At 49.2% G+C, this 230,686-nt stretch carries 134 protein-coding genes, 3 rRNA genes, 1 pseudogene and 2 riboswitches (2 of these 140 only partly in view); of the genes and pseudogenes, 35 read left to right on the top strand and 103 right to left on the bottom strand.

What is annotated here, in order from left to right:
* From QNO02_RS03395 to QNO02_RS03385, 3 genes are all read right to left on the bottom strand, one after another.
* Positions 1–747, bottom strand: the 5' portion of a protein-coding gene (locus tag QNO02_RS03395; RefSeq protein ID WP_289391092.1) for a M15 family metallopeptidase. Its footprint begins 117 nt before the window's first position; 747 of the gene's 864 nt are visible here — the first part of the coding sequence; its start codon is at positions 745–747; its stop codon lies beyond the left edge, outside the window.
* A gap of 98 nt (positions 748–845) precedes the next feature.
* Positions 846–1,934: a HAMP domain-containing sensor histidine kinase gene (locus QNO02_RS03390; protein WP_289391091.1), complete on the bottom strand. Its 1,089-nt coding sequence runs from the start codon at positions 1,932–1,934 to the stop codon at positions 846–848.
* A complete protein-coding gene (locus QNO02_RS03385; protein ID WP_036614121.1) occupies positions 1,927–2,622 on the bottom strand; it encodes a response regulator transcription factor in 696 nt (231 codons plus the stop codon). The genes QNO02_RS03390 and QNO02_RS03385 overlap by 8 nt, the downstream gene beginning before the upstream one ends.
* 84 nt (positions 2,623–2,706) lie before the next feature.
* Here QNO02_RS03385 and QNO02_RS03380 point away from each other — a divergent pair, with 84 nt between their 5' ends.
* The 4 genes from QNO02_RS03380 (at position 2,707) to QNO02_RS03365 (ending at position 6,053) form a co-directional block, all read left to right on the top strand.
* Entirely contained in the window at positions 2,707–3,657 is a 951-nt protein-coding gene (locus QNO02_RS03380) for a helix-turn-helix transcriptional regulator (protein ID WP_289391090.1), read from the top strand.
* 73 nt (positions 3,658–3,730) lie between these two features.
* Positions 3,731–4,549, top strand: coding sequence for a zinc ribbon domain-containing protein (locus QNO02_RS03375; RefSeq protein WP_289391088.1), 819 nt, complete (start codon positions 3,731–3,733; stop codon positions 4,547–4,549).
* Positions 4,550–5,015: 466 nt separating this feature from the next.
* Positions 5,016–5,183 (top strand): hypothetical protein, encoded by a 168-nt coding sequence (locus QNO02_RS03370; RefSeq protein ID WP_165980452.1) that lies wholly within the window; start codon positions 5,016–5,018, stop codon positions 5,181–5,183.
* Between the two features lie 177 nt (positions 5,184–5,360).
* Positions 5,361–6,053: a hypothetical protein gene (locus QNO02_RS03365; RefSeq protein WP_289391087.1), complete on the top strand. Its 693-nt coding sequence runs from the start codon at positions 5,361–5,363 to the stop codon at positions 6,051–6,053.
* Between the two features lie 785 nt (positions 6,054–6,838).
* On the opposite strand, the gene QNO02_RS03360 is transcribed toward QNO02_RS03365, so the two are convergent.
* The 5 genes from QNO02_RS03360 to QNO02_RS03340 all read right to left on the bottom strand — a co-directional run bounded on the left by QNO02_RS03360 (position 6,839) and on the right by QNO02_RS03340 (position 35,647).
* Positions 6,839–7,114 carry a hypothetical protein gene (locus QNO02_RS03360; protein WP_289391086.1) on the bottom strand — a complete coding sequence of 92 codons (276 nt, stop codon included), beginning with the start codon at positions 7,112–7,114 and terminating at the stop codon, positions 6,839–6,841.
* 70 nt (positions 7,115–7,184) lie between these two features.
* Positions 7,185–8,177 (bottom strand): BtrH N-terminal domain-containing protein, encoded by a 993-nt coding sequence (locus QNO02_RS03355; RefSeq protein WP_289391085.1) that lies wholly within the window; start codon positions 8,175–8,177, stop codon positions 7,185–7,187.
* A 32-nt stretch (positions 8,178–8,209) separates the two neighbouring features.
* Entirely contained in the window at positions 8,210–11,917 is a 3,708-nt protein-coding gene (locus QNO02_RS03350; RefSeq protein ID WP_289391084.1) for a type I polyketide synthase, read from the bottom strand.
* A gap of 96 nt (positions 11,918–12,013) precedes the next feature.
* The gene (locus QNO02_RS03345) at positions 12,014–33,919 is read right to left on the bottom strand and encodes a non-ribosomal peptide synthase/polyketide synthase (protein WP_289391083.1); all 21,906 of its coding nucleotides are present in this window, start codon (positions 33,917–33,919) and stop codon (positions 12,014–12,016) included.
* A 1,521-nt stretch (positions 33,920–35,440) separates the two neighbouring features.
* Positions 35,441–35,647: a hypothetical protein gene (locus tag QNO02_RS03340; RefSeq protein ID WP_289391082.1), complete on the bottom strand. Its 207-nt coding sequence runs from the start codon at positions 35,645–35,647 to the stop codon at positions 35,441–35,443.
* A gap of 639 nt (positions 35,648–36,286) precedes the next feature.
* Between QNO02_RS03340 and QNO02_RS03335 the strand changes: the two genes are divergently transcribed.
* Positions 36,287–37,324 carry a cysteine peptidase family C39 domain-containing protein gene (locus QNO02_RS03335; protein ID WP_289391081.1) on the top strand — a complete coding sequence of 346 codons (1,038 nt, stop codon included), beginning with the start codon at positions 36,287–36,289 and terminating at the stop codon, positions 37,322–37,324.
* 12 nt (positions 37,325–37,336) lie between these two features.
* Positions 37,337–38,083, top strand: a complete 747-nt coding sequence (locus QNO02_RS03330; RefSeq protein WP_289391080.1) for a radical SAM protein — start codon at positions 37,337–37,339, stop codon at positions 38,081–38,083.
* A gap of 916 nt (positions 38,084–38,999) precedes the next feature.
* Here QNO02_RS03330 and QNO02_RS03320 read toward each other — a convergent pair.
* The 5 genes and pseudogenes from QNO02_RS03320 to QNO02_RS03300 form a co-directional block, all read right to left on the bottom strand.
* Positions 39,000–89,573 (bottom strand): annotated as a pseudogene (locus tag QNO02_RS03320) (non-ribosomal peptide synthase/polyketide synthase).
* Positions 89,531–94,639 (bottom strand): non-ribosomal peptide synthetase, encoded by a 5,109-nt coding sequence (locus QNO02_RS03315; protein WP_353959102.1) that lies wholly within the window; start codon positions 94,637–94,639, stop codon positions 89,531–89,533. The pseudogene QNO02_RS03320 and the gene QNO02_RS03315 overlap by 43 nt, the downstream one beginning before the upstream one ends.
* 657 nt (positions 94,640–95,296) lie before the next feature.
* Positions 95,297–95,995: a thioesterase II family protein gene (locus tag QNO02_RS03310; protein ID WP_289391079.1), complete on the bottom strand. Its 699-nt coding sequence runs from the start codon at positions 95,993–95,995 to the stop codon at positions 95,297–95,299.
* Between the two features lie 1,025 nt (positions 95,996–97,020).
* On the bottom strand, positions 97,021–98,748 hold the full coding sequence (thiC, locus tag QNO02_RS03305) for a phosphomethylpyrimidine synthase ThiC (protein WP_289392665.1): 1,728 nt from the start codon (positions 98,746–98,748) through the stop codon (positions 97,021–97,023).
* A gap of 420 nt (positions 98,749–99,168) precedes the next feature.
* A riboswitch (TPP riboswitch) is annotated at positions 99,169–99,282 on the bottom strand.
* 150 nt (positions 99,283–99,432) lie between these two features.
* A complete protein-coding gene (locus QNO02_RS03300) occupies positions 99,433–100,176 on the bottom strand; it encodes an IclR family transcriptional regulator (RefSeq protein WP_017690772.1) in 744 nt (247 codons plus the stop codon).
* Between the two features lie 359 nt (positions 100,177–100,535).
* On the opposite strand from QNO02_RS03300, the gene QNO02_RS03295 reads away from it, so the two are divergent.
* Together QNO02_RS03295 and QNO02_RS03290 are read left to right on the top strand one after the other, a co-directional pair.
* Positions 100,536–101,561 carry an alpha/beta hydrolase gene (locus QNO02_RS03295; protein WP_289391078.1) on the top strand — a complete coding sequence of 342 codons (1,026 nt, stop codon included), beginning with the start codon at positions 100,536–100,538 and terminating at the stop codon, positions 101,559–101,561.
* Positions 101,562–101,710: 149 nt separating this feature from the next.
* On the top strand, positions 101,711–102,991 hold the full coding sequence (locus QNO02_RS03290; RefSeq protein WP_289391076.1) for a Fe-Mn family superoxide dismutase: 1,281 nt from the start codon (positions 101,711–101,713) through the stop codon (positions 102,989–102,991).
* Between the two features lie 148 nt (positions 102,992–103,139).
* On the opposite strand, the gene QNO02_RS03285 is transcribed toward QNO02_RS03290, so the two are convergent.
* From QNO02_RS03285 to QNO02_RS03250, 8 genes are all read right to left on the bottom strand, one after another.
* Positions 103,140–103,364, bottom strand: a complete 225-nt coding sequence (locus QNO02_RS03285; protein WP_091039003.1) for a hypothetical protein — start codon at positions 103,362–103,364, stop codon at positions 103,140–103,142.
* Between the two features lie 71 nt (positions 103,365–103,435).
* Positions 103,436–104,290: a lipoate--protein ligase family protein gene (locus QNO02_RS03280; protein ID WP_289391075.1), complete on the bottom strand. Its 855-nt coding sequence runs from the start codon at positions 104,288–104,290 to the stop codon at positions 103,436–103,438.
* Positions 104,291–104,479: 189 nt separating this feature from the next.
* Entirely contained in the window at positions 104,480–105,073 is a 594-nt protein-coding gene (folE, locus tag QNO02_RS03275) for a GTP cyclohydrolase I FolE (RefSeq protein ID WP_036668229.1), read from the bottom strand.
* 233 nt (positions 105,074–105,306) lie between these two features.
* Positions 105,307–105,570, bottom strand: a complete 264-nt coding sequence (locus QNO02_RS03270; protein WP_017690778.1) for a YneF family protein — start codon at positions 105,568–105,570, stop codon at positions 105,307–105,309.
* Positions 105,571–105,735: 165 nt separating this feature from the next.
* Positions 105,736–106,767, bottom strand: coding sequence for an HD-GYP domain-containing protein (locus QNO02_RS03265; RefSeq protein WP_091039000.1), 1,032 nt, complete (start codon positions 106,765–106,767; stop codon positions 105,736–105,738).
* 20 nt (positions 106,768–106,787) lie between these two features.
* Positions 106,788–108,668 carry a tRNA epoxyqueuosine(34) reductase QueG gene (gene queG, locus QNO02_RS03260; protein ID WP_289391073.1) on the bottom strand — a complete coding sequence of 627 codons (1,881 nt, stop codon included), beginning with the start codon at positions 108,666–108,668 and terminating at the stop codon, positions 106,788–106,790.
* A 171-nt stretch (positions 108,669–108,839) separates the two neighbouring features.
* On the bottom strand, positions 108,840–109,424 hold the full coding sequence (gene lepB / locus QNO02_RS03255; protein ID WP_074096722.1) for a signal peptidase I: 585 nt from the start codon (positions 109,422–109,424) through the stop codon (positions 108,840–108,842).
* Between the two features lie 346 nt (positions 109,425–109,770).
* Entirely contained in the window at positions 109,771–110,196 is a 426-nt protein-coding gene (locus QNO02_RS03250) for a GNAT family N-acetyltransferase (RefSeq protein ID WP_017690782.1), read from the bottom strand.
* A 419-nt stretch (positions 110,197–110,615) separates the two neighbouring features.
* Between QNO02_RS03250 and QNO02_RS03245 the strand changes: the two genes are divergently transcribed.
* Positions 110,616–111,227, top strand: a complete 612-nt coding sequence (locus QNO02_RS03245) for a superoxide dismutase (protein ID WP_036614138.1) — start codon at positions 110,616–110,618, stop codon at positions 111,225–111,227.
* Positions 111,228–111,488: 261 nt separating this feature from the next.
* Here QNO02_RS03245 and mutY read toward each other — a convergent pair whose 3' ends face one another.
* Positions 111,489–112,856, bottom strand: a complete 1,368-nt coding sequence (gene mutY / locus QNO02_RS03240; protein ID WP_133387497.1) for an A/G-specific adenine glycosylase — start codon at positions 112,854–112,856, stop codon at positions 111,489–111,491.
* 29 nt (positions 112,857–112,885) lie between these two features.
* Positions 112,886–113,284: a holo-ACP synthase gene (acpS, locus tag QNO02_RS03235; RefSeq protein ID WP_076216711.1), complete on the bottom strand. Its 399-nt coding sequence runs from the start codon at positions 113,282–113,284 to the stop codon at positions 112,886–112,888.
* A 249-nt stretch (positions 113,285–113,533) separates the two neighbouring features.
* On the opposite strand from acpS, the gene QNO02_RS03230 reads away from it, so the two are divergent.
* Entirely contained in the window at positions 113,534–114,349 is an 816-nt protein-coding gene (locus tag QNO02_RS03230) for an alpha/beta hydrolase family protein (protein ID WP_289391072.1), read from the top strand.
* Between the two features lie 126 nt (positions 114,350–114,475).
* Here QNO02_RS03230 and nadE read toward each other — a convergent pair whose 3' ends face one another.
* The 3 genes from nadE to QNO02_RS03215 all read right to left on the bottom strand — a co-directional run bounded on the left by nadE (position 114,476) and on the right by QNO02_RS03215 (position 117,774).
* Positions 114,476–115,285 (bottom strand): NAD(+) synthase, encoded by an 810-nt coding sequence (gene nadE, locus QNO02_RS03225; RefSeq protein ID WP_047841401.1) that lies wholly within the window; start codon positions 115,283–115,285, stop codon positions 114,476–114,478.
* Between the two features lie 138 nt (positions 115,286–115,423).
* Positions 115,424–115,858, bottom strand: coding sequence for a BrxA/BrxB family bacilliredoxin (locus QNO02_RS03220; RefSeq protein WP_091038991.1), 435 nt, complete (start codon positions 115,856–115,858; stop codon positions 115,424–115,426).
* A 221-nt stretch (positions 115,859–116,079) separates the two neighbouring features.
* Positions 116,080–117,774 carry a two-component system sensor histidine kinase NtrB gene (locus tag QNO02_RS03215; protein WP_289391071.1) on the bottom strand — a complete coding sequence of 565 codons (1,695 nt, stop codon included), beginning with the start codon at positions 117,772–117,774 and terminating at the stop codon, positions 116,080–116,082.
* A 197-nt stretch (positions 117,775–117,971) separates the two neighbouring features.
* Here QNO02_RS03215 and QNO02_RS03210 point away from each other — a divergent pair, with 197 nt between their 5' ends.
* Positions 117,972–119,240 (top strand): BaiN/RdsA family NAD(P)/FAD-dependent oxidoreductase, encoded by a 1,269-nt coding sequence (locus tag QNO02_RS03210; protein ID WP_133387464.1) that lies wholly within the window; start codon positions 117,972–117,974, stop codon positions 119,238–119,240.
* A 371-nt stretch (positions 119,241–119,611) separates the two neighbouring features.
* Here QNO02_RS03210 and QNO02_RS03205 read toward each other — a convergent pair whose 3' ends face one another.
* The 3 genes from QNO02_RS03205 to QNO02_RS03195 form a co-directional block, all read right to left on the bottom strand.
* The gene (locus QNO02_RS03205) at positions 119,612–119,995 is read right to left on the bottom strand and encodes a hypothetical protein (protein ID WP_091018768.1); all 384 of its coding nucleotides are present in this window, start codon (positions 119,993–119,995) and stop codon (positions 119,612–119,614) included.
* Between the two features lie 111 nt (positions 119,996–120,106).
* The gene (locus QNO02_RS03200) at positions 120,107–121,354 is read right to left on the bottom strand and encodes an ABC transporter permease (protein WP_289391070.1); all 1,248 of its coding nucleotides are present in this window, start codon (positions 121,352–121,354) and stop codon (positions 120,107–120,109) included.
* Positions 121,355–121,375: 21 nt separating this feature from the next.
* Positions 121,376–122,107, bottom strand: a complete 732-nt coding sequence (locus tag QNO02_RS03195) for an ABC transporter ATP-binding protein (RefSeq protein ID WP_289391069.1) — start codon at positions 122,105–122,107, stop codon at positions 121,376–121,378.
* A gap of 195 nt (positions 122,108–122,302) precedes the next feature.
* Between QNO02_RS03195 and QNO02_RS03190 the strand changes: the two genes are divergently transcribed.
* Positions 122,303–122,596 (top strand): AbrB/MazE/SpoVT family DNA-binding domain-containing protein, encoded by a 294-nt coding sequence (locus tag QNO02_RS03190; protein ID WP_176873173.1) that lies wholly within the window; start codon positions 122,303–122,305, stop codon positions 122,594–122,596.
* Between the two features lies 1 nt (position 122,597).
* The gene (locus tag QNO02_RS03185) at positions 122,598–122,990 is read left to right on the top strand and encodes a type II toxin-antitoxin system death-on-curing family toxin (protein ID WP_289391068.1); all 393 of its coding nucleotides are present in this window, start codon (positions 122,598–122,600) and stop codon (positions 122,988–122,990) included.
* 79 nt (positions 122,991–123,069) lie between these two features.
* Here the strand turns inward: QNO02_RS03185 and QNO02_RS03180 are convergent, their stop codons facing one another.
* From QNO02_RS03180 to QNO02_RS03170, 3 genes are all read right to left on the bottom strand, one after another.
* Positions 123,070–124,635 (bottom strand): hypothetical protein, encoded by a 1,566-nt coding sequence (locus QNO02_RS03180; protein WP_289391067.1) that lies wholly within the window; start codon positions 124,633–124,635, stop codon positions 123,070–123,072.
* 45 nt (positions 124,636–124,680) lie between these two features.
* The gene (locus tag QNO02_RS03175) at positions 124,681–126,033 is read right to left on the bottom strand and encodes a hypothetical protein (protein ID WP_133387557.1); all 1,353 of its coding nucleotides are present in this window, start codon (positions 126,031–126,033) and stop codon (positions 124,681–124,683) included.
* Between the two features lie 207 nt (positions 126,034–126,240).
* Positions 126,241–127,572, bottom strand: coding sequence for an MFS transporter (locus QNO02_RS03170; RefSeq protein WP_289391066.1), 1,332 nt, complete (start codon positions 127,570–127,572; stop codon positions 126,241–126,243).
* 509 nt (positions 127,573–128,081) lie between these two features.
* Here QNO02_RS03170 and QNO02_RS03165 point away from each other — a divergent pair.
* Positions 128,082–128,543: a MarR family winged helix-turn-helix transcriptional regulator gene (locus QNO02_RS03165; RefSeq protein WP_017690799.1), complete on the top strand. Its 462-nt coding sequence runs from the start codon at positions 128,082–128,084 to the stop codon at positions 128,541–128,543.
* 469 nt (positions 128,544–129,012) lie between these two features.
* On the opposite strand, the gene QNO02_RS03160 is transcribed toward QNO02_RS03165, so the two are convergent.
* From QNO02_RS03160 to QNO02_RS03150, 3 genes are all read right to left on the bottom strand, one after another.
* Entirely contained in the window at positions 129,013–130,518 is a 1,506-nt protein-coding gene (locus QNO02_RS03160; RefSeq protein ID WP_289392664.1) for an MDR family MFS transporter, read from the bottom strand.
* Positions 130,519–130,790: 272 nt separating this feature from the next.
* Positions 130,791–131,363, bottom strand: coding sequence for a GNAT family N-acetyltransferase (locus tag QNO02_RS03155; protein ID WP_289391065.1), 573 nt, complete (start codon positions 131,361–131,363; stop codon positions 130,791–130,793).
* Between the two features lie 199 nt (positions 131,364–131,562).
* Positions 131,563–131,859: a hypothetical protein gene (locus tag QNO02_RS03150; RefSeq protein ID WP_036614170.1), complete on the bottom strand. Its 297-nt coding sequence runs from the start codon at positions 131,857–131,859 to the stop codon at positions 131,563–131,565.
* Positions 131,860–132,044: 185 nt separating this feature from the next.
* Here QNO02_RS03150 and msrC point away from each other — a divergent pair, with 185 nt between their 5' ends.
* Positions 132,045–132,542, top strand: coding sequence for a free L-methionine (R)-S-oxide reductase MsrC (msrC, locus tag QNO02_RS03145; protein ID WP_036614172.1), 498 nt, complete (start codon positions 132,045–132,047; stop codon positions 132,540–132,542).
* A gap of 151 nt (positions 132,543–132,693) precedes the next feature.
* Here msrC and QNO02_RS03140 read toward each other — a convergent pair whose 3' ends face one another.
* The 7 genes from QNO02_RS03140 to QNO02_RS03110 form a co-directional block, all read right to left on the bottom strand.
* A complete protein-coding gene (locus tag QNO02_RS03140) occupies positions 132,694–133,506 on the bottom strand; it encodes a MerR family transcriptional regulator (protein ID WP_133387554.1) in 813 nt (270 codons plus the stop codon).
* Positions 133,507–133,873: 367 nt separating this feature from the next.
* Positions 133,874–135,298: an aldehyde dehydrogenase family protein gene (locus QNO02_RS03135; protein ID WP_133387553.1), complete on the bottom strand. Its 1,425-nt coding sequence runs from the start codon at positions 135,296–135,298 to the stop codon at positions 133,874–133,876.
* Positions 135,299–135,542: 244 nt separating this feature from the next.
* Complete coding sequence (locus tag QNO02_RS03130; protein WP_091038968.1) at positions 135,543–135,965, bottom strand: universal stress protein; 423 nt, start codon at positions 135,963–135,965, stop codon at positions 135,543–135,545.
* An 18-nt stretch (positions 135,966–135,983) separates the two neighbouring features.
* Entirely contained in the window at positions 135,984–137,204 is a 1,221-nt protein-coding gene (locus tag QNO02_RS03125; protein ID WP_062837652.1) for an MFS transporter, read from the bottom strand.
* A gap of 229 nt (positions 137,205–137,433) precedes the next feature.
* Positions 137,434–137,886: a MerR family transcriptional regulator gene (locus QNO02_RS03120; RefSeq protein ID WP_289391064.1), complete on the bottom strand. Its 453-nt coding sequence runs from the start codon at positions 137,884–137,886 to the stop codon at positions 137,434–137,436.
* Between the two features lie 191 nt (positions 137,887–138,077).
* Complete coding sequence (locus QNO02_RS03115; RefSeq protein ID WP_289391063.1) at positions 138,078–138,440, bottom strand: SdpI family protein; 363 nt, start codon at positions 138,438–138,440, stop codon at positions 138,078–138,080.
* Positions 138,441–138,647: 207 nt separating this feature from the next.
* Positions 138,648–140,993: a heavy metal translocating P-type ATPase gene (locus tag QNO02_RS03110; RefSeq protein WP_289391062.1), complete on the bottom strand. Its 2,346-nt coding sequence runs from the start codon at positions 140,991–140,993 to the stop codon at positions 138,648–138,650.
* A gap of 227 nt (positions 140,994–141,220) precedes the next feature.
* Between QNO02_RS03110 and QNO02_RS03105 the strand changes: the two genes are divergently transcribed.
* Positions 141,221–141,592 carry an ArsR/SmtB family transcription factor gene (locus QNO02_RS03105; protein ID WP_100526808.1) on the top strand — a complete coding sequence of 124 codons (372 nt, stop codon included), beginning with the start codon at positions 141,221–141,223 and terminating at the stop codon, positions 141,590–141,592.
* Between the two features lie 151 nt (positions 141,593–141,743).
* Here the strand turns inward: QNO02_RS03105 and QNO02_RS03100 are convergent, their stop codons facing one another.
* From QNO02_RS03100 to QNO02_RS03055, 10 genes are all read right to left on the bottom strand, one after another.
* A complete protein-coding gene (locus tag QNO02_RS03100; protein WP_036614215.1) occupies positions 141,744–142,904 on the bottom strand; it encodes an AI-2E family transporter in 1,161 nt (386 codons plus the stop codon).
* A 320-nt stretch (positions 142,905–143,224) separates the two neighbouring features.
* The gene (locus QNO02_RS03095; RefSeq protein WP_051449565.1) at positions 143,225–144,259 is read right to left on the bottom strand and encodes an LLM class flavin-dependent oxidoreductase; all 1,035 of its coding nucleotides are present in this window, start codon (positions 144,257–144,259) and stop codon (positions 143,225–143,227) included.
* A 159-nt stretch (positions 144,260–144,418) separates the two neighbouring features.
* Positions 144,419–144,730, bottom strand: coding sequence for an ArsR/SmtB family transcription factor (locus QNO02_RS03090; RefSeq protein ID WP_036668255.1), 312 nt, complete (start codon positions 144,728–144,730; stop codon positions 144,419–144,421).
* 113 nt (positions 144,731–144,843) lie between these two features.
* Positions 144,844–145,425, bottom strand: a complete 582-nt coding sequence (locus QNO02_RS03085; protein ID WP_249913871.1) for an NAD(P)H-dependent oxidoreductase — start codon at positions 145,423–145,425, stop codon at positions 144,844–144,846.
* A gap of 166 nt (positions 145,426–145,591) precedes the next feature.
* Positions 145,592–146,014 (bottom strand): MarR family winged helix-turn-helix transcriptional regulator, encoded by a 423-nt coding sequence (locus QNO02_RS03080; protein ID WP_091018819.1) that lies wholly within the window; start codon positions 146,012–146,014, stop codon positions 145,592–145,594.
* Between the two features lie 181 nt (positions 146,015–146,195).
* A complete protein-coding gene (locus QNO02_RS03075; protein WP_249913872.1) occupies positions 146,196–146,873 on the bottom strand; it encodes an NAD(P)H-dependent oxidoreductase in 678 nt (225 codons plus the stop codon).
* A 216-nt stretch (positions 146,874–147,089) separates the two neighbouring features.
* A complete protein-coding gene (locus QNO02_RS03070; RefSeq protein WP_249913873.1) occupies positions 147,090–147,548 on the bottom strand; it encodes a 2-thiouracil desulfurase family protein in 459 nt (152 codons plus the stop codon).
* A 58-nt stretch (positions 147,549–147,606) separates the two neighbouring features.
* The gene (locus QNO02_RS03065; protein ID WP_289391061.1) at positions 147,607–148,884 is read right to left on the bottom strand and encodes a hypothetical protein; all 1,278 of its coding nucleotides are present in this window, start codon (positions 148,882–148,884) and stop codon (positions 147,607–147,609) included.
* Positions 148,881–149,459 carry an RNA polymerase sigma factor gene (locus QNO02_RS03060; RefSeq protein ID WP_289391060.1) on the bottom strand — a complete coding sequence of 193 codons (579 nt, stop codon included), beginning with the start codon at positions 149,457–149,459 and terminating at the stop codon, positions 148,881–148,883. The genes QNO02_RS03065 and QNO02_RS03060 overlap by 4 nt, the downstream gene beginning before the upstream one ends.
* A gap of 230 nt (positions 149,460–149,689) precedes the next feature.
* Positions 149,690–150,424: a class I SAM-dependent methyltransferase gene (locus QNO02_RS03055; protein WP_289391059.1), complete on the bottom strand. Its 735-nt coding sequence runs from the start codon at positions 150,422–150,424 to the stop codon at positions 149,690–149,692.
* Between the two features lie 162 nt (positions 150,425–150,586).
* Here QNO02_RS03055 and QNO02_RS03050 point away from each other — a divergent pair, with 162 nt between their 5' ends.
* On the top strand, positions 150,587–151,942 hold the full coding sequence (locus QNO02_RS03050; RefSeq protein WP_289391058.1) for an MATE family efflux transporter: 1,356 nt from the start codon (positions 150,587–150,589) through the stop codon (positions 151,940–151,942).
* A gap of 162 nt (positions 151,943–152,104) precedes the next feature.
* Here QNO02_RS03050 and QNO02_RS03045 read toward each other — a convergent pair whose 3' ends face one another.
* The 10 genes from QNO02_RS03045 to QNO02_RS03000 form a co-directional block, all read right to left on the bottom strand.
* Positions 152,105–152,458: a FlxA-like family protein gene (locus QNO02_RS03045; protein ID WP_091038950.1), complete on the bottom strand. Its 354-nt coding sequence runs from the start codon at positions 152,456–152,458 to the stop codon at positions 152,105–152,107.
* A 284-nt stretch (positions 152,459–152,742) separates the two neighbouring features.
* Positions 152,743–152,859 (bottom strand): 5S ribosomal RNA (rrf, locus tag QNO02_RS03040).
* A 74-nt stretch (positions 152,860–152,933) separates the two neighbouring features.
* A 23S ribosomal RNA gene (locus QNO02_RS03035) occupies positions 152,934–155,861 on the bottom strand.
* Between the two features lie 318 nt (positions 155,862–156,179).
* A 16S ribosomal RNA gene (locus tag QNO02_RS03030) occupies positions 156,180–157,732 on the bottom strand.
* Together the 16S, 23S and 5S rRNA genes form the textbook arrangement of a ribosomal RNA operon.
* Positions 157,733–158,270: 538 nt before the next feature.
* On the bottom strand, positions 158,271–159,491 hold the full coding sequence (locus QNO02_RS03025; RefSeq protein WP_289391056.1) for a TraB/GumN family protein: 1,221 nt from the start codon (positions 159,489–159,491) through the stop codon (positions 158,271–158,273).
* Between the two features lie 147 nt (positions 159,492–159,638).
* Positions 159,639–160,934, bottom strand: a complete 1,296-nt coding sequence (locus QNO02_RS03020) for an ABC transporter permease (protein WP_289391055.1) — start codon at positions 160,932–160,934, stop codon at positions 159,639–159,641.
* Entirely contained in the window at positions 160,927–161,829 is a 903-nt protein-coding gene (locus tag QNO02_RS03015; RefSeq protein WP_036613228.1) for an ABC transporter ATP-binding protein, read from the bottom strand. The genes QNO02_RS03020 and QNO02_RS03015 overlap by 8 nt, the downstream gene beginning before the upstream one ends.
* A 20-nt stretch (positions 161,830–161,849) precedes the next feature.
* A complete protein-coding gene (locus tag QNO02_RS03010) occupies positions 161,850–162,746 on the bottom strand; it encodes an ATP-binding cassette domain-containing protein (protein WP_289391053.1) in 897 nt (298 codons plus the stop codon).
* A gap of 15 nt (positions 162,747–162,761) precedes the next feature.
* The gene (locus QNO02_RS03005; protein ID WP_091038380.1) at positions 162,762–163,151 is read right to left on the bottom strand and encodes a GntR family transcriptional regulator; all 390 of its coding nucleotides are present in this window, start codon (positions 163,149–163,151) and stop codon (positions 162,762–162,764) included.
* Positions 163,152–163,240: 89 nt separating this feature from the next.
* A complete protein-coding gene (locus QNO02_RS03000) occupies positions 163,241–163,954 on the bottom strand; it encodes a hypothetical protein (RefSeq protein ID WP_091038344.1) in 714 nt (237 codons plus the stop codon).
* A 222-nt stretch (positions 163,955–164,176) separates the two neighbouring features.
* Here QNO02_RS03000 and QNO02_RS02995 point away from each other — a divergent pair, with 222 nt between their 5' ends.
* Positions 164,177–164,506 carry a hypothetical protein gene (locus tag QNO02_RS02995; RefSeq protein ID WP_289391052.1) on the top strand — a complete coding sequence of 110 codons (330 nt, stop codon included), beginning with the start codon at positions 164,177–164,179 and terminating at the stop codon, positions 164,504–164,506.
* A gap of 121 nt (positions 164,507–164,627) precedes the next feature.
* Here QNO02_RS02995 and QNO02_RS02990 read toward each other — a convergent pair whose 3' ends face one another.
* The 9 genes from QNO02_RS02990 to QNO02_RS02950 form a co-directional block, all read right to left on the bottom strand.
* On the bottom strand, positions 164,628–164,999 hold the full coding sequence (locus QNO02_RS02990) for a hypothetical protein (protein WP_036613171.1): 372 nt from the start codon (positions 164,997–164,999) through the stop codon (positions 164,628–164,630).
* A 142-nt stretch (positions 165,000–165,141) separates the two neighbouring features.
* Complete coding sequence (locus tag QNO02_RS02985) at positions 165,142–165,606, bottom strand: DUF420 domain-containing protein (RefSeq protein WP_036613174.1); 465 nt, start codon at positions 165,604–165,606, stop codon at positions 165,142–165,144.
* 35 nt (positions 165,607–165,641) lie between these two features.
* On the bottom strand, positions 165,642–166,565 hold the full coding sequence (ctaG, locus tag QNO02_RS02980; protein WP_133387008.1) for a cytochrome c oxidase assembly factor CtaG: 924 nt from the start codon (positions 166,563–166,565) through the stop codon (positions 165,642–165,644).
* A 108-nt stretch (positions 166,566–166,673) separates the two neighbouring features.
* Entirely contained in the window at positions 166,674–166,994 is a 321-nt protein-coding gene (locus tag QNO02_RS02975; RefSeq protein WP_036613178.1) for a cytochrome C oxidase subunit IV family protein, read from the bottom strand.
* Between the two features lie 3 nt (positions 166,995–166,997).
* Entirely contained in the window at positions 166,998–167,624 is a 627-nt protein-coding gene (locus tag QNO02_RS02970) for a cytochrome c oxidase subunit 3 (protein ID WP_047840264.1), read from the bottom strand.
* Positions 167,621–169,471, bottom strand: coding sequence for a cytochrome c oxidase subunit I (gene ctaD, locus QNO02_RS02965; protein ID WP_502921872.1), 1,851 nt, complete (start codon positions 169,469–169,471; stop codon positions 167,621–167,623). The genes QNO02_RS02970 and ctaD overlap by 4 nt, the downstream gene beginning before the upstream one ends.
* 71 nt (positions 169,472–169,542) lie before the next feature.
* The gene (coxB, locus tag QNO02_RS02960; protein WP_047840266.1) at positions 169,543–170,595 is read right to left on the bottom strand and encodes a cytochrome c oxidase subunit II; all 1,053 of its coding nucleotides are present in this window, start codon (positions 170,593–170,595) and stop codon (positions 169,543–169,545) included.
* Positions 170,596–171,160: 565 nt separating this feature from the next.
* Positions 171,161–171,922, bottom strand: a complete 762-nt coding sequence (gene map, locus QNO02_RS02955; protein WP_289391050.1) for a type I methionyl aminopeptidase — start codon at positions 171,920–171,922, stop codon at positions 171,161–171,163.
* Positions 171,923–172,055: 133 nt separating this feature from the next.
* Entirely contained in the window at positions 172,056–172,244 is a 189-nt protein-coding gene (locus QNO02_RS02950; RefSeq protein ID WP_017690840.1) for a hypothetical protein, read from the bottom strand.
* 399 nt (positions 172,245–172,643) lie between these two features.
* On the opposite strand from QNO02_RS02950, the gene QNO02_RS02945 reads away from it, so the two are divergent.
* Positions 172,644–172,919, top strand: a complete 276-nt coding sequence (locus tag QNO02_RS02945) for a transposase (RefSeq protein ID WP_289391049.1) — start codon at positions 172,644–172,646, stop codon at positions 172,917–172,919.
* 195 nt (positions 172,920–173,114) lie between these two features.
* Positions 173,115–173,453: a DUF4870 domain-containing protein gene (locus QNO02_RS02940; RefSeq protein WP_289391048.1), complete on the top strand. Its 339-nt coding sequence runs from the start codon at positions 173,115–173,117 to the stop codon at positions 173,451–173,453.
* A 288-nt stretch (positions 173,454–173,741) separates the two neighbouring features.
* On the opposite strand, the gene QNO02_RS02935 is transcribed toward QNO02_RS02940, so the two are convergent.
* Both QNO02_RS02935 and QNO02_RS02930 read right to left on the bottom strand, forming a co-directional pair.
* Positions 173,742–175,103, bottom strand: coding sequence for a nucleobase:cation symporter-2 family protein (locus QNO02_RS02935; RefSeq protein WP_289391047.1), 1,362 nt, complete (start codon positions 175,101–175,103; stop codon positions 173,742–173,744).
* Between the two features lies 1 nt (position 175,104).
* Positions 175,105–175,692, bottom strand: coding sequence for a xanthine phosphoribosyltransferase (locus QNO02_RS02930; RefSeq protein ID WP_036613196.1), 588 nt, complete (start codon positions 175,690–175,692; stop codon positions 175,105–175,107).
* Positions 175,693–175,992: 300 nt separating this feature from the next.
* Positions 175,993–176,092: riboswitch (purine riboswitch) on the bottom strand.
* 271 nt (positions 176,093–176,363) lie between these two features.
* On the opposite strand from QNO02_RS02930, the gene mscL reads away from it, so the two are divergent.
* A complete protein-coding gene (gene mscL / locus QNO02_RS02925; protein WP_289391045.1) occupies positions 176,364–176,858 on the top strand; it encodes a large conductance mechanosensitive channel protein MscL in 495 nt (164 codons plus the stop codon).
* Positions 176,859–177,098: 240 nt separating this feature from the next.
* Here mscL and QNO02_RS02920 read toward each other — a convergent pair whose 3' ends face one another.
* Entirely contained in the window at positions 177,099–177,401 is a 303-nt protein-coding gene (locus QNO02_RS02920) for a hypothetical protein (protein ID WP_017690846.1), read from the bottom strand.
* Between the two features lie 79 nt (positions 177,402–177,480).
* Here QNO02_RS02920 and QNO02_RS02915 point away from each other — a divergent pair, with 79 nt between their 5' ends.
* Positions 177,481–178,134 carry an NUDIX hydrolase gene (locus QNO02_RS02915; protein WP_289391044.1) on the top strand — a complete coding sequence of 218 codons (654 nt, stop codon included), beginning with the start codon at positions 177,481–177,483 and terminating at the stop codon, positions 178,132–178,134.
* Between the two features lie 267 nt (positions 178,135–178,401).
* Here the strand turns inward: QNO02_RS02915 and QNO02_RS02910 are convergent, their stop codons facing one another.
* Both QNO02_RS02910 and QNO02_RS02905 read right to left on the bottom strand, forming a co-directional pair.
* Positions 178,402–179,208, bottom strand: a complete 807-nt coding sequence (locus QNO02_RS02910; protein ID WP_289391043.1) for a TrmB family transcriptional regulator — start codon at positions 179,206–179,208, stop codon at positions 178,402–178,404.
* A 68-nt stretch (positions 179,209–179,276) separates the two neighbouring features.
* The gene (locus QNO02_RS02905) at positions 179,277–180,092 is read right to left on the bottom strand and encodes a zinc ribbon domain-containing protein (RefSeq protein ID WP_133386869.1); all 816 of its coding nucleotides are present in this window, start codon (positions 180,090–180,092) and stop codon (positions 179,277–179,279) included.
* Positions 180,093–180,441: 349 nt separating this feature from the next.
* Here QNO02_RS02905 and QNO02_RS02900 point away from each other — a divergent pair, with 349 nt between their 5' ends.
* Both QNO02_RS02900 and QNO02_RS02895 read left to right on the top strand, forming a co-directional pair.
* Complete coding sequence (locus tag QNO02_RS02900) at positions 180,442–183,021, top strand: UvrD-helicase domain-containing protein (RefSeq protein WP_289391042.1); 2,580 nt, start codon at positions 180,442–180,444, stop codon at positions 183,019–183,021.
* A gap of 97 nt (positions 183,022–183,118) precedes the next feature.
* Positions 183,119–183,487, top strand: coding sequence for a hypothetical protein (locus QNO02_RS02895; RefSeq protein ID WP_091038319.1), 369 nt, complete (start codon positions 183,119–183,121; stop codon positions 183,485–183,487).
* A gap of 90 nt (positions 183,488–183,577) precedes the next feature.
* On the opposite strand, the gene QNO02_RS02890 is transcribed toward QNO02_RS02895, so the two are convergent.
* The gene (locus tag QNO02_RS02890) at positions 183,578–184,648 is read right to left on the bottom strand and encodes a Gfo/Idh/MocA family protein (RefSeq protein WP_047840275.1); all 1,071 of its coding nucleotides are present in this window, start codon (positions 184,646–184,648) and stop codon (positions 183,578–183,580) included.
* A 47-nt stretch (positions 184,649–184,695) separates the two neighbouring features.
* Positions 184,696–185,172 (bottom strand): GNAT family N-acetyltransferase, encoded by a 477-nt coding sequence (locus QNO02_RS02885; protein WP_017690853.1) that lies wholly within the window; start codon positions 185,170–185,172, stop codon positions 184,696–184,698.
* Positions 185,173–185,421: 249 nt separating this feature from the next.
* Here QNO02_RS02885 and QNO02_RS02880 point away from each other — a divergent pair, with 249 nt between their 5' ends.
* Positions 185,422–186,486: a copper amine oxidase N-terminal domain-containing protein gene (locus tag QNO02_RS02880; protein ID WP_249913040.1), complete on the top strand. Its 1,065-nt coding sequence runs from the start codon at positions 185,422–185,424 to the stop codon at positions 186,484–186,486.
* 617 nt (positions 186,487–187,103) lie between these two features.
* On the opposite strand, the gene QNO02_RS02875 is transcribed toward QNO02_RS02880, so the two are convergent.
* The 11 genes from QNO02_RS02875 to QNO02_RS02825 form a co-directional block, all read right to left on the bottom strand.
* Positions 187,104–187,505, bottom strand: coding sequence for a RidA family protein (locus tag QNO02_RS02875; protein ID WP_289391041.1), 402 nt, complete (start codon positions 187,503–187,505; stop codon positions 187,104–187,106).
* A gap of 228 nt (positions 187,506–187,733) precedes the next feature.
* A complete protein-coding gene (locus QNO02_RS02870) occupies positions 187,734–188,708 on the bottom strand; it encodes a M15 family metallopeptidase (RefSeq protein ID WP_289391040.1) in 975 nt (324 codons plus the stop codon).
* 409 nt (positions 188,709–189,117) lie between these two features.
* A complete protein-coding gene (locus QNO02_RS02865) occupies positions 189,118–189,930 on the bottom strand; it encodes a hypothetical protein (protein ID WP_289391039.1) in 813 nt (270 codons plus the stop codon).
* Positions 189,931–189,976: 46 nt separating this feature from the next.
* Positions 189,977–193,180, bottom strand: coding sequence for a DEAD/DEAH box helicase (locus tag QNO02_RS02860; RefSeq protein WP_249913037.1), 3,204 nt, complete (start codon positions 193,178–193,180; stop codon positions 189,977–189,979).
* 227 nt (positions 193,181–193,407) lie between these two features.
* Positions 193,408–193,839 carry a chemotaxis protein CheW gene (locus tag QNO02_RS02855; protein WP_017690859.1) on the bottom strand — a complete coding sequence of 144 codons (432 nt, stop codon included), beginning with the start codon at positions 193,837–193,839 and terminating at the stop codon, positions 193,408–193,410.
* Between the two features lie 703 nt (positions 193,840–194,542).
* Positions 194,543–195,490: an aminopeptidase gene (locus QNO02_RS02850; RefSeq protein WP_289391038.1), complete on the bottom strand. Its 948-nt coding sequence runs from the start codon at positions 195,488–195,490 to the stop codon at positions 194,543–194,545.
* Between the two features lie 97 nt (positions 195,491–195,587).
* Positions 195,588–197,579, bottom strand: a complete 1,992-nt coding sequence (locus QNO02_RS02845; RefSeq protein WP_289391037.1) for an alpha/beta fold hydrolase — start codon at positions 197,577–197,579, stop codon at positions 195,588–195,590.
* Positions 197,580–197,639: 60 nt separating this feature from the next.
* Positions 197,640–198,206 carry a TetR/AcrR family transcriptional regulator gene (locus tag QNO02_RS02840; protein ID WP_036607516.1) on the bottom strand — a complete coding sequence of 189 codons (567 nt, stop codon included), beginning with the start codon at positions 198,204–198,206 and terminating at the stop codon, positions 197,640–197,642.
* Positions 198,207–198,640: 434 nt separating this feature from the next.
* Positions 198,641–199,939 (bottom strand): ABC transporter substrate-binding protein, encoded by a 1,299-nt coding sequence (locus QNO02_RS02835; RefSeq protein ID WP_036672088.1) that lies wholly within the window; start codon positions 199,937–199,939, stop codon positions 198,641–198,643.
* Between the two features lie 602 nt (positions 199,940–200,541).
* On the bottom strand, positions 200,542–201,378 hold the full coding sequence (locus tag QNO02_RS02830) for a carbohydrate ABC transporter permease (protein ID WP_047840283.1): 837 nt from the start codon (positions 201,376–201,378) through the stop codon (positions 200,542–200,544).
* Positions 201,378–202,259, bottom strand: a complete 882-nt coding sequence (locus tag QNO02_RS02825; RefSeq protein WP_036607341.1) for a carbohydrate ABC transporter permease — start codon at positions 202,257–202,259, stop codon at positions 201,378–201,380. The genes QNO02_RS02830 and QNO02_RS02825 overlap by 1 nt, the downstream gene beginning before the upstream one ends.
* Before the next feature lie 143 nt (positions 202,260–202,402).
* On the opposite strand from QNO02_RS02825, the gene QNO02_RS02820 reads away from it, so the two are divergent.
* Complete coding sequence (locus tag QNO02_RS02820; RefSeq protein ID WP_289391036.1) at positions 202,403–204,232, top strand: cache domain-containing sensor histidine kinase; 1,830 nt, start codon at positions 202,403–202,405, stop codon at positions 204,230–204,232.
* Positions 204,233–204,237: 5 nt separating this feature from the next.
* Complete coding sequence (locus QNO02_RS02815; protein ID WP_289391035.1) at positions 204,238–205,866, top strand: response regulator; 1,629 nt, start codon at positions 204,238–204,240, stop codon at positions 205,864–205,866.
* Between the two features lie 357 nt (positions 205,867–206,223).
* On the opposite strand, the gene QNO02_RS02810 is transcribed toward QNO02_RS02815, so the two are convergent.
* A complete protein-coding gene (locus QNO02_RS02810) occupies positions 206,224–207,189 on the bottom strand; it encodes an arsenic resistance protein (protein ID WP_289391034.1) in 966 nt (321 codons plus the stop codon).
* Between the two features lie 225 nt (positions 207,190–207,414).
* On the opposite strand from QNO02_RS02810, the gene QNO02_RS02805 reads away from it, so the two are divergent.
* Complete coding sequence (locus QNO02_RS02805; RefSeq protein ID WP_289391033.1) at positions 207,415–208,173, top strand: TspO-related membrane protein; 759 nt, start codon at positions 207,415–207,417, stop codon at positions 208,171–208,173.
* A 112-nt stretch (positions 208,174–208,285) separates the two neighbouring features.
* On the opposite strand, the gene QNO02_RS02800 is transcribed toward QNO02_RS02805, so the two are convergent.
* From QNO02_RS02800 to QNO02_RS02785, 4 genes are all read right to left on the bottom strand, one after another.
* Complete coding sequence (locus tag QNO02_RS02800; protein ID WP_289391032.1) at positions 208,286–208,660, bottom strand: RidA family protein; 375 nt, start codon at positions 208,658–208,660, stop codon at positions 208,286–208,288.
* Positions 208,661–208,809: 149 nt separating this feature from the next.
* Complete coding sequence (locus QNO02_RS02795; protein ID WP_502921871.1) at positions 208,810–209,466, bottom strand: oxidoreductase; 657 nt, start codon at positions 209,464–209,466, stop codon at positions 208,810–208,812.
* Positions 209,467–209,619: 153 nt separating this feature from the next.
* A complete protein-coding gene (locus QNO02_RS02790) occupies positions 209,620–210,777 on the bottom strand; it encodes an MFS transporter (RefSeq protein ID WP_197997917.1) in 1,158 nt (385 codons plus the stop codon).
* A gap of 208 nt (positions 210,778–210,985) precedes the next feature.
* Positions 210,986–212,401, bottom strand: coding sequence for a sensor histidine kinase (locus QNO02_RS02785; RefSeq protein WP_289391030.1), 1,416 nt, complete (start codon positions 212,399–212,401; stop codon positions 210,986–210,988).
* A 476-nt stretch (positions 212,402–212,877) separates the two neighbouring features.
* Here QNO02_RS02785 and QNO02_RS02780 point away from each other — a divergent pair, with 476 nt between their 5' ends.
* Entirely contained in the window at positions 212,878–213,531 is a 654-nt protein-coding gene (locus QNO02_RS02780; RefSeq protein ID WP_083657323.1) for a phosphatase PAP2 family protein, read from the top strand.
* Between the two features lie 4 nt (positions 213,532–213,535).
* On the opposite strand, the gene QNO02_RS02775 is transcribed toward QNO02_RS02780, so the two are convergent.
* The 6 genes from QNO02_RS02775 to QNO02_RS02750 all read right to left on the bottom strand — a co-directional run bounded on the left by QNO02_RS02775 (position 213,536) and on the right by QNO02_RS02750 (position 218,872).
* Positions 213,536–215,047 (bottom strand): HD domain-containing phosphohydrolase, encoded by a 1,512-nt coding sequence (locus QNO02_RS02775; protein ID WP_289391029.1) that lies wholly within the window; start codon positions 215,045–215,047, stop codon positions 213,536–213,538.
* 191 nt (positions 215,048–215,238) lie between these two features.
* Positions 215,239–216,222: an anti-sigma factor gene (locus QNO02_RS02770; RefSeq protein WP_289391028.1), complete on the bottom strand. Its 984-nt coding sequence runs from the start codon at positions 216,220–216,222 to the stop codon at positions 215,239–215,241.
* Entirely contained in the window at positions 216,219–216,815 is a 597-nt protein-coding gene (locus QNO02_RS02765; RefSeq protein ID WP_289391027.1) for an RNA polymerase sigma factor, read from the bottom strand. The genes QNO02_RS02770 and QNO02_RS02765 overlap by 4 nt, the downstream gene beginning before the upstream one ends.
* A 1,226-nt stretch (positions 216,816–218,041) precedes the next feature.
* Complete coding sequence (locus QNO02_RS02760; RefSeq protein ID WP_017690878.1) at positions 218,042–218,353, bottom strand: hypothetical protein; 312 nt, start codon at positions 218,351–218,353, stop codon at positions 218,042–218,044.
* Between the two features lie 263 nt (positions 218,354–218,616).
* Positions 218,617–218,724: a hypothetical protein gene (locus QNO02_RS02755; RefSeq protein WP_017690879.1), complete on the bottom strand. Its 108-nt coding sequence runs from the start codon at positions 218,722–218,724 to the stop codon at positions 218,617–218,619.
* Positions 218,725–218,767: 43 nt separating this feature from the next.
* Positions 218,768–218,872 (bottom strand): hypothetical protein, encoded by a 105-nt coding sequence (locus tag QNO02_RS02750; RefSeq protein ID WP_017690880.1) that lies wholly within the window; start codon positions 218,870–218,872, stop codon positions 218,768–218,770.
* A 443-nt stretch (positions 218,873–219,315) separates the two neighbouring features.
* Between QNO02_RS02750 and QNO02_RS02745 the strand changes: the two genes are divergently transcribed.
* Entirely contained in the window at positions 219,316–220,440 is a 1,125-nt protein-coding gene (locus QNO02_RS02745; protein WP_249913027.1) for a PsbP-related protein, read from the top strand.
* A 95-nt stretch (positions 220,441–220,535) separates the two neighbouring features.
* On the opposite strand, the gene QNO02_RS02740 is transcribed toward QNO02_RS02745, so the two are convergent.
* Positions 220,536–220,862: an MTH1187 family thiamine-binding protein gene (locus QNO02_RS02740; protein ID WP_133386885.1), complete on the bottom strand. Its 327-nt coding sequence runs from the start codon at positions 220,860–220,862 to the stop codon at positions 220,536–220,538.
* Between the two features lie 774 nt (positions 220,863–221,636).
* Between QNO02_RS02740 and QNO02_RS02735 the strand changes: the two genes are divergently transcribed.
* From QNO02_RS02735 to QNO02_RS02720, 4 genes are all read left to right on the top strand, one after another.
* Entirely contained in the window at positions 221,637–223,970 is a 2,334-nt protein-coding gene (locus QNO02_RS02735) for a ribonucleoside-diphosphate reductase subunit alpha (RefSeq protein ID WP_289391024.1), read from the top strand.
* 388 nt (positions 223,971–224,358) lie between these two features.
* Positions 224,359–225,390 carry a ribonucleotide-diphosphate reductase subunit beta gene (locus QNO02_RS02730; RefSeq protein WP_036607380.1) on the top strand — a complete coding sequence of 344 codons (1,032 nt, stop codon included), beginning with the start codon at positions 224,359–224,361 and terminating at the stop codon, positions 225,388–225,390.
* A 182-nt stretch (positions 225,391–225,572) separates the two neighbouring features.
* Entirely contained in the window at positions 225,573–226,547 is a 975-nt protein-coding gene (locus QNO02_RS02725) for an SMI1/KNR4 family protein (RefSeq protein WP_289391023.1), read from the top strand.
* Between the two features lie 21 nt (positions 226,548–226,568).
* Positions 226,569–227,603: a phosphotransferase family protein gene (locus QNO02_RS02720; protein WP_289391022.1), complete on the top strand. Its 1,035-nt coding sequence runs from the start codon at positions 226,569–226,571 to the stop codon at positions 227,601–227,603.
* Positions 227,604–227,730: 127 nt separating this feature from the next.
* Here QNO02_RS02720 and QNO02_RS02715 read toward each other — a convergent pair whose 3' ends face one another.
* A complete protein-coding gene (locus QNO02_RS02715; protein WP_289391021.1) occupies positions 227,731–229,542 on the bottom strand; it encodes a S9 family peptidase in 1,812 nt (603 codons plus the stop codon).
* A 141-nt stretch (positions 229,543–229,683) separates the two neighbouring features.
* Positions 229,684–230,103: a metallothiol transferase FosB gene (gene fosB, locus QNO02_RS02710; RefSeq protein WP_091038258.1), complete on the bottom strand. Its 420-nt coding sequence runs from the start codon at positions 230,101–230,103 to the stop codon at positions 229,684–229,686.
* Positions 230,104–230,258: 155 nt separating this feature from the next.
* Here fosB and QNO02_RS02705 point away from each other — a divergent pair, with 155 nt between their 5' ends.
* Positions 230,259–230,686 carry the start of a glucose 1-dehydrogenase gene (locus QNO02_RS02705; protein WP_036607429.1) on the top strand. Its footprint extends 472 nt past the window's final position, so only the first 428 of its 900 coding nucleotides appear in the window; the start codon lies at positions 230,259–230,261; the stop codon falls past the right edge of the window.

The following is a 230,686-nucleotide window of genomic DNA, read 5'->3' as shown; positions in this document are numbered from 1 at the left end:
CTCCTCACCCTCTACTTCCACAGTAATGTTCTCTTTCTCTTTAAGCATATCGAGATACTCTTCAAGTACCAGATTATTCTTATACATGACAGCACTGTGCGGCAGCCCTACATATCGAAAGTGCCATGGTTCATACTGAATACCGGTGATGCGCACTTTATCCTTTGGGTAACGTAAAATAAATCCGTATTTCCATGCATTCTTCTCCAGCCATGCACCCTCTGGTGCTTCATTCATGGCACCCAGGCTGGAGCCAATATCCAGGGATAACCCGAGATTGTGCTCACTGTGACCCGCAGGAAGTGCATAGTCTGAACCCTTTTCCCGATATAACTCGTCCTGCTTCGTAAAATCCCTGTACCCGCTGCTGACGAGAAAATATCTGACTCCCTCTTCGCCTGCTGCTTCAACCATCCTCTGAAATTCCTGCGCTACCTGTCGTGATAACATGATTTTCTGATCCAGTATTCCATATCCACGAAGCAGATCATCCTCATGTGCCACATATACAATATCGGATTTAACTCCTTCCGGGTGAACGGGGTATTGCTTATCAACTAGTAACAAGTTGCCCTTATGTACCTGATCCTGAATGTTCCCGGTGACGGATACGGTATAACCTGCGGGATTTTCACGCGTATTCTGGATCTCGATGGGCAATTCATCCTTCTGCTGAATCCATCCCGGTGATTGCGTAACGATATATCCGATCAAAATGATACATATCAAAAAGCCCCACTTTTTCATGCTTGTTCCTCCTTTTACCTCATACATCAAGGATAGACAACACAAGTTAAAGAAAAAGCAGGGCAATTTTAAAGTTTTTCTTAAATTTGACGTCAACCTTATTGGAATACGGGTAAACGAACTTCGAATAACGTCCGTACCACGTCGCTCTGGGCCGAGATCGTACCATCATGCTGCTCCACAATATTGCGAGCGATAAACAGTCCGAGGCCTGTCCCACCCTCCTGAGGTGTCCTGGCACGATCTCCGGTGTAATACATATCGAAGATATGTGGCAACTCCTCCGGACGGATATGTCCACCATAGTTAATCACCTGAATGATGACCTGTTCTGCATCCCGATATCCATTAATATCTACGTACATGCCATCCTTGCCATGCCGTGCAGCGTTAATCAGCAGATTCTCGAACACACGAGCCAGCAGCTCGCCATCACCGGAGACCGTAAGATCAGTGTCTATTTTTAGTCGGACGACTAGTTGGTTCTTTTCAAATACAGGATAGAGCTCTTCGTTCATCTGTTTTAGCAGTTCGCTAAGATCCAGCTGTGTCTTGTTTATAGGCAACATGCCATAGTTCATACGAGTAATTTCGAACAAATCATCAATCAGCTTCTCCAGACGCTGTGATTTGGTGAATGCAATCGACGTAAAGTGCCGCACCTGCTCCTCCGTCAACTGATCATCCTTCATGAGCAGATCTAAATATCCAAGCACAGACGTCAGCGGTGTTCGCAGATCATGCGCCAGATTGACGACAAGCTGGTCCTTACTATTTTCAGCAAAATCCCCTCGTTCTACCGCTTCCCTCAGCTTCTCACTTGCCAGATTCACATCCTCCGCAATCGTACCTAACTCGTCCTTCGAGGAGATCTGCACACGATGCTGAAAGTCTCCATTGGCCAATTGTCTGATCCCTGTAGAAATGTCCTTGAAATACGTCGCGTAGGGCTTGGTAAACCAGAAGAAAAATAGAATGGCCAGTGGGATAAATAAGATCATGAAGAAATAGATATCCCCGATACTTCTCATAAAATGACGATATTCAGCAAGCTGATCTTCTGCACGGACACCCGAATAATAGGCTTGTAAAAGCTTGTAAATCCCATAAGTGATTGCGCCAGAGGCAAGCATACTTAACCCTAACAACATAATCATGGTTGTGCGAAAACTTCTTCGTTTAGTCATTAAACGTGTACCCCACACCCCAGATCGTTTTGATAAACTTGTTCTTGTTCACATCTTCTCCCAGCTTTTTGCGCAGGGTTCGAATGTGGACCATCACGGTATTCCCACTCTCATAATAGGCTTCTCCCCATACCTGTTCAAAAATGTTTTCTGCACTGAACACCTGCTTGGGGTGGCTCGCGAGCAGATACAAGATGTCGAATTCCTTCGGTGTTAGTTCCACTGGTTTGCCGTAGAGTGTAACGCGATGTTGATCTGGCGTGATGATGAGCCCACCCTTCTCCAGAATGGACCTCTGAACAGGCGCAGACTGGCTGAATTGCAGCGAACGACGCAACTGGGAGTTAACCCTGGCAACAAGCTCCATCGGATTGAACGGTTTGGTCATATAATCGTCTGCGCCCATCACAAGTCCCGTAATTTTGTCCATATCAGACGTTTTGGCACTCAGGAAAATGATCGGTAAATGATGCTGCTCCCGAATTTTACGGGTCACCTCATACCCATCCATACCAGGCATCATAATGTCCAGAATCGCCAAATCTATCGCTTGGGTCTGAACAGCTTGAACCGCCGCCTTCCCGTCAAAGGCCTTGATGGTGTGATATCCTTCTTTTTGTAAATGTAAAGCAACCAGATCAGCGATCTCAACTTCATCGTCTGCGATCAGAATCGTAATTCGCTTCATTGCTTATTCCACTCCTATGTGTGATGCTGGGCATTATAACATATTTGAATCCAACAGATAAACCAATGAAAGGAATACATACATATGAAACTGGAGCGTTTATTAGCCATCGTGGTGCTGCTAATCAATCGTGGACGGGTACAAGCCAAAGACTTGGCAGATATGTTCGAAGTATCGATTCGGACCATCTATCGGGATATCGATACATTGGGTCAAGCAGGCATCCCGGTGGTGACGTATCAGGGGGCAAGCGGCGGGATTGGTCTGGCAGAAGGCTACCGGCTGGATCGAAACGTGTTAACAGATAAGGACCTTGCTTCCATCGTCACTGCACTGCGCAGTGTATCCACTTCCCATGCCAATGCGGCGCGTGAGCTACTGGTGGAAAAACTCAGCAGTATTATACCTGAATCCAAAAATGACGATTTCCAGGCCAATACCAATCGATTCATCGTGGATTATTCAACCTGGACACATCCCGAAGCGCTGAAAATCAAGCTTGAACTTATCGAACAGGGTATGGATCAATTACGACCCGTAACCTTTACCTACTGCAGTGCGGAAGGTATCCATACTCACCGAACTGCCGACCCTCATACCATCGTACTCAAAAAGCATTCCTGGTATCTGTATGCTTTTTGTCACGAGCGGAATCAATTTCGCATGTTCAAGCTTGTGCGCATGCAAAATGTCACACTTGCTAATGAGCACTTCGAGCGTAAAGTCATCAACCCACAGGTCAGACCCTGGCAACAGGAATGGAGCCGTCCGGACAATCAGGTTGGGTTAACCTTGAAATTCCATCCTCGCGTCCGTCATATTGCGGAAGAATGGTTTGGGATCGAGAACGTCATTCCTGATGGGAATGGGTATTACATAAGTCAGGTTGCTTTTCCCGAGGATGGCTGGTTATACGGATTCATTCTTGGCTTCGGCGCGGACGTTGAGGTACTTGAGCCTCAGCATGTTCGAGATGAGATCTGTCGTATCGCTGGGCAAATTGTACAAAATTATACACCCCCAACTCAAACCTGACAGACTGCTGTCCAGTTCCTCCCCGTATACTTCAGATATATTCAATCTGTACATATACAAGGAGGAACCAATCATGAACGTCACTGTATGTCAAAGCTGCGGCATGCCGCTCACAGCACCTGCCCAATTCGGAACGGAAGCAGATGGAAGCACAACCCGTGAGTACTGTATCTATTGTTACAAAGAGGGCCAGTTCGAACAGCCCGGTATTTCACTCGAAGGCATGACGGAGATGTGCACTGCCATTCTGAAGGACGAGGGCATGGATGAGGAATCCGCTCGTTCGATGCTGCGTAATCAGCTTCCTTTTTTGAAACGTTGGCGCACGAATACAATGGATCAACATGCAGAATCTCTCGCTGAAAACTCTACTGCTTCTGCTAATCCTGGCCAGGCAACAACAGATCATTCGTTCTCTGCCCAGCCTGTTCGTTATGTCACGCTCCCAGGCAAACGTCTTGCCGGCGTATCCGCCCGCACAACCAACGCCATTGAGATCAGTGGCAAAGGCTGTATTCAGGGACTCTGGAACATTTATTTTGCCTCAGAGCACCTCCCTGCACCTGAAGTTGTTCGCTATGGCTGTTACACGGATTACACCGATGGCATAACCGGAGAATACACCATACTGGTAGGGCATGAGGTCAGTCCGAACGAATCGTTGCCTGAAGGATTGGATGACATTTTACTCCCTCCTGCAACTTACGCCGTATTTACTTCCAGAACAGGGCCGATGGCAGAGGTTGTTGGCGAAGCTTGGGGAGCCGTATGGGCATGGGAGAAACAATGTGATCGTACGTTCACCGGGGATTTCGAGTTGTATGATGAACGCAGCCTGAATCCCGAAAGTGTACAAGTGGATATATACATCGCCGTTCGCCAAAGTAGATAAAGCCCAAAACGATACCACCTCACACAGGATCAAAGTTTCCTCGCATTCTTCTGTATATCATGCAAGCTGCCGAGTTCACTCGGCAGTTTTTTTGTTATATCCGGAACTACATTACCACCTAAACAACCCGACCATGGTACCAAGTTAGTTAGCATGCTTTGCATCATTTAACCAGACAATATGCCTCATAAGCGGGTACCATTGACTTCCTTAAAATTGGGACTATTCACATAACAACCGATTCGATCCTCCCATATCAAACCTTTCATATCAGGTCCTTTACTCCTGAATTTCCCTAAAAACGTTTACATCTCCCCAAAACCGGGTAAAATCACTACAATCCAATTGGAATTACGTCTTAAAATCTTCTATTTCGTCTAACAAGTCACATTTACCTATATGCGCACCTGGCATGGTAACCAGTCGAAATACATAATTCAAAAAATGCATCAAAGGAGGAACCAAGATGATCCGCATGCCTATTCAGCAAATGATCCCGTACCATCACCAATATCCGCGCAACACGGCGACCACTGCTCCTAAAAAGGAGAATGAGAACACTCAAGGTCTATCCTTTCATGAAATTTTACAGCAAAAAATGGCGAAGAAAACTGCTTCTCCTTCCCTTAGATAAAATGAAAGCCGGACGATTGCCTGTCCGGTTATGAACCGTCTTTCCGCAGCTTGGTGGAAGGGCGGTTATTGGCGTTGAGCCTTAAATGACTGTACAGTTCTCAGGCATGTTTCCTATAATGATTTAAATATCTAAGAGATCCATGACATATACGAACTGTAAAAGGGGACTTAGCACATGATCACCATTGGTTGTTTTCACGCTCATTATTCCAACATCGCCTTAATTGAAGAGACGCTTGCTCCTTATGAAGTTGAATTGGTCCATTACGTCGATCCAGGTCTGGATCGTCTTAAACATGACGCTGACTTTTCCGATGTCGTCATTCGCGAGAAGGTAGCCCAGACGCTCCAATGGATCGCTGAGTGTCATGCCGATGCCATTCTGGTCACGTGTACCCTGTTTGCGACAGTACTGGAGCAGGAAGCCACACAGGTCCCTGTGCCGGTGATCGGCATAGATGATCCGTTATTGCAGGAGATGCGGCGAATACCGGGAGATTACATAATAGCATTCACCAACCCGGCAACCATTGAAGGAACGATGGCACGGGTGAATCAGGCATTACAGCAAGAGGATGAGAATGGGCAACTACACGTTGCCAAGACATCTCAGACGGAAGCGGTTTGCATCCCTGGGACATTTGAGTTGATTATGCGTGGAGATCAACAAGGGTATCTCGAAGCGGTACGTGAAGGATTACAGCAGATTGCTGAGCAGTATCCGGGTAAAACGGTAGTGGCAGCCCAACTATCTATGGCTCCCGCTGCTGCACAGGTTACAACGAATCGTGGTATTCAGATCCATAGTCCGCTGGCATTGCTTGCGGCGTATTTGGAGATAAATTTGGGCCTTGCTCGAAAGCGGTAGCGGATTGGGAGTGACATATTACAGTAGCTAAAACATGTAAAAAACAATACATAGGCTCCTTTTGCAAAATAAAAATGCTCTCCAAGAAGAGCATTTCAGATGGCATAATCACTTTGTACAGCCAATTTGTGGTGGGAAATAGGCTTGTCTCCAGTGAAGGCAAGCCTATGAACTTCTCTTTTTAACGACGTAATCGTGTTAGCGATGTTAATTATTGCGTTCCTGACATACATGGATCGTAAAAAGAAGTGACCCGCCACAGGTTGACGGCCTAACGGGTCACTTCATCTGAACTTGCTGCACTCGGAGGAATATCCAGCGCAAATCCTGTTCAGGTCAGAGCTAATTACAAACATGAAGAAACTGACATTACACAACGTTCTCATTATCTACTCAGACTGTCTAAAATGCGCTGTAACGACGCCTAGGGCGTTTCGGATACTCCGTGGAACCATCGTGTCGTTTGCATTCCGATTGTTACTGTATAAATCTCTTAAGACATTGACTAGGTAAAATTCAGCGAACAAGATTTATTACTACCAATGAGGTAAAGTTACAGCTGAAGATGCTATAGCTGGGATTTTGGAATCATACGAAAAAGAAAAGGGCATGTCCATAGAGTATGACATGTTACTCCACTTTTCAGTATTCTTCTATCCTAACCGCATTGGCCAGCAGCGTGAAAGACACACCTTGCCTGATCAAGAGATATTTTGCGTGTCGAGAAATAATACTTACCCAACCATTCTATTTGTTGACCTTAGCTCTTTTGTCACACTCTAGCATTAATCCTTTCTGTTATTTTTTTCAATAAATTCAGCAATTCGGATAAAACTTTGGTTCGTTAATATATAAAGCTCTTCTTGCAACACTACATCAAACTTTTTTTCGATATTAACAATAACTTTGATAAAATCAAGGGAATCCATATAATTTGACAATTCTAGATCTCCCTCCAGACTGGTCAGCAATCCAACTTTATTCAAAGTTCCCGACTCTTCAGCTCTTTGCAGCAGATGAGCATTAATGATTTCAAGTAACTCTTGAGTAATCGTATCCATAGAATACATAAGACGCTCCTTTGTTCTAAATCTATGTTGACACCCACAATAAAAAACATCTTCGAACCTCTTATTTCTTCAATAAGAAGTTCTCATAAAAATTAAGCTCGGCATTATAAATGTTGTTGATTCGATCCGGCAATTGAGAGAATTGTTCAACTTTGAATTGATTGGAATACACATACTTAGCCACGATCGCTCTAATAATGCTCCATTCATTAATAATACCATCTAGTATGGCACATGCGGGCTCCTGTTCTATTTGCAAAAGTTCCAGCTTATAACGCTCGGCTTGTTTCGCCAAAATGAGTGAATTCAGCTTATCCAGTTGTTGCTCAGCATAATCTATGGATAACGGTGTTTTCTGCATTAACTTCCCATATAACAATTCTGAAATTTCTAGCAGTTGTTCTAGACCTGCCGTAATTACGTTCATATTTGCCCTAGTCATTTCTTGGTATTTTTCAGCTTCGTCAAGTGCCATTGAGTTAACTTGATTTAACTTGTAAAATTCATAATAGGAATCCTGTTTCATTGGTCCCTGATTGAATTTATAATCAAATGCAAAGTACGCCCGTTCCAAAGCATCCACCCCAATCGTTTTTTTGTCATAGGACAGATTCTCCATCTGTAAATGTTCAATTATATGGAAATTATCAGTCGAATCATCATATCCATGAACTAAAATGGTGTGTGGCAAATGTTTTTTTTGGAAAGTGTCTTTGCGCATCGGTATTTCGTAACAATCGACCCATAGCACAACGGGTCTCTCCATATCTATCGCATTCTTAATTTTATCAACGACTGTTCTGACAAACTGTTCCTTCTCGGCTGCGACTCCAAGCTCTACAAGAGCTTCTGAAAGGTCCTTGTTGGTCCTGTGAGAGATTCCGCAGAGTACTCCTCCTCCTATCCGGTTCGTTTCATACACAGCCCAATCGTTAATCAGTAATGGTAATATACTAAGCTGAAAATGCCTTATAACCGGAAATAAAGAATTATACAAGCAGCTTTGATAATAAATTTCATTAAAAGGTTCTATGGGTTCAATGATCTTTTGCATTCCTTTTTCCCCGCTTTCGTTAAAGCACCCACTTAGTCCTCCACCGTAACATTCGATTTTTTTAGAGCTCTCGCTATTTTTTCAAGCGTTTGGTCTCGTTCAATATCCAAATGGTCTACCGCAACTCCATGCTTTTCTAGTTCAACCTCAACCCGAACGACCAGTAAGGAGTGTCCGCCTAAGTCGTAAAAATTGTCATCCATCCTGATTACATCACGTTCGAACAGTTCACCCCATATGCATGCCAACCGTTGCTCAAGTTCCGTATACTCACCAGAATCTCTTCCAACCAATAGTACATCCATGAAGGACTGTTGTTCGTGTATCGATCCTTGCGTCATTTGTTGATTTACATTCGCAGGGATAACCTCACTGGGAATTATTCGTGGTCGATCCGAATGTAGAATCTGATCAAGTGCAGTCAACGCAGAATAAGGTTTAATATGATGGCTGATAGTACTATTACTTACATTGACGCTATCATCGACTGTCACTCCAACTTCCTTCCAGCTTGGCCAGTTAATAGAACAAGCCGTCATTCCTAATCTAGTTCGGTAGGATGCAAATGAATCCAGAAATCGGTTAGCAGCAGTATAGTCTCCCTGCCCCACTCCTCCGGTTAGCGAAGCAATCGACGAACACAGCACAAAAAAGTCAATGTCATTCTCTTTCGTTAGCATGTGTAAGTTCCAAGTCCCCATTACTTTTGGGGATAAGACTTCTTCAATTTGCTCTTGGCTTCTTCTGAACAACATACCGTCTCCAGTGATTCCTGCTGCGTGAAAAATACCATTTATTCCTCCCAAGCTATCCCTAATTTGCGCGAAGAGTAATTTCATTTGATCGTAATCAGAAATATTTGAATTGTAAGAATATATGGAGCAACCTCGGCTCTCCATTTCCTCGATGCTCTCAATAATGCGTTTTTGCTTAGGATCATCCCCCGCTTTAATTAAACTCCAATTTTCACGGCTCGGGATTGGAGTCCGGCTTAAAAGTACAATAGAGATTTGGCATTGCCTCGCCCAATGTTTGGCCACTTCTAAGCCAATATCTCCATGTCCTCCAGTAATGATATAAACACCATTGTTGCGAAGGACACTCGTTTCAGTTTTTTTGAATTCTGCTCTTTCTAGGCTTTCTATATACCTAACACCGTTTCGGTACGCGCATTCCATCGTTTCTCTGATTGGTGATAAAATTTGTCCAAGTGCATCAGACTCAATTGTTGTATCCAAATCAAAGCCGCGAGTATATAAGTACGGATGTTCTTGATGAATAACCTTCGCCATTCCAAGGATAGCGGCACCGATGGGATGAATGTTCTTTTCTTCTCCTGTCACGGAGTTTGCCAACCTCGTAAGCACGGTGATCACCACTTCTTGCCTCTGCTGATTCTTGAGCAAGGCTTTTGTTAAAGAAGCTAAACTATGCAAGCCACGAACGAGACTTTCCTGCAACTCCAAAGTATGATATGCCAACCTTTCTTCGAGATCAAAGGTATGAATGACATGCCCAATCTTCCCTACTTGTTCAATCAATAACAGATAGTCTGAATCTTTACTCGAAACTACATAATTACAATCAGTTACTTTTTTAAACTCGGATCCATAATAAACTTCAATATAATCCACGTTTTCTTTTTCTAGAAATGTACTAATATGGTCGCAAATTGGAGCGGTTGTTCGAAAAAAAACGGTTTTCCCGTCTATTGGTTCTGTGATCTTGTCAATGAAACTTTGGGGGACCCATTTTGGCTGATAATAGTAACTCTTCTCTTCATATAGGGATGTCAGATTCTCTTGCCTCTCAACGGGCTGCACATGGTCCTTCGGAATGCTGATCCAGCATCTACTTTTAGAATAGCTGTAAGTTGGTAAACTTACTATATTATAAGAACGTTTTGGATATAACTGTTTCCAGTCTATCTCTGCTCCTTGCGTATAGGCCTGAGCAAAATCATGAAATACCCTTCCCGCATTAGATATATCTTTGTTTAAACTGAACAGTAGCTCCTTGACATGTTTAGAGTCGGTCGCAGTCTCAGGATTCTTCCAGCTAGATTTATTAGCACTGACGTTATGACTACCGTAATAAATATGATGATCTTCCATCGTAACAAATGGGGTTCTAACAAACTGTTTCAGTTGCTTAAGCAGTTCTTCTATACTGCACACTTTTAATAGTAAGCGATGAGTGTAGTGGCCTCTCCCTGTAGCAACGGTGTAACACACATCCCCTATATTATAATGGTTGGCTGAACTCGATAGGAAACTTATATATTTTTTAACAATATCCAACATGTTATCTTGCTCCATAGCAGATAAAGTAAAAATATGAGAAGACTCGTCTACAAAAGTCTCTTCTCGTTCAGGAGCTTCCTCTAATACGACATGGCAATTCGTTCCGCTTAAACCAAATGCACTTACTCCGCATCTTCTTCTCGAACTTGTTGAACGCTCCCAATGAATTAATTGGTTTGCAATATAAACTGGCGAATCAATTAATGATATATTAGGATTAAGTTTTTTGAAATGTAGCATCGGTGGAATTTTTTCGTGCTTTAGGGCGAGTACTGCTTTAATAAAACCTGCAATTCCCGCTGCGTGATCCAAGTGACCAATATTCGTTTTGACGGAACCGATAGCACAAAATTTTATCTTTGAGGTATGTCTGCGGAATGCATTATGTATTCCTTGGATTTCAATAGGATCGCCCAGTTTTGTTCCCGTACTATTGGCTTCCAGGTATGAAATAGACTCGGGATTGATTCCGGCATCTTGCCATGCTTTGAGGATCACGCGCTCCTGTGCATTCGGATTTGGTGCTGTTAGTCCTACTGAACTCCCATCATGGTTCCATGCGCTGCCCTTCACTACAGCATAAATATGATCATGGTCTAAAATCGCCTGATGAAGTGGCTTAAGCAAAACAGCTGCGACTCCCTCTCCAGAATTTGGTCCGTCAGAATCTGCATCAAATGGCCGAGTATACCCTTCTGACGATTCATGGCTTATTTTGTAGTCGTTCGATTGACTGTTCGGCAACATATCAATCTTGACGCTTCCAGCTATCGCAGTACTACATTCACCCGTACGAATGGAACGACATGCCAGATGAAGTGCAGACAAAGATGAAGAACATGCAGTATCCACTACGCTGCTGGGTCCCTTAAAATTAAACGTATGGGAAATCCTACCTGCGATAATCGATTTTAAATTACCTGAATTTGTAAGATCCGTAAGCTCCGGAGCGGACATGTGCGCAAATGTTTTGTATTCAATTGGCCCGTCACTTGATAATCCGACGAATACTCCAGTTTCGCTGCCAAAAAGTTCCTGGCCCCCATATCCTGCATCTTCCATGGTAGCATAGACAGTCTCCAGAAAGAGTCGTTGATGCGGATCCATTAATCGCGCTTCGGTAGCGGTTAAAGAAAAAAACTTATAATCGAATGTATCAATATTGTGAAGATAAGTAGCTTTCTTGAATTTCTGATAAGTGAGCCCGCTTTGTTTTAGCACGTCTGTAATATCGTTCTTGCGTATTTGCGGCAGTTCTTCAATTAAAGCTTTCCCTTCAACCATACAATCCCAAAATTCATTTTTATTTTTTGCGCTTCCAATCTTACAAGACAAACCAATTACTGCAATATCTTTATTTGAGATTTGTTCAATTTGAATATTCTCATTCATTAATAGCACTTCTGAAACATCAAAATCGACTAGTTTTTTTTTCACAATTTGCCCTCCAATCCTGATGTATGATTTGTAGAACAAAGGAGGAGAAGGAGATTTTCTCCCCTTCCCCTATCATCAATGTTCACTTCATACCCTTCATACCTTTAGCAGACCAGCCTTTTTTTCACACTGTTCAAGGATTTTTTCCAATAAGCTTACGAACTGGCGAATCAGCCTCTCAACCGATGCTTGTAAAATTCTGCTGCGGTTGTACTCACATGTCATAGAAAGGATACGACCATCGCCTCCACAGTTGAGTACGAGATCAAACTGTTTAGCAAATCCTGCCGGTAATGGGACAGCGTCTACAAATGCACAAAGTATTTGAGCTTCTTGTTGCTCATAAGCAGTATACTTCACCTGGTCCCAATCAAATCGATCCTCCGTTTTCAGGTATCCGTCTACTATTTCAAAAACTTCCTCCAACTCTTCAACTTCTTGGAACGAAACCTCAACTTGGCATAATACCTTACTTTCTAATAAGCAAGGCAAAGTAACCGTTTCTGTTTGTGCGTATTCTGACATCAAATATGCAAAAGCAGTCATCAGCACAGATACCTTTTGGACGCTATAGTGACTCGAAACGCGTGCCAAGCTCTGCCCCATTTGTTCTGATAGCTCAAAGCGCAATACATCGCCTGGATTGTAATCTCCCTGCTCTACCAAACCTGAGGTAGGGAATGCAAGGGGCTTCCAATTGAATGTTTGTTTTTGCGCATAAATCGTTTCGACGTACCGAGCCAATTGACGTACGTTCGGCTTTCCGAACAAATCGGCTAAAACAAATACGCCCGGATACTTTTGCTCTAATTTTGTATATACATCTATGATACGTAATGAGTTTCCACCCACATAGAAGAAGTTATCCATAACCCCGATGTCACCCTTGTGAAGAATAGCTTCCCATATTTTCAAGATTTCAGATTCAATCTCAGTAATAGGTGGTAGTTTTTCTTCTTGATCATGCATTGTCAGCTCTGGAACAGGCAGCAATTTACGGTCCACCTTGCCATTATTGTTGAGTGGTATGTTCTCCATTTCCACGAAATAGGACGGGATCATGTATTCCGGCAAATAAAGAGACAGATGAGCATGTATTTGAGCTACGGTTAGCGGCATGCTACATACCAGATAAGCACATAAATATGCCTGCCCTTGCTCCTCTTCATGGCCCATAACGACTGCTTCACGGATATGCGCATGCGCCAGAAGTTGCGCCTCGATCTCACCGCATTCAATCCGGTAGCCGCGAATCTTCACTTGATGGTCCATCCGGCCTAAGTACTCCAGATTGCCGTCTGGCAACCATCTCGCCAAATCGCCCGTCCGGTACATCCGCGTTCCCGGCTCAAACGGGTTGTCGACGAATTTCTCCGCCGTCAGCTCTGGCCGATTGAGGTACCCTCGCGCCAGGCCGTCCCCCGAGATGCACAGTTCACCTGCGACACCCATCGGCTGCAACTGCCCCTGATCATCCACAATGTACAGCTGTGTATTAGCAATCGGCCCTCCGATAGTCACGCTCTGGTCAGCGGTCACTTCCCGCACTGCGGACCAAATCGTCGTCTCCGTCGGACCATACATATTGAACAGTGCCGCCTTGGATTTACTTTGCAAATCTGCTAGCAAATCGTCGGGCCATGCCTCTCCGCCGACCAGTACTTCCGTTACGCCTTCCAGCCATGCTTCGCAGCCCGCCGACAACAGCATCTTCAGGCGCGATGGCGTCATCTGTACCATGTCGATACCCTGGCGCTCAATTAGCCTCGCCAGCTGTTGCGGATCCTTCTGCTCTTCTTCGCTCGCTATCACGACCCGCATGCCTTGCGTAAACGCCAGCAGCGTCTCTACCACCGAGATGTCGAACGATAGCGTAGTTGCCAATAACATGGATTTGGTCGGAGCGAATGGGATCACTCCTGTCATCCCTGTCATGAAGTTAACCACAGAGCGGTGTTCTATCATAACCCCTTTTGGGTTCCCGGTTGTGCCGGATGTATAGATCAGATACGCCATATCGCTAGGCGTTGCGTGAAGCACAATATTCTCTTGGGTTGGTGTTTTCTCGGCTTCTGCCAAGTCCAGTACTGCACCCTCAAATCCACATGAATCCATGCCAGGGTCTGACAGCAGCACTACCGCACCGCTGTCTCTGAGCATATACCCGATGCGTTCAGCAGGCAGCGATGGGTCAATCGGCAGGTACGCCCCGCCGGCTTTCAAGATGCCATAGAGCCCGACCATCAGCTCCAGTGAGCGTTCTGCCATAATCGCCACGATACAATCGGCTCCCACACCTTGCTCGCGCAGCGTCCAGGCCAGCTGATTCGCCCGCGCATTCAACTCCGCATAGGTCAGCTGCTGATCTCCATACACCACCGCTACCGCATCTGGCGTCCGCTCTACCTGCGCTTCGAACAACCCATGAATGGTTGCTTCCCGCGGATAATCCGCCGCCGTGTCGTTAAATGCATGTAGCTGCTGCTTCTCTTCTGATGTGACCAACTCATACGAGCCAATACTCGCTTCCGGCTGCGCGATCATTTGGGACACGAGCTGCACGAAGTGCCTCAGGTATCGTTCCACCGTCTCCTCGTTGAACAGCGCGCGGCTGTATTCCAGCGTCAGCTGAAGTCCTGGCTCACGCTCCACCACATTCAGTGTGAAATCAAACTTCGTGGTCGGGTGGTTCAGTTCCACTGGACGAACCTCAACATTCACCAACTCAAAGCGCGTCTCTTCCATATTCTGCAGCACCAACATCGTGTCAAACAGCGGGTTACGACTTAGATCACGGCGTACGTTCAGCTTCTCTACGAGTTCCTCGAATGGATAGTCCTGATGCTCAAATGCCGCCAGTGTAAGCTCTTTCACTTCGCGCACGAAGTCGATGAACGGCTTGTCCCCCGATGGAGCATTACGCAGTGCCAACGTGTTGACAAACATGCCGATCATTGGTTCCGTATCGCCATGGGTCCGTCCCGACACCGGCGTGCCCACCACGATATCGGTCTGCCCGGTATACTTGTGCAGCCACACGTTATATGCCGCCAGCAGCACCATGTACAGCGTTGCTCCGGTCTCTGTCGCAATTCGCTTCAGCCCTTCGGCTACCTCCGCACTGATCTGTGTATGGACCTGCCCGCCTTCGCTACTTGGTACCGCCGGACGGATCCGGTCGGTCGGCAGCTCCAGCACCGGCACTTCCTCCGCATACGCCGACAGCCAGTACGCCTCCTGCACTTTCATCCGCTCCACCTCGAGCGTGCCCTGCTGCCAGACTGCGTAATCTTTGTACTGGATCTGCAGCGGCGCCAGTTCCTTCCCGGCATACGCCGCCAGGAAATCCGATATTAAAATTCCCATTGACACGCCGTCCGACACGATATGATGCATGTCCCACAGCAGCCAGTAGCGATCTTCCGCCAATCGCAGCAACTCCGCCCGCAGCAGCGGTGCCTGATCCAGCACGAACGGTCGCACGAAGCGTCGGCTGAACTCGCGCGCTTCTGCTTCTTCTACTTCCCGGTATACCCACTCCAACGGCACGTCTTCATGCACCTGTTGCCTTGGTTCACCATCGATCCAGATGAACGATGTACGTAGGGATTCGTGACGAGCGATGACTGAATGAATCGCTTGCTCCAGTCGACCGGCATCCACCTTCCCGACCAGTTCGATCACACCTGGCATGTTATACCGTGTGCTCTCCGGTTCCATCTCATGCAGCACATACAACCGCCTCTGCGCCGACGATAGCGGATACGATGCCTGCGCTACCGCGGGCTCGATCCGGCCGTAGTCGCTTTCATCTGCGCTGCGCACATAAGCTGCTAACGCCTTCACTGTTGGTCGCGAGAATAGCTCCCGTAAGGGTAGCTCCACCGCCAGTTGCTGATGAATACGCGACACCAGCGTCACTGCTTTCAGCGAGTGACCCCCGCGCTCGAAGAACGAATCACCGATACCGACCTCGTTGACCCCCAGCACCCCTGCGAACAGCTCCACCAATTGCGTCTCCAGCACATCCCGTGGTGCTTCATAGGCTTTCGTGTATGCTTCTCGATCCGGTGCCGGTAGCATTGTGCGGTCCACCTTACCGTTATTGTTGAGTGGAATGTTCTCCATTTCCACAAAGTACGACGGGATCATATAGTCCGGCAAATACCGAGACAGGTGATCATGGATTTCGGCTACGGTCAGCGGCAGGCTGTATACCAGATAAGCACACAGGTATGCCTGCCCATGTTCATCGTTCCGAGACAACACGACCGCTTGACGGATGTGTTCATGCTCTTTCAGTCGAACTTCGATCTCCCCACATTCGATGCGATGCCCACGGATTTTCACTTGATGATCCATTCGTCCCATGTACACAAGGTTACCGTCCGGCTGCCATCTTCCCAAATCTCCCGTCCGATACATCTTCGTCCCCGGCTCGAACGGGTTATCCACGTATTTCTCCAGAGTCAATTCAGGTTGATTAATATAACCACGGCCCACACCGTCCCCGGCTATACATAGCTCACCCGCGACGCCAATAGGCTGCAATTGACCGTTTGGATCAACAACATAGTAGCGCATATTAGCATTAGGACTACCGAGCGTCACGGTCTGCTCTGTGCTCACATCCCGCAGCATTGACCAAACCGTCGTCTCTGTCGGACCAAACATGTTATATATCGCCGCCGAAGATAGGGTCTGCAGTTGATTCAACAGATCTTCTGTTAGCGCCTCCCCGCCAACCATGATGTCGCTCACACTCTCCAGCCAAGAGTAATCAGAACTAATAGCCAATAGCGTATGAAGTCTGGATGGCGTTGCCTGCAGCATCGCTATCTGATGGCGTTTAATTAGTTCGGTCAACTGCTGTGGATCCCTCTGCTGATCCTGGGTAGCTACAATAATCCGCATACCCTGGGTTAATGCCAGTAAAGTCTCCACGACCGAGATGTCAAAGGATAATGTCGCCGCAAATAAAATCGGCTTGGTCGGCTCGAATGCTATCCTCGCTGTCATTCCAAACAGGAAATTGACAACAGAACGATGCTCAATCATGACGCCTTTCGGTCGACCGGTCGTTCCCGAGGTGTACATCACATACGCCAAATGGTCTGGCATGACTATCACACCGGGGTTCGTTTCAAGTAGCTCTCCTGTCTCAGCAATCTCAAATTCCAGAATACGCCCTTGGAACCCATACGTGTCTACACCCTGATGACGCAATAGTACACTTGCGCCGCTGTCTTTGAGCATTGACCGAATCCGTTCAAACGGCAACACCGGGTCGATCGGCAAATATGCACCGCCAGCCTTCAATATTCCCAGTAGGCCGATAATCATGTCCAACGAACGCTCCGCTGCAATGCCCACTACCGTATCTGCTTGAACACCATTGTCTCGCAGTATCCATGACAACTGATTCGCTCGTGCGTTCAGCTCCGCGTAGGTCAGCTGCTTGTCGCCGCATATCACAGCCACCGCATCCGGCGTTTTCTCCACCTGCGCTTCAAACAGCCCGTGGATCGTCGCTTCCCGTGGATATTCTGCCGCCGTGTCGTTAAATGCATGTAGCTGCTGCTTCTCTTCTGATGTGACCAGCTCATACGAGCCAATACTCGCTTCTGGCTGCGCGATCATTTGGGACACGAGCTGCACGAAGTGCCTCAGGTACCGTTCCACCGTCTCCTCGTTAAACAGATCGCGGCTGTATTCCAGCGTCAGCTGAAGTCCTGGCTCACGCTCCACCACATTCAGTGTGAAATCAAACTTCGTGGTCGGTTGGTTCAGTTCCACTGAACCAACCTCAACATTCGCTAACTCAAAGTGCGTCTGTTCCATGTTCTGCAGGATCAGCATCGTGTCAAACAACGGGTTGCGGCTCAGATCGCGTCGCACGTTCAGCTGCTCCACCAGTTCATCGAACGGATAGTCCGGATGCTCAAACGCGGCCAGCGTCTGCTCTTTCACTTCACGTACGAAGTCGATGAACGGCTTGTCCCCCGATGGCGCATTACGCAGTGCCAACGTGTTGACAAACATGCCGATCATTGGTTCCGTATCGCCATGGGTCCGTCCCGACACCGGCGTGCCCACCACGATATCGGTCTGCCCGGTATACTTGTGCAGCCACACGTTATATGCCGCCAGCAGCACCATGTACAGCGTTGCTCCGGTCTCTGTCGCAATTCGCTTCAGCCCTTCGGCTACCTCCGCACTGATCTGTGTATGGACCTGCCCGCCTTCGCTACTTGGTACCGCCGGACGGATCCGGTCGGTCGGCAGCTCCAGCACCGGCACTTCCTCCGCATACGCCGACAGCCAGTACGCCTCCTGCACTTTCATCCGCTCCACCTCGAGCGTGCCCTGCTGCCAGACTGCGTAATCTTTGTACTGGATCTGCAGCGGCGCCAGTTCCTTCCCGGCATACGCCGCCAGGAAATCCGATATTAAAATTCCCATTGACACGCCGTCCGACACGATATGATGCATGTCCCACAGCAGCCAGTAGCGATCTTCCGCCAATCGCAGCAACTCCGCCCGCAGCAGCGGTGCCTGATCCAGCACGAACGGTCGCACGAAGCGTCGGCTGAACTCGCGCGCTTCTGCTTCTTCTACTTCCCGGTATACCCACTCCAACGGCACGTCTTCATGCACCTGTTGCCTTGGTTCACCATCGATCCAGATGAACGATGTACGTAGGGATTCGTGACGAGCGATGACTGAATGAATCGCTTGCTCCAGTCGACCGGCATCCACCTTCCCGACCAGTTCGATCACACCTGGCATGTTATACCGTGTGCTCTCCGGTTCCATCTCATGCAGCACATACAACCGCCTCTGCGCCGACGATAGCGGATACGATGCCTGCGCTACCGCGGGCTCGATCCGGCCGTAGTCGCTTTCATCTGCGCTGCGCACATAAGCTGCTAACGCCTTCACTGTTGGTCGCGAGAATAGCTCCCGCAAGGGTAGCTCCACCGCCAGTTGCTGATGAATACGCGACACCAGCGTCACTGCTTTCAGCGAGTGACCCCCGCGCTCGAAGAACGAATCACCGATACCGACCTCGTTGACCCCCAGCACCCCTGCGAACAGCTCCACCAATTGCGTCTCCAGCACATCCCGTGGTGCTTCATAGGCTTTCGTGTATGCTTCTCGATCCGGTGCCGGTAGCATTGTGCGGTCCACCTTACCGTTATTGTTGAGTGGAATGTTCTCCATTTCCACAAAGTACGACGGGATCATATAGTCCGGCAAATACCGAGACAGGTGATCATGGATTTCGGCTACGGTCAGCGGCAGGCTGTATACCAGATAAGCACACAGGTATGCCTGCCCATGTTCATCGTTCCGAGACAACACGACCGCTTGACGGATGTGTTCATGCTCTTTCAGTCGAACTTCGATCTCCCCACATTCGATGCGATGCCCACGGATTTTCACTTGATGATCCATTCGTCCCATGTACACAAGGTTACCGTCCGGCTGCCATCTTCCCAAATCTCCCGTCCGATACATCTTCGTCCCCGGCTCGAACGGGTTATCCACGTATTTCTCCAGAGTCAATTCAGGTTGATTAATATAACCACGGCCCACACCGTCCCCGGCTATACATAGCTCACCCGCGACGCCAATAGGCTGCAATTGACCGTTTGGATCAACAACATAGTAGCGCATATTAGCATTAGGACTACCGAGCGTCACGGTCTGCTCTGTGCTCACATCCCGCAGCATTGACCAAACCGTCGTCTCTGTCGGACCAAACATGTTATATATCGCCGCCGAAGATAGGGTCTGCAGTTGATTCAACAGATCTTCTGTTAGCGCCTCCCCGCCAACCATGATGTCGCTCACACTCTCCAGCCAAGAGTAATCAGAACTAATAGCCAATAGCGTATGAAGTCTGGATGGCGTTGCCTGCAGCATCGCTATCTGATGGCGTTTAATTAGTTCGGTCAACTGCTGTGGATCCCTCTGCTGATCCTGGGTAGCTACAATAATCCGCATACCCTGGGTTAATGCCAGTAAAGTCTCCACGACCGAGATGTCAAAGGATAATGTCGCCGCAAATAAAATCGGCTTGGTCGGCTCGAATGCTATCCTCGCTGTCATTCCAAACAGGAAATTGACAACAGAACGATGCTCAATCATGACGCCTTTCGGTCGACCGGTCGTTCCCGAGGTGTACATCACATACGCCAAATGGTCTGGCATGACTATCACACCGGGGTTCGTTTCAAGTAGCTCTCCTGTCTCAGCAATCTCAAATTCCAGAATACGCCCTTGGAACCCATACGTGTCTACACCCTGATGACGCAATAGTACACTTGCGCCGCTGTCTTTGAGCATTGACCGAATCCGTTCAAACGGCAACACCGGGTCGATCGGCAAATATGCACCGCCAGCCTTCAATATTCCCAGTAGGCCGATAATCATGTCCAACGAACGCTCCGCTGCAATGCCCACTACCGTATCTGCTTGAACACCATTGTCTCGCAGTATCCATGACAACTGATTCGCTCGTGCGTTCAGCTCCGCGTAGGTCAGCTGCTTGTCGCCGCATATCACAGCCACCGCATCCGGCGTTTTCTCCACCTGCGCTTCAAACAGCCCGTGGATCGTCGCTTCCCGTGGATATTCTGCCGCCGTGTCGTTAAATGCATGTAGCTGCTGCTTCTCTTCTGATGTGACCAGCTCATACGAGCCAATACTCGCTTCCGGCTGCGCGATCATTTGGGACACGAGCTGCACGAAGTGCCTCAGGTACCGTTCCACCGTCTCCTCGTTAAACAGATCGCGGCTGTATTCCAGCGTCAGCTGAAGTCCTGGCTCACGCTCCACCACATTCAGTGTGAAATCAAACTTCGTGGTCGGTTGGTTCAGTTCCACTGAACCAACCTCAACATTCGCTAACTCAAAGCGCGTCTGTTCCATGTTCTGCAGGATCAGCATCGTGTCGAACAGCGGGTTGCGGCTCAGATCGCGTCGCACGTTCAGCTGCTCCACCAGTTCATCGAACGGATAGTCCGGATGCTCAAACGCGGCCAGCGTCTGCTCTTTCACTTCACGTACGAAGTCGATGAACCGCTTGTTCCCCGATGGCGCATTACGCAGCGCCAACGTGTTGACAAACATGCCAATCATCGGCTCTGTATCGCCATGGGTCCGTCCCGACACCGGCGTGCCCACCACGATATCGGTCTCCCCGGTATACTTGTGCAGCCACACGTTATATGCCGCCAGCAGCACCATGTACAGCGTTGCTCCGGTCTCTGTCGCAATTCGCTTCAGCCCTTCGGCTACCTCCGCACTGATCTGTGTATGAACCTGCCCGCCTTCGCTACTTGGTACCGCCGGACGGATCCGGTCGGTCGGCAGCTCCAGCACCGGCACTTCCTCCGCATACGCCGACAGCCAGTACGCCTCCTGCACTTTCATCCGCTCCACCTCGAGCGTGCCCTGCTGCCAGACTGCGTAATCTTTGTACTGGATCTGCAGCGGCGCCAGTTCCTTCCCGGCATACGCCGCCAGGAAATCCGATATTAAAATTCCCATTGACACGCCGTCCGACACGATATGATGCATGTCCCACAGCAGCCAGTAGCGATCTTCCGCCAATCGCAGCAACTCCGCCCGCAGCAGCGGTGCCTGATCCAGCACGAACGGTCGCACGAAGCGCCGGCTGAACTCGCGCGCTTCTGCTTCTTCTACTTCCCGGTATACCCACTCCAACGGCACGTCTTCATGCACCTGTTGCCTTGGTTCACCATCGATCCAGATGAACGATGTACGTAGGGATTCATGACGAGCGATGACTGAATGAATCGCTTGCTCCAGTCGATCGGCATCCACCTTCCCGACCAGTTCGATCACACCTGGCATGTTATACCGTGTGCTCTCCGGTTCCATCTCATGCAGCACATACAACCGCCTCTGCGCCGACGATAGTGGATAATCTTCATCCGGGTTCGCCGGTTCGATGGCGCTGTACGTCTTCTTCGACATTCCCTCAAGCTTCCGCGCCTGCTCCTTAATCGTCGGCAGTCGGAATACTTCCTGCAGCGTTAGCTCTAAATTCATCTTTTTCTGAACTTTGGATACCAGCGTGGTTGCCCGCAAGGAGTGCCCCCCGATTGCAAAGAAATCGTCCCACACACCAATGTTCTCTATATTAAGCACATCCTGCCAAATACTAAGCAGCTTCAGTTCCGTTTCGGTGCTTGCCGCTTCATAACGTTCTTCCGAATGAACTCTAGCAACGGGTTCCGGCAACGCTTTGCGATCTAGTTTGCCGTTAGGGGTGAGCGGCAAACACTCAATTGGTATCATGTACCCAGGGATCATGTATCCCGGCAGTGCTTGTCTCAGGTGTTCCCGAATATCTGCCGAAGACGTTTCCTCCTGTAACACCACATAGGCGCTCAAGTAGTTCCCACCAGCGGCATCCTCTCGGTTTATCACTACCGCTTCGCGGACCGCCTCATGCTTCAGTAGCTGGTTCTCAATCTCACCCAACTCCACCCGGTACCCGCGGATCTTCACCTGGTAATCTTGGCGTCCTAGAAACTCCATATTGCCGTCCGGCAGCATCCGTCCCATATCCCCCGTCCGATACATCCATCCTTGCGGTACAAATGGATTGGCCATGAACGATGCACGTGTCTTGACCGGATCATTCAAATATCCTCTGGCTACGCCCACTCCCCCGATATACAGTTCCCCGGCCACCCCATACGGCACCGGATGCCGATCTGCATCCAGAATGTAAAAGGTGTTATTTCCCAGAGGCTTTCCGTACGGAATGCTCGTTTGATCGGTCAACACCTCCTCAATCGGGTAGTAGTTGGACCACACGGTTGCTTCCGTCGCTCCCCCAAGTCCTATCACATGAACATTCGGGAAATATACCTTCGCGCGTTCCATCAAATCGACCGGAATCCAGTCCCCGCTTACCAGTGCCAGCCGCAAAGTGTGCTGGCTGATTGCTTCATTTTGTTCCGCTATACCATGCAGCACATGATTTAGCGTCGTCGGCACCGAGTCCCAGATCGTAATCGCTTCCTCTTCAAGCAGGAGCTGTATCTGTTTCAGATCCTGCACCTGCTCCTGACTTGCAATCACAATCTGGGCTCCAACCGCCAGTGGGCCGAAGATGTCATACACCGACAAGTCGAAACACATCGAAGTAATGAATAACAGCCGATCTTCCTCATGCACGTCAAACTCCTGATTGACCCAGCTGATCAAGTTTACTGCCGAATGATGCTCAATCATGACTCCTTTCGGCTCTCCGGTCGAACCGGACGTGTAAATAATGTATGCCAGCTCGTGGGAATCTTTAGCAAGCTGAAGCACTTCACTTGAATGCTCGATCAGCGATGGATCCCGGCTGTCGATGAATTGCGCAGATGTTTCTGCATACTCCCGATCGACCACAACAATCCGTACGTCTGCATGGCTGATGATATGTGCGATTCGGCTTTGCGGATAGTTCGGGTCCATTGGTACATACGCTGCCCCGGCTTTTAGAATCGCCAGCATACCCACGATCATCTCAAAGCCTCGTTCGGTCATCAATCCGACATGATCATTAACGTTCACCCCGCGAGCCTGTAGCCGCCAAGCCAGTCGGTTCGAACGCTCGTTAAGTTCCCGATAAGTCAATAGCTGACCGTTCCAGCGTAAAGCCGGTCGCTCGGGTGTCTTCGCCGCTTGTTCCTCAAATAGTTGATGCAGTGTCTTCTCTACTGCGTACGGCATGTCAGTCCGGTTCCATTCATACACAATCTCTTGCCGTTCTGCTTCCGTCATCAGATGCTCCATCGACAAGAAATCCGTCTCCTCATCGCACAATGCTCCCAAGATGCGCTCGTACCAAACGAAGGCGGTATTGATTTCATGATCCTCAAAATAAGCCGACGCATATTTAATCTGCACGTTCAAGTTCTCAAGGAATTGCGATACCTCAAGGTCAAACCATGTATTCGTCATTTCGTTTGCTTCCAAGCTCATTGCCGCCGTCTCTGCTACCATTCCATCCTCCAGCTGTATTTCCTCCAGCACATGGAAATCCGTATAGTTAAACAGCGTATCGAAGATCGGGTTGACCGACGGGCTTGATACTTCGCCGATCGCATGGGCGATATCGACCAGGAACAGTTCATTCGCCTTCATGTGTGCAAGCTGCTGTTTTGTACGGCACACTAGTTCCGACTTGGACACTCGACGTGTGACTCCCATCCTGATTGGGACCGTATTTAGGAAACAGCCTAACACTTTATCCGCATCCTCGAGAGCTGGGCGGTCGTGGCTGACCACACCCGTGACAACCTCTTCCTCCGTCGTCAGAATGCCCAGCAGATACATATGCGCGCTCAAGCACAGTTCCTTGACGGTACACCCGTACCGCTTCGCCTGATGCTTCAAGGCTTCCAGCAACGTGCTGCTCAGTTGTCTGCGATACATTTTACTGGCCGCTCCGCGGTCTCTCTTCTTACCTGCGTAGTTAAATGGCAACTTGTTGCGGGTATACCCCGCCAATTCATTGATCCAGTATTGTTGACTTTCCTCATCGCTCTCCCGATATCGGTTGATCGCCACATAATTCTTGTAGCTGCTTTGTAATGGCTTCATATCGATCGTTTTTTTCTGCAGCAGTTGCTGGTATATGTCTATGGCCTCTTGTCGAAAGGACGCCACGCTCCATCCATCCAGAATCGCATGGTGGAACGTAAACACCAGACAATAATCATGCTGTGTATTCAGTCGGAACAAGCGAACTCGCCACAGCACCTCGCCATCGAACCGGAACACGTTACACTGGTCTTGTTCAATATATGCGCTAATGACATGTTCCTGCTCTTCTTGGCCAAGTAAAGAAATATCTTCTATTAAAATCTCAGGCACAATCCGGGCATGCACAATCTGGACTTCTTCCTCGAAATGCGTGAGATCGAAGGTGGTACGCAGAATCGGATGCTTATCGGATAACCACTGCAGTGCTTCGGTAAACCGATCCGTCGATATGATCTTGAAATAGTATAAAAACTGATCGTGGTAGATTGGTTCCTCCGGTCGCAATCTCGAGTAGAACACCATACTCTGCTGTATTTTGCTCAGTGGATACACGTCCTCGTATGCTGCCGGCAGGTATTTCACCTGTTCTGGATCGTCCGTGATGCGCCGCTTCATCTGCTCCAGCATCTCCTGTCCCAACTCCAGCTGCCGGTTTGGCTTGTGCTTCTGCGCTAAAATCTCCGCTAGCTCTTTGATGGTCTGATGCAGGTACAACTCTTTTAACGGAAGGGATGCGTCCAGGTCACGATTGATTCGGCTAACCAAACGAATGGCCTTGATCGAGTCACCGCCCAGCACAAAGAAGTTATCATGGATACCGACCTGCTCCAATCCCAGCATATCCTGCCAAATCCCTGCCAATTGTTGCTGCTTCGGCGTGCTTGGCACCTCGTAATTGCTGCCGGGATGCAGCACTTTCGGCACTGGTAACGTCTCGCGGTCCACCTTGCCGCTGGTATTTAGCGGGATGTTTTCCACTTCTACAACATAGGACGGGATCATGTATTCCGGCAATTGTACTGCCAAATGTACCCGTAGTTCTTCAACGGAAACAGCAGCGTCACTCACGAGATATGCGCACAAGTATGCCTGTCCTTGCTCATCCTCGCGAGCCAGCACAACGGCTTCGCGAATATGCGCATGGGTCAAAAGCTGCGCCTCGATCTCCCCGCACTCGATCCGGTAGCCCCGGATCTTCACCTGGTGGTCGATCCGGCCCAAGTACTCCAGATTGCCGTTCGGCAACCATCTTGCCAAATCCCCCGTTCGGTACATCCGCGTTCCCTGCTCAAACGGGTTGTCGACGAATTTCTCCGCCGTCAGCTCTGGCCGATTGAGGTACCCTCGAGCTAGGCCGTCACCTGCGATGCACAGTTCACCCGCAACACCCATCGGCTGCAGTTGGCCCTGATCATCCACAATGTACAGCTGTGTATTAGCGATCGGCTTGCCGATCGGCACAGTCGCTTCCGCAAAAGTTGAAATACTTTCGTAATATGTGACATCGACTGTAGCTTCTGTCGGCCCGTACAGGTTGTGAAGCGTTGTCTCGCTTCCTTCCAGTAGCTTGTAAAAACCCGTCACTTGCTGCGGCTTCAATGCTTCACCACTGGCAAAGACCCGGTGCAAGCTACTCAGCTTTTCTTGATGGAACATCTTGCCCGCTTGCTCCAGGAAGACGCTAAGCATTGATGGCACAAAATGCATCACTGTGACCCCATGCCGCTCAATGGTTTCAGCCAGTACCGCTGGATCTTTCTCTCCCTGCGGTGCAAGCATGCTGACCCGAGCACCAGTCATCCCCCACCAGAACAGTTCCCACACCGAAACGTCAAACGTAATCGGTGTCTTCTGCAACAGAACATCTTGCTCTCCTATGGGGTAGCGATGTTGCATCCACTTCAGCCGGTTGATGACCGAACGATGCTCAATCATGACCCCTTTTGGGTTCCCGGTGGTCCCCGAAGTATAGATCACATACGCCAAATGTCCCGAATCCAGATTTAGCGGCGGATTGACCTCCAATGGTACTTCTTCTCCAAGGCTCAACTCGATAACCGTACCTTCAAATCCGCATGGATCCAAGTCAGTTTGAACGAGCAGCTCAGCCGCACCGCTGTCCTCGAGTATATACCGAATGCGTTCTGCTGGTAGTGATGGGTCAATCGGCAGGTACGCCCCCCCGGCTTTCAAGATGCCATAGAGCCCGACCATCAGCTCCAGTGAGCGCTCTGCCATAATCGCCACGATACAATCGGGTCCCACACCTTGTTCGCGCAGCCTCCACGCCAGCTGATTCGCCCGCGCATTCAACTCCGCATAGGTCAGCTGCTGATCTCCATACACCACCGCTACCGCATCTGGCGTCCGCTCTACCTGCGCTTCGAACAACCCATGAATGGTTGCTTCCCGCGGATAATCCGCCGCCGTGTCGTTAAATGCATGTAGCTGCTGCTTCTCTTCTGATGTGACCAACTCATACGAGCCAATACTCGCTTCCGGCTGCGCGATCATTTGGGACACGAGCTGCACGAAGTGCCTCAGGTATCGTTCCACCGTCTCCTCGTTGAACAGCGCGCGGCTGTATTCCAGCGTCAGCTGAAGTCCTGGCTCACGCTCCACCACATTCAGTGTGAAATCAAACTTCGTGGTCGGGTGGTTCAGTTCCACTGGATGAACCTCAACATTCACCAACTCAAAGCGCGTCTCTTCCATATTCTGCAGCACCAACATCGTGTCAAACAGCGGGTTACGACTTAGATCACGGCGTACGTTCAGCTTCTCTACGAGTTCCTCAAATGGATAGTCCGGATGCTCAAACGCGGCCAGCGTCTGCTCTTTCACTTCACGTACGAAGTCGATGAACCGCTTGTTCCCCGATGGAGCATTACGCAGTGCCAACGTGTTGACAAACATGCCGATCATTGGTTCCGTATCACCATGGGTCCGTCCCGACACCGGTGTGCCCACCACGATATCGGTCTGCCCGGTATACTTGTGCAGCCACACGTTATATGCCGCCAGCAGCACCATGTACAGCGTTGCTCCGGTCTCTGTCGCAATTCGCTTCAGCCCTTCGGCTACCTCCGCACTGATCTGTGTATGGACCTGCCCGCCTTCGCTACTTGGTACCGCCGGACGGATCCGGTCGGTCGGCAGCTCCAGCACCGGCACTTCCTCCGCATACGCCGACAGCCAGTACGCCTCCTGCACTTTCATCCGCTCCACCTCGAGCGTGCCCTGCTGCCAGACTGCGTAATCTTTGTACTGGATCTGCAGCGGCGCCAGTTCCTTCCCGGCATACGCCGCCAGGAAATCCGATATTAAAATTCCCATTGACACGCCGTCCGACACGATATGATGCATGTCCCACAGCAGCCAGTAGCGATCTTCCGCCAATCGCAGCAACTCCGCCCGCAGCAGCGGTGCCTGATCCAGCACGAACGGTCGCACGAAGCGTCGGCTGAACTCGCGCGCTTCTGCTTCTTCTACTTCCCGGTATACCCACTCCAACGGCACGTCTTCATGCACCTGTTGCCTTGGTTCACCATCGATCCAGATGAACGATGTACGTAGGGATTCGTGACGAGCGATGACTGAATGAATCGCTTGCTCCAGTCGACCGGCATCCACCTTCCCGACCAGTTCGATCACACCTGGCATGTTATACCGTGTGCTCTCCGGTTCCATCTCATGCAGCACATACAACCGCCTCTGCGCCGACGATAGCGGATACGATGCCTGCGCTACCGCGGGCTCGATCCGGCCGTAGTCGCTTTCATCTGCGCTGCGCACATAAGCTGCTAACGCCTTCACTGTTGGTCGCGAGAATAGCTCCCGTAAGGGTAGCTCCACCGCCAGTTGCTGATGAATACGCGACACCAGCGTCACTGCTTTCAGCGAGTGACCCCCGCGCTCGAAGAACGAATCACCGATACCGACCTCGTTGACCCCCAGCACCCCTGCGAACAGCTCCACCAATTGCGTCTCCAGCACATCCCGTGGTGCTTCATAGGCTTTCGTGTATGCTTCTCGATCCGGTGCCGGTAGCATTGTGCGGTCCACCTTACCGTTATTGTTGAGTGGAATGTTCTCCATTTCCACAAAGTACGACGGGATCATATAGTCCGGCAAATACCGAGACAGGTGATCATGGATTTCGGCTACGGTCAGCGGCAGGCTGTATACCAGATAAGCACACAGGTATGCCTGCCCATGTTCATCGTTCCGAGACAACACGACCGCTTGACGGATGTGTTCATGCTCTTTCAGTCGAACTTCGATCTCCCCACATTCGATGCGATGCCCACGGATTTTCACTTGATGATCCATTCGTCCCATGTACACAAGGTTACCGTCCGGCTGCCATCTTCCCAAATCTCCCGTCCGATACATCTTCGTCCCCGGCTCGAACGGGTTATCCACGTATTTCTCCAGAGTCAATTCAGGTTGATTAATATAACCACGGCCCACACCGTCCCCGGCTATACATAGCTCACCCGCGACGCCAATAGGCTGCAATTGACCGTTTGGATCAACAACATAGTAGCGCATATTAGCATTAGGACTACCGAGCGTCACGGTCTGCTCTGTGCTCACATCCCGCAGCATTGACCAAACCGTCGTCTCTGTCGGACCAAACATGTTATATATCGCCGCCGAAGATAGGGTCTGCAGTTGATTCAACAGATCTTCTGTTAGCGCCTCCCCGCCAACCATGATGTCGCTCACACTCTCCAGCCAAGAGTAATCAGAACTAATAGCCAATAGCGTATGAAGTCTGGATGGCGTTGCCTGCAGCATCGCTATCTGATGGCGTTTAATTAGTTCGGTCAACTGCTGTGGATCCCTCTGCTGATCCTGGGTAGCTACAATAATCCGCATACCCTGGGTTAATGCCAGTAAAGTCTCCACGACCGAGATGTCAAAGGATAATGTCGCCGCAAATAAAATCGGCTTGGTCGGCTCGAATGCTATCCTCGCTGTCATTCCAAACAGGAAATTGACAACAGAACGATGCTCAATCATGACGCCTTTCGGTCGACCGGTCGTTCCCGAGGTGTACATCACATACGCCAAATGGTCTGGCATGACTATCACACCGGGGTTCGTTTCAAGTAGCTCTCCTGTCTCAGCAATCTCAAATTCCAGAATACGCCCTTGGAACCCATACGTGTCTACACCCTGATGACGCAATAGTACACTTGCGCCGCTGTCTTTGAGCATTGACCGAATCCGTTCAAACGGCAACACCGGGTCGATCGGCAAATATGCACCGCCAGCCTTCAATATTCCCAGTAGGCCGATAATCATGTCCAACGAACGCTCCGCTGCAATGCCCACTACCGTATCTGTTTGAACACCATTGTCTCGCAGTATCCATGACAACTGATTCGCTCGTGCGTTCAGCTCCGCGTAGGTCAGCTGCTTGTCGCCGCATATCACAGCCACCGCATCCGGCGTTTTCTCCACCTGCGCTTCAAACAGCCCGTGGATCGTCGCTTCCCGTGGATATTCTGCCGCCGTGTCGTTAAATGCATGTAGCTGCTGCTTCTCTTCTGATGTGACCAGCTCATACGAGCCAATGCTCGCTTCTGGCTGCGCGATCATTTGGGACACGAGCTGCACGAAGTGCCTCAGGTACCGTTCCACCGTCTCCTCGTTAAACAGATCGCGGCTGTATTCCAGCGTCAGCTGAAGTCCTGGCTCACGCTCCACCACATTCAGTGTGAAATCAAACTTCGTGGTCGGTTGGTTCAGTTCCACTGAACCAACCTCAACATTCGCTAACTCAAAGCGCGTCTGTTCCATGTTCTGCAGGATCAGCATCGTGTCGAACAGCGGGTTGCGGCTCAGATCGCGTCGCACGTTCAGCTGCTCCACCAGTTCATCGAACGGATAGTCCGGATGCTCAAACGCGGCCAGCGTCTGCTCTTTCACTTCACGTACGAAGTCGATGAACCGCTTGTTCCCCGATGGCGCATTACGCAGCGCCAACGTGTTGACAAACATGCCAATCATCGGCTCTGTATCGCCATGGGTCCGTCCCGACACCGGCGTGCCCACCACGATATCGGTCTCCCCGGTATACTTGTGCAGCCACACGTTATATGCCGCCAGCAGCACCATGTACAGCGTTGCTCCGGTCTCTGTCGCAATTCGCTTCAGCCCTTCGGCTACCTCCGCACTGATCTGTGTATGAACCTGCCCGCCTTCGCTACTTGGTACCGCCGGACGGATCCGGTCGGTCGGCAGCTCCAGCACCGGCACTTCCTCCGCATACGCCGACAGCCAGTACGCCTCCTGCACTTTCATCCGCTCCACCTCGAGCGTGCCCTGCTGCCAGACTGCGTAATCTTTGTACTGGATCCGCAGCGGCGCCAGTTCCTTCCCGGCATACGCCGCCAGGAAATCCGATATTAAAATTCCCATCGACACGCCGTCCGACACGATATGATGCATGTCCCATAGCAGCCAGTAGCGATCTTCTGCTAATCGCAGCAGCTCCGCCCGCAGCAGCGGTGCCTGATCCAGCACGAACGGTCGCACGAAGCGTCGGCTGAACTCGCGCGCTTCTGCTTCTTCTACTTCCCGGTATACCCACTCCAACGGCACGTCTTCATGCACCTGTTGCCTTGGTTCACCATTGATCCAGATGAACGATGTACGTAGGGATTCGTGACGGGCGATGACCGAACGAATCGCTTGTCCCAGCCGATCCGCATCCACCTGCCCAGTCAGTTCCACGACACCCGGCATATTGTAGCGCGTGCTCTCCGGTTCCATCTCATGCAGCACATACAATCGCCTCTGCGCCGACGATAGCGGGTACGATGCCTGCGCTACCGCGGGTTCGATCCGGCCGTAGTCGCTTTCATCTGCGCTGCGCACATAGTCAGCCAATGCCTTCACTGTTGGTCGCGCGAATAGCTCCCGCAAGGGTAGCTCCACCGCCAGTTGCTGATGAATACGCGACACCAGCGTCACTGCTTTCAGCGAGTGACCCCCGCGCTCGAAGAACGAATCACCGATACCAACCTCGTTGACCCCTAGCACCTCTGCGAATAGCTCCATCAATTGCGTCTCTAACGCATCCCGTGGTGCTTCATAGGCTACAGTGTACGCCTCCCCATCCGGTATCGGCAGCCCCTTGCGGTCCACCTTACCGTTGCTGTTGAGTGGGATGTTCTCCAATTCAACAAAGTACGACGGGATCATGTAATCTGGCAGCTGTGCCGCCAAGTGTTCCCGCAATTCTGCAACCGGAACCACTTCATCACTTACAAGATACGCGCACAAGTACGCCTGGTCTTGCTCATCCTTACGGGCCAGCACCAGGGCTTCGCGGATTTGCCGATGTGCCAGAAGTTGCGCTTCGACCTCCCCGCACTCGATCCGGTAGCCGCGGATCTTCACCTGGTGGTCGATCCGGCCCAAATACTCCAGATTGCCGTCCGGCAACCATCTCGCCAAATCGCCCGTCCGGTACATCCGTGTGCCCGGATCGAACGGATTGTCGACAAATTTCTCCGCCGTCAGCTCCGGCCGATTGAGGTACCCTCGCGCCAAACCATCACCTGAAATATACAACTCACCCACTACGCCCATCGGCTGCAGCTGCTGATCCGTGCCGAGAACATAGGCCTGTAGCGTCGGGAGCGGCTTGCCGATGTTGCTGATGCCGCTTGCAATATCCTCCTCACCCAGCTTCTTATACGTCACATGCACGGTCGTTTCCGTGGTCCCATACATGTTGATTAAATCTATATTAGGATACCTCTGGTGCCACGCCCCCAATTGGCTCGGTGACATGGCTTCTCCACCAAAGATTACGATTCGTACGCATAGCTTAGCGTTCGCTTCGTACATTTCCCGGTGCGACAACGCATAAAACGCGCTCGGTGTCTGATTCAACACCGTCACCCGCTCGTGTTGTAGCAGGCGGACCATCTGTTCTGGGTCTCGTGCCGTCAGCTGCGGTACGACGACCAGCTTGCCTCCATAAAGCAACGCTCCGTACATTTCCCATACCGAGAAATCAAAGCAATACGAGTGGAACATCGTCCACACGTCTCGTTCGTTGAAATCAAACGCCATGCGGTCGTTGAACATCAGCCGTACCACGTTCCGATGTGTGATCATCGTCCCTTTTGGTTGTCCGGTTGTACCCGAGGTATAGATTACGTACGCCAAATGCTCTGGATTCATCGCCTGCGGTGGATTCACCACTGGCATTGAATCCATTTCTCCGACGTATACCCGGCATCCCTTAAACGGAAGCACTTGCGTACGAAGCTCAACGGCACGGTTTGTCACCAGCCATGCTGCCCCACTATCCGTCAGCGTATAAGTAATCCGGTCAGATGGATAATCCGGATCAATCGGTACGTAGGCTCCACCAGCCTTCAAAATGCCGAGCATTCCGACGATCATCTCTACCGAGCGATCCATCAGGATCGCCACAATCCGGTCTGGCCCTACACCTTGCTCACGCAACGTCCACGCTAGCTGATTTGCCTGTCTGTTCAACTCTGCATAGGTCAGCAGTTGATCTCCGTACGCCACCGCAACTGCCTCTGGCGTTTTTGTCACCTGCGCCTCAAACAGTCCTTGAATCGTTGCTTCCTGCGGATACCCCGCGGTTGTGTCGTTAAACGCATGCAGCAACTGCTGCTTCTCCTGATACGAAACAATGTCGATCTGAGAAAGCGGCGTATTCATTTGTTCTATTATTAATTCAAGGAAATAAGTGACCTGCTGTTTCAATCTGATCAGGCTATCATGAGCATAGCGACTGACATCATATTGCAGTATAACTGAAAGTGTATCGTCCTTTTTTCGGAAAAATATATGTATGTTGCATTCAGAGAAAACAGGATCAATAGTTTGATGTATGCCGTCAAATGAAACAATCGTACTAAATTTCAACAACTCATTTCGGTTCAAGGGCAGGCCAGTTTTTTCAGAAATGTAAGTATGAGGAAAATTTTGATGTTTGGCGGCTTCAGTTAGGCCATCGCGAACCTGGATTAACACGTCTCTGAAAGTACTGTCAGAGTTAATCCCGATGCGAATCGGTAATACAACCGAAGCATGTTCTTCACTTTCTCTCTTTTTTAGTGTGGGCATCCCCACTAATACATCCGTAAGATTCAAATACCGTGAAAGAAAAGATAGCGTTCCTGACATTAATACCATGAACATTGCTTGTTCGGAATTCTTAGATAGTGACAATACACGTTGTAAGGTTTCATTAGTAAGCTGATGTTCAACCTGTCGGAACGACGGATTGCCTGCAACACCTTCCCTGCCTTGAGAGATAGTTGTTGGTGCGGGAGAATCTGCGAGTTTTTCAAGCCAATAACTAACGGCTTCTGAATATCTACCACTAGAGGCCATAAGCCTAACGGTTAAAGAGTCCATTTTGAACCTCCAATACATTTAATAAAATTGACCTACATCTCTACCAATCAGTTAAATTATCTGGTTGTCATTAAGAAAACAAGGGTTTACCCGTTTCGTTGATTGCCTGTTCCAAACGGAATTCAAACTGACCGTCAGGAGCTTTTCACCTCAAAAAATAGTAAGCATCAGTTGAAAAAACGCTTTCATTTTGTTAGTCCCATCCCTAAACTGTTATTTTTTTATTCTCTGAATAGTCATATGCGGTTCGATAACATATTTTTGATATTTGGTTGGATCTGAATTGTAATTTTTTGCACATGCAACAGTAGATAAGCATATTATTTCACAAAACCCAGTAATGATAAAAGCATGAACAGACAGAGTTTCTATCCTATTCATGTAAACGGTCCAAAAAACTAGTTTCATTAATCGGTTAGCAATCAAGGAGAAAAAATCACTTTCTCTTTTGCAAAAAAACCGCAACCTTCGACAGAACTGGATACCGCAAAGGATGAAGCGTACTCATCTGAAAATACGCTCATTTACGGCCACATACGCTGACTTTGAAAGGAAGAGTTGGCCGGTACAAATTCCGCGCCAACATGTTGTATGGAAATCGTCGCCTCTTCCACTGACCTCTTTAAACCTGAAATATAGCTTGTTTGCTAGGGATATAATTAAATGGCACAACGGTCCTTAATTTATTGAATTTCTTCTCTCCATACCTATTCTACCTGTATGATGAGAGTCCACCCCATGCTTCTCTGTAACGCCTGCTGTACTTCTCTCTGTCATGCATTAATTTACTAACATAGAAATACACTGTGACACTATGTCCGGTGAGGAAAGGTCTCCTTCTTCAAGTATTATTTGATAGGAGATTATATTGGCCTTTTCGAATAATTCCGTGCAACCGATTGAGCAAAGTACCAAGTTTAGTCTATTCCAAAGTGTATTGTGAGTCTCCATCAAGAAGAAACTTTTATTGTAATCAAAACTATTTATTGTAACTTATATATATTTTTCAAATTGTATGTGAATACAATTTGAAAAAAAGAAAACAAACATACCATACCTTATGGGATGTGTTCTCATAACTAAGATTTAAAAATTTCCGAACGATTCATTGTCCACCACTCCTTCTCTACGAAGGGAGGCATCTTATAGCCTACTATCCTTCTCCCATTAAAGTGTATACTTCCAACTTATATTATATTTCATCCAATAATGCCCAGCAACCTGAAATATCTTGCTGGTGCCGAGGAATCTATTTTATTTATGTATATTTATTGTATTAATTTCTCTCCTTAATTTAAAGGCAGAAAAGTTTCATCCCATTAAAAATTTATCTAAGAAGCAAAACTTGTAAATATATGATCATCAAAAAAGAAAAACAAGCTGACTCCGGTAAGATAGAAGAATTAGCTTGTTTTTCTTTTTTATGCTTTTTTTAAACGAATCAACAATAGACTTTTGTTTTAAAATCGTCGAATTACTAGAAATAACATATTTCTTCTCGATTCTAATGGTTTATAACTACTAGTGGCATTGTAGGTATTCAAGTCTGAGCTTTGTAAAAATTTTTTTCATTTCTATATATACTTCTTGTTGATTACTTGCTTTTTGAAATGACTGAGCATTACCATTATCAAGCTTCATATTATCAGTTTGTTTTTCAATTTGTCCTACTGCGTAATTTTCTAGCGATTCTAATTGATCATAAAACTCCTGACTGTATTTCAACATTCTCTGTCACCTCCTTTAACAAAAAAATTCTCAGTTATCGACGGTAATTGAAATGACTGATAATGTCGTATGCCCTTTGATCTAATGATTTGCTGTCTGCCTGTACTCAATGATACATATTTTCATTTTTCAACAAAAAATAATTAGAACTTTAACCAATCCTTGTATTGGATTTGGTCGCTTTTCAAAGTCATATGCGTAGCCAAGCTTATATGTGGACTTTGTAAAATATAGGATTGATGCGTATTTAATCTTATAACGCTTTTTTAGAGCAAACTTCCTAATAATATCATCTATTGACACAGCAAAATTGTGGCAATACAATGAAAATATATCAAAGTTTGAATAGAAACACAATGTCACCCTTTTTCTCCTACTATAAAGAAACTTTATAATAATTGAAATGTTAAACGGTTCATCAATTCAAATTTAGGCATGAAATTGAATTGTACCCAGTTTGAAAACTGTAGTGGAACGATAAATCAAATTAATGTAAGCGTTTGAACAAGCATTCTGCTATTTAGCTACATTTTACATATATTTTTTTTAACAATTATTAGGTTACTACTGAAATCTCTATACTCAAAGTTTAGGGTTATCCATAATATAAATATCGAAGCATAAGAGGAGACAATACATATGCAAACCATAAAACTCCCAATTAATCCAACGCCTCCTATCATTGTTTATCAATATAGGGCCTTTCCTCTCTCAATTACATCAAATTATTCCGAAACGCTAACATGGTTTTACAGCAACTTTATTCATTTAAAATGCAATCTAAATTTCATTAAAAATAAGGATGATTTTGATATTGACTTTATAGCAGGGAATATTTATGGAGGTATTCCTTGGCTAGACTATCTCGAAACTCAACATAAAACTGAAGATGAGCATGATTCATGCATGGATATTTTATCAAAAATCAATGAAGGATATTACTACTACTCTTTTGTAGATGAATATTATATTCCAAATAGACAGGCGTATAAGAAGTTTCATAATACACATGACTTACTTATATATGGTTATGATTTATCAAACAATCTTTTTAATGTAATTGGCTTCAATGAAAGAATGCAGTATGTAGAATCTTACGTTAGCTTTGACGATTTAGCTAAAGCTTTGAAGTTTTCTGAAGCTAACTATTCTAGCTATATTAAGATAAGAGAGAATATCAACTATAGCTTTGATAAATATAATGTAATAGATAAGTTAGAAGACTATCTGTTTTCTAATAATTGTGCAGGGAATCTTTCGAAGTATGATTTTGATAATCGAACAGAACATATGAGAGATTTAAACCATAATTTATCTAGCGAAAATTGGGGTTTTGGGGTCGACGTATATACTCAACTTAATTTATTTTTCGAGGCACTCATTGCCAAGGAAGTCAATGTAGATATTCGTCCATTACAATGTTTGTGGGAACATAAAAAGTGCATGTTTAATCGAATAAATTTCTTTTTTCAAAATCATATGATTTATGATTCAGAAATAATAAATTCATATCAAAAGGTTGTATCACAAGCTGAGGTTGTCCGCTCATTGATGTTGAAGTATATGTTGACTAATGATATCTCTATTATAACTAAAATGAAATCTATCATTAATGAGCTTTGCATCAATGAAATTAGCATATTAAATACAGTTGTCAAGCAACTACATAATAATTAGGAGCGTGAGATTATGCATATAACAAATGTAAAAAAATTAGAAATTGATATTACCCATGTGTGTACACTTCAATGCTTTAACTGTGATAGAGGTTTATCTCTAATGCCAGGGGGCAAAGAGACAAATGTAAGTTTAGAACAAATAAATAAATTAATTAAACAGACGGTTGATAATAATCATCATTGGGAACAGATAAGGATAATGGGGGGAGAGGCAACGGTTCACCCTGAATTTAATAAAATTATTCAAACTTTATATGACTATAAACAAAAATATAATAGATCCCTTAGATTAATTGTTGCTACCAATGGACATACTGAATTTACAAAGAATAAGTTAAACTGGCTGGAGCTTAACTATCCAAGTATTATTGTCGAAAATACAGCTAAGGTAAACAACTATCAAAAAGGATTTGACTTAATTCATTATGCTGCCAGTGACTTTAACGATGATCCTAATTATCAGTATAAAGGTTGTTGGACAACTGAGGCATGTGGGGTCGGATTAAATGCCTCTGGTTTTTATTGTTGTGCAGTTGGAGGGGCTATAGATAAATTTTTCAAATATGACATTGGGATTAAAGATTTGACAGAGGTAACTGTTGAGAATATGACTAAGATGTTCGAACCTTTATGCTCTAAATGCGGGCGACACGAACATATTCAAGTTGATAACAATAATATCGAAGTAGTTGTTTCTAAAACTTGGAAGGAATGTTTAGATAACTTTGACGCGGATAAAAAACTGGCAAGATATTAATAGAGATATATTTGTGAATATATCATATAACGTTTAACTACTAATTAGGTTGTTTTTCTGTCGTCTGGAATAAAATAGTCCTGCTCTGGTCATCCCCGTCCATTTAAACGTTAAATTGAATAGTGAACTTTTCCTGAAATTCAAATTGGACGGGGAGATCTCAGAGCTTATGCTCTTAGATTATTCCAATTCTACTCACTTCTCTCTGTAGGCAAAATTCTTCTTTCATGTCTAGTCTGTACGTGAAAGTTCATGACTGTATTCAACCAAACTAAAGTTCATTCCTCATGTAAACTTAAAAATGAAATTAAAAACTTGTTCCTTTCCCGTAAAAGCACCGTACACAGTGTATCTCAAAATCCCACTCATTTCGACTACGTACTCATTTGATAACCTCTAGCCTTTTGCTTTCAGACCTTCCGATTCTAATATGCCAAACTTTCTACCTATCGCTAACAAGCTTCCTCGTTTTTTGATTTCATTGTACGGATTATAATTTCCATTTCACTTTACTGGCATGACAAAAATCCCCTCTGGTTATAAGTGTTGAGTTCATTGTAACATGACCTCTTTCCTTCACTCTTTACCCTGAGGGGACCTTACCATGTTCTTTATTTAGCAACAGTCTGCAGAATAAGCAATCGTTTCGTAAGCAGTTATCACTAAAGGCCTGGGAATACACTATCCCAGCTTTTTCATGTTGTCCTCTGACGTCTAAAGTCCGCTAAATCCATAACAGAGATTCTAGTTCCAGCCTTTTAATCAGATTCCTACAAAAATCATCCCGAGGCTGGAACTAGAATTCTGTGGCCTCCAAATGGAAGTTTACCATACTTGGGTTTTACATAGTAATTCATTCATATGAAATCATTCAACATTCGTGACTGAATTAATTTTAGTAGAGCAACAAACCTTATTATTCAAAATGAATAGTTTCGAATAATTCGATCTCATCCTCTTCTTCTTCATGTTGAAAGACTTCCAATTTTAGTTCTCTTATACAAACGTAAGAATCAGTTGCAGTAGCTTTGATAAGTTCACAAAATCCTTGTAGCAATCGTTTTACCGTCCCATCATCAAATAAATCACGGCTATACTCTAAAGATAAATGTAGACCTTGTTGGGTTTCGACAACAACCATTGTCAAATCCATTTTCGTTGTTGAGTTATCTTGTTCAACGGTTCGGAGCTCAATATCTCCTAAATGAACTTTCGATTGCTCCATATTCTGCAGCACCAGCATTGTGTCAAACAAGGGGTTGCGACTCTGATCCCGTCGGATGTTCAGCTTCTCTACCAATTCTTCAAACGGATAGTCCTGATGCTCAAATGCCTTCAATGTCTGCTGCTTCACTTCATGCACGAAGTCCGTAAACCGCTTATCCCCGGATGGAGCGTTGCGCAGTGCCAGCGTGTTCACAAACATTCCAATCATTGGCTCTGTATCACTATGTGTCCGTCCCGATACCGGTGTGCCGACCACAATATCGGTCTGTCTCGTGTACTTATGCAGCCACACGTTATATGCGGCCAGTAATACCATGTACAGTGTTGCTCCGGTTTCGGTGACGATCTGCTTCAGTCCCTCCATTACGTCTGCATGAATCTCTGCATGAACCCGTCCGCCTTCACTGCTTGGTTTCGTCGGACGCATCCGGTCGGTCGGCAACTCCAGCACTGGTGCTTCCTCTGCATAGACTGACAGCCAGTATGCCTCATGTGCTTTCATCTGCTCTATCCCGAGCGTTCCCTGTTGCCACACCGCGTAGTCCTTGTACTGGATCCGTAGGGGTGCCAGTTCCTCTCCAGCATATGCAGCCATAAAGTCCGATACCAGAATACTCATCGACACGCCATCCGACACAATATGATGTATGTCCCACATAAGCCAGTATCGGTCTTCTGCTAATCGCAGCAGCTGAGTCCGCAGCAGAGGTCCCTTATCCAGCGCAAATGGTCGCACAAAATTATGGAGGAGTTCTTGGGCCTGCGCTTCATCGGTATCTCGGCATCCCCATTCCAACGACACGTCTTCGTATACCTGTTGTCTCGGTTCACCATTGATCCATATGAACGAAGTGCGTAGCGATTCGTGGCGAGCGATGACCGAACGAATCGAATGTTCCAGCCGATTCGCATCGACCTGCCCGCTCATTTCCACGACACCCGGCATGTTGTACCGAGTGCTCTCCGGGTCCATCTCATGCAGCACATACAACCGCCGCTGCGCTGACGAGAGCGGGTACGATGCCTGCAATGCCGCTGACTCAATCCGGCCGTAGGAGCTTTCGTCCGCACGGCGTACATATTCCGCCAGCGCCTTCACTGTTGGTTGTGCGAACAGCTCTCGGAGCGGCAGCTCCACTGCCAGCTGCTGATGGATGCGTGACACCAGCATCATCGCTTTCAACGAATGACCACCACGTTCGAAGAACGAGTCACCAATGCTGATTTCATTTACCCCCAGCACTGCTGCGAATAGATCCACTAGTTGCGTCTCTAACGCATCCCGCGGTGTTTCATAGACATGGGCCTTTGCTTCCCGGTCAGGCACTGAAAGTGCTTTGTGATCGACTTTGCCGTTGGTGTTGAGTGGAATATGATCCAACTCAACAAAATAGGAAGGGATCATATAGTCTGGCAGTTGTTCCGCTAAGTGCGCCCTCAGTTCCGCAACCGGGACTGTTTCGTCGCTCACAAGATATGCGCACAAGTATGCTTGTCCTGGCTCATCCTCACGTGCCATCACGACCGCTTCGCGGATATACGTTTGTGCGAGGAGCTGCGTTTCGACCTCCCCGCACTCAATACGGTAGCCGCGGATCTTTACTTGCTGGTCAATCCGTCCCAAGTATTCCAGGTTTCCATCTGACAACCATCTCGCCAAATCTCCGGTCCTGTACATTTTTTTCCCCGGCTCGAACGGGTTGTCTACGAATTTCTCCGCCGTCAGCTTCGGCTGGTTGAGGTACCCACGCGCCAAACCTTCACCTGCGATGCACAACTCGCCCGCGACGCCAATCGGCTGTAACATGTCTTGGCTATCCAGAATATATACCCGTATATTAAACAGCGGTTTCCCTATCGGGACGGTTCTCAACCCTTCTGCTGCCTTTTCGGCTGGCCACATCGTGGCGCATATTGTAATCTCCGTCGGCCCATATGCATTGATTAGATTAACGTAAGGGCTCCATTTGCGGACCACCTCCTGCGGACACGTGGACCCCGCCGGGATGACCGTTCTCAGTGAACGAACTTGCTCCGGGTCCATCTGCATTAAGTACGCAGGCGGCAGAGTGATTACTGTAATACCATTTTCTCGGATGTATTCTTCGAATCGACCGATGTGATGGATTACTTCAGTTGAAACTGTATGGAGCTGTGCACCATTACACAGGCTCATCACCATTTCCCATACAGATACATCAAACGAGAGTGAAGCAAATTGGAGAACCCGATCATCCTTTGTAACCTGTAGATTAAGTTTAAAGACAGATGTCAAGCTTGCCACACCTCGGTGCTCGATCATAACTCCTTTCGGCCGCCCCGTAGAGCCCGAAGTGTAGATGACATATGCCAGATGCTCTGGCCCGCTGATCGCTTTTAAGTCACCGTCGTCTAAGTTGTTTTGCTCATTCTGTATTTCAAAGGTCGTATCTGCTCCGGTTCTTGTTATAGTCGTCAGTCCAAGCTTGACACCTGCAAATGCAGTTTCAGCGAGCAACTTCTCATGGCCTACTAGCCACTGGCTACCACTGTCCTCCAACATGTAGTGAATGCGTTCAACTGGCAGTGCTGGGTCAATGGGCAGATATGCTCCTCCAGCCTTCAAGATACCGAAGATTCCAACGATCATCTCCACCGAACGTTCCGCTATAATCGCCACGATCCGATCCGGTCCTACACCTTGTTCGCGCAGCGTCCACGCCAGCTGATTTGCCCGCGCATTCAGCTCCGCATAGGTCAGCTGCTGATCTCCATACACCACCGCTACCGCATCTGGCGTCCGCTCCACCTGCGCTTCAAACAACCCGTGAATCGTTGCTTCCCGCGGATATTCCGCCGCTGTGTCGTTGAATCCGTGCAGCAATTGCTGTTTCTCCTCTGGCGTAACCAGCGCTATCGATCCCACCGGCCGCTCTGCATTCGCCAGCATGTCCTGTGCAATCTCTCGGATATGCCCCTCCATTCGACGGATGAACGCTCCCTCGTATACCTTGGCGTTATACCGGAATTCAATCGATAACGCTTCGCCCGGCACTAACACCACCGTAAGGTCATAGTTCGTCTGCTCGTATGCTTCAACGTCACGGATCCCAAACGTAGCTTCATCCCTCTCACCTGCTTGGCCCATCACCTCGGCGATCGGATAGTTTTCGAATACCAAAATGTGGTCGATCAGCCCTTGCTTCAGTGGGCTCAGCCCTTGAATCTCATACAGCGGGTAATGGCTGTGCGCTTCTGAAACCAGCGCCGCATCCTGCACCTGCTGTAGCAGCGTCAGTACACTCTGCCCCGGCGTACTACGGATTCGAACCGGCGTCGTATTGATAAACAGGCCAATCATCCGCTCGATCCCTGGCACTTCTGCGGGTCTCCCTGATACGACGGCCCCAAATACCACATCTTCGCTCTGGTTATACTTTTGTAATAGCACTCCCCAGATGGTCTGCATCACCGTGTTCACCGTCACCTGCGCCTCGCGTGCCAACTGTTCCAGCCCCCGAGTCAGCTCCTGATCCAGACGGAAGGCATGGTTCTTGATTCCCCCATGTTCAGTTTTCCCCGACGCTCGGGGCACACTCGCCTGTTGCTCATAGGTCGCCAAGTACTGGCTCCAGTACTGCCGCGCCGCGTCCCGGTCCTGCTGGCTGAGCCATTGCACATAGCGGCTAAATGGCTCTACGGGCCCTAGCTCGATCGGCTGGTTCGTTTGTAACCCCCGATAAATCGCCATCAGCTCCTGCGTCAGAATACTCATGCACCAGCCGTCCATGAGGATGTGATGGAAGCTCCAGATGACATGCTGTCCTCCATCTTCCCCGAGCACAAGTGTGACACGCATTAGTGCATCCTGGCTCAGCTCAAAGCCACGTTGTCGATCTGCCTGCTTCATCGACTCCAGATCCGCTACCTGATTCCTCACCTGCAGATCCACTTGTCGTTCCTGTAGCACTACCTGTACCGGTCGTCTCACCTGCTCACTTGTGAACGCCGTACGCAGCATCTCATGCCTTTCCGTTAAACGCTCCAAGCTGGTCTTGAACACGGCAACATCCAGCCTACCTTCCACCCGGAACGTAAACTGCTCGAAATACGTCGTCGCGTCTGGATCGAGCTGGGCATGAAACAACATGCCTTCCTGCATCGGCGTCAGCGGGTAAATATCTTGCACCTTGTAAGCGTAGGTTTGCTGCAAATCGCTCGCTTCCTTCGGTTCCACATCTACTAAACGGAAGTCACTCGTGGTCTTTTCGCTGTGCGTCTGCTGGGTACAGTGGGCGATCAATTGGCGAAGCTGCGCTGTATATCGCGCCATCCAGTCTTCCACCAGTTCTCTCCGGTACGTATCCGCCGCATATTCGCACGTAAACACCAGCTCCCCGCCGATCACCATCCCGTTCATGCTCAGCTTGTACGCCTTCGGGTGGGTTGGATCAATGCTGCTGCCTGTCCCGTACGCTGACGATTCAAATGCATCCGTGATCACATCCCCATCGAACTGGCCCAAGTAGTTGAAACAGATCTCCGGACGAAGATTGAACTTCAGCTCCCCTTTGTTTTCCACTGCCGTCAGGTATTTCAGTACGCCATACCCGAGCCCTTTATTCGGCACACTGCGCAGCCCTTCTTTCACTGTCTTGATACAGTCAGACAACGCCTCGCACGCCCCCAGGTCCAGCAAGGTCGGCACCATCGTCGTAAACCAGCCGACCGTACGGCTGACATCCACCCCTGCTCCGATCTCTTCCCGGCCATGCCCTTCCAGGTCCACCATAAACCGCTCTTCGCCAGTCCATTCCTGCAGCGCCAGGCCCATCCCTGTGAGCAAAATGTCATTGATTTCCGTATTGTACGCTCGTCCCACCTGGTTCAAGAGCTGCGACGTTTCGTCTCGTGACAGCCGGAGGGTCACCTCTCCAGCGGCTTCGCCCGTCCCCAGCTCATCCACGGGCAGTGCCGCAAAGGACGTCTGCTCCATTTGCCTCCAATAATCGATCTCATCCAGCTGGGCCTCACTGTCCGCATAGCGCGCCAGTGCCGCCGACCACGTCTGGAACGCGTCTGTCTTCTCCGGCAAGCGAATCTCCTCGCCTCGTTCTATCTGCTCATACCCGGTCTGTATATCTTCGAACAGAATCCGCCACGATACCCCGTCCACCACCAGATGGTGGATCACGATCAGCAGATGATCCCCCTCTCGGGTTTTCATCAGCCCCAGGCGCATCAATGGCCCCTGCTCCAGATGTAATTCCCGCTGTAAGCGGTCGGCTTCCGCCGGGATGCGTGTATCCAAAGTTGTTTCGCTGCGCAAGTCAATCACGTCCAGACCAAAACTTGCCTCGGTCAGCCCGTGATTCCACTGCACGATGCCCTGAACTTCTTCCCGGTACCTCATCCGCAGTGCATCATGATGTGTGACGATCCGTTCAAACACACGCCGCAGGATGCCTTCATCGAATCCGGCCCGACGATGCAACATAACCGCCTGGTTATAATGATGTGGCAGCTGCACCGTACCCTCCAACAGTCTCTGCTGGATCGGCGTTAATCCCACTTCGCCTTCAACTGGCCCCTGATTAATCTGGTGGGCCAGCGGCTGCACATGCGAGCTTAGTTCCAGAATCGTCGGATACCGGAAGAGATCCCGGATTGCCAGGTGCAACTGGTGACCTCGCAGCCGCGCGGCGATCTGGACGGCTTTGATCGAATCCCCGCCGAGTTCAAAGAAGTTGTCTTGTATCCCGACTTGTTCGATTCGAAGCACGTCCTGCCATATCGTGACCAGTCCCGCCTCTGTCTTGCTCCGCGGCGACATGTATTGCCTTACCGCCTGCACTCGACCTTGCGGCGCCGGCAGCGCTTTGCGATCTACCTTGCCGTTGTTGCTGAGTGGAATGTTCTCCAGCTCCACAAAATACGACGGGATCATGTAATCAAGCAACTGTGCCGCCAGATGATCTCGCAGTTCCGCAACCGGAACCACTTCATCGCTCACAAGGTATGCGCACAAGTACGTCTGGCCTTGCTCATCCTCGCGGGCCACCACGACCGCTTCGCGGATATGTACATGGGTCAAAAGCTGCACCTCGATCTCCCCGCACTCGATCCGGTAGCCGCGGATCTTCACCTGATGATCGATCCGGCCCAAGTACTCCAGATTGCCGTCCGGCAACCATCTCGCTAAATCGCCTGTCCGATACATTTTCGTCCCCGGCTCAAACGGGTTGTCGACGAATTTCTCCGCCGTCAGCTCCGGCTGGTTCAGGTACCCCCGAGCGAGACCCTCCCCTGCGATACATAGTTCCCCCGCGACACCCATCGGCTGCAGCTGACGATGATCATTCACAATGTACAGCTGCGTATTCGCAATCGGCTTACCGATCGGCACAACCCCTTCCGCAAAGGTCGAAGCACTATCATAATACGTGACATCCACCGTGGCCTCGGTCGGCCCGTACAGGTTGTGAAGTGTTGCTTCGCTTCCCTCCATGAGCTTATAAAAACCGGTCACCTGCTGCGGCTTCAACGCTTCCCCACTGGCAAAGACACGGCGCAAGCTACCGAGCTGCTCTCGGTTAAACGCATCTCCAGCCTGCTCCAGGAAGACGCTCAGCATCGACGGGACAAAATGCATCACCGTAACCCCGTGACGTTCAATCGTTTCGGCCAGTATCACGGGATCTTTCTCGCCTTGTGGCGGAAGTAGGCACACCCGGGCCCCGGTCATGCCCCACCAAAACAGCTCCCACACCGAGACATCAAATGTGATCGGCGTCTTTTGCAAAATGACACCCTGTTCTCCGATAGGGTAGCGATGCTGCATCCACTGCAGCCGGTTGATGACGGAACGATGCTCAATCATAACCCCTTTCGGGTTCCCGGTGGTCCCCGAGGTATAGATCACGTACGCCAAACTGTCAGAATCCTGCTCTAACGGCGGGTTACTTTCCGATTGTGTTTGTCCCTGAGGTGCCAATTCGACGACAGCCCCTTCAAATCCGCATGGATCTTGGCCCGGATCTAGCAGCAGTACTGCCGTACCACTGTCTCTGAGCATATACCCGATGCGTTCCGCAGGCAGCGATGGATCAATCGGCAGGTACGCCCCACCGGCTTTCAGGATGCCATAGAGCCCGACCATCAGCTCCAGCGAGCGTTCCGCCATAATCGCCACGATACACTCTGCTCCCACACCGTGCTCGCGTAGCGTCCATGCCAGCTGATTCGCCCGCGTGTTCAGTTCCGCATAGGTTAGCTGCTGATCCCCGTATACCACCGCCACCGCATCCGGCGTCTTCTCCACCTGGGCTTCAAACAACCCATGAATGGTTGCTTCCCGCGGATATTTTGCCGCCGTGTCGTTAAATGCATGCAGCTGTTGCTTCTCTTCTAACGTGACCAGCTCATACGAGCCAATGCTTGCTTCCGGCTGCGCTATCATTTGGGACACCAGCTGCACGAAGTGCCTCAGGTACCGTTCCACCGTCTCCTCGTTGAACAGCGCGCGGCTGTATTCCAGCGTCAGCTGAAGTCCTGGCTCACGCTCCACCACATTCAGTGTGAAATCAAACTTCGTAGTCGGGTGGTTCAGTTCCACTGGACGAACCTCAGCATTCGCTAACTCCAAGTGCGTCTCTTCCATATTCTGCAGCACCAGCATCGTGTCAAACAGCGGATTGCGGCTCAGATCGCGTCGCACGTTCAGCTGCTCCACTAGTTCCTCGAACGGATAGTCCTGATGCTCAAACGCGGCCAGCGTCCACTCTTTCACTTCGCGTACGAAGTCCATAAACGGTTTGTCCCCCGATGGAGCGTTACGCAGTGCCAGCGTGTTGACAAACATCCCAATCATCGGCTCCGTATCGCCATGGGTCCGTCCGGACACCGGTGTGCCCACCACGATATCGGTCTGCCCGGTATACTTGTGCAACCACACGTTATATGCCGCCAGCAGCACCATGTACAGCGTTGCTCCAGTATCAGTTGCAATCTGTTTCAGCGCTTCTACGGTCTTAGCATTCACTTCTGTGTTGACTTGTCCGCCTTCACTGCTTGGAACCGATGGTCGCGTCCGGTCAGTCGGCAGTTCCAGCACCGGCACTTCCTCCGCATAGGCCGTTAGCCAGTACGCTTCATGCGCTTGCATCCGCTCCACCTCAAGCGTACTCTGCTGCCACACGGCATAGTCCTTATACTGAATCCGCAGCGGTGTCAGTTCCTCTCCGGTATATGCCGTCATGAAATCCGACACCAACAGGGTCATCGACACCCCGTCTGACACAATATGGTGCATGTCCCACACCAGCCAGTAGCGGTCTTCCGCCAGGCGCAGCAGTGCAGCTCGGAGTAACGGCGCCTGTTCCAGCGCGAATGGTCGCACGAACTGCTCACTGAACTCCCGTGCTTCTGCTTCGTCTACTTCCCGGTAGATCCACTCCAACGGCACGTCTTCATGCACCTGTTGTCTGGGTTCACCGTCTACCCAGATAAACGACGTGCGTAGGGACTCGTGACGTTGGATGATCGACCGAATCGCTTGTGCCAGCCGATCTTCGTCGATCTTTCCTGTAAGTTCTATCACGCCCGGCATGTTGTAGCGCGTGCTTTCCGGCTCCATCTCGTGTAGTACGTATAATCGCCGCTGCGCTGACGACAGCGGGTACGATGCCTGCGCTGCCGCGGGTTCGATCCGACCGTAGTCGCTTTCTTCCATGCTGCGCACATAGTCAGCCAATGCCTTCACTGTTGGTCGCGCAAACAACTCCCGCAGGGGCAGATCTACCGCCAGCTGCTGATGCACGCGCGATACCAAGGTCACTGCTTTCAGCGAGTGTCCCCCGCGCTCGAAGAATGAATCGCCGATACCGACCTCGTTGACCCCCAGCACCTCTGCAAATAGCTCCGCTAAGTGCGTCTCCAACGCATCCCGCGGTACTTCATAGGCTGCAGTGTACGCCTCCCCATCCGGTATCGGTAGCGCCTTGCGGTCCACCTTGCCGTTGCTGTTGAGTGGGATGTTCTCCAATTCCACAAAGTGCGATGGGATCATGTAATCTGGCAGCTGTGCTGCTAAATGTTCCCGCAGTGCTGCGACGGGAACCACTTCATCGGTCACGACATACGCGCACAAGTACGCATGGTCTTGCTCATCCTTACGGGCCACCACCAGGGCTTCGCGGATTTGCCGATGTGCCAGAAGTTGCGCTTCGACCTCCCCGCACTCGATCCGGTAGCCTCGGATCTTCACTTGATGGTCCATCCGGCCCAAGTACGCTATGTTCCCATCCGGCAGCCATCTTGCTAAATCGCCCGTCCGGTACATCCGCGTTCCCGACTCAAACGGGTTGTCGACGAATTTCTCCGCTGTCAGCTTCGGCTGGTTCAGGTACCCTCGCGCCAGACCGTCCCCCGAGATGCACAGTTCACCTGCGACACCCATCGGCTGCAGTTGGCCCTGATCATCCACAATGTACAGTTGTGTATTAGCAATCGGCCCTCCGATAGTCACGCTCTGTTCAGTCGTCACTTCCCGCACTGCGGACCAAATCGTCGTCTCCGTCGGACCATACATATTGAACAGTGCCGCCTTGGATTTATTTTGAAAATCTGCTAGCAAATCGTCGGGCCATGCCTCTCCGCCGACCAGTACTTCCGTCACGCCTTCCAGCCATGCTTCGCAGCCCGCCGACAACAGCATCTTCAGGCGCGATGGCGTCATCTGCACCATGTCGATACCCTGGCGCTCAATTAGCCTCGCCAGCTGCTGCGGATTCTTCTGCTGTTCTTCGCTCGTTATCACGACTCGCATGCCTTGCGTAAACGCCAGCAGCGTCTCTACCACTGAGATGTCGAACGACAGCGTCGTCGCAGATAAAATTGACTTCGCGGGAGTAAAGGGAATCAATTGTCCCATCCCTGCAATAAAATTAACAACTGAACGATGCTCAATCATGACCCCTTTTGGGTTCCCCGTGGTCCCCGAAGTATAGATCACATACGCCAAATGTCCCGAATCCAGATTTAGCGGCGGATTGACCTCCAATGGTACTTCTTCTCCAAGGCTCAACTCGATAACCGTACCTTCAAATCCGCATGGATCCAAGTCAGTTTGAACGAGCAGCTCAGCCGCACCGCTGTCCTCGAGTATATACCGAATGCGTTCTGCTGGTAGTGATGGGTCAATCGGCAGGTACGCCCCCCCGGCTTTCAAGATGCCATAGAGCCCGACCATCAGCTCCAGTGAGCGTTCTGCCATAATCGCCACGATACAATCGGCTCCCACACCTTGCTCGCGCAGCGTCCAGGCCAGCTGATTCGCCCGCGCATTCAACTCCGCATAGGTCAGCTGCTGATCTCCATACACCACCGCTACCGCATCTGGCGTCCGCTCTACCTGCGCTTCGAACAACCCATGAATGGTTGCTTCCCGCGGATATTCTGCCGCCGTGTCGTTAAATGCATGTAGCTGCTGCTTCTCTTCTGATGTGACCAACTCATACGAGCCAATACTCGCTTCCGGCTGCGCGATCATTTGGGACACGAGCTGCACGAAGTGCCTCAGGTATCGTTCCACCGTCTCCTCGTTGAACAGCGCGCGGCTGTATTCCAGCGTCAGCTGAAGTCCTGGCTCACGCTCCACCACATTCAGTGTGAAATCAAACTTCGTGGTCGGGTGGTTCAGTTCCACTGGATGAACCTCAACATTCACCAACTCAAAGCGCGTCTCTTCCATATTCTGCAGCACCAACATCGTGTCAAACAGCGGGTTACGACTTAGATCACGGCGTACGTTCAGCTTCTCTACGAGTTCCTCAAATGGATAGTCCGGATGCTCAAACGCGGCCAGCGTCTGCTCTTTCACTTCACGTACGAAGTCGATGAACCGCTTGTTCCCCGATGGAGCATTACGCAGTGCCAACGTGTTGACAAACATGCCGATCATTGGTTCCGTATCACCATGGGTCCGTCCCGACACCGGTGTGCCCACCACGATATCGGTCTGCCCGGTATACTTGTGCAGCCACACGTTATATGCCGCCAGCAGCACCATGTACAGCGTTGCTCCGGTCTCTGTCCCAATTCGCTTCAGCCCTTCGGCTACCTCCGCACTGATCTGTGTATGGACCTGCCCGCCTTCGCTACTTGATACCGCCGGACGGATCCGGTCGGTCGGCAGCTCCAGCACCGGCACTTCCTCCACATACGCCGACAGCCAGTACGCTTCATGTGCTTGCATCCGCTCCACCTCGAGCGTGCCCTGCTGCCAGACTGCGTAATCTTTGTACTGGATCCGCAGCGGCGCCAGTTCCTTCCCGGCATACGCCGCCAGGAAATCCGATACTAATATATTCATTGACACGCCGTCCGACACGATATGATGCATATCCCACAGTAGCCAATAGCGATCTTCTGCTAATCGCAGCAGCTCCGCCCGCAGCAGCGGTGCCTGATCCAGCACGAACGGTCGCACGAAGCGTCGGCTTAACTCGCGCGCTTCTGCTTCTTCTACTTCCCGGTATACCCACTCCAACGGCACGTCTTCATGCACCTGTTGCCTTGGTTCACCATCGATCCAGATGAACGATGTACGTAGGGATTCGTGACGAGCGATGACTGAATGAATCGCTTGCTCCAGTCGACCGGCATCCACCTTCCCGACCAGTTCGATCACACCTGGCATGTTATACCGTGTGCTCTCCAGTTCCATCTCATGCAGCACATACAACCGCCTCTGCGCCGACGATAGCGGGTACGATGCCTGCGTTGCCGCGGGCTCGATCCGGCCGTAGTCGCTTTCATCCAAGTTGCGCACATAGTCAGCCAATGCCTTCACTGTCGGTCGTGCGAACAACTCCCGCAGCGGCAGTTCCACTGCCAACTGCTGATGGATACGCGACACCAGCGTCACTGCTTTCAGGGAGTGACCGCCGCGCTCGAAGAACGAATCGCCGATACCGACCTCGTTGACCCCCAGCACCCCTGCGAATAGCTCCGCCAAGTGCGTTTCCAGCGCATCCCGCGGTGCTTCATAGGCTGCAGTGTACGCCTCCCCATCCGGGATCGGCAGCGCCTTGCGGTCCACCTTACCGTTAGTGTTAAGGGGAACGTTTTCCAATTCCACAAAGTGCGACGGGATCATGTAATCTGGCAGCTGTGTTGCTAAATGTTCCCGCAGTTCTGCAACGGGAACGACTTTATCGGTCACGACATACGCGCACAAATACGCCTCACCTTGCTCATCCTTCTGATCCATGACGACCGCTTCCCGGATATGTGCATGCGCCAGAAGTTGCGCCTCGATCTCACCGCATTCAATCCGGTAGCCGCGAATCTTCACTTGATGGTCCATCCGGCCTAAGTACTCCAGATTGCCGTCTGGCAACCATCTCGCCAAATCGCCCGTCCGGTACATCCGCGTTCCCGGCTCAAACGGGTTGTCGACGAATTTCTCCGCCGTCAGCTCTGGCCGATTGAGGTACCCTCGCGCCAGGCCGTCCCCCGAGATGCACAGTTCACCTGCGACACCCATCGGCTGCAACTGCCCCTGATCATCCACAATGTACAGCTGTGTATTAGCAATCGGCCCTCCGATAGTCACGCTCTGGTCAGCGGTCACTTCCCGCACTGCGGACCAAATCGTCGTCTCCGTCGGACCATACATATTGAACAGTGCCGCCTTGGATTTACTTTGCAAATCTGCTAGCAAATCGTCGGGCCATGCCTCTCCGCCGACCAGTACTTCCGTTACGCCTTCCAGCCATGCTTCGCAGCCCGCCGACAACAGCATCTTCAGGCGCGATGGCGTCATCTGTACCATGTCGATACCCTGGCGCTCAATTAGCCTCGCCAGCTGTTGCGGATCCTTCTGCTCTTCTTCGCTCGCTATCACGACCCGCATGCCTTGCGTAAACGCCAGCAGCGTCTCTACCACCGAGATGTCGAACGATAGCGTAGTTGCCAATAACATGGATTTGGTCGGAGCGAATGGGATCACTCCTGTCATCCCTGTCATGAAGTTAACCACAGAGCGGTGTTCTATCATAACCCCTTTTGGGTTCCCGGTTGTGCCGGATGTATAGATCAGATACGCCATATCGCTAGGCGTTGCGTGAAGCACAATATTCTCTTGGGTTGGTGTTTTCTCGGCTTCTGCCAAGTCCAGTACTGCACCCTCAAATCCACATGAATCCATGCCAGGGTCTGACAGCAGCACTACCGCACCGCTGTCTCTGAGCATATACCCGATGCGTTCAGCAGGCAGCGATGGGTCAATCGGCAGGTACGCCCCGCCGGCTTTCAAGATGCCATAGAGCCCGACCATCAGCTCCAGTGAGCGTTCTGCCATAATCGCCACGATACAATCGGCTCCCACACCTTGCTCGCGCAGCGTCCAGGCCAGCTGATTCGCCCGCGCATTCAACTCCGCATAGGTCAGCTGCTGATCTCCATACACCACCGCTACCGCATCTGGCGTCCGCTCTACCTGCGCTTCGAACAACCCATGAATGGTTGCTTCCCGCGGATATTCTGCCGCCGTGTCGTTAAATGCATGTAGCTGCTGCTTCTCTTCTGATGTGACCAACTCATACGAGCCAATACTCGCTTCCGGCTGCGCGATCATTTGGGACACGAGCTGCACGAAGTGCCTCAGGTATCGTTCCACCGTCTCCTCGTTGAACAGCGCGCGGCTGTATTCCAGCGTCAGCTGAAGTCCTGGCTCACGCTCCACCACATTCAGTGTGAAATCAAACTTCGTGGTCGGGTGGTTCAGTTCCACTGGATGAACCTCAACATTCACCAACTCAAAGCGCGTCTCTTCCATATTCTGCAGCACCAACATCGTGTCAAACAGCGGGTTACGACTTAGATCACGGCGTACGTTCAGCTTCTCTACGAGTTCCTCAAATGGATAGTCCGGATGCTCAAACGCGGCCAGCGTCTGCTCTTTCACTTCACGTACGAAGTCGATGAACCGCTTGTTCCCCGATGGCGCATTACGCAGTGCCAACGTGTTGACAAACATCCCAATCATCGGCTCTGTATCGCCATGGGTCCGTCCCGACACCGGCGTGCCCACCACGATATCGGTCTGCCCGGTATACTTGTGCAGCCACACGTTATATGCCGCCAGCAGCACCATGTACAGCGTTGCTCCGGTCTCTGTCGCAATTCGCTTCAGCCCTTCGGCTACCTCCGCACTGATCTGTGTATGGACCTGCCCGCCTTCGCTACTTGGTACCGCCGGACGGATCCGGTCGGTCGGCAGCTCCAGCACCGGCACTTCCTCCGCATACGCCGACAGCCAGTACGCCTCCTGCACTTTCATCCGCTCCACCTCGAGCGTGCCCTGCTGCCAGACTGCGTAATCTTTGTACTGGATCTGCAGCGGCGCCAGTTCCTTCCCGGCATACGCCGCCAGGAAATCCGATATTAAAATTCCCATTGACACGCCGTCCGACACGATATGATGCATGTCCCACAGCAGCCAGTAGCGATCTTCCGCCAATCGCAGCAACTCCGCCCGCAGCAGCGGTGCCTGATCCAGCACGAACGGTCGCACGAAGCGCCGGGTGAACTCGCGCGCTTCTGCTTCTTCTACTTCCCGGTATACCCACTCCAACGGCACGTCTTCATGCACCTGTTGCCTTGGTTCACCATTGATCCAGATGAACGATGTACGTAGGGATTCGTGACGGGCGATGACCGAACGAATCGCTTGTCCCAGCCGATCCGCATCCACCTGCCCAGTCAGTTCCACGACACCCGGCATATTGTAGCGCGTGCTCTCCGGTTCCATCTCATGCAGTACGTATAACCGCCGCTGCGCTGACGACAGCGGGTACGATGCCTGCGCTACCGCGGGTTCAATCCGGCCATAGTCGCTTTCATCCAAGTTGCGCACATAGTCAGCCAATGCCTTCACTGTCGGTCGTGCGAACAACTCCCGCAGCGGCAGTTCCACTGCCAACTGCTGATGGATACGCGACACCAGCGTCACTGCTTTCAGGGAGTGACCGCCGCGCTCGAAGAACGAATCACCGATACCAACCTCGTTGACCCCCAGCACCTCTGCGAATAGCTCTGCTAAGTGCGTCTCCAGCGCATCCCGCGGCGCTTCATAGGCTGCAGTGTACGCCTCCCCATCCGGGATCGGCAGCGCCTTGCGGTCCACCTTACCGTTAAGATTAAGGGGGATAATCTCCAATTCCACAAAGTGCGACGGGATCATGTAATCTGGCAGCTGGGCTGCCAAGTGTTCCCGCAGTTCTGCAACGGGAACCGTTTCATCACTTACAAGATACGCGCATAAGTACGCCTCGTCTTGCTCATCCTTCCGGTCCATGACGACCACTTCCCGGATATGCGCATGTGCCAGAAGCTGCGCCTCAATCTCTCCACACTCGATCCGGTAGCCGCGGATCTTCACCTGCTGATCCATCCGGCCCAAATACTCCAAATTGCCGTCCGGCAACCATCTCGCCAAATCGCCCGTCCGGTACATTTTCGTCCCCGGCCTGAACGGGTTGTCGACGAATTTCTCCGCCGTCAGCTCCGGCTGGTTCACATATCCACGGGCCAGACCGTCACCTCCGATGCACAGCTCACCTGCCACACACATCGGCTGTAGTTGCCTCTTACCATCCACAATGTACAACTGTGTATTCGCGATAGGCTTGCCTATTGGCACAGCCACTTCCGCAAAGGTTGAAGTACTATCGTAATATGTGACATCGACTGTCGCTTCTGTCGGCCCGTACAGGTTATGAAGCGTTGCTCCGCTTCCTTCCATCAACTTGTAGAAGCCTGTCACATGCTGCAGCTTTAGCGCTTCGCCGCTGGCAAAGACCTGGCGCAAGCTGCCCAGCTTTTCTTGGTGGAACACCTGGCCCGCTTGCTCCAAGAAGACGCTCAGCATTGATGGCACAAAATGCATCACCGTGACCCCATGCTGTTCAATGGTTTCGGCCAGTACCGCGGGATCTTTCTCTCCCTGCGGTGTAAGCATGCAGACCCGAGCCCCTGTCATGCCCCACCAGAACAGTTCCCACACCGACACGTCAAACGTAATCGGTGTCTTCTGCAAAATGACGTCTTGTTCTCCGATAGGGTAGCGATTCTGCATCCATTGGAGCCGGTTAATGACCGAACGATGCTCAATCATGACCCCTTTTGGCTTCCCTGTTGTCCCCGAGGTATAGATCACGTACGCCAAACTTCCAGAATTCTGCTCCAACGGCGGGTTGCTTTCGGATTGTGTTTGTCCCTCTAGTGCCAATTCAACGACGGCTCCTTCGAATCCGCATGGATCTAGGCCCGGCTCTAGCAGTAACACTACCGCGCCGCTGTCCCTAAGCATATACCCAATGCGCTCAGCAGGCAGCGATGGGTCAATCGGCAGGTACGCCCCCCCAGCTTTCAGGATGCCATAGAGCCCGACCATCAGCTCCAGTGAGCGTTCCGCCATAATTGCCACGATACACTCTGGTCCCACACCTTGCTCGCGCAGTGTCCACGCCAGCTGATTCGCCCGCGCGTTCAGCTCCGTATAGGTCAGCTGCTGTTCCCCGTACACAACCCCCACCGCATCCGGCGTCTTTGATACCTGGGCCTCAAACAATTGGTGTAACATCTTCTCTGTTTCATATGGTATAGCCGTCAGGTTTCGTTCATATAGCATCGCTTGCCGTTCCCTAGCTGTCATCAAGTGCTCCATCGACAAGTATTCCATCTCTTCATTACAAAGCGCTTCCAGAATGCGTTCGTACCAATTAAATGCCATTTCGATCTCTCGATCATCAAAATAGATTGATGCGTATTTGATCTGCATGTTCAAGTTCTGATGGGTTTGGGATACTTCTAGGTCCAGCAACGTATTTGTCATTTCGTTTGCTTCCAAGTTCAAAGCCGTCTCTGATACCAACTCGTGTCCCGGTCTCATCTCCTTCAGCACATGAAAATCCGTATAATTAAACATCGTATCAAAGATCGGGTTGACTGACAGGCCTGACACTTCGCCAATCGCATCCGCGATATCAACCAAAACCAATTCATGCGCCTTCATTTGCTTAAGCTCCTGTTTCGTACGATTCACGAGTTCCCTCTTGACTACCTGACGCGTGACTTCCATGCGGATCGGCACCGTATTAACAAAACAGCCCAACACTTTGTCCGCATCCTCGATAGCCGGCCGGTCGTGACTTACCACACCTGTTACAACCTCTTCATCCGTTGTCAAGATGCCCAGCAAATATACATGAGCGCTTAAACACAGCTCCTTAACCGTACACCCGTAAAGCTTCGCCTGTCGCTTCAAAGATCCAAGCAGCGTACTTTTTAGCTGCCTGCGGTATATTTTGCTAGCCGCTCCGCGTTCTTTCTTCTTGCTCTCATAGTTAAACGGTAGTTTGTTTCGGGTATACCCCGCCATTTTATTGATCCAATATTGCCGACTTTCTTCATCGCTTTCCCGGAACCGGTTTATGGCCACATAGTCTTTGTAAGTACTTTGCAGCGGCTTGCCCTCGCTCCACTTTCCCTGCAGCAGTTGCTGATAAATGTCTCCAGCCTCTTGTCGGAAGGATGCCACACTCCAGCCGTCCAGAATCGCATGGTGGAATGTAGACACCATGCCATAATCATGCTGGGCATTGAGCCGGAACAAGTGCACTCGCCATAGCACCTCCCCGTCAAACCTGAACAAGTTGCGCTGGTCTTGTTCAATATACCTGCGGATGATGCTCTCTTGCTCCTTCTGGTGATGGGAGCTAACATCTTCAATTGATAATACAGGCGCAATCCGGTCGTGTACAATCTGGACCTCTTCTTCGAAATGCGTAAGATCGAAGGTGGTGCGCAGGATCGGATGCTTATCCGATAACCGTTGCAGTGCCTCTGCAAACCTAGCTGGTGACTCGATCTTGAGCTGAAATATAAATTGATCATAGTAAATGGGCTCCTCCGGCCGCAATCTCGAGTAGAACACCATGCTCTGCTGAATTTTGCTAAGCGGGTACACATCCTCCCAACTACCCGGCAGGTGCTTTGCTTGTTCCGGGTCATCCATAATGCGCCACTTCATCTGCGCCAGCATTTCATGCCCCTGCTCAAGCTGCCGGTTCGGCTTACGCTCTTGCCCCAACAGCTCAGCCAACTCTGCGATGGTCTGACGCAGATACAATTCTTTTAACAACAAGTCTGCTTCCATCTCCCGATTTATCCGGCTTATTAGGCGGATCGCCTTAATTGAATCACCGCCGAGCACAAAGAAGTTATCATGGATGCCAATTTGCTTTACCTCCAACACATCCTGCCAAACTCCTGCCAATTGTTGCTGTCCCGGCGTGCTTGGCGCTTCATAAACAATACCTGTATGCGCCGCTTCTGGCACCGGCAATGCCTTGCGGTCCAACTTGCCGTTGGTGGTGATTGGAATGGTGCCCAATTTAACAAAATAAGATGGGATCATGTAGTCTGGCAACTGTACCGCCAGGTACGCCCGCAGTTCAGGGACCGGAATTACTTCATCGCTCACAAAGTACGCGCACAAGTACGCCTGGCCTTGCTCATCCTTCCTATCGACGACGACCGCTTCGCGGATATGTACATGCGTCAGAAGCTGCGCCTCAATCTCTCCGCACTCGATTCGGTAGCCCCGGATCTTCACTTGCTGGTCTATCCGGCCTAAATACTCTAAGTTCCCATCCGGTTGCCATCTCGCCAGATCACCCGTACGGTACATCCTTGTCCCCGGATTAAAAGGGTTGTCGATGAATTTCTCTGCTGTCAGCTCCGGCCGATTGAGGTACCCCCGGGCTAGTCCATCGCCCGCGATACATAGTTCACCCGCGATGCCTATCGGCTGCAGCTGCTGCCCTTCACCAAAAACATAAGCACTCAACGTCGGAAGCGGCTTGCCAATGTTGTTGATACCACTTGCGATTTCCACATCACCCAGCTTCCTGTAAGTCACATGCACGGTCGTTTCCGTGATTCCATACATATTGACTAAATCCGTATTTGGATACTTCCTGCGCCATGCCCACAATTGCCGCGGCGCCAGCGCTTCTCCGCCAAAGATTACAGTACGCACGCACAGTCCCGCGTCCGCCTCGTCCATCTCCCGTTGCGACAACGCATAAAACGCACTCGGTGTCTGGTTCAACACCGTTACCCGCTCTTGCCGTAGCAGTTGCACCATCTGCTCGGGATCTCTCGCCGTCATCAGTGGTACAATTACCAACTTCCCTCCATACAGCAGCGCTCCGTACATTTCCCATACCGAGAAGTCGAAGCAATACGAGTGATATAACGTCCACACGTCTTGGTCTCTAAAATCAAACACCATCTGGTCATTGAACAGGAGCCGTACCACGTTACGGTGTGTAGTCATTGATCCTTTCGGCTTTCCGCTCGTCCCGGAGGTATAGATCACGTAGGCCAAGTGAACTGGAGTCACTATATGTGGTGGATTCTCTGCTGGCGACGAAGTCGTTTCTTCGACAAAGACCCAGTTTCCCTTAAACGATATCTCCTCTGTCCGGAGCTTGACGGCATAAGTTGTCACTAGCCACTTCGCTCCGCTGTCCCTTAGCGTATAGGTAATTCGCTCGGCTGGATAATCTGGATCGATTGGTATATATGCACCGCCGGCTTTCAAGATACCCAGTAGCCCGACAATCATCTCTACCGAACGGTCCATCAGGATGGCCACAATCTGGTCTGGCCCCACACCTTGCTCGCGCAGCGTCCACGCCAGCTGATTCGCCCGTGCATTCAACTCCGCATAGGTCAGCTGCTGATCTCCATACGCCACCGCTACCGCATCTGGCGTCCGCTCCACCTGCGCTTCAAACAGCCCGTGAATCGTTGCTTCCCGCGGATATTCCGCCGCTGTGTCGTTGAATTCGTGCAGTAATTGCTGTTTCTCCTCTGGCGTAACCAGCTCATACGTTCCAATTCTTGCTTCCGGCCGTACTGTGATTTGGGACAACAGCTGCACATAGTGCATTAGGTACCGCTTGGCTGTCGCCTCGTTAAACAGCGCGCTGCTGTATTCCAGCCACAACTGTATTCCTTGATTTTCCTCCGTAATATTTAGGAGCAGATCAAATTTCGTCGTCGAATGATGGAGTTCGACCGAACGAACGTCTACACCCTCCAGCTGCAAAGAGGCTTGCTCCATGTTCTGCAGCACCAGCATCGTATCAAACAACGGGTTGCGGCCCAGATCACGACGCACATCCAGCTTCTCCACCAGTTCCTCAAACGGATAGTCCTGATGGTCAAATGCCGCCAGTGTCCGTTCCTTCACTTCACCCACAAAGTCCATGAAGCGCTTCTCCCCCGACGGCGCGTTACGCAGCGCCAGCGTATTCACGAACATCCCAATCATCGGTGCCATATCCTCATGCGTCCGTCCGGCCACCGGGGTCCCGACCACCATGTCCGTCTGCCCAGTATACTTGTGCAGCCACACGTTGTACGCCGCCAGCAGTACCATATACAGCGTTGCTCCCGTTTCATCCGCGATTCGTTTCAGCCCTTCTACGGTCTTGGCATTCACTTCCGTATGGACTTGTCCGCCTTCACTGCTTGGCACCGATGGTCGCGTCCGGTCGGTCGGCAGTTCCAATACCGGCACTTCCTCGGCGTAGACCGACAGCCAATACGCTTCATGTGCCTGCATCCGCTCCACCTCAAGCGTGCTCTGCTGCCACACGGCGTAGTCCTTGTACTGAATCCGCAGCGGTGTCAGTTCCTCTCCGGCATATGCCGATAGGAAGTCTGACACCACCAGGGTCATCGACACCCCGTCTGACACAATATGATGCATGTCCCACACCAGCCAGTAGCGATCTTCCGCCATTCGCAGCAGTGCAGCTCGGAGTAACGGTGCCTGTTCCAAAGAGAATGGTCGCACGAACCGCTCACTGAACTCCCATGCTTCTGCTTCGTCTACTTCCCGGTAGACCCATTCCAACGGCACGTCTTCATGCACCTGTTGTCTGGGTTCGCCATCTACCCAGATAAACGACGTACGTAGGGATTCGTGACGATGGATGATCGAACGAATCGCTTGTTCCAGTCGATCTGCATCGACCTTGCCGGCGAGTTCTACGACACCCGGCATATTATACCGCGTGCTCTCCGGCTCCATCTCGTGCAGTACGGCCAACCGCCGCTGTGCTGACGACAACGGGTACGATGTCTGTATTGCTGCGGGTTCAATTCGGCCGTAGTCCCTTTGTTCTGCCCAGCGTATATAGTCGGCCAGCGCCTTTACTGTCGGCCGCGCAAACAGCTCTCGCAGTGGCAGCTCCACCGCCAGCTGCTGATGCACGCGCGACACCAAGGTCACTGCTTTCAGCGAGTGTCCTCCGCGCGCGAAGAATGAGTCACCAATCCCTATCTCGCTTACGCTCAGCACTTCCGCAAATAGCTCCGCCAAGTGCCTTTCCAGTGCATCCCGCGGCGCTTCATAGCTTTCCGTGTACCCTTCCCGATCTGGCGCTGGCAGCGCCTTGCGGTCCACCTTACCGTTGCTGGTAAGTGGAATCGTCTCCAGCTCCACAAAGTAAGACGGGATCATATAGTCCGGCAGCTGGGCTGCCAAGTGTTCCCGTAGCTCGGGTACCGGCATCACTTTGTCACTCACAAGGTACGCGCACAGGTATGCCTCGCCTTGTTCATCCTTCCGGTCCATGACGACCGCTTCCCGGATCTGGGCATGGGTCAAAAGCTGCGCCTCGATCTCCCCACACTCGATCCGGTAGCCCCGGATCTTCACTTGATGGTCCATCCGGCCTAAGTATTCTACGTTCCCATCCGGCAGCCACCTTGCCAGATCCCCTGTCCGATACATTTTCGTCCCCGGCTCAAACGGGTTGTCGACGAACTTCTCCGCCGTCAGCTCCGGCTGGTTAAAGTACCCCCGCGCCAATGCATCTCCCGCGATGTACAACTCACCTAACACACCGATCGGTTGGAGTTGTAACTGGTCATTCACAATGTACAGCTGTGTATTGGCCAGTGGTTTACCGATTGGTATAGCTGTTTTCATGTGAGAGGACATGCAGTCAAAATAGGAAACTTCGGCCGCTTCCGTTGGCCCATACAGGTTGTGAAGCGTTGCTCCACTTCCTTCCAATAGCTTATAAAAACCGGTCACATGCTGCGGCTTTAGTGCCTCGCCGCTGGCAAAGACCCGCCGCAAGCTGCCCAGCTTTTCTTGGTGGAATACTTGGCCCGCTTGCTCCAGGAAGACGCTCAGCATTGATGGTACAAAATGCATTACTGTAACCCCATGCCGCTCAATGGTTTTGGCCAGTACTACGGGATCTTTCTCTCCCTGCGGCGCAAGCATGCAGATCCGGGATCCGGTCGTGCCCCACCAGAACAGCTCCAATACCGAAGCATCAAATGTGATTGGCGTCTTCTGCAACAGGACATCTTGCTCCCCAATAGGGTAACAATGTTGCATCCATTGCAGCCTGTTAATGACTGAACGGTGACCCATCATCACCCCTTTCGGGTTCCCTGTTGTCCCTGAGGTGTAGATCACGTAAGCCAAACTATCAGAATCCTGCTCTAACGGCGGGTTGCTTTCAGATTGCCCTTGCCCTTGAGGTGTCAATTCGACAACGGCTCCTTCGAATCCGCATGAATCCATGCCAGAATCTAACAGCAGTACTAGCGCACCGCTGTCTCTGAGCATATACCCGATGCGTTCAGCAGGCAGCGATGGGTCAATCGGCAGGTACGCCCCGCCGGCTTTCAAGATGCCATAGAGCCCGACCATCAGCTCCAGTGAGCGTTCTGCCATAATCGCCACGATACACTCTGGCCCCACACCTTGCTCGCGCAGCGTCCACGCCAGCTGATTCGCCCGCGCATTCAACTCCGCATAGGTCAGCTGCTGATCTCCATACGCCACCGCTACCGCATCTGGCGTCCGCTCCACCTGCGCTTCAAACAACCCGTGAATCGTTGCTTCCCGCGGATATTCCGCCGCTGTGTCGTTGAATCCGTGCAGCAATTGCTGTTTCTCCTCTGGCGTAACCAGCGCTATCGATCCCACCGGCCGCTCTGCATTCGCCAGCATGTCCTGTGCAATCTCTCGGATATGCCCCTCCATTCGACGGATGAACGCTCCCTCGTATACCTTGGCGTTATACCGGAATTCAATCGACAACGCTTCCCCCGGGGATATCACGACTGTGAGGTCATAATTAGTCTGTTCGTATATGTCGATGTCACGAATCCTAAATCCAGCTTCGTCTGTCTCTCCTGCTTGCCCGATCGCTTCGGCAACCGGATAGTTCTCGAATACCAAAATGTGGTCAATTAGATCTTGCTTCATTGAGCTCAGCCCTTGAATCTCATACAATGGATAATGGCTATGAGGTTCTGACCCCAGCGCCGCATCCTGTACCTGCTGCAGCAACGTCATTACGCTCTGATCGGAAGAGCTTCTAATCCGCACTGGTATCGTGTTGATAAACAGGCCTATCATCCGCTCTATTCCAGGTACTTCGGCCGATCTTCCCGATACAACTGCTCCAAAAACCACATCTTCGCTCTGGTTGTACTTTTGCAGTAGCAGTCCCCAGATCGTTTGTATCACCGTGTTTAGCGTCACTTGGGCCTGGCGTGCCACCTGCTCCAGCCCTTGGGTGAGCTCCCGATCCAGACGGAAGACATGCCCCTCCAGTTCAATTCCTCTTTGTTCTGCTTTCCCCGACGTTCGCGACACAATTGCCTGATGCTCATAGTTTACCAAGTACTGGCTCCAGTATTGCCGCGCTGCTTCCTTGTCCTGTTTTTCAATCCACTGCATGTATCGGCTAAATTGTATTGGTGTATCAAGTCGATTTGACTGATTAGTCATTAAGGAGTGATAAATATGTGTGAATTCTTGCATAAGAATACTTACACACCAACCATCCATTAGGATATGGTGGAAGCTCCAAATCATTATGTATGAATTGGATTCTTTTTTTAGAACTGCTAATCGAATCAAAGGCCCTCTCAATAAGTTAAAACCCTCATCACGATCTTTCAATTTATAATTGTTTATATAAATAGACTTTTCACTTTCACTTAGCTGAGAAATATCTTCGAAATTCAAGTCCGTATTTTTATTTTTCAATACAACTTGAACAGATTTCTTCACCTTTTCCCAGACAAAGATGGTTCGAAGTATATCGTATCGTTCAATCAGCTTCGCAAATGTCTGATTAACTAGGGTCTCATTCAAATCACCTTCAAGCTCCAAGGTATATTGTTCAAAATACTCGTTTGATTTTTGAAACATCGAATGAAATAACATACCTTCTTGCATAGGCGTTAGATAATACATGTCTTTTATTGAATCTCTTCCTATACTCATATTTCCCTCCCGAACATTTAGTTTAGATACTTGGTCCTTATCCTCATATCCTCATTAATAAAAACGTTTGGGGGGATGTCTTTGCATCCTCCCCCAAACGTGTACTCGTTTTACCTAGTCTATTTGTTCAAGCAATGAGTAAATACTCTCAACTTCATCAATTTCTAATCCACTAGAACTAAAATCACTTGCAGTCTTTTCACTGTGTATCTGCTGGGTGCAGTGGGCGATTAGGCGGCGAAGCTGTTCTGCATAACGCGTCATCCAGCATTCTACCGTTTCTCGCCGGTACACCTCCGCTGCATATTCACACGTAAATACCAGCTCCCCATCAATCACCATCCCGTTCAAGCTCAGCTTGTACTCGCTCGGGCGGTTCGGGTCAATGCTGCTGCCTGTTCCGTATGCCGACGGTTCAAATACCCCCGTCGTCACATCCCAGTCGAACTGGCCCAAGTAGTTGAAGCAGATCTCCGGGTGAAGGGTAAACTCCAGCTCCTGCTTGTACTCCGCTGCCGTCAGGTATTTTAGCACGCCATACCCGAGTCCTTTGTTCGGCACCTTGCGCAGTTCTTCTTTCACCGTCTTGATACAGTCAGATATCTCCTCGCATGCTTCTAAATCCAGCAGTGTAGGTACCATGGTCGTAAACCAACCAACCGTACGGCTGACATCCAATGCTTCTCCAATCCCTTCCCGGCCATGCCCTTCTACGTCTACGATAAACCGATTCTCGCCGGTCCATTCCTGAAGCGCTAGGCCCAGCCCCGTTAGCAGGATATCGTTGATTTCCGTATTGTACGCCCGACCTACCTGGTTCAAGAGCTGTGACGTTTCCTCCCGTGAAAGCTGGATCGACACTGCTTCGGCGGTTTGACCATCATCAAGCCTTTCATCCGCCAGCAGGTCCGCAACCGGTGTCTGCTCGATTTTTCTCCAATAAGCAATTTCACCCAGCTGGACCTCACTGTTCGCATAGTGTGCCAGTGCCGCAGACCACGTTTGGAACGCGTCCGTCTTCTCAGGAAAGCTAATCGCCTCCCCTCGCTGCGCCTGCTCATACCCGGTTTGCACATCTTCAAACAGGATCCGCCACGACACCCCGTCCACCATCAGATGGTGAATCACGATCAGCAGATGATCGCCTTCATCGGTCTTCATCAGCCCCAGGCGCATCAATGGCCCCTGCTCCAGATGCAATGCCCGTTGCAGGCGATCAGTTTCCGCGACGATTCGCGTATCCACGGCGGGTTCGCCACGCAAGTCGGTCACATCCAGACTAACACTTGCCTCTGCCAGACCATGGTTCCACTGCACGAGACCCAGTGCTTCTTCGCGGTACCTCATTCGCAACGCATCGTGATGTGCAATAATCCGTTCAAACACACGCCGCAGGATGCCTTCGTCGAATCCGTCCCGGCGGTGTAACATGACCGCCTGGTTATAATGGTGCGGCAGCTGCGGCGACCGATCCAACAATCTTTGCTGGATCGGCGTTAATTCCACTTCACCTTCTATCAGACCCTGATCAATCTGGCGGGTCAGCGGCTGCACATGCGAGCTCAATTCCAGAATCGTCGGATACCGGAAGAGATCCCGGATTACCAGGTGCAACTGATGGCCTCGCAGCCGTGCTACAATCTGAACGGCTTTGATCGAATCCCCGCCCAGTTCAAAGAAGTTGTCTTGTATCCCGACTTGTTCAATCTGAAGTACGTCCTGCCATATCGTGACCAGTTCCGCCTCTGTCTTGCTGCGCGGCGAGAGGTATTCCCTTGCCCCCTGCACCAATCCTTGCGGCGCGGGCAGCGCCTTGCGGTCCACCTTACCGTTGCTACTAAGTGGAATGTTCTCCAGCTCCACAAAGTAAGACGGGATCATATACTCTGGCAGCTGGGCTGCCAAGTGTTCCCGTAGCTCAATCACTGGGGCAGCTTCATCACTTACAAGGTACGCGCACAAGTACGCCTGGCTTTGCTCATCCTCGCGAGCCAACACAACGACTTCGCGGATATGTGCATGCGTCAAAAGCTGCGCCTCTACCTCTCCACACTCGATCCGATAGCCCCGGATCTTCACTTGATGATCCATCCGGCCCAAGTACTCCAGATTGCCATTAGGCAACCATCTTGCCAAATCCCCCGTTCGGTACATCCGCGTTCCCGGCTCAAACGGGTTGTCGACGAATTTCTCCGCTGTCAGCTCTGGCCGATTGAGGTACCCTCGCGCCAGACCGTCCCCCGAGATGCACAGTTCACCTGCGACACCCATCGGCTGCAACTGCCCCTGATCATCCACAATGTACAGCTGTGTATTAGCAATCGGCCCTCCGATAGTCACGCTCTGTTCAGTCGTCACTTCCCGCACTGCGGACCAAATCGTCGTCTCCGTCGGACCATACATATTGAACAGTGCCGCCTTGGATTTATTTTGAAAATCTGCTAGCAAATCGTCGGGCCATGCCTCTCCGCCGACCAGTACCTCCGTCACGCCTTCCAGCCATGCTTCGCAGCCCGCCGATAACAGCATCTTCAGGCGCGATGGCGTCATCTGCACCATGTCGATACCCTGGCGCTCAATTAGCCTCGCCAGCTGCTGCGGATCCTTCTGCTCTTCTTCGCTCGCTATCACGACTCGCATGCCTTGCGTGAACGCCAGCAGCGTCTCTACCACCGAGATGTCGAACGACAGCGTCGTCGCAGATAAAATTGACTTCGCGAGAGTAAAGGGAATCAATTGTCCCATCCCTGCAATAAAATTAACAACTGAACGATGCTCAATCATGACCCCTTTCGGGTTCCCGGTGGTTCCCGAGGTATAGATCACATACGCCAAATGCCCCGAATCCAGATTTAGCGGCGGATTGACCTCGGATGGTGCTTCTCCTCCAGGGTTCAACTCGATGACCGTACCTTCAAATCCGTATGGATCCAGGCCAGGTTGAACTAGCAGCACTACCGCGTTGCTGTCCCTAAGCATATACCCAATGCGTTCCGCAGGCAGCAATGGATCAATCGGTACATAGGCCCCGCCGGCCTTCAAGATACCGTAAAGCCCGACCATCAGTTCCAGCGAGCGTTCCGCCATAATGGCTACCATTCGGTCTGGCCCTACACCTTGCTCCCGCAGCGTCCACGCCAGCTGATTCGCCCGCGCGTTCAGCTCCGTATAGGTCAACTGCTGATCTCCGTATACCACCGCTACTGCATCCGGTGTCCGCTCCACCTGGGCTTCGAACAGTTCGTGAATCGTTGCTTCCCGCGGATATTCCGCCGCTGTGTCGTTGAATCCGTGCAGCAGTTGCTGTTTCTCCTCTGGTGTGACCAGCTCATACGTTCCAATCCTTGCCTCCGGCTGTACTGTGATTTGGGACACCAGCTGCACAAAGTGCCTCAGGTATCGTTCCACCGTCTCCTCGTTGAACAGCGCGCGGCTGTATTCCAGCGTCAGCTGAAGTCCTGGCTCACGCTCCACCACATTCAGTGTGAAATCAAACTTCGTGGTCGGGTGGTTCAGTTCCACTGGATGAACCTCAACATTCACCAACTCAAAGCGCGTCTCTTCCATATTCTGCAGCACCAACATCGTGTCAAACAGCGGGTTACGACTTAGATCACGGCGTACGTTCAGCTTCTCTACGAGTTCCTCGAATGGATAGTCCGGATGCTCAAACGCGGCCAGCGTCTGCTCTTTCACTTCACGTACGAAGTCGATGAACCGCTTGTTCCCCGATGGCGCGTTACGCAGTGCCAACGTGTTGACAAACATGCCGATCATTGGTTCCGTATCGCCATGGGTCCGTCCCGACACCGGTGTGCCCACCACGATATCGGTCTGCCCGGTATACTTGTGCAGCCACACGTTATATGCCGCCAGCAGCACCATGTACAGCGTTGCTCCGGTCTCTCTCCCAATTCGCTTCAGCCCTTCGGCTACCTCCGCACTGATCTGTGTATGGACCTGCCCGCCTTCGCTACTTGATACCGCCGGACGGATCCGGTCGGTCGGCAGCTCCAGCACCGGCACTTCCTCCACATACGCCGACAGCCAGTACGCTTCATGTGCTTGCATCCGCTCCACCTCGAGCGTGCCCTGCTGCCAGACTGCGTAATCTTTGTACTGGATCCGCAGCGGCGCCAGTTCCTTCCCGGCATACGCCGCCAGGAAATCCGATACTAATATATTCATTGACACGCCGTCCGACACGATATGATGCATATCCCACAGTAGCCAATAGCGATCTTCTGCTAATCGCAGCAGCTCGGCTCGCAACAACGGCGCTTGATCCAGCACGAACGGACGTACGAAGCGCCGCATGTATTCCTGCGCCTGAGCTTCTTCTACATCCCGACATTCCCAGTCCAGTGTCACGTCTTCATGCACCTGTTGCCTTGGTTCACCGTCAATCCAGATAAACGATGTGCGCAACGACTCGTGACGATGGATGACCGAACGAATCGCTTGTTCCAGTCGATCTGCATCGACCTTGCCGGCGAGTTCTACGATATCCGGCATGTTGTACCGCGTGCTCTCTAGCTCCATCTCGTGCAGTACAGCCAATCGCCGCTGCGCCGATGACAATGGATACGTGGACTGCGGCGCCGCTGGCTCAATCCGGCCATAGTCGCTTTCATCCAAGTTGCGCACATAGTCAGCCAATGCCTTCACTGTTGGTCGCGCGAACAACTCCCGCAGGGGCAGCTCCACCGCCAGTTGCTGATGGATACGCGACACCAGCGTCACTGCTTTCAGCGAGTGACCGCCGCGCTCGAAGAACGAATCACCGATACCGACCTCGTTGACCCCCAGCACCCCTGCGAACAGCTCCACCAATTGCGTCTCCAGCGCATCCCGCGGCGCTTCATAGCTTTGGGTGTATGCTTCCCGATCCGGTATCGGCAGCGCCTTGCGGTCCACCTTACCGTTAAGGTTAAGGGGAATGTTCTCCAGCTCCACAAAGTGCGACGGGATCATATAGTCCGGCAGCTGTGCCGCCAGATGTTCCCGCAGTTCTGCAACCGGAACCGTTTCAGCACTTACAAGATATGCGCACAAGTACGCATCGCCTAGCTCATCCTTCTGATCCATGACGACCACTTCACGGATATGCGCATGTGCCAGAAGCTGCGCCTCAATCTCTCCACACTCGATCCGGTAGCCCCGGATCTTCACCTGATGATCGATCCGACCCAAGTACTCCAGATTTCCGTCCGGCAACCATCTCGCCAAATCGCCCGTCCGGTACATCCGTGTTCCCGGCTCAAACGGGTTGTCGACGAATTTCTCCGCCGTCAGCTCCGGCTGGTTCACGTATCCGCGGGCCAGACCGTCCCCTGCGATACATAGTTCCCCCGCGACACCCATCGGCTGCAGCTGACGATGATCATTCACAATGTACAGCTGCGTATTCGCAATCGGCTTGCCGATCGGCACTGCATCTTCCGCAAAGGTGGAAGCACTGTCGTAATACGTGACTTCGACTGTCGCTTCCGTCGGCCCGTACAAGTTGTGAAGTGTTGCTTTGCTTCCCTCCACGAGCTTATAAAAACCGGTCACATGCTGCGGCTTCAACGCTTCCCCACTGGCAAAGACGCGGCGCAAGCTGCTGAGTTGCTCTCGGTTAGAGGCATCTCCAGCCTGCTCCAGGAAGACGCTCAGCATCGACGGTACAAAATGCATTACTGTAACCCCATGACGCTCAATGGTTTCCGCTAGTACCGCTGGATCTTTCTCTCCCTGCGGTGCAAGCATACAGACCCGAGCCCCCGTCATGCCCCACCAGAACAATTCCCACACCGACACGTCAAACGTAATCGGTGTCTTCTGCAAGAGAACGTCCTGCTCTCCCATTGGGTAGCGATGCTGCATCCACTGCAGACGGTTGATGACGGAACGATGCTCAATCATAACCCCTTTCGGGTTCCCGGTGGTCCCCGAGGTATAGATCACGTACGCCAAACTGTCAGAATCCTGCTCTAACGGCGGGTTACTTTCCGATTGTGTTTGTCCCTGAGGTGCCAATTCGACGACAGCCCCTTCAAATCCGCATGGATCTTGGCCCGGATCTAGCAGCAGTACTGCCGTACCACTGTCTCTGAGCATATACCCGATGCGTTCCGCAGGCAGCGATGGATCAATCGGCAGGTACGCCCCTCCAGCTTTCAGGATGCCATAGAGCCCGACCATTAGCTCCAGTGAGCGTTCCGCCATAATCGCCACGATACATTCTGCTCCCACACCGTGCTCGCGCAGCGTCCACGCTAGCCGATTCGCCCGCGCGTTCAGCTCCGTATAGGTCAGCTGCTGATCCCCGTATACCACTGCCACCGCATCCGGCGTCTGCTCCACCTGGGCTTCAAACAGCCCGTGGATCGTTGCTTCCCGCGGATAATCCACCGCTGTGTCGTTAAATGCATGAAGCTGCTGCTTCTCTTCTGATGTGACCAACTCATACGAGTGAATACTCGCTTCCGGCTGTACTGTGATTTGGGACACTAGCTGTACAAAGTGCCTCAGGTACCGCTTGGCCGTCGCCTCGTTAAATAGCGCGCGGCTGTATTCCAGCATCAGCTGAAGTCCTGGTTCACGCTCCACCACATTGAGTGTGAAGTCAAATTTTGTTGTCAGGTGGCTCAGCTCAACCGGACGAACCTCTATGCCCGCCAGCTCCAAGGATGCTTGCTCCATGTTCTGCAGCACCAGCATCGTGTCAAACAACGGGTTGCGGCTCAGATCACGGCGCACATCCAGCTTCTCTACGAGTTCCTCGAACGGATAGTCCTGATGCTCAAACGCGGCCAGCGTGTGCTCTTTCACTTCGCCCACAAAGTCCAAGAATCGTTTCTCCCCCGACGGAGCGTTACGCAGCGCCAGCGTGTTCACAAACATCCCTATCATCGGCTCTGTATCGCCATGGGTCCGTCCAGCCACCGGGGTCCCGACCACCATGTCTGTCTGCCCCGTATACTTGTGCAGCCACACGTTATACGCCGCCAGCAGCACCATATACAGCGTTGCTCCGGTCTCTGTCGCAATTCGCTTCAGCCCTTCGGCTACCTCCGCACTGATCTGCGTATGAACCTGCCCACCTTCGCTACTTGGTACCGCCGGACGTGTCCGGTCGGTCGGCAGCTCCAGTACCGGCACTTCCTCCGCATACGCCGACAGCCAGTACGCTTCATGTGCTTGCATCCGTTCCACCTCAAGCGTACTTTGCTGCCACACGGCGTAGTCTTTGTACTGGATCTGCAGCGGCGCCAGCTCCTCGCCACCATACGCCGTGAGGAAGTCCGATACTAAAATAGTCATCGACATGCCGTCCGACACGATATGATGCATGTCCCACACCAGCCAGTAGCGCTCTTCCCCCAGTCGCAGCAGTGCAGCTCGGAGTAACGGCGCCTGTTCCAGCGCGAACGGTCGCACGAACCGCTCACTGAACTCCCATGCTTCTGCTTCGTCTACTTCCCGGTAGACCCACTCCAACGGTACGTCTTCATGCACCTGTTGTCTGGGTTCGCCGTCTACCCAGCTAAACGACGTGCGCAGCGATTCGTGACGATGGATGACCGACCGAATCGCTTGAGCCAGCTGATCTTCGTCGATCTTTCCGGTAAGTTCCATCACGCCCGGCATATTGTACCGCGTGCTCTCCGGCTCCATCTCGTGCAGTACGGCCAACCGCCGCTGCGCCGATGACAACGGGTACGATGTCTGTATTGCCGCGGGTTCAATCCGGCCATAGTTGCTTCGTTCCGTGCTACGCACATATTCCGCCAATGCCTTCACTGTCGGTCGCGCGAACAGCTCTCGCAATGGCAGCTCCACCGCCAGCTGCTGATGCACGCGCGACACCAAGGTCACTGCTTTCAGCGAGTGTCCTCCGCGCGCGAAGAATGAGTCACCAATCCCTATCTCGCTTACGCCCAGCACTTCCGCAAATAGCTCCGCCAAGTGCATCTCCAGTGCATCCCGCGGCGCTTCATAAGCTTTCATGTATGTCTCTCGGTCTGGTTCCGGAAGTTCCTTGCGGTTCACCTTACCGTTGTTATTAAGTGGAATGGTCTCCAGCTCCACAAAATAGGACGGGATCATATAGTCTGGCAGATATCGAGACAGGTAAGCTCGTATTTCAGTTACTACTAGCGGCAAGTTGCATACCAGATAAGCGCATAGATATGCCTGCCCTTGCTCATCGTTCCGAGACAATACCACTGCTTGGCGGATGTGCTCGTACTCTTTCAGCTTAACTTCAATCTCTCCGCACTCAATACGATATCCCCTAATTTTCACTTGGTGGTCCATTCGTCCCATGTAGACAAGGTTACCGCCCGACTGCCATCTCCCAAAATCCCCTGTCCGATACATCCGCGTACCTGGCTCAAATGGATTATCCACGTATTTCTTCATTGTCAGTTCAGGCTCATTAATATAACCGCGTCCTAAACCGTCGCCTGCTATACATAGCTCCCCTACAACGCCAATCGGCTGTAGTTGATTATATGAATTTACAACATAGTACCGCATGTTAGCATTCGGACTTCCAATTGTCGCTGTCTTCTCTACGCTGACATCTCGCAACATCGACCAGACCGTCGTTTCCGTCGGGCCATACATGTTATATATCGCTGCAGAAGACAGTGATTGCAATTGATTCAGCAAATCCTCTGGTAGCGTCTCCCCGCCAACCATGATGTCGCTCACGCTCTCCAGCCAGGAATAATCAGAACCAACAGCTAATAGCGTATGAAGCCTTGAAGGTGTTCCTTGCACCATTGCTATTTTATAGCGCTTAATCAGTTCCGTTAATTGCTGCGGATCTCTCTGCTGATCCTGGGTGGCCACAATGATGCGCATGCCCCGGGTTAAAGCCAGTAATGTCTCAACGACCGAGATATCGAAGGACAATGTCGCTGCGAATAGGATCGGCTTGGTCGGCTCAAATGTAATCCTCGCTGTCATACCAAAGAAAAAATTGACGACGGAGCGATGCTCGATCATTACGCCTTTCGGCTGACCGGTCGTCCCAGACGTGTATATCACATACGCTAAATGGCTTGGCATCACTGTGAAATTGGGATTCGTTTCAAGCCGCTCACTTGTCTCTACATCCTCAAATTGCAGCATACGCCCTTGAAACTCATAAGTTTCCATTCCCTGATGACGCAAAAGTACACGTGCGCCACTGTCCTTAAGCATCGATCGGATACGTTCAAACGGTAACACCGGGTCGATCGGCAAATATGCACCGCCTGCCTTCAATATCCCCAGTAAGCCGATGATCATTTCTAACGAACGCTCAGCTGCAATTCCAATTACCGTATCCGGCCCCACACCTTGCTCACGCAGCGTCCACGCCAGCTGATTCGCCCGCGCGTTCAGCTCCGCATAGGTCAGCTGCTGATCCCCGTATACCACTGCCACCGCATCCGGTGTCTGCTCTACCTGCGCTTCGAATAACCCATGAATCGTTGCTTCCCGCGGATATGCCATCGCTGTGTCATTAAATGCATGCAGCAGCTGTTGTTTCTCCTCTGAGGTAACCAGCTCATACGTACCAATCCTTGCTTCCGGCTGCGCTGTGATTTGGGACACGAGCTGCACAAAATGCATCAGGTATCGTTCCACGGTCTCCTCATTAAACAGCGTGCTACTGTATTCCAACACTAGCTGCAACCCTTCAACACTCTCTGTAATGTTTAGCAGCAGATCAAACTTTGTCGTCGAATGATGGAGTTCAACCGGACGAACATCTACTCCTGCCAGCTCAAATCGTGCCTGCTCCATGTTTTGCAGCACCAGCATCGTATCAAACATCGGGTTACGGCTCAGATCACGGCGCACATCCAACTTCTCCACCAGTTCCTCAAACGGATAGTCCTGATGGTCAAATGCCGCCAGCGTCCGCTCTTTCACTTCGCGCACGAAGTCCATGAACGACTTGTCCCCCGATGGCGCGTTACGCAGTGCCAGCGTGTTGACAAACATGCCAATCATCGGTGCCATATCCTCATGCGTCCGTCCGGCCACCGGGGTCCCGACCACCATGTCCGTCTGCCCAGTATACTTGTGCAGCCACACGTTGTACGCCGCCAGCAGTACCATATACAGCGTTGCTCCCGTTTCATCCGCGATTCGTTTCAGCCCTTCTACGGTCTTGGCATTCACTTCCGTATGGACTTGCCCACCTTCGCCGCTTGGCACCGCCGGACGTATCCGATCGGTCGGCAGTTCCAGCACCGGCACTTCCTCGGCGTAGACCGATAGCCAGTATGCTTCATGCGCTTGCATCCGCTCCACCTCAAGCGTGCTCTGCTGCCACACGGCGTAGTCCTTGTACTGAATCCGCAGCGGTGCCAGTTCCTCTCTCGCATATGCCGTGAGAAAGTCTGACACCAACAGAGTCATCGACACCCCGTCCGACACGATGTGATGCATGTCCCACATCAACCAGTAGCGGTCTTCCGCCAGTCGCAGCAATGCAGCTCGGAGTAACGGCACCTGTTCCAGCGCAAATGGTCGCACGAACTGCTCACTGAACTCCCGTGCTTCTGCTTCGTCTACTTCCCGGTAGACCCACTCCAACGGCACGTCTTCATGCACCTGTTGTCTGGGTTCACCGTCTACCCAGATAAACGACGTGCGTAGCGATTCGTGACGATGGATGACCGACCGAATCGCTTGTGCCAGCTGATCTTCGTCGACCTTTCCGGTGAGTTCCATCACGCCTGGCATGTTGTACCGCGTGCTTTCCGGCTCCATCTCGTGCAGCACAGCCAACCGCCGCTGCGCCGATGACAATGGATACGTGGACTGCGGCACTGCAAGCTCAATTCGGCCGTAGTCTCTTTGTTCTGCCCAGCGTATATAGTCGGCCAGCGCCTTTACTGTCGGCCGCGCAAACAGCTCTCGCAGTGGCAGCTCCACCGCCAGCTGCTGATGCACGCGCGACACCAAGGTCACTGCTTTCAGCGAGTGTCCTCCGCGCGCGAAGAATGAGTCGTCAATCCCTATCTCGCTTACGCTCAGCACTTCCGCAAATAGCTCCGCCAAGTGCATCTCCAGTGCATCCCGCGGCGCTTCATAGCTTTCCGTGTACCCTTCCCGATCTGGCGCTGGCAGCGCCTTGCGGTCCACCTTACCGTTGCTGGTAAGTGGAATCGTCTCCAGCTCCACAAAGTAAGACGGGATCATATAGTCCGGCAGCTGGGCTGCCAAGTGTTCCCGTAGCTCGGGTACCGGCATCACTTTGTCACTCACAAGGTACGCGCACAGGTATGCCTCGCCTTGTTCATCCTTCCGGTCCATGACGACCGCTTCCCGGATCTGGGCATGGGTCAAAAGCTGCGCCTCGATCTCCCCACACTCGATCCGGTAGCCCCGGATCTTCACTTGATGGTCCATCCGGCCTAAGTATTCTACGTTCCCATCCGGCAGCCACCTTGCCAGATCCCCTGTCCGATACATTTTCGTCCCCGGCTCAAACGGGTTGTCGACGAACTTCTCCGCCGTCAGCTCCGGCTGGTTAAAGTACCCCCGCGCCAATGCATCTCCCGCGATGTACAACTCACCTAACACACCGATCGGTTGGAGTTGTAACTGGTCATTCACAATGTACAGCTGTGTATTGGCCAGTGGTTTACCGATTGGTATAGCTGTTTTCATGTGAGAGGACATGCAGTCAAAATAGGAAACTTCGGCCGCTTCCGTTGGCCCATACAGGTTGTGAAGCGTTGCTCCACTTCCTTCCAATAGCTTATAAAAACCGGTCACATGCTGCGGCTTTAGTGCCTCGCCGCTGGCAAAGACCCGCCGCAAGCTGCCCAGCTTTTCTTGGTGGAATACTTGGCCCGCTTGCTCCAGGAAGACGCTCAGCATTGATGGTACAAAATGCATTACTGTAACCCCATGCCGCTCAATGGTTTTGGCCAGTACTACGGGATCTTTCTCTCCCTGCGGCGCAAGCATGCAGATCCGGGATCCGGTCGTGCCCCACCAGAACAGCTCCAATACCGAAGCATCAAATGTGATTGGCGTCTTCTGCAACAGGACATCTTGCTCCCCAATAGGGTAACAATGTTGCATCCATTGCAGCCTGTTAATGACTGAACGGTGACCCATCATCACCCCTTTCGGGTTCCCTGTTGTCCCTGAGGTGTAGATCACGTAAGCCAAACTATCAGAATCCTGCTCTAACGGCGGGTTGCTTTCAGATTGCCCTTGCCCTTGAGGTGTCAATTCGACAACGGCTCCTTCGAATCCGCATGAATCCATGCCAGAATCTAACAGCAGTACTAGCGCACCGCTGTCTCTGAGCATATACCCGATGCGTTCAGCAGGCAGCGATGGGTCAATCGGCAGGTACGCCCCGCCGGCTTTCAAGATGCCATAGAGCCCGACCATCAGCTCCAGTGAGCGTTCTGCCATAATCGCCACGATACACTCTGGCCCCACACCTTGCTCGCGCAGCGTCCACGCCAGCTGATTCGCCCGCGCATTCAACTCCGCATAAGTCAGTTGCTGATCTCCATACACCACCGCTACCGCATCTGGCGTCCGCTCCACCTGCGCTTCGAACAACCCGTGAATCGTTGCTTCCCGCGGATATTCCGCCGCTGTGTCGTTGAATTCGTGCAGTAATTGCTGTTTCTCCTCTGGCGTAACCAGCTCATACGTTCCAATTCTTGCTTCCGGCTGCGCTGTGATTTGGGACAACAGCTGCACATAGTGCATCAGGTACCGCTTGGCCGTCGCCTCGTTAAACAGCGCGCTGCTGTATTCCAGCCACAACTGTATTCCTTGATTTTCCTCCGTAATATTTAGGAGCAGATCAAATTTCGTCGTCGAATGATGGAGTTCGACCGAACGAACGTCTACACCCTCCAGCTGCAAAGAGGCTTGCTCCATGTTCTGCAGCACCAGCATCGTATCAAACAACGGGTTGCGGCCCAGATCACGACGCACATCCAGCTTCTCCACCAGTTCCTCAAACGGATAGTCCTGATGGTCAAATGCCGCCAGTGTCCGTTCCTTCACTTCACCCACAAAGTCCATGAAGCACTTCTCCCCCGACGGCGCGTTACGCAGCGCCAGCGTATTCACGAACATCCCAATCATCGGTGCCATATCCTCATGCGTCCGTCCGGCCACCGGGGTCCCGACCACCATGTCCGTCTGCCCGGTATACTTGTGCAGCCACACGTTGTACGCCGCCAGCAGTACCATATACAGCGTTGCTCCCGTTTCATCCGCGATTCGTTTCAGCCCTTCTACGGTCTTGGCATTCACTTCCGTATGGACTTGTCCGCCTTCACTGCTTGGCACCGATGGTCGCGTCCGGTCGGTCGGCAGTTCCAATACCGGCACTTCCTCGGCGTAGACCGACAGCCAATACGCTTCATGTGCCTGCATCCGCTCCACCTCAAGCGTGCTCTGCTGCCACACGGCGTAGTCCTTGTACTGAATCCGCAGCGGTGTCAGTTCCTCTCCGGCATATGCCGATAGGAAGTCTGACACCACCAGGGTCATCGACACCCCGTCTGACACAATATGATGCATGTCCCACACCAGCCAGTAGCGATCTTCCGCCATTCGCAGCAGTGCAGCTCGGAGTAACGGTGCCTGCTCCAAAGAGAATGGTCGCACGAACCGCTCACTGAACTCCCATGCTTCTGCTTCGTCTACTTCCCGGTAGACCCATTCCAACGGCACGTCTTCATGCACCTGTTGTCTGGGTTCGCCATCTACCCAGATAAACGACGTACGTAGGGATTCGTGACGATGGATGATCGAACGAATCGCTTGTTCCAGTCGATCTGCATCGACCTTGCCGGCGAGTTCTACGACACCCGGCATATTATACCGCGTGCTCTCCGGCTCCATCTCGTGCAGTACGGCCAACCGCCGCTGTGCTGACGACAACGGGTACGATGTCTGTATTGCTGCGGGTTCAATTCGGCCGTAGTCCCTTTGTTCTGCCCAGCGTATATAGTCGGCCAGCGCCTTTACTGTCGGCCGCGCAAACAGCTCTCGCAGTGGCAGCTCCACCGCCAGCTGCTGATGCACGCGCGACACCAAGGTCACTGCTTTCAGCGAGTGTCCTCCGCGCGCGAAGAATGAGTCACCAATCCCTATCTCGCTTACGCTCAGCACTTCCGCAAATAGCTCCGCCAAGTGCATCTCCAGTGCATCCCGCGGCGCTTCATAGCTTTCCGTGTACCCTTCCCGATCTGGCGCTGGCAGCGCCTTGCGGTCCACCTTACCGTTGCTGGTAAGTGGAATCGTCTCCAGCTCCACAAAGTAAGACGGGATCATATAGTCCGGCAGCTGGGCTGCCAAGTGTTCCCGTAGCTCGGGTACCGGCATCACTTTGTCACTCACAAGGTACGCGCACAGGTATGCCTCGCCTTGTTCATCCTTCCGGTCCATGACGACCGCTTCCCGGATCTGGGCATGGGTCAAAAGCTGCGCCTCGATCTCCCCACACTCGATCCGGTAGCCCCGGATCTTCACTTGATGGTCCATCCGGCCTAAGTATTCTACGTTCCCATCCGGCAGCCACCTTGCCAGATCCCCTGTCCGATACATTTTCGTCCCCGGCTCAAACGGGTTGTCGACGAACTTCTCCGCCGTCAGCTCCGGCTGGTTAAAGTACCCCCGCGCCAATGCATCTCCCGCGATGTACAACTCACCTAACACACCGATCGGTTGGAGTTGTAACTGGTCATTCACAATGTACAGCTGTGTATTGGCCAGTGGTTTACCGATTGGTATAGCTGTTTTCATGTGAGAGGACATGCAGTCAAAATAGGAAACTTCGGCCGCTTCCGTTGGCCCATACAGGTTGTGAAGCGTTGCTCCACTTCCTTCCAATAGCTTATAAAAACCGGTCACATGCTGCGGCTTTAGTGCCTCGCCGCTGGCAAAGACCCGCCGCAAGCTGCCCAGCTTTTCTTGGTGGAATACTTGGCCCGCTTGCTCCAGGAAGACGCTCAGCATTGATGGTACAAAATGCATTACTGTAACCCCATGCCGCTCAATGGTTTTGGCCAGTACTACGGGATCTTTCTCTCCCTGCGGCGCAAGCATGCAGATCCGGGATCCGGTCGTGCCCCACCAGAACAGCTCCAATACCGAAGCATCAAATGTGATTGGCGTCTTCTGCAACAGGACATCTTGCTCCCCAATAGGGTAACAATGTTGCATCCATTGCAGCCTGTTAATGACTGAACGGTGACCCATCATCACCCCTTTCGGGTTCCCTGTTGTCCCTGAGGTGTAGATCACGTAAGCCAAACTATCAGAATCCTGCTCTAACGGCGGGTTGCTTTCAGATTGCCCTTGCCCTTGAGGTGTCAATTCGACAACGGCTCCTTCGAATCCGCATGAATCCATGCCAGAATCTAACAGCAGTACTAGCGCACCGCTGTCTCTGAGCATATACCCGATGCGTTCAGCAGGCAGCGATGGGTCAATCGGCAGGTACGCCCCGCCGGCTTTCAAGATGCCATAGAGCCCGACCATCAGCTCCAGTGAGCGTTCTGCCATAATCGCCACGATACACTCTGGCCCCACACCTTGCTCGCGCAGCGTCCACGCCAGCTGATTCGCCCGCGCATTCAACTCCGCATAGGTCAGCTGCTGATCTCCATACGCCACCGCTACCGCATCTGGCGTCCGCTCCACCTGCGCTTCAAACAGCCCGTGAATCGTTGCTTCCCGCGGATATTCCGCCGCTGTGTCGTTGAATTCGTGCAGTAATTGCTGTTTCTCCTCTGGCGTAACCAGCTCATACGTTCCAATTCTTGCTTCCGGCCGTACTGTGATTTGGGACAACAGCTGCACATAGTGCATTAGGTACCGCTTGGCTGTCGCCTCGTTAAACAGCGCACTGCTGTATTCCAGCACTAGCTGCAGTCCGTGATCACTCTCCGTAACGTTCAACGTTAAGTCAAATTTCGTTGTCAGGTGGCTGATCTCAACCGGACGAACCTCTACACCCGCCAGCTCAAATCGTTCCTGCTCCATGTTCTGCAGCACCAGCATCGTGTCAAACAACGGGTTGCGGCCCAGGTCACGACGCACATCCAGCTTCTCCACCAATTCCTCAAACGGATAGTCCTGATGGTCAAATGCCGCCAGTGTCCGTTCCTTCACTTCACCCACAAAGTCCATGAAGCGCTTCTCCCCCGACGGCGCGTTACGCAGCGCCAGCGTATTCACGAACATCCCAATCATCGGTGCCATATCCTCATGCGTCCGTCCGGCCACCGGGGTCCCGACCACCATGTCCGTCTGCCCAGTATACTTGTGCAGCCACACGTTGTACGCCGCCAGCAGTACCATATACAGCGTTGCTCCCGTTTCATCCGCGATTCGTTTCAGCCCTTCTACGGTCTTGGCATTCACTTCCGTATGGACTTGTCCGCCTTCACTGCTTGGCACCGATGGTCGCGTCCGGTCGGTCGGCAGTTCCAATACCGGCACTTCCTCAGCGTAGACCGACAGCCAATACGCTTCATGTGCCTGCATCCGCTCCACCTCAAGCGTGCTCTGCTGCCACACGGCGTAGTCCTTGTACTGAATCCGCAGCGGTGTCAGTTCCTCTCCGGCATATGCCGATAGGAAGTCTGACACCAACAGGGTCATCGACACCCCGTCTGACACAATATGATGCATGTCCCACACCAGCCAGTAGCGATCTTCCGCCATTCGCAGCAGTGCAGCTCGGAGTAACGGTGCCTGCTCCAAAGAGAATGGTCGCACGAACCGCTCACTGAACTCCCATGCTTCTGCTTCGTCTACTTCCCGGTAGACCCATTCCAACGGTACGTCTTGATGCACCTGTTGTCTGGGTTCGCCATCTACCCAGATAAACGACGTGCGTAGCGATTCGTGACGATGGATGATCGACCGAATCGCTTGTGCCAGCCGATCTGTGTCGATCTTTCCGGTAAGTTCCACCACGCCCGGCATGTTGTACCGCGTGCTCTCCGGCTCCATCTCGTGCAGTACGGCCAACCGCCGCTGCGCCGATGATAACGGATACGTTGTCTGTATTGCTGCGGGTTCAATCCGGCCATAGTTGCTTCGTTCCGTGCTACGCACATAGTCCGCCAATGCCTTCACTGTCGGTCGCGCGAACAGCTCTCGCAATGGCAGCTCCACCGCCAGCTGCTGATGCACGCGCGACACCAAAGTCACTGCTTTCAGCGAGTGTCCTCCGCGCGCGAAGAATGAGTCACCAATCCCTATCTCGCTTACGCCCAGCACTTCCGCAAATAGCTCCGCCAAGTGCCTTTCCAGTGCATCCCGCGGCGCTTCATAGCTTTCCGTGTACACTTCCCCTTCTGGCGCAGGTAGCGCCTTGCGGTTCACCTTACCGTTGCTGCTAAGTGGAATCGTCTCCAGCTCCACAAAGTAAGACGGGATCATATAATCCGGCAACTGGGCTGCCAAGTGTTCTCGTAACTCGGGTACCGCAACCGCTTCGTCACTCACAAGGTACGCGCACAGGTATGCCTCGCCTTGTTCATCTTCGCGGGCCAGCACGACCACTTCGCGAAGATGTGCATGGGTCAGTAACTTCGCCTCGATTTCTCCGCATTCGATCCGGTAGCCCCGGATCTTCACTTGATGATCCATTCGGCCCAAGTATTCTACGTTCCCATCCGGCTGCCATCTCGCTAAATCGCCTGTCCGATACATTTTCGTCCCCGGCTCAAACGGGTTGTCAACGAATTTCTCCGCCGTCAGTTCCGGCTGGTTCACGTATCCGCGGGCCAGACCGTCCCCTGCAATGCACAGTTCACCCGCAACACCCATCGGCTGTAGCTGCAAATGCTCATTCACAATATGCAGCTGTGTATTCGCGATCGGCTTGCCAATCGGCACTGCATCTTCCGCAAAGGTGGAAGCACTGTCGTAATACGTGACTTCGACTGTCGCTTCCGTCGGCCCGTACAGATTGTGAAGCGTTGCTCCACTTCCTTCCAATAGCTTATAAAAACCGATCACTTGCTGCCGCTTCAGTGCTTCGCCACTGGCAAAGACCCGGTGCAAGCTGCCCAGCTTTTCTTGGTGGAACACCTGGCCCGCTTGCTCCAGGAAGACGCTCAGCATTGATGGTACAAAATGCATTACTGTAACCCCATGCCGCTCAATGGTTTTGGCCAGCACTACGGGATCTTTCTCTCCCTGCGGCGCAAGCATGCAGACCCGGGCCCCAGTTATGCCCCACCAGAACAGTTCCCACACCGACACGTCAAACGTAATCGGTGTCTTTTGCAAAATGACATCCTGTTCTCCGATAGGGTAGCGATGCTGCATCCACTGCAGCCGGTTGATAACGGAACGATGCTCAATCAAGACCCCCTTCGGGTTGCCTGTTGTTCCCGACGTATAGATCACGTATGCCAAACTTCCAGAATCCTGCTCTAACGGCGGGTTGCTTTCGGATTGCCCTTGAGGTATCAATTCAACGGTGGCCCCTTCGAAACCACATGAATCGAGGCCAGGGTCTGACAGCAGCACTACCGCCCCGCTGTCTCTGAGCATATACCTGATACGTTCAGCAGGCAGCGATGGGTCAATCGGCAGGTACGCCCCCCCGGCTTTCAGGATGCCATAGAGCCCGACCATCAGCTCCAGTGAGCGTTCTGCCATAATCGCCACGATACACTCTGGTCCCACTCCTTGCTCCCGCAGCGTCCACGCCAGCTGATTCGCCCGCGCATTCAACTCCTCATAGGTCAGCTGCTGATCTCCATACACCACCGCTACCGCATCTGGCGTCCGCTCCACCTGCGCTTCAAACAACCCGTGAATCGTTGCTTCCCGCGGATATTCCGCCGCTGTGTCGTTAAATCCGTGCAGCAATTGCTGTTTCTCCTCTGGCGTGACCAGCTCATACGTACCAATTCTTGCTTCCGGCTGCGCTGTGATTTGGGACAACAGCTGCACATAGTGCATCAGGTACCGCTTGGCTGTCGTCTCGTTAAACAGCGCACTGCTGTATTCCAACACTAGCTGCAGTCCGTGATCACTTTCTGTAACGTTCAACGTTAAGTCAAATTTTGTTGTCAGGTGGCTGATCTCAACCGGACGAACATCTACGCCCTCCAGCTCAAATCGTTCCTGCTCCATGTTCTGCAGCACCAGCATTGTATCAAACAATGGGTTGCGGCCCAGATCACGCCGCACATCCAGCTTCTCCACCAATTGCTCAAACGGATAGTCCTGATGGTCAAATGCCGCCAGTGTCCGTTCCTTCACTTCACCCACAAAGTCCATGAATCGCTTCTCCCCCGACGGAGCGTTACGCAGCGCCAGCGTATTCACGAACATCCCAATCATCGGTTCCGTATCCTCATGCGTCCGTCCGGCCACCGGGGTCCCGACCACCATGTCCGTCTGCCCGGTATACTTGTGCAGCCACACGTTGTACGCCGCCAGCAGCACCATGTACAGCGTAGCTCCGGTATCGACTGCAATTTGTTTCAGCCCCTCGGCTACGTCCATACTGATTTGCGTATGAACCCGCTGGCCTTCACTGCTCGCCACCATCGGACGTTTCCAGTCGGTCGGCAGTTCCAGCACTGGCACTTCCTCGGCGTAGACCGACAGCCAATACGCTTCATGCGCTTGCAGCCGCTCCACCTCAAGCGTACTCTGCTGCCACACGGCGTAGTCCTTGTACTGAATCCGCAGCGGTGTCAGTTCCTTTTCAGCATATGCCGTTAGGAAGTCTGACACCAACAGGGTCATCGACACCCCGTCTGACACAATATGATGCATGTCCCACACCAGCCAGTAGCGGTCTTCCGCCAATCGCAGCAGTGCAGCTCGGAGTAACGGCGCCTGTTCCAGCGCGAACGGTCGCACGAACCGCTCACTGAACTCCCATGCTTCTGCTTCGTCTACTTCCCGGTATACCCATTCCAACGGTACGTCTTCATGCACCTGTTGTCTTGGTTCGCCATCTACCCAGATAAACGACGTACGTAGGGATTCGTGACGATGGATGATCGACCGAATCGCTTGTGCCAGCCGATCTGCGTCGATCTTTCCGGTAAGTTCCATCACGCCCGGCATGTTGTACCACGTGCTCTCCAGCTCCATCTCGTGCAGTACGGCCAACCGCCGCTGCGCCGATGACAACGGGTACGATGTCTGTATTGCCGCGGGTTCAATCCGGCCATAGTTGCTTCGTTCCGTGCTACGCACATAGTCCGCCAATGCCTTCACTGTCGGTCGCGCGAACAGCTCTCGCAATGGCAGCTCCACCGCCAGCTGCTGATGCACGCGCGATACCAAGGTCACTGCTTTCAGCGAGTGTCCCCCGCGCGTAAAGAACGATTCGCTAATCCCCATCTCGCTTACGCCCAGCACTTCCGCAAATAGCTCCGCCAAGTGCATCTCCAGTGCATCCCGCGGCGCTTCATAGCTTTCCGTGTACCCTTCCCGATCTGGCGCCGGCAGCTCCTTGCGGTCCACCTTACCGTTGCTGCTAAGTGGAATCGTCTCCAGCTCCACAAAGTAAGACGGGATCATATAGTCTGGTAGCTGGGCTGCCAAGTGTTCCCGTAGCTCAAGCACCGGAGCAACTTCATCGCTCACAAGGTACGCGCACAAGTACGCCTGGCCCTGGTCGTCCTTCCTATCAACGACGACCGCTTCGCGGATATGCGCATGGGTCAAAAGCTGCGCTTCGATCTCCCCGCACTCGATCCGGTAGCCCCGGATCTTCACTTGATGGTCCATCCGGCCCAAGTACGCTATGTTCCCATCCGGCAGCCATCTTGCTAAATCGCCCGTCCGGTACATTTTCGTCCCCGGCTCAAACGGGTTGTCAACGAATTTCTCCGCCGTCAGCTCCGGCTGGTTTACGTATCCACGAGCCAGACCGTCACCTGCGATGCACAGTTCACCTGCGACACCCATCGGCTGCAACTGCCCCTGATCATCCACAATGTACAGCTGTGTATTGGCAATCGGCCCCCCGATAGTCACGGTCTGTTCAGCGGTCACTTCCCGCACTGCGGACCAAATCGTCGTCTCCGTCGGACCATACATATTAAACAGTGCCGCCTTGGATTTACTTTGCAAATCTGCTAGCAAATCGTCAGGCCATGCCTCTCCGCCGACCAGTACTTCCGTTACGCCTTCCAGCCATGCTTCGCAGCCCGCCGATAACAGCATCTTCAGGCGCGATGGCGTCATCTGCACCATGTCGATACCTTGGCGCTCAATTAGCCTCGCCAGCTGCTGCGGATCCTTCTGCTGTTCTTCGCTCGCTATCACGACTCGCATGCCTTCCGTAAACGCCAGCAGCGTCTCTACCACCGAGATGTCGAACGATAGCGTAGTTGCCAATAACATGGATTTGGTCGGAGCGAATGGGATCACTCCTGTCATGCCTGTCATGAAGTTAACCACGGAACGGTGTTCTATCATAACCCCTTTTGGGTTCCCGGTCGTGCCGGATGTATAGATCAGATACGCCATATCGCTCGGCGTTGCGTGAAGCACAATATTCTCTTGGGTTGGTTTTTTCTCGGCTTCTGCCAAGTCCAGTACTGCACCCTCAAATCCACATGAATCCATGCCAGGGTCTGACAGCAGCACTACCGCCCCGCTGTCTCTGAGCATATACCTGATACGTTCAGCAGGCAGCGATGGGTCAATCGGCAGGTACGCCCCCCCGGCTTTCAGGATGCCATAGAGCCCGACCATCAGCTCCAGTGAGCGTTCTGCCATAATCGCCACGATACACTCTGGTCCCACTCCTTGCTCCCGCAGCGTCCACGCCAGCTGATTCGCCCGCGCATTCAACTCCTCATAGGTCAGCTGCTGATCTCCATACACCACCGCTACCGCATCTGGCGTCCGCTCCACCTGCGCTTCAAACAACCCGTGAATCGTTGCTTCCCGCGGATATTCCGCCGCTGTGTCGTTAAATCCGTGCAGCAATTGCTGTTTCTCCTCTGGCGTGACCAGCTCATACGTACCAATTCTTGCTTCCGGCTGCGCTGTGATTTGGGACAACAGCTGCACATAGTGCATTAGGTACCGCTTGGCTGTCGCCTCGTTAAACAGCGCGCTGCTGTATTCCAGCCACAACTGTATTCCTTGATTTTCCTCCGTAATATTTAGGAGCAGATCAAATTTCGTCGTCGAATGATGGAGTTCGACCGAACGAACGTCTACACCCTCCAGCTGCAAAGAGGCTTGCTCCATGTTCTGCAGCACCAGCATCGTATCAAACAACGGGTTGCGGCCCAGATCACGACGCACATCCAGCTTCTCCACCAGTTCCTCAAACGGATAGTCCTGATGGTCAAATGCCGCCAGTGTCCGTTCCTTCACTTCACCCACAAAGTCCATGAAGCGCTTCTCCCCCGACGGCGCGTTACGCAGCGCCAGCGTATTCACGAACATCCCAATCATCGGTGCCATATCCTCATGCGTCCGTCCGGCCACCGGGGTCCCGACCACCATGTCCGTCTGCCCAGTATACTTGTGCAGCCACACGTTGTACGCCGCCAGCAGTACCATATACAGCGTTGCTCCCGTTTCATCCGCGATTCGTTTCAGCCCTTCTACGGTCTTGGCATTCACTTCCGTATGGACTTGTCCGCCTTCACTGCTTGGCACCGATGGTCGCGTCCGGTCGGTCGGCAGTTCCAATACCGGCACTTCCTCGGCGTAGACCGACAGCCAATACGCTTCATGTGCCTGCATCCGCTCCACCTCAAGCGTGCTCTGCTGCCACACGGCGTAGTCCTTGTACTGAATCCGCAGCGGTGTCAGTTCCTCTCCGGCATATGCCGATAGGAAGTCTGACACCACCAGGGTCATCGACACCCCGTCTGACACAATATGATGCATGTCCCACACCAGCCAGTAGCGATCTTCCGCCATTCGCAGCAGTGCAGCTCGGAGTAACGGTGCCTGCTCCAAAGAGAATGGTCGCACGAACCGCTCACTGAACTCCCATGCTTCTGCTTCGTCTACTTCCCGGTAGACCCATTCCAACGGCACGTCTTCATGCACCTGTTGTCTGGGTTCGCCATCTACCCAGATAAACGACGTACGTAGGGATTCGTGACGATGGATGATCGAACGAATCGCTTGTTCCAGTCGATCTGCATCGACCTTGCCGGCGAGTTCTACGACACCCGGCATATTATACCGCGTGCTCTCCGGCTCCATCTCGTGCAGTACGGCCAACCGCCGCTGTGCTGACGACAACGGGTACGATGTCTGTATTGCTGCGGGTTCAATTCGGCCGTAGTCCCTTTGTTCTGCCCAGCGTATATAGTCGGCCAGCGCCTTTACTGTCGGCCGCGCAAACAGCTCTCGCAGTGGCAGCTCCACCGCCAGCTGCTGATGCACGCGCGACACCAAGGTCACTGCTTTCAGCGAGTGTCCTCCGCGCGCGAAGAATGAGTCACCAATCCCTATCTCGCTTACGCTCAGCACTTCCGCAAATAGCTCCGCCAAGTGCATCTCCAGTGCATCCCGCGGCGCTTCATAGCTTTCCGTGTACCCTTCCCGATCTGGCGCTGGCAGCGCCTTGCGGTCCACCTTACCGTTGCTGGTAAGTGGAATCGTCTCCAGCTCCACAAAGTAAGACGGGATCATATAGTCCGGCAGCTGGGCTGCCAAGTGTTCCCGTAGCTCGGGTACCGGCATCACTTTGTCACTCACAAGGTACGCGCACAAGTACGCCTCGCCTTGTTCATCCTTCCGGTCCATGACGACCGCTTCCCGGATCTGGGCATGGGTCAAAAGCTGCGCCTCGATCTCCCCACACTCGATCCGGTAGCCCCGGATCTTCACTTGATGGTCCATCCGGCCTAAGTATTCTACGTTCCCATCCGGCAGCCACCTTGCCAGATCCCCTGTCCGATACATTTTCGTCCCCGGCTCAAACGGGTTGTCGACGAACTTCTCCGCCGTCAGCTCCGGCTGGTTAAAGTACCCCCGCGCCAATGCATCTCCCGCGATGTACAACTCACCTAACACACCGATTGGTTGGAGTTGTAACTGGTCATTCACAATGTACAGCTGTGTATTGGCCAGTGGTTTACCGATTGGTATAGCTGTTTTCATGTGAGAGGACATGCAGTCAAAATAGGAAACTTCGGCCGCTTCCGTTGGCCCATACAGGTTGTGAAGCGTTGCTCCACTTCCTTCCAATAGCTTATAAAAACCGGTCACATGCTGCGGCTTTAGTGCCTCGCCGCTGGCAAAGACCCGCCGCAAGCTGCCCAGCTTTTCTTGGTGGAATACTTGGCCCGCTTGCTCCAGGAAGACGCTCAGCATTGATGGTACAAAATGCATTACTGTAACCCCATGCCGCTCAATGGTTTTGGCCAGTACTACGGGATCTTTCTCTCCCTGCGGCGCAAGCATGCAGATCCGGGATCCGGTCGTGCCCCACCAGAACAGCTCCAATACCGAAGCATCAAATGTGATTGGCGTCTTCTGCAACAGGACATCTTGCTCCCCAATAGGGTAACAATGTTGCATCCATTGCAGCCTGTTAATGACTGAACGGTGACCCATCATCACCCCTTTCGGGTTCCCTGTTGTCCCTGAGGTGTAGATCACGTAAGCCAAACTATCAGAATCCTGCTCTAACGGCGGGTTGCTTTCAGATTGCCCTTGCCCTTGAGGTGTCAATTCGACAACGGCTCCTTCGAATCCGCATGAATCCATGCCAGAATCTAACAGCAGTACTAGCGCACCGCTGTCTCTGAGCATATACCTGATACGTTCAGCAGGCAGCGATGGGTCAATCGGCAGGTACGCCCCGCCGGCTTTCAAGATGCCATAGAGCCCGACCATCAGCTCCAGTGAGCGTTCTGCCATAATCGCCACGATACACTCTGGCCCCACACCTTGCTCGCGCAGCGTCCACGCCAGCTGATTCGCCCGCGCGTTCAGCTCCGCATAGGTCAGCTGCTGATCTCCATACACCACCGCTACCGCATCTGGCGTCCGCTCCACCTGCGCTTCAAACAACCCGTGAATCGTTGCTTCCCGCGGATATTCCGCCGCTGTGTCGTTGAATCCGTGCAGCAATTGCTGTTTCTCCTCTGGCGTAACCAGCGCTATCGATCCCACCGGCCGCTCTGCATTCGCCAGCATGTCCTGTGCAATCTCTCGGATATGCCCCTCCATTCGACGGATGAACGCTCCCTCGTATACCTTGGCGTTATACCGGAATTCAATCGATAACGCTTCGCCCGGCACTAACACCACCGTAAGGTCATAGTTCGTCTGCTCGTATGCTTCAACGTCACGGATCCCAAACGTAGCTTCATCCCTCTCACCTGCTTGGCCCATCACCTCGGCGATCGGATAGTTTTCGAATACCAAAATGTGGTCGATCAGCCCTTGCTTCAGTGGGCTCAGCCCTTGAATCTCATACAGCGGGTAATGGCTGTGCGCTTCTGAAACCAGCGCCGCATCCTGCACCTGCTGTAGCAGCGTCAGTACACTCTGCCCCGGCGTACTACGGATTCGAACCGGCGTCGTATTGATAAACAGGCCAATCATCCGCTCGATCCCTGGCACTTCTGCGGGTCTCCCTGATACGACGGCCCCAAATACCACATCTTCGCTCTGGTTATACTTTTGTAATAGCACTCCCCAGATGGTCTGCATCACCGTGTTCACCGTCACCTGCGCCTCGCGTGCCAACTGTTCCAGCCCCCGAGTCAGCTCCTGATCCAGACGGAAGGCATGGTTCTTGATTCCCCCATGTTCAGTTTTCCCCGACGCTCGGGGCACACTCGCCTGTTGCTCATAGGTCGCCAAGTACTGGCTCAGTACTGCCGCGCCGCGTCCCGGTCCTGCTGGCTGAGCCATTGCACATAGCGGCTAAATGGCTCTACGGGCCCTAGCTCGATCGGCTGGTTCGTTTGTAACCCCCGATAAATCGCCATCAGCTCCTGCGTCAGAATACTCATGCACCAGCCGTCCATGAGGATGTGATGGAAGCTCCAGATGACATGCTGTCCTCCATCTTCCCCGAGCACAAGTGTGACACGCATTAGTGCATCCTGGCTCAGCTCAAAGCCACGTTGTCGATCTGCCTGCTTCATCGACTCCAGATCCGCTACCTGATTCCTCACCTGCAGATCCACTTGTCGTTCCTGTAGCACTACCTGTACCGGTCGTCTCACCTGCTCACTTGTGAACGCCGTACGCAGCATCTCATGCCTTTCCGTTAAACGCTCCAAGCTGGTCTTGAACACGGCAACATCCAGCCTACCTTCCACCCGGAACGTAAACTGCTCGAAATACGTCGTCGCGTCTGGATCGAGCTGGGCATGAAACAACATGCCTTCCTGCATCGGCGTCAGCGGGTAAATATCTTGCACCTTGTAAGCGTAGGTTTGCTGCAAATCGCTCGCTTCCTTCGGTTCCACATCTACTAAACGGAAGTCACTCGTGGTCTTTTCGCTGTGCGTCTGCTGGGTACAGTGGGCGATCAATTGGCGAAGCTGCGCTGTATATCGCGCCATCCAGTCTTCCACCAGTTCTCTCCGGTACGTATCCGCCGCATATTCGCACGTAAACACCAGCTCCCCGCCGATCACCATCCCGTTCATGCTCAGCTTGTACGCCTTCGGGTGGGTTGGATCAATGCTGCTGCCTGTCCCGTACGCTGACGATTCAAATGCATCCGTGATCACATCCCCATCGAACTGGCCCAAGTAGTTGAAACAGATCTCCGGACGAAGATTGAACTTCAGCTCCCCTTTGTTTTCCACTGCCGTCAGGTATTTCAGTACGCCATACCCGAGCCCTTTATTCGGCACACTGCGCAGCCCTTCTTTCACTGTCTTGATACAGTCAGACAACGCCTCGCACGCCCCCAGGTCCAGCAAGGTCGGCACCATCGTCGTAAACCAGCCGACCGTACGGCTGACATCCACCCCTGCTCCGATCTCTTCCCGGCCATGCCCTTCCAGGTCCACCATAAACCGCTCTTCGCCAGTCCATTCCTGCAGCGCCAGGCCCATCCCTGCGAGCAAAATGTCATTGATTTCCGTATTGTACGCTCGTCCCACCTGGTTCAAGAGCTGCGACGTTTCGTCTCGTGACAGCCGGAGGGTCACCTCTCCAGCGGCTTCGCCCGTCCCCAGCTCATCCACGGGCAGTGCCGCAAAGGACGTCTGCTCCATTTGCCTCCAATAATCGATCTCATCCAGCTGGGCCTCACTGTCCGCATAGCGCGCCAGTGCCGCCGACCACGTCTGGAACGCGTCTGTCTTCTCCGGCAAGCGAATCTCCTCGCCTCGTTCTATCTGCTCATACCCGGTCTGTATATCTTCGAACAGAATCCGCCACGATACCCCGTCCACCACCAGATGGTGGATCACGATCAGCAGATGATCCCCCTCTCGGGTTTTCATCAGCCCCAGGCGCATCAATGGCCCCTGCTCCAGATGTAATTCCCGCTGTAAGCGGTCGGCTTCCGCCGGGATGCGTGTATCCAAAGTTGTTTCGCTGCGCAAGTCAATCACGTCCAGACCAAAACTTGCCTCGGTCAGCCCGTGATTCCACTGCACGATGCCCTGAACTTCTTCCCGGTACCTCATCCGCAGTGCATCATGATGTGCGACGATCCGTTCAAACACACACCGCAGGATGCCTTCATCGAATCCGGCCCGACGATGCAACATAACCGCCTGGTTATAATGATGTGGCAGCTGCACCGTACCCTCCAACAGTCTCTGCTGGATCGGCGTTAATCCCACTTCGCCTTCAACTGGCCCCTGATTAATCTGGTGGGCCAGCGGCTGCACATGCGAGCTTAGTTCCAGAATCGTCGGATACCGGAAGAGATCCCGGATTGCCAGGTGCAACTGGTGACCTCGCAGCCGCGCGGCGATCTGGACGGCTTTGATCGAATCCCCGCCGAGTTCAAAGAAGTTGTCTTGTATCCCGACTTGTTCAATTCGAAGCACGTCCTGCCATATCGTGACCAGTTTCGCCTCTGTCTTGCTCCGCGGCGACATGTATTGCCTTGCCGCCTGCATCCGTCCCTGCGGCGCTGGCAGCGCTTTGCGGTCCACCTTGCCGTTAGGGGTCAGCGGTAGCTTCTCCAATTCCACAAAGTATGACGGGAACATGTAATCTGGCAGCTGGGCTGCCAAGTGTCCCCGTAGCTCTGCAATGGGAACCGTTTCATCGGTCACAACATACGCGCACAAGTACGCCTCTCCTTGCTCATCCTTCTGGTCTATGACGACCGCTTCTCGGATATGTGCATGCATTAGAAGCTGCGCCTCAATTTCTCCACACTCGATCCGGTAGCCCCGGATCTTCACCTGATGATCGATCCGGCCCAAGTACTCCAGATTGCCGTCCGGCAACCATCTCGCTAAATCGCCTGTCCGATACATTTTCGTCCCCGGCTCAAACGGGTTGTCGACGAATTTCTCCGCCGTCAGCTCCGGCTGGTTCAGGTACCCCCGAGCGAGACCCTCCCCTGCGATACATAGTTCCCCCGCGACACCCATCGGCTGCAGCTGACGATGATCATTCACAATGTACAGCTGCGTATTCGCAATCGGCTTACCGATCGGCACAACCCCTTCCGCAAAGGTCGAAGCACTATCATAATACGTGACATCCACCGTGGCCTCGGTCGGCCCGTACAGGTTGTGAAGTGTTGCTTCGCTTCCCTCCATGAGCTTATAAAAACCGGTCACCTGCTGCGGCTTCAACGCTTCCCCACTGGCAAAGACACGGCGCAAGCTACCGAGCTGCTCTCGGTTAAACGCATCTCCAGCCTGCTCCAGGAAGACGCTCAGCATCGACGGGACAAAATGCATCACCGTAACCCCGTGACGTTCAATCGTTTCGGCCAGTATCACGGGATCTTTCTCGCCTTGTGGCGGAAGTAGGCACACCCGGGCCCCGGTCATGCCCCACCAAAACAGCTCCCACACCGAGACATCAAATGTGATCGGCGTCTTTTGCAAAATGACATCCTGTTCTCCGATAGGGTAGCGATGCTGCATCCACTGCAGCCGGTTGATGACGGAACGATGCTCAATCATAACCCCTTTCGGGTTCCCGGTGGTCCCCGAGGTATAGATCACGTACGCCAAACTGTCAGAATCCTGCTCTAACGGCGGGTTACTTTCCGATTGTGTTTGTCCCTGAGGTGCCAATTCGACGACAGCCCCTTCAAATCCGCATGGATCTTGGCCCGGATCTAGCAGCAGTACTGCCGTACCACTGTCTCTGAGCATATACCCGATGCGTTCCGCAGGCAGCGATGGATCAATCGGCAGGTACGCCCCACCGGCTTTCAGGATGCCATAGAGCCCGACCATCAGCTCCAGCGAGCGTTCCGCCATAATCGCCACGATACACTCTGCTCCCACACCGTGCTCGCGCAGCGTCCATGCCAGCTGATTCGCCCGCGCGTTCAGCTCTGCATAGGTCAGCTGCTGATCCCCGTATACCACCGCCACCGCATCCGGCGTCTGCTCCACCTGGGCCTCAAACAACCCATGAATTGTTGCTTCCCGTGAATAGGCTTTCGTCGTGTCATTAAATGCATCTCTAAGCTGGCCTGCTTCATCTTCATCTAATAAACGGATATCTTGAACCACGAGATTAGGTTCTTTGATAATATCCTTGATCATAACAATAAAAGAGCTATATATCTGCTTAACAATCTCATCCGAGTGATCACTTTTATAGTCGAAAGCTAATTCGATTTCATCAGTCACAGACCAATCTTTAACAGTAAACTGAAATGGATAATATTGATGTCCATTATAAACCTCACTTGCATATATGGTTAAATTCCCTAAATTAGTTACTAGTCTGGTGCCAAAGTTATTCACAACAACAGAAAATAGCTGATCTAATCCCCTTTTTCGCAATTCTAATTCTTGCACTAAATTATCGTAAGGAAATTTTTGATGGAAGTAGCATGAAACTAATTCCCGCTGGACTTCTCTGCTAAACGAGTCAAAGTTCTGCATAGCATTTATTTGAACCCGAAGTGGCATTGTACTTACAAACATGCCAATTGCAGATTTCTCTTTAGCTCCAGAACGATTTAAGACTGGAGTCCCAATTACTAAATCGTTTTCCCCCGTAGTCCGATACAAATAAGCAAGCATTAAAGAGATAAACCAAGCATTTAGTGAAATTCCACTCTTATAAAGTCTTTCTCTAATCTGTTCAGAAAGCTCTTTATTCAATTGGAAGGATTTCCGTGTTCCAACCGAATTGTTGATTATAACTTTAGAAGATCCCATAGTCGTGGGAGACTCAAAATCTTGGTAGCGTTCTAACCAAAATCCCTTGTCCTTTATGTACCGTTTAGAAACTAAATATTTTTCTTCATTTTCAGCAAAATCCAGAAAGTTGCTGCACTTCCCGACTGGACGTTTTTCGCCTTTTGCTAGCTTTTCATAAATTTCAAGAGTATCTTGGTGCCACACATACCCCGACCAGCCATCAGCAATAATATGATGCGCTTTAATAATGTATCCGCATTCATCATTACTGATTTTGAAAAGGGAAACGTAATATAAAGGGCTGTTTTCCAATTGAAACGGAATAGTTGCTTGCTTTTCTGTCCAAAGTTTAAATTCCTCATCAGGACTATCAAAATTACTGAAATCGATCATTGGCAACGGGGTATTACGGTGAGGCACATAATATTGATATGGCTCACCATCCTGGCTAAGGGAAAATCGCAATCCAAAACCTACATGGTTGCTAAGATTATAGTGAATAGCAGTTTCAATCCACTCTAAATTCGCTTCTCCTTTAAAAACAAAATACAGTGTAACATTATTTATCGAAGTATCTGGATAGTGTTGCTCCATCATCCAAATTCTTTTCTGTGCGTGTGTTAATGAAAATGTAGATTCACTCCCGCTTAACTGTTTCATACAAGTGAGTCCCCCTCTTAATTGTGCTTACTATGAATGAACTGACTAGGATGTGTCTGAAAACTCATTACTGAGTCAATTTAAAAATGGAAGCCACGTATACAAATGACAAAAATGACTTGGAATCCCTGTCCTAACAAGTGGCTACGCGGCGAAATGTTTGACTTCATTGAAAAATACTCCAATAAGTGGCGCTCTTTATACAAGAACCAATAGACTTTCCTAACGTTTTCATTATTTACTTTAGGTGGATTGATGTAGGACGCTTGTTTTGCCTTAATCCAATCCGAATAGCTTCTGAGCCATAAGCTTTGTCTCTTTAACCGATATAGAATCAATGCTTACGTTTTCAAAATCAATTTCTAATTGAAGCGCTCAGAAGATGGTGACAAGTAATTCTATATCTCTCCATTTACAAAATCGACTGTAGACCGTTTTTCATGAATTATAACGTTCTTCTGGCAAATCACGTAGTGAACTGACTGTAGATGCTCAAATAAACTTTTGTCCCACGGGTTGAAGAATGTTTTCTGGGAATCTTGGAAAGTGTCTTCATTGGCTTAAATAAAGAGTTTTTTATAAAAAACACTACCTCAATTCTGTTGAATATAGCTATGCACAATCCTAGCTCATCCTAACTATCATGAATCTTGCCAACTAGCCAGAATTTAGACCTTTAATAAGAGCCTCTATAACAGATTGCGAATGGCTATGGATAAAAAAATGATCCCCATCAAATTCAAAATAATTGCAAGCGCTATCACACACTTGATCCCACTCTTTTATATCTCCTGATAGATTATCATCCTGCTTACCATAAAAAATATAAGTGTCACACAGAAATTTGTCGTCTCTCTCTTTAAAACTATAAGTCTCGGATAATCGAAAGTCCGACCTAATGATAGGTAAAAAAAGATTCTTCAGTTCAGTATTTTCAAAAAACTGTGGCGGTGTTCCACCTAATTCCACTAAGTGTTGTATAAACTCCTCATCTGGGAGCGCGTGAACGATTTTTTCATCCTTGTCTGGTACATGCGGGGCAGATCTTCCAGAGAAAAAAACGGCGCGAGGCTCCTTATAACCCATACTTCTCAGTTTATGAGTCGTTTCATATGCGAGAATAGCCCCCAAGCTATGCCCAAAAATCGCATAGGGATCTCCACTTAATTGCTGCACAATAATTGATGTAACATCTTCCACTACTTCTTCAAAAGATCGATAAAAGGGTTCGTGCACTCTCCTGCCCCTACCAGCCAACTCCACAGGGATAATCTCAGCGATTCCAATTAATTGACTTGACCATTGATTGTAGATGGCAGCAGAACCACCAGCGTAAGGTATACAAAATAATTTCATAATTCAAATCCATCTCTCACAGTTTATTTTTAAAATTCAGTCACTTATTATAAAAGTGTTCTCATCCTAAATGAGTCAGATGAAGAATAAAACTTAACGGTTGAAAACTCACATTCATAGAGTGTTTAATATAGATTTAAGAATACAAATGACAATACTTCACAAGGAATACTTAAAATTCATTATGGATGCGGATTCGTCAAAATTACTATATAACTCTATTTAATTAGTAATTTCCAGGAATTCAGCTCTATAATTAGATAGAAGAGTACATCCATCTTAAATACAGAAATTGACGGTTATATACCCACATTTTCCATGGTATCCCTCTATATGCCAGTCGTCAAGTTGATTTTGGCTTTCAAGTTAGAGTTTTCACAAAGACAAATATAATCAGTTGTTACATATAACCATTTAATTCCATGTTTAACAAAATAGATAAACACCCAATCAGAAACGCAACAAGACGGATGGGAGATTAAGATGCTAACATTTGAATAATTTTACGTTTTTTCAGTAGCTCCATATAGTAACTTGCGTTAGAATCTTCAACATTGTGTGAATAATTTAACTGTTCAGTCTGGGTGAAACCCAATTAATCCGTTACAGTAGATGGTCAGGCGACATATTTAACCTGAGAACTCTCATTTCATGGTATTTAATTGATTTGGAATGATATTTTCCGTGTAGAGTTACTTAGATCTCAGTGTTGATAATTCGGAGAGTAAAATTAAAAATGATGGTGTGATCGAAACAGAGTAAATAATCGAAGATCGGCCGTTTGTCATATACAAAGAGCTCGCGATGCTGTTGACCGATTAAATCATAAGTCGCGCATTTGCTTATTACTTTGCCCCTAGATGAGGATGGAAACATGTTAATCAAACAACAAGTTATAGCTTCCAACAAAACAGGTTATGGTTTAACCCGCTTAGCAACAACTTGTAGATGAAGAGCCTCCTATTTGCAAAACTTCAGATAAAAAATCTCGTCTCACAACGTCAATGACATTGTAAGACGTATTGTTAATTAAATGCACTCATATCCGCCGCAAAGGCACGAATGTCCTGCGTGATGCGCATGCTACAGAACTTCGGTCCGCACATGGAGCAGAAATGAGCTTCTTTGGCTCCTTCTGCTGGCAGCGTCTCATCATGGTAGGACAGCGCACGTTCAGGGTCCAGTGACAGGTTAAACTGGTCACGCCAGCGGAACTCGAAGCGTGCCTTGGACAATGCATCATCCCGGCGTTGAGCACGTGGATGGCCTTTTGCCAGATCGGCGGCGTGGGCTGCAATCTTGTAGGCGATGACCCCTTCCCGCACATCATCCTTGTTGGGCAGGCCCAAATGTTCTTTTGGTGTAACATAACAGAGCATGGACGTGCCGAACCAGCCAATCATGGCCGCACCAATGGCGGATGTGATGTGGTCGTATCCCGGAGCAATGTCGGTCGTCAGCGGCCCCAGCGTATAGAACGGTGCCTCTTTACATATCTCCATCTGCAAGTCCACATTCTCTTTGATCTTATGCATCGGCACGTGACCCGGCCCTTCGATCATCACCTGCACATCATGCTTCCATGCGATCTGCGTCAGTTCCCCGAGCGTAGCCAGTTCCGCCATCTGAGCTTCGTCATTGGCATCGTAGATACTGCCTGGACGAAGTCCATCTCCCAACGAAAACGCCACATCATACCTTTTCATAATCTCGCAGATTTCTTCAAAATGGGTGTACAAAAAATTCTCCTGATGATGCGCAAGGCACCATGCTGCCATAATGGACCCACCGCGAGACACAATGCCTGTCATCCGCTTGGCGGTCATGGGGATATAACGCAGCAGTACACCTGCGTGGATCGTAAAGTAGTCCACTCCCTGCTCTGCCTGCTCAATGAGCGTATCACGGTACAACTCCCAGGTCAGCGCTTCCGCTTCGCCATTCACCTTCTCCAGCGCCTGATACAGCGGCACCGTACCAATCGGCACAGGTGAATTGCGGATAATCCACTCCCGGGTGGTATGAATGTTTTTGCCTGTGGACAGATCCATCACCGTATCCGATCCCCATCGTACCGCCCAAGTCATCTTCTCGACCTCTTCCTCAATGGAGGAAGATACGGCAGAGTTACCTATGTTGGCATTGATCTTCACGTGAAAATGACGACCGATCAACATCGGCTCACTCTCCGGGTGATTGATGTTGGATGGCAGAATCGCACGTCCACTCGCCAGCTCCTGCCTTACAAATTCCGGTTCTACGCCCTCACGAATGGCGGCAAACTCCATCTCTGCCGTAATGACTCCCTGCCTCGCATAATGCATCTGAGTCACACAGCGTCCTGTCTGTGCTCGCAGCGGTTTGCCACGCAATCCAGGGTACTCTTCGGCTCCAGCTTTCTTCCCTCCGGGCTTTAGTCCGTTATCCTCCGGTTTAACCGTACGACCCTGATAAGCTTCAACATCGCCACGCTCTGTGATCCAGCGGGTACGCAGGGCTGGCAGACCTGCACAGATATCCGCATGAAATTCGGGATCGGTCATCGGCCCGCTCGTATCGTAGACACGTAGCGGTTCGTTATGCTCCACCCCTTGGGGAGTATTCGTGTCATGAAGGGCTATCTCACGCTCAGGTACAGCAATGTCCGGCCGTGAGCCCTGAATGTAGACTTTGCGGCTGCCCGGAAAGGGCTGAATCCGTCCGGCCGCTCCTGTTTCTTTTTCCACCTGCTGACCGTTATGTTCCTGCTCCATCGCTTGTTGTCCCGTTTGATTTCCTGTACTCATGTTCGCTTGTCTCCTCCTCAGTGTTCGTCGCTTGTTTGGTTGGTATCGTCATTAGCTTACTTACGTACCTGTCCCAAATCATGCGCAATGCAGAGAAGAAAGAGCGATCCTACGCCAGACCAGGGGAGACACTTTTCATGTACAGTTCACAACAGACGGAGGCTGCCACAGATCATGAATCTATGGTGACTTCTCTCTCATCATACAAGCCCACTTTCGCAGGTTATTGAAAAAAGAAGTCAATGGAGTACGCGCTATATAGCCCGTTCACTGTATATAAAAAAGCCGGTCCCCGAAGGAACCGACTTTTATGTCCATCACCAATAATGCACCTTCAATCAGCTCCTTAACGGAGACTACAAGGGTCACATCATGAGGTGGTTGAGGTCATATCGCCGATTACTTCCCTACGCTGGTATGATCCAGATCAGGTGCAAAGGGTCCGGAATCTCATGCGATTCCGTCTCAGTCCGGACAATTCGGACTCCCCCAGTAACGTTAGTAAGTTGCGGCTTACATAAGCCGCCGTTCATATTCAATGAAGCTGGCCCCGTAGGGCCGTCCATTACAGAGTAGCGCAACCGGAACATAAAAACAACCTTTATATTCCAAATGATCAAACTCCATTGGAGAAAAAAACTTACATAAACATCAGGATAACATGAGCCCCATCTGCGTAGCAGCATCCTTCAATACAGGTGCGTATTCATGCAATGTCTCCTGCGAGAGTCGACTGACAGGCCCTGAGACCGAGAGCGCAGCTGCAATATTGCCTCTGCGATCCATAATCGGTACAGATACCGCGGCAGCTCCCGGCTCACGTTCCTCATAACTCGTCGCATATCCGTTATCCCGGATATCTCCCATTTGCGCCAAATACACCGCGGGATCAATAAACACCGGCCATTCCGGGCCGTTCATCAGTTCTTCACGATCCTCGTCCGTGGCAAACGCCATCAAAACTTTGCTGGAAGCGCCCACAGACAGCGGGAGTCTAACACCAACGGGGGCGACTCGGCGAATCGCCTGATCACTTTGCACAGCCTGAATCCGTATCCGTTCACTCCCATCACGCAGGTACAGACTCACGGTCTCCCCCAATCGATCTCTCAGTCGCTCCATCGCAGGCAGCAGCAGAATAGCGGGATCATCACTGCGGGACATATGAGCCGACAGTTCCCAGATTCGGATGCCAAGTCGGTACTTCTCTGTTGCTGCATCACGGATCACGAACCCTCGATCCTCCAGCGTAGCCATCAAACGGTGCACTGTACTTTTGTGCAGGCCGATCTGGCTGGCAATTTCGGTGAGTCCTAGATCACTGCGTGTGGTAAAACATAATAATATATCCAGCGCCCGTTCCACAGCCCGGACGGTTAACTTGCGATCTTCCATGGCATAATGCCCTCCTCATGTTTCATCACATGAAACTTGGTTACATAAATTATATGAGAAACGGTCTCATCTGTAAACCAAAAAGAGCCAAAATCGAAATAGGCCAACCTGTAAATTTTTCCTTTTTATAAGACTTAATCCCCTGTAATTTACACACTAAGGTAATGTTACCCATATATCTTAAGAACTATATAACAATTGCGTAACAAATGCCCTCAATCAATTGACTTTGACTATACTGGAACATACGATAAAGATATATTAGATTAAGATATCGCTCTGAAGCAGGCTCTGAAATCGACGCAATTCTCTTTTCATGTCGTTGTTATCTTCAACTGAACTTCAAAGGAGGGGCATTCATGTATCCAACATCCCAGAGCGAAGCCCCGCTGCAAACAAAAGTGTCCGATCTGCCCTCTTCCCTATCACCGAGGCTGATTCGGTTCAAACATATTATCGTAGCGTTGCTGCTCTCCGTTGTATTTTTTCTACTGTTTTGTTTTATTGCACTGCATGGTTACATCGCATGGGTATTATCCAATCCAACGGTAGCGCCGGTCTTCTCCAATCCGATGCAGGCCAAGAACATGAAGTACGAAGACATCACGTTCCCGGCAGCAGATGGCAGCCGGACGATGCAGGGATGGTATATACCTGCTGACAATGCTGCAAGCAAAACGATTATTTTCAGTCACGGCTATGGTGCCAATCGTGAAGAAACATGGGTACCCATGTATGACCTGGCACATTATGCCCATCAACTTGGGTTCAACGTGGTCATGTTCGATTATGGCTTCGCCTCACAGGTGAACAAAGCTGTAGCCACAGGTGGCAAAGCTGAGTCACAGCAATTGTTGGGTGCCATCCAGTTCGCCAAGCAGCGCGGTGCGCAGGAACTGGTTGTGTGGGGTTTCTCCATGGGTGCCGGTACGGCGCTTCAGACTGGGCTGATTACACAGGAAGTGGATGCGATGATTCTGGACAGTACGTTCCTGCTTGAGCCGGATACACTGTACCACAACATTCATAACCAGATCGATCTCCCGCGTCAGCCCACACTCGAGATCATGAATCTGTTGTTCCCTGTTCTGAATGGTACCGGATTGCAACAGATCCCGTATCAGGAAGTGAAAAAGGAAGATTATCCGTTCCCGATTTTCTTTATCCATGGTACAGAGGACGAGAAGGCGCCTTATCCAATTGCGGAGCAACTCGCCGCCAATCAGACCAATCCGTACTCGGATGTATGGATTGTCCAGGATGCGCATCATGAGTTGATCTTCCGGGAACATCCAAAGGAATACCTGCGCCGTGTCTCAACTTTCCTGAGTCATGTAACGAAGACAAGCAGTGACGATGTGCAAAACACGAATAGTGGAGAATAACCAAATTTCAATCATCGAATTTTTTCCAGAGCCCTCAGGGGCTCTTTTTTTTGCAATCATAGGACAACAAGCTCGCGGAATATACTCTTGGGACGCATGAACAGATGGTCTGCATGTAATGAATTTCATCTGAAGGAGGTTCAACATAGATGAACTGGTATGGATATGGTCACCTACTGCCTCTGCGGACATTGGAGGAAATCCGTTTCTGGAAAGAGCAGGAGAAAGAACATACACTCGTCATTCGTGCCCTGGTTCCTGATCTGGAGCCCCCATACGTCAAGCTACTGGAGGAATGGGAGGCTACCTTTGCAAACAGTGAGCGAGTAGCCAATCAGCTTTTAAAACAACTATTGCCCGCAACCCATCCACCTGCTCCCTACATGGTTCGTTGTATCGATCAACTTGTGTTGGCAGCTCGGCAGCAATCGAGAGAGTTCATCAAACAGCTGTATGTTCTTCTGGAACAAAGTGCTGCTGTGCAAGCTGTTCCGCTTGCCAAAGTACTCATTCTGCATTTTATCCGCGAATCGGAATATTTTCTGGGCGTATTGGATACGCTTGGCCAACCTGGCATCTTGCGCGAAACGGATTCGGAGCCGTCACTTTTTCTGGAAAATGCGCTGCATACGTCAGGGTCAGGAAACATCCAACGCCAAGCTTCAGAAGCTCCAACTTCTCCAGAGGGAAATGTAAATGCACCTGCCGCTTCAGCTCAGATCCAATCTGCAACCGTTCAACCGCCTTCTACCGGAACAACACAAGCCACACCCAGCTCTACAGCACCTCCTGTAAAAGAAAAGCCGGTTCCCATTGGAGGACACACACTGCCTCCCCTTCCCTATGCGTACAATGCGCTGGAGCCACATATTGATGAGCTGACGATGCGTATCCATCATGACAAACACCATCAATCTTATGTGGACGGACTAAATGTAGCAGAGAAAAAGCTGGCGGAATCGCGAAAAAAGAATAACTTTGAACTCATCAAACATTGGGAACGTGAACTCGCCTTCAACGGGGCAGGCCACTACCTGCATACGATCTTCTGGACCATTATGAATCCTGCTGGAGGCGGTAAACCTTCCGGTATGCTCGCAGAACAGATCAAACGGGATTTCGGAAGTTATGAAGCATTCAAGAATCAATTCACGGAAGCCGCGAACAAAGTGGAAGGCAGTGGTTGGGCGATGCTTGTCTGGAGCCCGAGAGCACACCGTTTGGAGATTTTGCAGGCGGAAAAACACCAGAACCTGTCCCAGTCCGATATCGTACCGCTCCTGCCACTGGATGTGTGGGAACATGCCTACTATCTGAAACATCAGAATGAACGTAAAAAGTATATCGAGGATTGGTGGAATGTCGTCTACTGGCCGGCTGTAGCTGAACGGTACGAAACAGCACGCAAGTTGTTGTGGCCGCCTTATTAAGCTTGAGCTTAGATGGATGAGAGAAAAAAAGAGATATCTCCAGCCGAATGACTGAAAGATATCTCTTATGGTGTAGACAAAAAAGCAAGCCTCTTTTAAAAAGAGACTTGCTTATATTTTGAGAGACTTCCTATTTCAAAATGCTCACTTAAGAAGCACAGCCCTCGCACGCTACATAGTTGTCGCCAACCTGTTTGCTAATAGCAATCAGGTCGCCCAGCTTGATATCTGCCTCATCTGTAAACTCCAGATCTGCAATACGAGCAACGATCAGTGCAGCAGCCTCTTCCTTGCTTGTTGCCATTTGGCTGAACTCAGACTTTTCGCCTGTAGATACAACCTCATATAAGTACGTATATCTCAACGTTTCCATCCTAACACCCTCCTTCCGAAATCACATCATATCATCTCTATTACCCAATTCCAAGTCCGATTATCAAGAACTCAATCATAGCGCAGTTTCATCTGCTCAGCTGTGAGACGTACTTCTTCAGAGCCAACACTAAGCACCCTGCTGGCTTCCGCCTGCGGATAGCGATCACGCAGAGTTCGAACCAAAGCCGCAGTATATGCCGCAGCTGAAGGTACACCTGCCAATTCTTTCAGACTTGCCATCGTGCCAGGCTGAACATCAGGATATCCTTCACTCGCCCCGCCTGCTGCATGCTGATAAAATTGACGCACGTCCGCTGCCAGTTGATCTCCCTGACCTTCCACGATGATAAAAGCAGTAATAATATACGCCTTAGCCTGCCTGCGCTGGGCAATCCCACAGAATTTCAGCCCACCTACACTGACATCATAGTCTCCCGGGCAAAAAGCACCCTGAACCTCACCAGTTTGCGCCTGATTCGACCACGGCGTTAGCGACTCGGCAATAATCGAAGCCATCTCCCGGAAATCATCATGAATATTGATGGCATGTCCGGGATTAGGCAGAATCAGTGACACATTAACTACCCCTGGATTCAAGGGCACTGCCGCTCCACCGGAAGGCCGAACACAGACCGCTGTCCCTTGGCTTCTTATCCGTTCCATCGCTTCTACAGCCTGTGCCAACCTGCGGTCACGCAAACCCGCTACAAAGGCATCTGGGTGTCTCCATATATGTGCAACAGGCAGATGCCCTGCCCCAACCCGCCTGCACATGACTTCTTCCCAAGCAAAAGCTTCGAGTACACTACTACCTTGTCGCATGAGTGGTGTCTCCCAGATTTGTAGACGCAATGTAGCCTGTTTATCTGCCTGTAGTCCCTTTTCCGGCTGAACCGGTTGATCTGAATGGGAAGGTACACTCATCGTTTCATTACCTCCGGCTTAACGAATTCATATGTATCCAGTATATAGGAATGACAACGCATATATAAATAAGCCGGTTCCCAAGGAACACGGCTTATTTATATCACATCCTATGGCTTAGAAACTGCTACTTCCAAAACCAAAGGAACTTACTCATCCGGCTTGTCCAGCGAGTGGACATACCTGATCTTAATCTTTCACCAAAGACAAGAATTCTGCACGTTGTGCCGGATTCTCACGGAAAGAACCACGTACAGCAGACGTCACCGTCTTGCTTCCCGGTTTCTTCACGCCGCGGGAACACATGCACAAGTGCTCGCCTTCCACAACGACCATAACTCCATGAGGCTCAACGGCCTCTGTCAGAATGTCAGCGATCTGTGAAGTAATACGTTCCTGAACTTGAAGGCGACGTGTTACCGCTTCGACCAGACGAGCCATTTTGCTCAGACCAACGATCTTGCCGCTTGGTACATACCCAATGTGCACCTTGCCAAAAAACGGCGCCATATGGTGCTCGCATTGACTGTAGTAGACAATATCCTTGACGATAACCAGTTCTTCGTGATTCTCGTCAAACGTGACACCGAGCACATCGCGCGGGTCTACTTCATATCCACCAAAAATCTCTTCATACATCCGGGTCACACGTGCGGGCGTTTCAAGCAGCCCTTCACGTGTACTATCTTCTCCGATCAATTTCAGGATCTGCTCTACATGATACTCGATCTTCTCCCGATTGTCGGATACTTTTGAATTCAAATAATCTTTAACGCCAGCCACTGCCGAACGCCTCCTTTCGAACCACATACTTTAAGAGGTTGTTCAAAAAGTACGCTTTTGATTACGATGGATGCCTAACGGCATCATCAACGTCGAATATGAAATTCAGCCGAAATGTCCGTTGCTCACGTAGTTTACTACGCTCCGCTACTCCATTTCTAGCTTCATCCCATCTTCTCGGTACTGAAAACCCAACTTTTTGAACACGTACTTTAAGCAGTTATTCCCTGCTATTATTTTCGGCGGCCCGAACTTTTACGCGCAGGATGCTGTTGCGGCTGAGGCATTTTCGCTCCTGGCTGCTGATTCTTCATCATCTGCTGGGCACGCTGCATTTGCTTGCCATTCAGGTTGTAGCCCATTTGCTTCGCCATTTTCTGAAGCATGTCCGGATTGCTTTGCATTTTCTCAAGTTGTTTACGCAAGTAGAACACCCCGATGAAAAATCCCCCGACCAGACCAACAATCAATGTGATAATCGGTATAACAATATCCATCTCTTAGACACCTCTGTATGCATTCTAAAAAGCCTGATAATCCGTGTCACTTCATGATGTTCAACACACATGTTGCAAACCTGACACAGACCGGATTTCCTGAAAGTATCATAGCATTTCCGCACGCCTTGAGCAAACGGATTTTCCAGTTGAACCGCACACAAGCTACGTCATGACAGCTTCAATGAAAACGGTTGTATGCTGAGCCAGATCGATTTCAACCACATCCAGAGAATAACGCGTACTTCCGCGCGCCACCCTGATTACAGGTCTGCCGGGCAATCCCCGATGTTGACGCACAATGACTCCAGTCTCTTTGGTGGACAGTCGTACCGCTGTACCATTGGGATACACGGATACACTCTTGTTGAACTCAATCAGAATGTCCCGATCCAGCTTTGTACCAGACAACGCCATCATCTCTTCACAGGCCTCATGTGGCATCAAACTGTCCTTGGATAAACCATTAATGAGATTATCATAGATATTAGCCACACTAACGATTCTCGCAAACAGATGAATGTCACTCCCCTTGATCCCTCTCGGCATGCCTGTACCATCTACATGCTCATGATGTTGCAGGGCTGTATGGGCGACCAACAGACTGAACTCCCGTTTGTTCTTAATCACTTCGAATCCACGCCATGTATGGTGCAGCGAAGAATTCGCAGCAGAGCCACTGCCCGGAGGTTCCCCCACTTTGCCTATATCATGCAATAATGCCCCCACAGCAAGGTCCTTCAGTTGATTATAATTGAGTCCCATATTCAGTCCGATGACCGAAGACAACAAACATACATTCATCGCATGAACATATTGTGCATTGTCTTTGGTACGAATATCGGTGAGCTGCACTAACAGTTCACGCCCGTTCAGTACATCATTCAGCAACTTCTCTATACTGAGGGCAACCTTTCTCGGACTCCAGTCTTTCCCCGAGCGAATGGATTCGAGTGTGACACTCATTTCGTTAATTATTGCCCGTTTCGTGGTTTCATCCAGAATGTCCTCTGGTTCCACATCTTTATACGCTTCATCCTGGATGTATAACATGGTCACGCCAATACGCTTCAACGTATTGACCATGTATACGGTGAGCTGGACTCCGGCAGACAGCAGTACCGTACCGTTACTGGAATATACCGTCTTGCCCAGAAGCTCCCCCGCTTCCACGCTCTCCACGTTTACATATTTCATGAACGTCCCCCGCTCTTACGTTACGATCGCTGCTCCAATGTGAGCAATTGCTCCTTGGTTTGCAGACCGCCTACATAACCCACCAGGGTACCGTCTCTACCGCTGATACGGTGACAGGGAATAATAATCGGAATCGGATTTTTGCTAATGGCGTCCAGAACTGCACGAACAGCCTTGGGTCTGCCGATGATTTCCGCAACCTGTTGGTGTGATGAGGCCTCTCCATAAGATATATCGGACAGAACTTGCCATACTTGTAGCTGGAATGGTGTTCCAAGCCGATCAAGCTGCAAGTCGAACGTTTTTCTCTCCCCTGCAAAATACTGCTTTAACTGCTTAGCAGTTTCGCTAAGCTTCTCTTCATTCTTCTCATATCGATACTCGCCAATCCAGGTGCGGGCCCATTGTTGCAGATGAGCTTCGCGTACGTGAAAGGCGCCAAAATCAATGTGACACAGTCCTTCATCCGTCGCGCATAACGTAAGAGTACCAATCGGTGTCAGTATCTCATCGTAGTATACGGGCTTGCCATGAAGACCCGTAACGGCTGAAGGTTTCCACGCTGCGGCTTCCGGTTTGGCAGGCTGTGCAGACTGCTCACTACCCGGTTCAATCCCAGCTTCCATTTTCAAATCCTGTTGTAACGCACGCAAGGCATTGTTCTCGTTGTTCCGTTCCTCTTGCTGCTTCTCACTCACTTGCCCAGCCTGTGGCTGTTTGGGTAAGGTCTCGGACGAACTCAGTCGCTCCTCGGCCTTCTGCAGCATGCTTAGTACGTTCCCATCTTGTTCGTTAGCGGCAGCTTCCCCAATTGCTCTCATGGCGTCTTCTCCTCCAATTCTGCTTAACGCCCAAGCTGCGGTTCCCCGCAACTCGGGGCGCGGATCACGTTTTAGTACTTCTGTAAGTTTGGGTACAGCACTTTTGTCTTTGAAATTGCCCAGGGCAATAACGGCGTTGCGTTGAATCGGCTTCTTGCCCCGCCAAGCGGCGGAACTCTGACCGAAACGTTCCTTGAATTCCCGGTTACCGATGTCCAGCAGCGGCAGCAGGAGTGGCTTCACAATCTCCGGATCGGGGTGAAACTCGGGATGGTGATCCCAATTCTTGCCCCGATTCTTCGGACAGACAATCTGACACGTGTCACAACCGTACAGACGGTTGCCTATTTTCAGCATAAATTCTTCATCCACGAACCCTTTTGTCTGGGTTACAAAAGAAATACAACGCTGTGAATTCAACTGCCCCGGGCCCACCAATGCTCCTGTAGGACAGGCATCAATACATTTTGTACATTCACCGCAGTCTTCGGTCACAGGTGTGTCTGGTTGAAAAGGAATATTCGTTACCAGTTCTCCGAGAAAAATCCATGAACCGAATTTGGGTGATATAATCGCACAGTTTTTGGCGCTAAAACCAATCCCCGCACGCTGGGACACCGCACGATCCACCAATGCTCCGGTGTCTACCATACTTTCGATCATGGCCTCAGGTACACGTTCACGTATAAAGTTTACCAGCTTGTCCATCGCTGCACGCAGGACCTGATGATAATCCTGGCCCCAAGCCGAACGGGCAAAAATGCCTCGATACGCACCAGGCTCCGATTTCGGCGGATTCACCATTTTGGATGGGTATGCCACGGCTATTGCGATCAGTGAAGCGGGCTCGCCATCTTTTAAGGCGGGGTGCACCCTTTTTTCAATATCCGGCTCTTCAAATCCTGAAGCATACCCCTTATCCCGCGACTGCTCCAGCAGCGACTTCAGGGAAACAAAGGGATCAGCCGAAGCAAATCCGATATCATCAATGCCCAGTCCGGGGCCAGCTGCCTTGATCTCCTGTTTTAACTTCTCCCATACGGAGGCATCCTGTGCTGCCCCGGTCTGTACGCTCGTCATTTCTCTTCCCTCTCTTCTTCCGACACTTATTCCGTAAATAGTGAACGCCCGCCTCACGGTAAGAGGACAGGCGTTAATTTCTATATATGCCTTGCATACTTGATTTCAAACGGAACGAGTCTATATGGTTTAACGCAAAATGCAGTCTGAAGTTGTTGTCCTGTCAGCATTTTACAATTTCTTCAATTCAGAAAACGGCCAGAAAATAAATTCAGCCTTGCCTACAATCTGGTCGGATGTAATACTGCCAAACACTCGGCTATCCTTACTTTTTCCTTCATGACGATTATCCCCCATCACGAAGAAATGATCCGGCTCCAATGTGATTGGGCCAAAATCAGGGTCCTGCACTTCAATATCAGTGTACGTTTCCGCTTGTTGCTCGCCGTTCACATATAGATGGTGATCCCTGACCTCAATTGTATCTCCCGGAAGTCCAACGATCCGTTTCACCAGAAAATCCTTCTTCTCTACACCTTCACTTGGATCACGAAGTACAATCACATCTGATCGGGAAGGAGTACCCAGATGGTATACGATTTTGTTGACGAAAAGGCGATCTCGCTCAACCAGTGTCGGCTGCATGGACTGTCCCTTGACCATTGACAGATTAAACACAAACAGGTTCAGCAGCATCATGATTACAAAAGCAACAACAATCGTTTTGACCCAGTCCCACAGCTCGACAACCCAGGATTTCCCCGGTTGTTCAGGCTTTGACGGTTCATTACGTTGCTCGGAAGTCACATGTTCCATTGAATGATTATTGGAATTCAAAGGGACACCTCATTTATTAAATAGTTGAATTAAACTTGTAACATGGTGACCATACTCCCTTTCAGTCTACTTCATTTGGGAGAGTGAAACAATTGGTTATGAGCACCAATACCTTCGTTATCGTGAATACAGCCGGGATAGTCGCGTTAATTTAAATAGAATTCGGAGACTCCGAAGCATGTTCATAAAATGAGGGAACCAGAGGAATATGACGTGAAGAACACTCATATAAATAGAAAGGCACATCCCTCACGTTCTTACACGTTAAAGAGATATGCCTAATATGAAATGAAAATCTTTTTTTATTTCTTTTTAAACATGCAAACTAAGCTTTGGACAAAATACTAAGAGTCTGGAAAGCGCTCATAATCTGATTGGCACCGTAACCCATTGCTTCATATAGAGGCATGGCTACTTTGTTGTGCTCATCACCCGCCACCCATACCTGGCTGACTTTACGCTGCTGGAACCGCTGTTCCATAGCCTCGACAAGTGTTTTGCCGACTCCACGGCGACGATAGTCTGGATGTACCGCAATACGGTAGATACAACCCTGGTTGTGATCAATCGTACCGATCAAAGCGCCTACGAGGTCTCCCTCTTCTTCCGCAACCATGATCAGGTCAGAATCCCATGACAATTGACGGGCAAACGGGCCCATCGTGTTCTCATAACACTCTTCCGATAGTGCAACCTGGAGAAGCTCCGTCATCTGGCTTGCATCACTCAACTGAAAGGAACGAACGTGCATGTCTTAAATCTCCCTTTTCGTTAGCTTAGATGAGGTTTTTTACAAAAAGGGAATCCCTTTTTACCAAAAACCCAATGTTCATATAATGACAAAAAACGAGAAAATACCGCTTCTTCGTCAATTAAACCATACTTTTCTCCATAAAACACGCATTTTCTTTTGAAAGCGCTTAATTGTAACCGTTTACATACGAATATTAAACTTTTCATCCATTAAAACGCCTGAAAACACATAAATAGTTGCATAATGGGTAAAATATGTTTGTTATCTCTGGCCCATCATTAGATCAACGCTTCGGGGGACTTAATAAACAAAAATGTTGCTTAATTAGCTCGAATGCGGTTTAATATTAGTGGCAAGGGTATTATTACATATGTACCTGTTCTCAAAAAAACTAAAATCTCAGGAGGTATTTCATTATGACTTTTCAATTACCAGCACTTCCTTACGCTAACGACGCACTGGAACCACATATCGATGCAAAAACGATGGAAATCCACCACGATCGCCATCACAATACTTATGTAACTAACTTGAACGCAGCTCTGGAAAGCGCTCCTGAACTGCAAGAAAAAAGCTTGGAAGATCTGATTGCTAACCTTGACAGCGTACCTGAAGGCATCCGCACAGCGGTTCGCAACAATGGTGGTGGACATGCTAACCACAGCTTGTTCTGGGAAATCATTGGACCTAACGGCGGCGGCGCTCCTACAGGTGATATCGCAGCAGCTATCGATAGCGAACTGGGTGGTTTTGATAAATTCAAAGAAGATTTCGCTAAAGCAGCTACAACTCGTTTCGGTTCCGGCTGGGCTTGGCTCGTAGTTGGCAAAGATGGCAAGTTGTCCATCACTAGCACACCTAACCAAGACAGCCCTCTCTTCGAAGGTCTGACTCCGGTTCTGGGTCTGGATGTATGGGAGCACGCTTACTACCTGAACTACCAAAACAAACGTCCTGACTACATCGCCGCTTTCTGGAATGTAATCAACTGGGATGAAGTGAACAAACGTTACGCTTCTGCAAAATAAGACTGTTAGTATGCAACAGTTAACATAAAAGAGAGCCTGATTCGGTCGTTGTTGATCAGGCTCTCTTTTTGCTATCGCTATAGTTATAGTTAATGGGTGTTTTGTTTTTAACGAACCCAGGACACGCTATTGCTCCATATTTCATCGTATCGCGAACCTAACGAATCTCAGAGTAGCTATTTCCCCAAATACGAGCTTTAATGCGCACTTTTGGGTTGATTTGGCTATGATAACGTCACTCAGGTTCGTTAGCTCCCCCATTTAATCATTCACTTGATCATACGCTCCGGCAAAATAACTGCTGATCAGCTTCAGAAATATGTTGGGGAATGCCATCTTGTCCATATCTTCCGGACCAATCCAGCGGTAGGTCAAGCCATCACCTTTACCTGTCAGTGTCAGCTTGCTCAGCGTCGGATCACTAACGTCAGATGATGACATCAACATCTCTCCATCGTTAAGCGATGTTGAGATGTTCTGCGGATTAGGCGTGCTTGGCTCCGATGAATGCGTTGTGTCTGACTCAGGTGACACAGCTGATGATGAGGCTGTGCCCTCCCTTGTTGCCGCCTGTGCATCGTAGGCGGCTCTGGCTTCCGCTGCGATCAGCGGAAGCTCACTGCTCTGGTCCTGCTCGGTACACTTGTACACCTGCAGGCTCCAGACAATGTGGCTGAACACATGCTCCGCATGGGTAGCCAGCCCTTCTGGGCGGGCAGCGAAGCCTTCCGCCCATAGACTGCCGGCCAGCAATGCCATGGCCGGCTCATCCGCCAGCGGCGCTGCCTTCTTGCTCGCTGCGGCGGGCGCCGCGAGCACATGCGGCAGCTCCCACATGCGGGCCAATAGGCCCGTGTCTGGGCGCTGGCGCACTAGCACTTGGCCGCGATGAGCACCGCGGCCCTCCACAATCGCGACCAGCCGCTGCTCAGGGCGCGGCGGCTTCGCCTTGGTCTTAACCGGCAGCGTAAGCTCTCTTCCGGCGATACGGCCGGAACATTGCTCCATGACCGGGCAAGTCAGGCAGTGCGGCGCTTTGGGTGTACACACCAGCGCACCAAGCTCCATCAGCGCCTGATTGAAATCACGCGCCCGCCCTTCCGGAATGAGCTCTCCTGCGAGCTCTTCCATCAACACCCGGGTGCTGCCCTTCATAATGTCCTCATCGATGAGGAAGTATCGGGACAGTACCCGCATGACATTGCCATCTACCGCAGGCTGCGGCTGGTTGAAGGCAATGCTGAGAATGGCCCCGGCCGTATACGGGCCCACCCCTTTTAATGCAAAGACAGCCTGTTTCTCCTGAGGCATCTCTCCTCCGTGCAGCTCCATGACTTGTCTCGCGGCTGCCTGAAGATTACGTGCACGGGAGTAATACCCGAGTCCCTCCCAATTTTTCAACACATCCTCTTCGGGTGCTTCCGCCAACGCCTGCACGGTCGGGAAATTCCCGATAAAACGATTGAAATACGGAATTACCGTATCGACCCGAGTCTGCTGAAGCATAATCTCCGATACCCATGTGAAATACGGATTGTTGTGGCGACGCCACGGCAAATCCCGTCGGTTGACCATATACCAGTCCAGCAAATTCACGCTGAAATGTTGTTTCTGTTCCTGTAAACCCATATTTCCGTCCTCTCCTATTGCCAAGCTAGCTACTTTTCCATCTGTTCTACGATCGCAAAGGCCGCTGCCAATTCCGTCTGATGCGTAATGCTCAAATGAATGTCATATTGCTTATCGTATGGCAGCTGCAGACGTTCCCAGGCTTGACTGGACAGCGAGGCCACTGGACGTCCTGTCCCATCAGGCAGCACCTCAATGTCAGTAAAACCCATGACACCACCAATACCGCAGCCAAATGCCTTAGACACCGCTTCTTTCGCTGCAAATCGACCGGATACAAACTCCGTCATCCGCTTCCCTCGACGAACCGCGATCTCCCGCTCTGCTGGCGTTAAAATTCGTTTCAGAAATGCTTCCGCATGGCGACCGGACAGCAGCTTCCGCATACGTCCAATCTCCAGCACATCATTACCAATGCCATATATCATCAACGCTTCACCCGCTTAATCTTTTATACTGTAAGAGGTTGTTCAAAAGTTCCATCTTCTTGGTACTGAAAACCGCTCTTTTTGAACATGCATTGTAAAAGATATCCTTTCAATCACATGATCCGTAACTCTCCGAACACGTATTCTATTGTAGCAGGAGGGGCGATCAGAAGCGAGTACCTATCCGCATTCCCATATATGCTAAAATATGAATCAGGAATCGTCTGAAATTCTTAGGAGGTCTGAATAATGCCCATAACTTTTGAATTGCCCACTGACGTAGATGCGATCATTCGCGGAGACTTTTTCCCTGCACAACAATCCGCTCAAGGCGTCATCATTCTGGCTCACGGATACAAAGGCTTCAAAGACTGGGGCATGTTCCCCTACGCAGCTTCACAGCTAAGCCAGACACATCATGTGCTGACCTTTAATTTCTCTCACAACGGTATCGGCGAATATCTGGAGCAATTCTCTGAACTTGAAAAGTTCGCAGTGAATACCTACAACCGGGAGCTTGCCGATCTGGCCCTGGTACTGGAACATGTGGCTACACAACCTGAACTCACTCGACTTCCTGTATACCTGGTTGGCCACAGCCGCGGTGCGGGCGTAAGTCTCGTCTATGCACTGGATCATCCCGAGCAGGTGGCAGGTGTCATCTCCTGGAATGGCGTAACCAATCTGGATCTCTTCACAGCAGAGCAAAAAGAAGAAATGCGTACGCATGGCCGCAGCCATGTCGTTAACGGACGAACAGGCCAGCAGATGCCACTGGACGTGGCTATTCTGGAAGACCTGGACAAGCATAGCGAACGTTACGCTATCATTGATCGCTTGGCTTCTTCACCTGTGCGAGTCGCACTCATTCAGGGAACAGAAGATCCCCAACGTCTGCGTGACGGTTCTGCCGCACTTGTGCAAGCACGCCCTGATATCCCATGGCACCAGATACCCGAAGGGAACCACACCTTTAATACGGTACATCCATTTAAAGAAACCACTCCGCAACTGGAGCAAGCCATCACCCAAACCCTGCAACAGATCAAAGACTGGAATAGCTAACTCATCTTTAATATAGTAGTCACCTGGATTTTTGCGATTTCTCGTTCCACATAACAAAAAGAGTCACTGCGTGAGCAGTGACTCTTTTTGCATTCCCTATATATCGATCATGCTCATCCATCCGTATTAGATCCCAGGAATGGCATTGCGTTTGTGATGTGTGCGCGTATAGAACGCTTCGAGGCGCTCTTGTGCAGCCGGATCGATCTGTTTGCCTTCGAGATAGTCGCTGTTCGCTTCATACGAAATTCCCAGCTCATCTTCGTCCGTCTGACCTTCCCACAGTCCTGCCGATGGTGCTTTGTCCAAAATTGCCTGTGGCACGTTCAGATATGCTGCCAGCTGGCGTACCTGACGTTTATTCAGGGTGCTCAGTGGTGTAATATCCACAGCACCGTCGCCCCATTTGGTATAGAAGCCTGTAATGGCTTCGGACGCATGATCCGTACCTACAACGAGCAGGTTTTCTTCAAACGAAAGCGCATATTGCATAACCATACGAGTTCTCGCCTTAACATTACCTTTGCCTTGGTGAGTCATATGGCGTGGGCTGCCCAAAGATTTGAAACCTTGCTCCACTTCCAGCGCAATCTCGTTAACTGCATCTTCGATATTGGTTTCCACGACATGCTTCAGATCGTATGCTTTGGCTACCGCGTAGCTGTGATCGATATCGGATTGTTCACCATAAGGTTGGAACACACCAAGCGTTTTGTACTCTTGGTTGTTCTCTTGCGTGAGCTCGTCCGTCGCTTTTTTGCAAAGCGCCGTAGCCACTGCACTGTCAATACCGCCACTGATCGCAATCAGCAAACCCTTGGCACCCGCATTTTTCACATACGTCTTCAGAAAATCAACACGCTTGCGTACTTCCTCTTCCTCATTAATGCTTGGTTTAACCTTCAATTCAGCGATGATCTGTTGTTGCAAACTCATCGTTCACACACCCCGTTTCTAAATGAATGAAATTTGATGTCCAGCTTGAAAGGTCCGAATGGTTCAATAACCTTATCTATCCAAAATGAAACGCCCCGGCATCGGTGATCCGAAGGGCGGGGCGTTCTATGGAGCGAATTAACGGCAGTAACGGTCAAATGCACTTTTGAGATCAGCCGCAATATCCTCTGCAGAACGGTCTTCCACTTGATGACGCTCGATAAAGTGAACGAGTTCTCCGTCTTTCATCAGAGCGATGGACGGTGAAGATGGAGGATACGGTGCAAAGAATTCACGTGCTTTTGCAGTTGCTTCTTTGTCCTGACCAGCAAATACAGTGTACAGGTGATCCGGTGTAATATCGTGCTGAAGTGCTTGGGACACACCTGGGCGACATTGACCTGCGGCACATCCGCAGACAGAGTTAATGACAACCAGCGCTGTTCCTTTTGCATCCGGAAGACTTGCTTCCACTTCTTCAGGAGTACGCAACTCCTGGATTCCTAGACGAGTTAACTCATCCCGCATGGGTTGAACCATATCTTTCATGTATTGATCAAATGACATCGACATTCGGTTTCACTCCTTATAAATGGTTGTTCTATGATCTCGATAGAATTAAAGGCTAATAACTCTCCAAAACAACGTTACATTCATATCGAACATTATGGATGTAATGATGTGCTATTCCTATTATACATCCATAAGCAATGAAAGCAAGATTCAGAAACCGCCTGCGGAAAGGCCTCTTCCATAATATTATGTCTCAATGTCTGGCAAAATATGCTGAATGACTAACGTTCAAATGCCACCTTGAAGGTCGTGCCCTGGCCTTCCTCCGATTCCACAGTAATGGTTCCGTTATGTCGTTCCACAATACTTAGGCACATGGACAATCCAAGTCCGGTTCCCTTGGCTTTTGTCGTATAGAAAGGTTCAAACAGCTTTTCCTTCTTCACTCTGGGTAGACCAGGTCCTGTGTCACGTACACACAGTTCCACTTTATCATCCACTATCCGTGTCTCCAGCGTAAGCACGCCCTTCTCATTCATGGCTTCCATCCCGTTACGGGCCAGGTTCAACACCACCTGTTTGATTTCCTTAGAATTGAGATGCAGCTTCGGCACATTATGGGCCAACATGAGTTCAATACTCTGACCACGCAGGTTCGCATCCGCCCATAACAACGGACTCAGTTCATGTATGATATCGTGCAACTGGGATTCTTCTTTCTCGGCAATACGATTCTGAGCCAAAGACAAGAAATCATTAATGATACTGTTGGCCCGGTCCAGCTCTTCCAGAACGATCCGGTAATAGTGATCGAGGGAGTCAGGACTCTTTTCCTGCATAAGTTGAAGAAAACCCCGCACAACCGCCATTGGATTACGCACCTCATGCGTAATGCTTGCAGCCATCTGCCCCACCAGACTGAGACGATCCACATTATCCAGTTCACTTCGCAACATCTCAAGCTCCGTGATATCCTGAATGATCAGCATGGCTCCTGTAACTTCTCTCGCAGACTCTGTTGAAAAGGCATAGATCGGTACGGTTCGGGACTGAAATACGTATGCACCGTAACGAACGGTCAACCCACTAATCTCACCATGAACGATGGCTCTGCGAATGCTTTTATCCATCTTATCCGCCTGACCTTGTTCAACAAATTGACTGGCAGGCTGTCCAATGAGATCAGGCGTGGAGGTACAAGGTAGCTGCTCCCTTGCGGTTTGCTCCATCATCTCATTGACAAACATGACTGTGCCTTGTTTATCTACGGTAGCAATGGAGAGAGGCACTGCATTCAGGATCTGATGAAGTTTCTCCGTTTCGGCTATGTATCGGTGGTGGACTTCCGAGAGATGCTGCTCCAGCCCGCGATAGTGCTTCATCCGTTCCAGCCATAGCAGACTCAGACTGCCCGCAACAATGGCTCCAGCGGTATATCCAAGTGCTGTAAGTATCATGTAGGTCGCAGAGTATGTGGATTCATTCTGGAGGGATGCGATCCATAACAGACTCGTTACAATCAGTTCCATTGTAATCAGGATGATGAGGATCGCCATTTTGCGTGAAGGTGTATTATGCTTGAATCGTTTGGCAGACAACCATACAATAGGATAGAGAAGAATGCCTGTATGAAGGAGAAATCCGTACAGATCATAGGAATGCGCAAAAAGAAAATAGAAGAGAATATGTAGAATGGACAGCGTTACGCCTATAGCGGACTTACAATACAAAATAACAAGTATCACAGGTACGATGTTTAATGAGATGGGCACAGCCACCGGGCTTGCATAGAGCGCAAACAGCAGACACAATAACATGCTAGCGACACTTGTCACAGCAAAACTGGTATGAACGATTCCGGCATGTTCCATTCTGGCAATAGCCCGCTTGGAAAGTACCAGACGGAATAAGGGAATCAGATATACCGCCGACCCTGCCAGCAGTACTTGTAAAAGCATGTCCTTTAACGCAACCACAATGCCATCTCCTCCTCTGCCTGCACATTCCCTCATGTATTTCTGATTAAAACATAGGCGACAGTATATTACAATATATCCCTTAAGACTGCACAATAGAACTGCTCATAACTCCATTATATTTCAGAAAAAGCCAGGAGTAGACACATTTTTACGTAAAACAGACAAAAATCAATGAAAAAAGAGGGTAATAACATATGTATGATGTCATTGTAATTGGTGGTGGATCTGCGGGCCTGATGGCTTGCGTTGCTGCTGCCGAGCATGGAGCCTCCGTGCTTCTGCTGGATAAAGGAGATCAACTGGGTCGTAAACTCGGCATCTCTGGCGGAGGTCGATGCAATGTAACCAATGCCAAGGAAACGGATGAACTCATCCGACATATTCCGGGTAATGGACGCTTTTTATATAGTTCGTTTCAAAATCTGGACAACCAGGGAATCATGCGTTTCTTCGAGAATCTCGGAATTGCCCTGAAAGAAGAAGACAACGGCAGAATGTTCCCTGTAACCGATAAAGCAAAAACCGTTGTGGATGCGCTGGTAGGCAAAATTGTCTCCCTCGGCGTTGAGATTCGTACCAAAGAACCGGTTAAGGAACTCATTCAGAACGGTCAGCACGTACAGGGTGTTAAATTGCTCTCAGGTAAAACGATCCTTGGACGCTCTGTCATTATCGCTACTGGTGGCAAATCCGTACCCCAAACCGGATCAACCGGAGATGGTTACCCCTGGGCTGAGGCTGCGGGGCACACGATTACGGAGTTATATCCAACCGAAGTGCCTATTGTGTCTGGGGAGAGTTGGATTCAATCCAAAGAACTGCAAGGTTTGTCTTTGAGGGATATCGGCTTATCTGTATTGGACGCCAAAGGAAAAACCGTCATCTCCCATCGGGGGGATATGATCTTCACGCATTTTGGAGTGTCTGGACCGGTTGCACTGCGTTGTAGCCAATTTATCCGCAAGGTTCAGATGAAGTCTGGAAACCCACAGGTCATCATGAGCATTGATCTGTTCCCGGAGCTGTCCCCAGGTGCATTGGAAGCACAGGTTCAGCAGGTATTGGAACAAGAGTCCCGCAAGGCTGTCAAAAACATACTGAAAACATGGGTTCCAGAGCGCATGATTCCATTAATGATGAAACGGGCAGAGATCAGCGATGACCTCACGTTCCACCATTTTCCTAAAGGTATGTTAAGCAACTTGTGCGGGCTAATGAAAGCTTTTACCTTCCGTGCAGACGGAACAAGATCGCTCAAAGAAGCCTTTGTCACTGGGGGAGGAATCCACTTAAAGGAGATATACCCAAAAACGATGGAATCCAAGCTGCTGCCTGGACTATTCTTTTGCGGTGAAGTTCTGGATATTCACGGCTACACCGGAGGGTATAATATCACCGCTGCATTCTCAACGGGATATACGGCTGGCATGCATGCAGCTGAATATAAACACGCTAAACTATAAATAGAGGTTATTCAAAAAGTCCGCTTTTGATTACGAATCATGCCTAATGGCATCATCAGCATCGAATATGAAATTCAGCCGAAATAGGTTGATGCCTACGAAGTATGTTTCCTTCAGAAACATTGTAGTTGCTCACGTAGTTTTCCCTACACTCCGCTACTCCATTTCTAGCTTCATTCCATCTTCTCGGTACTGAAAACCGAACTTTTTGAACTCTCAATACTAGGTATTACACACTTTAAGCGCATGATGAATTGCTTCAGATGTCAAAAACCCCGAGATCCACTATCTGTGGAGTATCGGGGTTTTTGGGCATTATGCCATTTTAGAAAGACGGAACGAACCACTCTTAACTTGTGATCTTTTCCCTTCTATGCTTTGACACTGCCTGAGAATCCATCAGCCGAATCATCGTATGTCGGGTCATCGCTATAGTTATGTCTGCCTTGCTCCGTCTGGCTTCCCTGGTTTCCGTTCGCATAACCCTCATTCCAGTCTTCATTCACGAGATGAGCCGGAATCGATATATTCTGAAACTGATCCAACTCTTCCGTTTGTGAGGCAAATACGGCACTTCCTCCATGAGATTGTACAATCTCTACGGCAGACTGAGGATCTTGGCGATCTGTAGGGATGTACAATTCCAGCGGGCCGGACTGATACGGTTTATATCCCAATTCCTCCAAGGTTGCCCTGGCGGCATTCAACGCTGAATCGTCTGAAAAATGCACCTGTAGTTCGCTATTATCCATCATCGTCTCTTCCTCCTTGCTACAGCTAATCTCTCATCATCCATAGATGAGATTCTTCTTCTATAGCATGGGCAGATATAGCGCACGATATGCTCCGAATTAGAAAGGAATTCCTTAGGCCCGGGTCAACCGAACCCATCCGGCAATAGATAAGACACAGAGTCCAAAAGCCACCGCACCTGCAGCTGTCAGAATACCGACGATCCAGCCGAGCCAAGCCAATCCCAGCGTGAATCCCATAAGAATACCAATCGGGACAAACAACATCCGAACCATCACTGAACCTGCAAGATGCAGCGCCTCCGAGTCATATGTTATAAGCTGAACATAGTCGGACGTGGCAAAAACGTCCCAAGAACGATAAAACATCACCGTCAACATGATGATTAATAACGCACACACAATGATATTGACCGGAAAAGGTGGTAATGCAACTGCTGCGATGGATAGTCCGCCAAGCTGCAGATACAATTTCATCGTGGCCGAGTTCCGGAAAAATGCCTTGAATGCAATCTCCGCTGTCCGATTCGCGATGGAACGATTGCGTAACAGTTTACGCGGTTTGCGGAAGATGATGGACCGTGTTCGTGGGGCTTTCGGCTTGCTCACCGCCCGACTTAACATTAGAGCTGTAAGCTGCAGCCTGCTCCGCAGATCCTCCCGCACATCCCCTTCAAACGTTCCCTTCATCAACAGCCTCATCTGTCCAACTGTAATCAGAAGAAGCATGATAATTACGATTCCAAATATGATTTTCCACGTCTGTCCATACATCCATGATGTCGCATGAATGGTCATATAACCTATGCCAATGACGAGAGGGATCATCTGAATCCAGCGTCGCCATCCTGTATGTCGAACCTTCGTCATATGTAGTGTTATGGCTTGAAATGACGCTATTGCACCAAACCAGACAGCCATAAGTGCAATCTGGAGATTCGACATCTCATAGACACGGGACCACAGGGGAGCAGTCAGCGCTGTAATCAACAACATTTTGCCAAGATGTTGCAGACAGGACCGGTAGAGCCCTTGCCTCATTAACGTGCGTATCCACAACGGCCTTGATTTCAAAAACAATACATCCGCTTCCTCCACAAATATCAACACACCACCGGTAAGCATAACGACGTCAATCAGCCCAGTCAGTACGGGTAGTGGTAATCCTGTCGCCCATGCAGGCAGCGGTTTGGTCCACAGACTCGTGTACCACCCAATCAGATAGAGTACGCCCGGAACAAGCAGATATACCCAAACCGTCCAATCCACGACGAGTCTGAGATTTTTCATTTGTTCCCTGAAGTGCTCTTTGCGTCTTCGCCTGTATAAACGAAGTGGGGTATAACGCTGGGAAGTTTCCATTCTCTCTCACCCTCTCTCTATCTAAGACGTCAGTACATCAAAACAGTCAAACAAAGAGGCTTCCGGCAATCCTGCCGCTTCACGGATCTCATCCAATGTTCCCTCGGCAGCAGATCTGCCCGAAGCAATCAGAATAAACCGGTCGCAGATTCGTTCAGCGGTATCCAGCACATGCGTAGACATGAGCACACCCGCACCACGGCGACGTTCATCATCTAGTAATTTTAGAAAATCCTTGGTTGCACGAGGGTCCAGTCCAATGAACGGCTCGTCCACAATATAGATATCCGGTGAAGACAGAAATCCGATCATCAGCATCATTTTCTGCCGCATGCCCTTCGAAAAACTGGCTGGAAGATCATTCCGAACATGGTCCATACCGAAACGAACCAACAGCTCCTCCGCTCTGGCAACAAAACCTTCTTCCTCCATTTCATACGCCGCTGCAGCCAGATCAAGATGTTCCCATAGCGTCATATATTCATAAAAAACCGGTTGCTCCGGGATATAGGCATAACGACCATCTCCTCCAATCGTCACTTCATAGTTCGCATGTTCCAGCAGACCAAGAAGTGTTTTGATTGTGGTACTTTTGCCCGCACCATTTGGTCCGATAATACCCACCAGTTCTCCTCGCGCCACATCCATTCGAATATTGCGTATGGTCGATTTTCCCGGCTCGTATCCTGCCTCGGTAATATGTACGTCCAATATGGACTCCTGTACTTCCGTACTGTTATATTCCGTTCCCATATCATTCACTCCCTGTTCTGATCAGGCGTTTATTTCATTCTTTATGTTTTATTGTAATCGAGTTGCGGGTTGTATGTTTGATCATTTTGAGCATTTTGAAGTACAAACCATGTTATAATGTTATTACATACTAACATTATTACATACAAATGTATTACTTTCATAAGTTAGATCATACTATAGGAGGAATATATCATGAATGGTGGGGCTCAGATGAAAGAGGAGCATTCCAAAAGAAAAATTCTTTCTCGCAAAATAGGCAAGATGGGAAACAGCTTGGGCATTAGCTTGCCTAAGGTTTTGATTGATAAGCTCCATGTTTCTCAGGGCGATGAGATTGAATTTATTGAAAACAGTCAGGGAGAAATTGTACTAAAAAAGGTTAAACAAATGAAAATACCCGAACATGTAAGACCCGAAGTACTGGAAGCTTTCTTCGACGTTTTCGAAGAAGATGAGGATATCCTAAATGATTTAAGGGATCGTTAAGATGGCCATATTCCTTTCCATTGAAGAAGTAGTAGCCGCTCACCATTTTATGATGAAGAAGATGAATGATACAGCACAAGCTGGGGTTAAGGATTCTGCTTTGTTGGATTCTGCGATAAATAGACCTCTCCAAAGTTTGTTTGGAGAGGATGCCTACCCTTCCATATTTGATAAAGCTACTGCCTTATTAGAGTCATTGGTTAAAAACCACTGTTTCTATAACGGAAATAAACGTACAGCTTATCTTGTAACCAAGTCCTTTCTGCGAGTGAATGGCTACCATTTGCAGATGGAACGTAAATATGCCGTAGAATTTATGGTCAACATTGCCGAAGGCGAGTATACATTTGAAAAGATAGTACACTTATTAGAAGAACATTCAGAAGAACGCTAACTCATATGTCTTATAAATGCAAAAAAGAAGCAGGGGTTCCGGAGCCCCTGCTTCTTCATATTACAGTGAAAATCTCATATTACCGATTTGTCTCCACCACAGATGTAGTTTCACTCTCTGCATCCGCATCCACGTTCAGACCCAGATCCAGTGCGCCGCGGCTTTCGCTCGCGTAGTTGCTGTTTACGTTACGCTCGGTGTCTTTCACGCTGTTGCTGCGTTCAGATTGAGCCGTCGTTGCACTCTCTCCTTCTGCCTTAGCCTTCAGACCCAGATCCAGCGCTCCACGGCTTTCGCTCGCATAGCTGCTGTTCACGTTACGCTCGCTGTCTTTCACGCTGTTGTTGCGTTCGGATTGAGCCATTGTTGCACTCTCTCCTTCTGCCTTAGCGTTCAGACCCAGATCCAAGGCTCCGCGGCTTTCGCTTGCATAGCTGCTGTTCACGTTACGCTCACTGTCTTTCACGCTGTTGTTGCGTTCGGATTGAGCCATTGTTGCACTCTCTCCTTCTGCTTTCGCGTTCAGACCCAGATCCAGTGCTCCGCGGCTTTCGCTCGCATAGCTGCTGCTGTCGGTACGCTCACGGTCATTCACGCTGTTATTGCGCTCGGATTGAGCCATCGTTACACTCTCTCCTTCGGCTTTTGCGTTCAGACCCAGATCCAGTGCTCCGCGGCTTTCGTTTGCATAGTTACTGCTCACGGTACGCTCGGTGTCTTTCACGCTGTTGTTGCGTTCAGTTTGAGCTACTGTAGCACTCTCACCTTCTGCTTTCGCGTTCAGACCCAGATCCAGTGCTCCGCGGCTTTCGCTTGCATAGCTGCTGTTCACGGTACGCTCATTGTCTTTCACGCTACTGTTGCGTTCAGATTGAGTCCATGTTGCACTCTCTCCTTCGGCATTCACGTTCAGACCCAGATCCAGATCCAGTGCGCCACGGCTTTCGTTTGCGTAGTTGCTGTTCACGTTACGCTCGCTGTCTTTCACACTGTTGTTGCGTTCGGATTGAGCCATCGTTGCACTCTCTCCTTCTGCCTTAGCGTTCAGACCCAGATCCAGTGCGCCACGGCTTTCGTTTGCGTAGTTGCTGCTCACGTTACGCTCGCTGTCTTTCACGCTGTTGTTGCGTTCAGATTGAGTCCATGTCGCACTCTCACTTTCGGCATTCACGTTCAGACCCAGATCTAGCGCTCCACGACTTTCGCTCGTAGTGCTACTGTTTACGTTCCGATCATCGCCGCCTCGTGAATAGTCGCTCATCGTTGTACCTTCTCCCGACACATTGGCATTCAGGCCAAGGCCCAGCTTGCCAGAACTGCTACGTTCAGCTGTGTGGTCGGAAGAACGATCATTGTATCGGTTTGTGCTCTCTGAGGATAAGCCGGCATTAAGGCCAAGATCCAGATTCAATGCTCCGCTTGCACTGGATGAACCTCCGTAGCTACCAAGGTTTCCGTAACCCGTGTCACGGTGTCCAGACAGAAGAGATCCCAGTTCCAGGCGCAAACCTGCATTTAGATCCAGATTTCCACTGCTGTTATTGCTATAACTATCTGCGTAAGTTGCCTGCGAAGCTCCCAGCAATCCAGCCACCAACGTACCCGACAATACCGACAATTTTACCCAACGATTCACTTTTTTCATGATGATATACACTCCTTCTCAATTTTGGTTGAATTAACGCCATTGTTATTGAGAGAAAGAGGTATATTGCGGCGGCCGCCCAGGCGGTGCCTGTGACCATTGACTGAATCCATCGAGCCGTTCCATTCGGAAAGCAAAATCGTAATCTGGCGTAACCAGACCCGTTGTTGCTCCCGGAAGTGCAGCGGCTGGAGCGGTTGCTCCACCTCCAGTTACACCGGACGAACCGGAGCTTGTCCCGGCGGAAGCATTAGCTGCTCCGGGAGAAGTTGCTGCAACAGACCAACTGGTTGGTCGTTCTGTGCGAGGCTGCAATGGAGATGCTGCATCAGCATCATCTTGTTTCAGATTGGCTTCCTGGTTACTCTGCACTTGTTCAGTGACAGCTGGTTTAGCAGATGACTGATCTACGAGGAATAACTCGTTATCGGGCAAACCTGCATTAACATCGGAATCCTGCGTCAGATCGGTCCCTTCCACAGGCAATACCTGCGGGATAACAGGTTGTTCTGGACGTACTTCTGGTTCCAGGGTAACCTCCACCACTTTGCCCGTAGCCTGTACCGCGTCCTGTCCTTCCTCATTTTTCTGTGGTGAAACAGGATCTGCGAGTGCACTCGTATTGGAAGTTTTAACATTCGGTGTTTTGACGACCGCCGGTTGTTCCGGAGTGACTACAGGCCGTTCTGGCTTCACACTTGGAATCTCCACCTTTTCCTGATCAGGACTGAGTTCAGCGGATACGTCTACAACTGGAACTTCTGCGTTCACAGATGGCAGCTGGACATTTCCCTTACTCAGATCCACACGGGATGAGGAGATGTTGACCGAAGTAACTTCAGGTACATCCACCTTCACGGAAGGCAATTCAACCTTGCCCTGCCGAAGGTCTGTTTTCACAGCAGACGTCTCTGCCTTGATGACCTCGGGTACCTCTGCGGTAACGCCAGGCAAGGAAGCTGTCCCTTCGTTGAGGTTCACCTGACTGCTTGATACATCGGCTTTGATCACCGGTGTATCCGCCTGTACAGACGGCAGTTCGACGGTTCCCTTCTTCGCATCAATCCCAATCTCTGATGTTCCGGCCGATCCAAGCGGTGTATCTACTTTCAGCTCAGATACACTCAGCTTACCTGTGGATTCGTTCGCTTTGATCGACGGAACTTCAACATCCAGTAGTGGTGTGGATACCGATACCGACGGAGTCAGATTCAACCCGCCATCCGAATCACGTGAAAACAAATTTAGTGACAATCCGCTGGACGGTTTTTCAGAAGATGCCTGAGCATCATCGGCGTATACATGTGACGATCCAACTCCCAGAAGCAAAGTCCCGGCAAGTATAGCCAGTGGTATGCTTCCAAGACGCACAATCGATTTTGGTAACTTTACATTCAAGTTGCTTCACCCCCTTTCCGCTAATGCGTTGGTGGGACAAGGCATATGAGTTTTCCCCTAGGAATAATTAGAATACAGGGATTTCTGCCTGTTCCTCATTAAACGTGAAGGCGTTTACTCAAACGCTTTTTAATCATAAACTTAAAATTTGACGTAAATTCAAACCTTCATTTCAACTGTTCTAACCTGAGCAGATTCGGCCTGTTTTCAGTCGCCTGCAACCATGGTCTTGGCTGCAATGGAGCCATTCAGATCGGCTTTTTCCCCGCTACGTTTCATCAAATAAAACAACCCAAGCAGGGTCAGCAAAATGCCTGAACAGACAAAAGCCGGCACTACACCAAATGAGGTGACCATGAATCCGCCTACCACCGGGCCCATAATATTACTGGCTGTCATCACGCTGCCTACCGTTCCAAATACCCTGCCTGTCATCGCCTCAGGTGTCTGTTCCTGCAACAGGATTTGAAAGGGCACAATCGCAAACCCAATTCCGACACCTGCCAAGGCAAAGAGGGATACTAACAACAGATTGGCACCTAACCCGGCGTGCGGCCAAATCCCAACAATAACTCCGGCTCCGCCGATAACCAGACCCATGAGTATGGTACCCAGACCCATTTTCAAAACATGCCCTGCATGTTTCCACTTCCGCACACTCATCGCTGCAATTAATGTGCCTACGCCACTTGCTGCCACGCACCATCCCAGCAGATCACTTGAAATTCCGGGAAGCTGTCTGAATAACACCACAGTCTGTGAATCGGCAAATTGCAGAAAAAGTATGGCTGAAGCAAGCAAAATCAGAGACGTTCCTACATAAGGGAGAGATGCGAGCATGCGGATACCCTCCTGTGTTTCTTTCCAAAAAGAGTCTTTTGAGCGGTTCCGAACACCCCCAGCTGTCTCTTCCTCTACTTCTGTTACGTTATGAATTGCAGATTGGATCACCCGAGTTCCAGGAATCCACAATAAAATGATGCCGGAAATCAGAAAAGACGCTGAATCGAGAACAAAACACCAGGTGATGCCAAAAGCGGCTACCAGCAGTCCACCAAGCGCTGGACCGATAATTTTGGACATCTGTTCGATCACCGAGCTGATGGATACAGCTTGCGCAAGCTGTTCGCGAGGTACAATTTCCTTCAGCTTTCCGTTTTTGGCCGGAGAGAAGATTACATCGAACAGGGATTTGAGGACAAGCAGTATGTAAACGTGCCAGATCTGGTCAGCAAAAATTAACGCACCCACAATGATGATCCGTGCACCATCAGCTACAATCATCAGCCATTTTCGGTTCAGGCGATCTGCAAGCGTGCCTGCGAATGGCCCTGTCAACAGAATAGGTAGTGCTGCGGAAAGTGTGACAAATGTAATCTCCCATGGCGTTGCATTCCAGCGGATACCCACGAGGGTCAGGATTGCGAGTAGATGCAGCCAATCACCCAGATTGGAAATGGCCTGTGCCACCATCAATGTTACAAAAGATCGGTTATTCTTCAGCGGTCGTTGTTCTTCAAACGTTAAATCACTTGTCATTCTGCTTCTCCTCCATTACCTTCCGAATTCATAATATGAACTCATTATAAGAGATTAGGGCTTGACTCAACCTCCTGCCAGAGGCGGAGAAGAAGCGACATCTGAAGGATGATTTTTCAGCATGATGAATGATCAAATTTTAAATGCTAAAAATGCAAATCTTGTGACATATCGCATGTTTTTCGTAGAAATAGAAGTTTACAATTAAACCATGGCGACAACCTGAATCGTCAAACATAACTAACCAACTCATATAAGTTGAAATACTCTTTTACATGAACAACATAACGGAGAGGACAGAAATAACCTGAAAAAGCGAAGCGTTCACCTAAAAGCTTTCTGAAAGAAAGCTCCATCGGAAGCATACGCTATCACCGGATTTTACCTTTGAAGAATATTTCAAAAAATCTGGGGATAACAGTGATTGGAAGGTTGTTCTGTCCTCGTAGTGGTAGGTTGTAACTTTATCATTTCAACTTATAAAACTAATCTGAAAAGGCGGGATCAGCATGCTGGAATTACAAGAAATCGGAACCGAACGTTCACTTCATCTGTACCGCACCTTGGCCCAGACATTCAAGAGCGTGAATGAACACGCTGTATCCGGAAGCAAAGTGCATGGCTTCAACCCCACCGCATACGGGGTGCTCGAAGTGTTATATATGAAAGGAGCTCAGCCAATTCAACAGGTTGGCGCACAACTTCTGCTGCAAAGTGGTAATGTGACCTATGTGATCGATAAGCTCGAGCAAAAAGGATTGTTACACCGCAAACATTGTCCGCAGGACAGACGTATCATCTTTGTGGAACTGACCGAAGAAGGACAGCGCACCATGGATGACATCTATCCAGGCTATGCGTTGAAGATTGATCGGGCGGTAAGTGGACTAAGTGAGGAAGACAAGGAATTGCTGTCCGAACTCTTGGGAAGGCTTGCACATTCTGCAGACCGTTTATCCGCGAGTAGCTAGAGCGTATCTTCAAACCTGCCGAAAGCCGGAGCGTAACATAATGTACTGGAGCAGATATGGAGCGGGAGCGCTAACGCTAACGAACCTGTGACGTCTTATTCAGGGGTTTGAAGCGCTCGCAGCATTTTAAGGAATCTGACACACGCTATCTTTGAATAAACAGCCGTTTACAACGTGTTTTTCAGGTGATTTTGGGGAATAACGTGTCTCATGTCCCTTACAATTTAAAAAGAGGAGCAGATGGCCAAATGAGACGTCCTCCGTTCCTTAGAAATTCGTCTGGACGATTCACCAGGATCAGCCAGCCTGTACTTCAAAATGCTTTAGACCCGGACATCCCCCAACGTATCACTTGCCTGAGTTTGAAGATAAACTCTAGTTCATTGCACATTTGCCAACAAAAAAAACCGGATTTGCCTCACATCGGCGAATCCGGTTTTTTATATGTTTTTCGTATATACATCCACTTTTACTTTGAGCCTTGTGGCTGCGGTGGAGCATCTGCATCTTCGGGTACAATTAAACGTTTGCGTAGAGCAAGCGTCGTTACCCACGAGACCAGTGCAATGACAAACATAATGACAAACAGGGAATGCAAGCTTCCTTCCAGCACGTTACGCAGCAGCGCCCATTTATCATCTGATAGTGCTGCATCCGTATGTGGTGCGAGCAGTTCATTCAGATCATTCTCCGAAATTCCAGCCTCCGCCAGATTCTGCTCACTCGATAACGTGGAGATTCGATAGTTCAACCAGGTGCCAAAAGCCGCTGCACCAATCGTCTGTCCCAATGTACGCATGAACGTATGCAATGCCGTAGAGGAACCTCGTTCCTTATACCCTACGGAAGACTGCGCAATAATGGTGAAGATCGTGAACGCAAATCCGAAGCCGAGACCATAAATAAAGGTCAATATAAATAGTACAGCCTGCGGGGATGTCCCGCCCACCAGAAAGAGTCCACCCGATCCAATCGCAATTCCGGTTAATCCAATCAATGCGGTCAACCGTGATCCAATTTTCATCAACAGGCGGCCTGCCAACACACTACCAATGAGCCAACCCACCGACATCGGCGCGAGCAGCAACCCGGATTCCGTAGCATTACCTCCCCGAACACCCTGCACCCAAAGCGGCAAATAACTGGTCAGGCCGATCATCAAAGTACTGGTCAGGAGTCCAGCGATATTCGCCACACGGATATCACGAATTCGGAACAAATGTAATGGAACCATAGGGGCCTGAGCTCTTTTTTCCACCACAAAAAATAAAATAATAAACAGAGCGGCGACCACACTCAGCACAACAATTAACGGAGAACTCCAGGCATAATACTGCCCACCCGCCGACAGGACGAACAACAACGCGGTAATACCCACCGTGAAGGTCAGTGCACCGACATAATCAATTTTGGCCGTACGTGGAGAGATATCTTCCTTCAGATAACGAAATACAAACCACATCGCAAGCAGACCAAACGGCACATTAAAACCAAAGATCCACTGCCAGCCCAGATTATCTACAAAATAACCTCCAAGCAGTGGTCCTGCCAGAGAGGAAATGCCCCACACGGAGCTGATCCAGCCCTGAATTTTGCCACGTTCTTCAATGGCGTAGATGTCCCCGATAATCGTAAATGTAACAGGAACTACCGCACCAGCACCGATCCCTTGAATGGCACGAAAAATAATTAATTGCTCCATGTTCTGCGACAGACAGCACAAGAGTGAACCCAGTAAAAATAACGCACAGCCAATCAGAAATACAGGCTTTCGTCCGTACAGGTCACTGATTTTACCGAAAATGGGCGTACTCACAGCCATCGTTAACAGGTATGCGGTAAAAATCCAGCTCAGCAGCTGTACACTCCCCAGCTCACTGACAATGGTCGGCCCTGCTGGACCAATTACGGTGCCTTCAATCGCTGACAGAAATGTCGCGAGCAACAGCCCGGTTAAGATGAAACTGCGCTTCAAACCTCCAGTTGCATTCACACAAACCCTTCTCTCTTTGTTCTCTATATAATTGGTACGTTAAATTACACATCTACTACGAACCAGAACAAGCTTCCGATCGCTGTTATCCCCAGATTTTTTCTTCTCCTCTCTAAAGGAGAAATCCGGTGATAGCGTATGCTTCCGATGTAGCTTTCTTTCAGAAAGCTTTAAAGGCGATCGCTTCGCTTCTCCAGCTTTGTTCTGTTTCTCCGTTTACGTGTAAATTAAAAAACAATTATATATTTTTTCTTTTATTTACTTTTCTTACGAAGAAACTCATCATACAGCATCGAATACATCACCATATCCTTGTATCCGGTGGACGTATGTTGTACTTGTCGCAGCAGCCCTTCTCGTGTGAAGCCACGGTTTGTCAGGAACTCGCCGGAAGCCAGATTACGCGGATCAACCAGCGCTTCAATTCGATTAAGACCCATGGTCTCATATCCGAAGGGCAGCAATGCCGAGAAAGCCTCCGTCATATAACCGTGTCGCCAGTAATCACGTCCCAGCTCATATCCGATCTCACCCCGGAATGCGCCTTCAAGCTGCCATGTGTTAAAGCCACAGCTGCCGATGAGCTTGCCTGTTTCTTTGAGTTCGATCCCCCAGCGGATCGCATCCTCTTCCCCTGCCATTTGGTTGAGCAGTGCAATCATGTCCGCCGCTTCGCTTGTCCCAATCATGGGTGCAAGATTCATGTAACGGGTCACCTCGCGATCTGACCAGCATGCGAACATCTGGGCCGCATCCCGGCGACGCATTTTACGCAGACGAAGCCGCGCAGTCTCCATTTCGGGAATTCTTCCTTTGCATTTATACATATAAAGACACTCCGATCCGATCTATCTCCGCAGACCATAATATTCACTAGTCATCTAATCATAACCTGCGCTGAATGGCAACTGTTCAGTCATGGACACACGTCAAAAAACCGGGCCAATGTCGCTCCCGGTCTTGTTGTACGTATGGATCCATTCAAGTTTGAGTGAATTACGGAATCATGGCTTGTCCAAATGAATTTTAAGCTTTGGACGTTTTCTTGCCCTTCCCCAGTAATTCATCGCTAACCCGGCCAAACACAGCCGTGATTTCCTTGAATTCTTCGATGCCAGTCCCGGTTAGGCTCCATTGGTCCCCGTGGGCGGTCAGGAAATTCTCCTGTGTCAGGTGTTCAAGCTCCTGCTTGATCTCCCGCTCTCCAACGCGATATCCCCGTTCTTCCAATAGGGGCAGTGCCTCGCTAACGTTCAAATCCTGATTTTGCGCGAAATATAGTAGATGAATCCGTACAAAAAGATTCTGTACCTCTGCATGCATAAGCCAAGCTCCTTCCCGGGTTATAGCCCTCCGTGGTTGCTAAGTAATTACCCCGCGCAAGAAGCTGAGAAACAGGAGGATTCTTCAGGTATTCCCTTCCCTTTCCGAAATCCTCCGCTTGACTAACTGCATCCTCTGCACTATCTTGAAAATAAGTACCATTTTGCTCGGGAGGGTGATTTACCATGTTTCAAGCTGTTTCCTATGAAGGAACACGAAGTGAGCAGCACACCGCCGTCCTGGGACAGTTAAGTGCTCTGATCCGCGATGAACCTAGTGCGATTGCCAATCTGGCGAACGCTGCTGCGCTGCTCAATGTATTTATGACCGACACCAATTGGGTCGGCTTCTATCTGTATGATGGAAAAGAACTGGTCCTCGGGCCATTCCAAGGACTGCCTGCCTGTATCCGAATTCCATTGGGACGTGGTGTATGCGGCACATCTGCTGCGGAAAAACGTACCCTGGTCGTTGATGATGTTCATGCCTTCCCAGGCCACATTGCCTGTGATGCAGCATCAAACAGTGAGATTGTCGTACCTATTATCAAAAACGGCGAACTGTACGGGGTGCTGGATATCGACAGCCCGATCAAAAACCGTTTTGACGACGAAGACCGCGTCTTCCTGGAGAAAGCCGTAAGCCTGCTCACAGAGCAGTTGGAGGCAACCATTCCCCTTTAGGAAATGATGAATAAGGTGATCGGAGTCTCATCACACACGATGATGAAGAACCCGTAATAACAAAGAGCGCAGTCCTCTCAAAGGTCTGCGCTCTTTGTTATCCATTATGATTTACACCCATGTTCTTGCTCGCCCATGTTACTTTATGCATCTAGGATAAATCATGTTCCGCTTTAATCATCATCCCATCCCGCAGGAATTCAGCCAGCCTCGGGTGGTAACCATCGTACATCTGACGGAAATTTTTATGCTCTACATACAGATTGGCCAAATCCCGATAGATCTCAGCGGTGGGTGTATAATAACCTTTGATCCATTCAAGATGCCTGCCAATAATCCGTTGTACTTTTGCACTACCGGGTTCCAATCCATCCTCAATGGCCTGTTGTAAGTCGAGATGGACCTGATCAATTTTCGCCTGGGAATCCAGATAGTCTTCTTTTGACTTCAACTCCTGATTTTCAGGCAATGTGGATGAATTGGAAGATTGGATGTCGGACCTCTGAACACCCTCTGTCTGCACATGGTTCATATCTTTATTGATTACAGGGTCAAAACCCGATTCATTCAGCAACTGGTGACGCCCCTTATTTACAAAACCGTTATACAGTTCATGTTCATCAAGTTCCTGTTCACCTTGCAAATGAGAGATCGTTTTGTCCAGTGTCTGAATCAATCCATGCAGACGGAGTGCCTTCTCCAGAATATCAATGCGATGCTGCTTCATGATGCGTATGACATCCTGAGGATTATCCCGGAGCATCGGGGCAATCTCATTCTCCTTCATACCTACTTCCTTACAGAAAAGAATTTGCTGGAGTCTCAGCAATTCCTGCTTTTCATAATAGATGTCCTCATCTACATCCCCAAAGGCCGGATTCAGAAGACCTGTCTCTGCATACTGGCTCAGTTCGTTCAGACTTACGCCTGACATTCCCGATACGTCAACCATGGAATACGCCATTTGAATACACCTCCTGCCTGTCCTGCAACTCCAGAGTTCAGGCTTAATTCATACTGCATTTTATTTGAATAATGAGAGAATATAAGACTTTCGGCAGTGCTGTACCGCTTCATTCCGCTCGTTCTCTGGATGGGTACATCATGCTTCGGTAATATGAGGGCGTTTGGTCAGTTATGTTGCGGTATGTTAACTATGTTATACCCGTCTCATCAGATGTGAACCCGCAGTCAGCGAAGAATCCATATGTATTTTTGAAACTTTTTCCATGATCTTCATATAAAAAAACCTGTGCCATTATTCTGGCACAGGAGTGTGTGGTTATGTTTTCATTGGCATACGGTATATTGAGTAAAAGAATGGAAGAGAATCACCCTTTGTTAAACATAACAAACTTCAATTCCGTCATTTCCTCTACAGCATATTTTACACCTTCACGCCCAATCCCACTTTGTTTCACCCCACCATAGGGCATGTGATCCACACGGAACGTCGGAATATCATTAATCATAACTCCACCTGCTTCGATCTGATCGACAGCACGGAGGGCGGTATGAATATCATTTGTAAATACGCCTGCCTGAAGCCCGTATATCGAGTCGTTAACATGTTCAATACCCTCTTCAACGGAATCTACCGTATTGATCACAACGATGGGTGCAAACACTTCCTGACAGGATACCTTGGCATCACGCGGAACGTTAATCAGTACCGTTGGACGCAGAACGCCTCCTTCAGCTTGACCGCCTGCTGCCACTTCAGCCCCTGCCTGTTTAGCTTCTTCAATCCAGTCGAGTGTACGCTGTACATCCTTGGAGGTAATCAACGCAGAGACCACCGTATCCGGGCTCAGCGGGTCTCCGACCACCACTTGTTTGGCCGCTTCAGCAAAACGCCGGATGAATTCTTCCGAGATGTCACGATGTACGTAGATTCGCTGTAGTGAGATACATACCTGTCCCTGATACGTGAAAGCACCAGTCACACATCGAGGAACCACTTTGTCCAGGTCTGCGTCCTTATCCACAATCACCGCTGCATTCGACCCAAGCTCCAGTGTCACGCGTTTGAGTCCTGCTTTGCTACGAATGTTCGTGCCTACCGCTGGACTGCCTGTAAACGTAATGTGAGCAACACGGGGATGCTCCACAAGCACATCACCAATCGTTTTGCCATCACCGCTCACCACATTCAGTGCACCATCCGGCAATCCGGCTTCCTGCAGCAGATTAGCAATGTAATAGGAAGACAGCGGCGTCTGCTCCGCAGGTTTGAGTACGATCGTATTGCCTGCTGCGAGCGCTGGACCTACCTTGTGAGCTACCAGGTTCATTGGAAAATTAAACGGTGTAATCGCACCGATGACACCTAGAGGTTGCCGCATCGTATAGCCGATACGCCCTTCTCCACCTTTGGCTGCATCCATCGGAACCGTCTCTCCGGTCAGCCGCTTGGCTTCCTCGGCGGCAAACCGATACGTTTCCACCGTCCGGTCAACCTCGGCCAGTGCTGCCGTAATTGGCTTCGCCGCTTCAAGCGCTATGATTCGCGCTGCTTCTTCTTTGCGTTCTTCAAGCATGGAGGACAATTTGTACAGAATATCTGCACGCTGATGTGCAGGCATCTGGCGCATTGCCTTCCCGGCTTGAACCGCAGCTACAACAGCAGCCTCCGCTTCCTCGGCTGAAGCCGAAGAGACTTCTGCCAGCGTTTCCCCGGAGTATGGTGCTTGAAGTTCTTTATAATCTACGGATTCGGTCAGTTTGCCACCGATAAACAGATGTTGTTTTTTCATATGCTGCATCCTCCATCCTTTTAGAACCTATTGAACTAAAGAATGTTACACTGCCACTTCGATGACAGAACAACAACAATACAATCGCTGTCTCATGTAAAAGATCAGTTCAATTTATATAATCTATTTATACACTATTTCCGTGCCATCAACCCACTACGGTATTTGGCAATCATAGCTTGTAACGTACCTGATGAGCCATTGTGGCGATCTTGAGCTATTGCATTATAAAGGATTTCACAACCTATTTAACCGTCAGGACGGGGCAATCTGCATGTTTTAACACACCATGGCTGACACTGCCCACGATCATCTCTGCGAGCATGCCTTTTCCACCTGTTCCCATCACGATCATTCGACAATCTCGTTCTCGCGCTACACGGCAGATCTCATTAACGGGATCACCCGCAATCAGCAGTGTCTCATATGCTACGTCTCGTCCGGACAACTGTCTGGTCACCGGTTCTATAATATGCTGCCCTTCTTCGGCAATCCGAGCTTCCAGATCAACACCCAATGCAGGTTCATTAATGGAGATGGTAGGATTAACATGCACGATCAACAGACTTGCAGGTTGTTTCATATCTTCAGCCAGGATCAGTGCTTGTTCCAAAGCCTTATGCGCATGTTCCGAACCATCAACAGCAACCAATATATGTTTCAGCATTGCAATCCCTCCTGTGAATTAATGAGATGTAATAGCGGAATCGATATCCCGCAGATGATGACGGCGTACCAGCAGTACCACGACACCAATCAGAACCATTAATGCGCCAAAATAAAACGGCGTTTCCGGGAGGAACCACTCGGACAATTTACCTGCAAGCCATGGAGCAAGTGCACCACCCAGGAAACGAACGAAGCTGTATGCAGCAGAAGCAACAGAACGCTCCACAGGTGCAGCTTCCATAACAGCCGTTGTAATCAACGTGTTGTTAATTCCAAGGAAAATCCCGGCTACAATGACTGCAACAATAACGGTAGTTGGTGAACCCATCACCGTACCTACTGCCATAACAACCAGATCAATCGCGAACAATGTAAGCATGACACTCATGGACGGAACCGATCCAAATCGGCGTTGTAATCTTGGTGCAACAAATACCGACGTAATCGCCAGCATCAAGCCCCAGCCAAAGAATACGTAACCCAGGCCGTGCTCATCCAGATTCATGACATATGGTGAATAAGCCATCAAGGTAAAGAAACCAAAGTTATACAGGAAGGCGGTAATCGCCAATGTTTTCAATGAAGGATAACTTAATGCTTTGAATGGATCGGACAAAGAACTTCGTGTTTTCGGTTTAGCCATTTTGGGCAGCATAAATGTAATGCTTATAAATGCAATCGCCATCAGAACAGCCACCCCATAGAACGGGCCACGCCAAGAGATGGAACCCAGCTCACCACCAAGCAGCGGACCAACCGCAATCCCGAGACCAAGCGCTGCTTCGTACAAAATAATTGCCTTGGCTGTCCCCGACGTGGACAGTCCAACAATGGCAGATAACGCCGTTGCGATGAACAAGGCATTACCCAGTCCCCAACCGCCACGGTAACCAACCAGTGCACCTACGGTGTCTGAGGTACCGCCGAGGAACGAGAAGATAATAATCAGCAATATACCGCTGAGCAACGTCCACTTCACACCAATCCGGCTGGATACGACACCTGTAATCAGCATCGCTACCCCGGTTACAGCGTTATAACTGGTAAATAGCAGCGACACCTGGCTTTTCGAAGCATGCAGCTGATCTGCAATCGCGGGCAGAATCGGGTCAACCAGCCCCAGACCCATAAAGGATATGATACATGCAAAGGCAACCGCCCATACCGCTCGCGGTTGGGATAACAAGCCCCCACGTGATGACGGCAATTCGTCCGGTAATGATGGCTCTCTTTTCATACGTAATTCCTCCTGTGAATAATTTATGTGATGAAACTTTTATTTGAAAATGACTATGAAAATAATGAAAACATTCTATACATTTTCAGAATTAGAGGTAACAAAACGGCACAAATGACACCGAAACATCCGGTGTTTGTACAGGATCGCCACAGGTACTATGGTGCTCACTCCATGTAGCGATTATGTGTATACAGTTTTGTTTATTAAATATTAGATGCTAATTGGGTTAGCCGTCTTCATCACCCTGCGGATCATGTGCCTGTAACTTCTGAATACCGCTCCGAACGCGTTCACGCAGCTCTTCCAGTTCAGTCTGTACGGCATGTATGCTCTGAAGTTTCTGCTCAATCAGTTGCAGCTGACCATCCAGCGTTGTTTCCATCGTGGTGAGCTTCTCGATCCGTTCTCTCACTTCGGTCGTCTGTTGGTAGTCAAAACGTTGTTCGTTCAAGGCATCTGCTGTTGCCACATAGGTATGTAACTCCTGAAGGGAGAATCCAAGTACCTCTTTGGCGCGAACCACCTTTTTCAGATAATCGATATCCTCCCGAGTGTACAACCGCGTACCGCCATCTGTCCGCTGAGGTGAAGGCATGACACCAATCTCTTCATAATACCGAATGGTTCGCTTGGTCAAACCACATTCCTTGGCTACGTCGTCGATTTTATATAAACTCATTTCCCTCACCTCTTCCATATGTCTGTAATGTTATGTACATAATTATATATAATTTTAACGTTAACGTCAACGTTAGATTTCAAACATAAAGCCTTAGCGAGTTCAACATCGCCTTCCATTCTCTATCTTCAACAAAAAAAGACCCGCTTCACACGCGAGTCTTCCTCTGTAAACTATTCATTCACTTTACCTTAAACGTTCTGCTCATTCTGTTGCTGTTGCTGTTGAGCACGTTGCATTTGCTTCAACCGGCCTTCAACTCTGGTAAATAGTCTGAACGTATAGAACCCTGTAGCAACCAGACTCAGCACCAAAGCTCGTACATCTGTAAGCCAGAAACCGATAATGCCGAATACCGTAATAATCACACCAAATTGCATCATCAGATTGGCGCTATAACTTTGCGCTTCGTCCCACAACTCGGGATTACTCATTGCACGCGGGGTCCGATAACCATATATTCCGTTAATCATTTTCGGTGGTTTTTTGAACACCATTAACCCCAGAATGAAATAACACACTCCGATAATTATCCCTACTACTGCTCCTGTCAAAACGTTCTCCCCTTCACTGTTGTCTTCCATAGACCTGCTTACACTGACACTCCGGTGACAGAATAACCTGCTGATGCAGCTTCGCTTCTTCAGGTTATTTCTGTCCTCTCCGTTCTCGTATAAATGTCTAGTTAGACTTTTCTACATAAAAATATAAAAAAACGGCTCTACGTATATACGAAGAGCCGCCTGGATCGTTTCGTAAACTTAGATATTCTTCACTCGGAGTACACGCATGGCGTTCAGAACAGCCAGCACCGTGACACCGACATCCGAGAATACCGCTTCCCACATGGTAGCTATGCCGAACACACCGAGTAGCAAGAAGACTGCTTTAACCCCCAGAGCAAACGCGATATTTTGCCACACAATCATTCGTGTACGCTTAGCAATGCGGATTGCACTCGCTAGTTTCGACGGTTCATCGGTCATAATGACCACATCAGCCGCTTCAATCGCGGCATCCGAGCCGAGCCCACCCATGGCCACGCCCACATCGGCGCGCGCCAGGACAGGTGTATCGTTGATGCCATCACCGACAAACACCATTTTTTCCTTCGGAGATTTGGCAGCTTCCAGTTGCTCCAGTCGTTCGACTTTATCCTGTGGCAGCAATTCAGCATAGACCTCATCCACACCCAGCTCACGTCCTACCGCTTCACCCACGGCTTTCGCATCTCCTGTCAGCATGACCGTTTTGCGGATGCCGAGCTTCTTCAGCGCCTGAATCGCAGCAGCTGCATCGTCCTTCACTTCATCGGCGATGATCAGATGACCAACATACGTGCCAGCTTCAGCCACGTGGACTATCGTTCCGGCCGTCTCCGGTGTGGTATAGGATATACCTGCCTGCTTCATTAATTTGGCGTTGCCTGCCAGCACTTCCCGACCATCCACGCTCACCTTGATCCCGTGTCCGGCAACTTCATCATAACCTTCCACACCTTGCGTGGGAATCGCTTTGGCCCAAGCTGCGCGAATGGATTCGGCAATCGGATGATTGGAATTCGCTTCGGCAATGGCTGCCAGCTTCATCAATTCCTCTTCCGTGCGTCCGCCTACGGGACGAATGGCTGTTACTTTGAATACACCTTTGGTTAGTGTACCCGTTTTATCAAAAACAACAACTTTCACATCGTTCAACGCTTCAAGGTAGTTACTGCCTTTGACAAGAATCCCGTTACGTGAAGCCGCTCCGATACCACCAAAGAATCCAAGTGGAATAGAGACCACCAGCGCACAAGGACATGAGATAACCAGGAAGACCAATGCACGATAGATCCAATCGGCAAATGTTGCACCACTAAGTATCAACGGCGGAACAAATGCAATCAGGGCTGCAAGGATAACAACAACCGGTGTGTAATAACGGGCAAATTTACTAATAAAATGCTCTGTTTTCGCTTTCCGACTGCTCGCGTTCTGCACCAGATCCAAAATTTTGGATACCGTTGATTCACCAAACGTTTTGGTTACTTCAATCGTCAACATACCATTTTTGTTCACAAATCCACTCAGTACATCACTTCCGGGCTCCAGCTCACGAGGTACCGATTCACCTGTCAGAGCAGAAGTGTCCACCATGGAACGCCCAGCTCTAACGATACCATCCAGCGGTACTCGCTCTCCTGCTTTCACGACAATACGATCACCAATCCGTACGTCTTCTGGAGATACACGACGGGTCTCGTCACCCAAACCCGTCAGGATATTCGCGTAGTCTGGGCGAATGTCCATCAGTGACTGAATCGACTTGCGTGACCGATTAACCGCCATGCCCTGAAACAGCTCTCCGAGCTGATAAAAGAGCATGACCGCTACCCCTTCGGGATACTCTCCAATAGCAAAGGCACCCAAGGTAGCGACGGACATCAGGAAGTATTCATCGAACACCTGACCGCGGATGATGTTTTTGGACGCTTGGAGCACGATGTCTCCCCCGGCAATCAGATAAGCGAGCGCATATAGCGTAAACTGTGCCCAGCCCTCCAGCGGCGACCAGATCGCAGCTGCGAGCAGCACAGAACCTGCAGCAAGACGAGCAAGCAACACTTTTGTCTGTCCTGCACCATGTTCATGCGAGTGGCCTGCATGGGCATCATTATGGGTATGGCTGTGATCATGTCCAGCATGACTCCCGTGCTCATGTGTATGATCATGTGCGTGACCATGTTGATGTTGATCATGAGCATGCGAGTGTTTGCCATGTGAATGTGAATGTCCATGATCATGTCCAGTATGGTCATGACTGTGGTTATTTGCACTACCTGCACTCCCTGTATGGGTGTGCACATGTCCGTTCACGTGTTTTCCTTTTTCCGAAATGCGAATATGCGGCTCCAGCCGAAGCACTTTGCGTTTTGCTTCTTCCACTACCTGTTCGTCCATGTCGGAAGTGGTGTGTAGCGATAATGTTTTGGTAACAAAATTGACAGAGCATTCGTTAATGCCCTTAATTTTTTTGACGCCATTCTCAATCTTTAATGCGCAGTTCGCACAATCCAGTCCATCAAGCAGCAGTTCCCTTTTCACCTGTTCCTGTCCGGTTCCCATGTGAATTCTCCCCTTTGCAGTACAAAAACGATGTTATATTTCAATTGTATTCAATATATGAGCACTCATTCATATGTTTGGTTACCCCTATTATATGCACGCCTAAACATGAGTGTCAACAATCGTTGTTGATTTTTCATACAGATTATGCTAATAGTAATCATTTCGCTTTAGGCGGGTTTTGGATATAATAGAGCTATAGTTGTTAACATAGGTGGTGATAGGAAATGGAACAACCGGTTAAAGCACCAAGCGAATGTGATGCAGCCTGCTCAGGTACTGAAGCGGACGTGCAGACGATTCGCACTTCACTCATAGATCGGGAGACCTCTTCCGAGATGGCAGATTGGTTCAAGGCATTCAGCGACCCTACACGTCTACGTATTATTGATGCGCTGTTACAGAAGGAATTATGTGTTCATGACCTGACGGTTCTGCTCGACATGGGACAGTCGGCCATTTCACATCAGCTGCGTTCTCTCCGCAACATGCGGATCGTCAAGCGGCGCAAGGAAGGCAAGACGGTGTACTACTCTCTGGATGATACTCATATTGAGCAGATTTTCCTGCAAACGCTCCAACATATTAAACACAGCTAGGCAGCAGCCAAGCTTGTTCATGAAGAAGAACCCCCGCCTCTCGGCTATTTGCCGATGGACGGGGGTTCTTCTTGGTAAGGGTACCGTTTTGTACAAAATAAAAAGTGACTAAATCTTCTGATTAACTATCCATTGGAACTTGCCACTTTGGTTATAAAAGATTGTTCTTGTTTGGATCGTAAAGGCCCGATCTGTCCTTGAACCAGTTGAAGATATGCGATACACATACTTTCAGCACCGCGTATCCTGGAACAGCGAGCAGAATGCCCACGACTCCAAACAGATTACCCGAAGTCAGAATGACAAAGATAATCGTGATCGGATGGATTTTCAGCGTTTTACCCATGATCTGTGGTGAGATGAATTTACCTTCAATTAACTGTACGATCGTCCATACGGCAACCATTTTCAGCAGCATCACCGGGGAAGTGACGAGTGCCACGATCAATGCTGGTGTAATCGCAATTGCAGGTCCCAGATACGGAACAACACTTGTGAACGATGCGATAATTGCAAGAATCAGTGCATAATCCAGACCAATGACCATATAACCGATGTAGAGCAGAATACCGATGCAGAAGCTGACGATAATCTGTCCACGAATGAATGAACTGATCTGGTGATTGATGTCTTCCAGCACATGCATTGCGCCCGTACGGCTCTTGATCGGCAGGAAAGACAGAATTTTCGCTGGCAGCTTCTTGCCGTCTTTTAGCAGATAGAACAGAATGAACGGAACCGTTACGATGGACAGCACGGTCTCCGTGAAAGCTCCGAGGAATCCGCCCAATTTGGTCCAGGTCGAGTTCAGAATTTCAGTAGCCTTTTGGGAGATTGTTCCCCACCAGTCCTGCGAATTCAGATTCACCGTTTCCTGGAACTGACCGAACAATTTACTGCCCGTAAGCTCCTCAAACTGCTGTTTTACCGTCTCACTGTACGTTGGGAAATTTTCAATCAGCCCCACAATCTGGTTACGCACAACCGGAATGACCGCCAATACTACGACTGTCAGAATGCCTCCAATCGCAAGATACAGGATCAGAATGGACCAGCCGCGCTTGATTTTCCACCTTTCCATCACATCCACAATCGGATTCAGCAGATAATAGAGTATGCCTGACAGAATAATAGGTAACACAATGGTTTTGATGAGTACTGCGAGCGGATGAAGAACAAAGGATACTTTGGTCAGAACCATGACATTCAGTCCCACCAACAGCAGAATTAGCAGAAATAGCACAAACTTGTTGTTAAGAAAAAATCGCTTGAACCGCTCCGGCCAAACGCGGGGTTGCTCAGGTTGCTCCATAGGCGTGTCGTCCTCTCTCATGTATCCTTAATTAAAAATTCAAACTGTAAATCTAGATAAACGCCCCTTACACACGAATAAAATAAAGTATCTTGTACAAGCCAACATATGTATAACACTCTGGATTTATACGTATGGTGCTGATTAACCGTTTCAAATTAAACCGGTAAAGTCATTTTACCCCAAAATGAGTCTTCTGCCCCACACGAAACATTTGCAAATTCTCCCTATTCAAAAACGGCCCGCCTCACTGTGAGACGAACCGTAAATTTGTATCTATAACTTACCTTTAAGCAGCTTTTATGCTGAAAAATTTAAGATCAGGCTTTTCCCGCCAATTGTGCGATTAACTCATAGGAATGCAGACGTGCCTTATGATCATAGATCATCGACGTAATAATCAGCTCATCTGCCTGCGTCTGCCGAATGAAGGATTCCAGCTGTCCACGTACGGTTTCTGGCGAACCATTAACAGCTGCCTTCAGCGTCTGCTCCACACCAGCTTTCTCACGGTCCGTCCATTTGCCTTCCATCTCTGCCGGAGGCTGTACCAATCCCGTTGTACCGCGAATAATGTTCAGGAACTGCTGTTGCATCGTTGTACCCAGCCAAGCTGCTTCCTCATCTGTATCCGCAACAACAGCGTTAACACCAACAATCACATGTGGCTCCTTCAAGCTATCAGATGGTTGGAAATTGTTTCGATACGTCTCCAGTGCAATACGGGTGTAATCGGGCGAGAAGTGGCTGGCAAAAGCAAACGGCAATCCCAGCTGACCTGCCAGACGTGCACTGAAATCACTGGACCCCAAGAGATAAATTGGAATATTCAATCCTTCTCCAGGAACTGCGCGAACAGGCGCATGATAAGATGTCGCCGAAGCATCAAAGTATGCTCTAAGTTCTGCCAAAAGCTCAGGGAAATCTTCCCCACTGTTCAGATCTTTGCGTAGTGCAAGCGATGTGCGGCGGTCACTCCCTGGTGCGCGACCCAGTCCCAGGTCAATTCTGCCAGGATACAAGGATTCCAATGTGCCGAACTGCTCAGCGATGACAAGCGGTGCATGGTTAGGCAACATGATGCCTCCTGAACCCAGACGAATCGTTTTGGTTCCACCAGCCAGATATCCAATAACGACCGAAGTTGCGGAAGAAGCAATACCCGGCATGTTGTGATGTTCAGCTACCCAGTAACGGTGATATCCCCAACGCTCAGCATGCTGTGCCAGATCCAGGCTGTTGCGCAAAGCATCAGCAGGTGTTGCACCTACTACAACAGGAGCCAAATCCAGGATGGAAAGCTTAACGTCATTAATATGTTCTTTATGGGATGAAGCTGTATTTTCTGTAGTCATTATCGTTTAATCTCCTCGATGATTATATTTTTGTATATCCAGATATATAGATTAATTAAATCACAACTGGATAGGGTGATGTGATGATAAACTAGCCGTTTACATCCGGACGGAATCCCTGCCTGCATGTGCATCCTAGCTTCCGTTCCGGCATCCGGCTTATAACTCGTTCTGCACGTACTCGGCAAACTGACGAATCGTCTCTTCGTTGCGCCGATAATACGTCCATTGTCCTCTTCGCTCGGAGAGCAGCAACCCTGCCTTGAGCATGGTCAGCAGATAACTGGATATAACCGACTGAGCCAGTCCAGCCTTCACTTGAATCGTGCCAACACAGATTCCGTTCTTGCCACCATCCGGATGCTGAGATAGTTCCAGCGGTGGAAAGTGTTGCTCCGGGTTTTTGAGCCACAACAAGATTTGTCTACGTGTCTCGTTCGATAATGCTTTGAATATAAGTATAGGTTCCATGGGTACGATTATACCCCCTTTCAACCATTTTGCAAACACATGAACAAACAAACCGACTCATGATCGAGTCGGTCTGGTATCATATGGAATCCTATAGGGAAACAACATCTATATTAGAATTTGGTTGTTACCGTCTGTTTAACCTGATCCAACATGGCTTGATATGCGGGTGCATCCAGGTATCCAATACTTCCAAAGAGCAGATGATCTACTGCTTCAATGCCTACAAAATCGAAGATACCTACGTCTGAGGTAACTTTCAACCCAGCAGTCATACCAATCTGATCATAAATTTCACTTGGTGTACCATGTGTGTTGATGATGAGTCCTTTTTTGCCTGTCAGCAATTTCTCGATACCCGCTTCACCCGCTGCATATGCAAAACCATAGGCGAATACACGGTCAACATATCCTTTCATAATGGCAGGAAGACCTGTCCACCAGATCGGATAGATGAATGTAATGGCTTCTGCATCTGTAACAAACTGTTGCTCTGTAGCGATATCCTGTGGTGTCTGTCCTGCTCGCATGGAAGCTGTGTCAGCTTCAGTCAGTACGGGTTGGAATCCAAGCTTGTACAAGTCACGAACGACTACTTCATGGCCTTGAGCTTCGAGCGCTTCTACAGCAGTATTGAGGATTGCGTTATTAAAGCTGTCTGTGTGCGGGTGAGCATATACGATAAGATGTTTCATAGTGTGAATCCCTCCAGGTTTGGTTTGAGTTAGGTTGCGAAAATGGGTTACATTGATACGTTCCCGCATACATAGATATCTATGTATGTGGTTAAAAAAATATTTGGGCTCTTCTGCCTCCACCCCAGTCAAATCTGGAAGGGTTGCAGACAGAAGAGTTCATTCATTATAACTTTCGGACAATAATGGACAGCAAGCTCTCCAATTGCTCCGACTGTTCATCGGACAGGCCACTATAGATGATGTCATTAATCTGCTCTGATACCTGATGGAAGATCGGTTCGAGTCGCTTCCCCTGTTCGGTTAGGCGAATCATCGTCACTCGGCTATCTTCGGCACTCTTGCTACGTTCAACATAGCCAAGCTTCTCAAGCTTGTTGACCAGTACCGTTACCGTTGGTTGCGTGCGTTGAACACGTTCAGCCAACATCTTGATCGACAGCGTCTCTTCCCGGTACAAGAACATCAATACATCTCCATGAGAAGGAACAATCCCTGTTACCTCATGCTGTTCCAATTCGTGTACAATCCGTTTGTTGACATGGTCCCTGATTCTTGCAATCAGTGCAATTGCGTTGTATTTTGGCATGACCTCATTATACATAGACATCTATGTAATTTCAAGTTCTTTTTTATAAAAAAGAAAAACAGCCCTTTCCATCCTTCTAACATATGGAAAATATCGGGCTGTTCCGATACTACTTTGATCCTGATCTATAATGTTAGACTTAGATCATCGTTTTTGAATTCATGTTGGATTCATGCTGAATTCAGTTGATCCATTGCGTGATTTTCTCAACGGATTGTCGGGACTTCTCACGCTGGGGCTCCTCTACCCGATAACCGAAGGCTGCCATCATAGAGACGCCCCATGCGCCATTTTCCAGCAAGCCCTCTTCTTCCATAATACGGTGGACGTCCTCACGGCTGAAACCTTCGATTGGACAAGAATCAATCTCGATTTGAGCTGCCGCCGTCATCATGTTGCCGAGTGCAATATACGTCTGTTTGGATGCCCAGTCGAATAATGATCGTGGATTATCCAGAATTTTCTGGTTATTTTGGAACTTTCCATAAGCCTCACTTGTTAGCTCAAATACGTTATTTGGCATTCCCTTTGTTTCCTTCAACATGTACTCCGCATAAGGAGAATTATAACTGGCATCTGATCGGGCCAAAATAACAACAAAATGGCTTGCTGTAGCCAATTGCTTTTGAGCGCCGGAAGAGACTTCGGACAGACGCTTACGCAGGTTTGGATTTTGTACAATCAGAAACTTCCACGGTTCAAGACCAATGGAACTTGGAGATAATCTGCCTGTTTCCAATATAAATTGGAAATCCTCATCCGAGATTTTGCGGGTATCATCAAATATCTTTGTTGCATGCCGGAAATGATAAGCTTTTAAGATGTCTTCCTTTGTCTTTGACTTTGCTGTAACTTCCATGAAACTCCACGTCCTTTTTATAGATTTTTTATGTTGAATCGTCAGTCTCTAGTTTTTGATTTACTTAAGTATTAGTTTAGAATCTATATCCGAAAATGAAAAGTACGCACATTATTGTTTCTCAGTTTCTAAAAGTAAGTATTGTATCCTAACAAGGAAAATAGCCGATGCAGGACATAAATCTTCTCCTAGACGGCATAATCTCACACATGAAGTTTACAATTGCTCCATCCATTCATTTTCAGAAATGACGGTATATCCTTCTTGCCTCAACAATGCTGAGGTGACACCTTCTCCAGTTACCTTGTGGTTGGCAAAATTCCCATCATAGATCATCTGTGTACCACAGGACGGACTAAACTCCTTCAGTACCACACAAGATACATTCAATTTTTTGGCCCATTCGAGCGTCTGATAGGCTCCCTTGATATACAGCTCTGTGACGTCCTTGCCGCTTTTCTCGATCACTTTTGCAGTGCCTGCCAGTACGTCCTTGCCCGTGCCACCGATAATTTCAGCCGGTTCCCGTGGAGTGGAGAATCCGCCAAGCAGCTCCGGACATACCATCTTAGCCTGCTTCTTCTCCACAAGCTCCTGAATTTTCTCATCCAGACTCGCTGTTCCGTTGTAACGGCAGGCTACCCCCGCCAGACATGAACTCACCAAATATTTCATCGTTATCTCCTTATACTCATTCCATCTATGAAGTAAATTGTAACATATAAGATCAGCCCTATAACTCGCCTCTGGTAATCATCTTGATCCGTCCATCTTCCCTGTATTCAACCTGAAAAACATCCGTGCTCGACTCCAGTTCAAATGTGACGACTCCCAATTGCTCAGCATTTCTGTGAAGTTTATAGGCGTCAAAATCAATGTTAAATATCTTCTTAACTATTGGCCCCACTTTTTCTCTAAGAAGAGACTCATCAATATTATATAATTTTTCATGATAAGCCTCCATCTCTTCGATGTTGCCTATTTCTTGTTGCTCATAATAATTAGCATCCCCTACGGTATAGCCCAAGCCCTCTTTTCCTTCGGTCACCTGCACAAAGTAGTTATCTTTAAAGGAAAAAAAGACTGTATCCTTGCCAAGTTCATCATCTTTACTTCGGCTTACTCTTACCAGATCAAGATTGGCTTTACCAGACAGAGCCTCAATCGCGTTTCTGGCATCCGTCAGCGCTGCCTGGGATACTTGATCAGGTCTAAGGTCGCCTGTGATCGAGACAGCCTTGTCCTGTTGCCATACAATCTCCCCATAACCATCGCCAGTCTCATTTTCTAACCATAATGTCGTATGTGATATCGGCTCCATTTCCCCTTGCTTCATACTTACAAAACGTTGTACTGATGCAGGTTTAAGCGTTGGAGTGCTGCCTATACTTTGCAAAAGCGATGGAACTTGACGCAAATAACGGTGTTCCAGTTCGCTTGGCTGCATCTCACGTCTCATCTGCACTTCACGCAGATTTCCTGTTGTCGCATCGAGCCATATCTGCGCATACTCCTTCTCGCTTTCGCTACCAGCCTCTACATATATTCTGCCGGACACAGGCAAGTCTCCCACTTTCGTAATCTTCAGCTGTTTACCCAGATCATCTCGCATCGTAGTCGCAACATTTCTTTTCATTTTGTCGGTTAGCAGATTCGTGTTCAAACCATCAGATAACTGTAACGCTGCTGTCGGATAGACCTGCTCGATTACGGGTTTCACCAGCTGTCCATCATCCCAGATCCATAGGAACAATCCAGCGGCAATAACCAATGCACCCGCGCCTGCAACAAGAGGTCCTCTTCTAGGGCGACGCTTGTGTGACACGTTGCCTACTTGCGGCCTGGACAACCTGGATCTGCTCTCTGGCCTATCTCCCTTGCTTCCCACTTCCGACTTCTTCATCCACTCCACCTGTTGAAGCACCTTTCGCTTGTGATCCTCTGTAAAAGGAGACGACGCAAACGGTCCCTTCCGGATTTCCTTTTCCCATTGCTCATCCTTGTGTCTCATTCGCTTCGCTCCTCCCATTGTTTCCGTACCTTATCCTTACCTCGGGAAAGTCTGGATTTTACTGTGCCTAAGCTGATTTTCAACATCTCAGCAATCTCACTCGTCGTAAGCTCATATTTCAGATTCAGTAAAAGAATCTCCCGGAACTTCTTTGGCAACGCCAGAACAATATCCCAGATTTCATGGATATGCTCCTTACGCATCACTTCCATCTCGGCCGAAGGATGTGCAGGCTGCTCTGCAATCATGACTCTTTGGCCCGAACCCCCACGCTCTGTCTCAATGGGTAACGTCTCTCCCCACAGACTGCTACGAAAGAATCTGGATTTTCGATATGTAAAAGTCGTGTTTCTAGTAATCGTCAACAGCCATGTTTTCAGTGAGCAATCTCCACGATAATGAGCGATCCCCGAGTACGCTCGAATAAATACCTCCTGTGACAATTCATCTGCCTGTTCGGCACTTTTGGTCAGAAAATAAGCGTAATTCCACACGTCATTTCCGTAGTCATCCATTATGCTGCTAAGTGTGTAATTGTCTATGGTCTGAGCCTGTGCCAGTAATTGATCATCCAACTGTTGTTCACCTCACTTAATATGACTGAGTCTACTGTGGTTTGGTTCCCTGTTTTGGACATTATTTCTTATAATTGTAGCAAAATAAAAAAACAGCATGTTCAACATCGCTGAACACACTGATTCCTTCAAGTTTGCTTAGTTAGAAATCTCTATCAGAAATCTTTTAGGGGAACGCTCCACTTCCACAGTTTCTTTCTGCCCTCTGATCTAACGTATCATTTTCATCGTTATACTTTCACCGCAGCAATCATCAGAAACATCGGTCTCCGATTCTCGTCTCTCATGCCTGGGACCTGTTCAATCATCTCTGGTGATGGCTTGGATTCAGCTACCTGTTGAATAGCAAACCCTGCCTTTATGAATTCATTCATATGTGTTGCGAGTGTACGATGATATTTAACCACATCCTGATTCAGAAAGTTCGCCACACGCTTCCCTTCATCGTGGTAATCATCCACGGGCCAGTGCAGGATCTCACCTTCGGGTCCGTAATGCCAATCCTGCGCAGCGCGAGCGGTGAAGATGGGATGTTCGGAAGATAGTACAAATGTGCCCCCTTCTACGAGACAATCATTGATCTTAGCATACACCGTGTCTAACCTTTCAATATAATGCAAAGCAAGTGAACTGATCACAACATCAAATTGTCCCGGTGCAAAATCAATATCTTCAATCGCCAGCTGCTTGTACTGGATCTGCGGGTCGTCCGTCATTTCACGAGCACGCTGAAGCATATTTTCAGACAGATCTACACCGATCACTGAACTCGCTTGTTGCTCTCGCGCATACCGGCAGTGCCAACCAAAACCACATCCCAAATCCAGCACACGCTTGTCCTTCAAATCAGGCAAAAGAGTCTGTAGTTCATGCCACTCCCCCGCTGCATCTAGCCCTTGAATGGAACGTGCCATCTTACTATAGTTATCAAAAAACTCAACTTCATCGTATTTATTTTGTTTCATTAAGCGATTCCTCCCGCCTTATAAATATCCACCTACTCTACCACATAAACGATATTTAAACGCAAAAGTTGCCAAGAGAATTCAAGCCGTGTTATCATACAGAACGAACGTTCAGTATTATTTAATACAGAATGAACATTCAGTTTACTAACGGAGGTTAATATGAATACGAAATGGACGCATCCACTGGAAGGGCAATCTGTAGGTAAAGCTTTTATAAGTTACCTTGTGCCTTCCGTATTGGGGATGCTGGTAGTTGCTTTTAATTTTATTATCGACGGCATTATGGTTGGACACAAACTGGGCTCTACCGCGATGGCCGGGATCGGCATTGCCTCTCCTGTCTACACGCTTTTTGTTGCCATGTCACTGTGGATTGGTATGGGCGGGGCAACCTTGTACTCCAACGCGATGGGTAGAAAAGATATCACATCAGCCAAACAAATTTTCACCAAATCTATTATGCTCATTATGTTAGTTACGATAGCCATTGGATATACTGCATTTACGTTCAAAGACAAGCTGGTATACTCCCTCGGTGCTAACGCCGAGACCTTCCCGTTTGCTTCGGACTACATGAATATCATGTTATTGTTCGGATTTGTCTTCACCATTGAAAATGCGCTCTCTATTTTTGTACGAAACGATGGGAATCCCAACACATCCATGTACGCTCAGATTACCTTTGCAGTGGCCAATATCATTATTAACTATGTAACATTGTATGTACTCGAATGGGGTGTACGCGGTGTGGCCCTCGGTACAATTGTATCGGCGTCTCTTACGCTACTTGTTCTGTTCACTCACTTATTCAAAAAAACAAATAATCTCACGTTTACCCGGTTCAAATGGAACAACAAACTGCTGGCTTCCCTTCTACTCATTGGTTTCCCCAGCTTTCTGGCTGAACTTGGCATGTCAGTCTTCTCTGTTTCCCATAACATCTCGATGGACCGCATTGCGGGCACGGATGGTGTAGCATCCTTTACCGTATTGAACTATATTCATGGTGTTGTATTGTTGGCTTTCCTGGGTCTGGCATCCGCTGCCCAACCTCTGATCAGCTATTATCACGGTGCCAATCAGATTAAACGGGTACAACAAACGATACGTTTAGCCACTAAAACAGCTCTCGCATGCGGTCTGTTGTTACTGGTTGTTGTTCAGATCGGTGCACCTTATTTCGTGCAAATCTTTGGAAACTTCAGCAGCGGCGTAACGGATAATGCCATTTACGGATTACGTATATTTACATTTGCCTATGTGTTTATGGGTGTTAACTTTGTCATGAGTACCTATTTCCAATCTGTAGGGAATGCCAAAATGGCCATCTGGATTACAGCTGCGCGTGAAATGATTATCATGATTGCGTTGATTGCAGTCCTGCCTTCATTCTTTGGTGTCACGGGTGTATGGCTTGCCGTACCGCTGTCCGAAATGCTGGTTCTTGCAACCATAGCCGTGTACTATAGAAAACGATCCCTTACGGATCGAATAAACGCGTTGCGTCCTGAGTAACGGTAGTAACCAGATAATTACGGCAACAGATAGCAGATAAATGGAACGTAGATAGAATGTAGGTAGACCTCATAAATAATCTAATAAACAAATTAATAAAGCCCTGCACGATCAATATAGATCGGTCAGGGCTTTGTTTTATCCTACATTAGATGTAAGCAACTAGATACGTATATCAAATCGGCCATTACTATCTGTTGTTGCATTAGCAATTTCCTTTGGGGTAGCTACACCCTTTCCATTGGATGGAGGTTGGGCAGGTGGCGCCTCCTTAGCAACGGTTGTACCGGCTCCTTGAGAGCTTTGCTGTGCAATCTGTGCCTCAATCTGTTTGATCTGTTGTTCAAGCTGTTTGGTCTTTGTATCCTTCGTCTTCTCATCGTCCTTGCTGGATTGTACTTTCTCCAGTTGAGCCTCAAGCTTCGACTTTTGTTTCTCCAAGCTACTTGAATTGTCGGAGCTCGAAGATGTCGATATGTATGATGTTGTGGAGCTGGCTGTAGAAGATATATTCATTATGGTTCTCCTCCTCTTTACTTGGCTTCACTATACCCTATTCCATTGAAACGTACGTTAAATTCAACTGAAAGGTTGCTGAAGGAGCTAAGAAACAGAAGTTGATCATTTTTATTGGAAGTATGTATATCAGCATTAATCCGTAGTCCAATTATTAATACTGAGAGTCTTCATATAAATGATTATATTGATGCTGTCTTATCTATATAGTTAGTTTGTTTCTCGGCAGAAAAATAGCAACAAAAAAAGACACACTCGATATGATCAAGTGTGTCTTCCTTGTTGCTTGGCGGCGTCCTACTCTCCCAGGACCCTGCGGTCCAAGTACCATCGGCGCTAGAGGGCTTAACGGTCGTGTTCGGGATGGGTACGTGTGGAACCCCTCCGCCATCGCCACCAAACGCATAGCTTACATTCAGAGATCGTTCTCTGAAAACTAGATTCGAAACGAAACATGCGATTTAGAACTTGCTAATTGGATAAGCCCTCGACCGATTAGTACTGGTCAGCTCCATGCATTGCTGCACTTCCACCCCCAGCCTATCTACCTCGTCGTCTTCAAGGGGTCTTACATACTGGGAAATCTCATCTTGAGGGGGGCTTCACGCTTAGATGCTTTCAGCGTTTATCCCGTCCGTACATAGCTACCCAGCGGTGCTCCTGGCGGAACAACTGGTACACCAGCGGTACGTCCATCCCGGTCCTCTCGTACTAAGGACAGCTCCTCTCAAATTTCCTACGCCCACGACAGATAGGGACCGAACTGTCTCACGACGTTCTGAACCCAGCTCGCGTACCGCTTTAATGGGCGAACAGCCCAACCCTTGGGACCTACTTCAGCCCCAGGATGCGATGAGCCGACATCGAGGTGCCAAACCTCCCCGTCGATGTGGACTCTTGGGGGAGATAAGCCTGTTATCCCCAGGGTAGCTTTTATCCGTTGAGCGATGGCCCTTCCATGCGGTACCACCGGATCACTAAGCCCGACTTTCGTCCCTGCTCGACTTGTAGGTCTCGCAGTCAAGCTCCCTTATGCCTTTGCACTCTTCGAATGATTTCCAACCATTCTGAGGGAACCTTTGGGCGCCTCCGTTACTCTTTAGGAGGCGACCGCCCCAGTCAAACTGCCCACCTGACACTGTCCCCGCACCGGATTACGGTACCAGGTTAGAACCTAGATACGATCAGGGTGGTATCCCAACGTTGCCTCCACGCAAGCTGGCGCTCACGTTTCAAAGGCTCCCACCTATCCTGTACAGATCGTACCCAAATTCAATATCAAGCTGCAGTAAAGCTCCATGGGGTCTTTCCGTCTTGTCGCGGGTAACCTGCATCTTCACAGGTATTAAAATTTCACCGGATCTCTCGTTGAGACAGCGCCCAAGTCGTTACGCCATTCGTGCGGGTCAGAATTTACCTGACAAGGAATTTCGCTACCTTAGGACCGTTATAGTTACGGCCGCCGTTTACTGGGGCTTCGGTTCACAGCTTCGGGATTACTCCCTAACCACTCCCCTTAACCTTCCAGCACCGGGCAGGCGTCAGCCCGTATACTTCGCCTTACGGCTTCGCACAGACCTGTGTTTTTGCTAAACAGTCGCTTGGGCCTTTTCACTGCGGCCCCCTCGTGCTATTCACACTACCGGGGCACCCCTTCTCCCGAAGTTACGGGGTCATTTTGCCGAGTTCCTTAACGAGAGTTCTTCCGCGCGCCTTAGAATACTCTTCTCGCCTACCTGTGTCGGTTTGCGGTACGGGCACCTTCACCTGGCTAGAGGCTTTTCTTGGCAGTGTGAGATCATGACCTTCGCTACTATAATTTTCGCTCCCCATCACAGCTCAGCCTTACAATGTGCGGATTTGCCTACACATCAGCCTTACTGCTTAGACGGACATCCATCAGTCCGCGTCACTACCCTACTGCGTCCCCCCATTGCTCATAACGGCTTACGGTGGTACAGGAATTTCGACCTGTTGTCCTTCGACTACGCCTTTCGGCCTCGCCTTAGGTCCCGACTTACCCTGAGCGGACGAGCCTTCCTCAGGAACCCTTAGGCTTTCGGCGGATCAGATTCTCACTGATCTTTTCGTTACTCATACCGGCATTCTCACTTGTATAATGTCCAGCGCTCCTTACGGTACACCTTCAACCCTTATACAACGCTCCCCTACCCCTGATGCAAAGCATCAAGCCATAGCTTCGGTGGTGTGTTTAGCCCCGTTACATTTTCGGCGCAGAGTCACTCGACCAGTGAGCTATTACGCACTCTTTCAATGGTGGCTGCTTCTAAGCCAACATCCTGGTTGTCTGTGCAACTCCACATCCTTTCCCACTTAACACACACTTGGGGACCTTAGCTGATGGTCTGGGCTGTTTCCCTTTTGACAATGGATCTTAGCACTCACTGTCTGACTCCCGGAAGTAAGTCTATGGCATTCGGAGTTTGACTGAGCTTGGTAACCCTTGCGGGCCCCGCACCCAATCAGTGCTCTACCTCCACGACTCTGTTTTCCGAGGCTAGCCCTAAAGCTATTTCGGGGAGAACCAGCTATCTCCGAGTTCGATTGGAATTTCTCCGCTACCCCCACCTCATCCCCGCATTTTTCAACATGCGTGGGTTCGGGCCTCCAGTGCGTGTTACCGCACCTTCACCCTGGACAGGGGTAGATCACCCGGTTTCGGGTCTACGTCCACGTACTCATTCGCCCTATTCAGACTCGCTTTCGCTGCGGCTCCGGCTCTTCACCTTAACCTTGCACGGGAACGTAACTCGCCGGTTCATTCTACAAAAGGCACGCCATCACCCCTAAAACGGGCTCTGACTTTTTGTAAGCACACGGTTTCAGGTTCTATTTCACTCCCCTTCCGGGGTGCTTTTCACCTTTCCCTCACGGTACTGCTTCACTATCGGTCGCTAGGAAGTATTTAGCCTTGGCAGATGGTCCTGCCGGATTCATACGGGGTTTCACGTGCCCCGCACTACTCGGGATCCGTCTCGGAGGGAACAGACTTTCAATTACAGGGCTTTTACCTTCTTTGGCGGGCCTTTCCAGACCTCTTCGCTTAACCGGTTCCTTTGTAACTCCATGTGAGACGTCCCACAACCCCAAAGAGCAAGCTCTCTGGTTTGGGCTTCTCCGCGTTCGCTCGCCGCTACTGACGGAATCACTATTGTTTTCTCTTCCTCAGGGTACTTAGATGTTTCAGTTCCCCTGGTATGCCTCTACACAACCTATGTATTCAGTTGTGAGTAACTGGAAATTACCCCAGCTGGGTTTCCCCATTCGGACACCCCCGGATCAAAGCTTGCTTACAGCTCCCCGAGGCAGTTTCGTTGTTCGCCACGTCCTTCATCGGCTCCTAGCGCCTAGGCATCCTCCGTGTGCTCTTAGTAGCTTAACCATTTTGTTCCGGTTTCGGTCGCTCGCTTCCCTTGGTTTGAACTGCGTCCAAATCCAAAAGTCGCTCTCACCCGATACCATCACAAAAGCAATTTAACTACCTTTATACACTTGACTTGTTTGCACAAGATCAGCTTAAAGGAATGTTCTAATTCGCGTTTGTTTCGTTTCGATATCTAGTTTTCAAAGAACAAGCTCCATGCAAAAGCAAGCTGTTTGAGAGTTTGAGCTCTCAAAACTGAGCAACGAGTGAGTAACTAGCCGACCTGGCTAGATTTTATATTTGAATGTTTCCGTTGCAGGAAACGATTCTCCATAGAAAGGAGGTGATCCAGCCGCACCTTCCGATACGGCTACCTTGTTACGACTTCACCCCAATCATCTATCCCACCTTCGGCGGCTGGCTCCTTGCGGTTACCCCACCGACTTCGGGTGTTATAAACTCTCGTGGTGTGACGGGCGGTGTGTACAAGACCCGGGAACGTATTCACCGCGGCATGCTGATCCGCGATTACTAGCAATTCCGACTTCATGCAGGCGAGTTGCAGCCTGCAATCCGAACTGAGACCGGCTTTGTTGGGATTGGCTCCATCTCGCGATTTCGCAGCCCGTTGTACCGGCCATTGTAGTACGTGTGTAGCCCAGGTCATAAGGGGCATGATGATTTGACGTCATCCCCACCTTCCTCCGGTTTGTCACCGGCAGTCTATCTAGAGTGCCCACCCGAAGTGCTGGCAACTAAATATAAGGGTTGCGCTCGTTGCGGGACTTAACCCAACATCTCACGACACGAGCTGACGACAACCATGCACCACCTGTCTCCTCTGTCCCGAAGGAAAGGTACATCTCTGTACCGGTCAGAGGGATGTCAAGACCTGGTAAGGTTCTTCGCGTTGCTTCGAATTAAACCACATACTCCACTGCTTGTGCGGGTCCCCGTCAATTCCTTTGAGTTTCAGTCTTGCGACCGTACTCCCCAGGCGGAGTGCTTAATGTGTTAACTTCGGCACCAAGGGTATCGAAACCCCTAACACCTAGCACTCATCGTTTACGGCGTGGACTACCAGGGTATCTAATCCTGTTTGCTCCCCACGCTTTCGCGCCTCAGCGTCAGTTACAGCCCAGAGAGTCGCCTTCGCCACTGGTGTTCCTCCACATATCTACGCATTTCACCGCTACACGTGGAATTCCACTCTCCTCTTCTGCACTCAAGTCACCCAGTTTCCAGTGCGATCCGGGGTTGAGCCCCGGGATTAAACACCAGACTTAAATGACCGCCTGCGCGCGCTTTACGCCCAATAATTCCGGACAACGCTTGCCCCCTACGTATTACCGCGGCTGCTGGCACGTAGTTAGCCGGGGCTTTCTTCTCAGGTACCGTCACCTTGAGAGCAGTTACTCTCCCAAGCGTTCTTCCCTGGCAACAGAGCTTTACGATCCGAAAACCTTCATCACTCACGCGGCATTGCTCCGTCAGGCTTTCGCCCATTGCGGAAGATTCCCTACTGCTGCCTCCCGTAGGAGTCTGGGCCGTGTCTCAGTCCCAGTGTGGCCGATCACCCTCTCAGGTCGGCTACGCATCGTCGCCTTGGTGAGCCGTTACCCCACCAACTAGCTAATGCGCCGCAGGCCCATCCCCAAGTGACAGATTGCTCCGTCTTTCCAGTTTCCTTCAGGCGAAGAAAACAACTATTCGGTATTAGCTACCGTTTCCGGTAGTTGTCCCAAACTTGAGGGCAGGTTGCCTACGTGTTACTCACCCGTCCGCCGCTAACCATCAGAGAAGCAAGCTTCTCATCAAGTCCGCTCGACTTGCATGTATTAGGCATGCCGCCAGCGTTCGTCCTGAGCCAGGATCAAACTCTCCAATAAAGTATTGAAAAGAGCGATAAGCTCATTTTGAATCTGACGAGATTAAAAATCTCATTTGTGCTCCAGCCGATCCAAGCCAAGGCTTGTTTCCAACTTTCGCGTTCATTCTGCAAGCAGAATGTTTACTCACTCGTTGTTCAGTTTTCAAAGATCAAACTTGTTTCGTTACCGAATGTCGTTCTCTTCAGCAACTCTTATATAATATCATGTCCGAACCAACTTTGCAAGCTCTTTTTTTAAGTTTCTTTCGAAGCTTATTTTATTCGCTTGCCGCACCGTGTATCTTGTGTTTTTTTTGGCCGGAAATAGAATATACCATGCGACACACACACTTGTAAAGAGTTAATTTCAAAACATATCAAATCCACAATCTAACCATATTAAGGGCCATGAATCTACATTGAACTCCTAGGTTCAATTCTATTATCCTACAGCTTGATCTTCTTTATTTAATCTGTCTTTCTTCTATATATAAGAAGGTAGCCCTCTCAACTCTTATATTCGAGACGAAAGGGTTACCTTCTATAGTAATCTATATTTATTTACGTTCTACTTTATATCCTTTATCCTCAAGCAGTTTCACGATGCCGTGATCGCCCAAGTAGTGTGCCGCACCAACAACAATGAAATATTCCTCACCTTTGCCGTTTTTCAAGTAACCATCGATTTTGTCCGCCATACCAATGTTACGATCAACTAACATTGCTTTGTTATATTCCTCGTTAGTGGAGAAGCTGTTTGTCAGTTCAAGCAGTTGCTCGTCATTACCCGTTTTCCACATCTCTGCCATTTCTTTCACACTGTTATCCAACACGTCGAAGTTTTCGATTGTCGCTTTCAGTGTTTCCTCTTGTGTTTCTTTGGAAAAGTCGTTAAACATGCCAAGTTGAGATTGATAACTCTCCAATTCAATAACTGGAAGTTTGCGCTCGATCGCTTTCTGGATGAAATACAGATCCACTCCTGCTGACGCTTCGTATCCTGCCGTTGTGGACTTCAAACTTGCAAGTGTGCTCTCTACTACCCAAGGCTTAAATGCATCCAAAGCGTTAGACTCCAGACCATTTTTCTTCAATACATCGCCCAGCTTAGTATACGTTTCACTGGAAATGTGATCTTTCAGTGTTGTGCCATCCTGGTACGAACCCAGACTTAGAACCAGCTTTTGCTGCTCTTCATCAGCGGCTTTGCTAATATCAATCTCTACCCCGAGATAGTCGGCTTCCGCAAAGGCTTCTTCAAACTCCGGACGCAATGGATAGAAGCTCTCATCCGCAATATGCATTGACCCTACCAGATAGACCGTATTGCCATTGCTTTCAACTTCCCACATGAAGCCGCGTCCACCGGTTTGAGCAGTTTCCGTTGCTCCACCTTTGGATACCAACAACACGGTGCGCGTTGCAGCATCCCAGCGTACTTCATAACCCGCAGCATCACCGACGATGCGGATTGGCGCATACGTTACACCGTTGATACGTGTAAGCTTGCTTTTGAGTGTAATCGTTTTGCCATCTACCACAGCCGTGATCGTATCATCTGTCGCAGTTGTTAACTTCACATCCATAGCATCCAGCGTAGTCCGCAGTGGAACCAATGTTGTACCTTTATCCAGGATTGGTGCTCCTGTAGCATATTTCACAGCCTGGTCATTAACCTTGACGGAAGTTCCTTGTGGAGCAGCCATAGCCGGTACTGCAGATGCGAGCAAACCTGCCGAGATGGTAAGAGATAAGAGCATGCGTTTCCAATTTTTCATATTATGTAATCTCCTTTATTGAATATAGTTGCCAATCCAATTTTTAATAGAATAGACATACTTAGATACTACGGATAAAAGTGGGAATTGGTGCCACTCCACAAACGGAGCAGCACTTATCCAATCCCTCCCCTTCAAACACTCAATTTAGATCTTATAAGCCTTCATCGCTTTAAACAATTCCTTGAAGGTTGGGCGTTTACCGTACATCAGCACACCTGTGCGATAGATTTTGGCTGCAAGCCATCCGAAGATGATAATGGATACAATAAGAATCGCTAATGAAGTTAGAATCTCCCAGGTTGGTGCAACCCCTGCACCAATCCGTACCAGAATCGCGGTCGGCGATGTGAATGGAATGAAGCTTGCGATTTTCAACAACAGAATGTTCGGCGTAGAAATACTGAAGATCGCAATATAGAAGGAAACAAGCGACAACATCGTAATCGGCAGAACAGCCTGACCGAGTTCCTCAGTACGGCTCACCATTGAACCAATGGCAGCGAACAACACGGCATACAGGAAGTAACCCAGAATGTAGAATATAAGTCCGTACACAATAACTGCACTATTCACATCACTCAGACTCATATTGAAGTCACCTAATACTGCACGGTTATGCGGCAGCAAGATATTTCCGGCAACCACCGCTCCGAAGATCCCGATTTGCAGCATCCCCACCATGAATATACCGATGATTTTACCAAACATCTGACTGAGCGGTGATACACTCGTAATCAAAATCTCCATAATACGTGAGCTCTTCTCCGCCGTGATCTCGGAGGCAATCATGTTACCTGTCATCATGGTCGAGGTGAACAACAGGATGATCAACAAGTACACCACAATATAGTTAATTGGACTCATCGCACCTTCTGACTCTGCACCCGCCCCATTTTCATCTGTGCTCAGGCTTTGCTCGGTGAGCTTCACAGGTGTTGTAATCAGTTCCTTCTGCTCCGCTGTGAGTACATCCTTCACAACCACATCCAGCTTCACACTCTGTAATGCCGCTTCAATGGATGCAATGATCTGAGGTGATACGTCTTCTGCTGAATATAGAATGGGCTGTGGGAACTCTTGCCCAGAAACAGCTTCAAACTTCAGATAACCATCGGTAAGCCCTGCTTCCACATCCGCCGCAAGAGCAGCCTCATCTTTGGCACCACTGGCAATGAATCGATAGGCCTGATCTCCTTGAGCCGCAGAGAAGCTCTCCAGTTTCTCCGAAACTTCAGGCTGCCCTGTACTCAGAAGACCGATATTTACAGGATTGCTGCTTGAAGCTCCACCAATGGAACCTCCATTAAATAAGGTAATGAAATACGGGACATTGAGTCCGATTGAAATTAAAAGTGCAAGTACAATGGTCGTCACCATGAATGATTTCGTTTTAACTTTGTTTTTAAATGTAAAACCCGTAATCGTTCCCATTTTATTCATTCGACTCACCTACCTCACGAATAAAGATTTGGTTAAGCGTTGGTTCCTTCAGTTCAAAGTGTTCCACTGTCGTCTGAGTCATGGCTGTTCTCAGAATCTCTTGAGCCGCTTCCACCTGACTAATATGTATCAGGTAACCACGCTCATTCCGCTCGACTTTCTTCACACCAGGCAACTGTTCAAGTCCTTCCACACTACCAATCGTACCCAGGAATACCTGTTCACGCGGATACCGGCTCTTGATCTCCTTGATCTCTCCTTGTACCACCGTGTTGGAACGATGCAGAATGGTGATCTGACGACACAACTCTTCAACATGCTCCATGCGGTGTGTCGAGAACAGAATAGCTGTGCCTTCATCACGCAACTCCTTGACGGTGGACTTGAGTAATTCTACATTCACAGGATCCAGTCCACTGAACGCTTCATCCAGGATGAGAATCTGCGGTCTATGCACTACAGCCGCGATGAAGCCCATTTTCTGCTGATTACCTTTGGATAACTCCTCGATCTTCTTATCGTAATACTCAGGTACCTCAAACCGATTCAGCCAGTACTTGAGGCTCTGATCTGCGTCCTTACCATTCATGCCACGAAGTCGTGCCAGGTAATTAATCTGTTCGCTGACTTTCACCTTCGGGTACAATCCGCGCTCTTCCGGAAGATAACCCATAATCTGTTGCAGCTCCGTATTATAGGGCTTGCCGTTGTAAAGGATGTTCCCTCCGTCAGGGTGAATCAGTCCAAGCACCATGCGCATTGTTGTCGTTTTACCTGCACCATTGGCTCCGAGCAGTCCGTAAATCTCTCCCTCTTTTACATTGAGCGTGACTCCATTAACGGCTGTTTTGTCTGCATATTGCTTGACGACTTGCTTCAATTCCAATCGGTTCATCATTTATCGTCTCCCTTCGGTTATTTCCACTGTACGGGTCCATACCCGGCAATCCAGAATGCCAGCACTTCATCCAATTCCAAGTTACGGATTTTCAATACCCGGTTATTGGACAGCTCCAGCCTCTCCTGCGCCTCGCTGACCCGGGTTGTAATTACGCGAACCAGACCTCCCTCTTCCAAAGAAGATTCCACAACACCAGGAATACTTTCTGGCCTTAAATCTCCTTCATACCAGACTTCTTTCCACTGATCGAGCACCATATCTTTCTCGGCCATCCCCAGCGACTGACCACGGTGCATCAATACGATGTAATCCGCAAGCCTTTTGACTTCGTCCGCAATATGTGTGGCAATCAGAATCGTGGTGTCTCCCCCCGCCATGAAGGTACGGAACTGCTCAACCATCACTTTCCAGGCAAAGGGGTCCAGTCCTGATGAAGGCTCATCCAAAAGCAATAGTCTTGGGCGAGCTGCAATTGCAGCTGCAATCTCAAATTTTCGCCGTTCTCCCTTGGACATCTTGTTCAGCTTCACATCAACAGGTACTTCCATATCATGAATCAGTTGGTCGAACAACTTCATATCCCAACGTGGATACCAGTACGCCCGGAAATGGGCTGCTTCCTGTGCTGTTATCCGGTTCTCTTCTGAACCAGCGTTATCTGCCACAAAACCAATCTGTTGTCTCAGTTCAATAGGAAGTGGCCCATCATGTTCCTGACCAAACCATATAATCTGCCCAGCATCTGGCAGCACCACTTGCTGCAGCATGTTAAGAAGGGTGCTTTTGCCTGAACCGTTGTGACCGAGAATAGCGACTATATACCCTTCCGGGATGGTCAGATCAATTGGGCCAATAACTCTGCGTTTTCGCATTTTGGATACGCCGTTCAACTGGATTGCTATCGGTTCCACGTATGAATCACTCCCTTACTTCGCGTAAATAGCCTTCAGGACTTCCCGGAACAGGCTCTCCATCTCTTCTTCCGTACAGCCTACCGATTTCCCGGACTGCACCGCTGCTTGCATCGCTTCCTGTGCGGCCTTTAATCTATAATTCTCTCTGTCGCCGGCTTCTACCTGGGCCACAAATGTACCTGTCCCCTGCTTCGTACGAAGCAAGCCTTCATTCTCCAGATCCTGATAGACCCGTCTAACCGTAATAACACTGCAATTCAGTGCTCCGGCGAACTCACGAATGGACGGCAAATGTGTTCCCTCCCCCAACTGACCCGTAATAATTAACGATCTTAACTGATTTTCAATTTGGTGGTATAAAGGTTCAGCGCTATTTTCATTAATTTGAATGGGTATTTTCACATCTTGCACCTCGCCCTCCGGTACACTCCAGTCTGTTACCTGACCGTGCCGGTTTCATCCTGTATTCGTACATAAGCTCAATTCTCATTTTAATTCAAATCCCGTTGAACCAGCTTCTTCAGCGTCAAGCGACTAAACAGCCATAGTCCCGCTACGCCAGCCACCAGAGCAATCCACATGATCGGGGAAAGTAGCCCCCATGATTTACTTTCATCCAGTACAAGCCGTAATCCGTAACTGCCTGACATTCGAATCAGTAAGGACATGCCAATGGCGATTGGTACAAAAAGCGTACTGAGAAGCAAATATTTCTTGCCACTGTTCAGAAACTCTCCGTAAATATACAATCCTGTTACCACAAGTCCATAACCTGTACAGGTAAGGCTAAAGGCCAGATATTGATCCCATCGGAATCCTTCGGAATGAAGGTTAACCACATATAACGATCCGTAGAAAAAGATACCGTTGTAAGCAAACGCCATTAGAGACTGCTGTAACCTGGACCACATCACCGCTTGTTCAGGGATAGGAATTCTGCGATAGTAGGCCAGCATCTGCGTATAGGAATCCTCATGTATGTAACGGAAGGAGCGCCTGCAGAACATAAACCCTTGAAATGGCAACATAAGTAAAAAGAAGGCATCCACCACCGGATTAATGAAATCTGTCTGTTGTTGTCCTACTAACATCACACCGCTCATGCTGCCAGTGTATATCATGAATATTGCAGACCATAGCCATTGGAGCTTATCCTTACTCATCTGGCTGCGGGTCAGCCACCACGCCTGCTTCCATTCGTTCATATGCCTGCCTGCCTTTCACCTGTCATTCACTCACTCATCTTGCTTACTGTATTCACTGTATTCACTGTGTTTACTGTATATATCAATATACACAGTATACAGACCGAATTCTCATCCCGTCAACCCTTAAATTTCCTGAATCAGGAAGACGGGATGGGACACAGTACGAATTTACGTTAAAATAAATTAAAGTCACGATTCAAAGAAAGGAAGGTTACAGCTATGGATTGGCTGGTAGAGATCGGATTTGTCCTCCTTTTCCTCATTGTCGTTATCTGGTTGGTCCTCCGGGATGAGCCTCATCGTAATTCTGCCAAAAAAGGGAGACATCGCATCCGTCGTAACAACGGTTATACCGACTCTGCTTCGGGATATCCGGTCATTACAGGAGATGACTCCTACGATCGACATTCCAGACACACACCGGATCACAAACATCATGAGTCGGATTCTTCATCAGATACACATTCTCATCACAACAGCGATAGTGGTAGCAGCAGCGACAGTGGTGGGGATAGTGGCGGCGGCGACAGTGGGGACGGCGGGGATTAGGGGATTAAACGAAATTCCCCAAGCACAAAAGAAGGGCTGTACCCGTTATTGTGTACACACACAATAACGGATACAGCCCTTTGCCGTTCTCTGGCACCTGTTTACAGAAGAGGTCTTACGATTAAACGAGGTTGTAGCCACTAGGCAGACTGCGATCCCTGCGGATTGCGCGAATCTGAGCCAGCGTTAACCGTTGATTGGTGGAGATCAGGGATTCCACATCATTGCCACGGATCAGATCATCCAAATCTCTCAAGTTGGTGTTGCCACGGAAGACACGGAATCCACCTTGAAAGTTAGGACGCGTAAACACAACCAGCGTTGCATTCGAACTTGTTGAGAAAAAGCGTAGGCTCTCCACCCCATCCAAAATATTGTCCAGGTTGCGGAGCCCCGTATTGCCACGATAAATGCGGCTTCTCCCTCTGTAGTTCTCTTCAGAATACACCGTGAGACGTGGATACGTTTGACTGACATTGACTGTTTTTTTCATTTACTTTCCCCCTCTCAAACTCATTCTATGAATGAATGAGAGAGGGAGCGTGGACGAATCGTCTACTAGATTCGTCTATTTTCATAGTTTCAGAAGGTCATAGTGACACACGCCCAAGTAGCCGGAGGTTATATCTATACTTTTATACGCCGAGGATAACTTCCCATACGGGACGTGTATGACCACCAGGATATAAGAGATATAAAAGAACATACACGACAACACCTGTTAGCGCTGATCCGAACCAGATCATGGACGTGAACTTGCCCCAGCGGCGATGTGTTCCGAACTTCTTTTTGAACCCCAGGACCAGTGTGGAGATGCCGAATATCGCTGCCACGGTAGCGAGGATAATATGAAAGATCAGAAATATCCGATAAAAGATCTCCAGATCCGGGTCCCCGCCCCAAGCTGTATTGCCCACGAACACTGTACGAGACATATAGATCACAAAGAAGATTAGAGCTGCAATCGCACCTGCTACCATGGCGGACTGATGAGCCTCACGTTTACCCCGAATAATCAGTACCCATCCAATCCCCACCAGTACTGCACTAATCACAATGAAAGAAGTACTGATCGTGGGTAGCCAAAAATACATATCCATCGTGTGTTCCCCCTCTTGTCAGAACATTGACTTAATTATTTGGCAGCCGGATTGAGCGGCCCCCCTGCGCCCCCTGCAGGATACGAATCATCATCATCTTCCTGCTTCTCTTTCCGATACCATTGGAAAAAGACATAAGCCAGCATGGAGGCAAAGATTCCTTCCTGAATAAACTTCATTACAATGCCACCAACCTGCTGATCTTCCTTCGCGGAAGACAGGAAGTTGAAGAACGCAGGCCCACCGAATGAGCGAAGTAACGCCGTAGAATCTCCAGACACACAATACCGCATGGCTTCAGCCCATACTGCCGGGTTGCTGTACGTCTGATACAACGGCTCGGACGCAAAAATAATCAATCCACACGCAGGCGTGAGCAGTACCATATTCAGAAAAATAAAACCAATCTTGGATAACCCCGACGCTTGTCTACCCTCTGGCAACGGATTCAGCAATGTCCACCACATGAGCATCGAGGTGATGAACAGTGCAATATAATACAACCGGTGAACGGTAAAATTCAGCATGACATAATCATGTACAATCGGTAGGTGATACAGCGAGAAAAGCCCGTTAAAGATCACAGCCGCAACGATCGGATGAGCCAGGAACGATAGCTGGCGCGTTGGCAACCAGCGTACGATTCTGCGCCATACCCAGATCGGCAAACCTTTCATCATCAGCGGCGGCGCTACCAGATAGGATAACGCCATACTCACCATGTGGAAGCTAAACATTACGTGACCAAGCAGATTAAATGGGCCAGCTTGAGCCAGATACAGGACAAACAGTCCTGTAATAAACATGATTTTCTGTGCAGCAGTCGCAGGTTCTGCATCCTTTATTTGCTCGCTTAACGGTCCCACAAGCACCAAATAAGCCGCAGCAATGATCAGAAATAAAGCCAATATAAGCGGACTCCATAAGTCGTTGAAGCTAAAATATTGCAACCCGAGCATACGGGAAACCTCCCCGTGACCTGATTTGGTTGTTGCCTTCATTACTTTGTGAAGATTCATTCGCCAAAAAGGGGAAAAGACGGCGGCAATGCGCCGCCGCCATCTCTTTTACCACCAGACCCAATAGAGTGCCATAATGATGCACGTAAAGGCTACGAAAAAGCCAAAGGCCATGAACAGAATCGGCATCAAGTGCCCTTTGTCCTTCAAGTGCATCCAATAACCCAATTGAACGAATACTTGAAGAATAGCCATGACGAGCAAAATAATAATGATAAAGGTTGTGTTGACCCCTCCGGCAGAAGCAGCCGCAAACGCAATCAGCGTGAGAATAATGGAGAAGATAAACACCACGACGTGTTTCTGTGGCCCTTCCGTCCGGTGACGGTGTTTCACAGGCTGTTGATCTGTCTTATCCTGTGCCGACATGTGCTACCCCACCTTTCCGAGCAGGTACACGACCGTAAAGATGAACACCCAGACCACGTCAATAAAGTGCCAGTACATTGCGGAGACGTATACTTTAGGTGCAGTTACGACCGTCAATCCTTTTTTGAACAGCTGACCGATAATGATTCCGATCCACACAATACCAAAAGCAACGTGGGCTCCGTGGAACCCGACCAGTGTATAGAATGCTGAACTGAATGCACTCGTGGTCATGCCAAATTCTTTATGTTTCACATACTCGTAGAACTCGTAAATTTCCAGTGCGAGAAATCCCATACCCAGTACTACCGTGATGCCAAGCCACAACGCCAATGCATCTCGCTTGCCCTTATGCATGGCCTGAATCGCAAATACACTTGTCAAACTACTGACCAGTAGAATGAACGTTGCAGCGGCCACAAGTGGCAGGTGGAACAGTTCATTCGCCGTAGGTCCATCATTGGTTTGGCCACGAAGAGCCAGGAAGGTAGCAAAGAGTGTACCGAACAGTACCGTCTCGCCGCCAAGGAACAACCAGAAGGCGATAAGCTTGTTACGGCCTTCAAGCGTTGCTTTCTCCGGTTCATGCGGCAATTTGTCGTTCACCGGTTCGGCATGTGAGGTTGTCATGTTCTAGCCCCCTTCTCATCCTGATCCTCCGGTTCAATATGCCAGCCATGATCATCATAAAGTGAACGAAGTGCCATTGCGCCAAATGTGATTACGAGACCAATAATAACTACAATATAATTGTTAAAAATGACATTCATAAATGCATTACCAAATTCATCCTTGCTGAACATCAAGCCAAGTCCGGCGATAAAGATACCTACTGACATTACAAACGGCAACGGCGTTGCTGAAGGCATATGAATCGAACCTACAGGTTCTGCCGGCGTCATCTCGGTATGTCCTGCCATTTTTTCCTTCCAATATGCATCAATTCCGCGTACCAGCGGCGTCTGCTTGAAGTTATATTCCGGCGGCGGAGATGGAATAGACCATTCCATTGTACGGCCGTCTTCCCACGGATCGTTTGGCGCGCCAGCCGGTTTTCTCATTGTGATTACGATATTCACGAGGAACATGATAACCCCAACACCCATTAGAAACGCACCGACGGAGCTGACCAGATTGAGCAGGTCAAAGTCCTGATTCGGCAAGTATGTAACGATCCGGCGCTGCATCCCCATCAGACCGAGGAAATGCTGTACAAAGAACGTTAATTGGAAACCGATCATAAATGTCCAGAACGTCCATTTGCCCAGTGTTTCGCTGAGAATACGTCCGAACATCTTCGGCCACCAGTAATGCAGTCCCGAGAACAAGCCGAGCACCAGTCCTCCTACAATAACGTAGTGGAAGTGGGCTACAACAAAGTACGTATCATGGAACTGGAAGTCTGCCGGAGCAGATGCCAGCATGACGCCTGTAACACCACCCATAACGAAGGTTGGAACGAATCCAACAGCAAACAGATTTGCCGCTGTAAAGCGGATCTGTCCACCCCACATCGTAAAGAGCCAGTTAAAGATTTTGATCCCGGTAGGTACGGCAATCAACATCGTGGAGATGGAGAAAAGCGCGTTGGCTACATTACCCAGACCTGTTGTAAACATGTGATGCGCCCATACCATGAAGCCCAGAAAGGCAATCAGGATGGTAGCAAATACCATGGAGCTGTATCCAAACAACCGTTTACGCGAGAAGGTCGGAATAACCTCCGAGATAATCCCAAATGCGGGCAAAATCAGAATGTATACTTCCGGGTGCCCGAAGATCCAGAAGATGTGCTGCCAGAGTACGGGGTTACCGCCACCTGCGACATCGAAGAAGTTCGCTCCCAGTATACGGTCAAACGTCAAAAGTACAAGCCCTACCGTGATGGCAGGAAAAGCAAAAAGGATAATGGCAGATGTAATAAATGTCGTCCATGTAAACATCGGCATCCGCATGTAGGACATGCCTGGAGCACGCATTGTAATAATCGTTGCGAGAAAGTTAATGCCCCCGATGAGCGTTCCCAGACCCGCGATCTGAAGGCCGATGGTGTAGAAATCCACACCGTGCGTTCCACTGTACTCACTGCCCGAAAGCGGCGTATATGAGGTCCAGCCCGCATCCGGTGCTCCGCCCATAACCCAGCTCAGGTTCAGCAACAATCCACCAAACAGGAATGTCCAGAAACCCAGCGCGTTAAGAAACGGGAAAGCAACGTCCCGTGCCCCGATCTGCAAAGGCACGACAGCATTCATAATGGCAAAAATAAGTGGCATGACACCAAGGAAAATCATCGTTGTTCCATGCATTGTAATCAATTCGTTGAAGACCTGTGCCGATACAAAATCATTCATAGGCTTCATCAGTTGAATCCGAATCAAAATGGCTTCAATGCCGCCGATTCCAAAGAAAAATCCACCCGCAACCAAATAAAGAATGGCGATTTTTTTGTGATCGACGGTGGTGATCCAATCCATCAAGCCCCTGTACCTCTTGACGCTATGCGCATGAGCCAAGGTTGTGTACCCCCTTCTTCGTCCTTGCTGTTCTATTCATAGTCCAATTTGTAGTTGGCCAGATATTCGGCAATTCCGTCGATTTCTTCATCCGTCAACCCAAGATCTTTGGGATTCGGCATGGTATTGCCCGGCTTCACGGATTGTGGATCATGGAGCCATTCTTTCATGTTATCCAGTACCGGGCTACCTTCTTCCTGTCCCTCACGAGAATTCAGCAAAATGCCTGCGACAGATTCCTTGCCGCCGATTCCCGTCAGGTTAGGTGCAACCGGTCCACCTTGATCACCAACAGCGTGGCAAGAAAGGCAGTTTGTTTTGAACTTTTCGGCCAATTGAGTGTCTTCAGGAAGGACTGCGGGTGCTTTCATCTGGTTCACCCATCTGTCAAAGGATTCCTGACTCACTGCTTTTACCTTAAACTCCATGAAAGCATGCGATCTGCCACATAATTCGGCACATTTACCGCGGTAAACGCCTTCATTCGGTGCAGAGAAACTGAACTTGTTAAGTGTTCCATCCGGGTTTGTGTCCATTTTGCCCGCAAGTGACGGCACCCAGAAGGAGTGAAGCACGTCAGCGGTTTTTAATTCGAATGCGATTTTTGTTCCGGTCGGGATGATGAGATCTTGAGCGGTGGTTACGTCATATTGAGGATAAGTGAATTCCCACCAGTACTGATGTGAGGTGACTTGGACCTTAAGTGCGTTTTTGTCATTGGACAGATCTTCGCCTTGGGCAAAAATCGTTTGGACCGTCGGTACTGCCAGAACAATAACCAGCAATAACGGAATGGCTGTCCATATTACTTCCAGCTTGAAATTACCTTCAACCTGTTCGGGCATCTCAGTCTGCCCGGCTCGTCTACGAAACCGGATCAGAACATAGGCCGCTATGGCAAATACAATGATGAGCACCACGATCATAATCGCGATGGATAACTTCATCAGATCATATTGGCCTTGCGCTACAGGACCCTGAGGTTTCATTACCGACAAGTCTTCCCGCCCGCATGCGGATAGCAGCAAAGAGAACACCGCCAGCAAGGGGAGAATTCGCTTTGCAACCTGCCACTGTTTCATCATTGATCTACCCCACTTTTTTACGTTTTCGTAGATTACCGTTGTCGTTCGGTAGAAAGGCAACAAAAGGTACGTTTCAGCACGATACGCATAATCCTCTTCATCATACAGAACGCTTACAAAAATAACGCTTCCAGTACTCCCGTGATTTCCTGCTCAGGGCATGTCTGCGCATTCTTCCAATTCATTCTATATGCTTCAATCACTTATTAAATATAAGTTGAGGGTATGATTTTGTCAATCTTTGGACACATGTTCACAAATTGTTCACTTTATGTAAAAAACCGCTCTACAACTTGATTTGCAAACGATTTCAGTTAAAAGTATTACACTCTACATTTGAAAATTTTTGCCAAATTTCGGTGATAAAACTCGATTTATTGGTGATTTTTCTCACATTGAAAACATGTGCTATTATGCAAAAGAAAGATCAGAATTTATGGAAAAGCTCTTCCATATCCATTCAGAAGACATGCCTATCGCTCCATACCGCTATCTTCAAGCTCAAAACAGCATGGAGCATTTCGGAGAAAGTTCAACTCAAGTCCTCTTCTTCACTGACTTCATCTCACGTGCCATCGGTCAGAATCAAGGGGCCATTCCCAGTAATCGCAACCGTATGCTCATACTGGACCCCCCAGCTGCCATCTACCGTCCTTACCGTCCATCCATCTTCATCCCACACAACGGCCCCGGAACTGCCCTTTGTAAAGATTGGTTCAATCGTAATAACCATGCCCTCGGTGAGCATCGTGCCCGTTCTGCGTTTGCCATAAGACAACACATTTGGGGGTTCATGAATATATTGACCAATCCCATGACCAATGAGAGGCTTCACAATTCCGTACCGATACAATCTGGCTGTTCGTTCAATGGCACTTCCAATATCTCCGAGTGTATTCCCTGGAACTGCCTGGGCAATCGCCCGCTCAAGTGCCTTCTCCGTGCGTCTCATCAGCTTGCGAATGGATCTGCTTGTTTCGCCAATTCCATATGTCCAGGCCGAGTCAGCAAGCCAGCCGTCTTTGTTCACCACTATATCGATGGTCACTACATCCCCGCTCGCCAGCTGCTCTTCCCCAGGAAATCCGTGGCAGACCACTTCATTAACAGAGGCACACGTCGCGTACGGATATCCTTTGTACCCTTTTTGCTCCGGTGTGGCTCCTCGTGCTGCCAGAAACTCTTCCACCCGCTCATTAATCTCCGCTGTCGTGATACCGGGGATCATCCACTGCTCAATATGCTGGTGACAATTTCGCAAAATTCGTCCAGCTTCCCGCATGTAGCCAATCTCTTCTTTGGTTTTCAAAATAGGGTCCACATGCATTCATCCTTCCCGCTGTAGGTGTACTCCCATATATATGCAGCAGGAACGCAAAAAAAACCGCCTGCCGGAGCTTATCGCCCGGGAGACGGTTCTATTCATTATCGGAACAGTATAATCAGAGTTGTGTGTTGTTTCAGGACACGGAAGAATCCATCTTGACAAGCTCATGCTCAACCACAGAAGTCAATTCTTCCTCGTATCCACCCGTAATCCGGTATTTTCTCACGTACTCCTTCACGAATTTTTTTGGATCTTTAGGACGGAAAATCCGAGTCATTTCCCTCAAACTTTCTTTGACCTCATTGTGACCTTTCGTTGCCATTGTAATTCCCTCCCAAAACGTTGAAAGTGAATGCTCCGTTTAGAGAATGCCGAATAAGTCTTAAATGCCATCCATGAAGTTGTGTGCGCGGCTTAAAGCAAGCTTTAGGTCGGGAACCTCGCTAGAAAGCAAGTACCTGACACTATAAATACCCGATATGATTCGGAATGAATCATAATCTTATTGTAGCATATTCGGAAGTATCTTACGACTTGACGATTTCCTCTAATAAATATAACGGTTTTCATGCCCAAAAAGTTTAATTCCGAATCATATGTTATGAATGCCACCATTCTATACGGAATTAATATATCCAGCATAACACTGAACTATTCGGGGGATATTATCACGGACAACCCATACAGTTAAATTACTGGTATCCAAAGGAGGCGTCGTCTCATGGACCGCAAAGAACAAGATATGCTGCCCCTTTCGCATGAAAAGGTGGAAGTAGACGGAGTTTACATCAATGAAGCCGGACGTGAGGAACATCTCCACCGGGGGCAATATTTCCCGGCCGATCCCGTTCTTGGCAAGTCGGAATGGAAACTGACCGAATATGCATATGATAATCACCACGAAGGACGAACCGATGAGCGGTTGGTTCCCAAAGAAAACGACACCGATAAAATTGGCAAGATTACAAACCCTCGCAGACAGATCGAGGGCGGATAACGATTTCGTTCGTGTAACGTATTATTCGTAAACGACAATAGGGGCAGAGCAAGCTGTACAATGGCTTGCTCTGCTCCTGTTTGCTTTTTCCTATGTGTTGCATCCCCATTCGTTCACAGGCAATTAAATTCATCGGTTCAGTTCTGTCCATCTCTCTCATAACCTAGTTAAAAAGGTCAAAGGAGGCTGGACCGGATGTCCCCCATGAAATCGTCTAGCGGTCTGGATGAAAATATTGCCGGTATGCTTTGTTATCTGTTTACCTTTGTAGGTGGGATTGTCTTCCTCGCTGTGGAGAAGCGGAGCCGGTTCGTGTTATTTCATGCGCTGCAATCTGTAACGGTCTTTGGCATCATTATGGTCGGGCATGTATTATCGGCTTTCCTTCCGTTGTTTGGACCACTGGTGGCATCGCTGTTATCCCTGCTTGGTGTAATAGTCTGGCTTATTATGGTCGTTACCAGCCTGCAGGGGAAATGGTTAAAACTGCCGTGGGTTGGCGATTTTGCAGAGAAACAGATGCGTCATCTGTAATTTGAGGAAGACATGATTCAAAAGAAAAGACGATCCATCCCCTTTCAAACGGGGTTTGGATCGTCTTTTGATTATATGTCCCACTTCAACGGATCTTCGGTGTTTCACATATAAAGAGGGCTTGTTCATGCGCTTGAACATTCACAGCATAAATGATGTATGTCATAAACCATTCATACTGTATATCATCATGATTAACCTGATTCATTATTCATCTTGTGAATCGTCTATTCATAACAGTTAACATAACAATATTGCTGGATAATAATCCTAGCCTATATTTGCTAATTAAGCTGACTTGCCCGTCTCTCCAAGGATGGCATCTGCCTGTTGTTCAGCCATCTTGGCGGCTGTTTCCTTGGTACCCAGACCATTGAACAGCAGGTTCATGAAGATCGCCGTGAAACTGCCTGCAATGATACCATTACCTAGCATAATCTGAGCCCAGGCCGGTGCACCTGCGAACAACTCAGGCACAACGGTAACACCCAGGCCCATACCTACAGAACAAGCGATGACAAACAGATTCTCATGTCGGTTCAGATCAACCTGACTGCCGATAATCCGAATGCCTGATGATACCACCATGCCAAACAAGGCCACCATGGCTCCGCCAAGTACTGCCCCTGGAACGAGCTGTGCAAGGGCTGCAATTTTTGGTACAAATCCAATGACCACAAGGATTCCACCAGCCACCACAATGACATCACGTGTCTTCACACGTGTCATCTGTACCAGTCCTACATTTTGCGAATACGTTGTATACGGGAACGAGTTGAAAATACCACCTAATACAATGGCTAGACCCTCCGCGCGATAACCACGGGCAAGATCCTTGGAAGACAGGTCCTTGTCCAGTATTTTGCCCAGAGCCATAAATACACCTGTGGACTCGGCCACGCTGACAATCGCCACCAGAATCATCGTCAGGATCGGTACAATCTCAAATGTCGGTCTGCCAAAGTAAAACGGCTGAACAACGTGGAACCAACTTGCATCACGAATAGGAGCAAAATTAACCTCACCCATGAACCCTGCTGCCACCGTACCTACCAGCAGACCAATCAGTACCGAGATGGAACGGATAAATCCAGTTGTGAAACGAGTCATCAGAATGATAAACAGAAGCACGCCGAAACCGAGTAACAAGTTCACTCCGCTGCCAAAATCTTCTGACCCCTGACCGCCGCCCAGATCGTGGAAAGCAACCGGAATCAAGGTCAAACCGATGATCGTAACCACCGAACCCGTAACCACGGGTGGAAAGAGCCGAATAAGCTTCCCAAAGATTCCGGAGAAGATCAATACGAACAGCCCTGAGGCAATAATTGCTCCGTAAATGGCAGATACCCCACTGTTCATCCCGATTAGGATCATCGGAGACACGGCCTGGAATGCACAACCGAGCATGACAGGCAGCCCTACGCCGAAATATTTATTTCCCCATACCTGAAGCAGTGTAGCCACACCACATGCGAGCAAGTCAATGGCAATGAGATAGGTTAGTTGTTCCTGTGTAAAGCCCAATGCGTTACTGACGATCAATGGGACAACGACGGCTCCTGCATACATAGCAAGCACATGCTGTAGTCCGAGGGAGAACGTTTTGATTGGATGCCGATGCCGTTGAAAAATACGTTCGCGTGCCATATTAGTTCGTGCCCTCCTCGTCCGCAAATGTAACCTGTCCATCCGACAGTGCCCCGATGCGAACCAGCGATTCCACACGGTATCCTGCTTCTTTCAGCAAGCGACCTCCCGGCTGGAATGCTTTTTCAATAACAATACCGATACCCACCACTTCTGCTCCAACTTGCTCCACAATGCGAGCCAGACCAAATGCTGCTTCACCATTCGCCAGAAAATCATCAATGATCAGCACGCGATCACCAGGCTTCATGAATTTCTTGGCAACGGTGATTTCATTGGTCTCCTGCTTCGTGAAGGAGTAGACCTTCTCCACCAGAATGTCTTCCGTCAGTGTGAGCGACTTCTGCTTCCGTGCAAAGATCAGCGGTACGTTCAGCTCCAAAGCGGTCATGATGCCTGGTGCAATCCCTGACGACTCAATTGTCAGCACACGTGTGATATTCTCACCTTCAAAGCGGCGAATGAATTCCTTGCCCACTTCCTTCATCAGAACCGGGTCCATCTGGTGGTTCAGGAATGAATCAACTTTGAGTACTTGCTCGGACAGGACGATGCCTTCCTGTCTTACCTTGTCTTTTAACAATTGCATTGTAATTCTTCCCCCTGAATGCCCTCCGCACAGAAGCTCACACGCTCTTCCAATCGCATGGTAAAAAAGCAAAAAGCCCGCCTTTTCACACGCTGCGGAATAACCGGAGACGGGAAAGACGGACTTGTACGTATATGGACAAGCCGTATGGATGCTGCAAGTGTACTGGATGGACAGAATGACAGGATATAACTCCTGACGTGAGAAACTCCAAACAGTGTGATCAGAAACAGATAGAAATTACTTGAACCTGCTCTTCAGTCAAACTGCCTGAGAATAATCTCATGCCAACCATACAAAACATTGCAACATCTTTCCCGTAGTCCGATCATTCCGGTGATCGGGTAGAGACATGCAGGCCTATTCCTGCACATATACGAGTAACGGCATATTTAATTTTTTGGCTCCATGATTCGTTACAATGTATGATCGCGAACCTGAATGTAAAAGGTTAAACATAACTGACAATGTTAGAAGTATACCGAATCGGCGGCGTGAAATAAAGAAGTATTTTCATGGAAGTTGCGGAAACTTGTCTTAATTTGCAAACAGGGGGTGATTGGAATCTATTTTTTATGTACAATATGAGAACGGAAGCGCGGATCTGAACGGAGAATGGATGGAAACGCGACCTATATTTTGAATTGAATGATCAAAGGAGATATGCAAACATGAAAGGCGTACTTAAAGAATTCAAGGAATTTGCCGTCCGCGGCAACGTCATCGATCTGGCGGTCGGTGTCATTATTGGGGCTGCTTTTGGTAAAATCGTCACGTCCCTTGTGAATGATATCATCATGCCTCCAGTTGGAAAACTGCTGGGTGGAATTGACTTCAGTCAGAAAATCATCAACCTGGATAGAGACATGAAAACAGCAAACGGACAGGACATCACCACCCTCGCTCAAGCCAACGAAGCTGGGGCTACCGTGATTGCTTATGGTCAGTTCATCAACGTCATGATTGATTTTCTTATCGTTGCGTTCTGTATCTTCATGCTTGTGAAGGGCATCAACTATCTCAAAAGCAAAGAACACAAAAAGCCCGAGCCGCAAAAAACGACCAAGGCTTGCAAGTATTGCCTATCGGAAATTCCAGCCGCGGCTACCCGCTGCTCGCACTGTACTTCAGAACTGGAAGCAGAAGGAACCGGCGCTCTAGCATAATCACAATGAACGTATAAAGACGCACCGAGTTGAATTACGGATATAAATCCTGATGCGGGGGACAACCTCTTACTTGCTAGGGTGTATGTATGAAAAGCTAGCCATATGGGCTTGATTAAAATGGTTGCGTAGCTTAAAGGGTTGAAGGTTCCACCGTAAAGGTGGGGCCTTTTTTTGTGCCTAACATACATGTGTTACACGTGCTCCCCCATGAATGTCATTTGCGGCCATGCTCATGAATTAGAAGCGGCGTGGCAGCAAATGCTCCAGGATCGACTTCAGATCCTTATCTTCTTTGTAAACTTCTTCTCCAGTATCAAGCTCTGTCACACGAATATATTCAAAGTTTGCCGAAGCATCCACTGGCTTGAACAACAACTGGGCCTCATCTTCCAAACGTACATTAAATCCCATATCCTTAAACATGCTGCTTAACTGACTGTTAGCCGGTTCCTGACCTTGCCCTACAAATATAAGTCCTCTAAGACTTTTACGTTCCTGAGGTTGCGGATAAATCACCTGAAAGTGTACAATGCATTCCATACGGTCGTTCCCCTTTCGTTTAAAACATACTTTGTGAAATTTTGAACTTTAAAATCTGCTATATAAGGAGATACGTTTCATGACCCCAGAACGTTTCGACATTTATGACGATCAGCAAAATTGGATCGGCACTTCACTACGCAGCGAGGTCCATGCCAAAGGATATTGGCACCGTTCATTCCACTGCTGGATCGTGCGTGACAAAGACGAGCAGCGACAGGTCCTTTTTCAGCGGCGGCGTGATATTAAGGATACCTTTCCCGGATGTTACGACATTACAGCAGCAGGCCATCTTACCGCAGGTGAACAACTGCAAGACGCCATTCGTGAGCTGGAGGAAGAACTGGGTGTGAATACTCCATTCGAGGCACTAACCTATCTACTCACGGCTACACAGCAGCTCCAAGGAGAGGTCCGTGGTGTCCCATTCATAGATCGGGAATTCAGCGCCGTCTATGGACTATGTCTGAACCAGCCGCTCGAAGCCTACGTTCTGCAGCCCAGCGAGGTGGATAGCCTGTATGAAGTGCCGCTGGATGATCTACTCGCTTTGTTTCGTAATGAGATAGACGTCATTCAAGCTACTGGAGTTCAGACCCACCCGTTAAGCGATCAGGCAGCTTATAAACCTGAGCGTGTCGTTCGCGAGATTCGGGCAACGGAATTTGTACCCCATGGTACAGCTTATTATATCGATGTGCTGGAAGCTCTGTATCACGTGCCCAAAGAGTGATCATGTACGATCCAGTTCAACCCGATCCAGTTCAATCGAATGTTCATAGCTTCATTTTCTCAAAAATAGCATAACTTCATACCTTTACTATCGACTTGACTGGAAACAGATGCTGTGACGAACATCACTGTCATATCTCAAACCAGCACAAACAGGCGTCTGCCTCCGGGCAGCGCCTGCTTTATGTACACACGTATTCGTTTCATCAAGATATACCTTTGTGCTGGCATGTTCACTCCATCAGAGATAAATTAGTCGCCGATCAGTCTAGCTCTTGTCACCCTCTCCTGAAGGAGAAGACCAATAACGCGCAGAGAGTTCTTCGTACCGGTGCCCATAGCGGGACTCCAGTTCCTCACCCATATCCTGTTCCAGTTCGTACAACACCAGCTCTTGAGCAAAATGATTCAGCAGCAGTCCGGTCATCACCGGATGCTCCGTCACCACTGCCTGTGTGGCGCATGATTCCCCGCGCATGCCCAGCATGCACCAGCGGCGGTCCACCACCAGGGAAAATTTCCGACCATTACCTGTGCCATACAAAGGTAGTCCCGGCCAAGGGACAGGCTGATCAAGCATACCTTCGCCACCATCACACGACCATAACAGCCGCACACCCCGAGCTTCAGCCTGCTGTAAGTCATTACGTAGCAACTCTGCCTCTTCACGCCAAACGTCTACAACAATCTCATGCTGAGCCTCGGCCAATTCACGGCTCAGATTCTCAAACACATTTTTGTCCCCTTCGACGTTATAGAAGACCGGCTTCTCCGGTTCACTCTTGGGCATGCTGCTCTGGACATAATCCAGCGAGGTACGCATTTGATCGGAGATCATACGTGTCATCTCCTCTGGCTTCAGCACACTATACTTTGCCGGCTCCCCCGGACTACACCGCAAGAACCCACGCTGTTCCAGCCGTTGCAGGGTCGCATATACATTGGAACGGGACACGCCCAGCCGCTTCGCAACCTCATATCCTGAGGCTGATCCCTGACGGGCGAGTTCCACCATAATTTTAGATTCCATCTCGGTAAACCCGAGATGACGCAAATGATGCAGCAGTTGGTCCATATTCCCGTCCCCCCATGCTGTCAGCAACCCGCACTGCCTCACAATGATGCAGCAGTGCTTCTACTGCATCAGATCTGTTCGGCACCACAACGCGGGCACCACTTCGAACCTTTGGGCAGCTCGGCTGCACAAATCTGACAATTCACCATTTCACGTGATACTTCGGTCTGTACGTCCACCGTGTTCACGATCGGGTTGTTTTCTTTCCAGTAGCGGATGCGTTCGTCCAGTTCTTGCTGACGCTCACGTTCCCGTTGCATCTCTTCATCTCTGCGACGTTCCCACTCTGCATCGAACGCTTCCTTTTCTTCCTGGGTAAATTCCGTACTGTTATATTCCGATTCTGTCTCCAGATCCGCTATGGACGGAATGACCGTGTGATACGGCTCATCTTCCTCCAGTTCCAATTCAGGTGGCGCATCGTAGAAGTCCGGCTCTGGAGTTTGGGTCTGAGCTACAGCTGCCTCCTGTCTCGCGGCTGTGGTGGCTCCTGCGACTCCTACTGCTCCTACTTTGGGCGCTGCTGTCTTGAGTTCACCCAACTTGCGTCCGCATTTAGGACAGAAGTTGGCATCCAGGGAAGCGACGTGTCCACATTCGCACAACCGTTCGTTCTTAAGCTGAGCAATCTTGTTGCGCAGACCATCGATCTCGTCCTGCAATTCGTCGCAGAGCTGCGACAGATCCACCATTTCTTTTTCTGCACGCGTCATATCCTGTGCCCGATAACCCTCATAGAAGATGCGACCCATATCTGTAAAATGGACTTCCTGTTCCTGTTGCAAGCCCACAATCTGGTTGTTCAGTTTCCCAATCTCAACGGCGTGCTGGGCACGCTCTGTTGCTTTGTTCGCTCCGTCTTTGATGCGCTGAAGCAGTTTCATGACCATTCCTCCTCTGTCCCGTCAAAACCAATATTATCATTTCTATTTAGTAGTAAATTAGCATATTACATCCTTCATGCAAAATGCTCAGGCTTATAACTTATACGATATCATGCCAAAAAGTTGCGTAATCTCGTGCAGGTGCCCGTTTTATACCGATACTGGATGAAATCGGGGGCTTTCGTCAAGACCATATGTTCGGGTATAATGAAGCTTTGACCATACTTAACCGCCTGATTAGGCAACTAACTCTATCATACCAATTTACAATGCGATTGTGAAAAGGGCAAATGGTTTACTTTTAACCGGGATATTCCTATCCCTGAATGCATACAGAGGTGGATGAAACATGTTAAGTCCGAACTCAACGTTCTACCCCCGTCCGCTCGGGGTTACCCCGGCGGCGTCCCTGCCCCAGTCCCCGTCTGCTCCGCTGGAGACCAGTCGGCAACTCGTGGGTAATGAGCAACAGGATGCCTTTTATTTTCGTTCTCTGGAAGAGGCAGGCATCAAGTTAAACGCACCACAAATCTCGGCAGTCCGTCACGGCAGAGGACCGATTCTGACGCTCGCCGGAGCCGGTTGTGGCAAAACAACTGTGCTGGCTGCAAGAGCTGGCTACCTCATAGAAGTCAGCGGCGTACATGCTGGCAGTATCCTACTGGTGACGTTCACGAACAAGGCCGCCACCGAGATGAAAGACCGGATCGCGGCTTTGCCAGGTATACGCCCGGCAGCCGCGAGAGCCGTGCAGGCTCGTACCTTTCACTCTTTTGCCCTGACATTATTGCGTCATTACGGTATGCAGGAAGAGATCTTTGGCGAGTCGCGGGCTCAGCATACGGTTCTGAAGATGCTTCTTCGCCAAAATGGCATGAGTGAAGCCTTCCAGCCTGAAAGTCTGCTGGCCATGCTGTCCGCATGGAAGATGCAAGGATCGGAAACAACCGACCTGCCTGAAAAATCGCAGGAAGAACGCGATGCCAAGCGTGTTCTGCTAGGTTACGAAGCCTGGAAACAGGATCGGGGCAAAATGGATTTTGATGATATTTTACTGCGGGCAGCCGCCCTGCTTCGTGACCCTGCTGTTCTGGGGCCGCTTCAGAAGCGTTTTCAGTACATTATGGTAGATGAGTTCCAGGATACCAACCACCTACAGTATGAAATTGTGCAAAAACTGGCTTCCGCTCACCGCAACCTGATGGTTGTGGGAGACGATGACCAGACGATCTATACCTTTAATGGCGCACGCCAGGAATCGATTTTGGAATTCGATAAAGTATACCCCGGTGCACGCATTGTGACGCTGGATATCAATTATCGTAGTGATGCACGCATTCTGGGACTCGGAAGTGAACTGGTCGCCCGCAATAAACGCAGACGTGACAAACGGCTGCGTGCCGCCGGAAACCGCGGCGATGCGCCCCGTTTCGCCACACCATCCAATGCGGAGGAAGAAGCGGCATGGGTCGTAAACCAGCTGTGTCAACAGGTTGAAGAAGGACAACACACCTATCGTGATATTGCGATTCTTCACCGGACAGCAAGCAGCAGCCGGGCTGTATTCGAGCAGCTTGTGTTGAAAGATGTACCTTTTGTACAGCATGGTGCTTCTCCGGTGTTCTATGACCAGTCTCTCATCAGACCCCTGATGGATCATCTGCGTCTGTCCCTTGATCCACGTGCCATGGATGCTCTCCCCAGTGCATTGGGACCGCTCTATGTATCACGGGATGCAGGGCTGGAGTGGATTCAGCGCTGTGAACAACAACAGGCGAAGAAATATCCGCTCATTCATCTGGTGAAATGGGACAAGCTGAAACCGTTCCAGCAGGAACAGGTCAAGGAACGCATCAAGCTGATCAAATCACTGCACAAACTAAAACCCATCATCGCCATTCAGGAGATGCGCAGGCAGTTCTACGACAAGTATATGGAAAGTGGTGATCCCAGCATCTTCACCCATTATAAGGAAACGATGCTGGAAACCCTGGATGAATTTGAAGCTGCCGTCAAAAAATTCGAAACCGTAGAAGAGTTCATCCAATTCGCGGATGAGCTCTCCCGCAGACACCGTGAGATGGAATCTCTGCGCCGCGCACAGGACAGTGACGCAGTGCAGCTGATGACCATTCACCGGGCCAAAGGACTGGAGTTCCCTTGTGTGTACTGGATCGGAGCCAGTGAAGGCATTGTGCCCCACAGTACCGCACTACGCCAGGATATCCCCGAGGATCAGAAAGCTGCGCTTGCTGTGCAACAGACAGACGCCGAACTGGACATGGCACTGGAGGAAGAACGCAGGCTCGCCTATGTTGCCATCACACGGGCCAAGCAGTACTTGTACGTTACCTCACCGGCGAGCCATCACGGAAAGCCAGCGGATGTGTCCCGCTTCCTGCTTGAAGCCTTCGGCATGGAAGTTCCGGACAAACGTAAACCTCGTGAGGAGAGCCGGACGAGCGGCCAGACTTCATATGGGAAAGGTAATGGACAGTATGCTCGCTCTGGCTCGGGTGCCCGTTCCGAAGGTCGGGATGTGGCACAGCGCCGAGCCATCAGTCACAGTGACCGTCGGTACTTCGAGGTCCACAACGAACGTGATGAGGATCGCCTCGGTGAACGGCGTGGCAGTGGTGAAATTCGCAACCATAAGGCGTTCAGCACCACTGGTGTGAGACCGACAGCTGCGAGTTCCTCCAGTTCACAGTCGTACACTTCAGGTTCAGGTAATACTGAGCGTACGGAGACCGTTGCGGTCTGGAAATGCAGTTCATCCACCTGTAAAGCGTGGCTAAGACAGAAGCCGGCTGTACCTTCTAAAGCAACCAAGAAGGCATCATCAGGCCCTCCCGCCTGTCCCCTGTGTTCAGGATCGATGGAGGCCAGTACCCGCCAGGTGCCCGTAACGGGGAGATTTGGGAAATAAACGAAACGGGATACCGTTATAGCTCGTTTCAGGGCGCTTTTTGCTGTTTATTAACAGTAGAAGCGTCTTTTTTCCATTTCAGAATGGGGGTTGGATTATGCAGGACGGCAAACAACAGCTGTATGTATCGGTAACACATAATCTTATTGAGCAAACAAAGAACGAATCTACACCCTTTGAGGTGTTGGTGGATGACGAACAGTTGGGCCGATTAAAAGATCTGATGAAGGTGCTGGAGGATGACGATGCCTATACATTGCAACGGGCTCCCGTACCCTACAAATCAGCAGACCACGATGAGGCAACAGAGCAATTTTCAGATGGCATGACCTTGCTGTATACCTTTCTGTATGACCATGGCACGCCGGATACCCGGCAGGCAATTGAGAGCATGAACGTGCTTCCAAGGCTGCAGGATACGGATTATGATGACCCTGGGTACGAGAATTCACCACTGAATAAATGACCTGATGCCAAAAAGCATGCGTAACCGCAGATCACGCGGAAGACGCATGCTTTTTAATATGATGAAGGACAACTGCCATGTAAAATGAACTCAATCCAGACGAATCTCCTGCCCTTTCTCAGCGGATTCGTAGATTCCGCACAACATGCGCGTGGAAGCCACACCATCCGCAATTGGGCTGATCGGCTCTGTACCGTTCAGACAACAATCCACAAAGTGGTCAATCTGGTTCTGGAATGCACTATGAATATGGAGACCCGTATTGTCCGTCTGGGGTTCAATATTCAGGATGGTATTATTTTTCTCCGTGACGATCAGTGTCTCCGGCTCCAGTTCGAACCCACCACGCTCGCCGTATAATTTCACAGAAGATTCATCTCCGCGTGCATGCAGGGTAAAGCTCACATCTACCGCCAGCGAAGCCCCGTTTTCAAACCGAATAAGTGCATTCGCCATATCTTCCACGTCATTCACAGCTGCGCTGTAGTCGGCTGCTTTGTAAAAAGAAAGATGTTCGATATGGGCACGATTGCCCAACTTCCGATACGTATTACCACTGACCGAAACAGGTTTCGGCCTGCCCATGAGGTACCAACATTGGTCGATAATATGTACGCCGAGATCAATCAGGGGGCCGCCGCCGGAACGGCTTTTGTCAGCAAACCAACCGCCTGGATTGCCATGACGCCGCAGAATGGAAGCTTTGGCATAATACAGTTCACCAAACTCCCCGGCATCAATGAATCTGCGCATCATCTGCATATTGTTATCATATCGACGCACAAATCCAACGATAAAGGTACGTCCACTCTTCTTCACCGCTTCTTCAATCCGTAGCGCATCTTCCACATTGGTTGCCACCGGTTTCTCAAGCAATACATGCTTGCCTGCCTCCAGTGCAGCAATGGCAAATTCCGCATGTGTATTATTCCAGGTACAGATACTGACAGCATCCACATGCGGGTCCTCCAGCATCTCCCGATAATCAGTGTATACGGATTGAGCATCATACTTCTGCGCAGCAGCTTTAGCCCGCTCTTCGTTCAGATCACAGATGGCATAGATGACGGCATCCTCGTTTTTGGCATAACACCTCATATGAAGATCCGAAATTGATCCTGTACCGATCATTCCGATGTGTAACATTTGTTTCGTGCTCATCATCGTCCTCCCTTCCTTTTCCACAACTTCCACAACATCATTATCGTCTAGTCTGCCCGCAGCATGCCTTCGTAAATACCCGGCGTTGAATTTTCAATCTTCACGGCACCCAGCGTCCGGGCATAGAAATCCACAGGTCCCGCTGATCCGATAATCGCATACCCGTAACCGTCCGCCTTCATCGCATGCATACAGGCCAGTAACAGGGCTGTGCCTACACCTTTGCCCCGTGCATCCTGGCTCACACCTGTCGGTCCGAAGAAGTTGCGACACGTCGCTTCGTAACAGGCAAATCCAATCATTTTCCCATGTTCAACCGCAATATAACAGGACACCGGCTGACGCGCAAAAGCGACCTCACATTCATCCACCCAAGCCTGACTAAAATGTGACCTCACCCAATCCAGTACAAGCTGTTTCTCTGGGGCAATGGCTCTTCGAATCACAATGGAGGATTCCTCCAACGCTCTCAGTCCACTCTCTTGCTCCGGTAAACGATAGAGCGCTACCAACATATCACTCATCTAATCCGTTCCTCCTCGTACTTGAATGTGAAATAGGACAAAGGTTTGGCCACTTACCTGAAATTAACCTGATCCTGCTGCGGATAACCTGCAATACAAGCGATATTTCTAATTTAAAATAATCTACCGCTTACATTCATTGCATTTCAACTGCAACACTTAGACGATTTGTCCCGTCTATTAACTTGAAGCGCGGCCCTAAGGAAGATTTTACCGCGTCAGTACACAGATTAGAAGGGATGAATATTGATGAACAACAACATGAAAAAAGTAAGTGCACTGATGGCCCTATCCATGGCATTGGGTGGTGGAGCCGCTTATGCAGCAACACTGGACAACACACAACCAGTCCATCAAACATCCGTTTCAGCAGATAGTAACGCAGTGAGTGTAGTAAACGTATCCGTGAATGGTGCAACCATTTCTGATGGTTATTGGAACAAAGATGGCAAAGTAGCCATGATCCCGCTGCGTGATCTTACCGACGCACTGGGTATTGAACTGGAATGGAATAAAGAAACTAAAACTGCAGAGCTGACTCGTGGTGCTCTCTGGACACAGGTAATCACAGGCAAGGATCAATATTCCGTGAATAAAATGCTGCTCACGCTGGGTACAGCGCCCGAAATCACAGGCGGCAAATTGTATGTACCGGTTTCTTTTGCAGAAAAAGCACTGCATGGACAAGTGAACACAACAGGAAATCAGGTGACGATCACCAGTGAAGAGGACGTGAAGACGGTTACTGAACGTGGTGTAATTACCAGAATCTCGAACCAAGATAAATATAAGTCCATCCAGATTGGCGGTGCAGGTACGGATGGTATTGTGCTCAATCTGAGCGATGAGACGAAATTCATCTCAGTTGAAGGGAAAGAGATTGCACTGACTGATCTGGCCATTGGCATGAACGTGGAAGCTGAACATTCCCTGATCACCACCCGCAGTCTGCCACCACAAACGCCGACTTACAAAGTCACTGTACTGGATGACGCTGCGGAATCACAATTGAAAGACGTTCTGGGGACAGCGGGTACGATTGAAAATGTAACAACAGCTGAAGGCAGCATCTCACAGATTGAGATTACAGGTACACGCTTAACAGAAACAGCTCCTGACCATGTCGTGCTGAACATTGCTAAAGACACGATGATCGTGAACCACGAAGGTGAAACGGTGAAAGCCGAAGAACTGACCAAAGGCGCTAAAGTCATTGGGTTCTACAGCCCTGTGTTGACACGCAGCCTGCCTCCGATCGGAACAGCTTGGAAAGTGGTTGTTGAAACACCTGCAGCAGAGCTGGAAGCGAAATAGCACGATTGGAAAAACGTCTGGCTGAAACACATGTTACATGTTGTTGCAGACGACCGTGTGCATCGCTTAGCACGGGGTTATGAGTGTGGAGCATCATAATGACCAGCAATCCGCATGTAGCTCCTGGCGCGCGGTGTAATGAGTTTGGCGCATCAAGAGCTCAGCCGTGCGGCCAGGCGGCGAAGTAAATTCAAAATAACCTTATCCGCTTGTCTTCTGACAAGCACGGGTAAGGTTATTTTTTTGGGTTTGTTGGTTTTTAGTTTTTAGTTTTTAGATTGTGTCTTCAAACTTGCTCAAAGCGAAGCGTACCTGAAACTTGTCCGGAGCAGACACGTGCGATGTGCGCTGCATACGAAATAAGTTGCATACTGAATGTAAGAGCAAGCGGAGTTAACGCTAACGAATCTGAGGTGTCTTATTCAAGGATTTGAAGTACCCGCAGAAATCTAAGGAATCTCAGGCACGCTAATTTGAATAAATAGCTGTTTATAGCATTTTTATCAGAGTAATTTGGGAAATAACGTGTCTGATGTTCCTTACATTTTAGAAAGAGGACCTGATCGCCAAATAAGACGTCCTGGGTTCCTTAGAAATCATCCGGATAACCGTCAGAATCAATCGGCTGTGACTTCATCTTCAACAATCGCTTCCACTTCAATCTCAACCATCAACAAGGGATCAATGAGTGCGCTAACTTCAACCATGGTGGCTACAGGCTGGATCTGTCCAAAAAATTCACCGTGCGCCTTGCCAACTTCCTCCCATCTGGAGATATCGGTCACAAACATCCGGGTTCTCACCACATGCGACATGTCCGCCCCCAGTTCTTTCAGTGCATTCTCGATCGTCTGCAAAACGAACCTTGTCTGTGCATACGGATCACCTGCCCCAACAACTACACCATCTTGCATCGCGGTTGTACCCGCCACTTCAATTCGCTTACCTACACGGATGGCACGGCAATATCCCACCAACGGTTCCCATGGGGAGCCGGTAAATACCTGCTGTCTGCTCATTCTCTTGTCCCTCGCTTTGGTTGAATTTGTTTCTTCGGATTAAACATGAATTATATCAGTCTCCCATCATCTCGGACAATGGAATCAAGTTTAATTCTATCTTAACTCCATTAACATTTTTGCACAGAAAAAAATCCCCTAAATGACTGCCCATTGGTTAGATCAAGGACGGTTCATTCGGGGATTTATGAGAATTAGTATCTTTTCTTTAAGGATGAAACATCCAAATTACAACTTGATATTAGCCTCATCGAAGTATTCTTCCAGAGTTAACCCACTCTTCGCCACATCCGGTGCCAAATCGGTACCGATGTACCGAATATGCCAAGGCTCATAGACGTAACCTGTGGTATCTTCTTCACCTTTCAGATAACGGATGACATATCCGTATTCTGCAGCGTGTTCAGCCAGCCACTGACCTTCCTTCGATGTGCCAAATACCTCTTCCAGCACATTGCCCACACTCGGGCTGGATACATCAATGGCAAGACCCGTCTGATGTTCGCTTCGGCCTGGCACAGAGCTCACGCGATCCGTGTATTCTTGACCTTTGGTTTTGACATTATTGTTATAGATGGATACCTGACGCTGATATGAACGATAACCGGACACCGCACGAAGCTCAATGCCATCCGCTTTTGCACCTGCAAACAACTTCTCCAGTGCCTCGGCTGCTTCCTTGCGCATATGCCGCTTCTCGTGTGGTTCGTCGAAGGAGAACGGTACATTCGGCTCTACCAGATCGTCCGGCTCGTAACCGTCAGGCAGACTCCGTTGCTTGTTCACAATAACGGTCATAGACTCGGCATTGGTCACCACGGATTTTGCATCAATTGTCGTTTGCAGTGCGCTGATACTGCGTTTCTCCAGCAATGGATCTTCCGCTGTCGCCCCGTTACCATTGTCCGAAGAGCCCTGCCCTTCGCCCGCTGAAGCATTCCCAGACTCGCTATCCGTGCCTTCACCGCTGTTGCCAGAAGATGATGTGTCATCGCCGCCAGCATTGTCGCCATCCGTTCCTTTATCCTCCGTAAAATGAACCGTTGTGCCGTCCGTCTCCTGTTGTGTGTTACCTGTTCCATTCGGATTCTGGCTCTCCTCTGTGCCTGAACCGTTCTGGCACGCGGCAAGCAATGCTCCGCATATCATCAATGAGGACAGCATAACCACCATGCGGCGCTGTCTTCCTGTAGTTGATTTCATGTAAAAACTCCTATCGCAATAAAATAAATGTTATATAGTTCTCTTGCGTGCAGTGTTCCCTGCGACAGTATACCTTAATTGGGAGCGAAGCTCCACCGGTAAAGACCTCCTTTAGAAGAGATCCGAATGAACATATACGGGCTGTACAGCCTGTATGATCGTTTTTTGGACTTTTAGAGCAACATCCCCGTGCTGTACACAAATAGAAGTGAAGTGGGAATATGCCTTCATATATCCAATATGCAAAAAAGCGATTATACCGAGATGCACTTTACTAATGAGCATTGGCATTGTTGGATAAAGACAAAATTCATCTTGTACCGGGAAATGAATTAAATCGAATAATGCAACATGCTGCAATAAAAACAAGCAGGGGTGATCTGAGATCTCCCCCGCTCTGATGGGTGCATCATTTGGTTGCCGGGCTGTCCGTCTTCTTCTGGACAGCCTGCCACATCCGCGCGGCTACACGCTCGCGGATCAAATCCAGCCCTGCGGTGGCCGGCACGCCCGGCAGCAGCGCCGTCAGCTCCGGCAACGCCGGCGGCTTGCCTGGCTGCGCGAGGCGCACCTCAACGGCGCCAAAACCCGGCCCTGGCTGGTGCATGGCGCCGTCCGCGGCTGCCTCGGCGATCCACTCGCCGACGGCCGCGCCGCCTTCGCCGCCCCGCACTTGCGGGCGGCCCGCCGTTTCCGCTGCGCGGCCGGTGCCGCTGGGATCATGGGCGAGTTCCTCCGCCCATGCCCCCAGCACGCCGGCGAGCAGCGCTTCGCGCGGCAGGCCGGCGTGCGCCAGCTGCAACAGCGGCTCGGCCGCGAGGCGCGCGGCTACAGCGCGCTCAGCGGCCGCGGCATGCGCGCAGCCAGTGCGGCCGCAGGTGCACGCCACGGCCGCGCTGGCCGTTGCTGCGCCTGGCGAGCCATCGGGCGCTTGCGCAGCCGGCAACAGCCCGGCAAGTTCCTCGGACGCCGGGCCGCCGCGCAGCAGGGCGTACAGCGTCAGCGGGCGCTTGCGCAGCTGAGCCAGTACAGCCTCGCGCTGGGCCTCGCTCAGTCGCGCAGGCGTTGCCGTGACCGTGAACATGCCTGCGGCTGATCCGGTCTTGCCCTCAGCAGCGGAAGCGGAAACGGAAACTTCCTGATCCGCATCCGCTGCTGTATTGACTTCTGCTGTCCATCCACCGGGGGACATATGCAGCTCGATCTTCCATTTTTCGCTCACAACAATCCCCCTTTCTCAACATCTATATTCCTCTGAATGTTCAAGGTCACAGCCACGTCTCACCCTGAAGTGAGATTAGGCCACGCAGCTCATCATCCGACATCTCTGTCAGCCAGTTCTCACCTGAACCGACGACCTGCTCGGAGAGTGCCTTCTTGCTTTCGATCAGCTCATCAATCCGTTCCTCCAGTGTTCCCTGACAGATCAACTTATGCACCTGCACATTGCGATTCTGCCCGATTCGGAATACACGGTCCGTTGCCTGATTCTCAACTGCGGGATTCCACCACCGATCATAGTGAACGACATGACTCGCCCGTGTCAGATTCAGACCCACACCTCCGGCACGAAGAGATAGAACAAACATGGACGGCCCCTCTCCTTTTTGGAAAGTCTCCACCATATCATCTCTTTGCGCCTTCGACACACCACCATGCAGGAAATACGGTTCTTCCTCATATCGCTGTTTCAACCTCGATACCAGCAGATCTCCCATAGCAACATACTGCGTGAAGATCAGAGCCGATTCCCCGTTATCACGGATGGCGTCCAGCAGTTCAAGCAATCTTTCCATCTTACCAGATGCCTCAGCCTTGCCGTGATCTTTCCGATTACTGTCCGCCAGCACCGGATGATCACAGATCTGCTTGAGCTTGGTCAGGGAGGACAGAACAATCCCTTTGCGGGCAATGCCATTTCTGCCGTCCAGACCACCCATCAGATCATCCACCACACGCTGGTACAACACCGTCTGCTCCGGTGTTAGGGAACAATAGGATTTCAGTTCAAGCTTCTCTGGCAGATCCTTGCGAATATCCGGATCACTTTTCAGCCTGCGCAGCATGAATGGAGATACCAGTCGATGAAGCTCACGCAAGGATGCTGCATTTTCTTCGGATGGCCCCAGTCCCGTATACCGCTGGCGGAACGATGAAGCTGTGCCCAGATACCCCGGATTGAGAAACTGGAAAATCGACCAAAGTTCGCTCAGTCGGTTCTCTACAGGCGTTCCCGTCATCGCAATACGATGAAGTGTAGACAAGCGCATTACGCTTTGCGCTTGCTTGGTACGGTAGTTCTTAATATATTGTGCCTCATCCAGCACAATGGTGGACCAGTGCAATGAAGCCAGATCCGGGCCATCTCTGCCTGCCAGATGATAGGTCGTCAGTACAATGTCATGCGTCTGCGCTTCTGCCTGAAAATCATTCCCGTGCAACCGTTGTCCGCCATGATGAATATATAGCGACAGATCCGGGGCAAACCGCTTCAGCTCACGCTGCCAGTTTCCAAGCAGCGAGGTAGGGCACACAATAAGTGCAGGCAGATGAACAGGCTGCTCATTCGTGTGCTGATCCGCCGGGAAAGAATCATCTGATCCATTCAGCAGCTCATTCTCGCGGGCTTCCTCTTCAGCCGCCTGGCGTTCCTCGTGTTTGCGGTCCAGCAGACAGGTAATTACCTGAATCGTCTTCCCAAGTCCCATATCGTCCGCGAGACATACGCCAAAGCCCAACTCGCGCATGGCGGATAACCATTGGTATCCTCGTTCCTGATAAGGTCTTAGTTCACCATGCAATTCTGCCGGAACCTGACGAGGCTCAATGCTGCGAAGCACCTGTCCATCGAGCAGGAAAGCAAGCATCCCATCAGATTCGGCACCAAAGACGGAAAGACCCTTCCATGCGGAATCCTCCCCTTCATCCGCTGCCAGATGCAGCCATTCGGAGAGAGGCATGTATTGTTCTTCTTCTTTTTTCATATAACGCAGGACTTGGCGAATCTCTTTTGTATCCACTTCAATCCATTCACCACGGAACATGACATACGGAACTGTGGATTCAGCCAATGCTGCCAGTTCCTCCGCCGTGACCGGTTTACCATCCAGCATAGGCTCCGCTTTGAAAGCAACCAATTGTTCCATGCCCAGTGCCGATGTGGCTCCAGGCAACCGTTCTGTTCCCCTATTCAACATCTGCAGACGCAGTCCCGCACGACGTTTCCCGGCACGACTCCACCTTGAAGGCATGAGAACGGTTATCCCAGCCTTCTGCAAACGTGGAACTGCATGCGTGAGAAATTCGAAGAAACCCTGCTGCTCCAGCTTAATTTCCTCTGGGCGAGCGGTAAGCAGCGCCGTCTCCAATTCAGGTGCCAGTTCTGCTGCTTGCCCGAGTGCCATCAATAATTGCTCTGCCGCCGAGGTATATAACACCTTACCTCGGTCCAGATCTCGCTCCGGATGTGCCCAGATGGTCCGTGCAGGCAACCTCAGGCTTGGTTCCTGCTCACTGTCCACCCAAAAGCTTATTCCCCATATCGTTTCATGTTCGCCCAGTGGAGGCTCCAAGCGGAGCACCAGCTTCAATTGGCCTTCAGCAGGCGCCATCTCTTCTGCTCCCACGATTGGCATAGACGTTCCACCAACTTCTTGCAGCGTATGAATAAACGCTGTCATATCGTCCGTCGGCCCTTGCACCGTCACAGGACGGAACATCGAGATCAGACTGTTCCACCAGAGTTCGGCTACTGGCGAAGATCCGCGTCGATATGGGGTGCGATAACGGGACAGTTCACTGTCCATGCCCTCCAGTTCACTTGTCACTACAGCATGAATCATGCCACTCATGAATGAAAATAATACCGCAGCCCCTGCTTCTTCACGCGTTTCCGGTTCCAATGAAGCATAAGCTCCAGGAGCAGCCAATCCAATTGGAGGCATCGCTTCTGCAAGATCGCGGAAGCGTTCGATGTCCTCCTCCTGCTGCAAGCGTGGCCGCCATACACCTGTTAATGTCTCTTGCCCGGTCCGTCGCCGTGCTCCGGTCTTTGCTGCGAATTCAGCCGATGGAGCAATTGCTCCCCGCAACAGCAGCTCCTGTGTGAACTGCGCTGCTTTGATCCAGTAACGCATCTCTTCTCCAACCTGAATTCCGGCTGCATTTAACAAACGGTCATCCCATTGCAGCAGCAACCTGAAGGCATCCTTAGGCGAGACTGCCAATCCTTCCAATGTGCGCCCCAGCAGCTGACGCCGCTTCGTGTTCTTCGCCTCAGCCGTGTTCCTCAGCGGATTCGGCCAGCGCAGCTCCGCAAGACGCAGAGCGGCAGGCTGAAACAGACGACCCCCGTCGCCAAAATTCAACCTTCTTACCACGTGGCTCCATGCATCCACACGTGGTTCCGATGTTTCACCGGAAAAACAAAAAAATACGTCACCAAGCCATACTCCATACAGCGATTGCATCATTAAAGTCTCCCGTCATCCCTTCGCATTGTTACTCTCCATCATATACGAAAATGACCGGATTTAAAAACCTTTGCCCATAAAAAGTGGTTATTTCGATGGTTAGGGCGTGTCTGAAAACGCCCTAGCAACACAAAAAAATGTCCCTTCTCCCGAAAAGCGGATGAGGAACATTTGGGTAAACCGAAGGATTGTACTGAATATTGAAAGAATTACGGATCGTTATACTACTATGATCTGATCAAGCTGCCCAGTAATACATCCAGGTTCAAAATACCCGCACGATGATCTTCACAGAACCCGATTTTGTCAAAAACGCCAAGCATGAAACGGCGGTGTTCCTCAGCTGGTTCCTCGAAACGATCGTAACTTACGACAGAATCGACCATATCTACGATCAACGGCACGAATCCACCTTTGTAAGGCACCACAATAATACGTGTAGAAGAAGTATCCTCCTGGTCCGGCATGCCTAACAATACTCGAAGACTCACCACCGAAACGACCTTACCGTACAACGAAGCAAAACCTCTGATCTCCGGGCTTCCAAACGGGACCGTTGTCACCTGCACCATTCTGATGATCTCATGAACTTCATCAATTCGTAGTGCAAAGATCTGGTCTCCTACCGAAAAATTAATATATTGCATTCCCTCGTCCATAGTTATCCCCATATCCTCTCATTCCGTATAATCAGATCATTATAAAATATAAAAACAAAACCATAAGAAGAGCACTTTATTTTGGCTAAGTGACCTGCTTGTGGTTCGCATTCACCAAGTCACCACAGGTACTTTCGTCCGATTAGATGTTACTTTGGTGTATCGGTTATTTTTGATCAAATGTTTAGGCTTCAGAGCAATTTTGCCAACTTCAACAGACGTTGCATTACGGTTGCTGTCTCCGCTCTGCTCATTTGCCTTATTATGGAGGGTGGTGGAAGTCAGTCGTTTTAGTATTGAGCGTAAGTAACCTGACATTGGATTGAAAAATTATATTCAAAAAAAGACCAAAGATCAGCTTTATGCCGATTTTTGGTCTTTTTTTCCCCATATATTATGGATCTGTTTCTATGTTTTCAAATACTTGGAACAAAAAAGCGATACTCCTGTGGATAACTTGTTTTATTACTCCAAAACAACTGTTTTATCGGATGAAAACACGAGTTATACCTGATTTGTGGATAAGTTGTGCACATATTGCACACATGTTGTGGATATCTTTGGCGTTTCATGTGGATATTCATTAATTTAATGTGGACATGTTGTGTATTTGTTTGTAAATCTGACGTAAAATCTGAATTTTCGCTTCAGTTATCCATTACTGTGGACACGTTGTGGACATGCCCAATTTCCTTCGCTGTAGTTATTCGATCAATTCACCCTGACGCATGATCAGCCTGTCATCGATGTACACGTCCGGCTTTTGTACAACTGCATCAATATGAACACCCGCGGCAATCGTTCCACCAAATGTGTTATTGCTGCCAAAGGCCACATGAATTGTGCCGTACACCTTCTCATCTTCCAGCACCACACCCGTGATTCGTGCCTTATTATTGGTACCGATCCCGAATTCGCCGAGAAAACGACCATCGCCCTCACCAAGCGTTTCCAGTAACTGAGCCCCATCTGGTCCTTCAGCTGACACCAACCGTCCTTCACTAACGGTTAATAACATCGGTTCACGAAGTGCCCCAATTCCAGCAACGGAACCATCTACAACAATACTGCCCTCGCCCTTGCCCTCAACGGGAGCAATATAGGCTTCCCCTGACGGCAAGTTGCCCGATTCACCAGGGTTCAAATACATACCTGTGCTTGGTACACCGTTACGATCTTCAATGGAAAAGGAAAGACTATGGCCCTGCTTCTCTATTCGCACATGGCGACCTGCGGTTAATAGAGCCGTTACCTTCTCGGTCAACGCCTTTACTTGCGAATATTCAGCTGTAATGGCTCCGTTCACAAACATATCCTCTGTAATGCCAGGCATTGTTGCCACTCGGGTCCCTGAAGCAGCGGCTTTTTTGCGTGCCTGGGTATGTGTTAATGAATATCGCGTTACACACACGGCTACATCTGCTCGAATCATGGCCTCTGCAATCGGCGCAGGTGGCTCTTCTCCAGATCTGCTGCGTTCCTCCATGATTAACAGGACTGATTCTGCACCAAGTGCTTTGCCTGCCTCATAGATGGATTCAGCCAGATCCCGTTTCATATCGTCTGCGACAACTACCAGATTCTCTCCGCTGCGCAGTCCGAGACATTCCGTTAACACATTTTTACTGATTTCTACACGTTGCTTGCTCATACATTCATCTCTCCTGTCTTTGGTTCAGCTCTCAAGAGTCGACTTGACCCTTTCGACAGTTTGCACGGGATTCCTGCATATCCGAACCGAATCTGACTCATCTCACGTTATCAGACCATTCAGCGAGGATTGCAGCTGTTTCCTTATACTGAAACGTCGGAAAGTAATGCCCATAGGGTACATCTATCCGTTTGACCTGTGAGTTCATATCCTGGGGATAGTGATATTCCCGATCTTGATTGGCCCATAGAACTAATACATTCTTGGCATAATGCTGACTTTCCATTCTCGCCCACAACGTTGATCTGGCGCCTTTCCTCTGACCCGAGTGGATCCAGCGCAACAAGTCTGCATGCGCTCCTGCAATGCGAGGGGACTGGAGACTGGAGCGTATTCTCTTGCCCATGGTATGGGCCATAACACTGCTGTCGCCTACGCCGCTATATGAACTGAACATTTGATTCCAACTTTTCTCCGATCGTCCAGACAGCAGGGAGCGCATCACCCCTCTTGGCAAACGGGAAACCCATCTTAGCACATTCGGATTCGAATTGTTGGCAACTGGCTGAAGCAAACCTAACCGAATGTTTTTGCGCCCGCTACGCATCTGTGCCTCAGCTGCAATAGCAGCCCCTATTGAATGGCCCACCAGCTTCACCGGACCTTCAAACTCACCAAGAACCGTAAGCAGTGCATCCACCTGACCTTCAAACGCTTCATCCCCCTGATGCACCGGGGACCGTCCGAATCCAGCGAGATCGATTAACCATACCGGGTTCCCGGTCCGGTCCCTAAGCTGTTTTCCTAACGGTAACATCTCATCCGCAGATTGAAGCAGACCATGTACAATAATCCAAGGCTCTCCCTTACCCTCCCAACCAAGCATAGCCATATCTCCGCTCCGTGACCGGGTATAATCTGTCGGAAAACCCTCAGGTAACGGCGTATAACGAAGACGATAATCCAGATCGGCTGTAACCAGCGGAAGCTGTTCCCGGATGTCCGGCCAGGATTGCCCCATACGTGTGAACAGAGCCTCCGTCTCTTCAACCGGGAATGACCTGTTAGTAATAAAAGCAACCGACTCCGCTGGAACACCACTGATGCGTGTACCACCTGATTTCATGATCCATTGAATCCATGGTAGTGGCACAGCCCCTTTGGGCTTGGGTACGTCCAATTGCTGCGCCAAGAGTTGCAGCAGTTCCTTCATATTGGGACTGTCTTCCTTCCGCGCCAACAGTGGATAAGTTCCTCCAACTGGAGCAGCTTCCCTGGATAGAAAAACAAGCGTCTGTGCAACAATGTCATTCTCCACAAGCGGTAACCAATAGGATGAACCTCCCGGCACTACCGGCATAAGTCCTTTCTGAATCGCCTGAATGAGCAGTCCAATCCCACCCGTTTGCTCGGTTTCACCTGTGGGACGTGGTCCAACCACTGTACTCGGATTTATAACGGATAAGGGATAGTGATGCTGTTCTGCATGCTCGCGAATGTGCAGATCGGCATGGAACTTCATCTCTTCATATGCACTTTCATTGTTATCCACATGCTCAACCTGTAGATAATTCCCCTGTTCATTTCGCTCTCCATAAGGACTCATATAACCAACAACGTGGATAAAGTGTCTCAATCCATGAGTACGGTGGATTTCCTGTGCTAGCTGTGCGACTTCTCTGGCCCCGTTCATAAATATCTGCTCAGCTACTTTTCGTTCCAAAGTGACGTCCATCGTTCCTCCCGCATGAATGATCACATTTGCTTCAAGAGCACGCTCCCGATCCGCTGGGGTAAGGCCAAGACCCGACATGGACAAATCACCTGTAATAAAAGTAATTCGGTCGAAATCCTTCACTCCATAAGCCTTCAGCACAGTTATGGCTCGCTGTTCCGAACGAACCAGCAAGAGCAATTTTACGCCTCCCTGCGTGAGTTGTTTGACCGTTTCTTTGCCGATAAAACCTGTGCTTCCTGTCATAAAAATGGTCGTGGCTGCAATATCAGACTTGCTTATTACCTGATTCATGTTTGTTGAATTTGCTGCTGTGTTTACTTCATTGGATACACGGTTAGTATGTACAATCATTCTGTTACGGCTCCTTTTAGTACTATATAGTACTAGTTATATTCAAAAAAAGAGCTTCGATTAACGAAGCATCTGACAAAACGTACGTGCCGATTGTTCTATAATCCCAACATCACGGGCAGTTCCCGCTAGGATTAGTGAACCTTCCAGTGCTGCAATAAACAACAACGCAGCCGGTCCTGGTTCAATTTCTTTGCGAAATTCACCACGATCCAAACCTTGCTGAAACAACTTCTCCACCATCGGTCTAAGCTCACGAAAGAATCTGGATATGCTTTCCTTCACTTGGGGTGCACTGTCTGGTGTCTGCATATATAACGTAACAAAAGGACAGCTCCCTTCGTAATTTCGGCCCTCAATCCCTGCCGACAGCAATGCCATAAATGAGTAGATACGCTCCTCCACTCCTCGCTCACGCTGACTGAGCAGCAGATACAGCTCCGACTCATATTGGGCAATCCAGTATTGTACCACGGCCTGGAGCAGTTCCTCCTTGTTTTTAAAATGATAATAAATATTCGACTTCGATACCCCACTCACTCGCACGACTTCATCCATGCTGACGTAGCTGTACCCCTGACGCAGAAATAATTGTGCCGCCACTTCAACTGCCTTGGTCCGGTTCACCGGATTGGAACTCTTGGATTTGGCAGGTCCCGTGTTCATTTTTTGATTTGTCATATTTAGAACTATATAGTACTAGTTAAATAAAAACAAGTTTTTCTGTTAACAAAAGATGATCTCTTACTCCAACTACTCTATACTTGTCCACATTTAGAGTGTTATACACACAGGATATCCACATATAGTATTAACTCTGTGTTAAATACGTCATGAGATCGTTAAACTGCTTTCGGGTTATCCACATTTCAGGGATATTCCCATCTATCATTTTTCCAGCGAGTACTTTTTGACTCCTTGGAAAAACGAAAACAGGCCAACCAGAATAAGATTTCTGGTTGGCCCGTTTCAATTAACTTATATATCCGAGAGACTAACTTTTCTATCCAAAAATTTCTGAACAGTTTTTGGTAACCTGTGGATACCGTCCATGATCCGAATTATTTTTTCAGACTATCCCAGTTCTGTTGCAATGCGTCGAGCAATCCGGCTTTATCCGATTTGCCTGCAACGTAAGCCTGAATCGTGCTGCCATACTCTTGTGGAACCCCTTCAGGGAAACGGTTGAAGTTCCAGCTGAGTGTTTTATTTTCCTGGCTATACTTCATGATCTCTGTTGCTAGGTCACCCAGATCCTCTTCCGATGCCGTGATGGAACTGAACGCCGGGATGAATTTGAATTCTTTTGTCATGTATTGTTTCCCAATATCCGAAGTTACGAGCCATTCCAAAAACTCTTTTGCTTCCGGTTTCACTTGAGAGTTCTTGTTCACAACCCAATAGTTTGGCACACCGACAAACAATTTGTCATTTGGTTCATTGTTAATTGGCATTGGCAGGATACCCAGATTCAGATCTGGATCAATTCCATCGATCTGTACTTGAGTCCAGTTCCCTTGCTGCATCATCGCCGCTTCTCCACTCGCAAACAACGTAACTTGCGTATTGTAGTCGGTTGTCAGCGGGTTTTTGTTGCTGTATTTCAGCGTTAAGTCGAGCAAGTTGATCCAGTCGGCGAACACTTGGTTGCCAGGAATCTTCTCCGTACTTTCGTTGAGTCCCTGGATGAATTTCACCGGATCTGCCTGATTTGCAAATGCGACGTTTACGTTATGATTACCCAGCACCCACCACTCCTGATATCCGTTCGAGAAAGGCGTAATCCCTGCGGCTTGAAGTTTCTGTGCAGCTTGATCCAATTGTTCCAATGTCGTTGGAATTTCGGTAATACCTGCTTTTTGGAAGAGGTCTTTGTTATAAATGAAACCATAACCCTCCAGCGCGAGCGGCTGTCCGTAGAGCTTGCCGTCTTTGGTCATTGGCTCTTTGGCTACTTCGAGTGCATCCTTGGCCCATGATTCTCCAGACAGATCTTCCAGATATTCAAGCCATGTATCCAATTCACGATAACCACCAACGTTGAAAATGTCTGGTTGTTCGCCAGCGGCAAACTTGGCTTTTAATGCAGCACCGTAGTCACTGCCGCCACCTACAGTTTGAATGTCCAGTTTGACGCCTGGATGGGAGGATTCATATTCCGCTTTGAGACGATTGAGCGCTTCCGCAATTTCGACTTTGAATTGGAAGATTTTAATGGTTTTATCTCCAGCAGCAGCCTCGCCGCCACCTTGAGTATCCGTGTTGACCGGACTACCACTCTTGTCTCCATTGCCACAACCCGCGAGCATTACCGAAAAAGCAATCAGCATAAGCAACGTCAACTTTGTCATTCTTTTCATACATACACTCTCCCTATAGTAGTTTCAGTATAACAGTTCCACTAATGCATATTTACACTGGCACTCCGATGACGAATAACCTTCCCTTGAAACGTGTTTTCAATCTAACGAATCTAGCGCACGTTATTCGCACCTATTTGCACAGGTTCCCATTCTAACGAATCACAGCGACGTTATTTCGTCGATTTGGTCGAATTTTAAGGCTCAGGCGCCGTTTTACACCCGAATAACGTTACTGAGGTTCGTTAAAATTTGTATTCCTTGATTATCCACCTATTAAGACGCGATGGATTCGTTAGCGCTTTGAACAGGGAGCATACCATCACTCTGCAGAAGAAGTTCCTGGCTATACAAGCTTCTTTCTTGGTCATTTCTTTTTATCGGTCTTTTCTCTTCCCTAGGAGTCATGCCCAAGCTATGCAGGCATGACTCCCTTTGCACACCTCCATGCGAGGTGGGAGCAAAGGGATCAGGATGCGATGTAGGAGCGGAGCGTTCGCCTTTGATACTCGGTGGCTTCCTTGCCCTAATACATTCAGGCCACCGAGGAGCAACAGCGACCGAAAGCGCAACTTGATCCCGCCAGCGACTTGCACTCGCACTTACCCTTTAACTGATCCAGCGGTAATCCCCTGAATGATATACTTCTGCATCAGCAGGAAGAAGATAATGATCGGCATGATACCGAGCACAAGTGCCGGCAAGGCCAGATCCCATTGCTTCGTATATTGACCGAAGAGTGCAAAGGTCGCAATCGGGATTGTACGCAGGTTGGAGCTTTGCAGGATCAGGGATGGGAGCAGATAATCATTCCAGATCCAGAGTGTGTTCAAAATGATGACGGTTACATACATCGGTTTCATGAGTGGAAATACGATCCGGAAGAACACCCCGTAGGCAGAGCTTCCATCCACCCGAGCCGCTTCCTCAATCTCCAGCGGGACGGATTTTACAAACCCGTGGAACAGGAAGACAGACATCGGTGCCCCGAAACCGAGATAACAGATAATGAGGCCGCCAAGGCTGTCGATCAATCCCAGATTACTGGTTACAGTAACGAGTGGAATCATGATAGACTGGAACGGAATCACCATAGCGGCAATGAACATGCCGAACAAAATCCGGTTGAACCGGGTATCACTGCGGACCATTCGATACGCGGCCATGGAACTGATCAGCACAAGCAACAGATTGCTGACTACCGTAACGATAAGCGAGTTCATCAGCGCCGACGGGAAGTTAATTTTCTCCCAAGCGTTCGCATAGTTGCCCCACTGAAATACTTCCGGCCATGCAGCCGAATTGGTAAGTAGATCACCGAATGTTTTGACCGAATTCACAAACAGGAAGTAAAACGGAACCAGGAATAAAAGTCCAAGGAGTACCATGACAATCTCGGTTACAATGGTACTGAAGCGGTAATTTTTCGTCGTCTCCATTAGGCTTCTACCTCCTTGCTCTTCGTCAGACGTACCTGAATCATGGTGATGATGGCAACGATTACGAAGAACACGAGCGCCTTGGCGGTTCCGATGCCATATCTGTTATTCACAAAGGCTTCATTGTAAATATTGAGTGCAACCGACTCTGTTGATCCGAATGGTCCACCTTTGGTCAGTGACAGATTGAGATCGAACATTTTGAACGACCAAGAGATCGCCAAGAACAGACAGATCGTTACACCCGGCATAATGAGCGGAAGAATGATGCTCCGCAGTACCTGCCAGCGACTTGCGCCATCAATCTCGGCAGCTTCCAGCAGATCAGGGGATACATTCGTCAGAGATGAGATGTAGATGACCATCAGATATCCTGCGGTCTGCCATACAAACACAATCACGATTCCCCAGAAGGCGGTCGGTTCATCTCCCAGCCAAGGAAGGTTGAAGAAGGACCATCCTGTTACATCGCCTACTGCTGAAAACCCTTTCACAAATATGAACTGCCAGATAAAGCCGAGCAACAACCCACCGATCACGTTCGGCATAAAAAAGATCGTACGCAGAATGTTTCTCGTCTTGAGCGGTTTGGTCAGGAAATACGCCAGGAAAAAGCCAATCACATTGGTCAGTACCACACCAACCACGGTGAAGCGCACCGTAAACCAAAACGCCGTTTGGAACTTGGGATCATTCGCAAAAACATGCACGAAGTTGTCAAACCCTACCCAATTAATGTTCTCGGATACCCCGTTCCAATCCGTGAAGGAATACACCATGCCAAGCAGGAAAGGGACCACGATGATGAGAATAAAAAACACGATGGAGGGACCCACGAACACAAGCTGCTGTAACAGCTGTGAAGATTTGCGATGCTTCATATCGTTCTCCCCTTCTATAGATGGATGAAATTGGTCTCTTTTTCTATTAAACCCCATTATCGCCGAGGGAAACACCGACCCTTGTGAACAGTTGGGGGTAAAATATTGTCCTCTCTTAACCTGCAACCAGAAGGGGTGTTCCGATGTCCAAATACTACAGTATACGCACCAAATTGATTGCCTTTATGCTCATTGCTACCACCCTTCCGCTGCTCGCATCGATCAGCATGACGTTTATCCAGACCAAAACGGCCCTACGGGAACAGGCCGTGGAAGAGAACAAACGCCTGATCTATCAAGCTTCCACCAATCTCAATAACTATGTGGATAACGTGGCCAGAGCGTCGCTCGCTGTGTATAACGACCCGAACTTTTTGCGTAACTTGGCAAAAATTCCTGGGGATTATCGTGCGGTTGCCGAGGTGTACACCACTTTGCAGACCATCCGCGCGGCTGTGCCGGATGTATTCCAGCTGTATTTGCACTCTTTTGCCGCCAATCAATCCACCTTAATTACAAATCCCTTTCCGAAGCGGGAGGAACGCAAACAGGCCTATTCCGGCTCGCTCCATGGAAAAACAGGCGGTGACAGCCCGGATATCTGGGTGGAATCGGCCCATATGAGTCACACGTACGGATTCAAGGCTGCCTCCCCTGATGATCCTGAAAGAACGGTCATTACCCTGCATCGGGTGATCAAGGATATTCCGTCCACAGAGCGTCTGGGTGTACTCGCCATAGATCTGAATATGAATACCATTGCAGCAATCTGTGGCAGACTGTATGATCCGGCTAAGGAACAGATCTATGTTGTGGATGGTCAGAATCAGATCATTTACCAGGGACGTTCCGAGGCCAATCATACGGATGCACTGCGAGAGGAAACGGCCATTGAACTGAATATCGCGCGAACTGGCGCTGGTACAGCCCAGAATGTCGCAGGACATTTTGAACAGGATCGTTCCATGTATGTATACCAGCAGCTTGGCAGCACGTACGCCGACTGGACCATTGTCAAACAGATTCCGAATGAGACGTTATACGCCAGAGCGACCACACTTACGTGGAATAACGCGATGATTGCCATTGCGGCACTTGTATTGGTCATTGTTGCAACCTTGTTCATCTCCATCCGAATCACCGGTCCACTCAAGCAACTCATGCGATATATGAACCAGATCCAAGCCGGGCGTCTGCACGTGGATATCCATCTATCCAGCCGAGATGAATTCGGGGTGCTCGCTCGTCATTTCCGAGATATGATGGATACGGTAAATAATCTTATTTTGCGGGAATATCGACTCGAAATCGCCAATAAAACAAATCAGCTCAAAGCGTTGCAAGCGCAGATTCATCCGCATTTTCTGTATAATACACTGCAATCGATCGGTACACTTGCCCTTCAACAACAAGGACAACGGGCGTATACACTACTCTCTTCCCTGTCCAAAATGCTGCGCTACAGCATGCGGGATCAGACCTCCGTGACCTTACGCGAAGAGGCGGAGCATGCCCGGTTATATCTGGAACTGCAACAGGAGCGGTTCGGTGACCGCCTTGAGGTGGATTTGAATTTTGCCGAAGATACGCTATCTGTCGAAATGCCAAGAATGACGTTACAACCTTTAATTGAGAACTACTTTAAACATGGAGCAGATATTCAGCCTGGCAAAGGTCACATATCCCTATCCAGCCGCCGGATCAACGATCATTGGATTGAAATAGAACTGAATAATAACGGACCTTCCATACCTGAAGATAAATTACTGGAGATCCGCGGATGGCTGCATCAAAGTCATACAGCAACCGGGTTATCCACACAAGAATCCGACGAGTCTGAATCCATCGGTCTACGAAATGTAATACGCCGACTTCAATTGAACTCACATCCCGGTCACTCAGCCAGGCTTGAGATCAACAATCGGGAACCCAATGGTGTGAAGATCAGGGTTAAACTATACGCGGGAGAGTGAACAACATGAAGGCACTGCTTGTAGATGACGAAAAACATGTCCGCGATGCCATAAGGTTGCTTGGTCATTGGGAAGAGTTTGGCATTGATACGTTAATCGAAGCGGCAGACGGGGATGAAGCCATCGCCGCCATCACGGCACATCAACCTCAAATCATACTCAGTGACATGCGTATGCCAGGCAAGGACGGTATGGCATTGCTTGAATGGATATCGACTCATGCCCCACACAGCAAGGTGCTGGTTATCAGCGGATATGATGATTTTGAACTCGTGAGGCATGCAATCAGGCATGGTGGCATGGACTACCTCCTGAAACCTGTGGAAGCAGATGAGCTGAATGCATCTCTATTAAAGGCCGTTACAGCTTGGGAAGAGGAAGACGCCATTCGGATACAATCCACCAGGCAATCCATTGTCGTTAATCGAATGCGCCCCCACTACCAGGATCGTCTGCTCACCGAACTTGCCGTCGGCAGAGGCAGCAGCCCATCACACATGCAGCGATTGCAGGATGAGTTAAATCTCCCCTGTCTAATCCCTGTCTGTAGTGTCGCTGTCACCAGCCTGTCCCATCTGGATGCAGATTGTCTGGCAAAATACCGCAGTCAACCAGATCTGCTTGTGTTCTCGGTGCTCAATATCTGTGCCGAGATGTTATCCACACCAGACGAAGGCGTAATGTTTCGTCAGTTGGATCAACCGGACGAGATTGTTCTGCTACATTGGGGTTCATCCACTTCATTGGAACATATTCTGGACAAGGTCAATCATGGATTGGAGCAGACGATTCAGCGCAGGCTTCATTTTGGCATCTCCACCTGTGAGTCCTACCCTGGCGGAATCTCAGCGGCCTATCTGGAAGCAAGTTCAAGGTTGTGGCGACGTAATGCTGTGCAGATTAAACAGCGAATCCATGCCTCAGTGGAATCATCAAATGGGAATAAAATCAGGCGTTTAACCGCCCATGAAGAACCCCTGCGTATGGCAGCCATGAGCTGCCGGGCTTCCAGTGTATCTGCTGCGGTCGCCGAGTGGCTTGACCCGATTACTGATCTTGGGGTTGTCAGTGCTGAGCAGATCCAGCAATGGATCGATGAGCTGGAATGGATGCTGAGCCGCTGGCTTGATGATACGGCAGGTTCGTCATTCAAAGAGGAAGAAGTGACGGAGGAACAGTCTATTCCCTTTGCCGAGTTACCTTTGGACGCTGAAGGACTGTTATCCTTCCCCCTGCTTCGTTCATTATTGGAACAACGACTGCTTGCCGCAGGAAAGGCGCTCACCGCTCATCACCACGCCAATCCTGATCCCATGAGTGAGATTGCACGTTATATGGACGCCCATTATCAGGAGGACCTGTCCTTGCAGCAGATTGCCGCGCGTTTCTACCTGAGCCGGGAGTATATTTCCCGTAAATTCAAACAGCAATTTGGCCTGAACTGGTCGGAATATTTGGGCAAACTGCGAATCAATAACGCCAAGCTGCTATTGCAAAACCCTTCCCTGCGTGTCGCCAAAATATCGGAGATGGTTGGATTCCAGGACGAAAAGTATTTCAGCAAAGTGTTCAAAAAGATGGAGGGCATCACGCCAGTCGAATATCGTAAAACATTATTGCAGGCTGGTACGTAACGAGTACCTGATCCGAATTAAAAAGAGTACTCCCGGATTGGCCCATCGGAAGTACTCTTTTTAATTTTACTTTTACAGAAAATAGCCTATATCATGACGACTTGTTGGCTCTTTCTTTTCTAAGATAGGATACGCTCCGAAAGATTGCAGCTACAGCTACACCAAAGTAGAGATAATAAACTTTATTTCCCGTTGTATGAGCTGCTATGGAAAAAAAGATAACGGTGAACGGTACAAGTATAATATCCAGGTAGAACATGATCTTCCGGTAAGTAAGGATACTCATCGCCCCTTTTATTTACCAAAAATGGTTTTATTAATTATATTAAATCATAACATAGATACGTCCTAGTCCGCTCACCGATCCCGCAAAATCACCGCAGGTACAAGTCGAATGTAGATTAGCTCACCTGCAAGCTCCACCATCGTCTGTGTAACGATGACTGCCGCAGCTATGGTTGCCCATTCTGGTGGGAGTGCCAGTGCTAGCGGCAGAACAACCAGCGAATTCCGTGTGGCTGAACTGAATATCAATGCCCGCCCAGCGCCTGGATTTAATCCAAACCAAGTAGCAATGAGCCGAGATATCCAAGGCATAATGATCAGAAAAGCAACGTAGATCGGGATTACGTTCACGATGATCGCCATATCATTGTAGACTTTGCCAATCTGAGATGCGACAACCACGATCAGCGCGAGTGCCATCATAGGAACCGGGAGCCATGCCGTCGCATTTATGACCCGCTCCCCGCTCGCTTTACCTCTGGAGAGAACTTGTGTAACAACAGCGAGCAGCAGTGGAATAACGATCAGGAACAGAAAAGCCTCTACAAACGGCCCTACCTGCATGAACTGCGCTACCTCAGTACCCATCAATAGCCATAAATAAAACGGCAACAGGATCATTTGTATGACAAATAAAAGAGGTGTAGCGGCGAGCATCAGTTTTTCATTGCCCCTGCCGAGTTGTGTGAACACAATGACGTAATCAATACAGGGTGTTAACAGTACCAGATAGACTCCAATCAGAACGCCTGGTGATTGCGGAAAGAGCAGTGTAAGCAACCAAACAACTACAGGTACAACGATAAAATTAGCCACCAGTAGCGCCCCCATAAATCGAAGATTCGACCAGGACTCTTTTAACTGTAAAAAGGGAATCTGTACGAACATGCTATATAACAGCATGGCAAGTATCGGAGACACGGTGTAGCCCAAAATATCCCCCCATGCCGGATTACTCAGCCCTATCGCTGCTCCTACGAACAGTGCAACTACATAGAACCAAGTCTGCTGTTTCTCCATCGTTTCTCTTGTGAGCATTCTCTGCCTCCTCTTCCAGTGGGACATCGTGGGCATGGACATATTTCTGTTTGGTTTCGCGTACATTGGGACAGAGTACTGTTCCAACGTAGCGGCAGAGCACAAGAATCTGCAAGATCAACTTGTGAATTTTTTGCGGCTGTTATTAGAATGTGCAAGAACTGGGTATATTCATTGTAGACTGACCCGTGGTTCATTCATTCGTTAAACCAAGGAGGAAACACAATGTCACGTAACAATCCGTACAAGTGGTTAAACGCCATTGGTTTTATCGCTGTAATTATCGTGAACTACCTCTCCAACGCTCTGCCGATCGGGGGCAAGACCAATAAAGAAGTATCGGATATGTATCCTGTGCTACTCACACCTTCCGGCTATGCCTTTTCTATATGGGGTTTGATTTACTTGCTGTTGGCAGGGTTTGTGATCTATCAGTTCGTGCCCGCTTCCTGGAAAAGGGACTCGATTACCCGTCTCGGGTATTGGTTCCTGGCAAGCTGCGCTTTCAACGTAGCCTGGATTTTTGCTTTTCAAAACTTGCAGACCGGTCTCGCTTTACTGATTATTGTACTGCTTCTGTTGTCTCTGATCATGCTGTATGTAAAAACACGTACCATTACTGTGCCAACCACTGCTGAGATCTGGCTTGTGAAGCTGCCATTCAGCATTTATCTTGGATGGATTAGCGTGGCAACCATTGTCAATGCAGCGGTGCTGTTATATAAAATAGGCTGGGATGGTTTTGGTATCAGCGAACCAACCTGGACGATCATTATGCTGATTGTGGGTATGGTGCTGGCTGTACTCGTTAGCTTCCGTTATCGCGATAGCATATACCCACTTGTATTCACATGGGCGTATATCGCCATTGCACTTAAACAAAAGGATGTCACTTCCGTATATTATACGGCAATCATCATTGCGATCGTACTGGCCATCTATGCGGTATGGCTGTTCTTCGCCCGTAATCAGGATCGCGATTAAGATTTCTCCTTCTCTATAGCGCTTAAATATAATGCAAAAATGCAAAAAGCCGATTCTGGTCATTTGACCTGGAATCGGCTTTTTATGTATACCGGCGCGAATGTAGGTTGTCCTATTTCAGGGCAATAACCTCAATCTCCACCAGTGCATCTTTTGGCAAACGAGCAACTTCCACTGCACTGCGTGCAGGATACGGCTGTTCGAAGAATGCGCTATACACTTCATTCACAGGAACGAAGTCGTTCATGTCTTTCAGGAACACCGTCGTTTTCACGATTTTATCCATACTTGTGCCTGCTGCTTCAAGGATAGCCTTTACATTGCTCAGGGACAGACGTGTCTGCTCCTGTACATCTGCGCCGAACTCTCCCGTTTGAGGATTCAGGCCAAGTTGCCCGGAAGTGTAGATGAAATCGCCTGCATCAACGGCTTGACTGTATGGACCAATGGCGCCTGGCGCCTGATCGGTAGAGATTGGTTTTTTCATGGACGAGTTCTCCTTCATGTTCGTTATCCTGCTGCCGCATGGAGTCAGGGTTTCGAACTTATTTTTGTTGCCTATTATACCACGATCTACCTCAAGCGAGAAACGCTCCTCACTAGCCACATGAAGTAAACAGCTCGTTCAAAGGTTTCTTAGCCCCCGTCCACACCAAGGACATGAATTACATCATTCGGATACACATGGTTTCCCTTGGCTTGCACCATCGCAATATTGGTCATGGCCTGTGCAATGGTTGCGGCGTGGACCGCCCGGTATTTGTCCGCTCTGCCTTTCATCCAGCGATCCAGAAACTTCATGGCATGGGCAGCCATCTGCTCACCAAACCGCTTCTCGTTTCGATCTCCCAGGATTAAGGACGGGCGGAAGATATGCAATGACTGAAAACCGATATCGGACAATGCATCCTCCATTTCCCCCTTGGTCCGACTGTAAAAGACCCGGGAATCTGCACTCGCTCCCATGGAGGAGATCACCATCATCTGTGATACACCCTGTTGCTTCGCCATAGTAGCTGCACGAACCGGGTAATGATAATCCACCTGACGAAAATTGTCCTGACTGCCTGCTTTTTTGATCGTTGTACCCAAACAACAATACAGGTCATCGATTCCATCGAATAAGTGGTCTTGGCTCTCCAGCTGTTCCCAGTCCACCACATGCTGTTCCAGTTTGGGATGTTGCAGCTCAAGCGGACGTCTAACCAGAACCCGAACCAGGCTGTATGCCGAGTGCTCCAGCAGATTATGAACCAGTAATTCGCCTACAAGCCCCGTGGCTCCAATCACCATGGCTTTCCGTTCGAGACGATTCAATTACATCCCTCCACTTCGCCATCTTTTTTGAAGTCATATCAGATACATATGATCAATCTAAACATTTACAAGGTTGTTCTGTCATCGAAGTGCCAGTGTAAATATTCATTAGTTGAAATTATATCGTTTCTATTTTAACAGTACACGACGTCCAAGGGTAAATGTCAGAATCAGCATCACGACACCAACCCCCACCTGAAATCCATAGGCTGAGATCCAAGCGAGCGCATCGGACCAGGTTTCCATCTTTTCATACAACCAGCCACCCAACAACGGCCCAAGAAACGAAGTTACTCCGGTCAGAGCCGAATACACCGCGACAAACATTGGTCTTTCACTTTTGGGTGTGTCTCCGATTGTAAAGTTAAATGCCAGCTGATTGAATCCACCTACACCGATCCCAAGGAAGATATGAGATAGAAATAGTGCGATCAATACGGGCATAAACGACATTAACCCCCATGAAAGACAGGAAAGTGCAATGACAGGCAGTGTCCAAAATAGAAGGGTTTTGTTGCTGAATCTGGCATTCAGATTGCCCCAGACATAGAAACCGGCCATCATAACCAGCGTCTGGACTACCGTGATCAGGGATACAGTCTGATAATTGATGTTCAATAAATCTAGCATAACATAGGAATAGAGCGGAACAATCAAGGTCTGGATCAATAACCAGACAGCCAGGAACAGCGTTGCTTTCAGGAAAGAACGATCCTGGAACGGCTTGATGAACATGCGCCAGAAAACCTTTTCGGTAGAACGTTCAAAGGGAACGTCCGGATAGAAAAAATAGATGACTGTATTGGCAATGGCACAGATCCACACCGGAATAAACAGGATCAGAAAGCCCATTTCTCCGGGGTAACGGTCCAAAACAATACCGCCTGCGAATAAGCATACGCTTCCAAGAGCATTCAGAATCGTATTTCGAATTCCAAAATAACGCCCTCTCACCTTGGCAGGTACGATGTCGCCAATCAGTGAAGTCCAGATCATACCGCCGATGGTATTTGATATAAAAGCAACCGTATACACGCCAATATATACACTTACCCACCACTCTTTGGGGAATATAAACGGAATCAGTCCCGTTGCACTCCACAAGATACGATGTGTGCCCACGAACAGCAGCAGCATGCGTTTACGGCTGCGAATACGCTGCATCCAATAAGCTGCTCCGATCTGGGCAATGTTTACAAACGTCGTAATCGCGAGCACAAAGCCGATATGTCTCGACCCGGCCCCAAGGTACAGCAGAAATCCGGTTAAAAACGGGCCTCCCAGCAAGGTCTGTAAAATAATTGCCGGTACACCCTCCCATGTTGCAATCGATAAATTCGTGCGTTGTGTCGAACCCTTGCGCCGTGGTTTGCTTGCTAACGGGGGAGGGTTAACGTTGACCGTCTTCTGTATGGGGATACACTCCTTAGACCGGGTCTCAAAAGCCGGTCGATGCTAGTTGTCATCCCAAATTCTACTCACGGCGCGAAGGTTGTCAACTCATTTTTTCACGGTCCAACGGAAGATAGAGATGGAAGGTGCTTCCTTTACCTTCAGTGCTCTCAAGTTCAATCGATCCCCCCAGTAATCTCGCTAAATCCCGACTGATCGACAGGCCTAGTCCGGTACCGCCAAATTTTCGACTAATCGACCCGTCAGCCTGCTGAAATGCTTCAAATATGGAATGATGCTTGTCCTCAGCAATGCCAATGCCTGTGTCCTGAACAGAGAAAATAAGCCATCGATTCTGAATACCTGCATTCTTAATCTGCTTGGTGCTTACGGTCAGCGTGACCTTCCCCCGGTGAGTGAACTTGATGGCATTGGACATCAGATTCCGCAAAATCTGTTGAACCCGCTGGGGATCAGACCAAAGCGTCTCGGGCAGTCCCTGTTTTTTGTCCAGAACCAACTGAATACCTTTTTTCTCGGCAACGAGCTGAAAGTGGCTCATGGCATCTTCTGTAAGTTGTGCGACACTGATATCCTCCAGTACAATATCCAGCCGCCCAGCTTCTACTTTGGAAAGATCCAGAATATCGTTAATGAGCGTGAGCAGTTCCTGCCCGGAGTGGTCGATCATATTGGCAAAACGTACAATATCCTCCTGATCCATCGTGTCGGCATTCTCGCTGATCATCTGGGCAAAGTTAATGACACTGTTCAGTGGTGTACGCAGTTCATGGGACATATTGGCGAGAAATTCGGATTTGTACTGTGAGGCAATCATCAGTTGTTTCGCTCGATCCTCCAGTACAATCTGGGCTTTCTGTAACTCTTCCTTTTGCACAGATAAAAGCCGGTTTGTACTCTGGATCAGCAAAATTCGATTCTGTTCATTCTGAAAATCACGTAAAATAAATGCAAAAATAAGGCTCAGCAAAATGCCTGTAGGGAGTGTATAAGGCATAATATGTGAAAAGAAGTATGTAGCCGGGATTACACCAACGATAGCAATGTTTACACTATTGACCACATTGACGATAACTGTAACAAGGATTCCTTTAATAATCAGCCTGTAGTTGCTGCGTCTCATCCATATATTCAGACCTGCACATATCACGCCCAAAATAGACATGTTAAGCACTGCCGCCAATGTAGCATCCGTGATGCCAAAAGTCAGCCTCGACAGCCCAATTCCAATACCCACGATGATTACGCTATAGGGTTGTCTATACGTTAGAACGGCAACAATTAAAGGAACATATCGAAGGTCAAAGACCACTTCATCGGTGAGTTGAAACCCAAAAACCGTACTGATCCAACCTGCAAAAATAAGGACAAGCACGGAACTGATCTGCTTCACTCGGGAAGAGGTACGTATTACGACATATTTATAGAACACACTAGCAAGATATGCAATGGTAATAAGCATCCCCATATTCAATACGAACATTTTTGAAAATTGCATTCACTCACTCCTGTTGTACCGACTTTACTGGCCAAAGTGACTTCGTCCGTATGTGTCTCTATCATATCATGCCCATTGAAACTTCCGCATTCCTTCTTCGTCAAAAAAATACACAAAAATACACAAATCAGGATTCAATTTGTGCGCTGGTCGTAGTAGAATATATTGTTGTTTAAATTTAAACTACTATATAGATTGAACTAAAGAATAATTACACTGGCCACTCCGATGACAGAACAACTTCTGATCGCTGTTATCCCCAGATTTTTTCGATTCCCTTTTGTGAAAGGGAAAATCCGTGGATAAAGGCGAAGCGTATGCTTCCGATGCAGCTTTCTTTCAGAAAGCTTTTAGCTCCGCTTCTTCAGGTTATTTCTGTCCTCTCCGTTCTCGTGTAAATGAAAGTATAGTGCAACTTATATAGTTATTTGCTGGGGTCATGTTCGTCGGAACATGAATGAAAGGAGAAAGATGTTGTGCAATTGTTAAAAAGCAAATCCTATTGGCTGTCATTGAGTTTAATGCTGTCTTTGGCCGTCATGGGGCTGTTCTATGATATTCTTAATAGTCCGGAACGCGGGTTCGTAGTTCTTGATTCACCGCTCGACCGGATCATTCCCTACGTGCCTGGCATGTCCATTCCATATTTGGGCTGGTACCCGTTTGTATTCGGTGTGCTCGCTTACCTATGTGCCAAGGATCGCCTGACGTATTACCGTGTCTTGTTATCCATGAATATCTGTGTCTGGATCTGTTATCTGATCTACTTCAACTTTCAGACCATGGTACCGCGCCCGGAACTGACGGGTACAGGCCTGGGAGCATCTGTTCTCGGATGGCTCTATAGCCAGGATCGTCCTTATAATTGTTTTCCAAGTATTCATTCTCTTCACTCTTATCTGGTTATGCGCGCTGTTCTCTCGGTTCCAAGCATCCGCAAACCCATCAAGATTTTGGTGGCCGCCGGGGCAGCAACCATTATCGTATCCACGCTAATGATCAAACAACATGTGATCTATGACGCCTTGGGTGCAGTCATACTCGGCGAATGTGTTCTCACCATCATAACAGGCCTCGCTCTACACCGGAGACGCAGAAAAGAATCGAAGTGGACAGAGGGGATCAACTGATCCCTCACTTCGACGGTTTCTGAAGATGCTGTTGTCGTCTCCATTCATCAATAAACAAACCTGCAAAATAGGGGTCCCATTGGGTCCCTTTTCCTTCTTCCAAAATCGTTAGCGCTTTCTCGTGACTCATCCCATTCCGATATGGTCGATCAGACGTCATGGCATCAAAGGCATCCGCTACCGCAATGATGCGGCCAAAAAGGGGAATATCTTCACCAGCCATCCCATCCGGGTATCCTTTGCCATCATATCTCTCATGGTGAGATCGTACACCTGGCAGAAAGTCGGCCATGGCATCAATAGGCTCTATCTGCAACAAAATACTCTCTCCCTGCACGGGATGTGTGCGAATAATCGCGAATTCCTCATCGCTTAGTTTTCCATCCTTCAGCAGTACCTCATCAGGTATGCCGATTTTCCCGATATCATGAAGCAGGGCTGATTTGTACAATAAATCCGCCTGTTCCTCATTCATTCCGCTCAGCTTGCCAATCATCAGCGAATACTCTGCCACACGCATGGAATGTCCTGCCGTGTACTTATCTCGGGCGTCTAAAGCAGCAGCCAGTGTAGAAAAATAACTTTGCAACAGCTGTCGATTGCGTTCCTGTCTCATCTCCAGCCGATTAATCATCATATTAAAACCGGAGATCAGTGCCGAAAACTCATCCGCATATAGATCCGGAGCTCGTCTGCCAAGATCTCCCCCTTGAATTCGGTTCATCTCATGCGTCAGTTCAGCAACTGGATCACGAACATCACGAATCAACAGCCAGCTTCCCACCAGCGCAAACCCCGCGCCCAGAACAACGATGAGAATTCCCCACAGTATGTACTCTTTCGCAAATTCACTGTCCATATACTGAAGTCTGATATATGTAGCCAGGAAAAATAGAAAAAGAGGAAATAAGCCAATCAGTGCCGTACTTAGCTGAAATTTACGCTGGATCGATACCAGGATGCGCCCTCCCAGTGAAGGTTCCATCCCGTATTGGACTTTGCCTCGATGACGAATCTCAAGTAACAGGGGTCTAATCGCCCGCACCGTTAGGTAATATTCAATCAGCGCATGCATGATGGCAATCAGAAAGGCACACGCAGCGGCCACGACAATATACAAGTAAGGGAATTCAAGCCACCCTGTGGATATCATCCATATTGTTAATCCGGCTGCCGGAAGTGAAAAACCAAGCATGTGCGGACCCATGATCCGATATATGGTCTGTCCCGGGAAACGATGAATTTTCTCATACATGTGGTTCAGTTCGTCTCTCTCATGATGCTCGGAAGTGAAAAATTGTCTTATGGGGCCAAGCTGCACCCACAGCGTAATTAATTCAGCAACCAGCATGAACAAGAGTGAAATCAGTACAATGAAGATGAGCCGAACAAATTGAATATTGGGTATTTGCAGAGTAGATACCATAACTACTGTACCGACAACAAAAACAGCTGCCAGTGAACCGATCAGATAATTGCGTATCAGGCGAAAGATAAATGAACGGTATGCTTCCAACTGAACCCCTCACTCTCTATGTGCAACCAGTTCTCCCTTGAGACACAGGGAGATTAAGGGTATTGCCTTCTATTTGTTTATCGGTTGCTCCGACTAAAAAAATTAATAAAATCCAATGGGTGGGCACCAGAACTGGAAAACACAAAAAGGCTGCTCCACGACGGAGCAGCCTTTGGTGATATATCCTATATTTATCCTTTAATCTTGGCAGCCAGAATCATTGTACCGCGCGGCTCATCTCCCATTGCATCCGGTTCAAGCGTGATGGCAACCGTATCATAGTCGTTGGCCGAATCCAATGTGTAATATACCGCTCCCGTTCCGTCACGACTAAGGAAAGTACCCGCATTCTGAGGGGTATCTCCTTTGATCAACCAGACCTGAAAAGCCTCGTTTCCTTCCAGGTTCGGCAGGTTCTCAGCCTGCACAACCAGGTGAGTGCCTTTGCTGTCAATAACGATGGTTGCGAGACCCTGAGCTACAATGTCCTGCGTTGCAGGATTCAGCTTCACTGCCTCGCCAGTCTGCATGCCCTGTGCAGGTTCCAGAGCTGATGCCAGCTGCTCTTGCAGCTGTGCATTCTGTGCCTGTGCCTGCACCAGTTGCTCTTGCGTAGCCGACGAGCCCGCCGCTTGCTGCGTCAGCGAGTCGATCTTGCTCTGCAGCTGCGCCGTGTACACGCCCAGCAACAGTGCCGCAGCCGCAAGGCCGGCACTGGCTATGCGCCAGGCGCTGCTGCTGCGCGCACGCGCGCGCGCTTGTGGCTGCCATGGCTGTGCCTGGGCAGCCTCTTCCACCCGGGCCGTAGGCACCGCCGTTACCGGCGGCAAGCCTGGCCCGGGCTGCGCCGCACGTTCGTGCTGCGGCGCAAGATCCTCCTGAAGCACCACGGGTGCTTCAGGCTCCGCAGGAGCAGCCGCTGGCTTCGCCTCGGCGCTCTCCTGCGCATGTCCGAGCACGTTGCCCAGCACACGTGCTCGCATGCCTTGCGGCGGTGCTACAGGTTCCGCCGCAAGTGGCAGGAAGCCAGTCACTTCCTGCAATTCCCTTACCTCCTGGCGGCAAGGTTCGCAAGTTGCCATATGCGCTTCAAACGCCGCCACTTCCTCTGCTTCCAGTCCGCCCAGCACATACATCGGTGCCAGATCAGACCACTCCTCATGTCGTTCTATCATGGATGTATGCCCTCCCTTCCCGCGTCCGGATGCAATTCAGCATCGGCCAGCAACTTTTGGAGCTGTCGCATGGCAAGCCTGACACGGCTCTTTACTGTACCCAGCGGAATCCCGAATCGGCTGGATACTTCCTGCTGGGTTAATCCCGCATAATATATCGATTCTATAACTTGTTGCTGATCACCGTTCAATTGGGACAACGCCTCTTTAATCCGGGTACCTTCCCATTTACGCTGCACTTCTTCTTCCGTGTTTGTATCTTCATCGGCATAGGCCGCCAGTGTCTCGTGTTCAACTGAAGTAGCCGCTGCCCCTTTTGATCTCCGCCTCAGCATGTCCACTGCAATGTTACGCGTAATCGCAAACATCCATGTGGTCAGCTTCCCCTGTGAGGCATCGTAACGTTCAGCATTATTCCAGACCCGCATAAAAAGTTCCTGAACGGTCTCTTCTGCCGTCATGGAATCACCAACGATCCGATAGGCAAAAGAATACACCGCTCGCTCATAACGGTCATATAAAAGCTCCAGTGCGGAGGCATCACGTTCCGCGATCTGCCGCATTAACCTGCTGTCCTCCATCGATTCAGTCATGCGAGGGCCCCTTTCTGTTTCTTCCCTCTTATTATAACCTACGCAGAATCTTTTGAAGAGGATTACCCCTATGAAGAAATAGTTTGAAAAATTTTCTGTATCTTTTCAAAACAATCTTTCACTTTCTAACATAAAAACAGTCCGAAAACATAGTTGCTCTGGTCGTGCTTTCCTTTTTATTGCAGAAAATTACAACCTGTGGTATACTATAAAAGTTGTATTAAACAACCTCATATGATTTCTGTCTTCTTTAAACCCCGGAATATTTTCTTCATGCTGCGACCGCAGCGAATTTTAAGCACAACTAACCTATGAAGATTGAAGAACCTGAATCACAATAACCCGGTAGTACAGAGTTTCACAAGATGTTCCCATTCACACTGGCGCGGTCATCGGAGCCGCAAGGACAAAAGAGAGGTAGGGCTTTTGTTGTTTTGGATATCACTTATTCTTGAGAAGATTGAAAACATACACAAAGCACCCGGAATTGGGTTCCGGGTGTTTATCCATGTCTACATATTCAATTTAGCAACATCTACAGACAATCGCCCCCCACCATTGAGAAAAGTCTTCCTTTCACTTATCAGACTAACCAGATATATTCGGCTCTGCTTTTAAAACTTTTCCGTTCTCCCACTGACTGCACTCCTCGATACTTCCTTACTTCCTTACTTCCTTACTTCCTTACTTCCTTACTTCCTTACTTCCTTACTTCCTTACTTCCTTACTTCCTTACTTCCTTACTTCCTTACTTCCTTACTTCCTTACTTCCTTACTTCCTTACTTCTCCAATTGTGCAAATAACCCCTGCTTATAAAGCAAATGTTTACGCTCACCAGACGCTAACGAATCATGCACACCTTATATTGTGGATTTCTGTGCTATGTAAAATCTAACGAATCTCAGACACGTTAATCCATGTCACTTCATGGATATAGGCTCCAAACATGCCCAGATTGAGGAAATAAGACGTCTGCGATTCGTTAAACTTGTGAAATGGCAAAAATGCATGGAATAGAGGCTGTGGAGTTCGTTAAAGAAAGTACTCCCAACGCTCCTTCACTTAATTTTAATAAAAAAGGGACACCGCAGGATGAAATCCTACGCTGTCCCGCTCTGAATCATAGGTACGTTATGCCCCAACATGGAACTCAAACTCGGAGTTTATTTAGAGCACCTATCGCAACGATCCACGATCAGCAAAGTCTCCTTGCACTCACAAATTCTTAGATAAACATCGTTTTGGAGATAATGACCAGCAAGATGAACAGTACGAGGATCGTACCCATCGAACCCCAGCTTCCACCGCCATGACCATAGGATACTCCACAACCCTGTTGATAACCGTGCATCATTGGAGCCTGATTGGCATGGTGTCCGTATCCATAGCCATATCCCATTGGCATTGTTCCACAACCATATCCATACCCATGCATTTCATGACCTGTGTATTGGTATCCTTGCATATGCTCATAACCTCCCATATGTCCGTATACGTGTCCCTGTCCGTTCGGTGAATTCGGTTTTACTTCGCTCATTGTTCATTCCTCCTTAACATTTGCCTACACCCCTAAGCTATGTAATCAGCCTACCTCTGGACCGGGCTATCGCCCTCATTTTGACAAAATGGGCGTTTAGCCATTAGGTACCTTCCCCATTTTCCAAGCATACGCCGTCATTCCATTACTTGAATTCCACCAATTCTACCGTTCAACCACACGCTATCTTATCTTCCTGGCTCTCCCCCATGCTTGTCCTCCAGAAAAAAAACCCCACCGGTTGCCCGGCAGAGCTCGTCATATTATACCCAGAATGATTTTGTGATGATTACGAGAAGAATGAACAGAACCAGGATTGCTCCAGTCGATGTCCAGCCGCCGTATCCTACGCCTTCAACTACGTTGCTCATGCAGAACCCTCCTTTACAAATATATTAGGGTCCAAGCGGTTTATTAGATCAAGAATGCTTTAGAGATGATGACCAACAAGATAAAGAGAACCAAGATCGCGCCAGTCGATGTCCATGCGCCGCCGTATCCACCTACTACTCCACTCATGTAAACCCCTCCTTTGATTTGAGGTACAGTTCACTATATGCACCAATCACACATGGGACCGGGCTCAGGTCGAAAATGGGCTGTTTTTTCCACCGACGATTCGTTAATTGCACCTACATAAAGGGTCAGTTCTTAAGTCTGAAAGTTATATTCAAATACATTTAAGTCATACTTAAATCTCACGGTTATATCCATCAAATGTATGTACTATCGTTCAAAATGGATACCAATACGGTATATTATTAGCTTCTAACTTGTTAAATACAGATAAATTACCTTTTTAGTAATTATGAATACTGAAATCTTTATTTATGTTATTATTTTACTAATAAAGTAGAAAGGAGTTTCTATGCTCACCACTTAAACTAGATTATCCAAAACGAAATGAAGACCTTAGAAAAAATCCCAACCGATGGGAAGCACATTAGGAGAAATTAGACATAATGAAGAAACTTATTACGATTTTGGCATTAGCCACATTGCTTAGTGCTTGTGGTAATTCAGAAACAAACACAACAACCAATAGCCAAACGACCGAAGCATCCAAGGCAACTGAAACTGTCTCAACAGAAGCAAAAGCTACGAAATACACTACATATAGTGGAGAAGGATTTTCTTTTGCATATCCTGAATCCTGGAAAAGCGTAGATACAAGTCAAATGAATGTTCCATCCATTAAAGCTGCTTTTTCAGACCAATCTTCATCAGCCACATTTGCAGATAATATGAATCTGACGATTGAGGCCAGCTCAACCGGTTCAATCAATCCTGAAGAATACGCCAATAATATAGTGGATTATTACACACAAAACGGTTCAAGCATCGGCATTTCCGATTATAAAAAAACTAGCTACACAAACAAGCCTTATAAAGAATATAGCGCTGGTGTCTTGGAAGGAGCCTATAAACACACCTCGGGTACAGATGTTGTCCTTGTCCAATATCTGATTCCGACCAATACAGAACTCTATACCATGACGTTAACCTACGCCAAGGATACTTATAATCAGGATGAGATCAAAGATATCTTGGATTCCCTAAGCATTACTGTTCCTCTGGAGCAAACAGCAACAACTGCAACGACTGGAAATACATCTGCCACAACATCAGTTGCGGATTTCTTTAATGAGTTAACTCCCTACATTACAGAAGACACAGCCTTTATGGAGCAGGCATCTTATGATTTCTTTGGTAAACATAACGATGTATTCCCGGCCATTACGGCAGAACTAAGCAAAAAGGTACAGGGGCTCGTTGACTCCAATGTAACGACCCGTCATCTGAATAAAAATGTAGCCAACTATTACAATACTTTCGTACAAGTTAACGGGGAAGTCATTTCCGTTGAAGAAGATAGCTCTCTCGGAGCAACTTTCTCTATCGTTCATGTCATGGATGAGAACGGAAACGATATTATAGCGTTATATCCTGCAACGACCGGAGATTTGCTTGATGGTGATTATGCCACTGTTATCGGTGCTCCAATTACCAACTTCTCTTTTGAAAATGTTGGCGGTGGTTACACCAACGCCACGTTAATTGGAGCCTCATTGGTAGTTGCAGATTAATTAAAATGTTAAATGAGTATACAAAAAGGCCAGCTCTTTAAAAGACTGGTCTTTTTGACATTCGCTTTAGGGATATAAAGTATTTACATTAGGAACTAATTGGGTCTTGCCTGCTGTGACGACAGTTTATCCTGAACCGATTGTAACTTCTGTATACTTGAGGCATCCGGTTTATCACGACGGTCGTCAATTTTGACGGATGTGGAAACACGCTGAGCTCCTGACAAAAACGGTGCTTCATGCAGAGCCGCAATTGCTGTAAAGATCTCGTTGAGGGGTCCCTCAATAATGGTGCTCATGGAAGTTAGCTGATATGTAATGCCCCGTTGATGTTCCAATACCTTTTGCATGTCCGCCACATAACTGCTTAGACTGGTTGTACCCGTTCCGATTGGAATTACAGTCACTTCTGCTATTGCCATTTTGCTCCGCCTCCTCTGGGCCCCGTGAACAACCGCTGCCGCTGATTTTAGTCGATTTTTGACTACTTTTATTCTACCAGTTGAATGCGTTACAATTCAAACTGACGTGAAGACGTCATTCAAATTGTTCAAAAATTTTTTTTGATAAATCTTCAAATCTTCCAGTCCTTTTCCTTTGCGGATTCCTGGCTTAAATGGTATACTCGGAATTACGTTTTACTGGTTCTGCCCACTTTACAAACACAATATGTTGGGTTACAGTATGTTGACAGCTACAAAATGTAGTAACACTAGATTTCTCCGCTTCTAATAGTCACCTTCTGCAATCTCGCGAAAAACAGGATGAAATCACCTCCAAAGGCACGTCCCTGTAGGTGTAAATCGCTTTCTCGAAACAGAGTTGACACGGAGGTTAACGGGGCTGTTTGGACTGCATCCGGTATCCTCAAACTACAGGCACATCTGCATATAGACAAAAGCTTACATAAGCACTCTTTTCTGTCGATATCCTGAACCTCTAAGACAGTAAGGAAGCCAGAGCATCCATGGGCATTTTCAGCCGCGAGGCGGGAGAATGCTTTTTATATGAGCATGTTCTGCATTGTGCTGCTTTGTGCACCTCAAGTTGAGCGATTTAAGACATGAACTTGTCACCGCCGTTTCAGTCCGCAAAACGTAACCTATTTCTTTTTCTCACCGTAAGAAGACACTCAATTCTTTATATAAAGAATTTCTCCAATTTATCTCTTAAACATGCGAAAGCGAGGAATATTCATGCCACAAGTTGTGACCAAGCCGAACAACCGCCAGCTTGCCTTTGATGATATGCGCATCTCGGTATATGCCGACCGTATTCTGGAAGGACTGGACATGCTCGACAAGGAACGTCTGGTACGCGGGGTAAACAGCAAGCTCCGCCGTGATGAAGTTACCGGAGACGAAATCAGTAACGCTTTTATGATGAGCGCACTGGAACTGGTAACCAAAGAGGAGCCTAACTGGAAATTTGCAGCGGCACGCTCCCTGCTCACTTCCCTGTACAAAAAAGCGGCTACCAACCGCAGATACAAATCTTACCCGGACGAGCCTTATGGCGCATTCCATCCTCTTCTTGTAGATCTCGTGAAAAAAGGCATCTACCGTGAAGAATTGCTGGAATGTTACACCAAAGAACAGATCGACGAACTTGCTGAATGCATTGACTACCGCAACGATCTGCTCTTCGATTACATCGGCTTGCTCACACTGGCAGAACGTTACCTCGCTCACGATTTTGACGGAAAAGTGATGGAGTTGCCTCAAGAGCGTTACATGGTTATCGCGATGTACCTGATGCATCAGGAGCCTGCTGAGAAACGTATGGATCTCGTTAAGGAAGCTTACTGGGCGATGAGCAACATGTATATGACAGCAGCTACACCTACGATGTCCAATGCGGGTAAAAAAGTAGCTGGACAGCTCTCAAGCTGCTTCATTGATACCGTAGACGACTCACTTGAAGGTATCTTCGATTCCAATACAGATGTAGCACGTCTGAGCAAAATGGGCGGCGGCATCGGCGTTTATCTCGGTAAAGTAAGAGCACGTGGATCAGATATCCGTGGACACAAAAACACAAGTTCCGGTGTAATACCTTGGATTCGCCAACTGAACAATACAGCGGTCAGCGTAGACCAGCTTGGTACACGTAAAGGTGCCATTGCCGTATATCTGGACGTCTTCCACAAAGACATTCTGGCGTTCCTCGATCTGAAGCTGAACAACGGTGACGAGCGGATGCGTGCACATGACGTATTCCACGGAATCTGTCTGCCTGACTTGTTCATGGAGCGCGTATCTAGCCGCGGCGAATGGAGCTTGTTCTGCCCACACGAAACGAAGAAAGTGATGGGTTGGAAAGACGAGAACGGTCGTCCACTCGGACTGGAAGATTTCTACGATGAGTCATTTGGTGCAGGTGCGTTCCGTGAGAAATACGAAGAAGCAGTTAACCACCCGCTGTTGTCCCGTATCACCGTTCAGGCGATTGATATTATGAAACGTGTGATGAAGTCCCAGCTCGAAACAGGTACACCGTACATGTTCTACCGGGATACCGTTAACCGTGCGAACCCGAACCGTGCACATGGTATGGTCTACTCTTCCAACCTTTGTACCGAGATCATGCAGAACCAATCTGCCACTGTGGTAGAAAAAGAAGAACTCGTAACCAAAGATGGACAAACTCGCATCGTGATTTCCAAAGTGCCTGGCGACTTTGTTGTCTGCAACCTGAACTCCATTCACTTGGCACGTGCCGTGCCTCACAATGTATTGGAGCGTCTGGTACCGATTCAGGTACGTATGCTGGACAACGTTATCGACATTAACAACATCGAAGTGCTGCAAGCCCAATACACCAACAGCCAATATCGCGCAGTCGGTCTGGGAACATTCGGACTTCACCATCTGCTTGCCCTCGAAGGCATTCGCTGGGAATCTGATGAAGCGGTAACGTATAACGATAATCTGTACGAAAAAATTAACTACCTGCTTGTGAAAGCCAGCATGGAGCTGTCCAAAGAAAAAGGACATTATCCGAAATTCAAAGGTTCCGATTGGGAAAGTGGTCACTACTTCGACCAACGCGAGTACACGTCAGGTGAGCGCGTAGGCGAGTTCGTAACAACCGAACAGTGGAAAGAACTGCAAACCCAAGTACAGCAAAACGGTGTTCGTAATGCTTGGATGTTCGCCATTGCACCAAACGGTTCCACGTCCATCATTGCCGGCTCTACGGCCAGCATTGACCCGCTCTATGAGCTGTTGTCTTATGAAGAGAAAACAACATACAAGATTGCCAATCCGGCACCTGATCTGTCCGAAAAAACGATCTGGTATTACAAAACGGCATTCATGGTCGATCAACATGCTTCCATCAATATGGCTGCTGCGCGTCAGCGCCACGTCGATCAGGGACAGAGCTTCAACCTGTATGTTCGTCCGGATATCAAAGCAACGGAATTCCTGGAACTGCACTTGCACGCTTGGAGAGCCGGCATGAAATCGACGTATTACGTTCGTAGCCGGGCATTAACCATTGAAGAATGCGATTCTTGCGCAAGCTAAGTTTTATCCATGATAGAGAAGATTGACTAGATTCACGATGACCACCAGGGCATCCTGTTTTGATTGCAAAATGGCGTTGCCCTGGTTCTTTTTTGCCTAAAACACGATCACAGCATCGCAAGATGTTGATATAGATGCCACATTATACAACCCTAATATATAAAAGAATTAATGATTACACGATAACGAAGAGGACAAAACAAAGCTGAAGAAGCGGAGCTAAAAGCTTTCTGTAAAAAAGCTACTTCGGAAGCATACACTTCGCCTTAATCACCGAATTTTTCCCTTTAAAAGAGGGAATCAAAAAAATCAGGGGATAACAGCGATCGTAAGGTTGTTCTGTCATCGTAGTTATACAGTGTAAATTCATTCAAGGAGTGAACGGACTATGCAAGTACAGAAAATTTTCAACACCGAAGCCCCTAACCAATCAACCCGTATTATTGAAGGTGAATGCTCGGGTATCCTGAACTGGAACGACATTCGCATGCCTCATATGTACAAATTGTATAAAGTACTGCTGCTCAACCACTGGATCGCAGACGAGATTCCAATGTCCAAAGATGCTTCCCAATTTGCTCAGCTGGACGAGGAAGAGCAACGCACATTCAAAATCAACATCTCCCTGCTCGCGGTACTTGATTCCATGCAGACGATGTTTGTGGGTGACGTAAAACGTTACTTTACCGATTCTTCACTCGAAGCGATCTCGGCCATTATCGGACAACAGGAAGTCGTTCATAACCAATCGTACTCCTACGTTCTGTCTTCGATCGTATCGGATCGGGAGCAAAAGGAAATTTTTGAATACTGGAAACATGATCCGGTCCTGCTTGACCGTAACCGTTTCATCGCAGACATCTACCAAACCTTCCGGGACGAGCCGTCTCCACAGACGTTCTTCCAGGCTATGGTAGCCGATCTGGTACTCGAAGGAATCTTCTTCTATAGTACGTTTGCCTTCTTCTACAACCTGGCCCGTGACCAGAAAATGATGGCAACCAGCCAGATGATCTCGTATATCCAGCGGGATGAAAACCAACACTGTTACTTCTTCGCTGAAGTGTACAAACAGTTGCTGGTGGACTTCCCTGAACTGAACACACCTGAGAACATGGACTACGTATACACAACCATCCATCGTGCTGTTGAGCTTGAAACCAACTGGGCACATTACACACTCAGCAACGTGCGCGGTATTGACCTGAACGAGTTGGAAGATTACATCAAGTACATCGCCAACAAACGTCTGCGTCTGATGGGTATGGAAAAAGCATATGAAGGTGTGGATGTAAACTGTATGCCTTGGATTAAACCATTCTCCGATGAAGCATTGAATGCAACCAAAACCGACTTCTTCGAAGCTAAATCCCGTAACTACGGTAAAGTTGGCGACGATAACGGATTTGACGATTTGTAAAATCTTCTGATTGAGTATCTACTACTTAAGTATCTACGGTATAAATAAACACAAATTAAAGCACTCCCTTTGATAGAATGCCTTCATGGCTATCTGCATGCGGGAGTGTTTTTTTGTCCCTTAACCTTGTAAGATAGTTTTGAAAGAGATTCATACCCCTCCTACGGAAGTGAGGTCTATTCATGGAAAGAGAACTGCTGGAACAAATCAACTTATGGCATGAGCAGGACCAATTCAGACTCATTATTGAACGTATTGAACGTATCCCCATCTCAGAGCGGGATTATGATCTGATTGGTCAACTCGCCAGAGCCTATAACAATGACGCACGTTACCGCGAAGCCATTCAACATTTGTTGTCTGTCCAGGAGCGTGGAGTAAACGACCCGCTCTGGCAATACCGTTTGGGTTATGCATACTGTCATATAGCGAGTTATGAACAGGCATTACTGGCTTTTGAGAGAGCTGATGAACTTCTGCCCCATGATGAATCTACCCTTGAATTCCTTCGCGAGATTCGTCCCGAAGCGGACAAGATGCGTCAAGATCGCCAGCGTCATGAAGAGGAGCTTGCCGCATTCGAGCAGAGCGGTATACAGAACCATCTAAGAGCAGCTTCAGGGACTTATGATCCCGCAACGTTCTGGGTACAGAGTGATTATGCGCAGGACAACCATGTATCAGAACCTTTTGATGAAGAAGAGATTTTGACTATTGAGAAAGAATTGGGTTACAAGCTGCCCGCTTCCTATATCCAACTGATGAATACGCAAAACGGCGGTATCCCTGCGCTCACTGTATTTCCCACCAAAGAAGCAACATCCTGGGCTGAGGATCACATTGCCATTTCAAGCATTATGGGAATCGGACACGATAAAATATACGCACTCGCTGGTGAGCTGGGAAGTCGGTTCATGATCGAAGATTGGGGATACCCCGATCTGGGGATTGTGATCTGTGATTGTCCATCCGCTGGTCATGATGTTGTTATGCTGGATTATCGCTTCTGTGGCCCTGAAGGTGAACCCTGTGTAGTTCATGTGGATCAGGAAAATGATTATGAGATTACATATCTTGCGCCGAATTTTGAAGCTTTCATCCGTGGATTGGTCGATGAGGATACGTATGACCTGTCTGACGAAGTTAATGAGGACTAACACCCAGGAGGGTCCGGCCATATGACAACCCGTATATATTTTGGTTCCAATCAACTTGGCGAAGTGGCCGCAGTTTCATTGCAGGATGCGCTGAATGAGCTTGACCTGGGAACCCTTGAAGATTATCGACGAACGGATAAAGGGGTTATGGGTCAGACACTGCTCATTCGCTCTTCCCGTGGAGAGTATATTCTGAAAGGCAATCCTTTATATGCAGGACAGTTACAGGAAGAAAAGTTCTTTGTAGAACAACTGGCTAAACATACGTCCATTCCTGTTCCTGATCCATATTTATTACATGAGGATACCCATCTGTTAGGCTGGAGTTATGCCATAATGCCGCGCCTGCCTGGAAATCACCTGTATGATCCAGCATTTCAGGCTTCATTGTCACAGCAAGATCAGGAAGAGATCGCCTGTATGTTTGCTCATACTTTGGCTGAGCTGCACCGCTGGAAGGTGCCTGATGCCGGGGAATATGATCCTGTAGCGCAGCAGATTGTTTCCTTTGCAGGCGATTATCTGGACTGGTTGTACGGAACCATTCGTCACTGGTTACATGATGCTGAACAGTACTCGGTGATTACGGATGAAGATGTTCAGTGGGTGGACGAGCAATTCAAGAATGCTGAACCAGCATTTCGTTCCAAAGCTGTTCCGGTTTTTGTCATGGGAGACTTCAAGGTCGAGAATATTCTGATTCAAAATCTGGACGGCCGTTCTTCAGGGTGGCAGATTAGTGGTTTGTTCGATTTTACAACGGCCTATTTCGGAGACGGAACAGCCGACCTCACCAAAATATCCACCAGGTATGTTCGTGAGGGTCAACCAGAACTGGCCGCGCAGTTCCTTCGCTGCTACCGTGATCTGGTCTGTGCAGCAGACGAGGAGAAATGCCAACACTTCCGCACACGTCTCCGCATGCATCTGCTCTATCAACGTATCTTGTGGTGGGGGGAAGCCAACGCCACAGGACAAGTGACTTGGGCAGCCGACCTGCCTTTTGCACAGTGGGCGCAGCAGTCCATTAATTCGATTGTCACATTGCTAGATTAGTAGAATGTATCATTCCATATATGTCGCCCAACATCCTGGCGCACGCATAAAACCGCCAAAGATCATCCTTGATCTTTGGCGGTTTTCCTCATCTCACTATATTTAAGTCAACGATGGAATCTCTCAACTAAGCTTGTGCGACGGGTGACTCCTGATGTTTCTGCAAAAACTCCAGCATCCGGCGGTACACGAGAATCTCGTTTGTTTTTCTGGAGAAGCCATGACCCTCATCATCCAGAACGATGTATTCCACATCAACTCCCTTGGACTGGAGCGCAGCCACAATCTGATCAGATTCGGCCTTCACGACCCTTGGATCATTGGCACCCTGAATGACCAGCATGGGGTTAACCATCTGATCAAGATACGTAATGGGTGAATCCTTCGTTAAACGTTCGCGGTCACGGACCGGGTCACCCAGCCAGTTATCCATCATCGGCTTCCAGTCTTCCGGTACGGATTCCAGGAATGTGAACAGGTTACTTGGCCCAAAAATATCGACCGCAGCCCGGAACAGCTCCGGATGGCGACCTGCCAATAACAGGGTCATATATCCCCCGTAACTTCCACCTACCACAAACAACCGCTCTGGCGATGTAATTCCCTGATCAAACAACCAGTTGATCCCGGAAACACAGTCCAGCCTTGGACCCTCACCCCAATCACGCTCAACCATCTTGACGAATTCCGCACCATATCCGGTACTGCCCCGGAAATTCGGTGCAAAGACATGATAGCCCTGAGCGAGCATCATCTGGAACATGGGCCGAAAAAACTTCGCTTCGGATGCTTGCGGCCCACCATGAGGCCAAAATACGGTGTAGCCATTGGCCTGCTCTGGCTTTGCTTTGAACAAGAGAGCTTCGATCTCCAGTCCGTCGTAGGAGTTATACCGAATAACGTCAGGGTACACGAGATCACTTGGGTCCAGTCCGGTTACCCGATTGGCAGTCAGCGGCTCCCAGGACTCAGAACCTGCGATTTTGCGATAAATGTTATGCGGTTGGATCGCTCCACGTCCGAGGATATATACATTGCCAGCCTTCGTAACGTTCACCTGTTCTATCGTATCCAGCGGCATATCTATGCGCCGAGGCTCATCGGCATTTTTACCCAATACGTACATACGATTCTCCGGCCCTGTAAGTGTCCAGAAATATAAGGTCTCGGAAGCCTGATGCCAGCGGATAAACTCCACATCTTCCCCTTCGATTCTGCACAATATACGGAATTCGCGGGTATCGATACGGTACTCAGCCACATAGGCGTATGCGGAGTCATCATTGGTAATGAACAGAAGACGATTATCATCTGCAAAAATCAGATCAGATACCTGACTATAACGTTCTGAAGCTGGCAGAATCACCATTTCTTCATTGTTACGATACAGATGCGCCGTCTGATACGTATTGGAGTACATTTTTAAAATGACATAACTCTTCTCGTCAGGACTTACAGCAAACAGGCTGCTCGTAACCTCTTCTCCACTGTATAACAGTTCATCTTCCCCTGTCTCCAGATCGATGCGGCGTGAATTCAGATAATTCGGATTACCCGCGCTGGTAACATAATAGAGACGTTGTCCATCCTCGGACAACTCAGCGAAATAACAGCGATCATTTGGTTCTGCCGAAACCACAGGCAGTGGAACGCCACCCTCGGGTGGAAGTGCATACAGATGATAGTTCTCATCTCCATCTCGATCAAATGCGGTAAGAAGATGACGTCCTTGCGGGTCTGCTTTGATAAATTGACTGCTCTGATTCAAGTACGTTAAAGGATACGGGTATCCTCCAGGCAAATCCATCGCCCAAATATTCGGCTGACCGTTCAGATTGCTGTCCATGAACAAACGTTTCTCGTCTGCCGATACGGCAAAATGCGAAATACGGTACGTCTGAAAATATTGCTCAACATCCGGTTTAGGGAACTGAATCATGACAAACCTCCTTGGAATGGAACCAACGAATTTAACATTAGTAAATTAAGGTACCATTTGTCCATATTATAGGTAATGCCAATGTTTAGACAATAGATATGTGAGTTATAATTCCAGATTTTCTCGATTTGTACATGAAACTCACGTATAAAAGGTCATATGAGCTTTGTCTTCGCGATAATAATCCAGCCTTTGCTTCATCGTACCTGTATGCAGTTCGAACAGATGACCATCCGGATCGGTAAAATATACAGATAATGCATCCCGCGGATCTCTTGGCCTTCCGGGAAGAATGTCAGCCCCCGCTGCTCGCAGCTGCTGCACAGACGCATCGAACTCCTCTTCTGTAACGGTAAATGCAATATGGGTATAGGTTCGTTCCGTATAGTTGCGAATAACATCCTCCTGATTCAGGGCAATCCACAGACCAGCAAGCTCAAAATAAGCCAGTTTGCGTCCTTTCACCTGAATTCGGGCACCGAGAGCCTGCTCATAAAAGGTAATGGCCCGCTCCAGATTGGATACGGAAAAGCACAAATGATTAATTCCTTGAATATTCATGTGGCTCCTGACACCTCCATCAATTTAAGGATCTATCCTTATTATGGTATATTCTGTGCAAAAAACAACCGCTCTGCTGCTTCCTCCCGCACCTTCTTCTGGGCGAATGCATAGGTTATCCGTATCAATGAACGTTCGAGGAGGATGTAAAGCGAATGAATCCTGTCTATCCTTTTTATGGTGAGAAAACGGTATGCAAGGAGCAAAAGCTGGCATTTCCACCCCAGCATCAGGACCAGCAACCTGGTCTGGAAACCCTGATGGTGCCTGAACCGATCAGTGAAGATCCTGCCTATATTGGCAGCTGCAAACTCCAAGGTAAGGTTGCCATTATTACGGGTGGGGACAGTGGAATCGGCCGGGCGGCCGCCATCGCTTTTGCCAAGGAAGGTGCGGATATCGTCATTGCTTATCTATATGAACGGACAGATGCCGAAAGGACTCGTGAACGGATCGAAGAGCTGGGACAGCGCTGTCTCTTAATCGAGATTGATCTCCGCTTAAAGAAAAACTGTGAAGCCGTCATTCGCACAACCATGGAAACCTACGGGAAGATCGATATTCTGGTCAACAATCATGGCGT

It is taken from the genome of Paenibacillus sp. PK1-4R (genome assembly GCF_030369595.1).
Taxonomy (GTDB): Bacteria; Bacillota; Bacilli; order Paenibacillales; family Paenibacillaceae; genus Paenibacillus.
The sequence above is the reverse complement of the archived record's forward strand: the minus strand, read 5'-3'. Positions and strand labels throughout refer to the sequence as shown.

What these genes read in the sequence shown, in the direction of transcription:
- QNO02_RS03390 (WP_289391091.1), bottom strand. Translation starts at nt 1,934, where the DNA reads ATGACTAAACGAAGAAGTTTTCGCACAACCATGATTATGTTGTTAGGG.
- QNO02_RS03385 (WP_036614121.1), bottom strand. Translation starts at nt 2,622, where the DNA reads ATGAAGCGAATTACGATTCTGATCGCAGACGATGAAGTTGAGATCGCT.
- QNO02_RS03380 (WP_289391090.1), top strand. Translation starts at nt 2,707, where the DNA reads ATGAAACTGGAGCGTTTATTAGCCATCGTGGTGCTGCTAATCAATCGT.
- QNO02_RS03375 (WP_289391088.1), top strand. Translation starts at nt 3,731, where the DNA reads ATGAACGTCACTGTATGTCAAAGCTGCGGCATGCCGCTCACAGCACCT.
- QNO02_RS03370 (WP_165980452.1), top strand. Translation starts at nt 5,016, where the DNA reads ATGATCCGCATGCCTATTCAGCAAATGATCCCGTACCATCACCAATAT.
- QNO02_RS03365 (WP_289391087.1), top strand. Translation starts at nt 5,361, where the DNA reads ATGATCACCATTGGTTGTTTTCACGCTCATTATTCCAACATCGCCTTA.
- QNO02_RS03360 (WP_289391086.1), bottom strand. Translation starts at nt 7,114, where the DNA reads ATGGATACGATTACTCAAGAGTTACTTGAAATCATTAATGCTCATCTG.
- QNO02_RS03355 (WP_289391085.1), bottom strand. Translation starts at nt 8,177, where the DNA reads ATGCAAAAGATCATTGAACCCATAGAACCTTTTAATGAAATTTATTAT.
- QNO02_RS03345 (WP_289391083.1), bottom strand. Translation starts at nt 33,919, where the DNA reads ATGGACTCTTTAACCGTTAGGCTTATGGCCTCTAGTGGTAGATATTCA.
- QNO02_RS03340 (WP_289391082.1), bottom strand. Translation starts at nt 35,647, where the DNA reads ATGTTGAAATACAGTCAGGAGTTTTATGATCAATTAGAATCGCTAGAA.
- QNO02_RS03335 (WP_289391081.1), top strand. Translation starts at nt 36,287, where the DNA reads ATGCAAACCATAAAACTCCCAATTAATCCAACGCCTCCTATCATTGTT.
- QNO02_RS03330 (WP_289391080.1), top strand. Translation starts at nt 37,337, where the DNA reads ATGCATATAACAAATGTAAAAAAATTAGAAATTGATATTACCCATGTG.
- QNO02_RS03315 (WP_353959102.1), bottom strand. Translation starts at nt 94,639, where the DNA reads ATGAAACAGTTAAGCGGGAGTGAATCTACATTTTCATTAACACACGCA.
- QNO02_RS03310 (WP_289391079.1), bottom strand. Translation starts at nt 95,995, where the DNA reads ATGAAATTATTTTGTATACCTTACGCTGGTGGTTCTGCTGCCATCTAC.
- thiC (WP_289392665.1), bottom strand. Translation starts at nt 98,748, where the DNA reads ATGGAGCAGGAACATAACGGTCAGCAGGTGGAAAAAGAAACAGGAGCG.
- QNO02_RS03300 (WP_017690772.1), bottom strand. Translation starts at nt 100,176, where the DNA reads ATGGAAGATCGCAAGTTAACCGTCCGGGCTGTGGAACGGGCGCTGGAT.
- QNO02_RS03295 (WP_289391078.1), top strand. Translation starts at nt 100,536, where the DNA reads ATGTATCCAACATCCCAGAGCGAAGCCCCGCTGCAAACAAAAGTGTCC.
- QNO02_RS03290 (WP_289391076.1), top strand. Translation starts at nt 101,711, where the DNA reads ATGAACTGGTATGGATATGGTCACCTACTGCCTCTGCGGACATTGGAG.
- QNO02_RS03285 (WP_091039003.1), bottom strand. Translation starts at nt 103,364, where the DNA reads ATGGAAACGTTGAGATATACGTACTTATATGAGGTTGTATCTACAGGC.
- QNO02_RS03280 (WP_289391075.1), bottom strand. Translation starts at nt 104,290, where the DNA reads ATGAGTGTACCTTCCCATTCAGATCAACCGGTTCAGCCGGAAAAGGGA.
- QNO02_RS03270 (WP_017690778.1), bottom strand. Translation starts at nt 105,570, where the DNA reads ATGGATATTGTTATACCGATTATCACATTGATTGTTGGTCTGGTCGGG.
- QNO02_RS03265 (WP_091039000.1), bottom strand. Translation starts at nt 106,767, where the DNA reads ATGAAATATGTAAACGTGGAGAGCGTGGAAGCGGGGGAGCTTCTGGGC.
- queG (WP_289391073.1), bottom strand. Translation starts at nt 108,668, where the DNA reads ATGACGAGCGTACAGACCGGGGCAGCACAGGATGCCTCCGTATGGGAG.
- lepB (WP_074096722.1), bottom strand. Translation starts at nt 109,424, where the DNA reads ATGGAACATGTGACTTCCGAGCAACGTAATGAACCGTCAAAGCCTGAA.
- QNO02_RS03250 (WP_017690782.1), bottom strand. Translation starts at nt 110,196, where the DNA reads ATGCACGTTCGTTCCTTTCAGTTGAGTGATGCAAGCCAGATGACGGAG.
- QNO02_RS03245 (WP_036614138.1), top strand. Translation starts at nt 110,616, where the DNA reads ATGACTTTTCAATTACCAGCACTTCCTTACGCTAACGACGCACTGGAA.
- mutY (WP_133387497.1), bottom strand. Translation starts at nt 112,856, where the DNA reads ATGGGTTTACAGGAACAGAAACAACATTTCAGCGTGAATTTGCTGGAC.
- acpS (WP_076216711.1), bottom strand. Translation starts at nt 113,284, where the DNA reads ATGATATATGGCATTGGTAATGATGTGCTGGAGATTGGACGTATGCGG.
- QNO02_RS03230 (WP_289391072.1), top strand. Translation starts at nt 113,534, where the DNA reads ATGCCCATAACTTTTGAATTGCCCACTGACGTAGATGCGATCATTCGC.
- nadE (WP_047841401.1), bottom strand. Translation starts at nt 115,285, where the DNA reads ATGAGTTTGCAACAACAGATCATCGCTGAATTGAAGGTTAAACCAAGC.
- QNO02_RS03220 (WP_091038991.1), bottom strand. Translation starts at nt 115,858, where the DNA reads ATGTCGATGTCATTTGATCAATACATGAAAGATATGGTTCAACCCATG.
- QNO02_RS03210 (WP_133387464.1), top strand. Translation starts at nt 117,972, where the DNA reads ATGTATGATGTCATTGTAATTGGTGGTGGATCTGCGGGCCTGATGGCT.
- QNO02_RS03205 (WP_091018768.1), bottom strand. Translation starts at nt 119,995, where the DNA reads ATGATGGATAATAGCGAACTACAGGTGCATTTTTCAGACGATTCAGCG.
- QNO02_RS03200 (WP_289391070.1), bottom strand. Translation starts at nt 121,354, where the DNA reads ATGGAAACTTCCCAGCGTTATACCCCACTTCGTTTATACAGGCGAAGA.
- QNO02_RS03195 (WP_289391069.1), bottom strand. Translation starts at nt 122,107, where the DNA reads ATGGGAACGGAATATAACAGTACGGAAGTACAGGAGTCCATATTGGAC.
- QNO02_RS03190 (WP_176873173.1), top strand. Translation starts at nt 122,303, where the DNA reads ATGAATGGTGGGGCTCAGATGAAAGAGGAGCATTCCAAAAGAAAAATT.
- QNO02_RS03185 (WP_289391068.1), top strand. Translation starts at nt 122,598, where the DNA reads ATGGCCATATTCCTTTCCATTGAAGAAGTAGTAGCCGCTCACCATTTT.
- QNO02_RS03180 (WP_289391067.1), bottom strand. Translation starts at nt 124,635, where the DNA reads ATGAAAAAAGTGAATCGTTGGGTAAAATTGTCGGTATTGTCGGGTACG.
- QNO02_RS03170 (WP_289391066.1), bottom strand. Translation starts at nt 127,572, where the DNA reads ATGACAAGTGATTTAACGTTTGAAGAACAACGACCGCTGAAGAATAAC.
- QNO02_RS03165 (WP_017690799.1), top strand. Translation starts at nt 128,082, where the DNA reads ATGCTGGAATTACAAGAAATCGGAACCGAACGTTCACTTCATCTGTAC.
- QNO02_RS03155 (WP_289391065.1), bottom strand. Translation starts at nt 131,363, where the DNA reads ATGTATAAATGCAAAGGAAGAATTCCCGAAATGGAGACTGCGCGGCTT.
- QNO02_RS03150 (WP_036614170.1), bottom strand. Translation starts at nt 131,859, where the DNA reads ATGCATGCAGAGGTACAGAATCTTTTTGTACGGATTCATCTACTATAT.
- msrC (WP_036614172.1), top strand. Translation starts at nt 132,045, where the DNA reads ATGTTTCAAGCTGTTTCCTATGAAGGAACACGAAGTGAGCAGCACACC.
- QNO02_RS03140 (WP_133387554.1), bottom strand. Translation starts at nt 133,506, where the DNA reads ATGGCGTATTCCATGGTTGACGTATCGGGAATGTCAGGCGTAAGTCTG.
- QNO02_RS03135 (WP_133387553.1), bottom strand. Translation starts at nt 135,298, where the DNA reads ATGAAAAAACAACATCTGTTTATCGGTGGCAAACTGACCGAATCCGTA.
- QNO02_RS03130 (WP_091038968.1), bottom strand. Translation starts at nt 135,965, where the DNA reads ATGCTGAAACATATATTGGTTGCTGTTGATGGTTCGGAACATGCGCAT.
- QNO02_RS03125 (WP_062837652.1), bottom strand. Translation starts at nt 137,204, where the DNA reads ATGAAAAGAGAGCCATCATTACCGGACGAATTGCCGTCATCACGTGGG.
- QNO02_RS03120 (WP_289391064.1), bottom strand. Translation starts at nt 137,886, where the DNA reads ATGAGTTTATATAAAATCGACGACGTAGCCAAGGAATGTGGTTTGACC.
- QNO02_RS03110 (WP_289391062.1), bottom strand. Translation starts at nt 140,993, where the DNA reads ATGGGAACCGGACAGGAACAGGTGAAAAGGGAACTGCTGCTTGATGGA.
- QNO02_RS03105 (WP_100526808.1), top strand. Translation starts at nt 141,221, where the DNA reads ATGGAACAACCGGTTAAAGCACCAAGCGAATGTGATGCAGCCTGCTCA.
- QNO02_RS03100 (WP_036614215.1), bottom strand. Translation starts at nt 142,904, where the DNA reads ATGGAGCAACCTGAGCAACCCCGCGTTTGGCCGGAGCGGTTCAAGCGA.
- QNO02_RS03095 (WP_051449565.1), bottom strand. Translation starts at nt 144,259, where the DNA reads ATGACTACAGAAAATACAGCTTCATCCCATAAAGAACATATTAATGAC.
- QNO02_RS03090 (WP_036668255.1), bottom strand. Translation starts at nt 144,730, where the DNA reads ATGGAACCTATACTTATATTCAAAGCATTATCGAACGAGACACGTAGA.
- QNO02_RS03085 (WP_249913871.1), bottom strand. Translation starts at nt 145,425, where the DNA reads ATGAAACATCTTATCGTATATGCTCACCCGCACACAGACAGCTTTAAT.
- QNO02_RS03080 (WP_091018819.1), bottom strand. Translation starts at nt 146,014, where the DNA reads ATGCCAAAATACAACGCAATTGCACTGATTGCAAGAATCAGGGACCAT.
- QNO02_RS03075 (WP_249913872.1), bottom strand. Translation starts at nt 146,873, where the DNA reads ATGGAAGTTACAGCAAAGTCAAAGACAAAGGAAGACATCTTAAAAGCT.
- QNO02_RS03070 (WP_249913873.1), bottom strand. Translation starts at nt 147,548, where the DNA reads ATGAAATATTTGGTGAGTTCATGTCTGGCGGGGGTAGCCTGCCGTTAC.
- QNO02_RS03065 (WP_289391061.1), bottom strand. Translation starts at nt 148,884, where the DNA reads ATGAGACACAAGGATGAGCAATGGGAAAAGGAAATCCGGAAGGGACCG.
- QNO02_RS03055 (WP_289391059.1), bottom strand. Translation starts at nt 150,424, where the DNA reads ATGAAACAAAATAAATACGATGAAGTTGAGTTTTTTGATAACTATAGT.
- QNO02_RS03050 (WP_289391058.1), top strand. Translation starts at nt 150,587, where the DNA reads ATGAATACGAAATGGACGCATCCACTGGAAGGGCAATCTGTAGGTAAA.
- QNO02_RS03045 (WP_091038950.1), bottom strand. Translation starts at nt 152,458, where the DNA reads ATGAATATATCTTCTACAGCCAGCTCCACAACATCATACATATCGACA.
- QNO02_RS03025 (WP_289391056.1), bottom strand. Translation starts at nt 159,491, where the DNA reads ATGAAAAATTGGAAACGCATGCTCTTATCTCTTACCATCTCGGCAGGT.
- QNO02_RS03020 (WP_289391055.1), bottom strand. Translation starts at nt 160,934, where the DNA reads ATGAATAAAATGGGAACGATTACGGGTTTTACATTTAAAAACAAAGTT.
- QNO02_RS03015 (WP_036613228.1), bottom strand. Translation starts at nt 161,829, where the DNA reads ATGAACCGATTGGAATTGAAGCAAGTCGTCAAGCAATATGCAGACAAA.
- QNO02_RS03000 (WP_091038344.1), bottom strand. Translation starts at nt 163,954, where the DNA reads ATGAACGAATGGAAGCAGGCGTGGTGGCTGACCCGCAGCCAGATGAGT.
- QNO02_RS02995 (WP_289391052.1), top strand. Translation starts at nt 164,177, where the DNA reads ATGGATTGGCTGGTAGAGATCGGATTTGTCCTCCTTTTCCTCATTGTC.
- QNO02_RS02990 (WP_036613171.1), bottom strand. Translation starts at nt 164,999, where the DNA reads ATGAAAAAAACAGTCAATGTCAGTCAAACGTATCCACGTCTCACGGTG.
- QNO02_RS02985 (WP_036613174.1), bottom strand. Translation starts at nt 165,606, where the DNA reads ATGGATATGTATTTTTGGCTACCCACGATCAGTACTTCTTTCATTGTG.
- ctaG (WP_133387008.1), bottom strand. Translation starts at nt 166,565, where the DNA reads ATGCTCGGGTTGCAATATTTTAGCTTCAACGACTTATGGAGTCCGCTT.
- QNO02_RS02975 (WP_036613178.1), bottom strand. Translation starts at nt 166,994, where the DNA reads ATGTCGGCACAGGATAAGACAGATCAACAGCCTGTGAAACACCGTCAC.
- QNO02_RS02970 (WP_047840264.1), bottom strand. Translation starts at nt 167,624, where the DNA reads ATGACAACCTCACATGCCGAACCGGTGAACGACAAATTGCCGCATGAA.
- ctaD (WP_502921872.1), bottom strand. Translation starts at nt 169,471, where the DNA reads ATGGATTGGATCACCACCGTCGATCACAAAAAAATCGCCATTCTTTAT.
- coxB (WP_047840266.1), bottom strand. Translation starts at nt 170,595, where the DNA reads ATGATGAAACAGTGGCAGGTTGCAAAGCGAATTCTCCCCTTGCTGGCG.
- map (WP_289391050.1), bottom strand. Translation starts at nt 171,922, where the DNA reads ATGCATGTGGACCCTATTTTGAAAACCAAAGAAGAGATTGGCTACATG.
- QNO02_RS02950 (WP_017690840.1), bottom strand. Translation starts at nt 172,244, where the DNA reads ATGGCAACGAAAGGTCACAATGAGGTCAAAGAAAGTTTGAGGGAAATG.
- QNO02_RS02945 (WP_289391049.1), top strand. Translation starts at nt 172,644, where the DNA reads ATGGACCGCAAAGAACAAGATATGCTGCCCCTTTCGCATGAAAAGGTG.
- QNO02_RS02940 (WP_289391048.1), top strand. Translation starts at nt 173,115, where the DNA reads ATGTCCCCCATGAAATCGTCTAGCGGTCTGGATGAAAATATTGCCGGT.
- QNO02_RS02935 (WP_289391047.1), bottom strand. Translation starts at nt 175,103, where the DNA reads ATGGCACGCGAACGTATTTTTCAACGGCATCGGCATCCAATCAAAACG.
- QNO02_RS02930 (WP_036613196.1), bottom strand. Translation starts at nt 175,692, where the DNA reads ATGCAATTGTTAAAAGACAAGGTAAGACAGGAAGGCATCGTCCTGTCC.
- mscL (WP_289391045.1), top strand. Translation starts at nt 176,364, where the DNA reads ATGAAAGGCGTACTTAAAGAATTCAAGGAATTTGCCGTCCGCGGCAAC.
- QNO02_RS02920 (WP_017690846.1), bottom strand. Translation starts at nt 177,401, where the DNA reads ATGGAATGCATTGTACACTTTCAGGTGATTTATCCGCAACCTCAGGAA.
- QNO02_RS02915 (WP_289391044.1), top strand. Translation starts at nt 177,481, where the DNA reads ATGACCCCAGAACGTTTCGACATTTATGACGATCAGCAAAATTGGATC.
- QNO02_RS02910 (WP_289391043.1), bottom strand. Translation starts at nt 179,208, where the DNA reads ATGGACCAACTGCTGCATCATTTGCGTCATCTCGGGTTTACCGAGATG.
- QNO02_RS02905 (WP_133386869.1), bottom strand. Translation starts at nt 180,092, where the DNA reads ATGAAACTGCTTCAGCGCATCAAAGACGGAGCGAACAAAGCAACAGAG.
- QNO02_RS02900 (WP_289391042.1), top strand. Translation starts at nt 180,442, where the DNA reads ATGTTAAGTCCGAACTCAACGTTCTACCCCCGTCCGCTCGGGGTTACC.
- QNO02_RS02895 (WP_091038319.1), top strand. Translation starts at nt 183,119, where the DNA reads ATGCAGGACGGCAAACAACAGCTGTATGTATCGGTAACACATAATCTT.
- QNO02_RS02890 (WP_047840275.1), bottom strand. Translation starts at nt 184,648, where the DNA reads ATGAGCACGAAACAAATGTTACACATCGGAATGATCGGTACAGGATCA.
- QNO02_RS02885 (WP_017690853.1), bottom strand. Translation starts at nt 185,172, where the DNA reads ATGAGTGATATGTTGGTAGCGCTCTATCGTTTACCGGAGCAAGAGAGT.
- QNO02_RS02880 (WP_249913040.1), top strand. Translation starts at nt 185,422, where the DNA reads ATGAACAACAACATGAAAAAAGTAAGTGCACTGATGGCCCTATCCATG.
- QNO02_RS02875 (WP_289391041.1), bottom strand. Translation starts at nt 187,505, where the DNA reads ATGAGCAGACAGCAGGTATTTACCGGCTCCCCATGGGAACCGTTGGTG.
- QNO02_RS02870 (WP_289391040.1), bottom strand. Translation starts at nt 188,708, where the DNA reads ATGAAATCAACTACAGGAAGACAGCGCCGCATGGTGGTTATGCTGTCC.
- QNO02_RS02860 (WP_249913037.1), bottom strand. Translation starts at nt 193,180, where the DNA reads ATGATGCAATCGCTGTATGGAGTATGGCTTGGTGACGTATTTTTTTGT.
- QNO02_RS02855 (WP_017690859.1), bottom strand. Translation starts at nt 193,839, where the DNA reads ATGGACGAGGGAATGCAATATATTAATTTTTCGGTAGGAGACCAGATC.
- QNO02_RS02850 (WP_289391038.1), bottom strand. Translation starts at nt 195,490, where the DNA reads ATGAGCAAGCAACGTGTAGAAATCAGTAAAAATGTGTTAACGGAATGT.
- QNO02_RS02845 (WP_289391037.1), bottom strand. Translation starts at nt 197,579, where the DNA reads ATGATTGTACATACTAACCGTGTATCCAATGAAGTAAACACAGCAGCA.
- QNO02_RS02835 (WP_036672088.1), bottom strand. Translation starts at nt 199,939, where the DNA reads ATGAAAAGAATGACAAAGTTGACGTTGCTTATGCTGATTGCTTTTTCG.
- QNO02_RS02830 (WP_047840283.1), bottom strand. Translation starts at nt 201,378, where the DNA reads ATGGAGACGACGAAAAATTACCGCTTCAGTACCATTGTAACCGAGATT.
- QNO02_RS02825 (WP_036607341.1), bottom strand. Translation starts at nt 202,259, where the DNA reads ATGAAGCATCGCAAATCTTCACAGCTGTTACAGCAGCTTGTGTTCGTG.
- QNO02_RS02820 (WP_289391036.1), top strand. Translation starts at nt 202,403, where the DNA reads ATGTCCAAATACTACAGTATACGCACCAAATTGATTGCCTTTATGCTC.
- QNO02_RS02815 (WP_289391035.1), top strand. Translation starts at nt 204,238, where the DNA reads ATGAAGGCACTGCTTGTAGATGACGAAAAACATGTCCGCGATGCCATA.
- QNO02_RS02810 (WP_289391034.1), bottom strand. Translation starts at nt 207,189, where the DNA reads ATGCTCACAAGAGAAACGATGGAGAAACAGCAGACTTGGTTCTATGTA.
- QNO02_RS02805 (WP_289391033.1), top strand. Translation starts at nt 207,415, where the DNA reads ATGTCACGTAACAATCCGTACAAGTGGTTAAACGCCATTGGTTTTATC.
- QNO02_RS02800 (WP_289391032.1), bottom strand. Translation starts at nt 208,660, where the DNA reads ATGAAAAAACCAATCTCTACCGATCAGGCGCCAGGCGCCATTGGTCCA.
- QNO02_RS02795 (WP_502921871.1), bottom strand. Translation starts at nt 209,466, where the DNA reads ATGGTGATTGGAGCCACGGGGCTTGTAGGCGAATTACTGGTTCATAAT.
- QNO02_RS02785 (WP_289391030.1), bottom strand. Translation starts at nt 212,401, where the DNA reads ATGCAATTTTCAAAAATGTTCGTATTGAATATGGGGATGCTTATTACC.
- QNO02_RS02770 (WP_289391028.1), bottom strand. Translation starts at nt 216,222, where the DNA reads ATGATAGAACGACATGAGGAGTGGTCTGATCTGGCACCGATGTATGTG.
- QNO02_RS02765 (WP_289391027.1), bottom strand. Translation starts at nt 216,815, where the DNA reads ATGACTGAATCGATGGAGGACAGCAGGTTAATGCGGCAGATCGCGGAA.
- QNO02_RS02760 (WP_017690878.1), bottom strand. Translation starts at nt 218,353, where the DNA reads ATGAGCGAAGTAAAACCGAATTCACCGAACGGACAGGGACACGTATAC.
- QNO02_RS02755 (WP_017690879.1), bottom strand. Translation starts at nt 218,724, where the DNA reads ATGAGCAACGTAGTTGAAGGCGTAGGATACGGCGGCTGGACATCGACT.
- QNO02_RS02750 (WP_017690880.1), bottom strand. Translation starts at nt 218,872, where the DNA reads ATGAGTGGAGTAGTAGGTGGATACGGCGGCGCATGGACATCGACTGGC.
- QNO02_RS02745 (WP_249913027.1), top strand. Translation starts at nt 219,316, where the DNA reads ATGAAGAAACTTATTACGATTTTGGCATTAGCCACATTGCTTAGTGCT.
- QNO02_RS02740 (WP_133386885.1), bottom strand. Translation starts at nt 220,862, where the DNA reads ATGGCAATAGCAGAAGTGACTGTAATTCCAATCGGAACGGGTACAACC.
- QNO02_RS02735 (WP_289391024.1), top strand. Translation starts at nt 221,637, where the DNA reads ATGCCACAAGTTGTGACCAAGCCGAACAACCGCCAGCTTGCCTTTGAT.
- QNO02_RS02730 (WP_036607380.1), top strand. Translation starts at nt 224,359, where the DNA reads ATGCAAGTACAGAAAATTTTCAACACCGAAGCCCCTAACCAATCAACC.
- QNO02_RS02725 (WP_289391023.1), top strand. Translation starts at nt 225,573, where the DNA reads ATGGAAAGAGAACTGCTGGAACAAATCAACTTATGGCATGAGCAGGAC.
- QNO02_RS02720 (WP_289391022.1), top strand. Translation starts at nt 226,569, where the DNA reads ATGACAACCCGTATATATTTTGGTTCCAATCAACTTGGCGAAGTGGCC.
- QNO02_RS02715 (WP_289391021.1), bottom strand. Translation starts at nt 229,542, where the DNA reads ATGATTCAGTTCCCTAAACCGGATGTTGAGCAATATTTTCAGACGTAC.
- fosB (WP_091038258.1), bottom strand. Translation starts at nt 230,103, where the DNA reads ATGAATATTCAAGGAATTAATCATTTGTGCTTTTCCGTATCCAATCTG.